The organism is Vibrio atypicus, from assembly GCF_009811315.1.
Lineage (GTDB): Bacteria > Pseudomonadota > Gammaproteobacteria > Enterobacterales > Vibrionaceae > Vibrio > Vibrio atypicus.
The window spans coordinates 1-230,686 of sequence record NZ_BLID01000003.1; the positions used below are offsets into that span (position 1 = coordinate 1).

At 43.4% G+C, this 230,686-nt stretch carries 180 protein-coding genes, 1 tRNA gene and 2 pseudogenes (1 of these 183 cut by a window edge); 101 read left to right on the plus strand and 82 right to left on the minus strand.

Annotated features, from left to right (window positions below; all coding sequences use genetic code 11):
* Positions 1-337: 337 nt before the first annotated feature.
* The 4 genes from GVO60_RS07385 (at position 338) to GVO60_RS07405 (ending at position 3,091) form a co-directional block, all read left to right on the plus strand.
* Positions 338-751, plus strand: a complete 414-nt coding sequence (locus tag GVO60_RS07385) for a VOC family protein (protein WP_159652484.1) — start codon at positions 338-340, stop codon at positions 749-751.
* A 632-nt stretch (positions 752-1,383) separates the two neighbouring features.
* Positions 1,384-1,920 carry a Crp/Fnr family transcriptional regulator gene (locus tag GVO60_RS07395; protein ID WP_225874907.1) on the plus strand — a complete coding sequence of 179 codons (537 nt, stop codon included), beginning with the start codon at positions 1,384-1,386 and terminating at the stop codon, positions 1,918-1,920.
* A gap of 120 nt (positions 1,921-2,040) precedes the next feature.
* Positions 2,041-2,487, plus strand: coding sequence for a methyltransferase family protein (locus tag GVO60_RS07400; protein ID WP_159652486.1), 447 nt, complete (start codon positions 2,041-2,043; stop codon positions 2,485-2,487).
* A gap of 232 nt (positions 2,488-2,719) precedes the next feature.
* Positions 2,720-3,091, plus strand: coding sequence for a hypothetical protein (locus GVO60_RS07405; RefSeq protein WP_159652488.1), 372 nt, complete (start codon positions 2,720-2,722; stop codon positions 3,089-3,091).
* Positions 3,092-3,218: 127 nt separating this feature from the next.
* Here the strand turns inward: GVO60_RS07405 and GVO60_RS22550 are convergent.
* A pseudogene (locus GVO60_RS22550) lies at positions 3,219-3,409 on the minus strand (hypothetical protein).
* A 411-nt stretch (positions 3,410-3,820) separates the two neighbouring features.
* On the opposite strand from GVO60_RS22550, the gene GVO60_RS07410 reads away from it, so the two are divergent.
* Positions 3,821-4,027, plus strand: a complete 207-nt coding sequence (locus tag GVO60_RS07410) for a tautomerase family protein (RefSeq protein ID WP_159652490.1) — start codon at positions 3,821-3,823, stop codon at positions 4,025-4,027.
* A gap of 164 nt (positions 4,028-4,191) precedes the next feature.
* On the opposite strand, the gene GVO60_RS07415 is transcribed toward GVO60_RS07410, so the two are convergent.
* Positions 4,192-4,635 carry an exoribonuclease R gene (locus tag GVO60_RS07415; RefSeq protein ID WP_159652492.1) on the minus strand — a complete coding sequence of 148 codons (444 nt, stop codon included), beginning with the start codon at positions 4,633-4,635 and terminating at the stop codon, positions 4,192-4,194.
* 508 nt (positions 4,636-5,143) lie between these two features.
* Between GVO60_RS07415 and GVO60_RS07420 the strand changes: the two genes are divergently transcribed.
* The 8 genes from GVO60_RS07420 (at position 5,144) to GVO60_RS07455 (ending at position 27,464) form a co-directional block, all read left to right on the plus strand.
* Positions 5,144-6,352 carry a NupC/NupG family nucleoside CNT transporter gene (locus GVO60_RS07420; protein WP_159652494.1) on the plus strand — a complete coding sequence of 403 codons (1,209 nt, stop codon included), beginning with the start codon at positions 5,144-5,146 and terminating at the stop codon, positions 6,350-6,352.
* 159 nt (positions 6,353-6,511) lie between these two features.
* Positions 6,512-7,741, plus strand: a complete 1,230-nt coding sequence (pepT, locus tag GVO60_RS07425) for a peptidase T (protein WP_159652496.1) — start codon at positions 6,512-6,514, stop codon at positions 7,739-7,741.
* Positions 7,742-7,817: 76 nt separating this feature from the next.
* A complete protein-coding gene (locus GVO60_RS07430; RefSeq protein WP_159652498.1) occupies positions 7,818-8,285 on the plus strand; it encodes a DM13 domain-containing protein in 468 nt (155 codons plus the stop codon).
* Positions 8,286-8,590: 305 nt separating this feature from the next.
* Positions 8,591-19,573, plus strand: coding sequence for a DUF11 domain-containing protein (locus tag GVO60_RS07435; RefSeq protein WP_159653281.1), 10,983 nt, complete (start codon positions 8,591-8,593; stop codon positions 19,571-19,573).
* 46 nt (positions 19,574-19,619) lie between these two features.
* Complete coding sequence (locus GVO60_RS07440; RefSeq protein WP_159652500.1) at positions 19,620-23,153, plus strand: hypothetical protein; 3,534 nt, start codon at positions 19,620-19,622, stop codon at positions 23,151-23,153.
* Between the two features lie 9 nt (positions 23,154-23,162).
* Positions 23,163-24,074 carry an OmpA family protein gene (locus GVO60_RS07445; RefSeq protein ID WP_159652502.1) on the plus strand — a complete coding sequence of 304 codons (912 nt, stop codon included), beginning with the start codon at positions 23,163-23,165 and terminating at the stop codon, positions 24,072-24,074.
* Positions 24,075-24,151: 77 nt separating this feature from the next.
* Positions 24,152-25,003 carry a mechanosensitive ion channel family protein gene (locus GVO60_RS07450; protein WP_159652504.1) on the plus strand — a complete coding sequence of 284 codons (852 nt, stop codon included), beginning with the start codon at positions 24,152-24,154 and terminating at the stop codon, positions 25,001-25,003.
* Positions 25,004-25,379: 376 nt separating this feature from the next.
* Positions 25,380-27,464 carry a PTS sugar transporter subunit IIC/EAL domain-containing protein gene (locus tag GVO60_RS07455; RefSeq protein WP_159652506.1) on the plus strand — a complete coding sequence of 695 codons (2,085 nt, stop codon included), beginning with the start codon at positions 25,380-25,382 and terminating at the stop codon, positions 27,462-27,464.
* A gap of 52 nt (positions 27,465-27,516) precedes the next feature.
* Here GVO60_RS07455 and arsB read toward each other — a convergent pair whose 3' ends face one another.
* Positions 27,517-28,587, minus strand: coding sequence for an ACR3 family arsenite efflux transporter (arsB, locus tag GVO60_RS07460; protein ID WP_159652508.1), 1,071 nt, complete (start codon positions 28,585-28,587; stop codon positions 27,517-27,519).
* 79 nt (positions 28,588-28,666) lie between these two features.
* Positions 28,667-29,008, minus strand: a complete 342-nt coding sequence (locus tag GVO60_RS07465) for an ArsR/SmtB family transcription factor (protein WP_159652510.1) — start codon at positions 29,006-29,008, stop codon at positions 28,667-28,669.
* 158 nt (positions 29,009-29,166) lie between these two features.
* Between GVO60_RS07465 and GVO60_RS07470 the strand changes: the two genes are divergently transcribed.
* Complete coding sequence (locus GVO60_RS07470) at positions 29,167-31,917, plus strand: M16 family metallopeptidase (RefSeq protein WP_159652512.1); 2,751 nt, start codon at positions 29,167-29,169, stop codon at positions 31,915-31,917.
* 49 nt (positions 31,918-31,966) lie between these two features.
* Here the strand turns inward: GVO60_RS07470 and GVO60_RS07475 are convergent, their stop codons facing one another.
* The 7 genes from GVO60_RS07475 to GVO60_RS07505 all read right to left on the minus strand — a co-directional run bounded on the left by GVO60_RS07475 (position 31,967) and on the right by GVO60_RS07505 (position 40,928).
* A complete protein-coding gene (locus GVO60_RS07475) occupies positions 31,967-32,227 on the minus strand; it encodes a hypothetical protein (RefSeq protein ID WP_159652514.1) in 261 nt (86 codons plus the stop codon).
* An 81-nt stretch (positions 32,228-32,308) separates the two neighbouring features.
* Positions 32,309-32,926, minus strand: coding sequence for a PGAP1-like alpha/beta domain-containing protein (locus tag GVO60_RS07480; RefSeq protein ID WP_159652516.1), 618 nt, complete (start codon positions 32,924-32,926; stop codon positions 32,309-32,311).
* 143 nt (positions 32,927-33,069) lie between these two features.
* Positions 33,070-33,834: a YMGG-like glycine zipper-containing protein gene (locus GVO60_RS07485; RefSeq protein ID WP_159652518.1), complete on the minus strand. Its 765-nt coding sequence runs from the start codon at positions 33,832-33,834 to the stop codon at positions 33,070-33,072.
* 221 nt (positions 33,835-34,055) lie between these two features.
* Positions 34,056-34,844 (minus strand): PhzF family phenazine biosynthesis protein, encoded by a 789-nt coding sequence (locus tag GVO60_RS07490; RefSeq protein ID WP_159652520.1) that lies wholly within the window; start codon positions 34,842-34,844, stop codon positions 34,056-34,058.
* Between the two features lie 153 nt (positions 34,845-34,997).
* Complete coding sequence (locus GVO60_RS07495; protein WP_159652522.1) at positions 34,998-37,835, minus strand: FAD-binding and (Fe-S)-binding domain-containing protein; 2,838 nt, start codon at positions 37,833-37,835, stop codon at positions 34,998-35,000.
* Between the two features lie 120 nt (positions 37,836-37,955).
* Positions 37,956-39,092, minus strand: coding sequence for an FMN-dependent L-lactate dehydrogenase LldD (gene lldD, locus GVO60_RS07500; RefSeq protein ID WP_159652524.1), 1,137 nt, complete (start codon positions 39,090-39,092; stop codon positions 37,956-37,958).
* A gap of 144 nt (positions 39,093-39,236) precedes the next feature.
* The gene (locus GVO60_RS07505) at positions 39,237-40,928 is read right to left on the minus strand and encodes an L-lactate permease (protein WP_159652526.1); all 1,692 of its coding nucleotides are present in this window, start codon (positions 40,926-40,928) and stop codon (positions 39,237-39,239) included.
* A gap of 191 nt (positions 40,929-41,119) precedes the next feature.
* On the opposite strand from GVO60_RS07505, the gene GVO60_RS07510 reads away from it, so the two are divergent.
* Positions 41,120-42,019, plus strand: coding sequence for a LysR family transcriptional regulator (locus GVO60_RS07510; RefSeq protein WP_159652528.1), 900 nt, complete (start codon positions 41,120-41,122; stop codon positions 42,017-42,019).
* Between the two features lie 97 nt (positions 42,020-42,116).
* Here GVO60_RS07510 and GVO60_RS07515 read toward each other — a convergent pair whose 3' ends face one another.
* The gene (locus GVO60_RS07515; RefSeq protein ID WP_159652530.1) at positions 42,117-43,739 is read right to left on the minus strand and encodes an ABC transporter ATP-binding protein; all 1,623 of its coding nucleotides are present in this window, start codon (positions 43,737-43,739) and stop codon (positions 42,117-42,119) included.
* A 19-nt stretch (positions 43,740-43,758) separates the two neighbouring features.
* Positions 43,759-44,253 (minus strand): hypothetical protein, encoded by a 495-nt coding sequence (locus tag GVO60_RS07520; protein ID WP_159652532.1) that lies wholly within the window; start codon positions 44,251-44,253, stop codon positions 43,759-43,761.
* A 215-nt stretch (positions 44,254-44,468) separates the two neighbouring features.
* On the opposite strand from GVO60_RS07520, the gene GVO60_RS07525 reads away from it, so the two are divergent.
* Positions 44,469-46,829 carry a Lon protease family protein gene (locus GVO60_RS07525; protein ID WP_159653283.1) on the plus strand — a complete coding sequence of 787 codons (2,361 nt, stop codon included), beginning with the start codon at positions 44,469-44,471 and terminating at the stop codon, positions 46,827-46,829.
* Positions 46,830-46,905: 76 nt separating this feature from the next.
* On the opposite strand, the gene GVO60_RS07530 is transcribed toward GVO60_RS07525, so the two are convergent.
* Complete coding sequence (locus GVO60_RS07530) at positions 46,906-47,934, minus strand: methionine synthase (RefSeq protein WP_159652534.1); 1,029 nt, start codon at positions 47,932-47,934, stop codon at positions 46,906-46,908.
* 24 nt (positions 47,935-47,958) lie between these two features.
* Entirely contained in the window at positions 47,959-48,936 is a 978-nt protein-coding gene (locus tag GVO60_RS07535; RefSeq protein ID WP_159652536.1) for a DUF1852 domain-containing protein, read from the minus strand.
* A 304-nt stretch (positions 48,937-49,240) separates the two neighbouring features.
* Here GVO60_RS07535 and GVO60_RS07540 point away from each other — a divergent pair, with 304 nt between their 5' ends.
* The gene (locus GVO60_RS07540) at positions 49,241-50,059 is read left to right on the plus strand and encodes a sulfite exporter TauE/SafE family protein (RefSeq protein ID WP_371862438.1); all 819 of its coding nucleotides are present in this window, start codon (positions 49,241-49,243) and stop codon (positions 50,057-50,059) included.
* A 61-nt stretch (positions 50,060-50,120) separates the two neighbouring features.
* Here the strand turns inward: GVO60_RS07540 and GVO60_RS07545 are convergent, their stop codons facing one another.
* From GVO60_RS07545 to GVO60_RS07565, 5 genes are all read right to left on the minus strand, one after another.
* Positions 50,121-50,840 carry a 3'-5' exonuclease gene (locus GVO60_RS07545; protein ID WP_159652539.1) on the minus strand — a complete coding sequence of 240 codons (720 nt, stop codon included), beginning with the start codon at positions 50,838-50,840 and terminating at the stop codon, positions 50,121-50,123.
* 10 nt (positions 50,841-50,850) lie between these two features.
* A complete protein-coding gene (locus GVO60_RS07550) occupies positions 50,851-52,740 on the minus strand; it encodes a DUF294 nucleotidyltransferase-like domain-containing protein (RefSeq protein ID WP_159652541.1) in 1,890 nt (629 codons plus the stop codon).
* Positions 52,741-53,011: 271 nt separating this feature from the next.
* The gene (locus GVO60_RS07555; RefSeq protein ID WP_159652543.1) at positions 53,012-54,760 is read right to left on the minus strand and encodes a formate--tetrahydrofolate ligase; all 1,749 of its coding nucleotides are present in this window, start codon (positions 54,758-54,760) and stop codon (positions 53,012-53,014) included.
* Between the two features lie 240 nt (positions 54,761-55,000).
* Positions 55,001-56,455 (minus strand): pyruvate kinase, encoded by a 1,455-nt coding sequence (gene pyk / locus GVO60_RS07560; protein ID WP_159652545.1) that lies wholly within the window; start codon positions 56,453-56,455, stop codon positions 55,001-55,003.
* A 184-nt stretch (positions 56,456-56,639) separates the two neighbouring features.
* Positions 56,640-58,019, minus strand: a complete 1,380-nt coding sequence (locus GVO60_RS07565; protein ID WP_159652547.1) for an MFS transporter — start codon at positions 58,017-58,019, stop codon at positions 56,640-56,642.
* Between the two features lie 32 nt (positions 58,020-58,051).
* Here GVO60_RS07565 and GVO60_RS07570 point away from each other — a divergent pair, with 32 nt between their 5' ends.
* From GVO60_RS07570 to GVO60_RS07580, 3 genes are read left to right on the plus strand one after another with little or no spacing between them, the layout of a single operon-like run.
* The gene (locus GVO60_RS07570) at positions 58,052-59,599 is read left to right on the plus strand and encodes an ABC transporter substrate-binding protein (RefSeq protein WP_225874909.1); all 1,548 of its coding nucleotides are present in this window, start codon (positions 58,052-58,054) and stop codon (positions 59,597-59,599) included.
* Positions 59,592-61,952 carry an ATP-binding protein gene (locus GVO60_RS07575; RefSeq protein ID WP_159652549.1) on the plus strand — a complete coding sequence of 787 codons (2,361 nt, stop codon included), beginning with the start codon at positions 59,592-59,594 and terminating at the stop codon, positions 61,950-61,952. Before GVO60_RS07570 ends, GVO60_RS07575 begins: the two co-directional genes overlap by 8 nt.
* A complete protein-coding gene (locus GVO60_RS07580; protein WP_159652551.1) occupies positions 61,939-63,204 on the plus strand; it encodes a sigma-54-dependent transcriptional regulator in 1,266 nt (421 codons plus the stop codon). Before GVO60_RS07575 ends, GVO60_RS07580 begins: the two co-directional genes overlap by 14 nt.
* 42 nt (positions 63,205-63,246) lie before the next feature.
* Here the strand turns inward: GVO60_RS07580 and GVO60_RS07585 are convergent, their stop codons facing one another.
* Both GVO60_RS07585 and GVO60_RS07590 read right to left on the minus strand, forming a co-directional pair.
* The gene (locus GVO60_RS07585; RefSeq protein WP_159652553.1) at positions 63,247-63,435 is read right to left on the minus strand and encodes a hypothetical protein; all 189 of its coding nucleotides are present in this window, start codon (positions 63,433-63,435) and stop codon (positions 63,247-63,249) included.
* A gap of 37 nt (positions 63,436-63,472) precedes the next feature.
* Complete coding sequence (locus tag GVO60_RS07590; protein ID WP_159652555.1) at positions 63,473-65,830, minus strand: fatty acid cis/trans isomerase; 2,358 nt, start codon at positions 65,828-65,830, stop codon at positions 63,473-63,475.
* 214 nt (positions 65,831-66,044) lie between these two features.
* Here GVO60_RS07590 and GVO60_RS07595 point away from each other — a divergent pair, with 214 nt between their 5' ends.
* Complete coding sequence (locus tag GVO60_RS07595) at positions 66,045-66,725, plus strand: M23 family metallopeptidase (RefSeq protein WP_159652557.1); 681 nt, start codon at positions 66,045-66,047, stop codon at positions 66,723-66,725.
* A gap of 9 nt (positions 66,726-66,734) precedes the next feature.
* Here GVO60_RS07595 and GVO60_RS07600 read toward each other — a convergent pair whose 3' ends face one another.
* The 3 genes from GVO60_RS07600 to GVO60_RS07610 all read right to left on the minus strand — a co-directional run bounded on the left by GVO60_RS07600 (position 66,735) and on the right by GVO60_RS07610 (position 71,438).
* Positions 66,735-68,345 (minus strand): VRR-NUC domain-containing protein, encoded by a 1,611-nt coding sequence (locus GVO60_RS07600; protein ID WP_159652559.1) that lies wholly within the window; start codon positions 68,343-68,345, stop codon positions 66,735-66,737.
* Positions 68,346-68,406: 61 nt separating this feature from the next.
* Positions 68,407-69,639, minus strand: coding sequence for an L-lactate MFS transporter (locus tag GVO60_RS07605; protein ID WP_159652561.1), 1,233 nt, complete (start codon positions 69,637-69,639; stop codon positions 68,407-68,409).
* Between the two features lie 341 nt (positions 69,640-69,980).
* Complete coding sequence (locus GVO60_RS07610; RefSeq protein ID WP_159652563.1) at positions 69,981-71,438, minus strand: DUF3360 family protein; 1,458 nt, start codon at positions 71,436-71,438, stop codon at positions 69,981-69,983.
* 365 nt (positions 71,439-71,803) lie between these two features.
* Between GVO60_RS07610 and GVO60_RS07615 the strand changes: the two genes are divergently transcribed.
* Complete coding sequence (locus GVO60_RS07615) at positions 71,804-74,365, plus strand: DUF294 nucleotidyltransferase-like domain-containing protein (protein ID WP_159652565.1); 2,562 nt, start codon at positions 71,804-71,806, stop codon at positions 74,363-74,365.
* A 4-nt stretch (positions 74,366-74,369) separates the two neighbouring features.
* Here the strand turns inward: GVO60_RS07615 and GVO60_RS07620 are convergent, their stop codons facing one another.
* Entirely contained in the window at positions 74,370-76,034 is a 1,665-nt protein-coding gene (locus tag GVO60_RS07620) for an electron transfer flavoprotein-ubiquinone oxidoreductase (protein WP_159652567.1), read from the minus strand.
* A 102-nt stretch (positions 76,035-76,136) separates the two neighbouring features.
* Between GVO60_RS07620 and GVO60_RS07625 the strand changes: the two genes are divergently transcribed.
* The 3 genes from GVO60_RS07625 to GVO60_RS07635 all read left to right on the plus strand — a co-directional run bounded on the left by GVO60_RS07625 (position 76,137) and on the right by GVO60_RS07635 (position 79,729).
* A complete protein-coding gene (locus GVO60_RS07625) occupies positions 76,137-76,889 on the plus strand; it encodes an electron transfer flavoprotein subunit beta/FixA family protein (protein WP_159652569.1) in 753 nt (250 codons plus the stop codon).
* An 11-nt stretch (positions 76,890-76,900) separates the two neighbouring features.
* Positions 76,901-77,854: an electron transfer flavoprotein subunit alpha/FixB family protein gene (locus GVO60_RS07630; RefSeq protein ID WP_159652571.1), complete on the plus strand. Its 954-nt coding sequence runs from the start codon at positions 76,901-76,903 to the stop codon at positions 77,852-77,854.
* 228 nt (positions 77,855-78,082) lie between these two features.
* A complete protein-coding gene (locus GVO60_RS07635) occupies positions 78,083-79,729 on the plus strand; it encodes a methyl-accepting chemotaxis protein (protein ID WP_159652573.1) in 1,647 nt (548 codons plus the stop codon).
* A gap of 77 nt (positions 79,730-79,806) precedes the next feature.
* On the opposite strand, the gene GVO60_RS07640 is transcribed toward GVO60_RS07635, so the two are convergent.
* The 4 genes from GVO60_RS07640 to GVO60_RS07655 form a co-directional block, all read right to left on the minus strand.
* Positions 79,807-80,943 (minus strand): dihydrolipoamide acetyltransferase family protein, encoded by a 1,137-nt coding sequence (locus GVO60_RS07640; RefSeq protein ID WP_159652575.1) that lies wholly within the window; start codon positions 80,941-80,943, stop codon positions 79,807-79,809.
* Positions 80,940-81,923: an alpha-ketoacid dehydrogenase subunit beta gene (locus GVO60_RS07645; RefSeq protein WP_159652577.1), complete on the minus strand. Its 984-nt coding sequence runs from the start codon at positions 81,921-81,923 to the stop codon at positions 80,940-80,942. The genes GVO60_RS07640 and GVO60_RS07645 overlap by 4 nt, the downstream gene beginning before the upstream one ends.
* Positions 81,916-83,007 (minus strand): pyruvate dehydrogenase (acetyl-transferring) E1 component subunit alpha, encoded by a 1,092-nt coding sequence (gene pdhA, locus GVO60_RS07650; protein ID WP_159652578.1) that lies wholly within the window; start codon positions 83,005-83,007, stop codon positions 81,916-81,918. The genes GVO60_RS07645 and pdhA overlap by 8 nt, the downstream gene beginning before the upstream one ends.
* A 441-nt stretch (positions 83,008-83,448) precedes the next feature.
* The gene (locus GVO60_RS07655; RefSeq protein ID WP_159652580.1) at positions 83,449-84,996 is read right to left on the minus strand and encodes an alanine/glycine:cation symporter family protein; all 1,548 of its coding nucleotides are present in this window, start codon (positions 84,994-84,996) and stop codon (positions 83,449-83,451) included.
* A gap of 567 nt (positions 84,997-85,563) precedes the next feature.
* Here GVO60_RS07655 and GVO60_RS07660 point away from each other — a divergent pair.
* From GVO60_RS07660 to citC, 13 genes are all read left to right on the plus strand, one after another.
* Positions 85,564-86,103, plus strand: a complete 540-nt coding sequence (locus tag GVO60_RS07660; protein ID WP_159652582.1) for a DUF3332 domain-containing protein — start codon at positions 85,564-85,566, stop codon at positions 86,101-86,103.
* A gap of 159 nt (positions 86,104-86,262) precedes the next feature.
* On the plus strand, positions 86,263-87,027 hold the full coding sequence (locus tag GVO60_RS07665) for an outer membrane lipoprotein-sorting protein (protein ID WP_159652584.1): 765 nt from the start codon (positions 86,263-86,265) through the stop codon (positions 87,025-87,027).
* Positions 87,028-87,031: 4 nt separating this feature from the next.
* Positions 87,032-88,261, plus strand: coding sequence for an ABC transporter permease (locus GVO60_RS07670; protein WP_159652586.1), 1,230 nt, complete (start codon positions 87,032-87,034; stop codon positions 88,259-88,261).
* Positions 88,251-89,483: an ABC transporter permease gene (locus tag GVO60_RS07675; protein WP_159652588.1), complete on the plus strand. Its 1,233-nt coding sequence runs from the start codon at positions 88,251-88,253 to the stop codon at positions 89,481-89,483. Before GVO60_RS07670 ends, GVO60_RS07675 begins: the two co-directional genes overlap by 11 nt.
* Positions 89,483-90,208 (plus strand): ABC transporter ATP-binding protein, encoded by a 726-nt coding sequence (locus GVO60_RS07680; protein ID WP_159652590.1) that lies wholly within the window; start codon positions 89,483-89,485, stop codon positions 90,206-90,208. The genes GVO60_RS07675 and GVO60_RS07680 overlap by 1 nt, the downstream gene beginning before the upstream one ends.
* Positions 90,205-91,383, plus strand: a complete 1,179-nt coding sequence (locus tag GVO60_RS07685; protein ID WP_159652592.1) for a hypothetical protein — start codon at positions 90,205-90,207, stop codon at positions 91,381-91,383. Before GVO60_RS07680 ends, GVO60_RS07685 begins: the two co-directional genes overlap by 4 nt.
* A gap of 131 nt (positions 91,384-91,514) precedes the next feature.
* Positions 91,515-92,909, plus strand: a complete 1,395-nt coding sequence (locus GVO60_RS07690; protein WP_159652594.1) for a sensor domain-containing diguanylate cyclase — start codon at positions 91,515-91,517, stop codon at positions 92,907-92,909.
* A gap of 120 nt (positions 92,910-93,029) precedes the next feature.
* Positions 93,030-93,104, plus strand: a tRNA-Gly gene (locus tag GVO60_RS07695).
* A gap of 177 nt (positions 93,105-93,281) precedes the next feature.
* A complete protein-coding gene (locus GVO60_RS07700) occupies positions 93,282-93,935 on the plus strand; it encodes a hypothetical protein (RefSeq protein ID WP_159652596.1) in 654 nt (217 codons plus the stop codon).
* Between the two features lie 421 nt (positions 93,936-94,356).
* Positions 94,357-95,346, plus strand: a complete 990-nt coding sequence (locus GVO60_RS07705) for a Bug family tripartite tricarboxylate transporter substrate binding protein (RefSeq protein ID WP_159652598.1) — start codon at positions 94,357-94,359, stop codon at positions 95,344-95,346.
* Positions 95,347-95,435: 89 nt separating this feature from the next.
* Positions 95,436-95,930, plus strand: a complete 495-nt coding sequence (locus GVO60_RS07710; RefSeq protein WP_159652600.1) for a tripartite tricarboxylate transporter TctB family protein — start codon at positions 95,436-95,438, stop codon at positions 95,928-95,930.
* 9 nt (positions 95,931-95,939) lie between these two features.
* Positions 95,940-97,445: a tripartite tricarboxylate transporter permease gene (locus tag GVO60_RS07715; protein WP_159652602.1), complete on the plus strand. Its 1,506-nt coding sequence runs from the start codon at positions 95,940-95,942 to the stop codon at positions 97,443-97,445.
* A gap of 196 nt (positions 97,446-97,641) precedes the next feature.
* Positions 97,642-98,751 (plus strand): [citrate (pro-3S)-lyase] ligase, encoded by a 1,110-nt coding sequence (gene citC / locus GVO60_RS07720; protein ID WP_159653287.1) that lies wholly within the window; start codon positions 97,642-97,644, stop codon positions 98,749-98,751.
* Between the two features lie 58 nt (positions 98,752-98,809).
* Here the strand turns inward: citC and citX (GVO60_RS07725) are convergent, their stop codons facing one another.
* The gene (gene citX / locus GVO60_RS07725; protein WP_159652604.1) at positions 98,810-99,313 is read right to left on the minus strand and encodes a citrate lyase holo-[acyl-carrier protein] synthase; all 504 of its coding nucleotides are present in this window, start codon (positions 99,311-99,313) and stop codon (positions 98,810-98,812) included.
* Between the two features lie 267 nt (positions 99,314-99,580).
* Between citX (GVO60_RS07725) and GVO60_RS07730 the strand changes: the two genes are divergently transcribed.
* The 11 genes from GVO60_RS07730 to GVO60_RS07780 all read left to right on the plus strand — a co-directional run bounded on the left by GVO60_RS07730 (position 99,581) and on the right by GVO60_RS07780 (position 110,596).
* Entirely contained in the window at positions 99,581-99,841 is a 261-nt protein-coding gene (locus tag GVO60_RS07730) for an OadG family protein (RefSeq protein WP_159652606.1), read from the plus strand.
* A gap of 9 nt (positions 99,842-99,850) precedes the next feature.
* Positions 99,851-101,650 (plus strand): sodium-extruding oxaloacetate decarboxylase subunit alpha, encoded by a 1,800-nt coding sequence (gene oadA / locus GVO60_RS07735; protein ID WP_159652608.1) that lies wholly within the window; start codon positions 99,851-99,853, stop codon positions 101,648-101,650.
* Positions 101,651-101,659: 9 nt separating this feature from the next.
* The gene (locus GVO60_RS07740; RefSeq protein ID WP_159652610.1) at positions 101,660-102,964 is read left to right on the plus strand and encodes a sodium ion-translocating decarboxylase subunit beta; all 1,305 of its coding nucleotides are present in this window, start codon (positions 101,660-101,662) and stop codon (positions 102,962-102,964) included.
* 103 nt (positions 102,965-103,067) lie between these two features.
* Positions 103,068-104,705, plus strand: coding sequence for an ATP-binding protein (locus GVO60_RS07745; RefSeq protein WP_159652612.1), 1,638 nt, complete (start codon positions 103,068-103,070; stop codon positions 104,703-104,705).
* Positions 104,702-105,388 carry a response regulator gene (locus GVO60_RS07750; protein ID WP_159652614.1) on the plus strand — a complete coding sequence of 229 codons (687 nt, stop codon included), beginning with the start codon at positions 104,702-104,704 and terminating at the stop codon, positions 105,386-105,388. The genes GVO60_RS07745 and GVO60_RS07750 overlap by 4 nt, the downstream gene beginning before the upstream one ends.
* A gap of 241 nt (positions 105,389-105,629) precedes the next feature.
* Positions 105,630-105,932, plus strand: a complete 303-nt coding sequence (gene citD / locus GVO60_RS07755; protein ID WP_159652616.1) for a citrate lyase acyl carrier protein — start codon at positions 105,630-105,632, stop codon at positions 105,930-105,932.
* A complete protein-coding gene (gene citE, locus GVO60_RS07760; RefSeq protein ID WP_159652618.1) occupies positions 105,929-106,807 on the plus strand; it encodes a citrate (pro-3S)-lyase subunit beta in 879 nt (292 codons plus the stop codon). Before citD ends, citE begins: the two co-directional genes overlap by 4 nt.
* 9 nt (positions 106,808-106,816) lie before the next feature.
* Positions 106,817-108,325 (plus strand): citrate lyase subunit alpha, encoded by a 1,509-nt coding sequence (gene citF, locus GVO60_RS07765; protein ID WP_159652620.1) that lies wholly within the window; start codon positions 106,817-106,819, stop codon positions 108,323-108,325.
* A 3-nt stretch (positions 108,326-108,328) separates the two neighbouring features.
* The gene (gene citX / locus GVO60_RS07770) at positions 108,329-108,850 is read left to right on the plus strand and encodes a citrate lyase holo-[acyl-carrier protein] synthase (RefSeq protein ID WP_159652622.1); all 522 of its coding nucleotides are present in this window, start codon (positions 108,329-108,331) and stop codon (positions 108,848-108,850) included.
* Entirely contained in the window at positions 108,837-109,793 is a 957-nt protein-coding gene (gene citG, locus GVO60_RS07775) for a triphosphoribosyl-dephospho-CoA synthase CitG (RefSeq protein ID WP_159652624.1), read from the plus strand. Before citX (GVO60_RS07770) ends, citG begins: the two co-directional genes overlap by 14 nt.
* Before the next feature lie 29 nt (positions 109,794-109,822).
* Positions 109,823-110,596 (plus strand): DUF5718 family protein, encoded by a 774-nt coding sequence (locus GVO60_RS07780; RefSeq protein ID WP_159652626.1) that lies wholly within the window; start codon positions 109,823-109,825, stop codon positions 110,594-110,596.
* Positions 110,597-110,655: 59 nt separating this feature from the next.
* Here GVO60_RS07780 and GVO60_RS07785 read toward each other — a convergent pair whose 3' ends face one another.
* Positions 110,656-110,931: a hypothetical protein gene (locus GVO60_RS07785; protein ID WP_159652628.1), complete on the minus strand. Its 276-nt coding sequence runs from the start codon at positions 110,929-110,931 to the stop codon at positions 110,656-110,658.
* A 429-nt stretch (positions 110,932-111,360) separates the two neighbouring features.
* Between GVO60_RS07785 and fusA the strand changes: the two genes are divergently transcribed.
* Positions 111,361-113,382 (plus strand): elongation factor G, encoded by a 2,022-nt coding sequence (gene fusA, locus GVO60_RS07790; RefSeq protein ID WP_159652630.1) that lies wholly within the window; start codon positions 111,361-111,363, stop codon positions 113,380-113,382.
* A gap of 53 nt (positions 113,383-113,435) precedes the next feature.
* Here fusA and GVO60_RS07795 read toward each other — a convergent pair whose 3' ends face one another.
* Positions 113,436-114,131 (minus strand): VV20781 family protein, encoded by a 696-nt coding sequence (locus GVO60_RS07795; protein WP_159652632.1) that lies wholly within the window; start codon positions 114,129-114,131, stop codon positions 113,436-113,438.
* 71 nt (positions 114,132-114,202) lie between these two features.
* Positions 114,203-114,757 (minus strand): hypothetical protein, encoded by a 555-nt coding sequence (locus tag GVO60_RS07800; RefSeq protein ID WP_159652633.1) that lies wholly within the window; start codon positions 114,755-114,757, stop codon positions 114,203-114,205.
* Positions 114,758-115,402: 645 nt separating this feature from the next.
* Here GVO60_RS07800 and GVO60_RS07805 point away from each other — a divergent pair.
* A complete protein-coding gene (locus GVO60_RS07805) occupies positions 115,403-116,107 on the plus strand; it encodes a response regulator transcription factor (protein WP_159652635.1) in 705 nt (234 codons plus the stop codon).
* A gap of 53 nt (positions 116,108-116,160) precedes the next feature.
* On the plus strand, positions 116,161-117,447 hold the full coding sequence (locus GVO60_RS07810) for a sensor histidine kinase (RefSeq protein WP_225874910.1): 1,287 nt from the start codon (positions 116,161-116,163) through the stop codon (positions 117,445-117,447).
* A 24-nt stretch (positions 117,448-117,471) separates the two neighbouring features.
* Here GVO60_RS07810 and GVO60_RS07815 read toward each other — a convergent pair whose 3' ends face one another.
* The gene (locus tag GVO60_RS07815; protein WP_159652638.1) at positions 117,472-118,182 is read right to left on the minus strand and encodes a TetR/AcrR family transcriptional regulator; all 711 of its coding nucleotides are present in this window, start codon (positions 118,180-118,182) and stop codon (positions 117,472-117,474) included.
* 779 nt (positions 118,183-118,961) lie between these two features.
* Here GVO60_RS07815 and GVO60_RS07820 point away from each other — a divergent pair.
* The 6 genes from GVO60_RS07820 (at position 118,962) to GVO60_RS07845 (ending at position 125,117) form a co-directional block, all read left to right on the plus strand.
* A complete protein-coding gene (locus GVO60_RS07820; protein WP_159652640.1) occupies positions 118,962-119,702 on the plus strand; it encodes an SDR family oxidoreductase in 741 nt (246 codons plus the stop codon).
* A 9-nt stretch (positions 119,703-119,711) separates the two neighbouring features.
* On the plus strand, positions 119,712-120,920 hold the full coding sequence (locus GVO60_RS07825) for an acetyl-CoA C-acetyltransferase (RefSeq protein WP_159652642.1): 1,209 nt from the start codon (positions 119,712-119,714) through the stop codon (positions 120,918-120,920).
* Between the two features lie 54 nt (positions 120,921-120,974).
* Entirely contained in the window at positions 120,975-121,322 is a 348-nt protein-coding gene (locus GVO60_RS07830; RefSeq protein WP_159652644.1) for a phasin family protein, read from the plus strand.
* 55 nt (positions 121,323-121,377) lie between these two features.
* Positions 121,378-123,150 carry a class I poly(R)-hydroxyalkanoic acid synthase gene (phaC, locus tag GVO60_RS07835; RefSeq protein WP_159652646.1) on the plus strand — a complete coding sequence of 591 codons (1,773 nt, stop codon included), beginning with the start codon at positions 121,378-121,380 and terminating at the stop codon, positions 123,148-123,150.
* 109 nt (positions 123,151-123,259) lie between these two features.
* Positions 123,260-123,958 (plus strand): aspartate/glutamate racemase family protein, encoded by a 699-nt coding sequence (locus GVO60_RS07840; protein WP_159652648.1) that lies wholly within the window; start codon positions 123,260-123,262, stop codon positions 123,956-123,958.
* Positions 123,948-125,117: an MFS transporter gene (locus GVO60_RS07845; RefSeq protein WP_159652650.1), complete on the plus strand. Its 1,170-nt coding sequence runs from the start codon at positions 123,948-123,950 to the stop codon at positions 125,115-125,117. The genes GVO60_RS07840 and GVO60_RS07845 overlap by 11 nt, the downstream gene beginning before the upstream one ends.
* Positions 125,118-125,154: 37 nt before the next feature.
* Here the strand turns inward: GVO60_RS07845 and GVO60_RS07850 are convergent, their stop codons facing one another.
* Complete coding sequence (locus GVO60_RS07850; protein WP_159652652.1) at positions 125,155-126,408, minus strand: SGNH/GDSL hydrolase family protein; 1,254 nt, start codon at positions 126,406-126,408, stop codon at positions 125,155-125,157.
* 396 nt (positions 126,409-126,804) lie between these two features.
* On the opposite strand from GVO60_RS07850, the gene GVO60_RS07855 reads away from it, so the two are divergent.
* Positions 126,805-128,247, plus strand: a complete 1,443-nt coding sequence (locus tag GVO60_RS07855; protein ID WP_159652654.1) for an aerolysin family beta-barrel pore-forming toxin — start codon at positions 126,805-126,807, stop codon at positions 128,245-128,247.
* 119 nt (positions 128,248-128,366) lie between these two features.
* Here GVO60_RS07855 and GVO60_RS07860 read toward each other — a convergent pair whose 3' ends face one another.
* The 3 genes from GVO60_RS07860 to GVO60_RS07870 form a co-directional block, all read right to left on the minus strand.
* The gene (locus GVO60_RS07860; protein ID WP_159652656.1) at positions 128,367-128,549 is read right to left on the minus strand and encodes a hypothetical protein; all 183 of its coding nucleotides are present in this window, start codon (positions 128,547-128,549) and stop codon (positions 128,367-128,369) included.
* 160 nt (positions 128,550-128,709) lie between these two features.
* Positions 128,710-130,419, minus strand: a complete 1,710-nt coding sequence (locus GVO60_RS07865) for an FAD-dependent oxidoreductase (RefSeq protein WP_159652658.1) — start codon at positions 130,417-130,419, stop codon at positions 128,710-128,712.
* 12 nt (positions 130,420-130,431) lie between these two features.
* On the minus strand, positions 130,432-130,617 hold the full coding sequence (locus GVO60_RS07870) for a YgaP family membrane protein (protein ID WP_159652660.1): 186 nt from the start codon (positions 130,615-130,617) through the stop codon (positions 130,432-130,434).
* A gap of 173 nt (positions 130,618-130,790) precedes the next feature.
* Between GVO60_RS07870 and GVO60_RS07875 the strand changes: the two genes are divergently transcribed.
* Genes GVO60_RS07875 through GVO60_RS07895 form a run of 5 tightly spaced genes read left to right on the plus strand, consistent with a single transcriptional unit; the run spans position 130,791 to position 136,406 of the window.
* A complete protein-coding gene (locus GVO60_RS07875; RefSeq protein WP_167522332.1) occupies positions 130,791-131,093 on the plus strand; it encodes an ArsR/SmtB family transcription factor in 303 nt (100 codons plus the stop codon).
* Positions 131,094-131,113: 20 nt separating this feature from the next.
* Positions 131,114-131,527 (plus strand): YeeE/YedE family protein, encoded by a 414-nt coding sequence (locus GVO60_RS07880; RefSeq protein WP_159652662.1) that lies wholly within the window; start codon positions 131,114-131,116, stop codon positions 131,525-131,527.
* 29 nt (positions 131,528-131,556) lie between these two features.
* Positions 131,557-132,018 carry a YeeE/YedE family protein gene (locus GVO60_RS07885; protein ID WP_159652664.1) on the plus strand — a complete coding sequence of 154 codons (462 nt, stop codon included), beginning with the start codon at positions 131,557-131,559 and terminating at the stop codon, positions 132,016-132,018.
* A gap of 39 nt (positions 132,019-132,057) precedes the next feature.
* Entirely contained in the window at positions 132,058-135,366 is a 3,309-nt protein-coding gene (locus GVO60_RS07890) for an efflux RND transporter permease subunit (protein ID WP_159652666.1), read from the plus strand.
* A complete protein-coding gene (locus tag GVO60_RS07895) occupies positions 135,363-136,406 on the plus strand; it encodes an efflux RND transporter periplasmic adaptor subunit (protein WP_159652668.1) in 1,044 nt (347 codons plus the stop codon). The genes GVO60_RS07890 and GVO60_RS07895 overlap by 4 nt, the downstream gene beginning before the upstream one ends.
* Here the strand turns inward: GVO60_RS07895 and GVO60_RS07900 are convergent.
* The gene (locus GVO60_RS07900; protein ID WP_159652670.1) at positions 136,397-137,299 is read right to left on the minus strand and encodes an endonuclease/exonuclease/phosphatase family protein; all 903 of its coding nucleotides are present in this window, start codon (positions 137,297-137,299) and stop codon (positions 136,397-136,399) included. The two genes, GVO60_RS07895 and GVO60_RS07900, sit on opposite strands and share 10 nt — an antisense overlap.
* A 294-nt stretch (positions 137,300-137,593) precedes the next feature.
* Between GVO60_RS07900 and nrdD the strand changes: the two genes are divergently transcribed.
* From nrdD to GVO60_RS07925, 5 genes are all read left to right on the plus strand, one after another.
* Positions 137,594-139,714: an anaerobic ribonucleoside-triphosphate reductase gene (nrdD, locus tag GVO60_RS07905; RefSeq protein WP_159652672.1), complete on the plus strand. Its 2,121-nt coding sequence runs from the start codon at positions 137,594-137,596 to the stop codon at positions 139,712-139,714.
* A gap of 81 nt (positions 139,715-139,795) precedes the next feature.
* Positions 139,796-140,269: an anaerobic ribonucleoside-triphosphate reductase-activating protein gene (nrdG, locus tag GVO60_RS07910; RefSeq protein WP_159652674.1), complete on the plus strand. Its 474-nt coding sequence runs from the start codon at positions 139,796-139,798 to the stop codon at positions 140,267-140,269.
* A 165-nt stretch (positions 140,270-140,434) separates the two neighbouring features.
* Complete coding sequence (locus tag GVO60_RS07915; protein WP_159652676.1) at positions 140,435-141,616, plus strand: amino acid aminotransferase; 1,182 nt, start codon at positions 140,435-140,437, stop codon at positions 141,614-141,616.
* 88 nt (positions 141,617-141,704) lie between these two features.
* Positions 141,705-142,349, plus strand: a complete 645-nt coding sequence (locus tag GVO60_RS07920) for an ATP-dependent zinc protease family protein (protein WP_159652677.1) — start codon at positions 141,705-141,707, stop codon at positions 142,347-142,349.
* 199 nt (positions 142,350-142,548) lie between these two features.
* Positions 142,549-142,941, plus strand: coding sequence for an NUDIX hydrolase (locus tag GVO60_RS07925; RefSeq protein WP_159652679.1), 393 nt, complete (start codon positions 142,549-142,551; stop codon positions 142,939-142,941).
* Positions 142,942-143,008: 67 nt separating this feature from the next.
* On the opposite strand, the gene ylqF is transcribed toward GVO60_RS07925, so the two are convergent.
* The 3 genes from ylqF to GVO60_RS07940 form a co-directional block, all read right to left on the minus strand.
* Positions 143,009-143,944 carry a ribosome biogenesis GTPase YlqF gene (gene ylqF, locus GVO60_RS07930; protein ID WP_159652681.1) on the minus strand — a complete coding sequence of 312 codons (936 nt, stop codon included), beginning with the start codon at positions 143,942-143,944 and terminating at the stop codon, positions 143,009-143,011.
* A gap of 116 nt (positions 143,945-144,060) precedes the next feature.
* Entirely contained in the window at positions 144,061-146,538 is a 2,478-nt protein-coding gene (locus tag GVO60_RS07935) for a putative bifunctional diguanylate cyclase/phosphodiesterase (protein WP_159652683.1), read from the minus strand.
* The gene (locus GVO60_RS07940; RefSeq protein ID WP_159652685.1) at positions 146,535-147,653 is read right to left on the minus strand and encodes a substrate-binding domain-containing protein; all 1,119 of its coding nucleotides are present in this window, start codon (positions 147,651-147,653) and stop codon (positions 146,535-146,537) included. Before GVO60_RS07940 ends, GVO60_RS07935 begins: the two co-directional genes overlap by 4 nt.
* Positions 147,654-147,741: 88 nt before the next feature.
* Here GVO60_RS07940 and GVO60_RS07945 point away from each other — a divergent pair, with 88 nt between their 5' ends.
* The 3 genes from GVO60_RS07945 to GVO60_RS07955 all read left to right on the plus strand — a co-directional run bounded on the left by GVO60_RS07945 (position 147,742) and on the right by GVO60_RS07955 (position 151,423).
* A complete protein-coding gene (locus tag GVO60_RS07945; RefSeq protein WP_159652687.1) occupies positions 147,742-148,839 on the plus strand; it encodes a substrate-binding domain-containing protein in 1,098 nt (365 codons plus the stop codon).
* A gap of 136 nt (positions 148,840-148,975) precedes the next feature.
* Positions 148,976-150,538 carry a methyl-accepting chemotaxis protein gene (locus GVO60_RS07950; protein WP_159652689.1) on the plus strand — a complete coding sequence of 521 codons (1,563 nt, stop codon included), beginning with the start codon at positions 148,976-148,978 and terminating at the stop codon, positions 150,536-150,538.
* A 60-nt stretch (positions 150,539-150,598) separates the two neighbouring features.
* Positions 150,599-151,423 (plus strand): LysR family transcriptional regulator, encoded by an 825-nt coding sequence (locus GVO60_RS07955; protein ID WP_159653291.1) that lies wholly within the window; start codon positions 150,599-150,601, stop codon positions 151,421-151,423.
* A 27-nt stretch (positions 151,424-151,450) separates the two neighbouring features.
* Here the strand turns inward: GVO60_RS07955 and GVO60_RS07960 are convergent, their stop codons facing one another.
* The 4 genes from GVO60_RS07960 to tal form a co-directional block, all read right to left on the minus strand.
* Positions 151,451-152,482, minus strand: a complete 1,032-nt coding sequence (locus GVO60_RS07960) for an HlyD family secretion protein (RefSeq protein ID WP_159652691.1) — start codon at positions 152,480-152,482, stop codon at positions 151,451-151,453.
* A 3-nt stretch (positions 152,483-152,485) separates the two neighbouring features.
* Positions 152,486-152,992: a magnesium transporter gene (locus GVO60_RS07965; RefSeq protein ID WP_159652693.1), complete on the minus strand. Its 507-nt coding sequence runs from the start codon at positions 152,990-152,992 to the stop codon at positions 152,486-152,488.
* A 152-nt stretch (positions 152,993-153,144) separates the two neighbouring features.
* Positions 153,145-155,151 (minus strand): transketolase, encoded by a 2,007-nt coding sequence (gene tkt, locus GVO60_RS07970; protein WP_159652695.1) that lies wholly within the window; start codon positions 155,149-155,151, stop codon positions 153,145-153,147.
* Positions 155,152-155,232: 81 nt separating this feature from the next.
* Positions 155,233-156,183, minus strand: coding sequence for a transaldolase (gene tal / locus GVO60_RS07975; protein ID WP_159652697.1), 951 nt, complete (start codon positions 156,181-156,183; stop codon positions 155,233-155,235).
* 449 nt (positions 156,184-156,632) lie between these two features.
* On the opposite strand from tal, the gene GVO60_RS07980 reads away from it, so the two are divergent.
* Together GVO60_RS07980 and GVO60_RS07985 are read left to right on the plus strand one after the other, a co-directional pair.
* Entirely contained in the window at positions 156,633-157,613 is a 981-nt protein-coding gene (locus GVO60_RS07980; RefSeq protein WP_159652699.1) for a sugar-binding transcriptional regulator, read from the plus strand.
* A gap of 154 nt (positions 157,614-157,767) precedes the next feature.
* Positions 157,768-159,060 carry a glycoside hydrolase family 18 protein gene (locus GVO60_RS07985; RefSeq protein ID WP_159652701.1) on the plus strand — a complete coding sequence of 431 codons (1,293 nt, stop codon included), beginning with the start codon at positions 157,768-157,770 and terminating at the stop codon, positions 159,058-159,060.
* A 39-nt stretch (positions 159,061-159,099) separates the two neighbouring features.
* Here GVO60_RS07985 and GVO60_RS07990 read toward each other — a convergent pair whose 3' ends face one another.
* From GVO60_RS07990 to moeA, 4 genes are read right to left on the minus strand one after another with little or no spacing between them, the layout of a single operon-like run.
* Positions 159,100-159,927, minus strand: a complete 828-nt coding sequence (locus tag GVO60_RS07990; RefSeq protein ID WP_159652703.1) for a sulfurtransferase — start codon at positions 159,925-159,927, stop codon at positions 159,100-159,102.
* Between the two features lie 10 nt (positions 159,928-159,937).
* Positions 159,938-160,255, minus strand: a complete 318-nt coding sequence (locus GVO60_RS07995) for a hypothetical protein (protein WP_225874911.1) — start codon at positions 160,253-160,255, stop codon at positions 159,938-159,940.
* 18 nt (positions 160,256-160,273) lie between these two features.
* A complete protein-coding gene (gene moeB / locus GVO60_RS08000; protein ID WP_159652707.1) occupies positions 160,274-161,023 on the minus strand; it encodes a molybdopterin-synthase adenylyltransferase MoeB in 750 nt (249 codons plus the stop codon).
* Between the two features lie 9 nt (positions 161,024-161,032).
* On the minus strand, positions 161,033-162,268 hold the full coding sequence (gene moeA / locus GVO60_RS08005; RefSeq protein WP_159652709.1) for a molybdopterin molybdotransferase MoeA: 1,236 nt from the start codon (positions 162,266-162,268) through the stop codon (positions 161,033-161,035).
* 318 nt (positions 162,269-162,586) lie between these two features.
* Between moeA and GVO60_RS08010 the strand changes: the two genes are divergently transcribed.
* The 4 genes from GVO60_RS08010 (at position 162,587) to dbpA (ending at position 167,256) form a co-directional block, all read left to right on the plus strand.
* Complete coding sequence (locus GVO60_RS08010; RefSeq protein ID WP_159652711.1) at positions 162,587-163,330, plus strand: substrate-binding periplasmic protein; 744 nt, start codon at positions 162,587-162,589, stop codon at positions 163,328-163,330.
* 25 nt (positions 163,331-163,355) lie between these two features.
* Positions 163,356-164,957, plus strand: coding sequence for a sensor histidine kinase (locus tag GVO60_RS08015; RefSeq protein WP_159652713.1), 1,602 nt, complete (start codon positions 163,356-163,358; stop codon positions 164,955-164,957).
* Between the two features lie 156 nt (positions 164,958-165,113).
* Complete coding sequence (gene folE / locus GVO60_RS08020) at positions 165,114-165,767, plus strand: GTP cyclohydrolase I FolE (RefSeq protein ID WP_159652715.1); 654 nt, start codon at positions 165,114-165,116, stop codon at positions 165,765-165,767.
* Positions 165,768-165,879: 112 nt separating this feature from the next.
* On the plus strand, positions 165,880-167,256 hold the full coding sequence (gene dbpA / locus GVO60_RS08025; protein WP_159652717.1) for an ATP-dependent RNA helicase DbpA: 1,377 nt from the start codon (positions 165,880-165,882) through the stop codon (positions 167,254-167,256).
* A gap of 80 nt (positions 167,257-167,336) precedes the next feature.
* Here the strand turns inward: dbpA and GVO60_RS08030 are convergent, their stop codons facing one another.
* Entirely contained in the window at positions 167,337-168,497 is a 1,161-nt protein-coding gene (locus GVO60_RS08030) for an MFS transporter (RefSeq protein WP_159652719.1), read from the minus strand.
* A 198-nt stretch (positions 168,498-168,695) separates the two neighbouring features.
* Entirely contained in the window at positions 168,696-169,130 is a 435-nt protein-coding gene (gene trxC, locus GVO60_RS08035; RefSeq protein WP_159652721.1) for a thioredoxin TrxC, read from the minus strand.
* Positions 169,131-169,255: 125 nt separating this feature from the next.
* Here trxC and GVO60_RS08040 point away from each other — a divergent pair, with 125 nt between their 5' ends.
* The 4 genes from GVO60_RS08040 (at position 169,256) to GVO60_RS08055 (ending at position 176,856) form a co-directional block, all read left to right on the plus strand.
* On the plus strand, positions 169,256-170,341 hold the full coding sequence (locus GVO60_RS08040) for a ketoacyl-ACP synthase III (RefSeq protein WP_159652722.1): 1,086 nt from the start codon (positions 169,256-169,258) through the stop codon (positions 170,339-170,341).
* A 144-nt stretch (positions 170,342-170,485) separates the two neighbouring features.
* Positions 170,486-171,616, plus strand: a complete 1,131-nt coding sequence (locus GVO60_RS08045) for an exonuclease SbcCD subunit D (RefSeq protein ID WP_159652724.1) — start codon at positions 170,486-170,488, stop codon at positions 171,614-171,616.
* Between the two features lie 10 nt (positions 171,617-171,626).
* Positions 171,627-174,668: an AAA family ATPase gene (locus tag GVO60_RS08050; RefSeq protein WP_159652726.1), complete on the plus strand. Its 3,042-nt coding sequence runs from the start codon at positions 171,627-171,629 to the stop codon at positions 174,666-174,668.
* A gap of 118 nt (positions 174,669-174,786) precedes the next feature.
* Positions 174,787-176,856 carry a hybrid sensor histidine kinase/response regulator gene (locus GVO60_RS08055; protein WP_159652728.1) on the plus strand — a complete coding sequence of 690 codons (2,070 nt, stop codon included), beginning with the start codon at positions 174,787-174,789 and terminating at the stop codon, positions 176,854-176,856.
* Positions 176,857-176,872: 16 nt separating this feature from the next.
* Here GVO60_RS08055 and cqsA read toward each other — a convergent pair whose 3' ends face one another.
* The 6 genes from cqsA to GVO60_RS08085 all read right to left on the minus strand — a co-directional run bounded on the left by cqsA (position 176,873) and on the right by GVO60_RS08085 (position 183,354).
* Positions 176,873-178,054: an alpha-hydroxyketone-type quorum-sensing autoinducer synthase gene (cqsA, locus tag GVO60_RS08060; protein WP_159652730.1), complete on the minus strand. Its 1,182-nt coding sequence runs from the start codon at positions 178,052-178,054 to the stop codon at positions 176,873-176,875.
* A gap of 192 nt (positions 178,055-178,246) precedes the next feature.
* A complete protein-coding gene (locus GVO60_RS08065) occupies positions 178,247-179,221 on the minus strand; it encodes a TDT family transporter (protein WP_159652732.1) in 975 nt (324 codons plus the stop codon).
* 119 nt (positions 179,222-179,340) lie between these two features.
* Complete coding sequence (gene clcA / locus GVO60_RS08070) at positions 179,341-180,741, minus strand: H(+)/Cl(-) exchange transporter ClcA (protein ID WP_159652734.1); 1,401 nt, start codon at positions 180,739-180,741, stop codon at positions 179,341-179,343.
* 409 nt (positions 180,742-181,150) lie between these two features.
* Complete coding sequence (locus GVO60_RS08075; RefSeq protein WP_159652736.1) at positions 181,151-182,134, minus strand: CobW family GTP-binding protein; 984 nt, start codon at positions 182,132-182,134, stop codon at positions 181,151-181,153.
* 107 nt (positions 182,135-182,241) lie between these two features.
* Complete coding sequence (gene bamJ, locus GVO60_RS08080; RefSeq protein ID WP_159652738.1) at positions 182,242-182,715, minus strand: BamJ family beta-barrel-assembly machinery protein; 474 nt, start codon at positions 182,713-182,715, stop codon at positions 182,242-182,244.
* Between the two features lie 18 nt (positions 182,716-182,733).
* Entirely contained in the window at positions 182,734-183,354 is a 621-nt protein-coding gene (locus tag GVO60_RS08085) for a thiol:disulfide interchange protein DsbA/DsbL (RefSeq protein ID WP_159652740.1), read from the minus strand.
* Positions 183,355-183,569: 215 nt separating this feature from the next.
* Between GVO60_RS08085 and GVO60_RS08090 the strand changes: the two genes are divergently transcribed.
* Positions 183,570-184,187, plus strand: coding sequence for an OmpA family protein (locus GVO60_RS08090; RefSeq protein ID WP_159652742.1), 618 nt, complete (start codon positions 183,570-183,572; stop codon positions 184,185-184,187).
* Positions 184,188-184,319: 132 nt separating this feature from the next.
* Here the strand turns inward: GVO60_RS08090 and GVO60_RS08095 are convergent, their stop codons facing one another.
* Both GVO60_RS08095 and GVO60_RS08100 read right to left on the minus strand, forming a co-directional pair.
* Complete coding sequence (locus tag GVO60_RS08095) at positions 184,320-184,571, minus strand: YgjV family protein (protein WP_159652744.1); 252 nt, start codon at positions 184,569-184,571, stop codon at positions 184,320-184,322.
* Between the two features lie 313 nt (positions 184,572-184,884).
* Positions 184,885-185,205 (minus strand): annotated as a pseudogene (locus GVO60_RS08100) (DUF496 family protein); the annotation flags it as partial.
* Between the two features lie 186 nt (positions 185,206-185,391).
* Between GVO60_RS08100 and GVO60_RS08105 the strand changes: the two are divergent.
* The 6 genes from GVO60_RS08105 (at position 185,392) to luxQ (ending at position 191,692) form a co-directional block, all read left to right on the plus strand.
* Positions 185,392-185,589 carry a hypothetical protein gene (locus tag GVO60_RS08105; RefSeq protein WP_159652748.1) on the plus strand — a complete coding sequence of 66 codons (198 nt, stop codon included), beginning with the start codon at positions 185,392-185,394 and terminating at the stop codon, positions 185,587-185,589.
* Positions 185,590-185,627: 38 nt separating this feature from the next.
* Complete coding sequence (locus GVO60_RS08110) at positions 185,628-186,287, plus strand: YceH family protein (RefSeq protein ID WP_159652750.1); 660 nt, start codon at positions 185,628-185,630, stop codon at positions 186,285-186,287.
* On the plus strand, positions 186,288-186,602 hold the full coding sequence (locus GVO60_RS08115) for a GIY-YIG nuclease family protein (protein ID WP_159652752.1): 315 nt from the start codon (positions 186,288-186,290) through the stop codon (positions 186,600-186,602).
* Positions 186,603-186,672: 70 nt separating this feature from the next.
* A complete protein-coding gene (locus GVO60_RS08120) occupies positions 186,673-187,824 on the plus strand; it encodes a conjugal transfer protein TraF (RefSeq protein WP_159652754.1) in 1,152 nt (383 codons plus the stop codon).
* A gap of 215 nt (positions 187,825-188,039) precedes the next feature.
* Positions 188,040-189,140: a substrate-binding domain-containing protein gene (locus GVO60_RS08125; RefSeq protein WP_159652756.1), complete on the plus strand. Its 1,101-nt coding sequence runs from the start codon at positions 188,040-188,042 to the stop codon at positions 189,138-189,140.
* Positions 189,137-191,692 (plus strand): quorum-sensing autoinducer 2 sensor kinase/phosphatase LuxQ, encoded by a 2,556-nt coding sequence (gene luxQ, locus GVO60_RS08130; RefSeq protein ID WP_159652758.1) that lies wholly within the window; start codon positions 189,137-189,139, stop codon positions 191,690-191,692. The genes GVO60_RS08125 and luxQ overlap by 4 nt, the downstream gene beginning before the upstream one ends.
* On the opposite strand, the gene GVO60_RS08135 is transcribed toward luxQ, so the two are convergent.
* The 5 genes from GVO60_RS08135 to yccS all read right to left on the minus strand — a co-directional run bounded on the left by GVO60_RS08135 (position 191,679) and on the right by yccS (position 196,741).
* Entirely contained in the window at positions 191,679-192,344 is a 666-nt protein-coding gene (locus GVO60_RS08135; protein WP_159652760.1) for a flagellar brake protein, read from the minus strand. The two genes, luxQ and GVO60_RS08135, sit on opposite strands and share 14 nt — an antisense overlap.
* Before the next feature lie 170 nt (positions 192,345-192,514).
* Complete coding sequence (locus GVO60_RS08140) at positions 192,515-193,777, minus strand: hydroxymethylglutaryl-CoA reductase (protein ID WP_159652762.1); 1,263 nt, start codon at positions 193,775-193,777, stop codon at positions 192,515-192,517.
* A gap of 82 nt (positions 193,778-193,859) precedes the next feature.
* Positions 193,860-194,147 carry a hypothetical protein gene (locus GVO60_RS08145; RefSeq protein WP_159652764.1) on the minus strand — a complete coding sequence of 96 codons (288 nt, stop codon included), beginning with the start codon at positions 194,145-194,147 and terminating at the stop codon, positions 193,860-193,862.
* A gap of 69 nt (positions 194,148-194,216) precedes the next feature.
* Complete coding sequence (locus tag GVO60_RS22425; protein ID WP_167522333.1) at positions 194,217-194,378, minus strand: hypothetical protein; 162 nt, start codon at positions 194,376-194,378, stop codon at positions 194,217-194,219.
* Positions 194,379-194,584: 206 nt separating this feature from the next.
* Entirely contained in the window at positions 194,585-196,741 is a 2,157-nt protein-coding gene (yccS, locus tag GVO60_RS08150) for a YccS family putative transporter (RefSeq protein WP_159652766.1), read from the minus strand.
* Between the two features lie 198 nt (positions 196,742-196,939).
* On the opposite strand from yccS, the gene helD reads away from it, so the two are divergent.
* The 3 genes from helD (at position 196,940) to GVO60_RS08165 (ending at position 200,338) form a co-directional block, all read left to right on the plus strand.
* A complete protein-coding gene (gene helD / locus GVO60_RS08155; protein WP_159653293.1) occupies positions 196,940-199,006 on the plus strand; it encodes a DNA helicase IV in 2,067 nt (688 codons plus the stop codon).
* A gap of 11 nt (positions 199,007-199,017) precedes the next feature.
* Positions 199,018-199,338 (plus strand): divalent-cation tolerance protein CutA, encoded by a 321-nt coding sequence (gene cutA / locus GVO60_RS08160; protein WP_159652767.1) that lies wholly within the window; start codon positions 199,018-199,020, stop codon positions 199,336-199,338.
* Positions 199,339-199,498: 160 nt separating this feature from the next.
* Positions 199,499-200,338, plus strand: coding sequence for an isopenicillin N synthase family dioxygenase (locus GVO60_RS08165; RefSeq protein WP_159652769.1), 840 nt, complete (start codon positions 199,499-199,501; stop codon positions 200,336-200,338).
* Here GVO60_RS08165 and GVO60_RS08170 read toward each other — a convergent pair whose 3' ends face one another.
* The 3 genes from GVO60_RS08170 to GVO60_RS08180 all read right to left on the minus strand — a co-directional run bounded on the left by GVO60_RS08170 (position 200,339) and on the right by GVO60_RS08180 (position 205,078).
* Entirely contained in the window at positions 200,339-201,847 is a 1,509-nt protein-coding gene (locus GVO60_RS08170) for a sensor histidine kinase (protein ID WP_159652771.1), read from the minus strand.
* 4 nt (positions 201,848-201,851) lie between these two features.
* Positions 201,852-203,309: an ABC transporter substrate-binding protein gene (locus tag GVO60_RS08175; RefSeq protein WP_225874912.1), complete on the minus strand. Its 1,458-nt coding sequence runs from the start codon at positions 203,307-203,309 to the stop codon at positions 201,852-201,854.
* A gap of 254 nt (positions 203,310-203,563) precedes the next feature.
* Positions 203,564-205,078, minus strand: a complete 1,515-nt coding sequence (locus GVO60_RS08180) for an HD domain-containing phosphohydrolase (protein WP_159652775.1) — start codon at positions 205,076-205,078, stop codon at positions 203,564-203,566.
* Positions 205,079-205,329: 251 nt separating this feature from the next.
* On the opposite strand from GVO60_RS08180, the gene GVO60_RS08185 reads away from it, so the two are divergent.
* Complete coding sequence (locus GVO60_RS08185; protein WP_159652777.1) at positions 205,330-205,947, plus strand: DNA-J related domain-containing protein; 618 nt, start codon at positions 205,330-205,332, stop codon at positions 205,945-205,947.
* Positions 205,948-206,002: 55 nt separating this feature from the next.
* Here the strand turns inward: GVO60_RS08185 and GVO60_RS08190 are convergent, their stop codons facing one another.
* The 4 genes from GVO60_RS08190 to tesA all read right to left on the minus strand — a co-directional run bounded on the left by GVO60_RS08190 (position 206,003) and on the right by tesA (position 211,759).
* The gene (locus GVO60_RS08190) at positions 206,003-207,658 is read right to left on the minus strand and encodes an ABC-ATPase domain-containing protein (RefSeq protein ID WP_159652779.1); all 1,656 of its coding nucleotides are present in this window, start codon (positions 207,656-207,658) and stop codon (positions 206,003-206,005) included.
* A gap of 113 nt (positions 207,659-207,771) precedes the next feature.
* Complete coding sequence (locus GVO60_RS08195; protein ID WP_159652781.1) at positions 207,772-209,679, minus strand: sensor domain-containing phosphodiesterase; 1,908 nt, start codon at positions 209,677-209,679, stop codon at positions 207,772-207,774.
* Between the two features lie 215 nt (positions 209,680-209,894).
* On the minus strand, positions 209,895-211,085 hold the full coding sequence (fabV, locus tag GVO60_RS08200) for an enoyl-ACP reductase FabV (RefSeq protein WP_159652783.1): 1,191 nt from the start codon (positions 211,083-211,085) through the stop codon (positions 209,895-209,897).
* 74 nt (positions 211,086-211,159) lie between these two features.
* Complete coding sequence (tesA, locus tag GVO60_RS08205; RefSeq protein ID WP_159652785.1) at positions 211,160-211,759, minus strand: multifunctional acyl-CoA thioesterase I/protease I/lysophospholipase L1; 600 nt, start codon at positions 211,757-211,759, stop codon at positions 211,160-211,162.
* Between tesA and GVO60_RS08210 the strand changes: the two genes are divergently transcribed.
* The 3 genes from GVO60_RS08210 to GVO60_RS08220 all read left to right on the plus strand — a co-directional run bounded on the left by GVO60_RS08210 (position 211,758) and on the right by GVO60_RS08220 (position 216,590).
* Entirely contained in the window at positions 211,758-212,432 is a 675-nt protein-coding gene (locus tag GVO60_RS08210; RefSeq protein WP_159652787.1) for an ABC transporter ATP-binding protein, read from the plus strand. The genes tesA and GVO60_RS08210 overlap by 2 nt on opposite strands.
* Entirely contained in the window at positions 212,432-214,873 is a 2,442-nt protein-coding gene (locus GVO60_RS08215) for an ABC transporter permease (protein WP_159652789.1), read from the plus strand. Before GVO60_RS08210 ends, GVO60_RS08215 begins: the two co-directional genes overlap by 1 nt.
* A gap of 277 nt (positions 214,874-215,150) precedes the next feature.
* Positions 215,151-216,590 carry an FAD-dependent oxidoreductase gene (locus tag GVO60_RS08220; protein ID WP_159652791.1) on the plus strand — a complete coding sequence of 480 codons (1,440 nt, stop codon included), beginning with the start codon at positions 215,151-215,153 and terminating at the stop codon, positions 216,588-216,590.
* A 51-nt stretch (positions 216,591-216,641) separates the two neighbouring features.
* Here the strand turns inward: GVO60_RS08220 and GVO60_RS08225 are convergent, their stop codons facing one another.
* The 3 genes from GVO60_RS08225 to GVO60_RS08235 are packed head-to-tail and all read right to left on the minus strand — an operon-like array spanning position 216,642 to position 219,027.
* On the minus strand, positions 216,642-217,574 hold the full coding sequence (locus GVO60_RS08225) for a 5-oxoprolinase subunit C family protein (protein ID WP_159652793.1): 933 nt from the start codon (positions 217,572-217,574) through the stop codon (positions 216,642-216,644).
* Positions 217,571-218,278 carry a 5-oxoprolinase subunit B family protein gene (locus GVO60_RS08230; protein WP_159652795.1) on the minus strand — a complete coding sequence of 236 codons (708 nt, stop codon included), beginning with the start codon at positions 218,276-218,278 and terminating at the stop codon, positions 217,571-217,573. The genes GVO60_RS08225 and GVO60_RS08230 overlap by 4 nt, the downstream gene beginning before the upstream one ends.
* The gene (locus tag GVO60_RS08235) at positions 218,278-219,027 is read right to left on the minus strand and encodes a 5-oxoprolinase subunit PxpA (protein ID WP_159652797.1); all 750 of its coding nucleotides are present in this window, start codon (positions 219,025-219,027) and stop codon (positions 218,278-218,280) included. Before GVO60_RS08235 ends, GVO60_RS08230 begins: the two co-directional genes overlap by 1 nt.
* 168 nt (positions 219,028-219,195) lie before the next feature.
* Here GVO60_RS08235 and GVO60_RS08240 point away from each other — a divergent pair, with 168 nt between their 5' ends.
* From GVO60_RS08240 to galE, 4 genes are all read left to right on the plus strand, one after another.
* On the plus strand, positions 219,196-221,241 hold the full coding sequence (locus GVO60_RS08240; protein ID WP_159652799.1) for a TonB-dependent receptor plug domain-containing protein: 2,046 nt from the start codon (positions 219,196-219,198) through the stop codon (positions 221,239-221,241).
* Positions 221,231-221,722: a YfiR family protein gene (locus GVO60_RS08245; protein WP_159652801.1), complete on the plus strand. Its 492-nt coding sequence runs from the start codon at positions 221,231-221,233 to the stop codon at positions 221,720-221,722. Before GVO60_RS08240 ends, GVO60_RS08245 begins: the two co-directional genes overlap by 11 nt.
* Complete coding sequence (locus tag GVO60_RS08250) at positions 221,719-223,689, plus strand: sensor domain-containing diguanylate cyclase (RefSeq protein WP_159652803.1); 1,971 nt, start codon at positions 221,719-221,721, stop codon at positions 223,687-223,689. The genes GVO60_RS08245 and GVO60_RS08250 overlap by 4 nt, the downstream gene beginning before the upstream one ends.
* A gap of 78 nt (positions 223,690-223,767) precedes the next feature.
* Positions 223,768-224,784 carry a UDP-glucose 4-epimerase GalE gene (gene galE, locus GVO60_RS08255; protein WP_159652805.1) on the plus strand — a complete coding sequence of 339 codons (1,017 nt, stop codon included), beginning with the start codon at positions 223,768-223,770 and terminating at the stop codon, positions 224,782-224,784.
* A gap of 89 nt (positions 224,785-224,873) precedes the next feature.
* On the opposite strand, the gene GVO60_RS08260 is transcribed toward galE, so the two are convergent.
* The 6 genes from GVO60_RS08260 to napF all read right to left on the minus strand — a co-directional run bounded on the left by GVO60_RS08260 (position 224,874) and on the right by napF (position 229,457).
* The gene (locus tag GVO60_RS08260) at positions 224,874-225,011 is read right to left on the minus strand and encodes a TIGR02808 family protein (protein ID WP_159652807.1); all 138 of its coding nucleotides are present in this window, start codon (positions 225,009-225,011) and stop codon (positions 224,874-224,876) included.
* 12 nt (positions 225,012-225,023) lie between these two features.
* Positions 225,024-225,602: a NapC/NirT family cytochrome c gene (locus GVO60_RS08265; RefSeq protein ID WP_159652809.1), complete on the minus strand. Its 579-nt coding sequence runs from the start codon at positions 225,600-225,602 to the stop codon at positions 225,024-225,026.
* Positions 225,603-225,631: 29 nt separating this feature from the next.
* Positions 225,632-226,087, minus strand: coding sequence for a nitrate reductase cytochrome c-type subunit (locus GVO60_RS08270; protein ID WP_159652811.1), 456 nt, complete (start codon positions 226,085-226,087; stop codon positions 225,632-225,634).
* A gap of 72 nt (positions 226,088-226,159) precedes the next feature.
* Positions 226,160-228,649 (minus strand): periplasmic nitrate reductase subunit alpha, encoded by a 2,490-nt coding sequence (gene napA / locus GVO60_RS08275; protein WP_159652813.1) that lies wholly within the window; start codon positions 228,647-228,649, stop codon positions 226,160-226,162.
* Positions 228,646-228,960: a chaperone NapD gene (locus GVO60_RS08280; protein WP_159652815.1), complete on the minus strand. Its 315-nt coding sequence runs from the start codon at positions 228,958-228,960 to the stop codon at positions 228,646-228,648. The genes napA and GVO60_RS08280 overlap by 4 nt, the downstream gene beginning before the upstream one ends.
* A 17-nt stretch (positions 228,961-228,977) precedes the next feature.
* Complete coding sequence (gene napF / locus GVO60_RS08285) at positions 228,978-229,457, minus strand: ferredoxin-type protein NapF (RefSeq protein ID WP_159652817.1); 480 nt, start codon at positions 229,455-229,457, stop codon at positions 228,978-228,980.
* Positions 229,458-229,701: 244 nt separating this feature from the next.
* On the opposite strand from napF, the gene narQ reads away from it, so the two are divergent.
* Positions 229,702-230,686, plus strand: the 5' portion of a protein-coding gene (gene narQ / locus GVO60_RS08290) for a nitrate/nitrite two-component system sensor histidine kinase NarQ (protein WP_159653294.1). It continues 749 nt past the right edge of the window; the window shows 985 of its 1,734 coding nt (coding positions 1-985); it begins with the start codon at positions 229,702-229,704; the stop codon falls past the right edge of the window.

Consider the following 230,686-nt stretch of genomic DNA (forward strand, 5'->3'; position numbering starts at 1 on the left):
TATCTTTCTTTCTCAGTGAGGTGTGTATATTTCATAGCTTTACTTCTTGGCGGGAGCAAAATCATGATTATCGCATCTCACTGTTTTATTTTTCAGTGGTGTCGCACTTCGTACTTGAATCCAAGAAGCATAACAATCTGTTTAAGAGTGATTCGCAACGCGTGGCATTTTCACTATGCGTTGGTTTTAGTGTTTAAGGTGGTATGCGGCGGCATCGGTATTGCGTTGCTCACCCCTTAACAGGGCGTTGTTCACCCCTTAATTGGGAGTTATGTGCTTTCTCGAAAAATCGACAAATTATTGTAGAATCAGTGTTTTGAGGAAATTGAATTTCAGTATGTCTAAGCCAGTTCAGCAGCAAATCGGTAATGTAGCTCTAGTCGTTGAAAACTACGATGACGCTATTGAGTTCTATACTCAGAAGCTTCAATTTACATTGGTCGAAGATACCGATTTAGGTGGTGGTAAGCGCTGGGTGCAGGTATCACCTCCAAATTCTAATGGTACAAATTTACTTCTAGCTCAAGCGAGCACTGAGGCTCAATCTCATGCTGTAGGTAATCAAACTGGCGGTCGTGTATTCTTGTTTCTACAAACCAATGACTTTTGGCGCGATTACGAGCTAATGAAATCAAATGGTGTGGTATTTCTGGAAGAGCCGCGAGTCGAAGAGTACGGTACAGTAGTCGTGTTCGAAGACTTATATGGTACTAAATGGGACTTGTTGCAATTAAACGGTGCAACAGGCTAGCACGCACATAACAAGCAATTTAAGAGGGATTCTCAACGCTTGGCACTTTAGCTTCTACTTCAATTTTAGTGTCTATGGCACAATGCTTTAGGTGTGGGTGGCAGCGTTGTTTACCCCTTAATTGGGCGTTAACTGGCGCAGAAAATACGAAAGCACAATGATACAGTTTCTAGGTTCAGAGATTTAGCGTGTTCGGTCGGTTTCCTTATCTGAGCTAATGCGACTAATTTCAGTTTGATACTTAAGTTTACTGATGTGAAAGGTGGCACAAAGCCTTCTAATAATATAAGGCATTCGCGATTAGTTCGGCGCACTTACATCGCCGAAGCATGGTGTTGTGAGACGCATTTCAAACTAAAGATAAATGGTAATTTTTTGGTTAAATACATATTTGAGTTAGCTTTGCTAATCATTAATTAGCAAAACGAGCTTTGGCGAAAGTGGCTGAAAGATCTGCGAAAACTGAAAGGCGCTCAGTTAACAAACTGTTCAAGAGGGATTCGCAACGCGTGGCATTTTTACTATGCGTTAGTTTTAGTGTTTAGGGTTGTATACGGCGGCTTCAGTATTGCGTTGCTCACCCCTTAACAGAGCGTTATGCTTTTTTTAGTTCGTTTATTTGAGATGAAGATATGGAAGATACTGATAAAAAGCTGTTGCTGGACACGCTCTCATACATTGGTACTTTAAGCGAAGCTGATATGGATGCAGCTCTCCCATTTTTTAGTTTTAGGTGTTGCTGTTCGAAGGAGTATATCTTTGCTAGTGGCGATTTTCCTCTAGATGTTCATTTTGTTCTTCGTGGTGTTGGCAGGTATTTTTATATTGATAAAAATGGTAACGAGCGTAATAAATCGCTGGTAAGACAAGGCGGGGCTTTTGCGAGTATTAGTTCAATTGTTGAGGGTAGTCCTTGCCCGTTTTTTGCTCAGGCGCTTACAAAATGCACTATCGCTTCGATAAGCTACTCGAATTTGCTGAAACTTTCAAAATCCAATAGTAATTGGGGAGATTTAGTGCGCAAGATGTTTGAGCGCTTAGTTTTAAAGAAAGAAAAGAGAGAGGCTGGCTTTCTTATGTTGTCTGCGAAGGAGCGCTACTTGGAATTTTTAGATGAATTTGGTGATGACAGTAAGACATACCTCTTCGCCATGTCGCTATGTATTTAGGTTTTACGGATGTTACGTTGTCTCGTTGTCTCGTATTCGTCGCGAGATGGACTTAACATAGGTTAAGGTACTGATAATAGATTCTTATATACTCAAGCTTTACTATAGCGGAGTGTCGAGATGAAAAAACTATTACCACCATTTTTGTTCTTAATTTTTATCATTGTTATGGCTTTTATTTGTTGGGGTGTAGATCTTCCCAAGTCATTTGACTTTCCATACAACCTAACTGGCATTCCTATTATTTGTATTGGTCTGGTACTTTCAATTTTAGGTAAGCAATTATTCAAGAAATTCGACACTAATATTAAGACGTTCGATGAACCAACGGTGTTGGTTACGAGTGGGATTTATCAATATACTAGAAACCCTATGTATCTTGGATTCACTATAGCAATGCTCGGTTTCTCTATACTAATGGGTGGCTCTCTTTTATCTTTTTTATTAACAGCTATCTTCTTTTTAATAACTGATAGGTGGTATATATCTTATGAGGAGAAAATGATGTACACAAAATTTGGTATAGAATATGAAGAATACTGTAGAAAAGTACGCCGGTGGATTTAAGGATATAAACACCGTAACTCACTGATATTCTCTATTCTGAAATTGTTGCAATCTCTCTACTACGAATTAGATTTCACACTCAAAAATTTCAGATGCCCCTTGAGTAGTTGCTTGCTTATAGTAGTCTGAAAATGTAATTTTGATCCGAGCTAGTTATTGCATGCCAAGCAGTGTTACTGAGTAAGGGTAAAATTATGGTGTGTGACTATAAATAGTTTATTAAGGATAAAATATGAAGAAAGTGATGGCGGGATACTTTTCCGTAATAATTATTGCAGGTTGTAAGTTTGAATATACCACTCATGATGAAAGTTCATTGTCTTATACAAGCACGACCGAGACTCATGGTGGGATTGATAGTGATTGTATTGAAAGAACATTGTTTAATGATCCCCAGTTTGAATCGGCTACTTTTAGCGATGATGCGGTGATAGTTAAATCTAATGGTTTTGATGTAAATATAACCTTTGAGAAGAATAAACTGGTTATCTTCGCAAATCACAACCGCATCAGCGAGGCGGATGATATTGATATGAGTGATTTAAGTAGTGTATCTGAAAACATAAAAGAATCACTTTTACACACATGCCCTCTCAGTACCTAACAAGGCGTTTAGAATGGATTTTCGCATCTAAGGATTTTTGGTTTTTATTGAATTGAGTTCTAATACACAGTGTTTTGAGTTAGCTGGCTACCCCCGTAGTTTAACCAGCTAAGCTTCAATAAATGGTCTATTTTTGTAACATCCTCACGGATTCTAGGTTTGATTTTACGTCGAAGCGGGCGCTGACTTTAACATTATCCCGAAAAAAATTACGTGGTCGAAATCAGTCATTGAGATCTTAAATCCGTTTTTAACAAATAGTGTGGTTACTGGGGCACGCTTATTACTTTCTGCCGCTGATTTAAACAAATTATCCATGGTAATTTACCTTTGTTTTTAAAAGTTTTAACTAACATAGCCTTCATGTCAAAGAATATCAATTGTCTGCTTTATAAGCGTACATAATGGAGTGGGTTCAAGTCATTTAAAGATTTATATGGCAAATAACAAATCAAGGTTTCTTCAAAGAGCAGAATAGAATTGAACTTAATATTTGAACTAGTTCTTGTTTTGTTAGTTCGAGTAAAAATCATAGTTAGTCTGAATGAAATTAATGGTTACAAATCGACTTAATACCAAGCTTGGAGTCGAGTTTTTATAGCGGTTACATTACCGCCCCAGAAATAATCGAATGGGCTAGGTGGTGACTACTACTCTCGTAGCGTTGTTTTGTCATAAGAGAAGGTGAAATAATACCTTTCGGATACACTAGTCGTTAAGGGAAGAACTATGCCATTTATTGCTTTTGAATCGGGTCAATTGACGGATGAAGTAAAAGTACAACTGATTGAAAAGTTGACAGAAGTTTCAGTTGAAATTACTGGAATACCGAAAGAACTATTTTTAGTTTCTATACGCGAACAACCGGATGCCAATATTGCGGTTGCAGGTAAAAGCGTGGAGCAGATTAAGAAAGAGATAGCGCAAAAACAATGAGAGGTAGATAAAGTACCTGTTATTAAACACTGGTGTGCGAAGTTTCTCGATTGAAAAACGCGCTATTGAGTCACTGTGGACTCTTGATAATCTCTTGAAGGTGATGATCGAGAGTCCGGTGCTGTAAGTTTTGCTTAGATTGAGCAAAGCATGCGCGCGGATTACTACTTCTGACCAATCTGCGAGTACTGACGGAGAAGGTCTGTCAGTGTCGTTACCCATTCAAGTGCACTTTTTGGGCTTTGCTTTAGAATGACTTCAACGTGGTTACAGTGTACTTCTAATGGAATAGCTGATTCTAGTTGGAACGAAGAAGCATAAAAATGCCAGAGAAGTAAACGTTGCATACGTACAATGTTTTGCTCCTTATTCTCCGATTCATCAAATAAAGCAGGGATTTCACTTAGAGCAATAGCACTCATACGGAGCATCGCGTCAAATCGAGCTTCGAGAAGCTTGTCTTCGCTCTCTGTTTCATATTGATCAAAAGTAAACAGCTCCGTCATTGATTCATCAGGTACAAGTCGTTGAATCATTCTCATACTTAATTCTTCAAGTTCTTCACGAGGAGATTGAGAAAGGGAAGTATACGTATAGTCGCGTTGCATTGGTTATTCTCGGGCATTGATTAGATAGGTATTGTATACCCAAGGCTTTTGCTGCGCGAGATGCAAACGAAAAAAAGCCCTGTATATGCACAGGGCAAAGATTGTTGTGTTTTTCAAGCCAATGACGTTGTTAGAAGACGTATCTGTTCAGTAGTACGTTAATTAACACTCTTTAAAATTAGAAGTCGATTCAGAAATCACCAACTTTTATTTTGTAATGATAACGATTACATACCTCTTACTGTGATCTTGCTCCATGAAAATCTTGTAAACAGATACAGAAATTTGTCGAGGTTCAACTCAAATCCGCTGATTTTAGAGTGAACTGCTTACAGAGTGAACGCTTGAACGTTTGCGTAAAAATATGTGATGAATATCTCTTTTTCCTCGTTATACTTTCCGCCCGGTTGAGAGCAATGCTCTACCAATACAAGCCGTCACAGGGAATAGTGAATGACCCCACGGACCGGACCAGCTATTTATTCAATGCTTGTAGAGGTAATCTTTAATGAATGTTTTATTTGGCTTAATCGGTGTCGCGGTATTGCTGTTGTGTGCGGTTCTACTGTCAGAAAGTCGTAAGTCGATCAATTGGAAAACGGTATCGCGCGCGTTAATGCTTCAAGTTGGTTTTGCTGCGTTGGTCCTCTATTTTCCTTGGGGTCAAGCTGCGCTAACGAGTTTAAGTAGCGGTGTTTCTAGCTTACTAGGTTTTGCCGATGAAGGTATTGCTTTCCTATTTGGCGATCTCGCAAATACTGGTTTTATCTTCGCAGTTCGTGTCCTTCCTATTATCATTTTCTTCAGTGCATTAATCTCAGCGCTTTATTACCTCGGTATTATGCAGAAAGTCATCGAATTTCTTGGTGGTGGCATTCAGAAATTCCTAGGTACAAGTAAAGCGGAATCACTAGTCGCCACAGGTAATATTTTCCTTTCACAAGGCGAGTCGCCACTTCTTGTTCGTCCATTTCTTTCTCGTATGACTCGTTCTGAACTGTTTGCTGTGATGGCTGGTGGTATGGCTTCTGTTGCCGGTAGTGTACTAGGTGGCTATGCAGGTCTAGGTGTAGAGTTAAAGTACCTGATCGCTGCTAGTTTTATGGCAGCTCCAGGCAGTTTGATGATGGCGAAAATCATCGTACCTGAACGTGAGACACCGATTGATCAATCAAACATTGAAATGGACCAAGCTCAAGAAAGCAATGTGATCGACGCGCTTGCAAGTGGTGCAATGAACGGAATGAAGGTCGCGGTTGCTGTAGGTACCATGTTGATTGCATTTGTGAGCGTGATTGCGATGGTAAACACGGGTCTTGAAAGCTTGGGTGAACTGGTCGGTTTTACCGGTATTACTCTTCAAGCGCTGTTTGGCTACTTATTCTCACCATTGGCTTGGGTTATCGGTGTACCATCAAACGAAGTTTTGGCTGCAGGCTCTTACATTGGTCAGAAAATCGTTATGAACGAGTTTGTTGCTTTCATCGATTTCGTGGAGCATAAAGCGCTGCTTTCTGAGCATACTCAAGTCATCATTACTTTTGCATTGTGTGGTTTCGCTAATATTGGTTCTATTGCAATTCAGCTAGGTTCAATCGGTGTTATTGCACCGGAGCGCCGTGCGGAAGTGGCTAACCTTGGTATCAAAGCAGTACTTGCAGGTACTTTAGCAAACTTAATGAGTGCTTGTTTAGCAGGTATCTTTATTCTGCTTTAACCGCCGTTGATGTGTTTATAAAGCCTAAATTGGAAACGATTTGGGCTTTTTCATTATTAGTATCTTTCACAAAACTGATTTATAGCAAAATTCTCTCAATTCATCGGCGTAGGATGGTTGGCTATCGTATTCGTCGACTACAAATAAAAGAGAATGATAATGAACGAACTTGTACAACGCTTCCTTCGCTATGTGACTTTTGACACCCAATCTGACCCTCATAACTCTGCTTGCCCTAGTAGTGCGGGGCAATTTACTTTTGCTGAATTCTTAAAAAATGAGTTGATAGAGCTCGGTTTGAGTGAAGTGACTCTTGATAAGAACGGCTACCTAATGGCCAAACTCCCAAGTAACGTTGACTACCCAGTACCCGCAATTGGTTTTGTTGCCCATATGGACACCGCGCCGGATGCATCTGGTAAAGATGTAAAGCCGCAATTCGTCGAAGACTATCAAGGCGGAGACATCGCACTTGGCAAAGGAGATGAAGTCCTTTCTCCTATCCAATACCCAGATCTTCACAAGTTGCATGGCCATAATTTGATTACTACTGATGGCACAACGCTTCTCGGCGCTGATAATAAAGCTGGTATTGCAGAGATCATTTCTGCTGTTTCTGAACTTATCAATAATCCAGATATTCCACACGGTGACATCTGTATCGGGTTCACTCCAGATGAAGAAATCGGCCGTGGTGCCAATCTATTTGACGTTGAAAAATTTGGTGCTCAGTGGGCATATACTATTGATGGCGGGCCTGTTGGAGAACTGGAGTATGAGAATTTCAATGCGACCAGTGCAGATGTGATTTGTTATGGAACCAATGTGCACCCAGGTACTGCAAAAGATAAGATGGTCAACTCAATGAATATTGCTGCGCAGTTTCAATTGTTGATGCCAAGTGATGAAACGCCCGAAACTACCGAGGGCTATGAAGGCTTCTATCATCTTAAATCGGCAGAAATGTCTGTTGCGCGCAGTGAACTCGGCTACATCATCCGTGATTTCGAACGTGAAGGCTTAGAAGCACGCAAAGTGTTTATGCAAAAGAAAGTGGATGAGCTAAATAGCCAACTAACGAAAGGCCGTGTTGAGTTAAAGCTCAGCGATAGCTACTTCAATATGAAAGAGATGGTTGAGCCACACCCACATATCATTGAGCTCGCCAAACAAGCCATGATTGCCTGCGATGTAGAACCGTTGATTAAACCGATTAGAGGGGGGACGGATGGCGCGAGATTGTCATTTATGGGCTTACCATGCCCAAACATTTTTACGGGTGGTTATAACTTTCACGGTATCCATGAATTTATCTCAGTCGAAGGTATGGAGCAGGCAGTAAACGTTATTGTGACCTTGTCAGAAAAAACAGCAATAAGTTATAGATAATATCTCTATGCAACACTGATATCTCATTGATTATCGTGTACATTTAATCGGTGTATTGAATACTCAGGTTGATGAGATGAAAAGGATTTTACTTGTTGCCAGTCACCTTTTAGTTGGAGGGATAGGTTTTGCGTTGGGTATATACGCTTTGCCTATCCTTACTCAGCCCCAATCACCTTCCATGCAAGTCGTTGAGCGTGTAACCAATAACGCGCTTTTTACGGCTTCTTTTCAACGCGATCGCCAAGACAGCGATTTTCTCCATTGGGGAGAGGGCTCTGTCTCGATCAGTGAGCACAACATTGCATTTGTCGGTACATTAGCTCCTGGGCCCGACTATAAGCTCTATTTATCCCCAATTTATATCGAAACCGAAGTCGATTTTAATAAACACAAATCAGAGATGGTTCAAATTGGTGATATCGATACTTTTGATCGTTTTACGTTACCACTTCCTCCAGAACTTGAGCTGACAAATTACAATACAGTGATTGTTTGGTGCGAAACATTTGGTCAGTTTATAACCTCGGCGAGATTTAAATAGCCAGCTTGTAGGGCTTTTCGGACTTTCTTCCACCAATAGCTAATGTGCACCCGATGAGTTGTTACATTTTGCTTTTTTCAGATACATTTTGACACAGAAGTGACAAAAGCATAGAGCTCAAACGAATAATACCCGGCTTGCTCAACTTTTGTTATATGCACAAAAAATAAAATAGTTCGCAATAACAATAACCAAGATAATGGGATAACTCAGCTTTGTTAAGTCATCTTTCTTCTAGAATAAGTGCCTTTTGGCTCTTTTTGCTACTGGCATTTAGTGCTACAGCCTTTGCCGCTGAAATCGAAATTACGGTTTCTCCGACGCACTCGACATATGAAAATGGTCAAGTCATTGATTATCAAGTGTTGGTTAAAAATACTACAGCAAAACGTATTGCTGGCGTAGTTATTGAAGACCCAGTAGGTGACACAATGGCTGCAACGGAAAGTGGCTCGGCGAAAGCGTTAAGTGTACTAAACATTACACCCTCAAACAGTTGGGGTTCAAGGCCTGGAACGTTAACTGGAACGGATGGTAACTTAGTCGTTACTGATGCAGTCCTTTTTCCTTATGGTACGCTGACTTACCAATTCTCAGCGAAAGTCAACGAAGATATTGTAGGATCAATTTTACTGGGTAAAACACAGGTATCCGCTGATGTAGACGGTGATAGTACCAATGAGCGATTTACTCCTACCACTGAAAGTACTTTTGATCCCGTCCCATATCAATACAGCTTAGAGTTGAGCACCGATAAAGCGGAATATCTTGTGGGCCAGCCTTTAACCTACACGTTAAAGGTCAAGAATACTGGTTCGTATCAAGTTCAAGGTTTAGATATTGAGCAAGCATTTCAATCTCTAAGTGTCGCGGATATGAATGGTGCGAAAATAAGCCCATTTAGTTCTGTTACTATCTCAGGGAAGAAATCTGGTAATGGCAGCGACCTAGGAATATATAGTAAATCGGGGGACCTCTCGGTTTCTGATGCGAAAATTGCGGTCGGTGGCAAACTCACATATACCATTGCCACAAAGGTAGCCGATACCCTTATCGGGGACATCATTACTTCTGCGACAGGCCATACGAAAGATGGCGATGTTGTAGGCAATGAGCAAATCACACCACCTGCTCAGCCTGTTGTATCCATTGAACATACCTTGAGCAAATCGAGCCCGTATTTAGTCTCCGGTGAACGTAGTTTTACTGTAGAGGTGAATAATACGGGATCAGGGATAGCGCATAACTATCACATCAAACAAAATATTGCGGATCTTGTTGCTAATTTGGGTTTAGGGAACAATTTAAAACCAGAGCATAACCATAGTGACGTTTCGGGCAACCCATTTGCGTCATGGACCATTGAGGTGAGTGATTCAGGTGAGAAAACCGTGTCTGACTATAAGATGTCAGGGGTCCAAACCGATGTTAGCTTTGACGATACTATCTCAATGTATCCTAACGAATCGATTACCTATTTGGTTAAGGCATCTATTTCTCCAGTCGCGATTGGTGAGATTCAAGGTGCCAATGCTGGCGTGTATGATGAAAGCGGTAAGCTCGTCCAAGACGCTCAGATTTCTGAGGAAGTTAAGGCTGAGCGCGTCCTGAACGTGAATGATCCTGAGATCAAAATAGTTAAGACAACCAAAGAGTCACAGTATATTCCGGGCAACACGATCGAGTATGAGATTGAAGTCTCTAACGCTTCAAGCAAGTATTTTGCGAATAACCTTCAGGTTGTCGATGATCTAACCTGTGTTCAAACTGCGCAGGCGGGTGGCGCGGCAGAAAGCGCTGCATTTAAACGTTGGAAGTTGGAGCCTGCAAGTAGTGAAGATAAGTTAGGTACCGACCATGGTAGCTATAACTACGGATCTTGGACGACAAGTGCAGTGACAGTGTCACCTGATATTGCGCCAGGCAAGTCTGTGATCTATAAGCTGACGGCTGAAGTGAGTGATTCTAGTATCGGGCTTATCTTGGATGACAACCCAGCTTGTTCAGATAACGTGTCAGAGAGTGGTTCTGGTGTTCAAATGCCAGAAGATAACCTGCGAGCAAGTAAAGATGTTGATAATCGTTTTTATTCATCTGGTGACGTGCTGACTTACACAATCAGAGTCGATAACGATGGTGATGGTTTTGCTAACCAAGTCCGTGTGATAGATGATCTTCGCGCAGTCGAAACTTTGGACATCTACGGCTCTGTGATTCCTGCTTACAATAGCTGGACGATCACTGCAGAAGCATTTAATGCGGACGGAAGTACAGCAAACGCAACGGACACAGGAATAACCGGAACTGTATCAAGCCCAGATATTCTTAATGTGGAAGCTACGATTGAGCCTCACAGCTATGTCATCTATACGATTAAAGCGGTAACCGATCCGCTTGCCAATGATCATATACAAAACAGCGTTACTGTTGATGGCGAAGTTTATGCTGACCGTGGCTCTGATCCACGAGATTTTGATATTGAAGTTAACAAGACGGTCAAGACGAATAATGACTCGGGCTTCAATAGCGAAAAAACCAGTTACTCAAAACTTGAAAACGAAATCACTTACCAGTTGCACCTAAAAAATGCCAAAGGCAATGGCTACGCAACCAACGTAAAAGTAAAAGATGCGATTTCTTCTATTGAAGCGGGCTTACTTGAACCTGATACAGCAACGAAAAAAGTGTTTTCATCTTGGACGATCACAGCTGACATTGTTTCCGATGACCCAGAGCTAAATGGAAACAGCAAGTACACGAACGTTGGTAAATTTGAAGATAACAAGGATCTTGATACCGTAGTTCAAATTGCGCCGAACGTTGAGGTGATTTACACCATCACTGCGCAAATCGATCGCAGTAACGGCGATGAAATCATTTACAAACAGTTCTCTAACAGCGTGGTTGTAGAAACGCCAGATTCTGATTCCCAATCATCGGCTCAAGATGCGGCAACGGTGTATCCAAAAACGCCTAATGTTGTGGTCGTTAAAACGACGAAAGAGAACGAGTTTTATCCAGGTCAATGGGTTGAGTTTGACATTACGGTGTACAACCGTGGAGCTGGGTATGCGAACGAAGTTCGAGTGAAAGATGATATCAAAGGCATGGATGTATTTTCCGAATGGGAGATTACAGCCTTCACTGACAAAAATAATTCTCCATATAAAACAGGTAGTTTCCCTGACAGCAAGTCTAACTATCCGAATAATGGCAATATCGATACGCGTATCGATATAGATCCTCAAACGGTCCAAGGTATGGGTTTTGTGACGTATAAAATCCGAGGTTTGGTCAAAAAGGATTACAAAAAGTATGAGATTTCCAACACGGTTGAGATCCATGATCCGATAAATAATCTGGATCAATCTGCCACAGCGGAAATTGGTGATAGCGGAGATGCAAAGCTCAACGTATCGATATTAAAAACGGCAGATGTGACTCGTTTTACTCCGGGCGATGATGTCACCTATTTCATCTACCTTCAAAACAACAGTGAGAACGTCGCTGACAACTTAAAGCTAGTCGATCCATTAACTGAAATTAAGTCGGTTCTCGCGAACAAGAAAGACAATGATGCTGCTGACTTTGGCGAACAATCTCCATTCGAATTTTGGGAATTTGATTACGGTGATGGTAAAGGTTGGCAAGGCCGAACAACGGATGATTTGATCTATCCTTTGGGTGGTGTTGATACTTCGTTCTCATTGGCGGCGGGTGAAACACGCATTGTAAAAATAAAAGCACGTATCAAAGACAACGTTGTTGGTTCTCGTGACATAAGCGGCATGCTAGAACCGATCATTGCGAACGATGCGTATATTTTCCGTGACTACAAACAGGTATCTGAAGAGTCGCATGTTTCACACCATGAGATGGAGCGTGTAGACAGTGGCGGCAATACTACTCGTCAGTTATTAGTTAATGGTAAAGCGAGCCAATTCTATGCGCCAGGCGATACGTTAACTTACAAGGTTAAAGTGAGCTCTAATAAAGGCTATTACAACAACCACAAGGTAGCTGAAAATATCAAAGGTGTTGAAGTTCTTCTACTGGATGGCACAAAAGCAAATCCATTTAGCGATCGCTTTAATGTAGGGGTCGAGAAAGAAGATAGCGATGGCGGTGACGGTACCACCGATGGCACCTTGAATGGTACGGTCGCGAACAATGAAAACATTACGACTACGATAGATGTAGCGGGTGGGGACTACGTACTTTACACCGTGGAAGGCGTGGTACGTGATGATGCGGTAGGTGATATCACGATAGGCGGTATTACCGTCAACCCATATGACTACCATTTGTCATTCACTAAAACAGTAGAAGAAAAGAACTATCAACCTGGGAAGCCGATCACTTACCACTTAACGATAGAGAATGATGGAAAAGGCGGCGCGTACAATATTCCTATTGTGGACAAGATTTCTGAGGTTACCGTTGATTTGTTAGACGGTAGCAACGGTCTTGCTTTTGTTGATGGTTGGACAGTTAAGCCGGTTATTTCTGGAGGTACTTCAGGTTCACAAGTTGATCTAGATGGCAAGATTGCAGATAACCAAGATATCAATACTCATGCATCAATTGCTGCAGGTGAAACGGTTGATTACGTCATTACTGCAACAGTTAATGCGTATGCGGTAGGTAATATCGTCAACTTACTGCAAGTGGATGGGGATACGGTCAGCGCAGAGTCGAAACCTGATACGCAGAAGTATGACTTCGAGAAACATGTTAGCAAGATTTACGATAAGGATGGCTCGACAGAATTGACGGGGGGCTATACACCTGGCGGTTATATCGAGTACGAAATCACGCTTAAAAACAACAACAATGTTCATTTAAAAGATATTGCTATTGTTGATGATATTCGAGGCATAACGACAGACTACTTTGATGGCACTGTCGGAGCTGCATTTGATTCATGGACTATTGCTACGCAAGTCGATGCAAGTAAGTTGTCAGATCCTGGCTCTGTTGCTGATAATTCGAATATTGATACTAAGTTCGACATTGCGGCGAGCTCAATGGATAGTTCGGGTACTTTCGTCAAATACACTGTTAAGGCGAAAATTTCGGAAAAAGCTGTAGGCTCGATCAAGAACGTAGCGAAAGTGGACAACAAGCACAATCTGCCTTCTGAACGTGTCGATATGCTTCCTTCTAACTTAAAGAAAGTTCACAAAGCTTATACTGACGCGAGCTATACGACCAATAAGAAGACCTTTAACCACATACCCGATGCGCAAAAAGTGGTGTATCACTTACGTGTGGAAAACCAAGGAAAAGGTACTGAATATGACTCAAGCTTATTAGAGCAATTTACCAAGCTAAAATCGAAAATTGCACAAGATGCAGCGGGTGAAGCAGATAATCAACATGGTGTGGTTTATGAACCGGCAACTTGGGTAATAACTGCGACAACCTCTGATGAAATTACAACGGACATCGGTACCTATATTGGCGGAACAAATATAGATATTGATATCCCAACGCTTTCAATTGCGCCAGGTGGTTGGATAGATTTTAAAGTAGAAGCGCAGATTCGTGATGATGCGATGACGGCAATTACTATTACACCAAAGTACAACGGTTCAGGTTTTGGTAAGTCTCAGATCAAACCAGATCATTCAAATCTGGATGTGAACAAGGAAATTATCTCTATTGGTGGACGTAGTTACTCGAAAGGGGATTCGTACAAACCAGGCGAAGAGGTGGTTTACCGCTTCACCGTAACCAATACAGAACCTGTTTGGCGTGACAATTCCGTACTGCGTGACATTATTTCTGATGTGACTGTTGAGGTACTTGGCGGTAGTGAAGAACAAGCCTTTATCGATACCCAAATAACACACACAGTAACCGCTGGCATTGATGGCGATATCGATACCTATTTACCTAGCTACGATTCAAATGGCGATCTAGATATCGTGGCAGATATTGCACCGGGTGAAGAAATTGAATTCACAATCAAAGGCACAATTCGACCGGATGCATTAGGTATTATTGCTGCTAATAGCGCTACAGGCGGTGATCACAGCGTGGAAACAAACGTGATTCCACCAGTTGAGCCAAAGCTTGTGTTTGAAAAATTAGTTACTAACACAACGGCAGACAGTAGTAGTTGTTCGTTCCCATCGAACTCTGGTAGTGGTTGTGAATATAATCCGAATGGCCAAGTGAGTTACACAATCACGGTTGAGAACCAAGGCGAAGGTATTGCTAACGATGTCACGATCGTCGACAAGCTGAACACGATCTCTACATCGACAGGCGCAAAAGCGTTCAGTGATTTCTCTACGACTCTAATCGAGCACCCGAGCGCTGATCGTTTTGATATTAATGGTAGTTACCAAGGTTCGAAACCATTGGATGCGACTTTTGACCTAATGCCGGGCGATAAGGTTGTGTTTGGTCTATCAGGAACGGTTGACGCTGATGCGCTAGGCACTATCACTAATGTTGCAAAAATAGATGGAAAGAACTCCAACGAGATTGTTTTAGGCCAAGGTGATGCCAATATTCTTGCATTAAAAAGCACAGATACACCAACCTATGTTCCCGGCGGTGAAGTACGCTTTACAATGCTGGTGGCGAACAAATCAGACTCTAATGTTGATATTCACTTAGAAGATGAGATTTCTAAGTTTACCGTTGAAACAGCAGATGGCTCTATGCAAACAGCACTAGAGAGCTGGAGTACGACGGCGGCATTTGTGTCGAATATTAGCGCAGCGCATAACGACGCGAGTTCGATTCAAACTTCTGGAGATATTGATGCCATAGTCAAGTTAGGCGCTGCGGCAGCGGAGCCAACGATTCTAAAAATTGATGTGGTTGGTAAGGTTCGAAATGATGCTATTGGTAAGTTTGGCAACACCATGTACATCAACAATAAGCAGTACGACTTACGCGAACACTACATCTATCCTGAGCCAGGGAGCTTAGTTGTCACCAAACAAGCCTCACTTTCCCCAGCATTATACGCGCCAGGTGATTCAATTGGGTTCGATATTGTGGTGGAGAACAACGGTTCTGGTTATTTAAGCCATGTCCGAATTGAAGATCTAGCTTCAGACATTCGCACTGATGTTGTCGATAGCTTAGTCGCGGAGCGTGTGTTTGACTCTTGGGATGCATCAAAAAGTACTCTTACAATTACTGACCCATCATCAAGTCAGAGTGTAGTGATTAAACAGACTGATTTTGATAGCGCTGACGGCTTTAGTGGTGAATATCAGCTTGCACCAGGATCAAAAATCGAACTGCACTTAGAAGGTACGGTTAAGAGTAATGTTATTGGTGCGATTACTAATCAAGTGACTGCCGAAGCTGATGGTGTTGAACCTGCGCAAGGTAGCGCGACATATCAGCCAATAGATGCAGAGGTAACAGTCTCTAAATCAGTCGACAAAGCGGTTTACCAAGCTCGCGACACCTTGACTTATACCGTTGTTCTCACAAATACGCAGCGCGTTTGGGCTACCAATGTCCAAGTCACGGATCTGGTTAATAGCATCACTTCCGATACCATTTATGGCGGTTCTATTTCGGTCTTTGAACCGGGCAGTATTGAAATTACGGGCGTCTCTGACAAAGGGACGACTATTCTTCCTGCGTTGTCTGGTGATTACATTGATAACAAAGTAGATATTGCCCCGGAAGATACAATCACTTTAACGATCAAAGGAACGTTAAAACCCCAAATTATAGGAGAAGTGCGCAACAACGTAACAGTTGAGTACGATGGCAAAACATTATCTGATGAGGCATTGAGTGTCCCTTTAATTCCTGAAATTGAAGTGCTGAAAACGCCAACGGAGGAATTTTACACGCCCGGCTCTGTTAATGGATTCTCGATTACCATTCATAATAAAGGGCCTGCGTTCGCCAACGATATTGTTATCGACGACATCATCTCTGAAATCAAAGTGCAAACTGCTGATGGTATTGATCGCCAAGCGTTTAGCCGCTGGACTTATGACTACGTTGCCAGTGACCCAATGACAAGCGTTGATAGTCATACATTTAGTTGGAACACAGATATTAAGAATATTGTGGATCTTGCGCCGAATGACACGATTGTTTTTACCGTAACAGGCGAGATAGATGACAAAGCCATTGGTGAAATCGTCAACACGGCTAACGTTGAATATGATGGCAAAACATTCGAACCAACGGCAGTTATTCAGCCGAAACCAGCTGCGATTACAGTGTCGAAGCTTGCTGACCAAGAGTTTTACCAAGCCGGGCAGCCTGCGCAATTTACGGTAACGGTAAAAAATGAAGGCGAAGGTTTTGCTGATAATGTTGCCATCAAAGACATAATGAATGATGTCATGGTCACTTTGGTTGATGGAACGCTTGGCACTGCATTTGAAACCTGGACTGTTAAAACACAAATCAGCTCTATTGATTCATCACTAACAGTCCTACCTTCGGGCAGTAACCCCGATATAGACACTGTGGCGGATATGGCGCCCAACAGCCAAATTGTCTTTACCATAGATGGCATCGTTAATCGCTACGCGACAACGGATATCTACAACCAAGTGACGGTTGATTTTTCTGGAGATGCCCAGTTGAAGGCAGATGCGTTAATTAAGCATCGTCCAATTTCCTTAAAACTGGAAAAATTCGTTGGTGAGACGGGCAGCGAAACGGAAATGACTTATGAGCCAGGCAAAGAGTCAACGTTCCGTGTGGTATTAACGAACCAAAACGAAGCCTTTGTTGCGGGTATTCAACTGAAAGATTTGTTGGATTCAATGACGGTAGATACCGCTCTTGCAAAAGGAGAAAAGGCATTTGAAAGCTGGACGATTGCTATCAATAAAGGTAATGAGCTAACAACGATCTCTCCAGATCCAACTGGAAGCAACCGAGAGGTGGATGCGACTGTTAACTTAGCACCAAATGATACTTTGGAGCTCGTTATTAAGGGCAAGGTCAATGAGTACGCGATTGGTCAGATCGACAATAAAGCATCAATGTCAGTGAACACTGGCCGCCCTGAGCGCTTTACTGCGGTAGCAAGCTTAATGCCTGAGCCTGACAACGTCATCATCACTAAACAAGCCGATAACCCAATCTACAAAGCTGGAGAGAAAGCAACGTTTAGAATTAAGTTGTTTAATGACAGTAAAGGTTTCGCCAATGATGTGTTACTGCGTGACGCGATGTCCCGAATTAAGGTTCAAACTCGCCCAGATTTAACATCAGGTAATCGAGAAGTGATTAATGCGTTCACTGATTGGACGGTCGATATTAATAGCAGCGATCCTCGTACTCAAGTTGAGCCTGGCTCTATTGCTGCGAATAGCGACATCAATGCCGCAATGGATATAGCGCCGGGTGATACTGTGGAATTTGTCGTTACTGGCGCGGTCGATCCTCGCGCAATGGGCGAAATCATTAATACCGCGCATAAGATCGATGAGTCGACGTCAACGTTATCAACACAAGCTGCTCGCTCTCGCAATGCGACGATTGAAACAGTGAGTGCCATGATTGTTCCTGAAGCAGTGAGCTTTGCCATCGACAAAACCACAACGAAAGGTGAGAACGCGGAATACACCAATGACGATGATGAGCTGACGTATATCCTAAAAGTGAGTAACGAAGGCTCGGCAACGGTTTCTGGCGCTCAGATGGTGGATGAGATCAGCAAGCTTGTCGGTGCGAACGGAAATACACTGTTCACTACGTGGACGATGAAGATAGAAGAGTGGCCAACAGGACAAATTAAAGGTCAATTCACGGATAAAGATCTGATGTTACCTGATGGCAGCTTGTCGCTTGATCTATTGCCTTACATGGCTAACGGTTATGAAATTACGATCACAGGTCAGCTTAACAAAGGTTTGGACGATGATATTACCAACACCTTTACAGTGACCGATCCCGCGACAGGTACGACTGCGTCTGACGATGTGACCATTCATGTTAAGAAATTTGCTGACAATGAAGGCGATCTATTCGTTTCTAAAGAAGCATTAAAAACGGATGCTCAAGTCGGTGATGTGATCGAATATGAGGTGATCATTCAGAACAACAACGAATCGGAATTTAAAGGTGTGAAGTTGATTGACCGCTTCCCTGCCGGTTTCGCGTATGTACCAGGCTCTACGGAAATGACCAACAGTGGCCCTGATGGTGAGTTTGATACCGGCGATGACGTTGTCAGCACAGATGATCCAGCCGTAACTAGTAGTTTGACGTTCAACGTTGGCGATATGTTGGCTTACGGAACATCGGATAAATCCATTACCGAAAAAGTGCGTATTCGTTATCTATTGCGAGTTTCTGTGGGCGCGACGTTTGGTAAGTATGTAAATACTGCAGTTGCAATGTCACCGCCGGAAGGGCAGGTGACCGGTGCGCTAGTGGTGAAATCCAACACTGCGACAGCAACGGTAGAAGTGTTACCGGATAAGGTGTTTGATACTGCATCGATTATTGGCAAAGTTTTTGAAGATCATAACAAGGATGGTTTCCAAGCGGATGCAACGGCGTTTGACGTAGTCATAGCAGCCAATATTTCAGACCAAGACTACATTCCGAACTCGACCATTGTGGTAAAAAATGGCCACGAGCGAGTGCTTAAAGATCATGAGCACCAAGGTGGTAAACACCAAGGGCATGTTTATGGGATTAAAATGGAGCAAACAGGGGACTATCAGCACAACTACAGTCATGCGACGAAACAACCTAAGAAGGCGACCTTCCTCGACTCTGCTTTAGTAGAAGGAGTTGAGATCAACAAGCTGTTTGGTGTTTCTCGAAACCGAACTCTACCTGAGTCAAACAAGGTTGCGCTCCAGGTTTCAACTCGCAGCGATAAAGGCTTTAGCTTTAGTGTCGTTAGTGATGGCGGTAGCCGAATTGTATTTGATCGTGAGGGGAACATAACTACTCAACACGTAGATGATCGCAAAGAGGGGCTGTCTGCAGAGAATCTCGATATCACCCGAAACTTGTACAAAGATGGCGACCATTACCTATGGGAAATTGTCATTGAGAATAAAGGTATTTATGAAGATGGTATTCCTGGCGTTCGCTTACTAACGGTTGAAGGCATTGTGATCGAAACCGACCAGTATGGTCGTTACCATGTACCAGATCAGTGGGTATTGGATAAGAAAGGTAAAAACTTCTTGGTTAAGGTTGATACCGACTCTCTACCGACAGGAATGAAAGTCATCAGTGAGAATCCGAGAGTACAGAGAGTTTCACCGAATAAATTGACCAAATTTAACTTCAGCGTTTCTGTCGAAGAAAAACAGTAATCGTGGATAGAACAATCAAAATAATGACACGATTGGTGGGAGAATTATGAATACGTTAAAAAAGACTCAACTTGCAGTGTGTATCCTAGCCGCCATTCCAGCCATGGTAGCGGCGAAGGATACGAGTCAATTACAAAAACTCGACACTAATACAACGGGTATTGAAGTCGAAGCACATAAACAAGACGATAGCTCGCGAATCTACTTAGATCAGGGCGCTATCTGGGCGAGTCGCGATATCACACGTTTCAATCCGGTGTTGGACGTCAGTGTGGGTGACGAGCTTGAGGTCACAGAAGGCAAGCTTCAAGACGATGTGAACTTCACCATTAGCTCAAATTACAGCTACTACATGGATCGCTATCAAATAGAGATCTATCGTGGTGAAGATCGTTCATTATCTCAACCACTGAAAATCATCGAAGGCACAGAAGTTGCCAATGATATCGATGTGGTTTGGGATGGTACAACGGATATCGATTATCAATTTGCAGTAGGGAACCAGCTACAGTTTCGTTTTAAGGCTTGGGACAAAGACGGCAATATGGACGTGACAACCATAGGCGTGATTGACTTGGTTCGTCCTGACTCTGAAATTGATATAGACCGCAATGATGGTGAAGCGCAGATTTCTCGCAGCTTTGGTCGTGCGAAACTAATGCGCCACAACATTCCAACAAATGCTGGTCTGGCTAAATTTATTGGCACGGGCCTGAAAGGTGTCGATAAAGTAGTGATCGGCGAAGATGAGTTTGAAGTTGAAGATGGTGAGTTATACGCGGAGCAGTTTTTGCCTGCGGATGCGTACATGTTCCCGACAAAAGTGATCTTCGACAATGGTTATGAGCGTCGCTACCAACTCTATGTTCGCATCCCTGAAACTTACTACGTTCAAGCGGGTTTAGCCGACTTTTATATCGGTAAGAATCATGTCACGGGTAATACAGGGGCTTTAGGTGTTGATGACCAATATCAAGATGATATCTATAACCAAGGTCGGATAGCTTATTTCAGCCAAGGTAAATTTGGTGACAAGCTACGCGTAACGACACACTTCGACAGTAAAGATGGCCGGATTCAGGACATCTTCAAACATCCTTTCGCCGCTGACAGCTCCGATGTTTTTGACATCTTAGAAGACGATGATGAGCTCTACTACGGCAATTATGGTGATGGCGCGAATATTCATAAAGTGGTTAATACCAAAGGCAAGGTTTACTTGAACCTAGAGTATGATAAGTCGCAAGTTCTTTGGGGTAACTACAATACCGGTCTAACAGGTACCGATAATAACGATTACAACCGTAGTCTATATGGTTTCAAAGGCGATTATCGCACACGCTCCACAACTCAGTTTGGTGAAGACCGACTCAATGTCGTTGGCTTTGCAGCTTCGGCGGATTCTGCATTCGCACATGATGAATTGTTGGGTACGGGCGGCTCTTTGTATTTCTTACGTCATGGTGAAGTCGTTCCAGGCAGTGATAAGGTCTACGTAAAAGTGGTCAATAAAGACAGTGGTATTTCGGAAAAAGAAGTGTCACTGCAATCTGGTCGCGACTACGAAATCGATCCATATCAAGGGCGAATTATTCTTATGCGCCCGTTAAGCAATATCATTTCAGATAGCTTTGGCAGTGTTATTGATGACTCTCCAGCTGGTGGGTATGAAAACTACTTAGCAGTAGATTACGAATACGTTCCTCAAGGAAAAGATGCTCGAGATGCTATGACCTATGGCGGCCGAATAAAAGGTTGGGCCAACGATTATATTGGTGTTGGGGCAAACTACGCGACTGAAGAGCGTGATAACCAAGACTATGAATCATACGGTTCGGACCTAACTTTACGAGCGACCGAAGGCACATACTTGAAAGCGGAGTGGGCTCATAGTAAAGGTCGTCAGACTGATTCAAACTACGTCTCATTTGATGGTGGTTTAACCTTTACACCGATTGGTGGCGACTTGGAAGAGCGTGAAGGCGATTCAATTCAAGTGAAAGGTGTCGCGAGTTTGTATGATCTTGCGCCGACCATCTTTGGCGCGGTCGGTAACGATGTTAAAGCCTGGTATAAGTCTAAGGATGCGGGTTACAGTTATGCAAGCCAAAGTGACGACTTAGAACAAGAGTCCTACGGAGCGGAGCTTCGCCTTCAAGCGACGGATCGTTTGAGCTTCTCGACTCGCTACACGTCAATGGAAGAGACAGAAACTGACGGAACGAAAACCACAGATACTCAACAAGCAGAATTAGAAGGCCAGTTCAAAGTCACTGAACATGTCAAAGTTTCCGCCGCTGGTAAACAGATTGAAGAACTGAACAGTGAAAATGAAAAAGGCAAAGGAACATTAGCTGGTCTTAGAGCTGATTACATTTGGGATAGCGATAACAGCGTCTATGTTAAAGGCCAAACAACGGTTGATAAGTCAGATCAATATGATGATAACGACAGTGTCTCAGTAGGCGCTGAATTTAGAGTCTTTGATGATCTTAAGCTAGGCGCGCAATACACTACGGGTAATCGAGGTGATGCAACAGAAGCGACCGCGACCTATGACATTACTGACAACTACTCAACGTATGTGACGTATGAAGATGACACATATGAAGGTCAGAACAACGTGGTGATTGGCCAGCGAGCTGATTTAACCTCTAATGTCGATTTCTATCAAGAAAACCAATTTGTCGATGAGAATAACGGTAAAGGCCGTATTGACTCGTTTGGTTTTGGTTACGATATGACTGACGACATTGATTTTGGTATCGGCTATCAACAAGGTGAGATTGAGAAGAAAAACGAGATCGATCCAAGCAAGTTGGAAGTGACACAACGTAAAGCGATCACCTTCACGACCAACATTGATGTTGACGATGTATCGTTTAAAAACAAGATTGAATTCAGACAAGACAAAGGTAACGAAAACGTTGATCCACAAAAGCGCAAAGTCGATCAGTTTGTCACCACCAACCGCTACACCCATCATTTAACCGATGAGTATACGCTATTTGGCAAGTTCAACTACTCTAAGTCGGTTAGCAAATCGACTGACGAAACTTTGGCTCGCTTTGTTGAGGGTTCAGCAGGCATTGCTTATCGTCCAATCTATAACGATCGTCTCAACTTGCTTAGTCGCTATACCTACATCGCAGACAAAGACAATCTCGATCGTGATGTTGATTACTCGAATGAGGAGTCACATATCATAGAAGTTGAAGGGATTTATTCGCTAAATGCTAAAGTCGATGTTGGAGCAAAGTATGCCCACAAAGATAAAACCGAAGACTTTGAGCGCGCTTCTGGCAATGTGGAAACCGTCGAAAGCAACATTAACCTTTATGGTGTGAGTGCCTCGTACCACATTATTAAAGAGTGGGATGTGACAGGTGAGTATCACTGGAAAACTGATACACAAAACGATGAGCTCGAGCAAGGCGCACTCATTTCTGTGAATAAACACCTTTCAGATAACTTTAAAGTTGGGGTTGGTTATAACTTCTCAGGCTTTGATGGCAATCTGGCAAATGATGACGATTACGATGCGCAAGGTGTGTTTATCAATCTAGTGGGTAAGATTTAAGGAATAACCATGAAAAACAGTATCATTGGATTGTTGGTTGCAAGCTCTACTATGTGGTTAATCGGCTGCTCAACAGATGCGTATGTCAGTAAAGAGAACATCGACAAATTTGGTGATCCAAGGGTCGAAAAATTCTTGATTCAAGAATGTATCGTTCCTGAAAGAGATATTCGCATCGCGATGGCTTCTCACTTTGATTTCGATAAATCAGAGTTAAAAGAGCAGGACAAAGCATCGATTGATCAGCTCATTGATAGTATCCGTCATCTCCACGGCCAGGTCGCCATTGTTGCCCATACGGATTATCAAGGCAGTGAGGATTACAACGTGAAACTGTCACTGCGCCGTGCTGAAGCGGTAAAAGCGTACATGCAGAGCCAGTTAGAGGCGGAGCGTTATGACTGGGAAGTGAAGTACTACGGTGAGTCAAAGCCATTGGTATCAGGCACATCGACTCAAGCCAACGCAGAAAACCGACGAGCGTATGTCGTCTTTGAACAAACGCAGACCAAACAAGAAAACCCATTTTGCGATCCTCCAAAGCCAGAGCGTAAAGTGTTTGTTGCGATGACGTCTCACTTTGATTTTGACGAATCTGAATTGCAATCGATAGATAAACCGTCGCTTGATGAGTTTGCAGAGAATTTAAAAGGTCTAAATGGCCGCGTAATGATAGCGGGTCATACCGATTATCAAGGTTCAATTAGTTACAATGAGGCGCTTGCAGAGCGCAGAGCGTACTCTGTGCAACAATATTTGCAAACCAAACTAGATCCAAACCAATATGTATGGGAAGTTAAGTCTTTTGGTGAACTAAACCCTATTACACAAGAGCAGTCTGTGGATGCTAACGCTTTGAATCGACGTGCATTGATAGTGTTTAAAGAGGGGCCTTTACCTGAAAACTTGGTTGCGCCTTAGCAATTGTGAATGACATTATTTAATCTAACCAGAGGGGCATTATGCCCCTTTGATTCTAATAGGAAAGGGAGTAGAGCATGGAGAAAGTACAAGTCGTTATCGATTTTCTTCTGACTCACAAACTAATTTTTACAGCATTGATTATTGTGCTGATCTCGCTGATTCGTCGAATTGTTCTATATAAGATCCGCGGCGATGTGGCATTTGTTTCCGAAGAGCAGCGCAGCTGGATGTCCCGCACCAAAAATGGCACCTTTGTTATCACGGTGCTATTGCTCTTTGTTCTATGGCAGTCAGAGATTAACGAGTTTGCTCTCTCTGTTACGGCCATTGCGGTTGCGATAGTTGTGGCATCGAAAGAGATCATTCTCTGTTTTACCGGCTCTATCCAGCGAGCCAGTTCTCGCTCTTTCCGTATTGGAGATTGGATTGAAGTCGGGAAAATATGCGGTGAAGTGATTGAGCACAATATGATGGCAACTGTGATTCAAGAGATCGATCTTTATCATGGTCAATATCATTTCACGGGTAAAACGGCCACATTGCCGAATAGTATGTTTTTCACCTATCCAGTGAAGAACCTCAACTTCATGAAGCGCTACGTATATCATGACTTTTCAATTATCGTTCCTGGGTTTGTAAACCTTTATCCCATGGTGCCAGGAATGTTAGAAAAGATTGATGAGCACATTAGTTATTTCAGCGATGTTGCTAAACGCTACAACAGCATGATTGAGAAACATGCGGGTGTTGATTTGCCGGGCTCTGAGCCTCACATTCACATTACTAGTGGGGCGACGGGGGAACAAGTGGTGCACTTTATGCTGTTTTGCCCGACGGATAAAGCCACGCACTTGGAGCAAGAAATAAGAGCAGATTTCATGGCGCTTTATGAAGAACATTTTCCCAAGGAAGAGCCGAGTTCATAGCTACGCAAATCGTTTAAAACGTATCGTTAAGAGCGTCATTTTCTTATGGAAATGACGCTCTTGCTTTATCGGTTCAGCTAAATAGATCCTTTTGTCGTGACGATAAGGCGATTGATTCGATCTCATCAGTAAAAACAAGTATGTTGCGCCTTGTTGCTTATATCAGTTTTTAAGCGAAAATAGGACAAAATTCGCCCGTAAGACAAAACGATAGAGAAAGGAAATACTACTTTTATAAGCCTTAAGCTTCGTGAATGAAGCATATATCACCGTTCCTAATTGGTGGTTGTCGATTTGATGCTCAAGGTGCAAAGAGAGGCAAATCATTAGCTGATTAGGATTGTACCGACAACTGAAGTGACATTAGGCTTAGTCAATGAAGTTCTTAGTAAATAGTAAGCTGGTATATACGTTTTTTGCTCGTATTTCGGAGAATGCGTATGTAAACGGTTTATGCAATGTATTTGTGATGCTACTACCGGTTTCCCTGCTTTCTGCGTTTAGCATGTTAATCGGCAATGCCATCAATTTATTTGGCTACCCTGAACTCGCCAATAAGATTATTTTTGCCAGTACATTAATTTGGAAGATGTTTCCAATACTGTTATTGGTCTATTTCTCCCAGTTCCTTGGTCGTTACCATAAACTGTCACGTACGACTGTTATCACGCCATCTCTTCTGATCTACGTTATTTTGTGTAACGAGTGGGGCTTGCTGCATGCTGGGTCGGTGATTCCGTCTAACTATCCACTAGCGATTGTGACGCCTTTTATCGTCGCTTATTCAGTACGATGGTTATTACGTCGTCGCTGGATCATTCGCTCAGAGCTACCAAATGTTGTCGACCAGTCTTTGAATTTGGTTTTCGGTACCGTGTTGCTGGTTACATTTTATGTACTGGTTGGTTACGGTGTCGGCTACTGGTTTCAAACTAGCAGTTTTATTCAGAGCCTAATGCCACAGCTCGATACACACTCATTGTCTGATGCGATTTGGTATGAGTTTGCCAGAAACCTGTTTTGGTCGGTGGGTATCAACGGGCATATTATCTTTTCACCTTATAAATCGGAGCTGTATGCACTGACTCAATCAAGTTTTGAGCTCAATGCGCAGTTCGGCACGCCATTGCCTATTTTGACCAGCAACTTTTATGATATTTATGCTGCATTGGGTGGCGCTGGGAATACGATGAGTTTGGTGTTTTGCATGCTGTTTTTCTCTCGGAATAAGGGGTATCGCTCTTTAGCGCTTGCTGCCTTGGTATTGAGTATTTTTAACATCAACGAACCCATACTGTTTGGCTTACCGGTGATATTCAATCCGGTGCTACTGGTTCCATTTATGCTCGCGCCTATTGCAGGTATCTTGTTGGCGTATGGTGCAATTTCTCTTGGATTTGTACAGCCTGTTTCAGAGTTCATCAGTTGGATGACACCCCCTGTGCTCAGCGGCTATATGGCCACTGGAGGCGATGTGAGTGCCAGTATTCTCCAGCTTGTGATAATTGCCGTTGGCGTTGCGATTTATCTACCATTTTTTAGAAAGATGGACCGAGTGATTGGTAATCACGGCATTTTCTCGAAAAGCTCCTCTGATGAGTTTTTTAACTATGAGGAAGTAGGAAGTAATCGCAATATTTCTGGATTGTTCCCGCACATGAGTGGAAACTTAGTGGCGCAAAAAGAGATCAGCGATCTCCAGCAAAATGGTGATTTTGTTCTATTTTATCAGCCACAATACGATACCAAAAGGCAGTGCGTTAGCTCACTTGAAGTGCTGATTCGACATCGTTCTTATAATGGTGTCATCACACCCCCAAGCTTTCTCACAAGCTTTAATAAGCTAGGATTGACCTCTGATGTTGATCTATGGGTTATTAAGCAAGCGTTAAGCGAAGTAGCGCCACTAGCGATAGCAGAACCCAGCTTTAAGGTGTCAATTAATGTTTCTCCTGAGACTTTTCTTGTGCCGGAATTTGCCAAAACAGTGACGCATCTAATTGAGCAAAGCCAAGTACAATTTAACCAAGTTGAACTTGAAATAACGGAAGAGCTGTTGATTCAAGACGAGCAAACAACTTGGAGCGTGTTACAAGAGTTACGTAGTTTGGGCATCAAAATCGCATTAGATGATTTTGGTTCAGGTTACTCGTCGATTGGTTATTTGTGTAAGTTTGAATTCGACAAGGTAAAAATTGACCGCTCGCTGGTGGCAAACTTGAAATATAAAAATGGACGAGAAATGTTCAGATTGACCAGTGAACTCGTCCGTATTACAGGTGCAGAGATTGTCGTCGAGGGGGTAGAGTCCTATGAAGAACTGGAGTTTGTTGGCCAGCAAAATATCTCATTGATTCAAGGTTATTACTTCTACAAACCTATGCCATTTGAAGAGGTTACTCAGAATTCGATTTTCTGTTGTATGCAGCACAGTGCTGAAGCAGATTTAGTCATAGCCTAGAAATAGTAAAGGAGCCAAATCGGCTCCTTTGTTATATAGAGTAGGGGAAGGCTCATCTGGCGAGATTGAGTGAGTATTTGTTTTTAAGCTTCAACGCAACATTAACTAAAGCAATCAAAACAGGTACTTCGATGAGTGGTCCAATAACGCCAGCAAAGGCTTGGTCTGAATTAATCCCAAAAACAGCGATAGAGACAGCGATAGCCAGTTCAAAGTTATTACCTGTTGCTGTAAAGGCGATGGATGCGTTTTTGTCGTAGTCGATACCCAGCTTTTTGCCAACGTAAAAGCTAACGAAAAACATCACCACAAAATAGATCGCGAGAGGTACGGCAACTCGAAACACATCCATAGGTAGTTCAAGAATCATTTCGCCTTTTAAGCTGAACATCAACACAATAGTGAGAAGCAGCGCGATCAAGGTAATAGGTGAAATACGAGGAATAAAGACGTCGTTGTACCACTGTTCACCTTTTAGCGCGACAAGCCATTTACGACTTAAGAAGCCAGCAATGAAGGGAATTCCAAGGTAGATAAACACGCTTTCAGCAATATCGAGCATGGAAATATCAACAGCAAAGCCTTGGTAACCAAATAAAGGCGGCAATACAGTAATAAAAAGCCACGCCATGAAGCTGTATGTGACAATCTGGAATGCGCTGTTAATTGCGACAAGTGCCGCGCCATATTCTTTATTTCCACCACCGATGTCATTCCAAACAAGCACCATCGCGATACAGCGTGCAAGACCAATCAGTATGATACCAACCATATAGCCTGGATGATCACCCAGGAAGAACAAGGCAAGCACAAACATAAGAATGGGGCCGATTAGCCAGTTCATAATTAAAGAAAGCGTAATGGCCTTTTTGTCTTGTTTTACTTTGCCAAGTAGAGAGTAATTTACTTTGGCTAATGGCGGGTACATCATCAGAATAAGCCCAATCGCTAGAGGGATATTGGTACTTCCTACTGAGAGGGATTCATTCCATGTAGCTACTTGAGGAAACAGTGCCCCAATGCCCACACCTACTGCCATTGCGACAAAGATCCAGATGGTTAAGTAGCGATCAAGAAAACTCATGCTATTCGCTGCGTTTAGCGCTTTAGGTTGAGTGCTCATAAAATATCCTATTCGTTTATCGTCGAATTGCGATAGTAAGAGTGAAAATAATACCAGCCTAATATGGTGGCAAACTTAGCTAGTTAAAGATGGTAGAAAATAACGCATTGAAACCATCTATTGCCTCTTGGTTTGCGCGATAGCAAACTTTCGGCGGGTTTGGTTCGGCAATAATAAACTGCGCTTGTTTCAGAATTCTTAAATGTTCAGAGACCGTCGATTGTGCAAGGCCAAGCTCAGAAACAAGATCGCTATTTAGGCAGCCACCTAATCTATCCAGTGTGACCAAGATTTTCAGGATGCGCACGCGCGCTGGGTGTGAGAGTGCTTTCGCCTGCTGGGCAAATAACGCTTCTTGCTCTAGTTGAGCTTGGGTTGAAGAGAGCGCTTGTTGATTGGTTAATTTGCATTGATTAGACATAATTTAAAATAGTTAATCGTCGAATTGCGATTAAGTATACGTCGAAAATTAAATCACTGCAAATATGAGAAATTGCTTTATAAATCTTCTTAATTTTATAAACAAAAACATATGTTTGAGTTATATTTGCCTCTAAACCAATAAATAGAAGTATGGCTATGAGAATAATATTACTACTAATTTCCTTTGTTTTAATTGGATGTACTCAGCCAAATGGCGTGACACCGATAGAGCCTGATAATAATTGGGTGACAGGGCAATTGGAAAACGGCGTCAAGTACCACATCTATCCTTCGGACAACGAGCCTGTTTCTTTGCGCTTATTTATCCATGCAGGTTCAGCTCAAGAGACAGAACAACAAAAAGGGTATGCTCATTTTCTAGAGCATATGGCTTTCAATGGCAGTACGCACTTTACCTCAAACGACATGGTAGCCATGTTTGAAGCGGCAGGGCTTACGTTTGGAGCAGACATTAACGCGTATACCAGCTATTACGAAACCGTATATAAACTCGACTTACCAGATAACCAGCAGCTAGAGCCTGGGATGATGTGGTTAAGAGATATAGCAGATGGCTTAACATTGTCTGCATCTGAAGTCGAAAAAGAAAAAGGGGTAATTCAGGGCGAGATCCGACGCACTCGACATGAGCAAAAGAGCTTATCTGAAAAATACTACGATCACTTAATTAATGGGACTGCATTAGAAACGCTCGATCCCGTGGGTAATAAAGCGTCAGTAGCGAATGCGACTTCAGAATCAATCCGAGCTTTTTATGAGACATGGTATCAGCCACAGTACACGGAAGTGGTGGTGACAGGTGACATCAATGTTGAACAAATCGAAAAGCTTGTTCGGAGTAAATTTTCAGATTGGAAAGCGGCCGATTCCGTTGCAGACAACAGTATCGAGAAGCCTGCTCTAACGCTAACTGATTACACAGATACTATTGGAGAGTTTGACGCACCAAGCTTGAGCTTAGTGATCGAGCGTGCTCCTGCGAAAATTGATACACGTGAGCAGCAACTCGCATCTTGGTTAGATGAAATTGCCCTGCAATTGATTTACCAGCGCCTAGAAACGGTCTACCAAGATTCTGCTATGCCGTTACAAAGTCTAACAGTCACGCCTTACTACATGAACTATCAGCGCAACGCTTTGTTCTCATTGGCGTTTGCGAAAGAAGACCGACAAGCGACTCAAGATCTGTTTTTAGAGACTTTGGCGTCATTGCGTGATCACGGTGTATCGCAAACTGAGGCAGACAGCTCAATAGCTTACTACCAACAATTGCTACACGATATTGACTATAACTGGAGCCAGCAAGATGCGGTTACATTTGCAGAAGATCGTGTTTGGGCTATTTCAACCAAACAAAGCAGTCAATCTAAATTAGATTATCAACAGAGCCTTGAAGCATTGTTAAAAGTGGCTGATGTAGAGCGCGTAAATCAACAAATTCGTTCGATCTTAGACGATGAGTATTTTGTTATTTTAGGTGCTGATGAATCTGAATCCGTTGAACAGTTGGCAACGCAGATTTCCCCAGTCCGAACTAAATTAGCTGAAGAGGGCGCTAAGCCATTATCACTATTAAGTGTTGCTTCTGAACTGACATTACCGACAAAAGAGGGAACAGTACTTAGTCAACAAACGAATGCGTTAGGCTTCCACACTTGGCAACTTTCAAACGGTGTTGAAGTTTGGTTAGAAACCGATTCAACCATCGGCGACAGTGTGAATCTTGTCTACGCGAGTCAAGGTGGTAAAGCAAGCTTAGAGCCTGAGCTATATGCAGCGTCCCAATTAGCAATTCCGGTTGTAGTTCGTAGTGGTCTCGGTGAATTCAAAGGCAATGAACTTGACGCTTACTTACGTCGAAACAGTATCGAAGTTTTCCCATTTATCAATTTCACTCATCATGGAATCGAAATGGGGACAACGAAAGCTAAGATCGCTGATGCGTTTAACGTTATCTACAACATCTCAACCAATATTAATGTGGATGAACGTCAAATTGAGGCCATCCGCAAGGAGAGCTATCAAGATCAACAACGATACTTAGCGACACCTATTGGCCAGTGGGAGCGCGGAATTAACCGTAATAGCTATTTACCGACCAGTCGCCATGCATTCATAACAGCACCAGAATTGGCGACAGTGACAGCAGATCAAATTCGTCAGGTTCATCGCACCTTATTTACCAAGGATCGTGGTTACAAATTGGTGATAGTCGCTGATTTGACGCCTGAAGAGCTGACCCCGTTGCTGCGTCACTTTATCGCTTCAATTCCATTAGAAAGTGAAGAAAAGCCGAGTTTTAAAGTCGCATACAACCTAGATCCTCAGGTTCGTATTGATATGCCTGAATACAACGAACAAAATAGTATTTATCTTGTTCGAGTGACTAACCCGCAAGCTCAAACCAGTAGCGCGAAAACAGCGTTTATCGATGACATGATTCAGCGTCTTCTGTCTAAACGATTGACAAGCTATGTACGTGAAGAATTAGGTTTAGATTACGCTCCAGATGCCTACTCGGTGGCGCATGATCAAGAACCAAGCACGGATTGGTTAATTGAAGCGCAAGTTGCACCAGGAGATATCGATAAGATTGATAGTGCGATTGACAAAGTGATTGCGGAGCTACGTAGTGACGTGACTCAGAGTGAGTTAAATACGGTTGCGAAACAGTTAGCAGTGGCGCTCCATCCATTGAAAGATAAGCCTATCGATAGAACTTGGTTCTACACTCGTTATCTGATTCATGGCTACGGTGTTGAATCGTTAAAAGATGTAGATGGTATGACCGCATCTATTACCATGGAAGAGTTTAAGCAGCGTATTGAAGAAGCATTTGGTGTTAAAGCTCTTAAGAGCAAATACACATTAACGCCAGCTCAATAAGGTGCAAATAAAAAAACAGCCGCGAATAAGCGGCTGTTTTTTTAATAGATTATGGTTTGTTGAAACAACGTCCTAGCTTATGACCGATCGCAAAACTCACGATAGCGACGGTGATGAAAACGCCAATCGAGAAAGCAAAGCCGAGTATTTCTGATATGCCAAACCCCCAAACGAAAGAAAATACTAACCCTTGTAACGCTTCATAAGGCCACTGCCAGAAAGGGAAGTGTGAATCCCCAGCGAGAAGATAAATCAGCGCTATTAAGGTAAGTAGAGTAGTGGCTGAACCCCATGCTGTCGCTTTGTTCATAAATTCATCATCGTATGGAAAAAGCTGATTTTACTCTTTCTTTGTCAACGAGTCGAAGCTTGATTTGGTGCCTAATTAAACCTAGTGCTTAAACGCATCATTGTGAACAAAGTAATCAATTTGCTCAGGCACAAAAGCACTATAGATAAGGCTGGTATGAGTTTTAGGCACTTGTATATGATCACTCATTCCTTCTATTTTCGTTTCTTCAACCGTTACTGTGCCGTCAGAGGGCGCTCGTCTGTCCATCAGCAATAATGCTCTTGCTCCAATTGGCAAAGTACCTGCGATGCTGCCTAGCTTTTGCGGATAGTGCCATTGGTCATGGTGTTCTTGTAAACCAAACAGCGGTGAATTCCCGAGCAATGTTCCCATGCCTAAGCTTTGTAACCGCGTAACAATAGATGCGCCGCGTATAGGCGTGCCGATGGTAACAACATGCGAGATTTTATCAGTGCTAGGCTGTCTTGAGTGAAGGTATTGCTTAATGACTAAGCCGCCGAGGCTATGGCCAACTAAAATATTGGGCATTATTGGGCTTAAGGCATTATCGATCATGTTGAATAATCGATGTTGGTTGATAGCGACACTATTATAGGTCAATACTTTGGTTCGGTAGCCCAAACTTCTTAGCTTGCGGCTGAGTGGCTGCATGACCATTCCATGCATGTAAAGACCATGTAATATGATGATTTTCATACAATGCTCCATGGAACAAGTTGGTATAACAATACTGCTTTTCGATGATTGTTATCCAGTGATATTCCTAAAATCTGAGTGATTAGTCTAAATAGCAAAACAGCCAGCGTGGTCTCCCAAGCTGGCTTAGTGTTTTTGGTGATTTATGATTTGGTAAATCGGAATGTTTGCAATTGTTGCTGGCTTCCATCTATAAATGCGTAGCTAGAAATTGTCCAGACGTTTGGTCCAGCAAAGCCAAGCTCTACATGAATATCCGCAGTATTGATCTCTTGATAAATTACGTCCGCCACATTGGTCGGGTAGAAGTTATAACGGTTGTTGTTTGGTTGGTATTCACCCGCAAAATTAACTTCAACTTGTTTAGAGTTATTGCTGATATTTAGCTGGTAGCCTGCTTCAGGTGTGTAAGAAAAAGCGGCGGTTAAACTAATGCCTTGATCGTTTGTTACCTTGACGTCTGCTTGCGTTGTTTTTGCGAGAGCGCCAGTTGCTGTCACAGGGTGTACATTTTTAAGTGATTGATCGTGGTTTTGGATAGAAACGTTCCAGTTGCCCACAAAGTTATTGAGTTCGTTCCAGTTCTGTTGCGCGCTGCTTTGATTATTGTTACCACCGCCAATTGAAGCAATGGCATCATCGCGTGAATTAGCGCGGATTCCATCGCGATTACTTTGAATATCAGCTTGCGCACCAGCTACACCGCCAGTGACACCACCAGCAATTGCACCTTTTACAGCTAACTCAGGCTCACCAGTTAAAGCGCCTAAAGTTAAACCCAGTAACGCGCCACCCGCTGCGCCAGTTTTTGTCATGGCGTTAGCATCATCTTCGCCGGGAGTGACACAACCGGTTAGTAGAGGAAGTGAAATGGCTGCGGCTAATGTTGTTTTAAGTGCTGTGTTCATCGCTGTACTCCGAAATCTTTCAGTAAGAGTTTTAACCTAGTCGACCAAAGTCAGCGAATGATAATGAACGTCGTTTTGTTTGTTACCAAGTGTTGCTGTGTGACGTTTGTCTCGCAAGAGGGCTATAGGTCTTGGTTTTAGGTATAGATTACGGAAATGATTGGTAGGAGGCTAAATACTGGTAGTTATAGCGATGATAACCACCAGTTATTGGGCGTAATTTAAATATAGATTTTGCCACGTGAGTAGAGTACGGCATCACCCGATACAGTGATATGTTCAGGGGTAACATCGCAATAAAGCGTGCCACCGCGCTCGGAAGCTTGATAGGCTTTTAGATGTGTTTTGTTTAACTTATTCGCCCAGTAAGGGGCCAGGCCAGCATGAATAGAGCCCGTTACGGGATCTTCGTCTCCGCCGTTTGCCGGCCAAAAATAGCGCGAAATAAAATCGTATTGCTCTGATGCCGCGGTCACAACGACACCATACGGTGCTAATGCTTTTAAGTAGTCATTTTTGGTGGTGATATCAAGGACATCTTGTTCAGAACCGTAAATGATAAAATAAGCTTGGCCGTTACGTAAGACCTCTTTTGGCTCAATCGAAACCCCTTCAAGTAGCGCAGTGGGTACTTCAATAGGCTCAGGAGTTCTTGACGGGAATGTCATCATAATGCGGCCGGAATGATCTTTTTCAACTTGGATTGGGCCAACAAAACGGGTTTCGAATAGTATGCTCTCTCCTGCGTCAAAGAAGTGGAATAGAGTGAAAGAAGAGGCAAGGGTTGCATGGCCACAGAAATCAATCTCACAGATAGGAGAGAACCAACGAATCTCATAATGATCGACACCAATCTGCTTCACAAATGCGGTTTCAGATAGGTTATTCTCTTTGGCGATGTTTAACATCACCTCATCATTTAACCAGTCATTTAAAGGTACAACGGCAGCAGGGTTGCCTTTAAATCGTTCCTGAGTGAAGGCATCGCAGACAAACATCTCAAATTCCATGATCGTTCCTTTTTATTGAAATAAACGGATGCGTTGATTATTACCTCTTGTAACATATTAGTAGTACTGAAAACTGGAGAGTTGCGAGCAGGATCTTTGCAAATCATACTTGCTCAACAAACTGTCCCGTTTAGATTGAGAGTAACGTAAAAGTTAAAGTGGAGTGCTCACTTCATCCACCAAATAGAGAATAGATTGGTAAGGAATCCCGCTATGGTGTGACAAACCAATCTCACATGTTCTACTGTTGCTGAACCCACGACGACAGTTGGAAGGAACTTGCTCTTTTAGCGGATGTACTGCAGCAGCGTTGAGTTCCGGCGTAGTAAAACCCTTATCGCCAGCCCAGCCACAACAGGCAATATGTTCAGGTAACACCACATCACTGGCACAGGCTTTGGCTAAAGTGAGCATGTCTCCTTCAAGGCCTAATCGACGTGAACTACAAGTGACATGCAACATCACTGTCTCCTGCACAGGAGTCAGAGATAAGTGGGGCATTAGATACTTGGATACAAAACCAGTCGGTTCTAGAATTTCTAGTGGCTGCGTGAATTCTTCGATACTACGTTTGGCACACGGGCTGGTATCCATCAAAATGGGATATTCACCTTCATAGCTTGCTTGCCAAAGCAGATGTTCCAGTTGTTGTGATTTGCTCTTAGCGATGTCCGTCATGCCTTTGCTGTCATAAGGCATACCGCAACATTGCTCATCAATACCTTCAGGAATGATCACTTCAAACCCTGCTTTCTTAATCAATGAGAGGGTCACTTCGGTTAAGCTACGTTGGTCTTGCGCACTTGTTTGCTGTCCCATGGTGCGAGAGGCACATGAGGGCATGTAAACCACTTTTTTATCCGATTTGACTAACAGTTCGAGCGCTTGATTTAGGTTATGGCTGTTTGATTGCGGTGTTTCTGGTAGCCAGATCGGCGTTTTATTGTTGGTGAGCTTTCTAATACCGTTAGTGACTTTTGAAACGCCATTTTCACCAATCACTTTCACCGCAATTTGATTTGCTTTTAGCGAGGCGCGGGTGAGCGACGTTGTCGTTGAAAAGTGATTTGCTGTCCATGTTGCGATTGGTGTGAATTTCTTATATTTGGCTGTGCGTAATTGTTTAACGAGATCACCCGTATTGATTCCAACGGGGCAACGATCAGCACATAACCCAGTTGCGGCGCATGTATCTAACCCTTGATACTCAAACACTTTTTCAAGCTCTGATGCTTCTATATTTTCACCGTTAGCTTTGCGTCTTTGCAGCTCTCGATATAGAACAATACGTTGTCTTGGAGAAAGAGTCAGTGTACGGGACGGGCAAACAGGCTCACAAAATCCACATTCGATGCAGCGATCGACAATATCATCGGCTGCTGGCATGGGTTTGAGGTTTTCGATGTGCGAATGTGGGTTGTCATTAATAATCACTCCCGGGTTAAGTAAGCCTTCTGGGTCAAATAGCGCCTTGATTCGCTGCATTAGTGCATAGCCATCTTTCCCCCATTCTAGCTCGACATAAGGCGCCATGTTTCGCCCAGTGCCATGCTCCGCTTTCAGTGAACCTTGATACTTTACTGCGACAAGGTCAGCGACATCATCCATAAAGCCGCCATATCGGTCGATCTCGGTTTGTGAATCGAAACCTTGAGTAAACACGAAGTGCAAGTTGCCCTCTAAGGCATGACCAAAAATAATCGCTTCACTGTATTGATACTTATCAAACAAAGATTGGAGATCACGAACACCACTCGCCAAGTTTTCGACAGGGAAAGCGACATCTTCGATAATAACTGTGGTACCGACTTCGCGAACAGCGCCTACTGCCGGGAACATGCCTTTACGAATTCCCCAGAGTGTCGCCACGGTTTTGCTGTCAGAGGTAAAGGGTACAGATTCGACAATCGAATAGTTTGATAGCGAATCTAAAATCGCTTCACATTGATTTGTCAAAGAGGTTTTGCAGCTTGCGTGTGTCTCAACGAGCAAAGCGGCCGCCTCTAAATCTAAGTTTGGCATAAACTCGGGCATGCCGGGCTTATCGGCCACAGAGCGAAGTGCACGACCGTCCATGAGCTCGACTGCAGCGACTGGCGTTTTTGATAAGGTTGTGACCGCGCGGCTGGCTTCTTCAATATCGGCAAACACAAGTAGGGCAGAGGCTTTAAATTCATGTTCTATTACTGTGTTGTAGGTGATTTCAGCAATAAAGCCGAGTGTGCCTTCCGAGCCAATTAATAGGTGTTCCAGCACCTCGATTGGATCGCTAAAGTCGACCAGTGCATTCAGGGCATAGCCGGTGGTATTTTTAAGGCGATATTTATGTTGAATACGCTCAGTGAGTTCGGTGTTACTGCGCGTATCTTCGACCAGTTGAATGAGCCCTTGATAGATATCTGCGCGCGTTGTTTTAAATGCTTCAATGCTTTGCTTGCTAGAGGTATCAAGCAGGGTGCCATCACTGAAGACGACCTTGATGCTGTCTATAGTGCGATAGGAGTTTTGCGCAGTGCCACAACACATACCACTCGCGTTGTTTGCTGCAATACCACCGATTTTACAAGTGTTGATAGAGGCCGGATCTGGGCCAATTTTACGTTTAAAGGGGGCAAGGTATTTATTCGCATCAGCACCTATTACACCCGGTTGAAGCAAGATCTTATTGCCTTCATCTTGTATTTGGTGGCCACGCCAATCGTCAGTTAGGGTAATAAGAACGGAGTCTGAAACCGCTTGGCCAGATAGGCTGGTACCCGCCGCGCGAAATGTAAAGTGAACGCCCATTTCACGGCAGCTTTGTATAGCGTAAATAACTTCGTCAAGATTCTTTAGTCGTAAAACGATTTTCGGCACCAAGCGATAAAAACTCGCGTCGGTGCCGTAAGCTAAACGTTTTGCCTCTTGGGTGATGATACGTTCAGGGGATATTTGCAGGGCAAGCAACGCTTCAAGTTGCTCGTAAGTAGCCTGAGTTAAGGTGTTCGCCATCGTTGCTTCCTTGTGCTGATGTTACGGCGTTGGTTGGAATTTTAGTTATATGCGAGAACGCCGGAGAAAAAGGTGTCACACAATCTGCAAAATTGCTGTGACACCTATTAAATTAATGGGTTAGAAGTTGACCAGTGAATCGCGATTTAAATCTTGAATACTTTTCGCACCAGTTAAGGTCATCGCAACACGCATTTCTTTTTCGTATAGGTCGAGTAGGTTTTCAACGCCGTTTTGCCCTTGAGCGGCCAGTGCATAGATGAACGAACGGCCTAACATGGCGCAGTCTGCTCCCAGCGCCAGCATGCGAACCACATCCAAACCGGTACGGATACCCGAATCAACGAAGATCTTCATATCGCCTTTAACAGCGTCAGCAATGCTCGGTAGCGCCTTGGCGGAAGACATTACTCCATCAAGTTGACGGCCTCCGTGGTTTGAGACAACAATGCCATCTGCGCCAAATCTGACGGCATCTTTCGCATCTTCTTCATCAAGAATGCCTTTAATCACCATTGGGCCATCCCAAAAGTCACGAATCCATTCCAGATCTTTCCAACTGATTGAAGGGTCGAAGTTCTCACCTAACCAGCCAATGTAGTCTTCTAATTTCGTCGGCTCACCGCGATAGGTGGAAATGTTACCCAAATCATGGGGTTTGCCAAACAAGCCGACATCAAATGCCCATTGCGGATGGCGCATTGCTTGGAATACACGACGAGCAGCCGCGTTCGGGCCGCTCATCCCTGAATGCATGTCGCGGTAACGAGCTCCAGGAACAGGCATATCAACCGTAAAGACTAGTGTCGTAACACCAGCAGCTTTCGCGCGTTCCAACACGTTTTTCATGAAGCCACGATCTTTTAATACGTACAATTGAAACCACATTGGTCGCTCAATTGCCGGGGCGACTTCTTCAATTGGGCACACAGACACTGTCGACATGGTAAAAGGGATGCCTTTTTTCTCTGCGGCTTTGGCGGCTTGCACTTCACCGCGGCGCGCGTACATGCCAGTTAGACCGACAGGTGAAAGGGCGATAGGTAGGTTGAACTTCTCGCCAAAGATTTCAGTATCTAGGCTAAGCTCTGACATGTCATTTAAGACACGCTGTTTTAGAGCTATCTCTGCTAGGTCTTCGGTATTACGTCTTAGCGTATGTTCGCCGTATGAACCGCCATCAATATAATGAAATAGGAACGGAGGTAGCTTAGATTTGGCCGCTTTGCGGTAATCAGTGGAAGCAGAGATAATCATAATTTCAGTCCTAAAGTCGATATTTTGGCCTTTCTATGAAGGCTAGTTCAAAAGCTGTTTAAGGTGGCGTTAATACCCATTTGGAGTGACACTAGTGCCGTTCTTGTCAGGGGAAAAGTATTAACGCCATAATGTGTTGTTTGTCTATTTCATTAACGCATCGGTGATTTGTAAGCCGTAGATGGCAATAAGACCGATAGTTCCTGTAACCACAAGATAGTAGAAAGTCGGGATAACTGTCTTACGCAGTGTCGCGCCTTCACGGCCAAGTAAGCCCACAGTGGCAGAAGCGGCTACGACATTGTGAATAGCAATCATATTACCTGCCGCAGCGCCAACTGCTTGTAGAGCCACTACGACAGCACTTGAGATAGACAATGTTTGCGCCACTTCAAATTGGAATTGGCTAAACATCATGTTAGATACAGTGTTAGAACCGGCAATAAAGGCACCCAACGCGCCGACTGTTGCACTAAGCGCTGGGAATGCTTCACCGACAAGACCTGCTGCGAAGTTTGCGGTTGTTACAGGCATACTCGCTAAATCTGATCCATTTACACCAGAGTTGATGAAGATACGCACCATCGGGATGGTAAACACCAGCACAAAACCTGCGCCAATGAGCGTTTTGCTCGACTCACCAAATGCTTTTGCTAACGGCGCAGCGTTGCGAGATTGCAATAGCGCAGCAACCAGTGCAACGAAGACCAAAATGCCACCTGGTAAGTAAAGAGGTTGGATAGCCGCACTGATGCCTGTCTCTCCAAGAATGTTAGAGAAAGAGACGCTCACGCCCGTCAACATTGCCTTAAAGTCTGAGCTAACGCGGCTCGCGACAAGAACAACCGCTAACAATACGTATGGGAACCACGCCATCGCCATGCTCATCGGCTTGGTCTTATTGTCTGCCAAATCGATTTTTAGTGACCCTAACCATTCTGCAGGCCATTTGTTTTCGCTTTCAAAATCCCAGGTTGATTTCGGTACTAGGAAACCACGTTTTGCAGCAGAAACCACGATAGCAAGGCCGACCAGACCACCGATCAATGATGGGAATTCAGCGCCAAGGAAAACACCGGTTAACGCATAAGGAATAGTAAATGAAAGGCCGGCGAAAATTGCGAAAGGTAAAATGTCGAGACCTTCCGTCCAGCTCTTATTCTTACCGAAGAAGCGTGTGAGCATCATTGCCATAAGCACAGGGATAAGCGTACCGACGCTGGCATGAATCAGAGCGACACTAGAGGTAATCTGTTGTAGGTAAGCATCCCAAGTTGATCCATTCGCGATCAGCGCTTCAGAGATATTGTGAGTATCTAAACCCTTGTTAACACCAACGATAATCGGTGTACCAACCGCACCAAAAGAGACGGGTGTTGATTGAATCATCATGCCCATCAAAACGGCGGCGAGGGCAGGGAAACCAATTGCGACCAGTAGTGGGGCCGCGATCGCGGCAGGCGTACCAAAGCCAGATGCGCCTTCAATGAAAGATCCAAAGCACCAGGCAATGATGATGGCTTGGACTCGTCTATCTGGTGAAATGTTTGTAAAGCCATTACGAATCGTCGTGATCGCGCCGGTGTGCTTAAGCGTGTTTAGTAGGAAGATTGCGCCAAATACAATCCATAATACCGCAACTGTAATGCCCAGCCCTTGAAAGACAGAGGCTAAAACGCGTGTGGTAGACATGTCCCACCCCAAAAGGGCGATCACAACGGTTAGACCAAACGCGACAGGCATCGCGCGCTTTGCTGGCCAATTAAGGCCAACGAGTAAAATGGCAGCCACCACAATTGGTGAAAACGCCAGTAGGGCAAGTAAAGTTTGACTCATTGGTACATCCTCGTACAGGCAGACCCATCACGTTCTGGGATAGGGATTACTCTCGTTAATCTGGACTCTGTTGAGTCTCTTAGATTTTATATTTGTGATAATTGTGTTAATTCGAGGTGAATTTACCCCTTTATTTTTTATTGATATAGGGAAATAATGAAAATGATTAATTCCAAAAATGACATAATAAAATGCGAGCAGATGATTTAATCCTGTTTTCCCAAGTGGTTGAAATGGGTAGTTTTAGTAAGGTGGCAGAAGTAAATAACCTTACAAATTCGGTAGTTAGTAAGAGAATTGCGCGGCTAGAAGAAGAACTAGGTGTGCAATTATTATATCGAACGACGCGTAAATTGACGTTAACCGAAGCAGGAAAGGCGTTAACGCATGGTGCCAAAAATGTGAAGCAAGCCACTTTGGAAGCTATGGATGCGGTTTCAGGGTTTGGTGAGAACATCAGTGGCCATATCAAGATGTCTGTACCGACTATTTCTGGTGACCTTATCTTGGCTGATGCCGTAGCGGAGTTTTGTAACACGCACCCGGGCCTTAGCGTAGACATGTCTTTAGACAATCGTTTTGTCGATCTTGTTGATGGGGGCTACGACCTAGTCATCCGAACCGGTTATTTAGAGGACTCTAGCCTTATTGCCCGTCACATCTTGGATTCGCAATGGGTTGTATGCGCTTCACCTGCTTACATTGCGAGAAACGGTAAACCCGTCAAACCAGAAGATCTTACTGAGCACAACTGTTTGCAATACGCCTATCAAACTACAGGGGCGAGTGAATGGGAGTTTAAAGCGAAAGAGGGCAATTACATTATTCGTGTATCGGGGTCGTTTTCTACTGATAATGCCACGGCATTGCGTAAAGCGGCTTTAGGTGGACATGGGATTGCGTATGTGCCGCGTTGTTTGGTTTATCATGATATTCGCAATGGCCAGTTAGTGGATTTGTTCCCAGAGCAAGTGGGCAAGCGACTTGGTATCTATGCGGTCTACCCGTTTACCCGTCAGCCTCCGAATAAAGTGAAACTGCTGATTGAACACATTCGAACTCGATACCTAGCCATATCGCACTATTTCTAATGGGGTGCGCTTAACATGGAAACAAAGTAAAGAAAAACGCCGACACATCCTTGCGTCGGCGTTGAGTCGGCGGCCAAACCGATTTACTACTTTAAGCTTAGGCGGCTTCTTCCGATTCGTCCAAGTCAAATGACGCCTCAATGAGCTTTTTGGTATAGTCATTTTTCGGGTTGTGGAAGATTTCGTCTGCGCTGCCTTGTTCCATTACCTCTCCCTTTTGCATGACTAATACACGGTCTGAAAGGGCTTTGACGACACTAAGGTCGTGGCTGATGAATAAGAAGCCGATGTTATGTTTCTGCTGAATATCTTTCAAAAGGTCGATAACGGTTAACTGAACCGAGCGATCAAGGGCAGAAGTCGGTTCATCCAAAAGAATGAATGAAGGCTCAAGAATTAGTGCACGTGCAATCGCGATACGTTGGCGCTGACCACCAGAAAACTCGTGTGGGTAACGGTTGATGGAGTTCGCTTCCAAACGCACTTCTTCAAGCGCTTGTCGCGCACGTTGCATGCGTTCTTGCTTGGTCATAGTTGGCTGGTGGACGGTCAACCCTTCAGTAATGATTTCACCAACCGTCATACGTGGAGAAAGCGAGCCATAAGGGTCTTGGAACACCATTTGAACGTCTTTCTTTAAATCAAATCGCTCTTTATCCGTCAGCAAGCTGATGTCTTGGCCTTTGTAGTGAATGTCTCCACTGCAAGGAAGCAGACCGATCAAAGCGCGGCCAAGGGTTGATTTACCGGATCCGGATTCACCAACGATGCCTAAAGTTTCGCCCTGTTTAAGCTTTAATGAAATTCCTTTTACAGCCTCAAAGTATTGGTTCTTGCTTGGGATAAAGTGCGTTTTAATTAGGAACTTCACGCGAATATTGTCTGCTTTGAGTAGTGCAGGGGCATGCTCTTCCACTGGCGTTTTGCCACCACGAGGAATCGAGTTAATCAGCATCTTGGTGTAATCATGCGAAGGATTGCGGAATAGAGCCTGACATTCGCCCTCTTCAACTACGTCGCCTTTACACATGACGACTACTCGGTCGGCAAGGTGTTTTACTACACCAAGATCGTGAGTAATGAAGAGTACCGCCATCCCAAGTTTGGTTTGGATCTCTTTGATAAGGTTAAGCACTTCAGCTTGTACGGTTACATCAAGTGCGGTCGTTGGTTCATCGGCAATGAGGATCTCTGGTTCATTAATCAGTGCCATGGCAATCATAATACGCTGTAGCTGACCGCCCGAAAATTCGTGAGGGTATTTGGTGTAAGCTTGCTCAATGTTTGGCAAGTGAACCAGATCAAATAGCTCCAATACTTTTGCTTTGGCTTGAGAGCGTGAAACCGGACGATGGCACATGATTGCTTCTGCTACCTGAATGCCAACGCGCATATAAGGGTTTAGAGAAGTCATTGGCTCTTGGAAAATCATACCAATACGATCGCCACGAATGGACTGCATCTCTTTTTCAGATTTATCGAGTAATTCTTCACCTTCAAACTTAATGCTAGATTGTGAATGTACAATCGCGTTGTTGGGTAACAGCTGCATCAGTGCACTTGAAGAGACAGATTTTCCGCTACCTGATTCGCCTACGATCGCAAGCGTCTCATTTTTACGGAGATCAAAGTTCACATCCTTAACCGCATCAACGATGCCATCGTTGGTGGTAAAGCTTACCGAAAGGTTTTTCACCTCTAGAATAGGCGTCTGTGACATTATAATTCCTTTATATTTATTAGTTTATAACGCGCGCACTTTGCGAAACGGCGTTATAGGTCTTTAAGGTAGAGAAGTAGTGGTGTGCTTTCTGTACCTGTTCAAATTCGAGCATCCATTGAGCGTTGCGCTGTGCGGTACAAAATTGGCCCATATGACGAAGCAACTCTTCACTGTTCTTCTCAAGCACATGATGCGTGGCTTGAACCAACTCAGAATCTTCAATGGACATAAACTGAAGTAGGGCATAGCTTTGGTTTAATAGTTCAAAAGCTCGCTGCTGCTGACCCATTCGATTCAAAATTTCTGATTGAGAGACGGCTGCGTCCCTTAACCCAGTGAGTAGGCAACTAAACTGACAAGGTTTGGTGTCGTCGCACTCAATGGCAGCGTGAATGTGATGGGGTAGATGGTTGAGCACTTCATCATACAAGTGATGGGCTTCAGGCCAGTGGCCTTGTTCTAATAGCTGCTCGGCTTTCAGATAATGTGTCCAGCACTGTTGTAGATCCATGTTCGATTACTCCATCAAAATTAGATAGAGCCATATTTAAATGTAATTCATTAGCGATTGCAAATAATTATCATTTAGTTGCTTGGTGAGGGTAAAAATTGATGGATATTTAATCACTTGAACACAAATAACACCTAAGTCACTAAAAAATAACTAAATCTATCCTAAACTAAGGCAAGATAGACCAAATAAGAACAACAACAAGGAAAGATATGATGGCAATTCAACGGCTTGAAGCGAGCCAGCTATACCATGCTGCGGAGTTGGAAATGCTACCGAGCAAATCGACCAAAGAGCTGGCGCCAATCGATGAGATTGTTGGTCAGGAGCGTGCTCAAAAAGCAGTCGAGTTCGCAATGTCCATCAAAGAAAAGGGTTATAACATTTACGCCATCGGTCAAAATGGCCTTGGCAAGCGCACTATGATTTTGCGTTATTTAAATCGCCACAAACACGATGAAGCGGCACTATTCGATTGGTGTTATGTGGCGAATTTTGAAGATATTCGTACGCCTAAAGTACTTAAACTTCCGGGTGGTGTCGGCAGTAAACTAAAGCAAGACATTGAAAAGCTCATTTCCAAACTACTTAATGCGATGCCATTAGCGTTTGATAACGAGCTTTACTACAGCCGTGCTGACAAACTCAAAAACCAACTTGCGCAGAAGCAAGAAGCGGAGCTTGCGGTCATTACCAAGCAAGCAAAAGCTAAAGGCATTAGCTTAACCATTACTACGCAAGGTGATTATCAGTTTGTCGCGATGAATGGCGATGAGTTGCACAGTGAAGAGTCTTTTGAAGAGCTAAGCAAGAAAGAGCAAGAAACGTTTGGTGAAGCGATTGATGATCTTGAAGTTCAACTGCGCAATATGGTGCGCGAACTGACAGAGTGGGAAGAGTCGTTCAGCGAGAAAATCAAAAAGCTTAATGATGATGTCACACTGGATGTAATTGCGCATTTCATTAAGCAGCTGAAAAAAGACTATTCTGGTTACCCAGAGATCAAAGCTTACCTAACGGAATTGCAGCAAGACATTGTCGATAACGCCGATATCTTCTTAGAGCAAAGCGCGGAGCAGGGCGAGGTGGCTACCGCTTCGTTGGATAAGAAATTACCGCGTCGTTACAAAGTTAACGTACTCGTAAGCCGTAAAAACAGTGAATTCCCGATTGTGGTGGAAGAGAATCCTAACTACCACTCACTGTTTGGTTATGTAGAAACGGCGACCTTTAAAGGCACTGTATTTACCGATTTCTCATTGATTCGCCCTGGTAGTTTGCACAAAGCGAATGGCGGCGTATTGCTGATGGACGCGCAAAAAGTACTTGAGCAGCCATACGTTTGGGATGGGCTAAAGCGCGCGTTGCGAGCTCGTCAATTAAGCCTCACTTCACTTGAAAAAGAGGTGACGTTAACGGGTGCTGTATCACTGGATCCGGAACCGATTCCATTGGATGTGAAAATCATCCTGTTTGGTGATTACAGAACTTATCAACTACTGCAACATTATGATCCAGAGTTTAGCGAGCTATTTAGAGTAACCGCAGACTTTGAAGATGAAATGACCCGCAGCCCAGAATCTGAGCTCCAATACGCCCGCTTTATCTCAAGCGTTGTGAATGACAACAGCATGCTGCACTGCGATCGTAAGGCCATTGCACGTATCATTGAGCACAGCTCGCGACTCTCTGGCGATCAGACTAAGTTGTCACTCCACTCAGCTCACATCGCCAATCTATTGCGTGAATCCAATTATGTGGCGAGACAAGCCAACTCGAATATGATCCGATCGAACCACGTTGAAGAAGCGTTGGCGAATCAAGAGATGCGAGTAAGCCGCTTGAAAGACAGCGTAATGGAAGGCTTCATCAATGGCACAACCTTACTGCACACGGAAGGTGAGGCGGTAGGTCAAGTCAACGCATTGTCGGTGTTGAGTACTAGCGAGTATATGTTTGGAGCACCAAACCGCATTACGGCGACAACGTGTTACGGCGAAGGTGATGTGATTGATATCGAACGCAGTGTTGATCTTGGCGGTAGCATCCATTCTAAAGGGGTGATGATCTTGTCTGCGTACCTTTCGTCGGTATTTGGTAAGACAGCGAAAGTGCCATTAAATACAACCATTACTTTCGAGCAATCCTACGGTGGCGTTGATGGAGATAGCGCAAGTATGGCTGAGTTCTGTGCGGTTGTTTCTGCTTTCTCTAAACAGCCAAATAGACAAGACATTGCCATTACTGGCTCAATGAACCAGTTTGGTGAGTCTCAGCCGATTGGTGGCGTAAACGAGAAGATCGAAGGTTTCTTCGATGTTTGTGGCATTAAAGGGCGCAGCAGCGAACAAGGGGTGATTATCCCGCGCTCGAATATGCACAATCTAATGTTGCGACCAGATGTAGTGAAAGCGGTTGAGAAGGGCGAATTCCATATTTGGGCTATTGACCATGTAACAGAAGCGATTGAGCTATTCATGGGTAAACCAGCGGGTGAAGCAAGTGATGAGGGCAGCTACCCAATTGATACTATTTTCGGCATTGCACAAGCAAAATTGAATGCACTACGTAAATAGCGATTGATTAACGGAGCTCAAATCCTTAAATAGACAATGCCAGTTCATGAGTTGAACTGGCATTTTTTATCATCGTTTATGCAGTAAGTTCTTTGCGGATTATCTCTGCACCCGCGCTTAATGCTTTGAGTTTGGCGCTGGCAATATCACGCGACAACGGCGCCATACCGCAGTTAGTGCAAGGGTACAATTTGTCCGCATCAACGTATTTGAGTGCGCTGCGAAGTGTGTTCGCTACCTCTTCCGGAGTCTCAATCTCATTGGTTGCAACATCAATCGCACCGACCATGATCTTCTTGCCGCGCACAAGCTCCAGTAGCTCTACAGGCACACGAGAGTTGTGACATTCCAGCGAGATAATATCGATACTGGATTGCTGCAATTTAGGGAAGACTTCCTCGTACTGTCGCCACTCAGAACCTAAGGTTTTCTTCCAATCTGTATTGGCTTTAATACCGTAGCCATAGCAGATATGGACGGCAGTTTCACACTTTAAGCCTTCAATTGCTCTTTCTAAACAAGCAATACCCCAATTATTCACGTCATCGAAAAATACGTTAAACGCAGGTTCGTCAAACTGAATGATATCGACGCCAGCTGCTTCAAGTTCTTTTGCTTCTTGATTGAGAATTTTTGCAAACTCCCAAGCAAGCTGTTCACGACTTTGATAATGATCGTCATACAATGTATCAATCATCGTCATAGGACCAGGCAATGCCCATTTAATCGGCTTGTCCGTTTGTTGTCGTAGAAATTTCGCATCTTCAACAAACACGGATTTAGGTCGAGAAACAGGGCCAATCACCGTCGGTACGCTGGCTTCATAACGATTACGAATGGTGACGGTTTTACGCTTTTGAAAGTCGACACCGTTTAAATGCTCGATAAACGTAGTGACAAAGTGCTGGCGTGTTTGCTCGCCGTCACTCACAATATCGATGCCTGATTGCTGCTGGTCGTGCAAAGATAAGTTGAGCGCATCTTGTTTGCCATTTATCAGCTCTTCCCCCTCTAGTTTCCAAGGCGACCAAAGTTGTTCAGGCTGAGCAAGCCAAGAGGGTTTTGGCAAACTGCCAGCAGTGGAGGTTGGTAATAAAGTCTTCATAATATGTCCTGCCGCGTTGAGATCTTAAAAAGCGTAGTTTTCAGACCAATTTTGAAGAATGGTCTGATACGGTTTGATAAAGTTCTCTTCCGCAAACTTACCCTGTTGTATAGCCAATTGACTGCGCTCTACTCGGTCATAAACAATCTGAGTTAATGAGTGATCAGAGTTCTTTAAATTTGGTTGATAGCATTTTCCCGCGACGGCATTGGCATTATATATTTCAGGTCGATATATTTTTTGAAATGTCTCCATTGTGCTAATCGTACTAATAAGCTCTAGATTAGAGTAATCATTTAGTAGGTCACCAAAGAAATAAAATGCTAACGGTGCGACACTATTTGGTGGCATGAAATAGCGTACTTGTAGGCCCATTTTTTGGAAATATTGTTCTGTTAAAGAGGACTCATTCGGCTGGTATTCGTAACCTAACACTGGGTGCTGATTTTCAGTTCTACTGTATGTTTTGTTATCAGACACGCTTAGGCAAATTACTGGCGGTTTATTGAATTGTTGCTTGTACGCTTGTGAATCAACAAAGTACTTAAAGAGCTTGCCATGTAACTCACCAAAGTTGTCAGGAATACTAAATTTAGGCTGGTTTTTATTGTGATCTAACAGTAATACGCTGAAGTCGTAATCTCGCACATAAGAGGAAAAGTTATTACCGACAATGCCTTCGATTCGTTCGCCTGTGTTGTGATCAACGATGTTGGTTTTTAACACTTCAATGGAAGGAAAGCTTTTGTCATTACCCGCAATATCCATATCAACTGAAACGATTTCAAGTTCGACAGAGTAACGATCACCCGTTGGATTATCCCAATGTGCGAGGGCATTGAAACGGTTGTCGATCATTTTTAGAGCATTACGTAAATTGTCTTGGCGGCTTTCTCCTCGCGCCAAGTTAGCAAAGTTGGTGGTAATACGCGTGCTGTCTGCTGGGCGATAATTCTCATCGAGACTAATGCTTTTAATGCTAAATGTGAATTCTGTACTCATGGCAATTATTATCCTTTTCCTAAACTGAAAGCTGATATTTTTATTCTTTCTGGGGTTATATTTTTGTTTGGTGTTATTCCCAGCGGTATATGTTCTGCCTTATTCATTCATCCAGATGGGAAAGAATGCTTGTTGTAAGCAGAGCTTAATTTATAACGTGCTTCATCAATCAAAGAACAATGGTTTTACTTCACAATCCACATGAAGAAATTTCATGTTTCATATTTTCTCAAACGGATATATTAGTGTGCTTCATGTGAACATGAAGACGTTTAATAACGTTTATTTAAAATAATAACGATGGATGAAGAGAGTGAGTGATTTGATTCAATTAATAATATATTGCGCATTACTGGGCAGTGGTGTGGGTTTTCTGGCTGGTCTATTAGGTATTGGTGGCGGATTAGTCATTGTGCCTATTTTAAGTATTATTTTACTCCACTTTGAGGTGCTCCCCTCTGACCAAGTGGTTATTGGCGCCATTGCCACTTCGCTGGCGTCCATTTTGTTTACTTCCACTTCTTCAGCGATTGCGCACCACAAAAATGGCAATGTGCCTTGGGAGCTTGCGCCTTGGATCATGACGGGTGTTGCTTTGGGCGCTTTAATTAGCGGGTTTATGGCAGCCCTGTTACCAGAGCAGGTCGTGCGAATGGTATTTGCGGTGAGTGTGGTTCTGATGGGCTTAAAAATGATGCTCAGCGGCAAAAATCAGGCTTCTAATGATCGTAATATGCCAAGCAGAGCACTCCTTACGGTTCTCACAACCATTACTGGCGGCTTGTCGGCAATGATTGGGATTGGTGGCGGGGCGCTATTGGTTCCACTGTTGACGTTTTTCTCTGTTGATATGAAAAAGGCGATTGGCTGTGCTTCGGCTTGTGGAATCGTCATCGCACTGTTTGGTTCAATCGGGTACGTCACCTCTGGCAGTAGTCAGTTTGCCTTGTCTGATGGGTTTGCAGGTTTTGTTTACTTACCGGCTCTGTTTGGCATTGTCAGCACTTCATGGTTTACCGCACCATTGGGGGCGAAAGCGACTCAAACTTTACCTGTTGCGACAATTAAGAAGATCTTTGCCGCGCTACTGTTTGTGATGGCGGCCAATATGGTGGTGAGCTAACAAAAGAGGTAAGCCAAGCATTGCTACAGGGTGATACTTGGCTTAGTTGCTATCGAGGTTATTAGAGCCAGATTCTGCTAATCGGGCTCTTACGTTCAAAGTGATAAGCAATTTGCGCTTGAAGCAGTTCAGCAGTCGCCACCGCATCAGTTAAGGCGTGGTGAGGTGTGTATTGTGGCAATCCGTAGCGAGTTCGACTTGCACCTAAACGAACAGATTGAGGTTTTTTGCCTCGTAGTTTGTTGAACAAGCCACCATTCTCTTTCTGCTGAAGCTGCGTTTCGATATGCATGGTGTCGACAACTGGAAACTCAATGCCTTCTTGGATCCGAGTCAGTAAAGCACGATTGAAAAATTCACGCTCAATACGCTGGTAATGGACCACCATAATTTTACCAGACATCTCGGCAAGCACTTCTGGGAATACTTGAGTTAAATCTGGCGCGTCCAGTACGTCAGAGTGAGTGATACCATGGATGACAACTGAATCTTCCTCAAGCTGCTTACGTGGTCGGATTGTCCAGTGTTTGGCTTGGTTGATGAAAATACGGTTTAAGTTAAAAGGCACGGTGCCTATGGTAATGATGTCATCTTGATCTGGATCGAGCCCCGTGGTTTCAAAGTCCATCGCGAGAAACGTTACTTCCTCTAACGGTGTGCCATCAAGCGGTATGCCGGCTTGATAGTAGCTTTTTAAATCCTCGTTGGTCGCGGTCTCTAGCTTACGCTTAAATTTCGTCTGCCAGTCGATGCTTGGTGCGCTCATGAGTTTGTTTAGCATGCCGATCTCACTACTTAAAGTTATTGCTGGCTTGATAACGGAACTTAAGGAAGTTCTGCGCATTACTTAGGATTTGGAACGCATCTTTAAGATTGCGACGTTCAAAATCAGACAAGTTTTCAGGCTCGATGTTGTTATCTGGTTCAATCTCATTCTCGACATCGAACGCTTGGTGGCGAATTCGAACCATAGAAATAAATTCTAGTGCATCACTTAGATCACGCGCTTTTCCTTTCGGTAAAATGCCTGCTTCATGGATATCATCTAAGCGCTCGAATGAGTTTTTAGAACGTGAACCAACCGCTAATGCATGAACACGAATCAAGTCAGCAAGTGGGGCAGTACCACGGCGTTTGAGGTTGATAGAGTTTTTGTGCTGACCATCTTTCTCCATCACAAAGTCTTTAAAGAAGCCAAGTGGTGGCGTTCGATTCATTGCGTTACGAGCCAAGCAAGCCAAGAAGCGATTGTTCTTACGAGCGCGGCGGACAATAAAACCATTCAACTGTTCTGCCCACTTGAGTCGGCCGTAGACACCATCAAGGTCAAAGAAGATAGATGCGTTTAACAGTGCTTTAGGGTTCGGATTATCAATCCAGTCTGCAAAGCACTCTTCCCATTCAGTGCGAGTCATACGCCAATCTGGATTGGTGGCCATGATATCGCCCGTACAATAGGTGTAGCCACACTTGTCTAGACCATCACAGACTCGTTTAGAGAGCTCGGCAAAGTAACTATCATGTTCTTCTTTGATGAAGGTATTGTCGAGAATAATGGCGTTATCTTGATCAGTCACGAGTAGCTGTTCGTCACGTCCCATGGAGCCCAGTGCGACAAAACAATACGGAACGGGTGGCTCACCAAGCTCTTCTTCTGCAAGCTCAATGATGCGTTGCTTAAAGCTTCGGCCAATCACAGACATTGCGCTTCCAACCATATGAGAGTTGGCATCTTCATTGACCAAGCGAACAAAACTGTCTTTCACTTGATCGGAAAGGGCAGAAAGTTCCTCAATCGATTGTTGCTGGAAGATACTACTTACGAGCAGCAAAGAGTTTTGCGATTCATAGCGAACAATGTCTGTCGCTTCAATAATACCAATTGGTTTTTTGTCTTTCAGTACCGGAAGATGATGAACGTTGTAGCGAAGCATGGTCAGCATGGCTTCATAGACGTAAGCATTGTGATCCAGAGAAATTACTTCAGTGGTCATCACGGTTGCCACGTCGTCGCTTGGGTCTAAGCCCTGAGCCAAAACTCGCGTACACAAATCGCGGTCGGTGATAATGCCAACTAGCGGGTTGTTGTCGTCTTCGTCGCCATCTAACACTTCAGGATCGATAATGAGCAATGAAGAGACATTCTCATCAGCCATTTTTATTGCGGCGTTTTGAATCGACTCAGTGTTATGAATAAACGGAGCGTCACCTGTTAGCAAAGTACGTACTTTGGAAGTGGTTAGGTCGTTTTGTTCATTGCTATTGGAGACGGTTTGGCGAAGACGTGCGTTGTCTTCAACTTCAACGAAGTCGGCAAAACTTTCATGGTTGTCGTATAGCTCTTGGAAGACATCTTTTGGAATGCAGTAAAGCAAACTATCTTTAATTGCCTTGGCTGGGAAGCGAACTTTGTTATTGGTCAACAGCCCCATTTGGCCGAACAAGGCACCCGCATCTAGTCGGTTATAGAGTTCGCCTTTACGACGATAGACTTCGATAACACCGCTACGCACCATGTAAAGATCTTGGATCTCGTCGCCAAAGTGAATGATTGGCGTATCTTCGCGATAGTACGAAATTTCAATATGTTTGGTGACATAGTTGAGAATGTCATCTTCGAGTTCATCAAATGGAGGATGTTGGGCGAGGAAGTTTTTAATTTCCAGTAGTTCTGCTTCCATGAAGAGTTCCAGTATTCGCTGAATGTTTCCTCAATGGTACATGATCTCACGCGAGATTTCGTCGAAACTGGGTAGCTAAGCTTAAAAAAGAAAGGCTTATATCCTTCATACTTGAAGCCGCAGCTTTGTTAACTGCACCAATTTACCCTAATCACATAGAACACCTATGCTCATAGGGCTAAATTGGCTTGTTGCCGCGCTGCAACTCCAATTATCTTGGGTATAGAAGAGAGTCCTAAGCCTTTTCCTATAGTGTTGCTCAATTTATCGACTAGCTAAGGCCGATGATATTGCCATCGTCATCTAAGTCTAAGCTCATGAAGGCGGGTTTGTCTGGAAGGCCTGGCATCGTCATTACGTTGCCACACAAGGCATAAACAAAGCCTGCACCAGCACATAACTTCAGCTCGCGAACCGGAACATCAAAATGAGTTGGAGCGCCTTTAATCGCCCCATCAGTCGATATAGAAAGCGGTGTTTTTGCTAAGCAGACCGCTAAGTCATCAAAGCCATGGCGTTTAAGTTGTGCTAATTGTTGTTTTGCTGTGTCACTCAAGGTCACGCTTGCCGCGCCATAACCTGACTCGGCGACAGCCATCAGCTTCTCTTCTGTAGATTGAGAGAACTGATAAAGCGGTTTGAATGTCGTTTCTTTTTGCGTCTGCTTGATGACTTTTTCTGCCAAAGCAATCGTACCAGCGCCGCCATTGGAGAAGCCTTCACTGATGGCAACTTCAACGTTATTTGGTAAGGATTCAATTAACTCTTTTAACTGATTGAGTTCCGCATCGCTATCTTGCGGGAATCGGTTGATGGCTACGACAGCAGGAACGCCATATTTGTTCACGTTATCGATGTGCCATTTCAAGTTGTCAAAGCCAGCAAGTAGCGCTTTTTCATCACATGTGAAGAGGCTATCAGGCAGTGGTTGGCCTGGCTTTAAGTCATAAAGTCCGGAGTTTGCTTTTAACCCACGAAGAGTGGCAACGATGACCGCACAATCAGGCGCTTTTCCAGACATTTGCGCTTTGATATTACAAGCTTTCTCGAAGCCCATATCAGAGCCAAAGCCGCCCTCTGTGATTGTGAAATCACAAAGTTTGGTCGCAATATTGTCGGCGATAATGGAGGAGTTGCCATGGGCGATATTAGCAAAGGGACCTGCGTGGATAAGGGTAGGTACGCCTTCTAATGTTTGCATTAGCGTCGGTTCGATCGCTTCTTTCATGCTTACCGCCATTGCGCCAGCCACTTTCAAATCTTCAGTCGTGATTGGTTGTCCGTCTAGGCTATAGGCCACAACAATACGACCAATGCGTTGACGAAGATCTTTTAGGTCGGTTGCAAGTGCAAGAACCGCCATCAGTTCAGAAGCGGCAGAGATATCGAAACCGTCTTGGCGTTCGTAACCGTTGATCAGTTTATTCGGTTCGTTTTGCCCTACAGTGACCATTCGAAGTGCGCGATCATTATGATCCATGACGCGTTTCCAAACGACTTGCTGAGGATCGATTTGTAGTGCTCTGAGCCCTGTGCGTGCTTCAAAATCTTCATAGCCGTTGCGCTGCTCGTGGTAAATACGAGCGTCAATTGCTGCTGCCGCTAAGTTATGCGCAGAGGTTACCGCGTGAATATCGCCAGTAAGGTGAAGGTTTAGCTCCTCCATAGGTGCGACTTGAGAATAACCACCACCTGCAGCGCCGCCTTTAACACCAAAAACGGGTCCCATAGAAGGCTGACGTATACAAGCAAATACTGAACGTTCGAGCTTAGCAAGGCCTTGCGCTAGGCCAATGGTCGTCACTGTTTTACCTTCACCTAAAGGTGTTGGGGTAATTGCCGTGACCAAAACCAGCTTACCTGTAGGCTTCTGTTCCAGACGTTTAAGGCAATCTAGTGATACTTTCGCTTTGTATTTTCCTTGGCTGTGAAATTCAGAACCAAGCAATCCAGCTTGTTCAGCGACCAGATAAATAGGTCGTAGTGATGTATTGCGACAAATCTCGATATCGGACAGCATAAAAACCTCTTTAAAGACACACAAATAGTGAGGCAATCGTTTGCGTAGGCATAATAGCGTTAAAAAGTACGTTGTAAAGCGATAATTTTAGTTTGTCGTCGACTTTAACTGAAATGGCGAAATGAATAAATTACTAATGTGTCAAAAGTAAAAAAAGACCTACCTCGAGGGTAGGCCAAATCCCTAAGTTCCCTGTGGAGCAAGGATGGGGGGTGATTAACGTTTGGAGAAATACAAAGTTTAAGCTGCGATGGGCTCCTTCTGTTTAACGGTGATAAGTCTGCTGATGTTTACGTCACCAGCCCCTTCTACTGACTCAAATCGAGATACCAGTAGAGATTGAATATTACGTTCTTGAAGTGTTTCCTCGAGTAGGGCAAGAACAGTCTGACTCACCTCTTCCTCTGTAACACTGACGAATAGTGGCTCGACACCTCTTAGGATGGATAAACGCGCTAGCAGTTTCGTATTGTCGCTCAATGCCCAAATCGTGGCTCTGCTGTGGCATCGAGACATTAGCAGCGGCGTTTCACCACTGTTAGTAAAAACAGCGACCCCAAGATTCTGTTGAGATTTGGCGGCAAAGAGAATTGAAGAGATAGCAAAGCTTTTGCTGTTATTAATACAGAGCTGTTGAACATTCTCCCAGCATGATTCGTTGCATTCGCTTTCTGACTCGACCCCCTCTGCAATGCGCACCATGGCTTGTACTGCTTCAACTGGGTATGCGCCTGTGGCCGATTCCGCTGAGAGCATGATGGCATCGGTACCGTCAATAATGGCGTTAGCGACATCCATTACTTCTGCTCGTGTTGGCAGTGGATTCTCAATCATGGATTCCATCATCTGTGTCGCTGTGATCACTGGCTTTCCAAGGTGTTTCGCACGGGAGATAAGTGCTTTCTGAACACTCGGCAATCGCGCATCGCCAATCTCTACTCCAAGATCACCGCGAGCAACCATAATGATGTCAGAGGCTTGAATCACGCTATCCATAGAGCTTTGATCGGCGACGATTTCTGCACGTTCAACTTTAGCTACAATTTGCGCTTCGCAGCCAGAATCACAGGCAATAGAGCGAGCATAGTCAAGGTCGTCTGCATTGCGAGGGAAGGACACCGCTAAGAACTCTGCATCAATGATGGCGGCAGTGGCGATGTCTTGCTTGTCTTTGTCTGTCAGCGCTGGAGCTGAAAGACCGCCACCAAGTAGATTAATGCCTTTGCGGTTGGAAAGCTTACCGCTGTTAAGAACACGTGTTTCAACGAGCTGGTTGAGTTTGTCTAGAGCTGTGACTTGTAATTGGATACGGCCATCATCAAGTAGCAAGGTATTGCCAACTTCTAAATCAGCGATCAGCTCAGGGTAATCTAAGCCAACACGCTCTTGATTGCCAGATTGAGCATCTAACGTTCCATCAAGGAAAAAACGCTCGCCTTCGACTAACTGAACCATATCGTTTTCAAAGCCAGAGATACGAATCTTTGGGCCTTGCAAGTCAACTAGGATCCCAACGTGCTTATTGAGTTTTTTTGCTGTGGTACGAACTTTTGCAGCAGTCGCGATGTGGTCGGTGGCATTACCATGAGAAAAATTTAAACGAACAACATTAACACCAGCCAAAATCATCTTCTCAAGCGTTTCGACATTTTGACTCGCAGGGCCAATGGTAGCGACAATCTTTGTTTTATTCATAACCTTACCTTTAACAACACAATTTAAACTGAAATAAAAAAGAGGGGGGGGGGGGGCTGGTGGTCTCAAATCATTCTGAGACAGGGCGTTCGAGAGCATTTAAATGAGCCTAAAATGACTTACTTGAACGCAATGAATATCGACCGCCAGCCAAGTAAGGGGGACAAGCCCCCTGTTATGTGTGTTAACTTGCAGGGTTCACTTTAAGCTCAGCTTCTTTTGGTGCATCGATATCGACTACCTTCTTCGCATTCCAAACTGTCAGAGCAAGAAGAAGGGATACCACACCAGCGGCTAACCAGAAGTACTGCGCTTGGGTGAAGTCATAGTTCTTAACACCGTCCACTTCAGTGATTGTGATAAGCGATGCTGAAACCACTTCTTGAGCCGATGCCGCCATGTAAGAGAATAGACCGATGAAGCCTTTTACTGCGCCAACAGCATTTTTAGGCATCAAGTCACACGCTGTTAGACCAGCAAGGAAAACAACAAGACCACCAATCGCAAAACCAATTAAGCCAAGTGCAACAGCGTCAATCATGCGGTTGTCTGGACCGAAGAACATCAGACACATACCAGCAATGTTTGCTAGTCCGTACAGAAGCGTAGGAATATGACGATTCGCGTTAAACAGTTTGTCTGAAACAATACCGGATAAGATAGCACCTGCTAGACCCGCAATAGGGTAAGTAGACATTGCAAAACCAGCATCAATCAACGAGTAGCCTTTAGACTCTTGAAGATAGAGAACAGCCCAAGATGACATAGCGTAGCGAGACACATACATCGCAGCACAAGCCGCAGCGATTAACCAAACCACAGGCTGTTTTAGAACAAACATCTGCGCGCGGCGAGTCTCTTTTGGATCGTTTTTCGTTTTGATCTCTGGCTCTTCATCGAATGCAGTTGCAGCGTCAGGTAAACCGTAAGTTTGTGGGCGGTCTTTTAGTGTAAAGAACATGCAAAGTGCAGCGACAATTGCGGCAATACCAGCACCAATGAAACCAGCGCGCCAGCCAAGGTAGCTCACCAAAGTTGCCGTTAGGATCCAAGTGATACCTTCACCAATGTTACGTGAGCCACCCCAAATAGAGTAACGACTACCACGTTGTTTTGGTGAGAACCATTGGAACAAAGAAACACAAGAAGGCGCTGAACCTACTGATTGGAACCAACCATTAAGACCCCAAAGCAAAACGAAGAAGAAGCCAGCTGTGTTTAAGCCCATGACGACGGCTGTTGCCCCTGAGAGTAACAGTGAAAACGACATAAAGCGGCCAATGTTGGCGTAATCAGAAAGGAAGCCGTTTGAAAATTTACCTATCGCATACGTAAAGAAGAACGCAGAACCCATAATACCAAGTTCTTCGATGCTTACGATTCCGGCATCTAGCATCGGTTTTTTTACAACGCCTAAGCTCATACGAACAACGTAGAAAACCGCGTAGCCAAACACCAAACCTAAGAATACCTGCCATTGGAAGCTCTTAAAGCGGGATTGCATTGCCTCTTTTGATTTATCGGACAGAGGTAAGTCCGGACGTGTTTTGAAGAAATTCAACATAATTGTTTCACTCCGTGAATGTGTGACGAGTAATGAGTTGTCGGGAGCATCATGCAGGTGAGGAAGAATGCGTTCAAAAAGGCGGTTTTGAGACAAAATTGACTCAATTAAAAGATTTGCTCGGGTTAAAAGTGCCACTTTTTACCGTTCAACTGGCGGTGAAGTTGATAGAATTATGGATAGGGTTAAGGCGATATGCGTCAGTTATGACTCAACCAGCGGAAAAAGAATTAAATGAGGATTTGCCGCTTTTTGAATTGACGCACATTTTTAAGGGATTTTGTGACGTGAGATTAGGCAGTTTAAACGCGATTTTTAAAGTGGTATTCACTTTCTCGAGTTTGTTAGTTAGCTCAACTGTGCTGGCAAATAAGGAAGATTTAGTTATTTTGACTACGTTTTCTAGCGAACCGATCGCGGAGTTGATGTTTGCTTATAAACAAGAGAACCCTAAAGTGGACATCAAACTGATTCATAGAAGAACCCAGTCAGCGATTCAGCTCTTAAATAAATCTTATATTCAGGATGTTGATGTTGTGCTCAGCTCCTCGCCATTTTTAATGGAAGAGCTACATAAAAGAGATCAACTGGCGGAAGTGTCGATGGACAACGAGGTACCCGATTGGCTTATCCCTTTTGTATTGCCAAAGCGGAGTCAAGTCATCAGTGTTGGCTACTCGGGGGCGGGACTTGTTTGGAACAATGATTATTTACATGCTAATGGCTTAAAGGAGCCTAGCCAGTTTCGTGACTTAACGTCGGTTGATTATTTTGGTCACATCACAATGAGTACACCAAGCCGTTCTGGTACGACTCAAATGATGATCGAAAGTTTGCTTGCCCAATACGGCTGGCAGCAAGGCTGGGAGATTATTTTAAATGTCGGCGCGAATTTGGGCACGATCTCCTCGCGAAGTTTTGGCGTCAGTGACAATGTGGCAAAAGGACAATTTGGTATCGGGCCAATTATTGATAGTTATGCCCTTGTTTTACCTAAACAGTTTCAGCATGTGGGCTTTGGTTATGACAAAGACTTTACTCTAATGCCGACTTATATCGGTGTGTTGAAAAAGTCAGGGAACAACAAAACGACTCAGCGTTTCATTGAGCTATTGCTTTCAAAGAGTGTGCAGACAGATATGCATCAGACTAGCTTTGCCAAACATTCCATTGGGGATGATTCCCTTTTTAGCGCTCAAATCCCAACGCTGAATTTAAACCAGCTCATGATGCGCGAGAAGTTGGTGAATATTATTTTTGATGAAGCCATAACCAAGCGTCTTCCTGAATTACAAGATGTTTGGCTGAGCCTTTCACACCATGAAACATCCGATAAAGCGAGTGATGAGTTCATTCAATCACTCAAAAAGCGTCTGTTTACTATTTCGGTAAGCGAGCTTGATGTGATGGCATTAGGGCAATCTATTTTGGAGCAAACCAAGTCAGACCCTCGCTCAAATGGTTTGGAGCAAGCGATGTTGGCAGAGTTTGGTTATCGCTTTGGGTCGCAGTTTGAAAGCAATTTAGAACAGGTGGCAGAACAATTGAATCAACTAAAGCAAGGCTCGTTTGATGAATAAGTGGAATACCATCGGCGCAAAATTGATTCTTGCGTTTACAGGTACAACGGCCTTGCTTACGGTGGTGAGTGTTGTCGCTTGGCTGACATGGAATCGGCTCGATGGACAAGTCAGTGAGCTTCTTGAAACTAGCGTTCCTAAATACAACACCAGCTATCTGTTAGAAAGTCGAAGCAGTGAGGTTCGTTATCGCGTTCAGTTAATCCCGACGCTCAATAATAAAGTTGAATTGAATGCTCAAATTCTAGCGCTATCTGAACAGTTGGATGCGATAGAGCAGACATTACTTGATGCTCAAGGTGAGACTTTGGATCACGGCGAGGCCCAGCAATTGCCGGGTTTGTATCAGGAGTTAGGTCAAACCGTCCAGTTATACAGCGATCTGGTGCTTCAAAGAGTTGAACAGACACGTCGAGTCAACAAGTTAAAAGAGCAAATCAATTGGCTGCATCAAGATATTCGTTCTGAGCTAACCCCAATTCGTCAGGAATTGCACTGGTTGATCAAGCGAGATGATATTGGTAACGAGCGAAACGTCGCTTTAGATCAGCTGAGTACAATTCAGCAAGTACTCGATGTAGAGTCAAATATCTACTCGATGACCAGTGATGTCATCGAAGCTCAACAATTGGCGCAAGTGCATAACGCGACGAAAGTGATTCAATATAAGCTGGATGAGTTAGTCAAAAACAGTGAAATCATTCTTAGTTTACCCTCGGCGATTGCTTATCAGCAGTTGATTCAAGAGCTCACGACACTCCTTGCACCCGAAGGGATCTTCTATCATCAATTACTCGATAATGTGGCTCTTAATCATCGAATTGCCGCTTTGCAGCAGAAAATTGATGCGCAATTAAATGAAATCCATCAACAGATTGGTGTGGTCGTCAGTTTGGCGGATGAAAGCTTCGTTGGCGTAAAACAAGAAACGGCAAGCCTTGTCTCATATGGTAACCGTATTCTGATTATCTGTTTTAGCGTCTCGATATTGATGTCTTTGTTCTTGACTTACTACTTCATTAATCGACGTATCGTAGCAAGGCTAACCGCCCTTAGCTCAAGTATTGATGCCATTACCCAAGGCGATCTTAGCCACCCGATTCAGGTGGATGGAGAGGATGAAATAGGTCGACTAAGTGAGAAGCTCATAGAGTATGGTGAGAGTGTCAAAGAGATCCAACGCACCAACGCTGTTAGCTTAATCAACAATACCTCGGCAAGCTTATTGACCTGTGATTTGGCTGGGTATGTGGAATCGGCGAACCTTAGCGCACGTCGCCTTCTCGCGGAGCAAGGTGAGGTAGAAAACAAACTGATCTGGCAAGCATTTGAAAATCACAGCCAGTTAGCGCTGGCGAAGATATTTAAACGTGGAGAAGCCTTATTCCAGTCTGGGCGCGATGAAATCACCTTGTGTGTTTCTGAACAAGTGCCGTGCTATTTGCATTTCGATTTTCATTTGTTTGCTCATGGTCAGCTTAAGAAAGTCATTGTCACCATTACCGATGTGACCCAACAAGCGCTCACCGCGAAAGAGCTTGAAAAGCGTGTGGCAGAGAAAACCGTTGATTTGGTCGAGAAGAACCAGCATTTGTCGAAAGAGATTGTTGAACGACAACGCGCGGAAGCGCACCTAAAACAGACTCAAGGTGAGCTGATTCAAGCAGCGAAAATGGCGGTTGTTGGTCAAGCGATGACCAGTTTAGCTCATGAGTTGAATCAGCCCCTCAATGCAATGTCGACGTATTTGTATAGTGCAAAGCTCTCAAATGATTCCGGAAATAGTGAAGCTGTCAATCAATCGATCGAACAGATAGAAGGCTTATCGCTACGGATGAGTAAGATCATTTCAAGTTTGCGTAGCTTCGCGAAAAAATCAGACGGTGATCAGAGTCTAGCGATGCACTCATTAAATGAGATTACCGAACAGGCGATTACGATCGTCAATACTAAAGCGAAACGTCAGTTGATAGAGATAGAGAATGGATTGACGGTGGATCAACAAGTCTATGGCAATGCGCTCGCTATCGAGCAAGTACTGATCAACTTGCTGGTCAATGGGTGTGATGCGATTGCTGAACACAATTCGGCTCAACGAAAGGTTGCGGTGTTGCCACTACACTCAAATAAGACACACCATATTATTGCTGTGCAAGATACTGGTGGGGGATTTGATAGTGAGATTGTATCGACACTGTTTACACCTTTCACCACGACGAAAGAGGTAGGGTTAGGGCTTGGGTTGAATATCAGCCAATCTTTGATGGAAAAGTATTCTGGACACATCTATCTCGCGTCTAGTTTGGAAAAGGGAGCATTAGTTATCTTGGAGTTACCACATGCAAAATCATAATTTCTCAGTTCTGCTTGTCGATGATGATCAAGATGTCCTCGATTCGTACAAGCACTTAATGGATATTGCAGGGTTTACCGCGAAACCAATTTCCGATCCAACCATTGCTTGCCAACACATCACTCCTGACTGGCCTGGGGTTGTGTTGCTTGATATGTATATGCCGCAAATTCATGGTTTAGAGTTACTTGAGCATATTAAGCAGATCGATGAGCGAATTCCCGTGGTCGTCATTACTGGCCATGGTGATATTCCCATGGCGGTTGATGCAGTTAAAAAGGGGGCATGCGAGTTTGTCGAGAAGCCGATCAATCCTGCTCAGTTGATTGAAATGGTAAAAAATCATCTCAATGAGCGTTCGGCATTTATTGAGCAAAAGAGAGCTATGACCGCGACAATCGATAAATCGATGATCGGTCCATCTGCGCAGCTTGAACAGATTCGCCATTGTGTTTCTCAGTTTGCACTCCTTAACAATCATGTTGTTGTATGGGGAGAGACGGGATCAGGTCGCCATTTAGTGGCGCAACTGATTCATGACATGACCCAAGGTACAAGTCATGATAGCTACCGAGTAATAAATGCAGAGGCGATCCAAGACGGTGAGTTATCTATCGCAGACTTGGAAGCGCTAACATCCGGTACCGTAGTTATTGATCGTTTAGAGCGTCTTTCGGAGCCCGTTCAGAGAGAATTGGCGCAATTACTTATAACGTGGGAGCGGAGTCAGGTCTCCATTCGTGTCGTGGCTGTGTTCAATCAAGAACCAAGCGAGTTGATTGCTGAAGAGCTGTTGGTTCCTGAACTCTACTATCTTCTGAGCCAAGGGGTTATAGAAGTGCCTGGCTTAAAGCAAAGGCCGGATGATGTTGCGGTATTGTTCCACCATTTTTTAAAGTTAAGCTGTAAAAAGCTAGGTCGAACGCTACCGAAAGTCGAGTCTCACTATTTGGCAGTTTTGCGGGCGCATTCTTGGCCAGGAAACGTTAGAGAGCTTCGCAATGTGGCTGAATTGTATGCGGTTGGTATTGTAAAACTGACCGGTAAAGAGAAGCTCTACACTCAAGAAGAGACGCTATTGCCATTAGATGACTTAGTTGATGACTACGAAAAAGAGGTGATTGAGGATGCGTTATTCCTCCATTCGGGAAGAGTTGCTGATGCAGCCAATTACCTGCAAGTACCACGTAAGAAGTTATATCTGAGGATGAAAAAGCACGGCATCGACAAAGAGTCATTTAAGTGCCGTTAGTTGTAAAACAAACACCCCGCCAACAGGCGGGGTGTCTTTATCTTAGTACCACTCATCATCTGGGAACAAATTCCCTTCAGGTGCATACGGGTCTTCGCTAAATGGATGCTCAGCTTTGGTTCTTAAGCTATCCAATTGATGTTCAAGCATTGTCACCGTATCGTAGTCACCTTCAGAGCATGCGACGAAGATTTGTTGTTCCAATACCTTGATGCTATCTTGAATTCCCATGAGTACCTCCCTATGTTAGCGGTTGGTTTGAATGGTTCTACCTATTCTCAAATCTATTGTAGTCAAGAAGGCCAAATTCGATAGGTTGATTTTGCTGATACCATCGATGCACTCGGTCACTGAACGGCCAAAACCCATCATCACTTCGTCGGATCGCGAAGCTATCCAATAACTTAACGTAGTCCTCTTCGCTTTGAATATTTTTCAACATTTTTACCAATTGAGGAATCTGGTCTTCTGTTAAAGACAGGTACGCAGCAGGGTAGCTTCCGATCACACCACGGACCAATGTTAAGTCATCGTTCTTTGGATCTCGGTTGCTCTGTTCATCGAACAAACTCGAAATATTGGTGTGTGCATTATTGTGAAGCAGGGTAAATAATTGGTCTTCTCCCGCTTTCGACTCAATCATTAGCATCATGATTTGAGGCAGGTAGACCAAGCCTTTTCCACGAATGGATTGAACTTCTCGAAGCGCTTCTTCATTGCTATGGCTAAAGCCGGTTTGCTCTATTTTATAGCGGCTAGTGAGTACCGGAGAAAGCTGAGTTTTTAAAATGTCATACAGCTCAGCTTTTGGGTTGTCCGTTTGGTATGGAACTTGTGTCGGCTGATTGAATGGCTTGACGTTGCGCTGTAAATAATCACTGAGTTGAGTGCTTTGGTTTTGGTACCAGCTTGATTGCTCTTGATGGCGCACATCGAGTGGTAGTAGGGCAACAAAGTTACTCTCTCCCTCTAGGCGAAGGAAGTCCATAAACATACGAGTAATGAGTTGGTGGCCAAAGTTGCCATACACATCAAAGCCTGCCACCAATAAATAGTGGATACGCTCAATGAGTGCGTAATCTAACACCCAAGCGGTTTTAGGCGGAGTGCCGACCAAGCCTTGTACTACAGAGGCGCTATCAAAATGTCTAAAGACAGTTAGCGCCGCATTTGGGTTGGTGCCATTACCTGTCCAAATGACATCAGTAGTAAGGTATTGACCATCTTTGAACCAGTCATTAATAAATGCAGATTTAGCTTCTAAATAGCGAGCTTGCTGTCTTGAGTAAGAAACCCAGTTAGTTATTGGTAGAGTATTACTCTCCAGCTCGCCTGGGAGTTTTAAGTTATCTGCTTGCGAGCGATAAAACTCATTCACTTCTGGGATATCAGATTTATCCGGATCTAAGAAAAACACCCAGAAACGGTCGTTAATAACATTAAGTGCCAACTGCCCACGACAAACCGGCCCTTTAATAAAGGCGTTGATGGTGTTCTGGGCGTTATCTAACATGAACTTGAAGCGCGCTTTTACAGGCAGGTTGATGAACGCCGTCATCGGGTTGGCAGCAACATGGACTTGATAGCCCGGTAGCTCTGCAACTGTATAGTCTGCGTCGATAAACCATTTTTTCCAATTCAGCATTCGTTGCTCATTTAGAGCGAACGGCATATGAGTTTTGTCAACGATGGTGCCTTGTTCTGGAATTAAGCGATAGTAGACACGATCAACTTGAGGATCATCGTATGGGCGACGAGTGACGATACGCTTAACGGGTTCACCTGGAGGCGTTGACGAGCGCACAAGAGTAAAGAATCTAGGTTTAGTTTCGTTTAGATCGGAAAAATAAAGGTGCGACAGAAATAAATGCTCATAGATGTAACGGGCAGATAACTGGACCTTTCTTGCCGATTTGTTGAGCATTGCTTCATATTCGTCGACTAAAGCTTGTTGTTCCATCGTCAAAGGAATCTGCTCATTCATGATAGCGCCGTCTTGAAGCCACGAGAGTAGTGTCGAATACTCTTTGCTGTCTAGGTTTGGCATACCATAAGGCATTCCCCAAGTTGGGTAATCTTGTTGATATTGCGGATACTCTTCGATGGTCGGGCAAACTTGATCGCGATCGACAGAGAAATCAAAACCGGTCAACTGAGTTTCATCGGGTAGTGGATGCTCTTCTTTTTGCATGAGCATTTTCGCGACTAAACCTGCTTCAAGGTTGGCAGTTGGTGTTTGCATGCGTTCATTGAGCACGGGATGGAACCCCATAGAGCGCCATTGTTCAGTGGTGTCAGCATCTTCGAACAGGCGGCTCGGTGTGGCAGCCGTTAAGCGCGTTCCTTGGTAAACCAGCTCTTTACTCGCACCGCGGTCAATCCCTTCTACGGAAGACATTTTTAGCTGACAAGGAGCGTCATAGCAGGCATGACAAACCACACATCGGTTGTCGATAATGGGTTTTACTTCGTTAAGGAAGAAGTCACTTTGATTTGAGGCGAGATCCAAGCGTCTGTCTATGACTTTCTCTTCGCCAAAAAGTTGGTCGAGGTTAAGTCCTGCGTATGTTGCACAGCCAGCGAACAAAGTCACCACCGCCAACATTAAAAATGTCCGTAAATTCATTACTCTAATGGCTCTATTTTTTATATTTTTACAAATTGCAGCAGAAAGCATGCAGTTTAGCAAATAATAGTGAGTTATTGGTGGGACTTGAATTAATAAGTACGCCATAAGATTAATGTTAGATTAACTTTACCAAGACTGAGATCGCCCTGATGGTCGTTTTTGCTTTCAAGGGTATGCTTGTTAAAAAAAACGGACGTTGGCTAGGTCTATCATGAATAAAATAAAAGTATGGTTTCCTTATCTATTTTTCTTACTACTGATTTGCACAATCGGTGCAGCGAAATGGATGACGGATGAGAAAGAGCGTCAGGTAGAGCAACGTAAACAAGAAATGGCACCAGTTTTAGAGAAAATCGTTGCCAATGGTCGAGAAGCATACGAATGGCCGATGAAAAAGGTCGGCATGATTCAGGACTTTGCCGAGTTTGGAAAAGCATCTCGATTTCCCAATTTATACCATTCTGCAGCCGATTATTACGCGACCCCGGGTACCGAAGTTTATGCAGTAGCTGACGGTAATGTGTTCTTTTCAGGGTATGAAGCTGGATATGGTGGTTTAGTTATTGTTAAGCATAAAAGGGAAGGGCTTTACTCTTTATATGGCCATGTATCAGCAAAGCGCTGGTTGATTGAGAAAGGTGAGCAGGTAACTCGAGGCCAGTTAATCGGCTATATTGCTGACGCGAATGAAGGCTATGGTATTGGCATGGTGCCTCACCTACATTTTTCTATTCGCTTAGGGGAGCCGGAGGATTACCCAAACAGCGGACGTGAAAATTGGATGACAGGCTATACCACTGAGCACCCTGTATTCCACCAGTTTCTCGACCCAAACAAGTTCATTGCTCAATCGAAGTTGTATCACCGTAAACTACAAGATGACCTCCAATAAATAGGGAGGTTAATGATTCACATAGCAAACTGAAAATGGCACATTGAGGCGGTGAAACTCTTTAATCCAGCGCCATTGATTATCTTGGAGTTTGTCTCCGGGGCCTTTCACTTCAATCCATTCAAAGGTTCCATCTTTAAAGGCGATCAGATCGGGCATACCATTGCGGTAGAGTTTTAAGTCACTCAATTGTACTTTGAATAGCTCTGCTAGCATGTCGCCAGAGATACACTTCAGCGCGTGTTGTAATAACTCCTTCTCTAGATGAGTCCAACTTACGAAAGGGTTGCTGATTCCAAATTTATTCCTGTAGGTATCATTGAGCTGTTTAGTTTGACCTTGCTGAATGCTACTGAGCGCCTGACAGATGAGTGTCTCTCGTTTATGGGTGAAATCAGCATGGTATAAATCAAGTGGACGGTGCTGATAAGCGTTAATGAATGCTCCTTCAATCGGAGCAAATATAGCGTCCCAAAAAGTTAAACCAAGTAGGCCATTGAGTAGAGCGTTTTCAGAATAAAAAACCGTCCAACCCGAGCTTTCAAAATGCGCTTTGGCAGCAAGCTCAACACGCTGTTGTGATAGATCTAATTCGAGGTGGTATTCGCGACATTTGGGTTTACTGGTTCTTGGAACTTTGAGACCTTGTTTACGCTTTACTCGTTGTTCTAGCTTTTGTGCGACTTCAAGCTCAGAGACATCAATCGGGTAAGTTAACATATTGGTGACAACGTCACTAAGTTGGGCGTCAAAATTGAGCTTGTCGTAAATTCGGGCTCGGCGCTCTCGACTTGGTGCTAATGTTGTGTGCTCAAATAAATCGAGAGCCAGCTCAAATTCGCTAAGACGTTCGTAATCTCGCGCAATGTCATTGATCATATGCTCCCGCTTACGGTCAACGTAATGGTGTTCAACAGGGGCAGGCATTGCTGCAACAAGATTGTCGAGATTCGCCTTCTGCTTCCTGTCGCATTGCCAATAGAGCTCAGAGAGTTGGCTGAGCTGGATCAAGCGGTCTATTTGTTCTCTGCTTTCAAAGAATCGGCACGCTTTACTCAATTGGTATTGTTCAAATTGATGCAAGCCTAAGTCATCTAAAACAAATTGGCTGAGATCTTGGTGTGTATTGGCAAAAAACAGAGTTAAAAGCACATCGATCATATGCGCAGAATTGAGCTTAATGATGGTGAATTCTAGTGCCTCGAATTGGTTGAACAACTCCTCGCTTAGCTGCCCAATCAGCGCATCTTTTTTGAGTGATTTAGGGTGCAGAGGGTAGAGCGTATGAATCTCTGGCTTGGTCAATAAGTTAGCTGCCAGTTCTTGCTCTGAAATAAGGGGATTGAGTTCGACAAAGCTATGCAGTTCTAGCTCATTCAAGGCGTGTTGGAGGTTGACGATTTCCTGATAGTTAAGCTTATCACTACGAAACCAACACCCTTTTCGGCTATATAAACGAACGAGTAAGCACTGAGCGTCTTTATTCAATTGTTCGAAGGCGGAAAGCCATTGATGTTCTTCAGCCGTCAATAGGTCGCTATACCAATGCTTGGCATGCCGGGTGAGTTTGAAAAAGTTATCGAGATAGTAATCTGGGGCGAGTTCGACGGAGTTTTCCATAAAAGACAGATATAAAAAAGGCTTACCACTAGGGTAAGCCTTTCAAAATATATTTCAAATCTTAAGCGTTTTTAAGCTCAGCAACTTTTGCTTCAGTCAGTGGCTTAGTGATGAACGCTAGTACGATACATACTGCCATCATTACTGCAGATACTGTGTAAGCTAGGCCGTAACCTTCGCCGGCTGTCATTGAGAAGCCAACAACTGCTGCACCGATTGCGCCGCCGATACCCCAAGCTGTGTAAAGCACGCCGTAGTTAGTACCGTAGTTCTTAAGACCGTAGAATTCCGCTGTTAGAGTTGGGAATACCGCTAGAAGCGTACCGTAACCTACAGCAGCAATTGCCGTACCGATGATTAGCGTGAATTCAGTTTTGAACGTTGCAAACAGAACCATGTTTACGCCCTGTAGAACGAACGCTAGAAGTAGAGTGCGCACGCCACCGATTTTGTCAGCAAGCATACCTGCAGCAACACGACCGCCTGAGTTGAATACCGCAAGGATAGACGCTAGGTAAACAGCGTTTGGTAGGTTCGCTTGAACACTTGCGATTGTTGTGATGTTACCGATGATCATAAGACCAACAGAAGCAGCAAATGCGTACATGATCCACAGTGAGTAGAACTGCGGTGTTTTTAGCATGGCTTTCCAAGTTAGGTCATCAGACTTCTTAACCGCTTTAGGTGCTTGGCCTGCTTTTACTTTTGGTTCAGCTGGCGTGTAGTCTGCTGGTGGGTTGTTGATCGTTGCTGCTAGTGGAACTGCAATCGCAAGGATACCAACACCAAGAACTAGGAAGCTAGTTTGGATGCCCATGCTGTCGATCAGTGCAGATGTTACTGGTGCTAGGTAGATAGCTGCTAGACCGAAACCTGCTGCGATGATGCCGTTAACCATACCTTTCTTCGAAGAGTGGAACCACTTCATCGCAGAAGGAGAAAGACAAGCGTAACCGAAACCGATACCCGCACCAGTGATCACACCAAACGTGATGTTTAGCATCATTGGAGAGCTAACAAAGCTAGACGCGATCATACCTAGACCTGTAAGAACAGTACCTAAGATAAGAATAAGGCGTGGGCCCATGCGGTCTTGAAGGATACCTGCAACAAGAAGACAGATAGAGAATGTGATAGTTGCAGTCGCGTAAGGCGCTGATGCTTCAGCAGCACTCCAGCCAGACTCAGTCACTAGTGCTTTGTTGAATACACTCCAAGCATACAGGATGCCAAGACAAAGGTTGATACAGAATCCTGCTAGAAGGATGCGCATTGCTTTATCAATCTTGCTCATTTTTATTCTCGGTTGTCCTCAAATTGAGGATGGGTTAACAGTCGATTACTTCAAATTAAGTTTGCGTTTATCAACATAAAGCGCAATGGGCGCGAATTATAACCAAATAAAATGTGATTGGAATCTCTTTTTCAACTTAATCGTATATTTTTCAAATATTGTTGATTTTTTGTAGCGAAAACGATTTCTATTGATAGATGTGATGAGTAGAAAGCGGGGGAGTACTAGTGAAATGTGGATGTTTTTTGTTCAAGTTAAGTCGGGGAAAAAAATAATAAAAAAAAGCACAGCTTAAGATGAGCTGCGCTTTTTAAATGCTTAAGTGTGAATGACTTAATTATTTAGCCGATCAGTGCTGGGATACCTGGTAATTGACCAACAATTGCAAGTGAACCGACACAAATAACGAACGCTAGGCCAGGGATAAGATATTTATCTTTTGCTGAGAGTTCTTTCGCACGTTCATGATCGCCAATCAAACCCATGTTATCGAGCAACATTGTCGTCGCCCAACCAAATACTGGGTTAACAAAAGCACAAGCGAAGATACAGATACCTGCACTTAATGAATCTTTGTGCTTGTGAATCATCTGCATACCTGCTTCAAGTAGCGGCAAGAACACACCAACAATCAGTGCAACACGCAGAACCGGTTCCCACATTGCAAGATCCATTGGGTAGCCAATAACAGCGGCTGCAATACACATGATACCTGTTAGAAGCGCACCACCTGGGATAGGACGCTTAGCGATAGCCGCAGGGATCATGTAAGTGCCCCAAGAAGATGCAAGGTTACCGCCACCTAGGAAAGAACCGATACCTTGACGGATTGAAGCGACCATCATGGTGTCATCTACATCCATTAGAACGCCTTTCGCTTCTTTCGGGTAGTTCAGCTCTTGGAACACGCGGTGACCAAGGTAATCAGGTGACCACATCGCAACAGCCAGCAAAGCAAATGGTGTTACAGCGATGAAGTGCTCTAGATTTGGCCAACCGAGTTTCCAACCTGTATCTTCACCCCACCAGTAGAATGGACTAAAGTGTGGAAGTCCTGGCTCGGTAGTAAAGGCGAAATCAGCCCCTAAGACATAGGCAACGATACCAGCAATCAGAGAACATAATGGGATCGCTAGCCAGCGCTTATTGATTTTCGCAAGATAAGCGTAGACTGCTAAGGTTACGCCAATAACTGCAAACGAGATATAGCCTTGATCGGTACTTGAAGCCCAAGCTTCCGTTTTGTTGATCTGACCAATTAACCCTACGGCTCCTAAATAAATCAATAAACCACCCCGGACGCCAACGCCCGTTAGTGTCATCAGTTTTGACCCCCCTTTGGTATAAGCAAGGATAAAACCGAACATACAGACCATGATCCCCAGAGCCAACGGGTGTCCCCCCGCGGCTGCTATCAAGGGTATCAATGGAATCATTGGGCCGTGAGTACCCGCTAAGTTAGAGTTTGGGTTCAAAATTGCAGAAAATAGAATTACAAACAGAGCACCAGCGATTAAGAGTTCATAACGGACGTTCTCTGCAACAAACTCTGGTGATAATCCAAATTGCGCCGCAAATACTGCAACCATCGCGGTTACCATAACCACTTTACCGATCGTTGCCGCAAGTGCGGGTACTAAGTCTTCAAGCTCGACACTGTAATCGCGTGAAGGTAAATGAATGCCCCAACGGCGAAAACTCATAATCTTGAGGTCGTGATTTAGAAACTCTTCACGGCTCTCAAATTCATGCGCTTTTTTACGCATATCCCTGTAAAAGGTTTTACTTTTGTTAGACATTTCGTCTTCCTTTGTATTGAGACGAAGTTGAACCATGTCAATTAGCTCTCCACTTACTCTTGGTATACTGCTCTTCGAACAGTACGAGACGACATCCCAGACGCTACCAAGAACCTTATCTTATTGATAAGGCGGGAAAAACAAGGAATCACTTCGTTGATGAAAACAAGACAACTCTTGGGCATCTTGTCAAAAATCGCGTCAAAACATTGGCCTCATACTAGGAAAGTGGTTTTATCGGATTATTGATTTCGATTAAAAAACCCTCCGATGGCATTAGGTTGGTGATTGCTTCGTAATAAAAATGCTACGTACAACACATTTTTGATTTAATTATCAATATGCAAGGAAATGACTAAATAGTAATGAAGATTTCTGAACACGCCGAGCGAACAGAGCACTTATATGGAATTCGAGCTGAAGAAATTCATCGCTGGATTGATGGATTCTTTGATTACAATGGAGAAGGTCACAGCGGCACTATGGCGAAGGAAGTCGAGTTCGATCCCTATTCGCATCGACGATTCCGTCATTGCAAAGAGGCACTGGCGGAAGCGATTCAGGAATTTGGCGATAAATACACAAGCCAGCAAATCAAAGATGTCTTCGAGACTCACATTCGTGATGATTACCACGGGTACTTACCAACAAGAGCTGATTTTGAAAATGGTTCGTTTACGGCTAAATACCACGATACGAGTCATGAGGCGCAGCTTGGTGATGTACTCGATGAAACCGAGCTAGCTGAATACTTCACTGGACTCAGTGCTGCCCAAAGTGAGCAGGATTCGCCATTCAACCGATTTGGGTTGCGGATCGTGTTGCCAACCATCAGCGCGATTGTGCTGTTTGTCACTACGATAATCTATCTTATTTTACCGCTGGTTGAGCATTCGATGGTGGGTCAAAAACAGCAGATGCTCAAAGAGTTAACGTCTACTGCCGTTAGTGTTGTTGATCGTTATGTACAAATGGAAAGAAGCGGTGCGCTTAGTTTGGAACAAGCGCAATTTAAAGCTGCGCAAGACATTAAGTCAATGAGGTATGGTCCTGAAAATAAGGACTATTTCTTCATTACAGATATGCACCCGCGCATGATTATGCACCCATATCGAAGCGATTTAACCAACCAAGATTTAACGCATTACTACGAGAACGAGCAAAGCTCTGACTTCCCGATTTTTGTGGAGCTTGCCAAGCTAGTCGAAACGTCTCATGAGGGTTACTTAGAGTACCTCTGGCAATGGAAAGATGATGCCACGATTACCGCGCCTAAGATGACTTATGTTGAAGGCGTTGAAGAGTGGCAATGGATTGTTGGTACTGGCGTCTATCTTGAGGATATCCAGCAAGAAATAGATCACCTAGAAAGCACACTTTATCGTGTGTTTGTTGCCATCACTTTGGGTTTGGCATTGATTCTATTTTATGTCATCGCTCAGTCTAAGGTGATTGATAAAAGAAAACTACGAGCGGAAGTCGCGCTGCATGAAGCGAAAAACCGCTATAAGGCACTGGTTGAGTCTTCCAATGAAGGTTACATATTGGAAGCGGATGGCAAAATTGTGTTTTCAAATACTCGTTTACATCAGCTTCTCGGGTACACCGATACTGAATTAAAATCTCAGACGATTTGGCAAGAACTGTTCTCTCGTGCTGAGCAAAATGAGCGAGTATTAGAGCATTTATTGCAGTTGTTTACTCATGAAGCAGAGCCAGGAGAGTTTGAGGCTCAAATCGTCACCAAAAGTGGCCGAGAGATTGATATCATTCTGAGTACCTCTCGTATCTTCCTTTCTGAAAAACTGGGACACGTCATCTCTTTTAGGCCAATTGTCCGTAAGGTTTACGGTGCCAGTTTTCATTCCGTTACACCGAGTTCTTCATATCATAAAACTAGCCACAGCATCGTTTCAGATATCGAGCAAGGTGAAAGCCATTCACATGTTGTTGAGTCGCTTAATCGCCTAACGGATTTGATTAGAGAAATGATTGCTTCTGGGACGCGCCCAGACAATTTAAGAAGATTGATTGGTCACACTTATGACGCTGCTATTTGCCGATTTATTGAGTTAACCATTGACGAGATTGGTGAGCCGCCAGTGCCATTTTCCTTCCTATCTTTCGGCAGTAATGCACGTCATGACATGACACTTTTTTCCGATCAAGATAACGCGATCGTATTTGAAACGCCGGATGAGCAAGATTTAAAAGCCACTCGACGTTATTTCCTTCATTTGGCTGAAAAAGTCTGCGCGATGTTGAATCAGGCCGGTTATAGCTATTGTGACGGCTTGATAATGGCTTCTAACCATCAGTGGTGTTTGAGTGAAGAAGAGTGGAAAAGTAACTTTACCCAATGGATTGAGGAAGCGACTCCTGAAGGAATATTAGAGCTCAACGTCTTCTTTGATATCCGTTCAACGTTTGGCAACGCGAAATTGGCGGATGGCATTCAAGCGCATATCCAAAAGCTATTAGCAAATGAGCCAGAGTTTCTACACGTATATGCACAAAACTGTTTGAATCATTCTATCCCGCTAGACAGTGAGGGGCAGTTAGTTACCGAAAAGAGTGAAGGTCGAGAGGTGATAAATCTCAAAGACTGTTTACGGCCTATGGAGATTTTTTGTCGTCTGTACGCACTGAAACATGATATTCGAGAAAGTAATACGATAGAAAGATTAAAAGGCCTTCATGCGGCGCAAGAAATAGATGCAAAAACGTACCGTGAGATGGTCTATATCTTCGATCATATTTGGCAACTTCGTTTTATGAATCAGATCATTGAATACAGCGATCTAAGACAAATAAACGATAAGCTCACAATACGAGACTTGACCGTATTAGAGCAGAAAAATCTGACGAATGTGCTAAGCCGAGTGTCTATGTTCCATCAAAAAGTGCAGCAAGACTTCTCTGTTTAGACCGCTACATTGTTTTGTAATTGGGGCCGCCACTTTCTGGTGGCACCCAGGTAATATTTTGTGACGGATCTTTGATGTCACAAGTTTTACAGTGTAAACAGTTCGCGGCATTGATCTGTAGTTTTATTTGTCCGTCTACCTCTACAAGTTCATAAACACCCGCAGGGCAAAAGCGCTGCGAAGGTTCATCAAACATGGGGAGATGATTATCAATGACTATACATTCATTTTCTAACAGAAGGTGGCAGGGTTGGTTTTCCTCGTGCTGAGTTGCAGAAAGGTAAACAGAAGAAGGTTTATCAAAGCTGAGTGTTTTATCAGGCTTTGGATAGTTGATGATATCAAACGTTGATTTTCTTTTTAGGCAAAGGTGATCTGGGACCGAGTCTTGAATATTCCAAGGTACACGCTTCGTTGTGATTTTCGGCCAAATATTGTGTTCGAATAGAGTAAGAATGCCCCCGATGATACTGCCGTAATTATGAATCGCACTGGTAAAGTTACGAGCTTGATCGAGTTCTTCATATAACCAAGACGCGGCAAAATGAGTTTGATAATCGGGCTCATCTTGTGGTTGCTCTGACGTCAGCTGATCGAAGATTGCCTCAGCGGCGAGCATCCCTGATTTCATCGCTGTATGGCTACCTTTGATTTTGGCACTATTTAAGGTTCCCGCATCACACCCAATCAGCAGGCCGCCTGGAAACTGCTGTTTTGGTAGAGAAAACAACCCACCTTTTGCCAGAGCGCGTGCGCCGAAACAAATTCGTTCTGCGCCTCGCAGATATTTGGCGATAGCCGGGTGATGCTTCAAGCGTTGGAACTCTTCAAAAGGACTGACGTAGGGGTTGCTATAGTTGAGATCGGTAATTAACCCAACAGCAATTTGGTGGTCGTCTAGGTGGTATAAAAAGCAGCCGCCATTACTGTCTGATTGACTCAAAGGCCAGCCCAGTCCATGAAGCACTTTCCCAGCTTGATGTCGCGTATCTTGCTTGTCTAACTGCCATAGTTCTTTGATGCCTAGGGCATAATGCTGAGGCTGTTTATCCGCATCGAGATCATAATGACGAATGAGTTCTTTTCCTAAATGCCCGCGAGCACCTTCAGCGAAAATCGTGTATTTAGCTTTGAGTTCGATACCGGGTTGAAAGCCACTTTTTGCGTGTCCATTTTTATCTAGCCCCATATCAGACGTAATGATACCCGTCACTCTATTCTCATCATTAATAAATGAAAGTGATTTTGCGCTGAACCCGGCAAATATTTCTACGCCCATCGCTTCAGCTTTGTTTGCTAACCATTGGCATAGCTTGCCTAGGCTAAGAACATATTGACCTTTGTTGCTTCGTAAACAATTTGGTATGAGTTGCTGAGGCATTTTTATATGGTTATGTTCACTGGTCAGAACTAAGAATTCTTCGCCTTTTACTTGCGTCATTGTTGGAGGGTTTTGTTGCCAATCTGGAAAGAGCTCATTGAGTGCTCTGGGCTCAAAAACAGCCCCAGAGAGTATATGCGCACCGACTTCCGATCCTTTTTCGAGCACGCAAATAGAGATTTGATTACCGGACTCGTGACTACGCTGTGCGAGCCTACAAGCAGCTGAGAGCCCAGCAGGTCCAGCGCCGACAATAACGACATCAAATTCCATTGATTCTCGTTCCATACTTACCCCGACAAGTTAGTTCCCTTGTGAGTTAAATATAGTCCAGTTGACGTAAACGTAAACTTTACTAAGCTCAAAATAACGCTTGTGGCTGGAGGCCGTATGAAAGTACTAGTAGCGATTAAACGTGTCGTCGACCCTTATGTAAAGGTGCGTGTAAAAGCAGATGGTAGCGGTATTGAAGACGCCAACGTAAAAATGACCATGAATCCTTTCTGTGAGATCGCAGTTGAAGAAGCGATACGACTTAAAGAAGCAGGAGCCGCAGATGAAGTTGTGGTTGTCTCCATTGGGGATGAGTCGTCTCAAGAGCAATTGCGCTCTGCGTTAGCGTTGGGCGCAGACAGAGCGATCCACGTTGATGTCGATAAACCGTGTGAGCCACTTAGCGTTGCAAAAACCTTAAAAGTGATGATGGACAAGGAGCAGGCTGGGCTAGTGCTGTTAGGTAAACAGTCCATTGATACTGATAATAACCAAGTGGCGCAAATGTTAGCTGCACTGACTGAACGACCACAAGCGACCTTTGCTTCTAAAATCACAATAGATGGTGAATATGTTGAAGTTGAAAGGGAAGTTGATGGTGGGTTAGAGCGGCTTAAGCTAGCGTTGCCGGCGATTGTCAGTACCGATTTACGTTTGAATGAGCCTAGATATGCTTCTTTGCCAAATATTATGAAAGCGAAACGTAAACCAATGGATAAGACCACACTTAGTGAGCTAGGTATTACTGAAAAAAACTCTCAAACGGTCGTGGAAATATTGTCTCCACCGCAGAGGAGTTCTGGAATCAAGGTCGCTAGTGTTGAAGAGCTAGTCGAGAAACTGCGTAATGAAGCCAAAGTGATAGAGTAGGGAGAAAGTATATGAGTGATCGAATCCTAGTTATCGCTGAGCACGATGGAAAGGTGCTCTCATCCGCTTCACGGGCGACGCTTTCAGCCGCTCAACAGGTCTCAAATCATACCGATGGTGCCCCTGTCGATTTATTGCTACTAGGGGACATACGTGACGAACTAGTTCAAAGCTGCTCGGTGTATTCAGCGGTCACTAAAGTCGTGGTGGTCTCCGATCCTAGGCTGGGTGTACCGCTCAGTGAGCGTCTTGCTCCTATGATTGCGGCCATGGCTGCGCCTTATTCCCATATCCTGATGTCTGCGAGTTCATTTGGTAAAGACTTATCGCCGAGATTGGCTGCATTGCTCGATGTGGGGCAGTTGTCTGACGTTACGGTAATAGAATCAGCTGACACGGTTATTCGCCCCATATACGCAGGTAATGCTCTGGCAAGAGTCACTTCTCACGATGCAACCATAGTGATGACAGTTCGTGAGTCGGCGTTTGACAAAGCCGAGGTAAACCAAGACTACAGCGCTGAAATTGAGGCGATTGATGTTGACGTGCCATCAATTAGTACCGAATTGTTGGGCCAAGTGGTGACTGAAAGCGCTCGCCCAGAGCTAACGGCTGCTAATGTTGTGGTCTCTGGCGGGAGGGGGGTGGGGAGTAAAGAGAACTTTGCTCTGGTTGAATCGCTCGCTGATCGTCTTAATGCCGCGATAGGAGCATCCCGAGCCGCGGTTGATGCCGGTTATGTGTCGAATGACCTCCAAGTTGGTCAGACTGGCAAAATAGTGGCTCCTGATCTTTACATTGCGATTGGCATATCAGGCGCGATTCAGCATGTTGCGGGAATGAAAGAATCGAAAGTTGTCGTCGCCATTAATAGTGATCCTGATGCACCTATTTTCGATGTCGCAGACTATGGTTTAGTCGGGGATCTATTTACTATTTTACCTGAACTAATAGAGGCCATTTAATTGATGTAACGCTTTAATGGGCCGCTCTCCTGACTCTTCAGTCTCCACTTATTAACTCTCCTGCTATAGCAATAACCTAGCTTTTTGCTAGGTTATTGTGCATTAAAATCATAAAAAACGTTAATGCAAATAAACAGTATTAAGAAAGGTGTTACATAGCTCGGCCGTCCTCTACCATCAATAGTATAAATTGTAACAATAATAAGAAATGTGTTAGAAGGAACGACAATGTTTGCCAATAAATTTACCCTACAAAGCCGCTTAGTGTTTGCGGTATTGCTACCTTGTATAGCGCTTATCATCGTTGGTTTTGCCAGCTTCAATAGTATGTCTAGCCTCCAACTGCAATCGGAAAAACTTTACTTAAATACCTCTGCTCCGATGCGTTCTATGGCTGAAGTCGCGTCTCGAATCCCCCGCATGCGTGTTGGTATTGATATGATGTTGCTGCAAGACAGCTCACTTAGGGACAAAAAAGGGGTTTTGACTCGTGTTAAAGAGACGCGTGAAGAAGATATTCCTGAAATGCGTCAAGCGATCCAATACGCGGTGGATGCGCAGGCAAGCCCTGAACTAAAACAAGAAGTCTCGAAACTTCTGGCTGAGTTTGAGCGTATGGTGAGAGAAGAACTCACTCCAATGCTCGCTGCGCTTGAAAAGAAAGATTTGGAGACAGCCCGTCAGATCTATAAAACCAAATACGCCAAAACTTATGGCGTACTCAAAAATCACGCCAACAAGATCTTAGATACCTTACTTGAACAAGCTCAGCAGCAGTATGTTCAAAGTGAGCAAAGTTACCAATCAGGTCAGAGTCGACTCTTTTCAATTATTGGTGTTGGCCTAATTATCTCGTTGATAATTTCCTCTGTGATTGTTATGAGCTTGAAACGTCGAGTTGCTTTCTTACAGTCATTTATTGCTAAAGCAGCAGATGATATGGATTTGGAAGCTCGCCTAGAAATGGGTGGTAAAGATGAACTTTCGTCTATCGGCAGCAGCTTTAACGCTTTTGTAACCCGTGTTCATGATTCGATAAAAGATGTTGCACTGAACTCGCAAGAACTGGCGATGACGGCGAAACAAGTTTCTGATCACGCGAGCCTAACCCAAGGACACTGTACTTCTCAACGTGACAGAACAACGCAAGTTGCTACGGCGATTCATGAGCTTGGCGCAACGGTGAGTGAGATCGCAACCAACGCCGCGCAAGCAGCCGAAGTTGCGAAAGATGCTACAAGCCAAGCTCAAAACGGTACCTCTGTTGTCGACAACGCTGGTGAACAGATCACGGGGCTGAAGTGCGAACTTGAACAAGCGAGTGAAGTTGTAACCTCGTTGGCAAATCAAGTAGATGATATCAGCTCTATCTTAGACACTATTCGCGGTATCTCTGAGCAAACGAACCTGTTGGCGCTTAATGCAGCGATTGAAGCAGCGCGCGCAGGCGAACAAGGGCGTGGCTTTGCAGTGGTTGCTGATGAAGTGCGTAAACTTGCGAGTTTGTCAGCCGACTCGACGGAAGAAATTCAAGGCGTGATTGATCGCTTACAAGGTGAATCTAATCGAGCGGTAAGCGCAATGGTTAACGGTCGCGATCAAACGGTAATGGTGGTTGATAGCGCCGCTAACGCGAGTGAATCTTTAAAACTGATTGAAGAGCATATTACTCACATCAGCGATCAAAATATTCAAGTAGCGACAGCGACAGAAGAGCAATCTAGCGTTGTGGGGGAGATCAACCGCAATGTTGAAGAGATAAACCAGTTTACTGGCGAAACGGCGGAAGTGGCTCAACAACTCAATTCGAGCAGTGAACACTTGATGCATCTCTCTAAGCAGCTTGACCGATTAGTCGGTAACTTCAAACTGTAAATACGACTCACATTAAGAGCCAAGTTATAGAAAACCCGAAGCCATCACCGCGGCTTCGGGTTTTGTTTTTTAGCGAACTATTTTTCTAAGTGCTCGACTAATTTCTTGGTAAATCGAGCAGCCTCACCACCAGTACAGGCCCTGTGATCAAAGGTGATCGATAGTGGCATAGCTTTAACTTCAACAGGTTTATCATCGACGAGTGTTAGCTTTTTGATAATACGGCCTGCGCCAACAATAGCGACTTGGGGCGGGGAGACGACAGGTGTTGCGTAGATACCCGCGATAGCGCCAAAATTAGACAGGGTTATGGTCGCATGTTGCAGTTGTTCTCGGCCAATCTTACGATCACGAATACCCTTCACGGTGTCATTTAACCAGATGCGAACATCTTCCGGAGTATAAGTGTCGGCATGACGAAGTACGGGGACATAAAGACCGTGAACACTGTCCACAGCAATACCAATATTCACAGTGCTATGTACGCATCGAGTCATGGTGTCTGCATCAAACCAAGCATTGAGGGCAGGTTCTTTTTGACAGGCGTAAACGACGGCTTGAATTAAGCGCGAAGAGATATCTTCATCAGCTCCCCAATTTGCCAGACTGGCTTCCTCAGTAATCGTGACGGAAGCAACCTGATGGTGTGACTCCGTCATGGTGGCAACCATAGTACGACGAGCCCCTTTTAGTACCTCGGTGCCTGGTTGTTGCCTTCCTGCTTCGTGATAGATATCGTCATCGGTGATCAGGCCGTCTTGGCCGCTACCATCGACATTGTCTAAATTTACCCCTAGCTTTTTGGCCAGTAGGCGAGCTGACGGCATCGCAGTGACGGGAGACTGTTCAATATGATTGCTTGTTCCACCAATCCAAAAGTCGTCTACATCAACATGATGAGTTTGCTGAGAAACATTACCGACAACAGTGGCGGCATCTGCACTTTGTGTGACTTTCTGTTTAGGGGAGGAGACTGCGCTCTTTTCTTCGATTTGCAATAAGAGAGCGCCGATATTCACCACATCCCCTTCATTGACATGACGGCTGATGACGGTGCCACTATACGGTGCTGGGACTTCTACAACGGCTTTGGCGGTTTCGACGGTTAATACGGTTTGATCGACTTCTACCACATCACCTTCTTTAACGTGCCACTCGATGATCTCTGACTCGGCTAATCCTTCGCCTAAATCTGGTAATAAGAAATTTTTCATTTCCAACCCTCCACTAATTCACGTGCGGCGTGAACGATATCCTGCTCTTGAATCATGAAATAATCTTCGTTTCGGTAGTAGGGCATAATGGTATCCATCCCCGTTACCCGTTTCGGTGGCGCTTTTAAAATGCACATAGCGCTTTCTGCTACTCGGGCGATAAGTTCAGCGCCAACACCACCACTGCGGCTGGCTTCATGCACCACAAGCAGTCGGCCTGTTTTCTCGAGTGATTTGAGTATGGTTGCCATATCGATAGGTTTAATTGAAGCGAGGTCAATGACTTCAACTTCAATACCTTGCTCTGATAACGAGTGGGCGGCTTGCAAGGATTCGACGACGCACGCACCCCAAGTCACAAGTGTCACATCTCGGCCTTTGCGCAAAGTGAAACAAGTATCGAGAGGTAGCGCTTCACCATTGTCGATGACATTGGATTTGACCGTTCGATAAATGCGTTTAGGTTCGAAGAACATGACTGGATCATTACTGCGGATAGACGCTAGCAACAGACCATAAGCGCGTTGAGGAGAAGAGGGGATGACTACTTTGAAGCCCGGGATATGGGCAAACAAAGCTTCTACACTTTCAGAATGGTGCTCTGGCGCATGGATACCACCACCAAAAGGGGCTCGGAATACCGCTGGGCAAGTGAGTCTGCCGCGAGTTCGATTACGCATCCTTGCGGCGTGGCACATAAGGTGTTCCATTGCCGGGAAAACGAAACCTTGGAACTGAAATTCAGCGACAGGACGTAACCCTTGAGTTGCCATGCCCACGGTAACACCGCCGATGAGCGCTTCTGCTAAAGGAGAATCAATAACACGACGCAAACCAAATTGCTCTTTTAACCCTACCGTAGCTCGAAATACGCCGCCATTGTCGCCGACATCTTCACCAAGAACGACGACACGACTGTCGCGTTCCATCTCGTGATGAAGTGCAAGGTTAACGGCTTCAACTAACGTTATCTCAGCCATGATGACCTCCCTGCATACGCATCACTTTGTTGATCAGTTCATCACGCTGTTGATTAAGCTCTGCAGCTGCAGATTCATAGAGATAATCAAAGGCAGATTCGGGGGCTTGAGGCACAATCGCCAAGTAGTTCTCAACCGCTTTTTCGACTTGCTGTTTGCATTCTTGTTGCCAAGCTTCGTCTTGTGTTTCTGACCAAGCGTTGATCTGGATTAGATAGGTTCTAAGCCGTGATATTGGCTCGTATTTCCAAGCGGTTTCAAGCTCTTGAGCGGGGCGATAACGAGTGGCATCGTCAGCGGTTGTGTGATCGCTGAGTCGGTAGCTGATTGCTTCTATTAATGTTGGGCCTTTACCACGCCTCGCTCTATCGAGGGCACTTAAGGTGACGTCATGCATAGCGACGATATCATTCCCATCGACGGTTATCCCTTTGATTCCGGCACCTTTGGCTTTTTCAGAGAGAAAATCTGCCGCACATTGAAGTTCGCGGGGGACAGAAATCGCCCATTGATTGTTATTGACGACAAACACAAGCGGTAGGTTCCAAGCGCCGGCACAGTTGATTGATTCAAGAAAGTCGCCTTTTGATGTCGCGCCATCGCCACAAGTTACAATGGCGACTTGATGGTTTCCGTCAATTTTTAATGCAGAAGCCACTCCGACAGCATGAGTGCATTGGGTGGCGATAGGAACGCAGAAGGGAAGATCTCGGCAGGGCTGGCCATCAATTGGGTCGAAGTCACTGCCTCGCTCGTCGCCACCCCAATATTGCAAATTCTTTTCCATTGGGATGCCACGAACCCACATGGCAGGCATATCGCGATAATAGGGGATAAAAACATCTTTGTTGTGCATCGCATGGCCAATCGCAATACCGTAAGCCTCGGAACCCAAGTGAGATGGGTAGGTGCCAAGTTTGCCAGTGCGTTGAAGTGCAACGGCTTTATTATCATAGGTACGGCTTAACACCATATCTTGATAGAACTGCGTCAGCGTGGTTGCATCAGCCCACGCCGGAAGCTGTTCTACGGCTTCACCTAAATGGTCGATAAAGCGAAGCATGGGTAAAGCTTGAACGTTCATCGGTCTCTCCTTGTTTTGCCCATAATGGTGGGTTGCACCACGTTAGACGTTTCGACTCAATAACCATGTTTCGGTTTGAATCGAGGTAGACTTTTTCCGCCAATCTATAGGCTTGTTCTCCACACAACCTGCTGTATAACTTTACCTAATCGCTGTTTTTTACTGCTAAGGTCCAACTAATTAGCGATGAATGTCGATATCTACCTATAAGGATAAGTGTAACCAAATTGTTAAAATGTGCTTAATTTGAAGAGAAGTAAGAGAGTAAAAGACGCTTTACAGTCGCGGTTTGCTAGGCAATTATGTTGATTTATCGAGTAAACGTTCGAAGTATCAAGAGGGAATATCTAGAAAGGAAAGCCCTACTAGTAAGAAGCTTTGAATTACAGTGAAAACAAAAACAGCAGACCTAGGCCTGCTGTTTTATTAGAGAGTAGAGAACTAGTCAGTTTGCTCAGTCAGCTTAGTTTCTTGCTGTACCTTGTAAACTTTACCTGCGTTGAAGCGCTCTAGGTAATCCGCTAGGTCACGTTTAACTTCAGGAACTAGGATGTATAGACCGACAATGTTAACCAGTGCCATTGCGAAGATCATCGCATCTGAGAAGTCGATAACAGGACCTAAGTTCATTGCTGCACCGATAACGACAAAGATACAGAATTTAACTTTGAAGATAAGCTCCGCAATTTTGCTTTCACCAAATAGGTAGGTCCAAGCTTTCAGGCCGTAGTAAGACCAAGAGATCATCGTAGAGAAAGCAAACAGAACAACTGCAATTGCAAGAACGTATGGGAACCAGCTAATTGCACTACCAAATGCTGCAGAAGTTAGTTCTACACCAGCAAGACCGTGGTCAGTATCTAGGTAGCCAGTGATGATGATAACTAGCGCTGTCATCGTACAGATAACAACAGTATCAATGAACGGTTCTAGAAGTGATACGAAACCTTCAGACATTGGCTCTTTCGTTTTTACTGCCGCGTGAGCAATTGCCGCCGAACCAACACCCGCTTCGTTCGAGAACGCCGCACGTTTGAAACCTTGGATAAGCACACCAATTACACCACCAGCAATACCTTCACCAGTGAATGCGCCGTTAAAGATTGCGCCAAATGCATCGTCGATACGGTCGAAGTTGATGATAAGGATAACCAGAGCCGCACCAACGTAAATCGTCGCCATGAAAGGAACCACTTTCTCAGTGACTTTCGCGATAGATTTGATACCACCAATGATTACGATACCCACGATGACCGCTAGGATAAGACCGAACAACCAACCTTTGTCTGCAAGGAAAGATGCGTCGCCACCTGTCACGCCGACTACCTGTTTAAACGCTTGGTTAGCCTGGAACATGTTACCGCCGCCCAGAGAACCACCAATCGCAAATACAGAGAATAGAACAGCCAATGTGCGACCAAACGCTGCGTTACCGCGTTTCGCTAGACCTTTGCTCAGGTAGTACATTGGACCACCTGAAACTGAGCCGTCTGGATTGGTGTTACGGTATTTAACACCCAGAGCACATTCTACGAATTTACTCGACATACCCAGAAGACCTGCAAGGATCATCCAGAATGTCGCGCCTGCGCCACCGATTGATACGGCTACTGCAACACCGGCGATGTTACCCAAACCTACTGTGCCCGAAAGAGCAGTAGTAAGAGCTTGGAAGTGGGATACTTCACCATCTGATTTTGCTTTTGGATCAGAGAACTTACCTGATACCAATTGTACCGCGTGTTTAAAACCGCGGACGTTGATAAAACCAAGATAGAAAGTAAAGAAAATCGCAGCAACAACTAACCAAAGAACGATCCATGGCACCTGCACGTCAGTAAAAGGGAAAGGAATAGTCGAGAAGATCATTCCTACAAATGGGTTGACGATGGGTGCAACGACTTCGTTGATTTTGTCATCTAAGTTTGATGCTGCGGCGCTACCTGCAAAAGTGCTTGCCAAAACGGCAAGCGAGATACGCTTTGTCATGCTTATCCTGCCTGTGATTTAAAGTTTATATGAATATTTCTTATATAATGTTGTGTTTTGTTACATGTCTGTAACAAGGGGCTATTATTCATTTTATAAATAGATTCGCAAAATCTTTGTCGGAAAACATGACTTAGAAAACAGTTCTGATATTCGCTAAGTTGATGCGGTTAATTTGAACTTTTAAACTGCTTTTGTTTAAAAAGGTGGTGTATATGGCTGGTTTGATTGCTTGTATCTAACGGTTAATTTTTAACATTTGCATGGTTGATAAAACTATCTGTTTATAATTTATACAGTTCGGGATGGTGGTGGATGATCAAAAATCAGCATTTTCTATATTTTGTAAGGGTAATACGTTGAATTCCCCCAAGGTTAAGAAAAAGTAGGAATATCTGGTGAGAATGATCCTAGATTGACACAATACTTGTCATATTGAGTAGGAATTATCCTATGTAAAACAATACTTTAACACTGTAAGATTTCTGTCAAATATACATGTCTATAGATTGATTATTTAAAATTCAGGAGTAGGATGCCGCCATCTCGAAAAAGTGGTGGTAAAATATGAAATCTAATGCATTAAAAATTGCTATTGTTGCTGGTCTTGGTATGACATCTCTAACTGGTTGTATGGGCCAAATGGCCATTACTGGTATGGTGTCTAAATTCAACCTTGAAGTGGTTGATAACCGTTACGGTCGTGAAGGTATGTTCTTACTGCTTTCTCCTGTTTACGGTATTGCAGGTGCAGTTGACTTGTTTGTTTTTAACGCAGTAGAGTTTTGGACTGGTAAAAACCCAATCACAGGTAAATCACCTGCGGTTGTAGATATGCCAACGAAAAACTACATCAAAGTGAACGATCAGTTAGATAGCACGCTAACAACGGTTCCACTAGCAAACAATGCAAACATCGAGCATGCAACAATGCAGCAAATCGATGAAAATACAATGCAAATGGATATTTCTTACATCGACGGTACGACAAAAGTACTTCGTGGTGAGAAAGCAGAAGACAGCGTAGCGTTCTACTTGAACGACCAACACGTTGCAACTGTTTCAAATGATGAGTTGAACAACTACATCACAGCAGCAAACATCTAATCGATATTCGATTTTGTTGTAAAAGCCTTCGCAATTGCGGAGGCTTTTTGCTATCTGCCTCCTTCCTTTGATTCAGTTCAATATTTGAACCGATTCCCAAATAATCACCAACTTAGCTTGCTATATTAAGTGCAATCCTCACATTTGTTTGGAGGCACTATGCCTAAACTCTTTGCAAGTTTTGTCACCTTACTTCTTCTCTTTTCTTTTAGTTCCGTTCAAGCATCTTCTGATATTGATGCGAGCCAAATTGTCTCTGAATCAGATAAGGCGATGCGTGGCGATTCGAGCTATTCAGAGTCGACCATGGAAATTATACGACCAGACTGGAAACGTTCCATGAGTATGAAGAATTGGACCAAAGGGACAGAGCTTTCGATGGTTTTGGTTACGGCTCCTGCAAAAGATAAAGGCAGTGCATCACTTAAACGCGCACGGGAAATGTGGAACTGGGTGCCAAATATAGAAAGAGTCATCAAGATTGCGCCATCAATGCTTAGCCAATCTTGGATGGGGTCAGATTTCACCAATGATGATTTGATCAACCAATCTTCAATTGTTGTCGACTACGAGCATAAGCTTGTTCGTGCAGATACCTTCGATGACGAGGATGTTTGGGTCATTGATGCTATAGCTAAGCCAGATGCGCCCGTGGTTTGGACCAAGGTGACGCTCTGGATTTCCCAGAAAACGCACCTCCAACGTAAAGTCGAGTTTTATGATGAATTTGAAGAGCTGGTCAATATTATGCAGACCTTTGAGATTCAAGAAATGGGTGGACGCATGTTACCCACACGAATGGAGATGATCCCGGTCGATAAAGAAGGGCATAAAACGGTCATGACGACGCATCAAGCGCAGTTTGACTTTGATATTAGCGATGACTTTTTCTCATTGAACCAAATGAAAGCATTGAGAGAATAAGCCTATGTTGATGAGACTCGCGTGGCGAAATCTTTGGCGGCAAAAAAGGCGAACCTTATTAACAGCCTCGGCGCTTGCGTTGGCGCTATTTCTCTCTTTAATGACAAGAAGCTTTCAAGAGGGGAGTTATAGCGCCAATATCGAAAATGCTGCCAAGTTTTATACTGGCCTGATTCAGCTTCAACATCCTGAGTTTCATACCTCAAATAGCATTGATGATGTATTGCCTGAAGATGAAAATTATATTCAGCGAGCCAAAGAGATCGAAAATGTTGAACGGGTATTGCCACGGATAGAGTCTGTCGCCCTAGCTGCGGCGGGTGAACGTTCTAAAGGCGTACTTGTCCTTGGTGTTGATCCTGTAAAAGAGGACGAATACTCAAATATCAGTGCTAAATTGGTCAAAGGTGATTTTATAGAGCCTGACGGTAAAGGCGTATTGGTTGGAGAAAGTCTCGCGCGTTATTTGCAAGTGTCAGTAGGGGACGAGTTAGTTTTGTATGGCCAAGGTTACAGAGGCCAAACCGCTGCAGGTTTATATACGATCTCCGGCGTACTCCATTTTCCGCTACAGCAATTAGACAATCAGCTTGTCTATATGCCAATTAAAGCGGCGCAAGCACTCTATTCGACTCAAAACTTGGTGACCAATTGGGTCATCGACGTAAAAGTACTAAGTGAACTAGATCTGACAGTCTCAGCATTGAACAACGAATACGCGCCCAACGCGGTCGTGAAAGATTGGCAACAACTCTCTCCTGAACTCGCACAGCAAATATTAATGGACAGAGCAGGAGGGATCTTCCTTGTTTATGTCTTATACGGAATTGTCGGCTTTGGATTGTTTGCCACAATATTGATGATGACGTTAGAGCGCCAACGTGAATTTGCCGTTATGTTAGCGACAGGGCTGGTTCGCACGAAACTCGCACTGTTACTGTTTATTGAATCGACCTTTATCTCTCTACTGGGCTTGGTTCTCGGTTTGTTGGTTAGTGCTCCTTTCTTAACCTACTTCTATTTCAACCCTCTTGAAATTACTGGAGAGGCTGGGCAGTTAATGATCGATTCCGGATTCGAACCCATTGTGCCTGTTTCTGTTGAGCCTGCTCTGTTTATAAATCAAATAGTGATTGTTCTAGGGCTCATGGTGCTTTGTCTTGTTTATCCAATGCTTCGAGTGGCGAGGTTAAATGTGGCGACTGCACTTAAAGGAGGTGCCCATGCTCATTAAGTTGGCTTGGCGTAACCTTTGGCGCAATAAGTTGAGAACTTCCATCATTCTTGGAGCGATGGTGTTTGGCTTAACGGGTGTAATTGCCATGATGGGCTTTATGACGGGTTTCGTAGATAGCATGATCAGCAATGCGATTCGTTGGCAAACAAGCCATATTCAAATACATGAACAGAAGTACGTGACGAATTCTGACATTGCGGATCAGATTCCAAATGGTCAAACTTTAGCGGAGTCTATTCGAGCGTTGGACGATGTGACGGCTGTTTCTGCACGATTTATCGCACAGGGAATGATTGCCTCTGCCCGTAGTAATCGGGGTGTTCAAATCAATGGTATCGACTTAGTCAATGAAGCGAAGATTACCCCATTGAGTTCGCATATCACTCAAGGAGAGTGGTTAGACAATACTGGGCGTAATCCAATCTTGGTATCTGAAAAAATGGCAGAGCGACTTAAGCTTCGCATTGGCTCAAAAGTGGTGCTTACGTTTACCGATGTGGACGGTGAAGTTGCTGGTGCGGCTTATCGGGTTCGGGGAATGTTTGCTACGCCGTCGACCTCTTTTGACGAGGGTAAGGTTTTTGTCCGTAAAAGTGACCTTCAACATACCGCATCTATGCATGGCGTGCATGAAATCGCTATTTTAGTGAGTGATGTTGATAAGATTTCTCTTGTAGAAGAAGAGATCAAAGCATTACCAGATTTCGCCTTGAACTCATCGCAGCTATCTATTCGTGATTGGCAACGTATCCAACCTATGCTGGCCACTATGATGAGCACGATGGACGTAAGTAATCAGGTCATTCTTATTATTTTTGTTGTCGCCATGATGTTTGGCATCATCAATATAATGCTGATGTCTGTATTTGAGCGAACACAAGAGTTCGGCGTGTTAATGGCGGTAGGGATGCAAAAACACAAAATATTTTCGCTTATTATGTTCGAAACAACCTTATTAGGGGTAACGGGAGCAAGCTTAGGGATTGTTGTGAGTATTGCGTTAGTGACATTAATGAACAGTGTCGGAATTTCGCTGGCCAGTATGTCAGAAGGGTTAGGTGCTTACGGTGTCGATACTTTGCTAAGGCCAATAGTCTCTGCACGAGAGTACAGCATGATATTTACTACCGTATTTGTCGCAAGTGTCTTAGCGGCTATCTATCCGGCAAGGCAAATTTTAAAACAGCGTCCTGTTGAAGCAATGGCGGAGAAAAGTTAATGACGATTAAATTAAGCCAGCTATGTAAAACCTACAATCAAGAGACGGACTTTCCCGTTCACGCGGTACAAGACGTCAATCTTATTATTGAGCAGGGCGAGTTTGTCGCCGTAATGGGGCCATCCGGTTCAGGTAAAACCACACTACTTAACTTGATCGGTGGTATCGATACACCGAGCTCTGGTTCTGTTTATATTGACGATTGCGATATTTGTCAGCTGTCTGAAAAAGCACTGATTGCGTTTAGACGAGATCATATTGGTTTTATATTCCAAGACTACAGTCTACTTCCCGTACTTACTGCATTAGAGAATGTTGAGTTTGTTATGCAGTTACAAGGTCACAGTGATGCGGAGTGTAAGCGTCGAGCCTTAGCTTTACTGGAACAAGTCGGCCTTTCGGAGCAAAAAGATAAAACGCCGAGCAAAATGTCGGGTGGTCAGCAGCAACGTGTCGCGGTTGCGAGAGCCTTGGCACCTAGTCCAAGATTTGTGATGGCAGATGAGCCAACCGCTAATCTTGATGCCAAAAGTACCTCTGAGCTACTGGATATCATGCAAAGTCTGAATGAGCGCGAGGGAACCACGTTTATTTTTTCAACCCATGATCCAAGAGTGATAAAGCGAGCCAAGCGCGTGATTGTGTTTGAGGATGGAAAACTTAAACAAGATTCAAGAGTAGAGCAGCCGAGGATGAAGGAACCAAAGGAGAGCCTAGTTGAATGATAAAACGGAACTTCACTATTGTCTCCATGGTTTTCATCCCTTTTAGTGTCGCCTTTGCGCAGATACCTGGCCTAGCGCCGCAGAAGTCTTGGGATCTCTCTGGTTACGTTAAATACATGGCGACGTACACAGCGCCAACCAACGCAGATAAAAGTCTCGATCATCTTGTTCATCAACGTTTTAATTTTGAATATCGTTTTGACAACGGGTTTAGCTTTAATGCTGGGATGAGAAATCGCGCTTTAATGGGAGATAGCTTGGACATTCCGGGCTACGAAAAATTTGTCTCGTTCGATCCTGGTTATTGGGATTTAAGCCGAAATGTATCTGAAAGTGATTCGTTGATTGTTAACGCCCAATTCGACCGATTGTACCTAGATTGGCGAGGAGAAGAGTGGAGGGCAAGAGTCGGCCGATTTAGAGTTAATTGGGCGATGAATACAGTCTGGAATCCGAATGATCTTTTTAATGCTTACTCGATTTATGATTTTGACTACGAAGAACGAGCAGGCAGTGACGCACTCCTCATTGGTAAAAAGCTAGGCTTCGCCGATGGGATAGAAGTGGTCGCAAGCCCGAATGACGATAGTGAGCTCAATAGTTACTCGGCACGCTATTACGGTAATTACCAAGGCTGGGATTATCAGCTACTCGGAGGTAAATCTCTTACCGATAATGTGATTGGTGCTGGCTTCGCGACCGATGTATCTGGGGCCGGGGTTAGAGGGGAGTTGACGTGGTTTGACCCGCGAGAAGAGACATACAAAGGGGTTAAACAGCAGGCAACAACCGTTGCCAGTTTAGAAACTGACTACAGTTTTGGCGGGCAAAGAAGCTGGTTAGCGAGAGCCGCATGGCTTTATATTAATAACCCTATTGATATTAGAAATGCCAGAGCCTATTTGAGCTTACCACTCAACGCGAAAACTCTAAGCTTTACTAAAAAAACCGCTTATGTAGACGTTAGCTTTGATGCGACGCCTCTTAACAGGCTGACAGTCTCAGGTAGTCTTTATCAAGACGACTCCTACTTTTTAGGGATCACCAATAGTTACTCCATGGCAGATAATTGGCAATTATTGGCAGTAATACAGCGTTTTGATGGTAGCTCGAACAGCTTATTTGGTGAAGATCCCGCAACTCTGTTTTACGCAAATATAAAGTGGAGTTTTTAGCCGCTGAGTAACACTTGAGACTTTTCTCTATTCGCGCTTATTTACCCTGTTAAGAGTAAGGAATACACCGCGATATCTAAGAGTAGTCTAGTATTTATCTATACAGTGACAGTTAACGATTGGGTAGAGCGATGGCAAAGTTGAGCCCTCGAAGTACGTTCAAAAAATTAAAAGTGATAAGTTTTGCTTGGTTATTGCTAATAGTAAGCCTACCAAGTTTAGCATGGGCGGATCTCGAAACTCTAAGGGTCGCAAATTCAAAAGCTTGGAAACCCTTCTCCTATCTTAATGATCAAAATGAGCCTGCGGGTATTCTTATCGATTTTTGGCGTGAATATGGCAAAGCAAATGACGTTCATATTGAGTTTGTTTTGCTGGACTGGAATGATTCGCTACTGGCCGTAAAAGAGGGGAAAGCAGATGTCCATGCGGGATTAATGTGGTCAGAATCAAGGGACTCTTTCTTAGATTACGGCGATGCATTGTTTCGAATTGAAGCCCAGCTATATTACAGCCAACTAGCACTGGGAACCGACATCGATTTACTGCTTAACGGTGAGTTAGATCAGGCCATTGGAGTCGTTAAAGGGGGCTATGAGGAGATGTACGTTAGGAGCGAATACCCTAACGCTAAGTTGAAGCTATATGATAATAATCAACTCTTAATCGAAGGGGCCTTTGCTGCTGAAATTATCGCCTTTGCAGCGGATCTTCATGTCGCAAATTTTTATCTCTATTCGTCACCAACTCCGAACAGTTTTGTGCCAATTAAGTTTTTGTATTCAGGCGAAATCTTCCCAGCCGTTGCCGAAGGGAAGGCTGAACTGGTGTCTCGAATTACCCAAGGGTTTAAGCAAGTTGATGAAAGTGAGAAAAACAAAATACTCAATAAGTGGATGCACATCGAAACTGTCTATCCTGATTATTTGGCGCCAATGGTTATTGGAGCCGTAGCTTTAGTGACTTTGCTTTATATCGTCTTACTTAGAGGGACGGTAAAAGCCAGAACTGCAGAGCTGGAAACGGCGAATCATAAGCTTACCAAGTTATCGATGACAGATGAGCTGACTCAAATTCACAATCGCCGCTATTTCATGGATCAGTTAGATAAAATCAGTTCTGAAGACAGGCCCGTCGCTGTCATGGTGTTTGATATCGACGATTTTAAAGTGATCAATGATACATGGGGTCATGGTGTTGGTGATGATGTGATCAAGTCCGTTGCAGAGCAAGCCAAAAACAGTTTAGGCCCAGATATCGTTATGGCAAGGATTGGCGGTGAAGAATTCGCTCTGATCGCATTTGAACTCGACTACTGTGAAGCGCACGATCAAGCAGAGTCGATTTGCGCAGCGGTCAATGAACTGCAATTAGATAATGATTTGCATACGAAAGTGTCTATAAGCCTTGGTTGTGCTTATTATCAAAGCCCAGACTCACGAATCGATTTATCAGTTGCTGACCGTTTAATGTATGAAGCCAAAACTTGGGGTAAGAATCGCGCAGTATCGGAGCGAGCAGATTGAGCGATTTTTGAAGAAATACTTGTCGATATGCTCATCTATTCATCACTTAGCATTAAATCAGCAAAAAACGCTTTTCTTTTCAGTAAGATCTGGCATATTAGTACTCGTCAACACGACGTAGCGTACTTCGTATAATGGCTATTACCTCAGCCTTCCAAGCTGATGATGCGGGTTCGATTCCCGCAGTACGCTCCAATCCTTCCTCATGCTTTACCAATCTTAAGTTTTTGAAATCAAAGCGCTTAACGGCGTGTTTTCTTGTATCTGTCGTTTTTGAGTTTTTGCTGAAATACGTTGATAGTTTCCATATTGTTACTAGTGGCTAGGTTTCTGATATAGTTCGGTTAATTTTTTACAAATATGGATTTATCAATGAAAACCTTGTTGATGGAGAGTTTGTACTTCTCTCGCACCTATGCAGGTTCTATTTTCCGGATTATTGGACCATTCTTCATCGCAATGGCGCTGTTCGGTGGTTATACCTATATGATAGAAGATGAGCCCGGTTGGTTGTCCGTCGCCTATCTGACGGTGTTTATCGGTGGTCAATCTTTCTATATTTGTCGACTGATTAAGTTTATGGGGTCGGTAGTTTCCGGCAGTGAGGTCGATTTATCAGTATCGGTATCTGAATGGTTTAGGCTGCTGATAGTTCATATTTTATATGGCATTGCGGTGCTTGTTGGTATTTTGGCTCTGATTATTCCAGGCATTTATATGTCAGCCAAATACGGGTTTGCAGAGTTTGAATGTGTTCTCAATAAGCGCTCGCCAATGGAAGCTCTGGGATCCAGTTGGGAACAAACCAAAGGGCATGTTAAAACACTCATGCTAGGTGTGTTTACGATTACCATCACGGGTATTCTTTTTGATCTTCTGTTGGATTGGATTGGCGAAATGGCTCCAGATTTAATGCTGCCACTCGGCGTGTTAAGCGAGCTTGGATCTTCAATCGTAGTTGTATTGGTCTCTGTATTCTACTTTCGTGTTTATGTCTCTACTTTGGAGAAAGGTGACACGCAGTAGATGGCTCCCTCTAGCTGTGGGTGGAGTATCACCCGCAGCTAACTAGAAATCGATTAGATTCAATTGCTTTTCTCTTCCCTCTCATTTCATTTCGCGTTTTTTCCAATTCTCTTTTAAGTTTGACGAACCCAATTCACTACTTGGCGCACATTAATTCCCGTTTATGCTTCCATCGCTTTGATCTACCGCACAATGCTCTTCATTTTATTACAATTGATTGGTTGTTAACTTTCTGATTTTAAAGTCTTTTTGTGTAAAGTTCATTAAAGCCATAACCTACATTAAACAACTAATTTATAAGGCGACCCATCACATAACATCTTGCCTGTTCATTCAATAATAACCTTATCAACTACGGCGGTTTATTAATAATCCACCAGTGGTTGAAATCAAAATAACATAACCATAATAGGTATATAGAATGAACATGAAACTAAAGAGTTTGATGATTGGAGCGGCAATGACCTCTGTTGCAGCTCTTCCATTAACGAGTGTTGCTGGCGAAGATTATCCGCCTAAGACCCTTTCGTTTGTTGCTCCATCTGGTGCTGGCGGCGGTTGGGATCTGACAATCCGTACAGTGGCTAAAACACTGAAAGATACTGGTCTGGTAGAGGCTAATATGCCGATTACTAACCGCCCAGGTGGCGGCGGCGCAGTAAACTTGGCGTATATGCAGACTCAAAAAGGTAGTGGCAAGCTTATCTCAGTTTACTCTCCACCAATTCTGTTAACCAACCTAACGGGTGCTAGCAAATACAGCTACCAAGACACAACCCCTCTTGCTCGTTTGATCACTGACTATGGTGCTTTTGTTGTTTCAAAGGACTCTAAGTACAAGTCAATCAACGAAGTGATGGATGCGCTACGTAAAGATCCTAAATCAGTCAAAATTGGCGGCACTTCTGCGGCAGGCAGTATGGACCATATCCAATTCTTGCTTATCGCAAAAGCGGCTGACGTACCAAACCTTAACCAGATCGACTACATCTCCTTTCAAGACGGTGGTGCGGTGGCTCAGGTATTGGGTGGACACGTTGACCTCATTTCAACCGGTCTTGGCGATGTGGCGCAGCTAGTCGAAAGCGGCAACCTACGTGCACTTGCTCAAACAGCATCTAAACGTGTGGGCGAAGGCAAAGTTGCTGAAATCCCAACGGTAACTGAGCAAGGTATCGACGCGACGTTTGAGAACTGGCGCGGTCTGTTTGGCCCAAAAGATATGCCTGAAAACGCAGTGACTTACTGGAATGCAACGCTGAAAGAAATGGTGGAAACGCCAGAATGGGCTGAAGCTCGTAAGCGTAACGGTTGGGATGCAGCTTATCAAAATGGTGAAGATTTCACTAAGTTCCTTGCGCAAACCAATGAACAGTACAAAGAAATCCTCGCTGAAATCTTTAAAAGATAAGGTTTGCTGGTAGTCGGCTAGGGCGCTGTTACTTGGCGCTCTAGCTGTTGATAACCACAGTTTATCTCTCGGTTAGAAAAGGATTAAAAATGGAAAATAAAAACGTTCGTCCAAACTGGGATGCATTTACCGGCATATTCAGCATTGGTTTTGGTCTTATTTATGGTGGTATGACATATGCGATGCCTAGGGCTGCATTTGGAAATCCATTAGATCCCGTTTATTTCCCTATGGGTGTGGCAGTACTGGCAATTTTCATTGGCTGTATTTTACTTGCCAAAAGCAACATTAAAGCCTCTATACAAGCTTATGTAGATCTCATCAATGAAGATGAAGTGAAGAAGTTTGACCGCAAACGCATCCTATACACATGTATTGTCTCAATTGGCTATGCATTGTTATTTGACCCACTGGGTTATGTGATCAGTACCTTTATGTTCCTGTTTGCGATGCTGACCATCACAAGTGGCATCCAAGAATGGAAGAAGAGTACTTTGGTTGCTTTAGCTTTCTCTGTCAGTGTGTTCTTTATTTTTAGCACGCTGCTCAGCATTAGTCTTCCACCACTACCTTTCATGGGTTAAGGCTCTACTATGTCTGATATTTTTGTTAACTTACTCAACGGTTTTGGTGTTGCCTTTCAACCGTACCACTTGTTACTTGTAACAGTTGGTGGTGTTCTCGGCACTATTGTCGGGATGTTACCTGGCTTAGGCCCTGCAACAGGGGTGGCAGTTTTACTTCCGATGACATTCGCTATGGGGCCTACAGCGGCATTGATCACCATGACAGGTGTTTACATTGGCGCGATGTTCGGTGGCTCACGTAGTTCGATTTTGATTAACACTCCTGGGGATGGCGCAGCGTTGGCAGCAACGTTTGATGGCTATCCAATGGCGATGAAAGGGCGTGCAGAATCCGCATTGGCTATTTCTGCAATTGCTTCGTTAATCGGCGGTATGATTGCAGCGGTTCTAATGACACTTCTAGCAGAGCCTGTAGCAGGGTTTGCCCTTAAGTTTGGCCCAGCTGAGTACTTCTTGTTAATGGTGGCAGCCTTGTCTATGACGGCGTCTATGTCTAAGGGCAATATGCTGAAGGGCTTCTTATCGATGGTGATTGGTTTAGCTATCGCGACAGTCGGCATTGATGCTCAAACAGGCACAGAACGTTTCACATTTGGTAACTTGCACCTTCAAACTGGTATCGATTTCCTAGTGGTTATCATTGGTATCTACGCGATGGGCGAAGTATTTAAGAGCTTCAGTTCATTGAGTAAAGGCACCAAGAAAGCGCAAACGAAATTCAAGCGTATCTGGATTGAAGGGGACGACTGGAAACGTTCTAAATGGGCAATCCTACGTAGTGCGCCAGTTGGTTTCATCATCGGTTCTCTACCTGGTGCTGGTGGTACGATGGCTTCACTTATGTGTTACAACAACGAGAAACAGTTGTCGAAGCACAGCGAAGAGTTTGGTGATGGTGCAATCGAAGGTCTAGCGGCACCTGAATCAGCGAACAACGCGGCATCTATCGGCGCGATGATCCCAATGCTATCACTTGGTGTTCCGGGCTCTGGTACAACAGCGGTAATGATGGGTGCACTTCTTATGTTGGGTATTCAACCTGGTCCACTATTGTTCGTTCAGCACGCTGACGTAGCATGGGGCCTTATCGCAAGTATGTTCGTTGCAAACATCATTCTTGCAGTTGTGAATATCCCACTGGCAGGCGTTCTTGTTCGAGTACTGGCTATTCCACCAAAAGTGCTTTACCCAATTGTTCTTGGTCTTGCATTTATCGGTTGTTACGCAATCAGCAGCTCAGTGATTGAATTCTACATTCTGGTTATCCTTGGTGTTGCGGGTGTTGTAATGAAACGCGCTAACATTCCAACAGCACCAATGATCCTTGCTGTTATTGTTGGCGGTACGATGGAGCAATCATTCCGTCAGGCATTCAGAATCTCAAACCAAGATCTGTCTATCTTTGCTAGCTCAACGGTTTCTCAAGTACTGATCGCGATAACTGTTCTTTCAATTGCACTGCCTATCATCGGTATGATGAAAAAGCGTAAGCAAGTTCAACAACCTGCGTAGCGGTTAATTGAGCGTTAAAACTGAAAGCCAATTAATTCCGATTGATTGGCTTTTTTTGATTTCATAAGCACCCGAAAAATTAAATCAATTAACACCATTAAGTTAATTATCTCTGCTAGTGGCTATGACAGTCGTCATTATTTGTATGGCGAGGCCGAACGATAATTACATGGTAAATTTTAAACGAGAAGAGACAGTGCTCACGTCATACCATTTTGAACAAATACAAAGACAAAATTCTCGAAAAATGGAGTTAGTTCGAACCTTCCTTACCAAAATGGGGCTAGGGGTTGACCAGGATGTTGAGTTTTTTGTGGTGGCCTTTTCAAACCATCAGGTTGTCGCAACGGGTGGTATTGCAGGTAATACTCTTAAATCCATTGCAGTCGACGAACGTTTCCAAGGTATGGGGCTTTCAACATCGCTACTGAGTGAATTAGTGACCATGGCGTATGATGCGGGTCGGTATAACCTATTTATCTACACCAAACCAGACAACTACCGACGATTTCGAGAAGCTGGCTTTTATATGCTAGCGTCAGTCAAAGATAGAGTTGTCTTGTTGGAAAACAGTAAACATCGCTTGTCGGACTATTGCTACGAACTTTCCCAGCATAAGAAGGAAGGAGAAGCGATCGGAAGCATTGTGATGAACGCTAATCCTTTTACAAACGGACATCGCTATCTGGTGGAGCATGCGGCTTCCCAATGCGATTGGGTCCACCTTTTCGTGGTTAAAGAAGACCGTTCGTTCTTCTCTTATCAAGACCGTTTGCACATGATTCGTGCCGGTTTAAAAGACTTAAAGAACGTCATCATTCATGAAGGCTCGGATTACATTATCTCGCGCGCGACATTTCCTAGCTACTTTCTAAAAGACGAAGGGGTGATTAACTACTGTCACACAGCAATGGACTTGAAAATATTTCGTAGCCACATTGCACCAGCATTAGGAATCACGCATCGATTCGTTGGCACGGAACCTATCTGCGCGGTGACTCGGTTTTACAATCAACAAATGCAGCAATGGTTAACGACACCGACGCTTGAGTGCCGCCCAATAGTATTGAGTGAGATACCAAGGGTAGAGCTTGAAAGTGCCAACTTACCTGTCTCTGCGTCATTGGTGCGTAATTTATTGTTCGACAACCAATGGGACATGATTGAGAAGTTGGTTCCTAAGACGACCTTTATTCACTTGAAGCAACTGTTTGATTTAGAGACCTCACCGTATCAAGTGAAACGAAAAGCAATGTCGATAGTCAAGCAAGCGCAAATCCCTGTAGAAGCTGAGACTAACCATTAAAAAAGCGCTGGAATACCAGCGCTTTTCTCATTTGTTTTTTAAGTTCACTTGTTCAAATTTAACTCTCCACTAAAGACAAAATAGCCTCTTCTATTTGAGCGGGAGTATGGCGTTTCATTGCGCTGCATCGTTGTGCCGTATCGTCACAAATCAAGCAGGGACGAGGCAGCATGTAGGAAGAACGACGAGAAATGGTTTTCCCTTGGCGACACATCACATCAAAATTAAACAGCGCCCCTTGTGGGTGGTTATGCTCAATTTGAATCATCGCCTTTTTCAGTAATGTACTAGAACGAATATCGATAGAGAACAGAGCTTCATGTTGGTGGTTCGTTGAAATCTGCTGCTCAATAATTGGGGCGTCCAACGCTCTTACCGTCCCAAATAGCGCATTTAACGCTGAGTTAAACAGCTGCGATGCCCATACTCGTTGGTTCAATGACGTTGGGATATTTAATGTCAAAGATAGAACCGGCTTCTGGTGGCTATCTAATAGTTTTTTCTTACGTTGTACGCGCTTTTCTAATCGGGTAAGCGTATCAAGCGTGGCTAGTTCGCTCATGGTGTCCTCGCATAGTAAACAGGCTCGAATCATCACGGTAACGCAATGACCAAATTATGAATTAGAGGTCAGGAGCGTTTCTTTATGGGGCTTGAGTTTTTAATGGTGTAAATGGTTAAAACTCTCTGAGCGTTAGAGGATGAAAATAATTAAATTAATTAACGCCATTAAAGAACTTTATGGGACGTAATTACGATGATGCGCTTCACGAAGTCAATCTCTTCATCGCTTTAGACTGATTTCACACTTTAAATGTGGATATTCGTAATGAGTCAACAACCAATCATTTATGAAGGCTTCATTCTCATGGGTTTAGGCATGGGCTTTGTTTTCTTCTTTCTCTGTTTATTAGTGGGAGCAATTCACTTGTTGTCTAAGGCATCAGCCCTTGTTCTCCCTGCAAAAACTGAAACAACGACAACGAAAGCACCTGAGTGCTCAACCTCTTCTGAGGATAACGTTATCGCTGCGATTACCGCGGCTATTCATCATCATAAAAAACTTAACGCAAAAAGCGCTCAAATCTAGGAGAGCCCAATGTCTGATATTAAAAAACCGCTTGGTATTACTGACGTCGTATTGCGCGATGCACACCAGTCTCTATTCGCAACACGCTTACGACTTGACGATATGTTGCCAATCGCGAGTGAATTGGACCAAATAGGCTATTGGTCTCTTGAGAGTTGGGGCGGCGCCACGTTCGATTCTTGCATCCGTTTCCTAGGTGAAGACCCATGGCTACGCTTGCGTGAACTCAAAAAGGCGATGCCAAATACTAAACAGCAGATGCTTTTCCGCGGCCAAAACATCTTGGGTTATCGCCACTACGCAGATGACGTGGTTGATAAGTTCGTTGAGCGCGCCGTTGTTAATGGTATGGATGTATTCCGTGTCTTTGACGCGCTAAACGACTCACGTAACTTGCAACGAGCGATAGAAGCAGTGAAAAAACAAGGCGCTCATGCTCAAGGGACAATTTGCTATACCACAAGTCCGGTTCATACCATGGATTCATGGGTGAATTTGGGCGAGCAGCTGGTTGAAATGGGCGTTGATTCCATCGCCATTAAAGATATGGCGGGTGTGATGACGCCATACGAAGCGAGTGAACTGGTTTCAACGTTGAAGAAACAGTTAGACATTGAACTGCATTTGCATTGCCACGCGACCGCAGGTATGGCTGATATGACATTGCTAAAAGCCATAGAAGCGGGTGTTGATCGGGTTGATACTGCGATTTCTTCAATGAGCGGCACTTATGGTCACCCTGCAACGGAATCCCTAGTGGCAGCGCTGAAAGGAACGGAAAGAGATACGGGTTTAGACATCAACAAACTCGAAAATATTTCGGCGTATTTCCGTGAAGTTCGCAAGAAGTACCATGCATTTGAAGGCCAACTTAAAGGGGCAGATTCACGTATTTTGGTTGCTCAAGTCCCAGGGGGGATGCTGACCAATATGGAAAGCCAGCTCAAACAACAAAATGCAATGGATAAGATTGACCAAGTGCTCGAAGAGATCCCTCGCGTTCGTGAAGACCTTGGCTTTATTCCTCTTGTAACGCCAACGTCGCAAATTGTGGGTACACAAGCTGTGATTAACGTGATGATGGGTGAACGCTACAAGACCATTACTAAAGAAACGGCCGGCGTATTGAAAGGTGAATATGGTCAAACACCTGCGCGTGTTGATTGTGATTTGCAGCAACGAGTGTTGGATGGCGCAGAAGCGGTGACGTGTCGTCCTGCAGATTTGATTGAACCTGAAGTCGAATCGCTGACGTTAGATGTCCAAGCGAAGGCGAAAGAGAAGGGGATTTCGCTTTGTGAAGATGTGATTGATGATGTACTTACCGTCGCACTGTTTGAGCAAGTAGGTTGGAAGTTCTTAGAAAACCGCCATAACCCTGAAGCGTTTGAACCTGTACCGATTGAACGAGTTGATTCACCGGCTGAGAAAGCAAGTGCACCGGCAGATTCAGCTGTTTATACCGTTAATGTTAACAATCAGGCATTTGTGGTTAGAGTCAACGAAGGTGCGGATCCTGAAGTATTGGCGCAAAGAACAACCGATACCCCCAAAGCAGCCCCTGTTTCAGCTAAACCTACCGCTCCTTCCGGTAACGCGGAGACAGTGGCTGCACCCCTAGCGGGTAATATCTGGAAGGTACATGCTAAGCCTGGTGATGAAGTGAAAGAAGGCCAAGTTCTGTTGATTCTTGAAGCGATGAAAATGGAAACCGAAATTCGCGCATCACGAGATGCCGTTGTCGATGGTGTGTCTGTCTCTGAAGGCGATGCAGTTCAAGTAGGCGATGCATTGGTTGCGTTGGCGTAGGGCACAAGTATGGATAGTGTAATTGCGTTAATTAAAGACTTCGGCTTCCTCCACTTACAGTTTGGTCAAGCAGCGATGATCCTAATCGGATTAGTGCTGCTCTACCTTGCGATAGTGAAGAAGTTCGAACCCTTGCTCCTAGTACCTATCGGTCTAGGTGGGATCTTAGCAAATTTGCCAGATGCAAATTTGGCGGTCAGTGCGGTTGAAGCGGCGATCTACGGAGGTAAAGCGGAAGTCTATGAAGCCTTATCTTCTATCGTCAATCTGGCCGATGTCACTAAAGAAGGATTAAAGCACGCATATGAAATGGCCACGCCGTTAGAAAAAATGCAACTGCAGTTATTAGCAGAGCAATTTAACTACTCTGACGGCATGCTCTATACTTTTTATAGCGTGACGATTGCATCTGGTGTAGGGCCTTTGGTTATCTTCATGGGCGTGGGCGCAATGACGGATTTTGGTCCTTTATTGGCTAACCCGAAAACCCTGTTACTCGGTGCAGCGGCTCAGTTTGGTATTTTTGCAACGGTCTTGGGAGCCTTAGGTCTTAGCCAATTAGGTATCATGGATTTCAGCGTGGCTCAAGCGGCGGCGATTGGGATTATTGGTGGTGCTGATGGTCCAACGGCGATTTACGTATCAAGTATGTTAGCGCCAGAGCTATTAGGTGCGATCGCAGTGGCGGCCTATTCCTACATGGCGTTGGTACCTATGATTCAACCACCAATCATGAAGGCTTTAACCACTGAGAGTGAGCGACAAATCTCAATGACTCAGCTGCGCAATGTGAGCAAACTTGAAAAAGTCTGTTTTCCATTGATGCTTCTAGTACTCATTGCCATGCTGCTCCCTTCAGCAACGCCGCTTTTAGGTATGTTCTGTTTTGGTAACCTAATGCGTGAATGTGGTGTTGTTGAGCGTTTAAGTGATACGGCTCAAAATGGCCTGATTAACATCGTGACCATTTTCCTTGGCTTATCCGTTGGTTCAAAACTTATGGCGGACAAGTTCCTACAGCCACAAACGTTAGGGATTTTGGCTTTAGGTATTGTGGCATTCTGTGTCGGTACTGCTACAGGGATCATCATGGCTAAGTTGATGAACAAACTGTGCCAAGAAAAAGTGAATCCACTGATTGGTTCGGCGGGCGTATCTGCGGTTCCAATGGCGGCTAGGGTCTCGAATAAAGTCGGCTTGGAAGCGAATAGCCAAAACTTTTTGTTAATGCATGCAATGGGGCCAAACGTCGCAGGGGTTATTGGTTCAGCAGTCGCAGCTGGAGTAATGATCAAGTATGTGATCGGTGGCTAGTAAATAGTTAAAAAGGAAGATCTCGTTATCTTCCTTTTTATCATTTATCTTGGCACTATATTAGTATAAATACTTCAAGTAAGTATGATTAAAAGGGATTTATATGAAAGCAGGTGTTATAAAACTGCTAACTAATTTTAAACGTGGGCCATCATTTAGAAGTCGCGTTTTTATATTAATTTTTGCTTTGATGATCGTGCAACTTGCTATTGTAACGACTAATTTTCACAAAAGCTTATTAGATACGCTTGAACACCAAGTAGGGACAAGAGCACTTATTCAAGCAAAAGAAATAGCTAGTGACCCAGAATTAATTCAAGAAGTTAGAATTAAGAATATTCCTGCCATTGAACGTCTTATTGGTCGACTGCATAAAATATCAGATGCCAGCTTTATTGTTGTTGGTGATGAAATAGGCACTCGACTCTCTCACCCTGATAAAGAAAAAATTGGACTGCCTATGCAAGGTGGTGACAATGCCGGTGTCTTGGAGCGTGGCGAATCTTATATATCGCTCCGAGAAGGCAGCCTAGGCTATGGTGTACGTGGCAAAGCGCCTGTCGTTGACTTCGATGGAGAAGTGATTGGCGTCGTCTCTGTTGGATATTTATTCAATCGCTTTGACCAATGGGTTGCATTTTATGCTGAACCTTTGCTGCTAGAGCTGATTTTACTCTTATTCATGACCGTTGTTGGCGCTTGGTACTTTTCGAGTCATATTAAAAAGAAAATGAATGGCATGGAACCCTCTGAGATTGGTTTAGCCCTTCACTTGCAAAAATCTATTTTAACCTCTGTTTACGAAGGGGTTATTGCCGTTGATAGAAAAGGAACCATCTTTGCCGTAAATAAAAATGCGGCGAGAATTTTGGGTATTGAATCTTATTTTGAGAAAATGAAATCTAGCTCGATCTTAGAATATATTTCCAATACGCAATTCTTTTTTCAAACACCTTTCGAAAGCGATATTAAAGATGAAATTATTGTTATAAATGGTCAAACGGTTATTGCCAACCGAGTGGCGATTTATGACCAAGAAGAATTATTTGGTTGGGTGGTCAGTTTTAGAGCGAAAAATGATATTAACTCGCTTGCTGCTGAATTGACTCAAATCAAACAATATACGGATAACTTGCGTGTAATGCGTCATGAGCATGCAAACAAACTTTCCACAATTAGTGGGCTAATAGAAATAGGAGAATACAACGCAGCATTAGAGTTAATAAACAGTGAAAGTACCAGAAAACAACAATTAATCGACTTTGTCAGTTCTCGAATCCAACTAAAACAAGTCGCAGGGTTATTGCTTGGAAAGTATGCCCGAGCGTGCGAGTTAGGTTTAGAGCTGAAATTCGATCCAACGTGCCAACTAATACAATTAAACGCTTCAATAGAGCCAAATGAGCTTTCAGCTATCATAGGGAATTTGATTGATAATGCCTTTGAAGCCACGTTGAAAAATCCTGCTAGCGAAAAAATTGTCAACGTACTGATTACTGATGCCGGTGACGACTTAGTAATCGAAGTATCTGACAATGGGTGCGGTATCTCTAACGATATTGCTAGTACAATCTTTAGCCGCGGCGTGACCAGCAAAGATGATAGGGAGGGGCATGGCATTGGCCTGTATTTGATAAATCGTTACGTAACGAATGCAGGTGGTGTCATTCTGGTCGACGATGCTGAGCCTAAAGGAACAATTTTTTCAATATTTATTCCGAATAAAGGTAACAAAGCATGAATTTAATAGATGTCTTAATTATTGAAGATGAGGTGGGCATTGCAGAACTTCACGCACAGTTCTTCCGCCAGACATTACGATTTAATCCAATTGGAATCGCGTCGGATCTCGCGATGGCAAGAAATATGATCCGAATTCACCGCCCTAAGTTGATAATCTTAGATAACTATCTACCGGATGGAAGAGGCATAGATCTACTTAGAGAGATCATTGCGGATAAAAAATCCCCTCAACCTGATGTTATCTTGGTGACGGCTTCGAGCGAAATGGACACGGTAAAAGAAGCATTGCATTGTGGTTGTTTTGATTATCTTTTAAAGCCCATTTCTTATGAACGACTGCAAGATACGCTCAATCGATACCTGAAGTACAACTGTGCGATCAAAGCGTTTGACACCATCAGTCAGAGGCACGTCGATGATCTGTTTAACATGCAAGCGAGAGATAAAAGCTCAAGCCGTTTGCCTAAAGGGATAGGTGAACTCACTTTAGATAAAATACATCAGGTATTTAACGCTAATTGCGGCATTAAGTTTACTGCAGAATCATTGGGCGATGCGGTTGGTATTAGTAAAACAACGGCTAGACGCTACTTAGAGTACTGTTCAGCAAGCGGTTTTCTGTCCGTTGAAAACGAACATGGACGAGTCGGTCGTCCAGAGCGTGTTTACGTAAGAAACTGATCGCTTTAATCAAAACAAGACTGACGCCTTTCTCGTTTGGGGAAGGCGTTTTTTTGTTGCCTCTTCTCAGCAAACTTGGATTAAGTTCATTTAAAACATAAGTCAACTTTACCCTATGGCGAAATATGAGCGACGTCCATCAATATCCTTACTGGTTCACTGACAATAGACCTAACGCAAGCAGGTGTTTAACTGTTTTTTGCATCACTGTTCTATTTCAAACCTACCCTAAGGATCCATTATGGAAATACTTCAGCGCTCTTATGCTGGGACTTTGGAATCGAGTGATCTACTCGTCGAAGTTTCACCGGCTCCAGGTCGCTCTATTGAAGTTGAAATCATCAGCTCAGTAGAGAAGCAATTTGAGCCCGCCATTCGCAATGTGATCATGTCTACTCTTGATCAAATGGGGGTTAGCGCCATACGCATCTCCATCAATGATAAAGGTGCCCTTGATTGTGTCATTCGTGCTCGAGTTCAAGCTGCGGTTATGCGTGCAGCAAAAGGTGTTCATTGTCATCAGTTAGTTTGGGGGGCGATATGAGCGAAACACTACGCCGAAGTATGTTATTTGTTCCAGGTTCAAACGCGGCCATGCTTAGCACGTCATTTATCTATGAAGCTGACGCCATCATGTTTGATTTAGAAGATTCCGTCTCTCTTCGAGAAAAAGACACGGCAAGAATGCTGGTTTACAACGCGCTTCAACATCCCCTTTATAAAAATATCGAAACTGTGGTTCGCGTAAACGCGCTTGAGTCTGAGTATGGTCGATCAGACGTAATGGCGATGGTGAAAGCGGGCGTGGATGTGATTCGATTACCTAAGACGGATTCACTGCAAGACGTCATCAATATGGAGATGATGATCGAACAAGCAGAAATGGAATTTGGCCGCGATTTGGGTAGCACCAAAATGTTGGCTGCAATTGAATCTGCTATGGGGATCAATAACGCAGTAGCGATTGCTCACGGCTCTAAACGATTAATTGGTATTGCTCTTGGTGCTGAAGATTACGTACGAGATCTGCGCACTCAACGCTCACCAGAAGGTACGGAGCTTCTTTTTGCTCGCTGTTCCATCCTACAAGCCGCTCGCTCTGCGGGGATTATGGCTTTTGATACCGTTTATTCTGACTCTGGTAATGAAGCCGGTTTCCTTAAAGAAGCGCGCCATATTCATAATTTGGGCTTTGATGGAAAATCGCTGATTAACCCTCGTCAAATTGAATTGCTCCACAACGTGTTTGCACCTTCCGAAGAAGAAGTGGAACACGCTCTAGCGGTAATTGAAGTTGCTGAACATGCGGAGCGACAGGGTTCAGGAGTGGTTTCGTTAAACGGAAAAATGGTGGATGCGCCTATTATTGAACGCGCAAAGTGGACACTTGAAAGAGCCAAGTCTGGAATTAAACGTTAGGGCAGTACGATGAAAAATATAAACCTTGAGCTTTTAGAACGTCATCAATTGGAACCTTACACAGGCCCACATAGACTGACGCCTCACTTGATTCATAGCGAAAACAAGAAGCAACGAAAACTGTTTCGTACTCTAGAGTCGGCCATTGAAAATAGCGGACTTAAAGATGGAATGACTATCTCTTTTCACCACTCATTTCGCGGTGGAGACAAAACCATCAATATGGTGATGGATGTATTAGCGGAGATGGGTTTTAAGCAATTAACTTTAGCCTCTAGTTCTCTATCTGATGTGCATTCTCCTTTAGTGGGCCACATCAAAAATGGTGTAGTGAAAAAGATCTACACCTCAGGATTGCGTGGTGAGTTAGCGGAAGAGATCTCTCGCGGTTTAATGGAAGAACCAATCCATATTCATTCCCATGGCGGCCGTGTTCACTTAGTTGAAAGTGGCGAGCTAAATATTGATGTCGCGTTTTTGGCTGTATCGACCTCAGATGAATTCGGCAATGCCAATGCAGTTAGCGGACGCGCGCGTTGTGGTTCATTGGGTTACGCCAAAATAGACGCTCAGTACGCCAAACATACCATTCTTCTTACTGAGCAGATTGTTGAGTTTCCGAATCAACCTGCATCGATTGCTCAGGATGATGTTGATGGCATCGTTGAAGTGGCGAGCGTGGGTGATGCGTCGAAGATCGGTGGTGGCGCAACTCGTATGACGAATAATCCGCGCGAATTATTGATAGCACGACGCGCCGCAGATGTGATTGAGCAATCGGGTTATTTTTACGATGGATTCTCAATGCAAACCGGTTCCGGTGGCGCTTCTTTAGCGGTGACACGCTTTCTTGAAGAAAAGATGCAAAGAAACGGGATCAAGGCGAGTTTTGCCCTTGGTGGTATCACGTCCACTATGGTTGATCTGCACGAGAAGGGGTTCATTCAAAGCTTACTCGATGTGCAATCTTTTGATGCAGTCGCGGCTGAATCAATGGCAAGAAATCCAGGTCATATTGAAATTTCCGCAAACCAGTACGCCAACCCAGCATCTAAAGGGGCTGCAGTAGAAAAACTAGATGTAGTGATTCTAAGCGCATTGGAAATCGATATGGATTTCAACGTCAACGTCATTACCGGCTCTGATGGTGTGATTCGTGGTGCATCTGGCGGGCACAGTGATACCGCGGCCTCGGCAAACTTAACAATCATTGTTGCTCCACTTGTCCGAGGTCGCATCCCTACTGTTGTGAAATCTGTACTCAATATTGTGACTGTAGGCAGTCAAATTGATGTGTTGGTAACAGACCATGGTATTGCGGTGAATCCAGATCGTCCGGAAATAGCAGAACGCTTAAGTAAATCGGCGTTGCCAATCATGACCATTGAAGATCTTCAACAAAGAGCAGAAATGCTAACCGGTGAACTTCAGCCGATTCGCTATCAAGAGAATGTGGTTGGAATCATTCGCTACCGAGATGGTTCAGTGATTGATGTGATTAAGCAGGTCAAGGAGTAGAGGGTGTATCACGGTCCAATAGTGAGTCTTGAACAGATTCTCGAAAGCAGGGAGCAAAGGGCTGCGAAACAGAGAGAGTGGGTAGAGTCCCACTCTCTTCCTCTGATCAGTTTTACCATCAATATGGTTGGTAGCATCAAAAAAAATCACATTGCAAAAGTGGCTTTTGAGCAGGGTTTAAAAGCGATCGTCAATGGGTGCGTTCGAAATAATATGGCCGTCATGAAAATGGAGTTGGTAGAAGCTGTGACAGGGTATGAAACCCTATTGGCGGTAGACAGCAATGACATTCATAAATTAAAAAAAATGACGGTTCAGCTTGAAGATGAACACCCAATGGGACGTTTATTTGATATTGACGTAATTCGGCTTGATGGAAGGCCGATTTCGAGAACCACCATTAAACATCCTACTCGTCGCTGTTTGGTCTGTGAGCAAGATGCAAGAACCTGTATGCGATTGCGTAGCCACTCGACTTCGCAACTTGTTCAAAAAATGGAGGAGCTAGTAAATGCTTGCCAATAGAACTTTAGATTGGTTGATGGACGATTGTTGTCTCTATGAACCGAAAGAAGATGGTGAATCAAAACTCAATATTTGCGTCTTAGCGGGTAACTTAGCGTATCACGCGATGATGCTTGAAGTTCACCTAACGCCCAAGGCTGGTTTGGTTGACTGCACTAATTCTGGGGCGCACCAAGACATGAACTTGGCGACCTTTGTCAAAAGTAGCAACGTATTGAGACCATACATGAAGGCGTTTGTTCGTGCCGGTTATCAAGCGCCTAATACACTGGCCAGAGACTTACTGCCAAGGCTTCGCAAGGTAGGCGTTAGTGCGGAAAAAGCCATGTTTGACGCCACCCAAGGTGTGAATACTCATAAAGGTATGATTTTTACCATGGGGCTGATTTGTGGCGCTGTCGGCTGGCTCTATCGCAAAGGGATCAGCTATGACTCACACCGCGTTAGAGCGGTTATTAAAGAGTGTTGTGCCACCTTGGTTAACGAGCAGTTAAGGAGTATCCATTTGACGCCAAGCACTGCGGGCGAGCGTCTTTATCAAGAGTATGGGCTAACCGGAATCCGTGGTGAGGCTCAAAAAGGTTATCCAACTATTTTTGAGTATGGTTTACCCGCATACAACCGCGCCATTGCAAAAGGGGCGTCGGAAGAGCGTGCTTTAAGTGAAACGCTGTTAGTGCTGATGTCGCGCAACCAAGACACCAATGTGGTCAATCGTGCCGGTTTGGCAGGCTTAAAGTACGTCAAACAGAGTGCAAAGCAGATTCTCTCTACACCAAACTTGTCACACAAAAAGCTGGAACAGCAAATCGAGGCACTAGACCTCGCGTTTATCGAACAAAATATCAGCCCAGGAGGCAGCGCGGATTTATTAGCGGCTACTTGGTTACTCGCTCAACTGGATATTTGTTCTCAAGTACTTATAAATAAACAGGCGACGTAATAGTCGCCTCAGACTTCAAAGGAAAAGAAATGCTCTGTTTAGGGATTATTGGAAACTTTTCAGGCCATTTAAGTGGTGCGGAACAGGTAGAAGAGCAAGCTCTACCAAATGGAATTTTTGTTATTGATTGCAAAGAAGAAAGGACAGTAACCTCTGGCGAAACTCTTGCCTACCCACGCGCAGGTGACAGCGTGGATATTGAACCTGAGTTTGTCTTACGTTGTCAGGTCGAATATAAGGATGGCAAAGTGAACTCCTTGATGACGACACATATATCGATAGGCAATGATGTCACGATAAGAAACCTTCCTGAAAGTGAAAAGATATCGCAGCGAAAGTCATGGGGACGACATTCAAAGGGCATTAATCGACATTGGTGGAATGTGTCTCGGCTATCTCCGGCGAACTACGATGAAAGCATCAAGTTGATTTCGTATATTGAACGAGAAGGGCTATTTCATCTCGCCACACCTGCAGTAAGTTGTACCGAGTTGAAAGTGTTCTATTGTCACCTAATGGCTTGGATGGTGGGAAGGATCAATAATCAGAAAGATGAAGGAATGTATGAGGAGATTCTCCCTAAACTCGCGGAATTGGGTTACCCAAAAGAGATGATTCTATACACGGGTGCACCTAACTATACTAAGTGGGGGGAAGATAACTTTTTGCAGAAGGGCGATCAGGTCCATATTGCTGCCTACAACGCGAAGTTGATTGATGAACCTCTCATCGAAGATATGTTTCAGCGTAGAGCATTAATTAATGCAGACGCGATTCTCTCTTTCTCCCAAACTGTTGCTTGAAAAAAGAGCAATGACGAAAAGTTTGTCATTGCTCAAGCTCCAACAAAATCCCTACAAACCTATAAGCTTAGTTGTGTTGGAACAATACTTGCCGTTTCGTCGATTTCGATCTGGCTAACAAAGCTGTTGCTGTGCTCTTCGCAAAGTGGCACGACGAAAAGTGCTTGATCGGAAAAACATGACTGAGTCACTAACACCCCATGTTGATGTTGTTTGGTACAATTTCGCTCGGCGCAGTACTGGTATTGCTGAGCTGTAAAATGTTTCCAATAGCTTAACCAGTTCTGTTTTGACTCTTCACTTAGTGTATGGCTGCATGCGTTTGTAACTATCATATCGCTACCTTTTTGATTTGGCTTGGATACATAGTAGATCTGACGGTGAACTGGGTTTTTGAATTAACCCTCATGTTATTGAGGTGATTATGTCTTTATTGGTGCTAATGAATTAAATCAAATTCTGCTAGTAGCACCTGTTGTTTAGTAGCGAGTATTGTCGAGTTTCCCACTAAATTACTAGAACTTACTGGAGATATTCTCTAACCAGATCAAATTGTTGGTTTTATCGATGAGCTATGAAATAAGTCACAAAAATTTTATGGGTATTAAGGCATTCTAAAATCACTATCCTCCAAAATGGAGCGTCTATGCATAGAGTCATCCGGAAAATGACGTGGAAAACGAGCTGGCGGTAATCCCGCCCATACTCCAATGCAGTTAGTGATCTACCTTGGTTAATTCACACGCTCTATGCAAGGAGGCTCTATGCCTATCAACAAGATTCGCAACATCGCTTTTGTCGGTCAAACCGGCGTTGGTAAAACTACTCTCGTAGAAAAGCTACTCTTTACTTGTCAGGAAACATCTCATTTAGGCTGTGTTGAAAAAGGCGACACAGTAACCGACTTTGACCCACAATCCATCCAATATCAGCACAGTATTGAAGCGACACCCGTCACTTTAAGTTGGCAAAAACACCGATTGAATATTATCGACACTCCTGGGCAAAATGAATTACTCGGAAGGACGTTGAGTGTATTTCCTGCGGTGGAAACTAGCGCACTCATTATTGACCCGCAGCAGTCGATTAATCAAAGCACTGAGCGATTATTTGAGTTCGCCCATGAGCAGAAAAAGTGCCAAATGATCATCATTAACAAGATAGATCTTGCTGGTGGTGAGTTAGAACGAATCTTGAATGATATCCAACAGCGCTTTGGTGACAACTGTTTACCGATTAATTTACCAAGTGCAGATGGTACTCGAGTTGTCGATTGCTTTTTCGAGCCTGAAAGCAACGTAGATACGCTATTAGGTGATGTGGCGTCGACGCATGAAATCCTTATCGATCAAGTTATTGAAGTTGATGAAGAGCTGATGGAATTATACTTAGAGCAAGGCTCTGAACTATCAGCTCAACAGCTTCATGACCCGTTTGAAGAAGCGCTCCGAACAGGACATGTAATTCCCATTTGTTTTGCCTCTGCAGAAACAGGGGCCGGGGTCGAATTGCTATTGCGGACCTTGACGGAAATAATGCCAATGCCAAATGAAGGCAATCCACCTTTGTTAGAGAAAAACGGCAAGCTGATCAAAGTGAACTGTGAAACCTTGGAACACAGCGTAGCACACGTATATAAAATTAGTGTGGATCCATATATGGGTAAGTTGGCTTACATTCGGGTTTTCCAAGGCGAGATAAACAGCGGTAGCCAACTTATTATCGGGGAGGGCAATAAGCCGTTTAAAGTTGGACATTTATATCAACTACAAGGTAAGCAGCGCCATGAAATTTCGAAAGCACTTGCTGGCGATCTCTGTGTGTTAGCAAAAGTTGATGATTTGGAGTTCGATTCGATATTGCATGACTCGCGCGAAGAAGACGGTGTTTCACTCAAGACACTCCACTTGCCTGATCCCATGTATTCACTGTGTTTAAAACCGATAAAACGAGGTGACGAACAAAAGCTTTCCGATGTGTTAGCCAAAATTGCTAGTGAAGATCCATCTTTGAGAATTGAACATCGGGCGCGCACCAACGAGACAATCATTAGCGGGCAAGGTGAGTTCCACTTAAAAGTTGCCTTAGAGAAAATGTCGTCCATTTATAAGCTGCAAGTAGAAACAAGCCAGCCAAGTGTTGAGTATTACGAGACGATCACTCAATCTGCCGAAGGGCACTATCGCCACAAGAAACAAAGTGGTGGTGCGGGTCAATTTGGTGAGGTGAAACTGTCCGTCAAACCATTGGAGCGAGGCGCAGGGTTTAAGTTTGTCAATAAAGTGGTTGGCGGCGCGATTCCAACCGCTTTAATACCGGCTGTAGAGAAGGGGATTCGTCAAGCTCTTGAAGAAGGTGCGATTTCATCAAACCCAATTAAAGACATTGAAGTGACTGTGTTTGATGGTAAATATCACTCGGTTGATTCTAAAGAGATCGCATTTCTTATTGCGGGTAAAAAAGCCTTTTTGGAGGCGGTTCGTGCGGCAGCGCCAATTGTGCTAGAGCCGGTTGTCCAAATGGAGCTTAATATTCCTACTCAGAATGTGGGTGATGTGTCAGGGGACCTTTCTGGTAACCGAGGATTAATTGAGGGGGCAGATTCTGCATCGAACAACTTCACTGTCTTAAGAGCCAAATCACCAATTAACGAGCTTCAAGATTACGCTCGCAGATTACGAGCTCTGACGGGAGGAGAAGGTAGCTTTAACATGACATTGAGTCATTATGAGCCAGCGCCACCTGCTATTCAAAATCGAGTCTGTAGTGACTCTTCAACGGCATAGGAGTAAAAAAGGCGCTGAATCAGCGCCTTTTTAATCTGTCTGGTTGAGTCAAATTACTCGGCAGGTCTCCAGCTTAGGGCACTTGCGATTGCGCCAACAGCCAAAATATCTTGCTGCTCTTGAGACATTTCTGGCAACCACTGAACAGTTAAGATGCCGTTTGTTTGAACGGCAGCGACTTCTTTACCGTTTAACTTGAAGCTGTAACCCAATGGGTTTTCTAATGGCATCATTAAATTAGTGCCTGTATGGACTGTTTCCACTTCAAAGCGCTTACCGTTGATATTAATGTGGCCAGTTTCTTTCTTCTCGGTACCAAAATTGATCATTTTGTCCTCAGCAGCGATAGTAAAGTTACCAACTGATTGGCCTTTAGATGAAATGTCACAGGTGTAAGGAGCATTGCCGCCGAATTGCATCATGCCGACATTCACTGATGTACCACCACCTGAACAGCTTAGAACCCAGCTCTCACTGTTGTCTTTACGGGTGATTTCTGCCCCCATAGAGCCATCTTTGGTAGAAATGGTGTTAAACCAAGTCGAGCTAGATGCATCTCGCGAGTATTTACCCTCGTACAAACCACCCATAGTGAATTGTCCATCGCCACCTAGGCCCCATAGATCGCCGTCAGTTTTAATCAGCAATTCTGGCTGAGCTTTTACTGCCTCTGATTTGTCCATGATAGCCAAGCTACCACATGCTGTAAGACCAAGAACTGAGAAAAGAATAGCAATGTGTTTTTTCATGTTTGATACCAAATTATGTTGTAGACCAATGACACGTCACTGGGTAGAAAACTCGTAAACTAGGCTGGTGGTTACTCGATACCTTGTAGCTCTAAAGAGTATGAAATGGATTTTACTTGTCCGTCTGGGCTCGTTTTTACGATGTAACCAGAGTAATCATCGAAAAACTTGTCATTGATGATTATCCAATGGCCCTCTTTTTTGATTGCGTATGGCTCTACTTCACGATGTCCATAGCTGAAGCTTTTATAGATACCATCCAAGGCTTCACGTAAGACATCGGCTTGTAGGTCATCCGTTAGGCGGAAGCTCGTTTTTATGCAGTTTGCAATTTCTGGTAACGGCTGTGTGCTCGATGGGGTCGAAATAGCCTCAACTGTATCGCCTTGGTGTATGAAAAGGTGCTCACCAAAACTCGACTCGCTATCAGGAAGACGGATAGTCGGTGTCGCAGAATAAAATGTGCAGTCAAATGTAGAGCGTACGGCTAGGCTTTTTACTTGCTTAACATCTACCTGGAACCAATTAGTAACTTTATCGGAAATGTGTTGCTCTACACTTATAGATGCGTTTGCTGCAAATGGGAGAGAAGCAGCAAGTAAAGCAATCAAATTTTTACGCTTCATGGCATAGACTCTTTCTGGACAAGAAATTTGGCTGAATAGTAAATGTCTGAGAGATAAATGATAAGACTACAACAATGTGCGTATGGAGCGATAAGGTTTGAATGTAAGCCATCGAACGGTTGATGTTACAAACAATTAACCCAAAACAGTTTGAAAACGAAAGCGAAGAGGGCGAACAGGCCCTGTTTTATATATGGAACGAAACAAAATGAGGTTAATTTATAAGTATTGAATTCGGTATTTTCGGTCTATGTAAGCCAATGTAAGCAAAGTGGTGATGGATTGTAAGGCAAGCCCCCCTATTTCGTGTATCACAATTGAGACTATGTTTTGTAAACAAATAAATACGGCAAGCCAATCAGGTCAAAAAACAAACGAATCAAACAACTTTATTGAAGTAATTGTTTTTATTGTTAAATATTTCTTCATAAGTTGTCACGTTTTGGTTTGTGAATAATGGCAAATGGACGTGTCCTCTACGATTAAACAGTAGTCTGTATTGCAACTTTGTAAGGCGCGTAAATTGAGCATTTACAAATGTAAGGTAATTCTTACTCAAACTATTTGTTAGATTTATAAGTAGGGTTGATGCGTTAAACGTTTGCTATATACTGCGCGCAAATTTATAAGGTGGTGCGTAGGTAAATGAATTCTAAGATTTTGTTGATCGAAGATGATAAAGATATATCACAACTAACTCAGATGTATCTTACAGCTGAAGGTTATGAAGTTCATGCCATTTATGATGGCTCGATTGCGATTGAAACTATTCAAACTTACCAACCCGATCTTGTCTTATTAGATCTTATGCTACCAGGGAAAAGTGGCGCAGAAATCTGCAGCGAAGCAAGAAAGTTTTACTCAGGAATGATTATGGTGCTTACCGCAGCAGAAGATGAAATGAGTGAAGTCAGTCTGTTTAAGTTTGGCGCTGATGACTACGTGACAAAACCCGTTCGAGGGCACATTCTTGTTGCTCGTATAGAAGCATTGATGCGTCGTTACCAACGACAACAAAAGTTAGAACAAGCAAGCTTTGTCTTAGACGCACATGGCATCGTAATCAATGCACAAAACCAGACAGCCTATTATGATCATAAACCGATCAGCTTAACTAATTCTGAGTTCGAGATACTTCAGTTGCTGATAGAAAATGCTGGCGAAACAGTTTCTCGTGAACACTGTTGTCGCCTTGCTAGAGGCATTGAATACAATGTCAACAATCGTTCGATCGACATGAGAGTATCGGGTCTACGTAAAAAACTAATTCAAGCAGAAGTCTATACTGCGGCAATTAAAACAATTCGAAATCAAGGTTATAAGTTAGTGAGTAGCAGTGCATGTGCGTAGTGGCTAAACCGCGCTCCATGTTCACCTGTCTTTACCTTGAGAGCTTGCTAGGGATGATGCTAACCTTTGCGATTTTCATGCATTTCGGCTCTAGTTACCTCAAGCAAGCAGATATCGATATTTTTGTTGATGATAGTATGCACCACATTCAGCACTATCTAGACAGTCGATATGATCAGCAGGGTATCTATGAAAGACTCAACCAATACAAAGAACTGACTTTCTATGACTATAAGCTTTCACTCTTAGAAGGGTGGAATGAAAAAACGCCATTATGTATCCATTGCAAGCATCATATGAGTAAGCAAGGGTTAAGCGTTTATATGGATGATGACGATTTACTGCGCGTAGCGTTGCCGATACCAAATTCAAATCATCATCTATTGTTCCAAGAAATCAACTACTTGTTTGATGAATCACTGCCTTGGTATCAAGACCGCAAAATTCATTTTATGCTTTCTCTCTTTTTAACGATGAGTATTGCGCTAGCGTTATTGATTTACTTACCCCTTCATCGAGTGAACAAGCGGGTTAATCGATTGATTCAAACTCAAGAACGATTTGGCCAAGGCGAACTCAGTGTTCGCGCTGAAAGCTATCATATCTCGCCAGTAAAAGAGATCGCGCAAAGTTTTAATGAAATGGCTGAAGATATCGACCGACGAGTAAAGCAAAACCAAATTTTTTCTCATGCGATTCCACATGAAATTCGAACTCCTCTAAGTAAAATTCAGATGGCTTGCGATCTTGTTAGACGAGAAGATTGTAAGAACAGGGATCAGCTGTTTGATGATATTGATGACTATATTGAAGATATATCGGATTTAACGACAGACATTTTACAGTTATCGAAGCTCAACAATAAGCTCAATGTTAACAATCGACCTGATGAGACAAACATCTCTCTGAAGAGTTTGTGCCGATGCCGATTAGACATGATTGCAAGCAATAAAACGAAGCTTAATATTTCTGATGACGTTCGTGAGGATGAGTTAACGGTAGCTCCGGCCTTCGTTAAGCTTGTTTTGGATAACCTAATTAAAAACGCAGATCGATATGGAAATGGCCTTGTTGAGCTCACTTTAAGAGAGTTTGGTAGTTGTTGGACGATTGATGTTGAGGACAATGGCTCCGGTATTCCAGAGGAAAAACGACAAGAGATTTTTATTGCATTTTCAAGACTAGATAAGAGCAGAAACTCGAATGACGGAGGGTTTGGTTTAGGTTTAGCGATTGCCCAAAACGCAGCGAGAAACTTAAATTGGACACTTTCAGTTGATGATAGTCACCTCGGTGGGGCAAGGTTTACTGTTTTGATCCCTAAACCCCAAAAAAGTTAGGCGCTTACTGCTTTAAATACGAGTCTAGCTTATGTCATATGCGGCGTCGTAAATGAGCTCTTGTACACTGTCAGGGGTTAACTTGATTTGACTAGGCACATTGAATCGATAAGCCATCATGTTGTTGAACATACTCCAATGTTTCAATAAGCATTGATCTGCGTCTTTGGTTTCTTCACGCCAAGTTTCATTCATAAACGGTGTCAAACTTGCTGCACCATGAGCAAACATGATCATCTGCCACTTTATCTCCCAAATTTTGACTGGAGTATCAGGGTTTTCGTTATTGTAATCATCAGCAATTCTGTTGACTAACGACTCGATTTTGCCCGTATTATCAATAAAGTAGTCAAATAGTGCATCTTCATGTCTAACAGCGTCGGCGATTAACTGAATAGGGCGTTTAAATGTCAGCATATGAGCTAACAATCTCACTGAAAACAAGTAGAGTTTTACGTTAGCCGTTGCATCTAAAGGGATGTTATTAATGATGGTGTGGATGTAGTTTTCCATGTATTGATGTAGACCATCACTAATCGCATGCCAGATCTTCTCTTTGCTACCAAAGTGGTGTCGGATCAAGCTGTGCGAGACACCCGCCTTCTCACTAATATTTCTAATAGAGACACGTTCATAACCAAGTTCACAAAACAACTCAGTAGCGACTTTCATTATCTCGCACTTTGTTTTCTCTGCATCTTTTGCGCTGCGGCGGCCTTGTTTTCTTTCTGTCATTGTAATCGGCTACTTATACCAAGATATTGCTATCGATTTTTGAAGTTCTATTGGGGCTACAACATCACTGTTGAGTAACAACATTATAGCTAGATACTGCACACTTGGAAAATAACATGCTCGATTTATTGATACGGAGGGAGGGTTAGCAGCGAAACACGGTGATTGAGAGCCAGTTTTACAACAAATAATATTAATTATTGAGTCAATGAAAATTAAGTATTTCTACATCTGGTGTGTCTCTCTCTATTCGACGTTAGTATTAATTGGATAGATTAATCATTACTTTATTATATTCATAAGCTTGTCGGTGTTTTTAACTATTATTCATTTTTATCAATAGTGATATATTCAACTAAAGTACAAAAGCTAACTGATGAATTTGTTATTTTTATCAAAGTGAATAACTATGTTGAATAGGCAAAGGGAAATGACAATATAGATCAATGAAACCAGAAAATTTCATGAAATAACTTAAAAAACAATACATTAGAGACTACTGATTGAATTGTCTTTGTGGTTAAGCTCTGTAAAAACAATGAGTTAATGATGGTTAACAATTATATAACATTACATTCCTTATGAGACATTGTTCAACTTTATGCACTTAAGTTCAGAAAATATTTGAACTGTAATATTTAAGGTTTAGTTTTAATAAATAGAGCGAGGGCAAGATAGTCCTTAGCAAAAAATATAACAACGTTAGTTGGTTCTTTATTGAGAACTGATTAATGGCTAAAACTTACTTATAAATTTGCTGTTAAGAATGGAGTCTCTTAATGAAAAAAATCGCTTTGATCACGGGATCAAAAGGCGGAATCGGATCTGCTATTTCCTCTCAATTAGTTGATGATGGTTACCGAGTTATTGCTACCTATTTTACAGGTAAGCATCAATGTGCTTTGGAATGGTTTACGGAAAAAGGTTTCACAGAAGACCAAGTTCGTTTATTTGAGCTAGATGTAACTGATACCGAGCAGTGTGCTGAGCGATTGGCACAGCTTCTTGAAGAAGAAGGCACCATTGATGTTGTTGTGAATAACGCAGGTATTACCCGTGATGGCGTGTTCAAGAAAATGACCGCACAAGCGTGGAAAGATGTCATCGAAACCAATCTAAATAGTCTTTTCAATATCACTCAACCAGTATTTGCTGCAATGTGCGAAAAAGGCAATGGCCGTGTGATCAACATTTCTTCAGTCAATGGGTTGAAAGGCCAATTTGGTCAAACGAATTACTCTGCGGCTAAAGCTGGCATGATTGGTTTCTCAAAAGCGTTGGCCGCTGAAGGAGCCCGCAGTGGTGTCACGGTCAATGTTATTGCCCCAGGTTACACCGGAACACCAATGGTTGAGCAGATGAAACCTGAGGTTCTAGACTCAATTAAATCCCAGATCCCAATGCAACGATTAGCTAAGCCAGAAGAGATCGCAAAATCGGTTTCTTTCCTGGTGAGTGACGCTGGTGCTTACATTACTGGCGAAACTCTGTCTGTTAACGGCGGCTTATACATGCATTAAGGGGTTCTCATGGAAAAAGTATTTATTGTTTCAGCAAAACGTACACCAATCGGAGCATTTGGTGGTTCATTGAAAGATATTAGCGCAGGTAACCTAGCTTCTATCGCAATTAAAGCTGCAATTGCACAGGGTGGCGTTCGTCCTGAAATCATTGACGAGGTCATTGTCGGTAACGTTATTGGCGCAGGTCAGGGCATGAGTGTAGGTCGTCAGGCTGCTCTTTATGCCGGGATTCCTGAAACAGTCCCAGCCTATACGCTAAATATGGTGTGTGGCAGCGGAATGAAAACAGTGATGGATGCGGCTAGCCACATTCGTGCGGGTGACGCCTCAGTAGTTGTCGCGGCCGGCGTTGAAGTGATGTCTCAAATTCCTTTCGCAGTGTCTGGTGGGATCCGCGATGGTCATAAGATGGGCAACATGAACCTGACCGACTTGCTGATTAATGACGGCCTAACGGATGCGTTTAACCAATATCATATGGGCGTGACTGCCGAGAATGTTGCTCGTGAAGTTGGTATCACGCGTGAACAGCAAGATGAATACGCGTTGGCTAGCCAGATGAAAGCTGTGGCAGCGATTGAAGCTGGCAAATTCAAAGATGAAATTGTTGCTGTAGATGTGAAAAAACGACGTGAAACCATCGTATTTGATACTGACGAATACCCTAAATCAGATGCCACACTAAGCGGGTTGCAAAAACTTCGTCCAGCATTTGACCGCGAAGGTAGTGTCACAGCTGGAAATGCTTCAGGTATCAATGATGGCGCGAGCGCAGTCATCGTAGCCAGTGAATCGGCCGTAAAAGAGTTTAACTTAGAGCCGATTGCTGAATTAGTCAGCTACGCGCAATCAGGCCTCAAGCCAGAAATTATGGGTCTAGGTCCGGTTGAAGCGGTATCGAGCGCGCTATTGAAAGCGGATATTCCGACTCAAGATGTCGATGTCTACGAATTGAATGAAGCCTTTGCTGCTCAAGCACTGGGTGTCATTAACAAATTAGCTCAAGAACAAAACGTATCCGTATCTTCGATATTGGATAAAGCAAATGTAAACGGTGGAGCCATCGCATTGGGTCATCCATTAGGTGCTTCCGGAAACCGTATTTTAGTCTCGCTGATTCACGAACTGAACAGAAGTAACGGTCAATATGGCGTCGCTTCATTATGTGTCGGTGGTGGAATGGGCACTGCTGTTGTTATCAAATCAATTGCTTAATTAAGAATTAAGCATACTGAATTTTTAAATGGAATTAACCGAGGAGTAATACTCATGTATACAGACTTTTTCAAAACTTTCACTGACCAAACTGAAAAGGGCTTAGAGCCGTACGTAAAATTCAACAAGCTTGTGACTAAGAATGTTGAAGTACTAACAGAGCTTCAGTTAAACGCTATCCGCACATACAGTGAGATGGGCTTGACGCAGATGAAAGCAGCAAGTGAAGTAAAGGATGTAACTTCTTTGACGGCATTTAATAGCCAGCAACTTAGTGTTCTTACAAAACTTTCACAGCAAATGATGGATGACAGCAACAAGCTTCAATCTATCGCTAAAGAATTTAAAGAAGACGTAGAAGAACTTACTTCGGAAAACCTTAAGACAGTGACTCCTGCATAACACTGTTCATTTCGCCGCCGCAAGGCGGCTTTTTTCCGATCCAAGGAGTAATGCTATGTACCAAAACTTCTTTTCGGACTACCTTGTTAAGCTCCAAGAAACCAATCAAAGATGGTGGGAAGATCTAGAACAAAGCAGGGCAGCCGTTAATTCACCCCTCAATAAAGCCATGCAGGAAGTCAATCTTGAAGATACGGCGAAGTTGTTCGAAAGTGCCGCAAATCAACCAGCCGCTTTACTGCAAATTCAAGCTGACTGGTGGCAACAACAATTGCAGATTTGGCAAAATGTTACTTTAGCCGCCAATTCCGATGATGTTATCGCTCCTGAACGTGGTGATAAACGCTTTTCAAACGAACAGTGGCAGCAAGACATTTTTTATAACTTCATTAAACAATCGTACTTACTGTTTAGTAAAACGTATCTACAAACAATCGATAGCATTGAAGGGTTAGATGAGAAGAGTAAAGAGCGCATTAGCTTTTTTTCTCGTCAAGCCATTAATGCGCTGTCGCCTAGTAACTTCATTGCTACCAACCCAGAATTGCTCAAGCTGACATTAGAACAAAATGGCGAGAACCTATTGGTAGGTTTGGATCAATTAAAAGCTGACCTTGAATCGAGTGCTGATATCTTAAAAATCCGCATGACAAACAATAATGCTTTTCGCATTGGTCAAGATGTCGCAAATACTGCTGGTGATGTTGTTTATCAGAACGAATTGTTTGAATTGATTCAATACCGACCTTTAACGGAAACGGTTAATGCTGTTCCGTTGTTGATCGTTCCACCGTTTATCAATAAATACTATATTTTGGACTTGAGAGAGAAAAACTCGATGGTTCGTTGGTTGTTAGAGCAAGGCCATTCAGTATTTATGATTTCGTGGCGTAATCCAGGTGAACAGCAGCGTGATGTTGAATTTGGCGATTATGTTACGGAAGGCGTCGCTAAAGCGGTATCGGCCATTGAATCCATTACCGGTCAGGAGCAAATCAATGCTGCCGGATATTGTATTGGTGGCACTGTTCTAGCGAGTACCATCGCATATTATGCGGCGAAACGTATGAAGAAACGGATCAAAAGTGCCTCGTTCTTCACAACATTGCTTGATTTCTCTCAACCTGGAGAAGTCGGTGCATACGTTAATGACACCATCATTGACGCAATTACGCTCCAAAATAACGCTAAAGGGTATATGGATGGACGTTCACTGAGCGTGACATTTAGTCTACTTCGTGAGAACAGCCTATATTGGAACTATTACGTTGATAACTACTTGAAAGGCAATAGCCCTGTAGATTTTGATCTTCTGTACTGGAATAGCGATAGCACCAATGTTTCGGCGGCTTGTCATAACTTCTTGCTACGTGAACTCTATTTGAACAATAAGCTTGTGCAAGATAAAGGCGTTAAGATCGGTGGCGTTTGGATTGATCTGAACAAGATTAAAGTGCCAAGCTATTTTGTATCAACTAAAGAAGACCATATCGCTTTATGGCAAGGAACATATCGCGGTGCCCTAAATGTTGGTGGCAACAAAACCTTCGTTTTAGGTGAATCAGGTCATATCGCAGGCATTGTAAATCACCCTGCGAAAGGCAAATATGGCTACTGGACCAACGATAACCTAGATGACAGCGCAGATGAGTGGCTCAGCAATGCGGATCACTCAGAAGGGTCTTGGTGGACCCATTGGGATCAATGGTTACTTGGTTTCAATCCAGATGAACGAGTAGAGCCGTACCGAGTAGGAAATGACGATTTCCCTGTTTTGTGCCCAGCACCTGGAGAATACGTTAAACAAGTTCTGCCGATTAAAGAGTAGCAACGTCACTGCATAATAGAATGCCTCAGCAATTTGCTGAGGCATTTTTGTTTGTAAATGATGCGTTAATTTGTTTAATTATGTTAACGATAGTTGGTGAGGGATAACAATGAAAACAGTAGGTGTGATAGGAGGAATGAGTTGGGAATCAACCGTTTCTTATTACCAAGGATTAAACAAAGGGATCAATCGTGCGTTAGGTGGACACAACTCCGCGAAGGTAGTGATAAACAGTGTCAATTTTGCTGAAATAGAGCAGATGCAGCGCGATGGTGAGTGGAATAAAACGGCGACCATATTATGTGAAGCGGCTCAATCGTTAGAAAAAGCAGGCGCTGACTTTGTTTTAATCGGAACAAATACGATGCATAAAGTAGCGAGTCAGGTTGAGGAAGCGATAGCTATTCCTTTGCTCCATATTGCTGATGCGACAGGGGCTGAGTTAAAACGACAGGGCATAACAAAAGTTGGTTTACTTGGTACTGCATTTACTATGGAGCAAGACTTTTATAAACAGCGATTAACTGAACGCTATGGAGTTGAAGTTATCATCCCTAACGGTGTTCAACGGCGTTTAGTCCACGACGTTATTTATCAAGAGTTATGCAAAGGCGTTATCCACCGTCGTTCAAAAAATGATTACCAGACGATCGTAGACGAGCTAGCCATGAACGGAGCTCAAGGCGTTATATTAGGTTGCACTGAGATTGGTTTGTTACTTGAACCGTCAGATAGTAACGTCCCACTTTTTGATACCGTTAGTATTCACGTTGCAGCAGCAGTTAAAGAGGCATTAAATGAATCGTAATGTCTGGTTGCTCTCCGTTTGCCAAGCTTTGCTAATGACCGGAAACATTCTACTTATTTCTGTGATTGGCTTAGTAGGACAAACACTAGCGCCAGATTCAAGCATGATCACACTACCTGTGGCACTCCAGTTTCTAGGTTTAATGTCTGCAACCATCCCTGCGTCTCTAATTATGGGTAAGCTAGGACGAAGATTCGGTTTCAGTCTTGGCAATTTAGTCGGAATTTCTGGTGCAAGCATTGCGACCTACGCGCTATCTCTACAGAATTTCTATTTGTTCTGTTTTGGGACATTCTTACTCGGTATTGGAATTGGTTTTGGTACGCTTTATCGGTTTGCAGCGATTGAAGTGTGTGATGAAAATGCTCGTCACAGAGCGATATCGATATCAATGGCAGGAGGCGTCCTTGCTGCGATGCTTGGACCAAATCTAGCGGTGTACTCGCAGCAATGGTCTACAGATGGCCTCTATGTTGGAGCATTCATGGCTTTAATAGGGCTCAATATCTTAGCTCTGATCTTGTTGCAAACCATCCGTTTTCCTAAACCAGTTGAGCCTTCTAAACAAGTAAGAGCAGATGCCTTACGAGTGATCATACGAGAACCCAATTTTATGCTGGCGGTTTTCGCGGCGATGATTGCTTACGCGGTAATGAATATACTGATGACAGCCACACCCTTAGCAATGATTGGTTGTGGGTTTGATTTTGACAAAGCCGCTGGTGTGATTGAATGGCATGTATTAGGAATGTTTGCCCCTGCTTTCTTTACAGGTAAGTTGATTGAGCACTTTGGTGCAAGGCAGATGATTTTATTCGGTGGCGTGTTATTCGTACTGTGCGTGATGATTAATATTCATGGACAGTCAATTTGGCATTTCTCCATTGCTCTTGTCTTGCTTGGTATTGGATGGAATTTTATGTTTATCGCAGCGACAGGCTTGTTTAGCCAATCATACAAAGCTAACAATAAGTCTAAGGCGCAAGCATTTAATGAATTCTTTGTTTTTAGCTGTGTCACTGTAACAGCGTTACTGTCTGGTTGGTTGGAATCAACCGTAGGGTGGGAAGCGATGAATTTATACGTATTACCGTTTGTACTGGCTGTTATTGTTTTGTTTGGTTTGAATAATTATAAGACGAAGAAAGTCGCGATTTAAATTGAAAAGGCAGGTTACCCTGCCTTTATATTGCTAATCAGAATGGGAACTTCTGAAATTCTTCAGTGATAATATTGTCGGCAATATACTTATGTGCGGCTGTTGTTGGGTGTGTTACGCCCCAGAATACATATTTATCAGAGCCATAATACGCACAATCATTAGTGAAACTGTGGCTTTTCAAATAGTCAGCGGATGAACTTCGGTTAATATTTAGGCAAGCGTCGGAGGCGTTTTCAAAACCATGCTGTTGCGGATTGCTGGTCATTGACTGGAAAAGAGAATACGCGTCATAGAGGGCAATGTTGATGCCTTTTTCTTCATACAACTTAGCTTGTTCGTGAATAAATTGGTTAAACTCAACGATCTTTGCACGTACTTTCACAATCTCTTCTTGAGTCGAATATTTAAACTGTGGCGCTTTAGTTGCATCAGGCAAGGTCAACATAATTAGATGCTCTGCACCAGCTTCCGTTAAGCGGATAAGCGCGCTGCTTAAATCAGCCTTGACGTCAGCCACTTCACGGTCGTAATTCATAAAGTCATTTAAACCAAACTCAAGCGTAAATAAGGTTTGCGCAGGATTATAGTTCTTAGCCATCTTCATGTAGGTCAGGTACGAGGTTACTTGATCATATATACCTGTTATCGCAATGTACTGGTTCGTACCAGCCGCACCACCTACCGCCCAGTTGTAAAGAGGAAGGCTTTTCTCTTTTGCTAAATATTCAGTCCAGACAAAGCCATTGCTAAAGTGGCCTAAGAACCAAGAGTTTCTATTTGGAAACACCCACTGGGAACCATTATAAAGATTACCGGTATCCGATAGGCTATCACCAAAAGCAACGACTCGGTTGATCTTCGAGTCAATAGGGTTGGAGGTGTCATTAGTCCAAATACTGTGGTTATAAGACAAACGATTGTCAGCAGCGAAGTAAAGCATGTTTGCAGTGTCGTGCGATAAATCTAATGTCTCTTTGCATCGGCTTTCTATTTCCGCTTGAGGAGTAGAGGTGTAAAACATGTTCTTAAATGACACGGAAGACCACCAATATCCGTCAATGGTGAAGTAAGAGCCATCAGAATTTTCTGCCCATTCCCACGTTGTCGCCGGATCATCATGAGTATGATCGGGCCTATACCAACATCGAACATACGTGTAGGTTTCTCTGGCTTGTACTGATTTGGAGAACGATGAAGTGACCGCTTCAGGCGTTGTCGGCACCTCATTAGCGAAAGACAATGTTGGTATAGAAAATAAAATAGCGGAGAGCAGCAATGATGATTTCATAAAGTTATCTCATATTATTATGGAATGTTTTATGCTCACTAATCCTGTATATCATACAAACTGATATGCAGATAAATAGCAACCAAGATAAATTACACATTACTATTGAGTAATTAAGTTATATCTAAATTAATTTATAGTTATATATATTTGTAAGACTAGTATTATTAAATTAAGGATTGTTAAATTAACATTCGCTAATACTTGTCTGTAATAAATAAAAGTATCAAAGTTATTTATGCATAACAAATGATTTATTCATCATTATGTTAACGTGTGATTTTTAGCCAGTATGATTAACTTTTTCCTTTATCTTTTTAATAAGAAAAGATTAAAAATTAGATGGCGGTGCATTTATATATCATCTGCCATACTAATAAATATAAGGGATAAAACGTGAAAAAAATAAGAATACTTAATTTGTCTGCACTCTCCATTTCAATTTTATCTGCGGTGAATAGCGCTCAAGCCTTTGCTGCTGTTGATATCTTGGATGTCAGGCTACAAGGTCAGTCTTGTAACTCTGAGTTTAGACCGGTCACACGAGATGAGGCTGAGTTGATAAAGTCGGGCTTGGTTAGTCAAATGGGACAATGGCAAATAACGAACCTAGCGAATGGTTATGTAATAATGGGTTCAGGCCATAACGGTAATATTAAGCAGGACCGATTGGCGAACAATACCTGGTGTACTTACATAAGTCCGCCTGATCATAGTATCCCCAACTATATGCCATTAACCTTGCCTGAGAATGACGAAGCTTATACTGAGTGGTATTTAGTTAACAATAGGGAGTTTTATAAGCCTCTTTCTCTGTTAGCGCACTATTTGGGTTTTGCATGGACAGCAGGAACCAATAGTCAGTATGTGGGTGATGACATGGTTATCTCTACAGACGGTGAAGGTACGTATAAAATTGATGCGAATGATTCAGGAAGCTGTAGCGGTTACCGTTGTAACGAGCGACTCAAAATGACCGTTACAGATTTTGAGTATCAAATTGACCCACAAACATTTAAGGCTGGCGAGATTACGCAATCAAATCGAGATGTGATCGGCCGACGCTCTGAACTTGTCACCAATGAATCTGATTTGGAACAGCAGTATCGCGTGACGTTCAAATATGAAAAGTCGACTAACTGGTCAAAAACTGACACTTATGGTCTTAGTCAAAAAGTCACAACTAAGAATAAGTTTAAATGGCCTTTAGTTGGTGAAACCGAGCTTTCGATTGAAGTTGGGGCAAACCAGAGTTGGGCTTCGACGGGCGGGGAAGCCGAAACGAAGGGGATTTCCAATACCATCGTCGTTAATGTCGCTCCAAACACTAAGCAAGAAGTGTTTATGGAGGTCTTCCGTTCATCAATAAGTTATCCATACTCTTTTGGCGCGGAACTAAGCTACAAAGTCACAATGAATAGTTTTATGAGATGGTCAGGCAATGCGCTAAGTCATCATCCTGAAGATCGCCCCAATTATACGGCTGAGTGGGTGGTTGGCCGAAATGGTGGAACTGATAAAAATCTAAGATACCAGTATGATCACCGAAATATTCCCGCGACAAATAATGAGTGGGATTGGCCATGGATGATTAGAGAATATAGCGAAAGTAGTGTTCGCAGTGTGTTAGGCGAGATACTTCGACCAATCGAAACTAAAGTGACAGGAGAATTCTACGCTGATGCCTCCTTTGGTTCTAACGTTCGCTATGGTGAAACTATTCCTCTTTCAAATCGTAGTAAACGTTCCGTTGGGGAGTATTCATTGTCTGACGAAGAACTAGAAAGCGTCGGTATTCGCAACTTCTCGGTAGAAATTGAACCTATACCTAAGCTCTAAACAAAAAAAGCGCCTTTCGAGGCGCTTTTTTAGTTCGTTAAGCTGATTGAATTTGGAACTGATAACAGTTGTGTTACAACTCGCGCGAAAAGGGTCAGTAAAAGTGGGTGCGCTTGTGCTTAAAACTGAGAACTAATGAGATCAATCAGCTCTGCTTCGGTTTCCGGTGTTTTAGATAACTCGACTTTACAATCCGCGCCACCTTTAAGCATATAGACTGTCGAGGTTAGATGATCGTGATGAAACCATTTTCCGTTAATGCAAACATCTGTGTAGCAGCGTGAGTCTTTCTTTAATTCCATATGTTTCTTCCTTGTTAATTTTATTTAACGTGATTTCAACATAACCTTACTTTCCGAATGGTAAAATGATCTAGATCAATGAAATAAGACACCAATAAAAAAGGGGACGAGATGTCCCCAAAAAAGTAGCGCAGTGTAGGAATTAAGACATATAGCCTGGTTAAGCTTTTGCGAACTTATAGGTTCGGTAGCCTCCGATTAGGTTACGAGCTTTGAATCCATTGTTGACTAACTGGCGGTATGCTACGTTGCCCCGTAAGCCGACTTGGCAATAAATAACAATTTCCTTGTCTTTAGGAAGCTCACTCATACGGTCACGTAACTCATCCACTGGAATATTAATAGCGCCTTCAATGTAACCGACATTGGCAAGCTCGGCTGGGTTACGAACATCAAGTAACAGTTGTTCGTCAGACAGGTCGTCAATTTGGTGGTAGTGGATAGGTACTGAATCCCCTTTGATGATGTTGTTTGCAACAAAGGCCGCTTGGTTAATCACATCTTTGGCACTGCCATAGGGTGGAGCGTAAGTGAGTTCTAAATGTTGAAGCTGCTCAACCGTCATGCCCGCGCGTTGTGCGACAGCCATGACATCGATTCGCTTATCAATGCCATCTTTTCCTACAGCTTGTGCGCCTAAAATTTTGCCGTCTTTCGGATCAAACAGCATTTTGAATGAGACGACTTCTGCGCCAGGGTAGTAGCTAGCATGACTTGCGGTGTGTACGTAGATTTTTTCATACGCGACACCTGTCTGCTGAAGTTGCTTCTCATTTTTACCTGTTGAAGCGACAGCAAGATCGAAGACCTTACAAATGGCTGTGCCTTGCGTACCTTGGTAAGTTTCTTTACGTCCAAGCATATTATCCGCCGCCATACGTCCTTGGCGGTTAGCCGGGCCAGCCAAAGGGACAAGCGTTTGATTGCCTGTAACGAAGTCTTTTTCTTCGACAGCATCACCCACGGCGTAAATAGAAGGATCACTGGTTTGCATTGACTCGTTGGTGTATATCCCACCAAGTTCGCCGATTTGTAATCCAGCTTGTTGTGCGAGCTGAATTTCAGGACGGACACCAATAGCCATAATGAGAATGTCTGTTTGTAGCTGTTCGCCATTATTTAAGGCGAGCGTTAATGAGCCGTTTAAATGTTGGTGCTCTGCCGCTTCTTTTTCGCCAGTTTCTAAGCTTGCAACATGTGCACTTGGGATATATTCCACGGATTCGAGCGCGACACCAAGCTTTAAGTCGATACCTTTCTGGCGAATTTCAGCATGAACAAACCCTGCCATTTCACGGTCGACCGGCGTCATAACTTGGTCCGCCATTTCAATTAACGTGGTTTTAATCCCAAGTTGGTGGAAAGCTTCCATCATCTCCAAACCAATAAAACCACCACCCACTACCGTCGCATGCTCTGGTTTGTTCATTTGTATGGTATGAATGATGCGATCCATATCAGGAATGTTACGTAGTGAATGGGTCAGCGGATTGTCAATTCCAGGAATAGAAGGCACTACAGGGCTTGCGCCAGGACTTAGGAGTAGAAAATCATAAGATTCATTGTACTCAGTTCCATCAATTAAATTCTTAACCGTGATGGTTTTGTTTTGTCTATTGATTGAAACCACTTCATTCATTACTCGCACGTCGACATTAAAGCGAGACAAGAAGCTTTCTGGTGTTTGTAGCAGTAACTTGCTGCGATCTTGAATATCGCCACCAATGTGATACGGCAAACCACAGTTGGCGAAAGAGACAAACTCTCCACGCTCGAACATAATAATTTGTGCATCTTCACTTAAACGACGAGCACGTGCTGCCGCAGAAGCGCCGCCAGCTACACCACCAACGATTACAATCTTAGTCATTTCAAACTCCAATTACTGAAAACCTAATTTCTTGAAAATGTATGCAGCAGGGCAGAACCCTGTAAAAGCACTTTGTATCAAATTTACGCCAACAAATACTGTGAGCCAAACAAATCCACTATGTACCGTCAATGTTAGTAAGACCGAGATTAAGACCATGCTTCCGGCTAATACACGTATTGCATTTTCTAATGTCATGTTGAGCTCCTTGCCTTTGAAACTTGTGAACATGGTGAAAATAATAGATGTATAAATTAGTAATGTCTAATGTTATTTTTACTAATTTCATTAAAGCTTATTTAGTGTTGACTAATATTAATTGTTTAGTAAACTCTAATTTAGTGATTTGGAACTAGATTGTGGTGGAAGCAATGAATTTAGTTGAAATGCAAAGTAACGCCGTAGAGGCCGCTGACTTATTGAAAGTCATGGCGCATCCGGAACGGCTAATGGTGCTATGCCAGCTCACACAAGGTGAAGTTGGAGTTGGAGCGCTACAAATTGGATCAACATTGAGTCAGTCTGCGTTTTCACAACATTTAACGGTGTTACGAAAGCATAACTTGATTAAGGCGAGAAAAGAGTCGCAACAAGTTTTTTACTCACTTGCAGACCCAAGAGTCGAGGCTCTTATTCAAAGTTTACATACTGTTTTTTGTGTTAAAGAGGCGTAGTGCCGAACAAGAGGTAAATCATGTTATCAACCATTCCTTGGCTCTCTCTGATAGGTGGCATTACATTAGGGATATCAGCGACTTTATTATTGATGATGAATGGAAAGACTGCCGGTATTAGCGGGATCTTAAATGGGATTCTAACACCTAAGAAGGGCGACTATTCGTGGCGAATATTGTTTGTTGTTGGAATGATTACAGGTGGCGTTTTGAGTATAGGCGTGATTGGAATCGCTCCGCCAGATTTACAAGAAATCTCTCTACCACTACTTGTGATTGCTGGCACTTTGGTCGGCATAGGGACGAGATTGGCAAATGGTTGCACTAGCGGCCATGGAATATGTGGGCTTGGTCGTTTATCAACACGTTCAATTGTCGCAACGTGTGTGTTTATGTTTGTTGCTGGTGTGACGGTATTCGTCCGCTTACATTAGCTTTAATTCTGCGTTTTTAGGTAGTGAGAATGAATAAATTAGTTTTCCGTTTAGTAGCTTTGCTGTCTGGCTTACTGTTTGGTATCGGAATGGCTATTTCTGGAATGATTGAGCCTCAGAAAGTGATTGGGTTTTTGGATATAACAGGTGAGTGGGACCCAAGTCTGGCTTTCGTCATGGGCGGTGCATTGTTGGTATTTATGCCAAGTTATTTCTTGCTTATTAAACCTCGTCAACTAAGTGTGAGCAAAGAGGCGTTACCTTGCGCGACCAGTTTGAAGGTGGATGCACGACTCATCTCCGGTTCTATGATTTTTGGGCTTGGTTGGGGGCTCGCTGGTATTTGTCCGGGCCCAGTTGTAACCAGTTTAGCGCTTGGTAACGCAGGTATTGTACTGTTTTTTATCGCGATGCTGACTGGATCCATCATGACGAAAGTGATAATCGAGCGCTTGGATTCTGGGCCTGATTTAATTGAAACACTGAGTTAGTAGCGACATATATAAGGAATTTATCTTTCTGGAGGTTACATGGAGTTACAACAGAAACAGGGAAGCATCATTCAGAGAGTGATGGAGAGTTATTTTCCACCAATCCTTATTATATTGATGGTGGCAATTGGTGGTGCGGCTTTGTGGCTGACTCCAAAAGAAGAAGATCCGCAAATTGTTGTACCTATGGCTGATGTCCTTGTTTCCGCACCGGGTTTACGAGCCTCACAGGTCGAGAAACAAGTCACGGAACCACTTGAAAAGCTTCTTAGTCAGATCGATGGTGTCGAGTATGTTTATTCGGCATCAATGGAAGGGGCAGCGCAAGTCATTGTCCGCTTTTACGTTGGTGAAGGGCGCGAAGAAGCGCTTGTAAAGCTGTACAACAAGCTCTATTCCAATCAAGATTTGATCCCTCCAGCCGTTGCAAGTTGGTTAGTCAAACCGGTCGAAATTGACGATGTGCCTATTGTTGTGGCTGCGCTGTACAGTACTGATGCTGACCAAGTGGATCGTTTTCAACTCAAGCGTATCGCTGATCAAGCAACGTTAGGCATCAAATCGATTGAAGAGACCAACTCAGTCAAGGTAGTCGGCGGAGAAAATCGCAAACTTCGTATTGAACTTGATCCTGTTGCTATGGCGAACTTCAATGTCACCATCGATGATCTTAAACGTGCATTTTCGCTGTCTCACGATAAGAAGAACGCTGGTTTTATCCAAGTGCAAGGTAGTCACTTTGTTCTTGAAAGTGGTGCGCTACTTGCGACGCTCTCTCAGGTAGAGCAGCTTGTCGTTTCGGTTGTGAATGGCAGACCAATCTACATGCAAGATGTGGCAAAAGTGTCTGATGCTCAGTCTGAAGCTGTGACAGATACTTGGATTCGTCCGGCTAATTCTCAAGCAGAGTATCCAGCTGTCTTTATCTCTGTCGCCAAACAGCGAGGCTCGAACGCGGTAGACGTTGCAAGTGACGTGCTAGCGCAGCTTGGTCGACTTAAAGCTGAGCAATTTCCTGAAGCGGTTAAGGTCGAAGTTATTCGCAACTATGGTGAAACCGCTGATGATAAGGTTTCTAATCTCATATCTAGTTTAGGTATCTCCATTTTAACCGTCGTGGTCTTTGTTGGTTTGTTCCTAAACTGGCGGAGTGCGCTGGTTGTCGCGATTGCCATTCCAATCAGCTATGGCGCTGCGTTGGGGATGGATTTGCTATTCGGTTATTCAATTAATCGAGTCACACTGTTTGCGCTGATTCTTGCTCTCGGTTTGATTGTTGACGACCCGATTGCCAGCATCGACAACATCGAGCGCTATTTAAAACGCAAAGATTTATCACGGACTAAAGCGATTGTTCTCGCGATGGCTGAAATTCGCAGCGCATTACTCATGTCAACAGTTGCTATTGTGATTGTCTTCCTACCGATGTTCTTCATTACCGGCATGATGGGACCCTACATGGGACCTTTGGCATTTAATGTCCCTATCAGCGTGATCTTCAGTACCATGGTGGCTTTTTTAATTACACCTTGGCTTGCGAAGAAAATACTGAGGGCTGCGAAAGAAAGCGGTCAGTATCAAATAGAAACCACCTTGTTGTACAAAGGCTATCGAAAGCTACTGTTGCCGTTACTGAATAGCAGAGGGAAATCATGGGGCTTCTTGGGGATTGTTTTTACGCTATTTGTTATAGCGGCTATGTTACCAGCCCTTCGTCTAGTGCCATTAAAACTGCTTCCTTATGACAATAAAAACGAGTTTCAACTAGTTTTGAACATGCCGGAAACAAGCAGCTTTGTTGAAACGTCCAACGCCCTGAGGGCGTTTGCTGACTACTTAGTTGAAGTGCCTGAAGTGGTTTCTGTTTCTGGTTTTTCCGCCACGGCTTCTCCAATGGACTTTAACGGTATGGTGAGACATTACTTTATGCGCGATCAGTCTCATCAGGGTGAATTGAGAGTGGTATTAGCGGAAAAAGATAAACGTGAGATGCAGTCGCACGAGATCGTAACGCGGCTCAGGAATGATTTGGAATCAATCGCACAAGGGTTTAACGCAGACATACAAATTGTTGAAGTTCCACCAGGACCTCCTGTCATCGCGACCATTGCCGCGGAGGTGTATGGGACGCCTACCACCAGTTATGAGCGTTTAATAGAGCAAGCGGGCGTTGTAGCGCAAAGGCTGCGTACAGAGCCGATGGTCTCTGAAGTGGACACCAGTGCTCGTGGGACTTCTGAGGTTTGGCAGTTTATCGTTGATCAAGAAAAAGCCGCTCTATCAGGTGTTTCAGTTCGAGATATCAACGACACGATCAGTGCCGCGAATAAAGGAGAAGTTCTTGGTTATTTGGCGTCGCCTAGAGAAGTCACTCCAATGCCGATTGAAGTGCGTCTACCTGTAGCCAAAAGAGACCAGTTGGACACGGTATTACAACTCTATGTTCGAGGTGAGAGAGGAATCGTTAAACGCCTTGAAGGCGGTGCATTGGTTGATGCGCCTCAACCATTGGTACAACTGAGCGAAGTGGGTCATTTTGTTAAACGTTCAGTTGATAAGCCTATCTACCACAAAAATCTTAAGCCAGTTGTTTATGTCTATGCCGAAAGTGTTGGCCGCGTACCAGGTGAGATCATTGCGGATGTTATTGCCGATCAGGATTTAGATGATAGAGAAGCGGCAACATCATGGCAGGATAGAACCTATTTAAACAATGGTTCTGGTATGGGCTGGAGCGTTGCTGATGATATTGAAGTCGTTTGGAGTGGGGAAGGTGAATGGAAAATTACCGTTGATGTATTCCGTGATTTGGGTATTGCGTATGGTGCAGCATTATTGGGTGTGTTTGTTGTTATGCTTATTCAAACCGGTTTACCGGCGGTGTCAGGAATCATCATGCTTGCCATTCCATTGACCGTTATCGGCATTATGCCCGGCTTTTGGGTGCTGAACATGTTAAGTAGTGATATCCACCAATACCCGAATCCAGCACTGTTTACGGCAACGGCAATGATCGGGATGATCGCATTAGCCGGTATTGTGGTGAGAAACTCACTGGTTTTGATTGAATTTATTCAACAATCATTACGGAGTGGTCAGAACCTTCACGACGCACTTCTACAATCAGGAGCGGTTCGCATGAGGCCAATTTTGCTTACAGCAGGAACTACCTTGCTCGGGAATATTGTTATCACGTTGGATCCTATTTTCAATGGGCTTGCTTGGGCGATAATTTTCGGCATAACCGCCTCAACAGTGTTTACCTTACTTGTTGTACCCGTCGTATACAATTTGGCCTACTTTAATCAGCCTGGGCATGGATTGCCTCAAAAGGAGATTGAACAATGAAATTAAATAATAAGATATTAGGCGCGTGTTTATTTGGCGTTCTAGCAACATTGTTCTACTACATGGCTGGTGGATTCAGTGACAAGATTCCGATGGAGCGCACCAGCGAAAAGGTTGATCTAGCACGATATAGTACTTTGACGTTGCAGCCTACGACTCAAACAATAGAGCGTGAGTTTCCCGGTGTCATAGTGGCAAAACAAAAAGCGAACATTTCGGCACGCTTGACTGCGAAAGTCGTAGAAACATTGGTTGATGTTGGTGACACTGTCACTCGGGGCGATGTTTTGCTACGACTTGATAGCGGTGACCTTGATGCTAAGGTCATTCAAACGGAACAAGCTCTTTCCTCCGCTCAGGCTCAACTGAACAATGCACGCAAGGCATTTTCACGAACGCAAGACTTGGTGAAAAAGAAACTCGTATCGCAGTCTCAATTCGATCAAGCTGAAAGCAATTTGAAAACGGCCAAAGCTAATTTCAATCAAGCGCAAGCGGCGGTAACCGAAGCGGAAACCACCTATGGTTTTAGTATTATTACCGCGCCATTTGATGGAGTTGTGACCGCTAAACCCGTAAACGTTGGGGATACAGCCACACCAGGCTCGCTCTTGCTTAGTGTCTACAATCCGCAGACGCTCGAAGTGGAGGCGAATATTTCAGAATCTGTGATACCTAATGTCACATTGGGCATGAGCACTCATGTTAGTTTCCCTACCTATAATGTTGTTGCCGATGCCGTTGTTTCTGAGTTTACACCGGCCGCAGATTCAGGCTCACGCAGCTATTTAGTTAAGTTTGATTTCACAAGTAGCGCGTCTCTCTTCCCCGGTACTTACGCAAAAGTTGTTGTTGAGATTGGTGAAGAAGAGATACTAAAAGTGCCTCAAGGGGCACTCTATCAAGTGGGTCAGCTCGACTACATCAAAGTGATTAATGATGATAAGTTAGAAACGCGTTTAGTTCAGATTGGCGAAAACGGTCGAGTGCGCAAAGGGCTTGCCGCTGGCGACAACATAGTACTGAACCCTCAGTTGTAATTTCCATTAAGCTCGGCAGTTAAAGGGCAATGATCGCTGAGCTTATAAGAAAGGACATCTCGGCTCGGGAATACATATTGTTTTGGCGTCGAAAGAGAAACAGTTTCGCTTGCCACAATATGATCGATGAGCGAACGGAAGCGATGGGTTTTATTAGGATTGTTACGAGACTTAACCTTACATAACGCTTTTGTTTTCTTGCTAGTCAGCTGAGCTTTGGTGTCATCCGTCATTGTTTGCCAAAACCAGTCACCTCGATAAGCAAGGTTGTGGTTAAAGTCGCCTAAGATGATATAACGTTCATCAGCATTTTCGCGCTCTATTATCCATTGATTAAGCTTCTCTCCTTGCTGCTTGAGCGTCTTGCAGTCTCGACTATTGTTGTATGCGCCACTACAGCGAGCTTTGAGATGCACAGACAATAAATGAATCGGTTGGCTATTCTGGGGCTCTACCATCAAATAGCTTGCAAACCTTAACTTGCTGTTGCCTCTGCTATCCAGTGAAAAGTCGGGCTTATCCGAGACTCTAACACTCTTCTTCACAGCAAACCCAGTGTACTGATTGATATCACCAAACTGCTGGTGACGATATTGTGGTTTAGAGCGGTCAGAGAAGAAGATTTGATACTCATCGCCAATTACTCGTTTGAGCGCAGCCTTATCGTTGACTTCTTGAAATGCAATCACGTCGCTATCCAATTGAGCGGCATGTTTCGCTAACGTGGCAAAATCTTCAGCACTACGATCAGACGATGGAAACTGCTTGGAGGGTTTTGACGTCAGCCATTCCATATTCCAAGTAGAAATTTTAAGCGAGTTCTCGGCTTGGGCTGAAAATGTCCACAAGGCTAACAGCGTGACAAAAATAGTACGAAATATAGTGGTCGACATACTCTAATATCAATGAATAGGTTTACAGCCTTTATCCTATAAGACCTCTAAAAAAAGCAAGCATAATTATCGCTATTCAGGCGATTTTCATCGTTTTCTTTCAAGCTGAGATCAGTGCCACTAAGATTGCGTTTATCTTAATCTAGGACCTATTTTTATTGATCGAAATCAATACTTTTGATCGGTGCTTCTCGTTAAATACGCCACAACATATAGTGTCAGTCGAATAAAAAGTAGCCCTATATAGTGTATTTGTGGATAAGTCTGTGAGTATATCTTGGGTAAGGAGAGAAGGTGAAACCAATCGTAATCAAGCGTGACGGCTCAAGAGCTCCGTTTAGCAGGGATCGCATTCAAGCTGCAGTAGAAGCAGCGGCAGAGCATGTAGATAAAGAGATCGCTATTTATGCGCTAAATGTGGCGTTAGCGGTCGAGTTGCAGCTAAAAGATCACGATGAAGTTAACATCGCTGAAATCCAAACTCTAGTTGAAAACGAGCTGATGCAGGGGCCTTATAAGTCTTTGGCTCGTGCTTACATTGAATATCGTCATGACCGTGACATGGCACGCGAGAAGCAAAGTGTGCTTACTCGTGAAATTGAAGGTCTGATTGAAGAAAGCAACGTTGATCTTATCAACGAAAATGCAAACAAAGACGGTAAGGTGATCCCAACTCAACGCGATCTTCTTGCAGGCATTGTGGCAAAACACTACGCGAAAACTCACATTTTACCGCGTGATATCGTACAAGCTCATGAAGAGGGCGATATTCACTACCACGATTTAGATTACGCACCGTTTTTCCCGATGTTTAACTGTATGCTAATCGACCTTAAAGGCATGTTAACTCATGGTTTTAAGATGGGTAATGCGGAAATTGATACACCTAAATCGATTTCAACAGCAACTGCAGTTACTGCACAGATCATTGCACAGGTAGCGAGCCATATTTACGGTGGTACAACGATTAACCGTATTGATGAGGTGTTAGAGCCATACGTAACGACCAGTTATGAAAAACACCTTAAAGTCGCGCAGGAATGGGATATCCATGAGCCTGAAGCATTTGCACGCTCACGTACAGAGAAAGAGTGTTACGACGCATTCCAATCTCTAGAGTATGAAGTTAATACACTGCATACCGCTAACGGCCAAACACCATTTGTTACTTTTGGTTTTGGTCTAGGTACGAGCTGGGCATCGCGCTTGATCCAACAGTCTATTCTTAAAAACCGCATTGCTGGCTTAGGTAAGAATCGCAAGACAGCGGTATTCCCTAAACTTGTGTTTGGGATTAAAGATGGTCTTAACCATAAAGCAGGCGATCCAAACTACGATATTAAGAAGCTCGCTCTAGAGTGTGCCTCTAAACGCATGTACCCAGATATTTTGAACTACGACAAAGTGGTTGAAATCACAGGTTCATTTAAAACGCCTATGGGTTGCCGTAGCTTCCTAGGTACATACGAAGAAAATGGTGAACTGATCCATGAAGGTCGTAATAACCTAGGTGTAGTGAGCCTGAACTTACCGCGCATCGCGATTCAAGCGAAAGGTGATGAAGCGAAGTTCTATGAATTGCTTGATAGCAAACTGCACTTGGCACGTCGTGCGCTAGAGACTCGTATCTCGCGCCTAGAAAACGTGAAAGCACGCGTTGCGCCAATTCTGTACATGGAAGGTGCGTGTGGCGTCCGTCTAAAAGCAGACGAGCCAATCGCAAACATCTTTAAGAATGGCCGAGCATCTATTTCACTGGGTTACATTGGTATCCATGAAACAATTAATGCTTTGTTTGGTACTGAGACTCATGTGTACGACGATAGCGAATTGCGCGCTAAAGCAACTGGGATTGTTAAGTACCTTAAAGATAAAGTGAATCAGTGGACTGAAGAGTCTGGTTATGGTTACAGCTTGTACGGTACACCAAGTGAAAACCTATGTAGTCGTTTCTGCCGTATCGATGCGAAAGAGTTTGGTGTTGTTGAAGGCGTAACGGATAAAGGTTACTACACTAACAGCTTCCACTTAGATGTTGAGAAGAAAGTAAACCCATACGATAAGATTGACTTTGAGATGCCTTTCCCTGAAATCTCAAGCGGTGGTTTTATCTGTTATGGTGAGTTTCCGAACATGCAGCGTAACATTGAAGCGCTAGAGAACGTTTGGGATTACAGTTATTCACGCGTTCCTTACTACGGAACTAACACGCCAATTGATGAGTGTTATGAGTGTGGCTACAACGGTGAGTTTGAATGTACAAGTAAAGGCTTTACTTGTCCTAGTTGTGGCAACCACGATTCAACCAAAGTATCGGTAACTCGTCGGGTGTGTGGCTACTTGGGAAGCCCAGATGCGCGTCCATTTAACTTCGGTAAGCAAGAAGAAGTGAAGCGTCGAGTTAAGCACCTGTAAGTGCCGCGAAGTGATTATTGATAATCACAGGTTAAGTTTGTTAGAGCCCTAGATTAGGGCTCTCTTTATTTGAGTTGGTTTATGAACTTCCACCAGTACTACCCAGTTGATGTTGTAAATGGTCCAGGCACCCGATGTACACTTTTTGTATCAGGCTGCATCCATCAATGTCGTGGTTGTTATAACCAATCGACGCAGCGTTTAGATTCAGGTCAGATTTTTACACAAGCGGCTGAAGACCAAATCATTGCGGATCTTAATGATGAACGAATCAAGCGCCGCGGTTTATCATTATCGGGTGGTGACCCACTGCACCCAGCCAATGTTGCCGATATACTTAAGCTAGTAAAGCGTGTTCGCAATGAGTGTCCGGGTAAAGATATCTGGGTTTGGACGGGTTACACGCTAGCGGAACTTGACGAGAAGCAACGTGAAGTCGTGCAGTATATCGATACACTCATCGACGGTAAGTTTGTTGAAGAGAAAAAAGACCTAAACCTCGAATGGCGCGGCAGTTCCAACCAGATTATTCATACTTTTAAATTAGAAGATTAGTCGGTAGGTAGGTTAAATTGCAGTGTTTGCATATGTTAACTGTATGTTAATGTTTACAGCTTTTTATCCTGTTTTGCTCTTAGCCGCTAAAATATTATTTCTAGATTTGTTAATTAGATGATAACGTGTCGGTCGTTACTTGAATTTCAAAGGGTTGTGACTTTCATGTTCTCTAATTTACCAACACCAACTTTAGATCCTATTCTTTCTCTTTCTGTTGCATACCGAAATGATCCTCGTTCAGATAAAGTGGACTTAGGCATTGGCGTATACAAAAACAGTCAGGGCGAAACGCCAGTCATGAAGGCGATTCTTCAAGCTCAAGATATTGTCGTTGAAACGCAAAAAACCAAATCATACGTTGGTCTTGCTGGTTGCGAAGAGTTTAACCAAAGCATGGTTGATCTTCTTCTTGATGGTACTTCTGCCATGGATCGTGTTGCTGCGATTCAAACACCGGGTGCGAGTGGCGCGCTTCGAATGCTGGGTGACTTGATGAAAGTTGCTCAACCTAATACAACGGTTTGGATCTCGAATCCAAGTTACGTTAACCACCGCCCAGTTATGGAAGCGGCTGGTCTTAAAGTGAAACACTACAGTTACTTTAGCCCAGAGACTAAGCAGGTTGATACTTCTCGTATGCTTGCTGAGCTCTCGCAAGCAGGCCCAGACGATGTCGTTTTACTTCATGGCTGTTGCCATAACCCAACGGGTGCAGATATTGACTTTGATGCGTGGAAAGCGATCACAGAACTATCGCAAAAGAATGGTTTCACTCCATTTGTTGATATCGCATATCAAGGCTTTGGTGACGGACTTGAAGAGGATGCCAAAGGCTTACGTCATATGGCAGACAATGTTGAAGAGATGTTGATCACCACTTCATGTTCGAAAAACTTCGGTCTATACCGTGAGCGTACCGGTGCGGCTATCGTTGTTGGTAAGTCGACTCAAGATGTGAACAATGCGAAAGGTAAGCTTCTTACTTTAGCGCGCGCAACTTATACAATGCCACCTGATCATGGTGCTGCATTGGTAAAAACAATCCTGCAAAATCAAGACTTAACACAAGTTTGGAAGCAAGAATTGAGTGAAATGCAACAGCGTTTGTTAAACCTTCGTCAAACTTTGTGCCAAGAATTGAGAAATTCCCACAATACTTCACAATTCGATTTCATAGAAAGCCACAAGGGCATGTTTACTGTGCTAGGCTTTAGCCAAGACCAAATGATGCAACTTCGTGAAGAGTATGGAATTTATGGCGTTGGAGATGGTCGTATTAATATTGCAGGCTTAACGGAAAAAGATATTCCTTATGTCGCTCAAGCAATCGTAAACGTGTCGTAATAGGTAGCGTATTTTTGGTTACTAAGGCTCACGTTATGTGGGCCTTTTTTGAATGTAACGAACTTTGTCAATTGAATTAGGTGGTCGAATGAACAAAACGTGGAAGCTTATAATTCCTGTTGTGCTTAGTGGTGGTTTGATGGCGTGTTCGACAACAGGGCAAACTCCTGTTGAATCAGATCAGAAGACAAACGTTGAGGTGCCTAAAGTAGAGCAGCCTCAAACAGAAGAGAAAGAAAACGCAAAAGAAACAAAACCTGCAGAAAAACCAAGTCAACCAGAAGTCGTATTGAAGGCTAAGAAAACATCTGACGGCAAGCTAATACTTGGTGAGAAAGAATGGGTTTACGTTCCAGGATTGGAACAGAATTTTAAAGCTCGTGTGGATACTGGGGCGACAACTTCATCAATCAGTGCCGTTGATATCGAGCCTTTTGAACGCGATGGCAAAGATTGGGTCAAATTTAAGATTGAACACGATGGCGTGAAGAGCAATGAAATCGCTCTGCCTGTTCAGCGTTGGGTTAAGATTCGCCAATCAAGTGCGGATGGCACTCAAAAACGAGCAGTAGTGGATGCTTGGATTCAAATTGGTGATTTGAAAGAAAAAACAGAATTTACCCTAGCAGATCGCACTCATTTAACATTCCCACTTCTTTTAGGCCGTAGTTTCTTTAAAGATGTTGCGGTAGTGGATGTTAGCCAGGTATACATTCAAGACAAACACAAATAATCGTGTTCAGTTAACATAATCAACCGGTACCCGTTCAAGGTGCCGGTTTTTTTGTGCTGCAAAACTACAAATGTGAATTACTTCATAAGCACAAACGCGTCCATTACGTTATTATCCACGCAAACGATTAAGTCGAACGCCAACACAATAATGGCGAACCCCCAGTCAGCATCAAAAGTACGGAATTAAGGAGCAAGGCATGAAACACTTATCTATGGCGGTCGTAGTCAAGGATGGAAAGGTGTTGGTTCAAGAGCGTTATAGAGCGTCGAAAGGCATGGTTGTGGAATTTCCTGGTGGGCAGGTGAATCACAATGAAACGGGCACAGATGCTGCGGTTAGAGAGCTGTATGAGGAAACTAGGTTACAGGGCTTAAAACACGTTGCCACGTTTTCAGATGTGAATGAATATGGCGGACGCATCTATTACGCAGTGTTGGAAGCTGATGAGCAAGTTCAACCTAAAGCGGTTGGAGAAGATCGTCGTCAGACGTTTAAATGGTTAAATCTAAATGAGTTGCCCTTAACGGACTTCTACTCTGCGGATATTCAGTTTATCAATAAACAGTTGCCAGAGTTTTGCACAGCTTAAATACTGATCGTTGAGTAAATAAAAAGGGCGGATAATCCGCCCTTAGTCAATTTAGTACGTCTTATTATTAGCGTTTGTTTTTCAAGTAACGCTTGCGGCGCTCTTCTTTCTTCTTCGCTTTTTCTTCTGCTTTACGCGTAGCTTCAATTTCTACTTCGATCAATTCTTGCGTGATCATTTCAGGAAGCTCTAGTGTTACTTGTCCAAGTGTACCACTACGAAGTTCATGGAGTAGAATCTCAGAACACTTGTGTAAATCGACACGCCCACCAGCACGAAGCGCGCCACGTTTACGACCAATTTCTTCCATTACCTCAATATCACTTTCAGGCAATTCATCGATCTGGTAGCGCTCTTTTAAACGCTCAGGATACGCTTTCGCAAGGTACTCTACGGTGTAAAAAGCCACTTCGTCATATTCCATCGCCGTGTCTTTCACCGCGCCAGTTGCTGCCAGTCTGAAACCACTATGTGGATTCTCTACTTTTGGCCACAAAATCCCTGGAGTGTCGGAAAGGACAATACCATTTTGCAGGTTGATACGCTGTTGGCGACGTGTCACCGCAGGTTGGTTACCCGTTACGGCTATGGTTCGGCCCGCCAATGCGTTGATGATGGTAGATTTGCCCACGTTTGGGATACCCATGATCATGGTGCGAATGTTTTTACCGATCTCTTCTCGGTGTGGAGCAAGTTTGCGTACTAGCTCCATGATTTTTTGAACTTCTTGTTGTTGAGAAGTTGTAATAGCGATCGCTTTTACGTTGTGTTCTTTTTCAAAATGGTCAATCCAAAGTTGAGTAAGCTCTGGATCGGCAAGATCTCGTTTATTCAGCACTTTTACGACAGGCTTATCTCCCTTGAGCTCGGCGATCATAGGATTTTCGCTGCTGAAAGGGATACGAGCGTCAAGCACCTCAATAATGACATCAATTTGAGGAATCGCTTCGGCAATCTCTTTTTGAGCCTTGTGCATATGGCCTGGAAACCATTGGATAGACATAGAATAACCTTGGAATTCTTAATTTTCGTCAATTGTAAGGGTTATCCGCAGAGAGTAAAGCGCAAAAGGGTGTCTGAGTTGATCAAACCCCGGCCGTGAATGACGGCCGGAGTTATCTAGTAAGTTTCTTGTTCCAAGTTAGCATCGGTTTTCGCGATGTATTCAAGCCAATCAGGGACGGGTAACGGTCTTGCAAAGTAATAGCCTTGCGCGCAGCGGCAGCCAATTTTACGAAGTGTATCAACGTGGGACTCTGTTTCGACCCCCTCGGCAATCACTGAAAGGTTGAGCACTTGTGCTAGTTTAAGAATCGCACTGGTGATCTCATAATCCAATTTTGAGGTGTTAACGTCTTGAATAAAGCTTCGATCAAGTTTAATGCAATCAGCGGAGAGATTTTTCAGCATTGCTAGCGAAGAGTATCCGGTACCAAAATCGTCGATGGCAATTTTGTAGCCCCGAGCTCGCAGCTTCTCAATCGTACGAGAACAGGTTTCGAAATCTCGCATCATGTCTCTTTCAGTAATCTCAAGGAGCAGTTGCTCTGGTTTACATTCCGTTTCATCCAAGATTTCTTGCAATTGTTCTGCAAGATCAGTCTTGTAAAACATGCGAGCAGAGAAATTGACAGAGATCATCAAGTTTTCAAGATTAATGCCTGCATGTTTCCATTCGGTAACTAGATTGGCAACTTTTCTAAAGACCCACTTATCGATCTCGATGATAAGGTCGGTTTTTTCTGCAACTTCCAAAAAGTCGAAAGGAGGCAACAAACCCAATTTAGGGTGTTGCCAGCGAACTAACGCTTCAGCTCCAACAATGTTCTGGGTCTCTAAATTCACTTTGGGCTGGAAGTGGACGACTAACTCATTATTCTTAATCGCATTATGTAAGCCCATATTGATTTCGATAAGATCTGTCACTTCATGGGTCATCTTATCGGCATAGATACGATACTGATCCCTGCCATTGCGTTTGGCATGGTACATGGCTGTGTCGGCATTTCGAACCAGTGTTTCACCATCTTCACCGTGAACCGGGAACTGACAGATACCAATACTGGCAGAGACAAAAATCATACTATCTTCAATGTAATAGGGCATTCTCAACGCTTTGTTGATGCGCTCTGCAACCTTTTCACCTTCTTCAGCATTCATGTCAGAAATGACAATCATGAATTCGTCGCCACCCATGCGAGCTACAAATCCGGAATCACCGATAAGCTTAGTTAGGATCTCTGAAATGCTGACCAATAAATTATCTCCTGAAGCATGTCCAAGAGAATCATTGATGGTTTTAAACTCATCGATATCCAAATAGAGGAGAAGAAAAGGGCTGTGGTTAATTTGTGATAGCTCTATTTGTTGTTTCAGTTTTTTGGTGGCTAGTAGTCGATTCGCCAACGATGTTAATGGGTCATGATGAGCGAGAAAGTCGAAATTTTTCTTTTCTTCATTCAGTTCCAAATAAGCTTCTGATAATCGCGATGCCATATTGTTGTAAGCATTCTCGATATGACTCCATTCATCGGTACGACCAAGATCAATGGGCGTTTTGATGCCGTTAGAGACTAAACGATCAAAACCGTCTTTTAAATCGTCTAGCGGTTTACGAATATGGAGGTTCACAACACGGTTAACCAAAAGAACAGAAAGTAGAATCGCGAACATACTAATAATTATCGCATTGAATCGTGATTGCCCGATTTCTTTTTCTAGTTGGTGGGTGAGTTCTATGGCCTGAGTTTGCACGCGAGTTTCGGTACTTTCTACCATTTGGAGCAATTCATTCTGGGCGTCAACTAGGGCAGCCATGACAATCCAGCGCTGTTCTAGGTTAGCGCGTATACGACGAAGAGCGGCGTTATATCGCTTTACGGTTTTTTGAATTTTTTTCTTCTGGGTGACAACTGATGGCGTGTCGATATCTACGTTTTCTAAATGAAGTAGGAAAATATCGAGCTCTTTTTCGACTTCGATAAGCAGTACTTTTTCTGTTTCAGGTGTAATTCGGCTATGAATATCACCGATCATTTTCCCTGTAGAGAGAAAGGCTTCTCGCAACATGTTGACTAAATCGAGCTCGTTGTTGTAGTGCTGGATATTCTGATTGGATAAATCAGCAATTTTACTGTCTGCAATCACAAACTCGAGCTCATCAATTTGGACCGCAAGTGTTGAATCGATCTTAGAAGTTTGTTTAAGAATTCGGTTGAGTGCTAACGAGCTACCAAGAAAGCGATGAAAATTATCAATGAAAGCGTCGATTTTGTTTGAGAATGTTTTATTGGTAGAGAGGTCTCGAAGTCGTTGGAGTTGTAAGTCAATATTAAATGCCTGTGCTGACAAGGTACTTTCACTGAATAGGAAGGTCTGTTCGAGTAACTTTACCTTTGATGTTAGGGCAAATACTCGTCGACTAATCTCGGAGTTAACAATCAACTCTGATACATGAGTGCTTGTTTCTGTTTTTAAGGTTGATTCAACGTAGTAGAGAGAGCGAATTACGATCAGCACGGCAACACTTACAATCAGCAATGAAACGAGGCTTGAAACGATGAGTCGTTGGGTGATGTTGATGTTTTTTATGTTCATTGCGGTTTCCAAATCTTTAAGTAAGCTTCGCGATAACCGTTTTCTGGGTCATAAATACCATGTCCTTTTTGACTTACTAGCTCCTCTACATTTTCTGGGGTAACCAAATGAACCGCCGCTGAATAGCCACTGGGCGATAAATCATTGAAAGAGCGGTTTAGTTCGTCGATGATTTGCCAGCCTTGTAGATACAATGGTTCGGGCACCGTAGCCAGTTGGAAATTGTCTGTGTTAATTCGTTTGTAAGCGGCTTTGCTTCCGTCCCCTGCAGAAATATTGAGAGGCACTTGATCATGTTGTTCAAGGTTAGATTCTAAAGATGGGATAGCATAATCAATATAAAGGTCATTGATCGCTAAGATATGCGTAATGTCCTGATTGTATTGTTCCCACAGTTTCTCTAATGTCTTAGGCATAAGCTCCGAGACTTTATCGAGTGGTAGATCGTTGACTTCAAGCAGTTGGCATTCTTGGCATTTTCTGATGGTCGCTGCCATCGCATCTGATTTGATCGTTGCTATCTTATAATTTGAATCTGTAAAGATTAGGGTCTTGGCCTTTCCTTTGGAACCTACTATCGCCAATAGGGCAGCAACTTCGGCTACGTCTAATGGGTCGGTTGTAATATTCATGAAAAGGCCTATCTCTTCATTTCCGCCTGCCATTTCTGTCGCGTGCCAACCAATGACGACAATCCCTAGTTTTTGAGCTAATTTCAGGACGTCTTTGTGGCGCTCGGCATCGATTCCACCTAGCACAATAGCATCGGGCCCAAAACCTATTGCTTTCCGAATCGCAGCCCCTTGACGAGTTTCCGAGCCTAATCCGTCGATAAAGCGTAAATGCCAATCAAGATGCGATATTGCTTCGGACATTCCTTTGCCCACTCCATATACGCCACCATTTCGTAAGTCAGAGGCCACAAAGATAATACTTTTATTGTAAACGGCTGACGGTCCATTAGTTGGTCCATCCCATGCGGTGTTTCCAGAGATTGCTCTCGCTACTTTTACTTTTGCGTACTCATAGAAAGAACTGCCTTCGTTAGTAGCAAAGGAGTAGGGGCTATTAAGAACAACAAGCAACACAGCAAAGCGTGTCCATAAAATCATCATAAATTTATAGTTTCTAATTTAGCTTTATAATTTATCGCCTATATATTTATAATAATGTTATTACACAATCAAACAATTGGTAACATTTATGACTTGTTTCGTAGATAAAATGATAATCGTCGCTGTTTCAATAGTTCTTTCGTTTAGCTTTTCCTCTGTACAGGCACATGAAGCCGACATTGATGACGAGGCTCATCTATCAAGTCATTTTCAGTTTGCTGTTAGCAATGAACCGGTTGCTGTTGAAAATGGTGTTGTAAAGGAACCGATCCGTATCGCTATTATTTACCCTAGTGCGGATATTTCTGATTTCTGGGTACGAAACTACACCGCATTGATCAAGCGTTTGTCTGCGTTAAGTGTGCCTTATGAAGTGACAGAATACTCTTCTAAACAAATCGAACACTCACTTCAGACGCAATACACAGAGAAAGTGCTAAACGCAGTAAAGCCTTATGATTTCGTCATTTTTGGCCCCTCAGAATTGGATCTGCAAGCCAATAATATCCAAAAGCTATCAGCTTCAAAGCAGTTCAAAACTTTCATTTGGGCTTTCCATACACCCAATGATAGTTGGAGCTCGCAGCCTGATGCCTGGTTTGATTTTTCTAGTAGTATGGGGGCTGAAGTCCTTTGTGATCATGTAGTTAAACATTTAGGGAAAGATATCGAATTTGCCGCAAATCGAGGTATTCCTGGAATTACAGATACTCAGCGTTCTCAAGGCTTTATGGATTGTGTTGAAGAGCGTGGGGATTGGTTAACAGTCTATGAACACTTTGGTCAATATCAAAAATTAGGCGGCGCAGACGGAGTTAGGCTTATTTTAGATAATTTCCCTGAAGTCACTATGATTCACAATGCGAATACGGCTATGACGATGGGTGCGGTGGATGCACTACGTGAGGCGGGTAAGCTTGACCCTATTTATGTTACTGGATGGGGTGGAACAGCGAAAGAGATTGAGAAGATCCGAGAAGGGGAGCTAGACGCAACACCTATGCGTATGAGTGATGATCTTGGTGTAGCGACAGCAGAAGCGATTAAGTTCCATCTAGAAGGGCGAGCCGACGAAGTTCCGTTAATCTATCTAGGGCGAATTACTGTCGCTCACAATGAGATGAGCGATGCGGAAATCGATGACTTAACTCGTGAAGCTTTTCGCTATTCGGGAGTTAATGAATAAGAATTGGTTTTGACACAAAAATGTGTAAGCTTGTGAATCGCAACCTTTATTTACAAAATGTGATGTTCATATTTTGTCATGATTTCTAATATTGTATATATTGGCGCGCATTAATACTACAACAAAAGTTTATTTAATGAACGTCAGCCAACACTTATCTCAACGTGAAACCCTGCTCGCTGAAAACGAGCAACTAGTCTCAACTACGGATTTAAAAGGTGTCATTACATACAGTAATGATGCCTTTTGTCGTATCGCAGAATTTACCCAACAAGAACTCCTTGGACAAAACCACAACCTTGTACGCCATGATGATATGCCGAAAGCGGCTTTTGCTGACATGTGGGTTAACTTAAAACAAGGTAAAGCATGGCGCGGAGTGGTGAAAAACAGAACTAAATCGGGTGGATACTACTGGGTGGATGCCTACGTTACTCCGATATTTGAAAACGGGGTCGTTTCTGGCTATCAATCAGTAAGGGTTAAGCCCAAACGTGAGTGGGTTGAAATTGCATCTAAAGCATATAAGAGTCTACTACAAGCTGAGAAAGGCGGTAGAAGTTGGTCTTTACAGCTGAGTGATACTGTTCGGTATGCGGTCTTGCTTGGTTCTTTAGTTGCCCCTTTGGCTAGTCAGCTATTTGAAGTTAATCAAACCATACAAATAGCATCGAGCTTATTGCCAATATCAACGTTGCTACTGCTGTTTAGACAAGAGTTGATAAATACCCCTCTTCAGTTGAAAAAGCTACAGACTCAATTCGATAGCGTTAGTCGTTTAGTTTACTCAGGTAAAAGCCAGTTTTCTGTCGCTGATTTTCACATAAAGCTCCTTAAGGCAAGGATAAGAACTGTACTGGGTCGTATGACAGATTCTGCAAAACCGTTGCAATCTTTATCTGATAGCCTTAACACAACAGCCGTCGAGGTAAGCCAAGCACTTGATCAACAAACTGCTGATATAAGACAAGTTCGCCAAGCGACCGAAGAAGTCGAAATGGCAGCGAATGAAGTCTCTTCGAATACACATGAAGCGCACCAACTCATTGATGTGACTTTATCAACATGTTTGCAAGCTAAAGAGAGCATTCACCAAACTCAACAAAACTTGAGTACATTGAATATTCAAGCGGAAAAAGCGACCAACACAACCTACGAGCTGAATGAGCAAGCTGAAAAAGTCAGCAATATGATGGAGGAGATTGGTGGTATAGCTGATCAAACTAACTTGCTTGCGCTTAATGCAGCGATTGAAGCGGCTCGGGCGGGAGAACAAGGCAGAGGTTTTGCTGTTGTTGCAGACGAAGTTCGAGCGTTGTCGGGAAGAACGTCCAAAGCAACACTACAGATCAAAGAGAGTATTGATGTCATGATGAGTACAATTGGTGCGTGGCAGCATGACATCATTGCAAATAAAGAACAAACCAACCAATGTGATTTAGCCGCTCAGGAAAGTGCAAAGCGTTTGATTGAAATGGAATCTGTTATGCAATCCATGAGTCAGCTGATGCAATCTGTCGAAAACTCAGTCGATGTTCAGCGTAACCTTTCGAGTGACGTAAATGCTCACATCCAGTCCATTGCGTCAACTGCGGAGCAAAATCTCTCAGCAACATACTCGGTATCAGAACATTCGAAAGCACTGAATGAACAGGTCAATGAGTTTTACTTGTTAGCAAAACGTTTTGAAGAGAAGTAACATGCTTATACTATTTATATAGGAATGAATAGTTTAACTAACGTTTGGTAAAGAGTGATGATGAACGATTTAAATGCTCTACATGTGTTTCTTGTATTAATGCAGACACGCAATACTCAGCGAGCAGCAGTAAAGCTAGGTCGTTCACAGTCTTATGTGTCTAAGGTTTTGGCTCAGCTTCGAGAGGATCTGAAAGACCCTCTGTTTATTCGAGACGCGACAGGTTTAGTTGCTACCGATTATGCGAGTGCAATTGAGCCCAAAGTCAGAGCGGCCCTTGAACAGCTCGAACTAGCGCTTGAACCAGATGTTTTTGACCCTAGCTCTCTTTCTCGAGTTACGTTACACATAGTCGAGCCGTATTTAGTGGAGATTGGAAAGGATCTGATCAAAGCGATTCGTTCACAAACTGATGCAGTCATTGAGTTACGCCAGTGGAGTGAGCATAGTGAGCGATTGATATTGGAAGAGCAGGTAGATCTTGGCTTACATACTTTGAGTGATAAGCCTCAAAGCTTTTATCAGAAGAAAATTCACTCTGGAGCTGGTGTCTTTGAGGGCAATCTGGGTGGTGAATACGTTAAGTTCATTATTTCAGGCATTAATGAGCATCAAGACCATTTCAAAGCACTCGACCCAAATTTAGAAGCCGGAATCATAGTTGATAGTGTCCATCTTATTAATCAGTTGATGGACGACTGTTTTACGTTACGTTATGAACCCTATTACGATGACGAGAAGCTTTATCCATTGAATTTAGATATGGCGTTAATTTGTAAAGCGTCACTGCGTTCTGCCGCTAAGCAGCAATGGTTGATGGATCTGATTGTTCCCATCGTCGATGATCATATTCAGTCTCGCAAAGAGGCAAAAAAAGCGCCATAGAGGCGCTTTTTACATATCTGTTATCCATTAGAGTGCAGATAGATAAGACTTATACGCTTTTAGTCTTACCGTTGCGGCTCCTATGATATCCATAAAACCAAGTGCTTCATGCGGCTTTTTAGCTGACACCCAACCTGAACCTGTTGCACCAATAGGAACGTTGTATCCGGCAGGTTCTTCGAACTCAATGACAATCGTTCTTCCGTGAGATCCTGCGTTGTTGCCCACGTGTTGGCGAACATGCTGTGAGCCGTTAATTACGGATACACGCGCTTCGCCTGTCCCTGCTGTAAGGCTGTGAACACGACCACGGAATATCTCACCAGGGTAGGCATCAACATAGAATTCGGCAAACTGACCAATTTCAATGTTGCGGTAAGTTTGGTCTGCTATGCGCATCTCTACAAATTTCTTATTGGTGTTGTAAAGGTGCATATTACCGACGCGAGTCCCTTCTACGATATTAGTAATAGATAACTGACCATCGAAAGGCGCTCGGATTTCACGGCGTTCGTTCTGCCAATCAGCAGTGGCAATTTGCGCATTAATGCTCAGGATTTGAGCGTTCACTGCCGCTATTTTTGCATCGGTTGATTCGATACGAGTTCGTAAATCATCCCGTTGAGACTCCTGAGCAAAGTCGTTCAATTTGGTTAGTCGTTCTAGCTGCTTTTTGTCATTATTGATTTGATGCGTTAGCGCTAGGATTTCAGCGTGTGCCGCGTCTTTTTGCGCCGTGAGCCCTTCAACTTGCGCAGCGGAATCTTCGGTGCGCAGGGTATAAATAAGCTCGCCTTCTTTTACCATCTGATTGTGCTCAACGAATACCTGATCAACCTCCTGACCAATTAACGGACTTAATACTGCATGAGGCGCTTTGACTGTTGTGCTGTCGGTCAAATCAGCCGGAGACCAAAAGCGATGCGCAGTAAAGAGTGAAAAAGCAAGCAAAGCGCCAATACCGACAATCACTACCGCGTTTCTTAACGTCCAGCGAACGACACCTGTTTTTACTAGCAACCAGCAAATAAATACGTATGGGAGCATTATCTCTTTCATGGTTTATTCCTCGATGTTTTTGGCTGGCTGACGACCATTTCGAATGATGTTTGAGATTTCAGTAGCTAGTACGTCCCAACGGGCAAACGCGATGATGATGGCAAGGACCCACCACGCTTTATCAATGAAGAGACCACAAAGAGAAAGAGCAAACACGATTTGAGTATGCGCACTCGACATTTTTGCTGCCTGATGAACAGCAACTTCATGGAGTTGCCACATTAAATAGACAACATAAATAAGAATCGCGACGGTTACGAAGAAGATAAACCCCATGAACACCTCAGAGTCTAAGAGGGTTAAAATTGCAGGGTAACCGTTAGAAAAGTACTCTTCAGGCAGATCTTTACCATGTACAGTGCCAAGTTTTGATAGCAGTACAGAAGCACCAATCAAGACCGTGGCTGCGATAGACCACTTGATTACATAAGATAATAGGGTTTTAGCAATCCTTAGCGGCTTCGTGTCCGTTCCTTTATACGGCGATGGTAAAGTAGTTTTTGGAGACATACATACGGCCTTCTTTATTGCTTTGGTAAAAGAATACGCAATGCCGAATGTAAATTTGGAATAGTCGAAATTCCAAATGAAAAGTGAATGAATTCCTAGAAAAAAGCCCCGCTCAGAGAGCAGGGCTTTTAAACAGAGTAAGGTTACAGTAATTAAGCTAGAAGCTCTTTCGCTGTGTTTACTACGTTTTCAGTTGTGAAACCGAACATCTTGAATAGCTCGCCCGCTGGTGCAGATTCGCCGAACGTTGTCATACCGATGATCTTGCCACCGAAGCCAACGTACTTGTACCAGAAGTCAGCGATGCCAGCTTCAACTGCGATACGTGCTGTTACGTCAGATGGAAGTACAGATTCACGGTATTCTGCATCTTGCTTATCGAACGCGTCAGTTGCAGGCATAGATACTACGCGTACTTTCTTACCTTCAGCCGTTAGTTCAGCCGCTGCGTTAACTGCTAGCTCAACTTCAGAACCTGTTGCAATAAGAATAAGCTCTGGTTTGCCTTCACAATCTTTCAGGATGTAACCACCCTTCGCGATGTTAGCTACTTGCTCGTCGCTACGCTCTTGCTGTGCAAGGTTTTGACGAGAGAAGATTAGAGACGTTGGGCCGTCTTTACGTTCGATAGCCAGTTTCCAAGCCACTGCAGATTCAACTTGGTCACATGGACGCCATGTGCTCATGTTTGGAGTTAGACGTAGAGAAGCGATTTGCTCAACTGGTTGGTGAGTTGGGCCATCTTCGCCAAGACCGATAGAGTCGTGCGTGTAAACTTGGATGTTCTGAACTTTCATCAGAGCAGCCATACGCATTGCGTTACGCGCGTATTCCATGAACATTAGGAAAGTAGCGCCGTATGGTACGAAACCACCGTGCAGAGCGATACCGTTCATGATAGCCGTCATACCGAATTCACGTACACCGTAGTGGATGTAGTTACCCGCTGGATCTTCAGCAGAAACAGACTTAGAGCCAGACCACATGGTTAGGTTAGAAGGCGCAAGGTCAGCAGAGCCGCCTAGGAATTCAGGTAGCATAGCACCGAATGCTTCTAGCGCATTTTGAGAAGCTTTGCGTGATGCAATGTTTGCAGGGTTAGCTTGAAGGTCAGCAATGATTGCGTTTGCTTTCTCTTCCCACTCTGCTGGAAGTTCACCGTTTACGCGGCGTTTGAATTCAGCTGCCAGCTCAGGGTACGCTGCTTCATAAGCTGCAAGTTTCTCGTTCCACGCTGCTTCCTTAGCTGCGCCTGCTTCTTTCGCATCCCACTCTGAGTAGACTTCCGACGGAATTTCAAAAGGACCGTGCTCCCAACCAAGTTCTTTACGTGTAGCTGCAATTTCTTCAGCGCCTAGTGGTGCACCGTGACAATCGTGTGAACCAGATTTGTTTGGTGAACCAAAACCGATGATAGTCTTAGTACAGATTAGAGTAGGGCGAGGGTCTGCTTTCGCTGCAACGATCGCTGCGTTGATCGCTTCTGCATCGTGACCGTCTACTGCTGGGATTACGTGCCAGCCGTATGCTTCAAAACGTTTTGGAGTATCGTCAGAGAACCAACCTTCAACTTCGCCGTCGATTGAGATGCCGTTGTCATCCCAGAAAGCGATAAGTTTACCAAGACCTAGCGTACCTGCTAGAGAACATGCTTCGTGAGAGATACCTTCCATCAGACAGCCATCACCCATGAATGCATAAGTGAAGTGATCAACGATGTCGTGACCTTCTTTGTTGAACTGTGCCGCAAGCGTCTTCTCAGCAAGCGCCATACCGACAGCGTTAGTGATGCCTTGACCTAGAGGGCCAGTTGTTGTCTCAACACCTGGCGCATAACCGTACTCTGGGTGGCCAGGCGTTTTAGAGTGTAGCTGACGGAAGTTCTTAAGATCGTCAATTGAAAGCTCGTAACCGGCAAGGTGAAGCAGAGAATAAATCAGCATAGAGCCGTGGCCGTTTGAAAGAACAAAACGGTCGCGGTCAGCCCACTCTGGGTTTGAAGGGTTGTGGTTTAGGTGAGAACGCCAAAGAACTTCAGCGATGTCAGCCATACCCATAGGTGCGCCTGGGTGACCAGAGTTTGCTTGTTGTACGCCATCCATGCTTAGTGCACGGATTGCGTTTGCTAAATGCTTTCTTGATGGAAGAGAGTGATCCATAATAAATACCGATAAATAGATTGTTTCTTAAAAGGATATGAAGAGGGGAACGCAAACGTTCCCCTCTAGAAATTCTGTGGATTACAGTTTAGCTGCAATCATGTCTTCAAGTTTGCCTTGGTCAACTGCGAAGTTACGAATACCTTCAGCAACTTTCTCAACCGCCATAGCGTCAAGGTTGTGCTCCCATAGGAACTCAGCGTGAGTCATTGGAGCTGGGCGCTCTTTAGAGCCTTTAGAGTCAACTAGCTTCTCTACAACTTCACCTTCAGCAGCTTCTAGTTCAGCTAGAAGAGCAGGAGCGATAGTTAGACGGTCACAACCAGCAAGTTCTAGGATCTCGCCGATGTTACGGAAGCTTGCGCCCATAACAACAGTGTTGTAGCCGTGCTCTTTGTAGTAGTTGTAGATGTCAGTTACTGAGATTACGCCTGGATCTTCTTGAGCTTCAAAATCACGACCTTCTTTCGCTTTGTACCAGTCCATGATACGGCCAACGAATGGCGAGATTAGGAATACGCCAGCTTCAGCACAAGCACGAGCCTGAGCGAAAGAGAATAGAAGAGTAAGGTTACAGTTGATGCCTTCTTTTTCTAGGATTTCTGCTGCGCGGATACCTTCCCAAGTAGAAGCCAGTTTGATAAGGATACGGTCGTTAGATACGCCAGCGTCGTTGTACATTTTTACAAGTTGACGAGCTTTAGCAACGCTGCCTTCAGTATCGTAAGAAAGGCGAGCATCTACTTCTGTAGAGATACGACCTGGAATCGTAGTTAGGATTTCTTTACCGATGTTTACCGCAAGCATGTCACAAGTGTCTTGAACTTGTTGTGCTTTATCTGAGCTTTGTGCTTTTGCGTATTCGATAGAAGCGTCGATTAGAGGCGCGTACTCTTCAATTTGAGCGGCTTTAAGAATCAGAGAAGGGTTAGTTGTCGCGTCTTCTGGCTGGTATTTTTTGATTGCGTCGATTTCACCAGTGTCAGCTACTACAGTCGTCAGTTTACGAAGTTGCTCTAATTTGTTGCTCATTTCGATCATCCTATTTCATTGGGCTGCCATATGACATGAATGTCTATGGCGATGCAATTGCAAGCGAGTTAAGTAATAGACGGATTATTTAGGAATATCCACTTCGGCTACTTAATCTAAATATTTTCAACGTATGAACACTTGTAATGAACATTTGCTCGAACGCTGAGTAAATGATGGGTTCATAATTATCTCATATAGGCAGAATGTCAATTGATAAACGAGCAATTAAGTGATGTTCATCAAGTAATTTTTCTCTCATGAAACGACCTGTATGCAATTAAACGTTTGCTAAGGACTGACGGGGCTTTGGTAAGAATTTGAATGTTGAAAATGTGAGCTGAGAAAATGTAATTCTAGTGAGCAAATGTTGCATTGTGGAGAGGGTGTAGCATATGCTAACCATCTGAGCACATGTCACGTGCTTTGATAGCTTTGGAAGAAAAACAATGAGCAAAACTCAACATGATATCTCAGACGACAACGCTGACCTTTTAACTGAGATTTCAGTCGCCTATTACCAAGACGGTGCTACCCAAGAAGAGATCTCCAAAAAATTCTCTGTATCACGTGCGAAAGTAGGCCGAATGCTGAAACAAGCGCGTGATGAGGGCATCGTAGAAATCACGGTTAAATACCATCCGGTTTTCAGTGCGAAGATCGAGCAACGGTTAATCGAACGTTTTGGTGTCAAGCGTGCGTTGATTGCGTTAGATCAGCCAGTAGAAGAACAGCAGCGTCAGCAAGTAGCGGGTCTTGTCTCTAAGTATATGGCCAGTTCGATTCAAAACGGCTCGGTGGTCACGGTGGGTCAAGGACGTAATGTTTCTGCTGTGGCGCACCATGTAGGTGTTATCCCCCAACGAGATGTGAAGTTCGTTTGTGGCATTGGCGGTATTCACCCAAGAGGCGGTATGTTCAATGCGGATCATATTTGTCGTCAGTTTGCGAAAAGCTATGGTGGTACATCAGAAACTTTGTATGCCCCTGCATATGCTGAGAATCGTGAACAAAAAATGGCTTTTATGCAAAATGCGACTGTTAAGCAGACTCTTGATTTAGCTCGTAAGGCTGATGTTGCGTTAGTCGGGATTGGCGACATGAGCGAGAATAGCTACATGGTGGATTTGGGTTGGTTTACCGCTGATGAAGTGGTTCAATCGCGTATGCAGCAAGGGGTAGTAGGGGATTTTGCTGGTTACGACTTTTTTGATATTCACGGACAATCCGCCAAAACGGTTATGAGTGATCGTGTTATTGGTCTAAGTATTGATGAGTTTCGACCGATTTCTCAGGTAATAGCGATTGCAGCGGAAAACAGTAAACCACTGGCGTTACTTGGTGCACTTCGTACTGGAGTGATCGATGTGATCGCAACGAGTGTAAGTAATGCACTAACCGTACTGAACCTTGATGAACAAATGAAATGATCGATAAATGACGTCGCGCAGGTTTTAACGCCTGACCGTGCAATTTATGTAATTTGGATGCGGTGGACACAAAGTCACTCGCATCCCAAATTTGTTTACACGTAAAAATTAATTTTCCTTGATTAATTAGTAATCAGTTAACAAGGAGAATAAAATGAAGAAGACAATCGCTGCTGTCGTTTTAACCTCGACAATGAGTATTGCTGCTCATGCCCAAGACAAAGTCGTCGCGGGATACTTCGCCGAATGGCAATACAACAACCCTGACAACCCATATCAAGTCAAAGATATTCCTGCCGAAAATCTTACTCAAATTATCTACGCTTTCTTAAGTATGTGTGGGCCGCATACCGGAGCGAGTGAAGCAATTCAAAAGCAAGTCGCAGAGCACTGTGAGGGAAAAGAACCGTTCACGGCGATAGTGGTTGATCAACAATCTGCTTTAAAAGAAGATTTTGGTCCGGTATCGGTGCCAGTTGATTACAAAGGCCACTTTGCTCAGTTAGCCCAGTTAAAAAAGGATAATCCTCAATTAGTTATTCTGCCGTCGTTTGGCGGGTGGACCATGTCTGAACCTTTTCATGCCATGGCTAAAGATCCAAAGTCCATTAAGCACTTCTCTAAGACAGCGGTTGAATTGATTGCGCAGTACGATTTCTTTGGTGGCATTGATTTAGATTGGGAATACCCTGGTGGCGGTGGCCTTACGACCTCTCCTTGGAACCCAGATACAAAACTGAGTGATGGCCAGAAAGCCGATGAAAGAGAAGCGTTTAACCTGTTGGTAAAAACCCTTCGTGCTGACTTAGATACGCTCGCTGATAAAACAAAGCGCAATTATGAGCTGTCCACTGCGGTTGGTGTTGGCGCAAAAGCGCAACAAATAGATTGGAAAACTGCGAGCCCTTATTTAACCAATATGTTTGCCATGACGTATGACTTTCTGGGCGGTTGGGGCCAGCAAACAGGGCATACGACTAACTTACACGCAACAGACCGAAGCTGGTGGGGAATGGGGGCTGATGTTTTTATTAATCAGATGATTGAACAAGGTATTCCGAGTGAAAAGCTTGTTATCGGTGCGGCATTTTACGGCCGAGGTTGGCAAGGAACGCAAGCCTACAATGGTGAACTACCTAACGGTGAACTGCTTTCTGATGGAGGCGCACCATTTGGAACAGGCGAGAATGGCTACTTTATGTTCTGGGATCTTGTAAACAACTATGGGACCAAGCAGGGATATCAGTACAAGTATGATGAACAAGCACAAGCGCCTTATTTATGGAATCCAGAGAAGAAAGTCTTTATTTCGTTTGAAGACAAACGTTCAATTAAAGCCAAAGCTAACTGGGCCAAAGAAGCCAAGCTAGGTGGTATTTTTACTTGGGAGCTATCCGGAGACCCTAGCGGAACCTTGGTAGAAGTAATGAGTAAAGAAGTTCAGTAAATATAAGCCCCAGTATAATACTGGGGCTTTTTTTAAAGGTTATTCGATCGGTAACTCTTCCCGTTGCCCCCACTCAGTCCAAGAGCCATCATAAATCGATAGTCCTTTGTAGCCGCAAAGCTCTGCGGCGAGCAGTACGATAGCGGCAGTGACGCCGGAACCGCAACTAAATAGGGTTCTATCAACCTCTTTTGAAAGAGACTGATCAAGTATTGGTTTGAGCTCATCTATTGGCTTAAGTTTATGTTCATTCATCAACTCGGCAAAAGGCTGACATACCGAGTTTGGAATGTGACCACTGCGAATCCCAGGTCTCGGTTCGGGCACTTCCTTATTGAATCTAGCCCGAGAACGAGCATCAACCGTCAGTGATTTAGGATTATCGATCTCATTGAGGACATGCTCGGCATCAATGAAAAAATTTGGGTCTAGCGTACCCGTGAAGTTGCCTAGCATGTGCGGTTGGTCGTACTGTTCTACAGTTTCAAACCCAGCGTTTTTCCATTCTGTTAAACCGCCGTCAAGAACATAGACATTTTTGTGTCCCATCGCTTTAAGCATCCACCAAGCGCGAGGTGAGGCGAACGTACCACTATTGTCGTAGACGACCACAATAGATTCGTTGTTGAGCCCTAACTCTTGCGCTAAGCCTATAAACCGATCCTGATCTGGCATCATATGAGGAAGTGAAGCGTTGATGTCACAAAACTCTTTGTCGTAGTCGAACCTAAGGGTCTTTGGAATGAAATTGACGGTGTCTTTTTCTACTTCACCAGGGATCTTGAAATCGATACTCGCATCAAGAAGGATAAGGTTCGGGTTAGTAAGCTGCTGGTTTAGCCATTGGGGAGTAACGAGTGGAGACATACGTATTCCTTTACTGATGTTGATAGCATTTAATAACTTGGTAAGAGTTAACTTTAGTGAAAGAGTTGTTTTCTTGCTCAATTAAGACTTGTGATCGCTCTGGACAATCCAGCTTTGGGTCACTTTGAATTAGTAATGGCTCGCCGTCTTCTGTGATGACATTGAGATAACGACGGTGCCCATCGAGTGATTGAGTCAGTGTTTGTGAGGCCACTGTCGCAGTAAACCTTTTGACGCTGGCTTCTGGTTTCAAATACAGCATTAAAAGGAGAGTTAAGCAAGAGACTGCAAAAGCGGTAAGAAATATTTTAGGGTTATTCAAAGTCACTCCTTACCGCGTGCATGTTTAGCTACATACCGGGCAGTTAGGCATCTTCATTAAGTTCATTTCGCGCCAAGACATACTAAGCGCATCTAAGATTAGAATTTTTCCTTTCTTAGGCTGGCCATAGTTTGCGATAACTTTGATGGTTTCCATTGCTTGTACTGCACCAACAATACCTACAACAGGTGCCATAACACCAGCTTCGACACAACTTAAAGCTCCACTTCCGAAAAGCGCACTCAAGCATTGGTAGCATGGCTGCGTTGGGTCATCATAAGTAAAGACACTGATTTGTCCTTCCATGCGAATGGCTGCGCCTGATACAAGAGGCGTTTTTGTCGCAAAACAAAGTCTATTGAGCTGGTTGCGAGTCTCAACGTTATCAGAGGCGTCGACAACGATAGAGTGCGTTTCGATTAGCGCCCTAAGTTCACTGTCATCTAAGCGCGTGGCAACTGTCTCAACAACGATATGTGGGTTAAGCTCACGTAGTGAATTTGCTGCCGACTCAACTTTCTTTTTGCCAATATCCGCGTCGTGGTGCAGTACTTGGCGCTGCAGGTTAGAGAGTTCCACCACATCATCATCGATGAGGGTTATTTTCCCTATGCCTGCCGTCGCTAAATATTGGCTAGAAGCACAACCCAGTCCGCCTGCGCCAAGCATTAAAACCGATGCTTGTTTGAGGGCTTCTTGGCCCTCAAAATCAAATTGGCGCAAAATAATCTGTCTGTTGTAGCGCAGCATCTCTTGATCAGAGAGTATCTCCAAAGCCAACTCCTAATATAACGTTGAGTTAAACAGCTGGATATTCACGGTTTCGCCAGACTCAACACGGCCTCGCTCACGTTCTAAAACCACAAAACAGTTCGCTAAGCTCATTGAGCGGAATGCGCCTGAGCTTTGGTTGCCGGTTGTTTCAACGACAAACTGGCCGTTTTCAATCGTATAAATACCACGTTGATAGTCTGTACGACCCGGTGACTTTTTAAATGCACTGCGCGTAATGGCTGGGATAGACTCGGGTGCTTTCCATTCAGTGTGACCTGCGAGTTTTGCTAGCATAGGCTGAACAAGTACGTACATGGTCATGACTGCTGAAACTGGGTTTCCTGGTAGCCCGCAGAACCATGCCGTTGATAGTTTACCAAAAGCAAACGGTTTGCCTGGTTTGATAGCCAGTTTCCAGAATCCGATTTGGCCTAACTCTTCCAAAATATCTTTGGTGTAGTCTGCTTCACCTACGCTAACACCGCCAGAGGTGACAACAACGTCGGCGAGTGTTTGCGCTTGCTCGAATGTGGCTTTTAACTGATCAGGGCAATCTGGGATAATGCCAAGGTCGATAGGTTCGCAGCCAAAGTTTTCAATAAGCGGTTTTATGCCATAGCGATTGCTATCGTAGATTTGCCCCTCAGCGAGTGTTTCGCCTAGTGGCTTAAGCTCGTCACCAGTCGAGAAAAACGCAACGCGAGGTTTACGTACGACCGTGACATGGCTTATCCCCAAGGTCGCGATCATAGGAATATCTCGAGCTGTTAAACGCGCTCCTTTCGGTAAAACAACATCCCCTTGTTTGATGTCATCACCTGTCGGACGAATGTTATTTTGCGGTTTTACGTCAGTTTGATTGATGACGATGCCAGCGTCTGATTCTTCAGTGTTTTCTTGCATGATAACGGCATCACAGCCGTCAGGGATTTTAGCGCCAGTCATAATGCGAACGCAGTAACCCGCTGGCCATTCACCATCAAAAGGTTGTCCTGCGAAGGACTTACCAGCCAGTGGCATGACATTGTTGGCGTTAAGATCAGTAAGTCTTACAGCGTAGCCGTCCATTGCTGAGTTATCGAATGGCGGGACAAAAATAGGCGAGAGAATGTCTTCCGCAAGCACATAACCAATTGCGTCAGCCAGTGGCAATTGTAAGGTAGTTTGGATTGGTTTGATTGGCGAGAGCATCTGCTCCATCGCATCTTCAATCGGCATTAAGCCAGGAGCGTCACAACAGCCCATATCGAAATCCTAATCTATTGTAATTTTTTGACGTTCAGAGCGGGCTACTTTACCACATAAACAAAAGATCAATCATGACCTCTAATAAAATATGAATTGATTCCCCTCGCTAAGGTGTGATGGTGAACCTAAAGTCTGACGATTTACCTCGAAAGAGGTGTATCCATGATGGGTTCTGCGTGGATCCGGTTTAGCCTATCAATCAACCATTATAGTCCTTTAGGTTGGTTTCGGTATTTTCTCCTATACTCTTCGTATTAGTTGAAAGAGATTTAAAAACATTCAAATACGAATCTAAATAGGTATAGGGAGATTCCTATGTTTCATAAACTATGGATAAACGCACTTTTACTTATATCAGCTGTTTTTGCCACTCATGTCCATGCTCAGAACAAGGTTGTTAACGTTGGTTTTGTGGTTGGTATTCCTCCTTTTGTGATTGGTGAAGAGGGAATTCTCGTCGATATTATAGGTGAGGCATTAAAGCGTTCAGACTACAAAATCTCTAATTACAAATTTCCAAGTAAGCAGTTTGATCAGGACCCTTTAAATACGTTCGACGAGTTGGATATTTTTATTGGCACACCGCTGTCTTTCCGTGTCGATTATTCCTACGGGAAAGTATTTGAGTTCGATAATGTTGCGGTATCAAAGGCGTCAAGTGAACTGACCATTGATAGTGTCTCTGACCTAAAAGGTAAATATATTGTTGGGTTCAATAATGCGAAACAGCATTTGAAGGAGCCTTTTACGACCTTCTATAACCAAGAACTCGCAAACTGGGAGGGGTACAAAGAGATCGAAAATCAACAAGCTCAGTTTGATATGTTAGTAAAAGACAGAACTCAGGTTATTTTACTTGACCGAAGTATGGCGTATTACTACGCAAGCAAAGCGGGAGTGAAGAACATGGAAGGCTTCGTATTCCATGAGATATTCCCAATTAAAAACACGATCTACGTAGTGGGCCGCGACCAAAAATATATACAACTGATTAAGCAAAATCTTAATGAGATGGAAAGAGATGGTACTTTATTAGCATTAGTTGAAAAATACCGTTAGTGCTGAGATCAGGTAGCAGTAAAAGATGCAATTTCAGTCTATCAATAGCAGGTTAACGCTACGCATCATCTTGTTTAGCTCGGTGGTGACCGTTTTTATAACGGGTGTGCAGTTATACTCTGACTACCTTATTGCCAAAGAAAGCATCAATGTAAGCCAGCAGTATATTTTTACCTCCTATCAGGATGCACTGGAAACCAGTTTGTGGGTGTTGAACAACGAACTCATTCAGTCGCAAATCAATGGTATTATCAGTATTCCAGATATTAGCTATGTAAGAATAGAGGGTGATGGGGAGACGTGGGAGCTCGGTAGAAAGAAAACAGAACATATCCTTGAACAAAGTCTCGACCTCAAATATTCCTATATTGATCAGCGTGCCGTTGATATTGGCCGCTTAGTAGTTCAGTCAGATCTGTGGGTGATTTATCACAGCCTGATTGATAAAGCCTTGCTCATCTTGCTATCCAATGGCTTAAAAACGTTTATCGTGGCAGGGTTTATCATCTATTTGGTGAATGCCATTGTTACGCAGCCGCTAAATCAGATGAGTGATTACCTCAAAAAATTCCAGTTCCAGCAAGACAATCCGCCAATGAAATTGAATCGTGCAATCGCTAATGATGACGAAATTGCCTTTATGATTTCTATTATCAATAAAATGTGTTCAGAGCTTAACAGTTCTTATGGCGATGTCTTGGAGTCTCGGCGGCAGCTGGCGAAGGCTCTTGATGAAAAGCAAGTTTTGTTAGAGCAAGAAATTCGCTTCAAAGAAGATTTAGAGGTAATGGTTTCCGAAAGAACCCAAGAGCTTGAGTCGACATTGATCACTTTGAAAGAGACGCAAGCGAGTATGGTTGAAAATGAAAAAATGGCGTCTCTGGGTAACTTGGTTAGTGGCGTCGCTCATGAAATCAACACGCCTTTGGGTATCTGTATTACTTCGAGCTCATATATTGCTGGTCAAGTTGATGACCTACTAAAGAACCATCGTGAAGGGACGCTCAATGAGGCAATCTTTACTGATTCGATGGATAGCATCAATAAGTCAATAGAATTACTGAGTGCGAATCTTCAACGCTCTGCTGTATTAGTGTCGAGTTTTAAACAGGTATCAGTGGATCAGGGCGATCAATCGATTTATCGATTCTTTATTAGAGATCATATCGATAAATTGGTGATTTCATTGTCGCACGAACTGATGAAACATCATGTAGATGTAAACATTCAATGCGATGAAGACTTAACCATTGAGAGTTACCCAAGCGCGTACGTTCAGATATTTACGAATTTAATTACAAACAGTATTGCCCATGGGTTTGAAAACTGGGAAAGCGAACGGTCGATCTATATTAAGATTTCAAAAGATGAAGCTGAGTTAGTGATTGATTACCGAGACACAGGTAAAGGAATACCTGACTCGGTAAAAGGGAAGGTATTTGAGCCATTTGTTACAACAAAACGTGGTGTTGGGGGAACAGGGCTCGGTGGGAATATTGTATACAACACCGTTACTCAGTTGCTCCAAGGAAAGATAGAGTGTTGCTACGATGTCGATGTAGGGGCTCACTTTATGATAACCGTACCATTAGATGCTTCGCCTACCATTTCCGAGAATATCGCTTAGATAAGTGAATTCCATCGATTCTTTCATTTGGTCCGCTTCATTCATTGATACATAGGGTGATTGCGCTGATGCCCACGTATAAAATATGGGTGTAATTGTTCAAAAATCCGAGTATCCTTGTCTGCCATCCTAAAGGGGTAAAGAAGAGGAAGTGGAATGTCAGGTCTTAGCGAATCCGCGAAGTTGGTAAAAGATGCGCTAGAAAGCCGAGGATTAGAGACACCTATGGTGCCTAATCAATTCAGTCGAGAAGAGAAAAAAGAAAAAATTCAGCATCATATGCGTGAGATTCTCTCTTTGCTTGAGCTTGACCTTACCGATGATAGCTTAGAAGAAACACCGCACCGCATTGCAAAAATGTATGTGGATGAAATCTTCTCTGGTCTTGATTACTCTAATTTCCCAAAGATCACCGTCATTGAAAATAAGATGAATGTGAGTGAAATGGTACGAGTGAAAGACATCACGGTAACCAGTACTTGCGAGCATCATTTAGTGACGATTGATGGCCGTGCCGCAGTGGCATATATTCCGCGTGGCAAGATTATCGGTCTTTCTAAAATTAACCGTATCGTTCGATTCTTTGCGCAGCGTCCTCAAGTGCAGGAACGTATGACACAGCAAATACTCGTAGCATTGCAAACATTGCTTGAGTCTGATGATGTTGCTGTGACAATTGATGCCACTCACTATTGTGTGAAATCGCGTGGCGTTATGGATGCAACGAGCGAAACGACGACCACAGCATTAGGTGGTATTTTTAAGAGTAACCCAGCAACAAGACATGAATTTCTTCATGGAATTCGTTAACGGTTGTGTAGGGCAAAACAGATAACAAAAACCGCTTCCCACCGAAGCGGTTTTTACTTTTTAATCGCGATATTCACACTGTAAATTGTCGCGAAAGAACCAAGGTATTATCGTGACAACATCATTTAAAACATTGAGCCTACGTCCTGAACTACTAGAAACACTAGATACGTTAGGCTATACAAGCATGACACCAATTCAGCAGCAAGCGTTGCCGATCGTGTTAGACGGCAAAGACGTCATTGGACAGGGTAAAACCGGTTCAGGCAAAACGGCGACATTTTCGTTAGGCCTGCTGAGCAACTTAAACGTAAAGCGTTTCCGCGTTCAAACATTGGTTTTGTGTCCGACTCGTGAGCTGGCTGACCAAGTAGCGAAAGAGGTGCGTACACTGGCTCGTGGTATCCATAATATTAAAGTACTGACTTTATGTGGTGGTATGCCAATGGGGCCACAAATTGGCTCACTTGAGCATGGCGCGCATATTCTAGTGGGTACACCAGGCCGTATTCTTGACCACATGTCTAAAGGTCGTATCAATCTTGATGAACTGAATACATTGGTGCTTGATGAAGCAGACCGTATGTTAGATATGGGCTTTGAAGACGCGATTGATACCATTATTGAAGCTGCACCAGAAAAGCGTCAAACACTACTATTTAGCGCGACATTCCCTGATAACATTTCTTCTTTAGCTGCGAAAGTTATGCGCAACCCAGAAATGGTAAAAGTGGAATCAACGCATGAAACGACCACCATTGAGCAGCGTTTCTTCAAGCTTAATACCACAGAAGAGCGTGATGATGCGTTGGAAACACTGCTATTAACTCACAAGCCTGAATCATCGGTTGTGTTCTGTAACACCAAGAAAGAAGTGCAAAACGTAACAGATGAGTTGAGCCATCGCGGATTTAGCGTAGTGGAATTGCATGGTGATATGGAGCAGCGTGAGCGTGAGCAAGCGTTAACCATGTTTGCTAACAAGAGTATCTCTATCCTTGTGGCGACTGACGTTGCGGCTCGTGGCCTTGATGTCGACAACCTAGATGCCGTATTCAACTTTGAGTTATCACGCGATCCTGAGGTTCATGTACACCGAATTGGTCGTACAGGTCGTGCGGGCTCTAAAGGCATTGCGTTTAGCTTCTTTAGTGAAAAAGAAGAGTATCGCGTAGCACGTATCGATGAGTACATGGACATTGCGATTTCACCTTCAACACTACCCGAGAAACCGGTTGAGCGTCCTTTCTATCCTAAGATGCAAACTATTCAGATCTTAGGGGGTAAAAAACAGAAAGTTCGTGCGGGTGATATTTTGGGTGCATTGACGAAACAAGCAGGCTTAGACGGTAAGAAGATTGGTAAGATCAATATTCTAGCGATGGTTTCTTACGTTGCGCTAGAGCATGACATCGTTAAACCAGCACTGAAGCAGCTTCAAACTGGTAAAATGAAAGGGCGTAATTTCAAAGCGCGTGTCATGAAATAATCAGCGACTTACAAAGAAACGCCTTGATACATGGCGTTTGGAATGTAAAAAGGTCTAGCCGATTGGCTAGACCTTTTTATTTATTCGCCTGCAACTGCTTGGCGTTTGGTTTTAATACTCGCGATCAACATGTAAATGCATGTCGCGAGTAGCGTTGCAAATAGGTAACCCATTAAACCTTGTGCACCAGTCATAAACCAGTCTGCAAGTACAGGGCCGGCTACAGAGCCTAAGCTGTAGCTAAACAGCATAACTTGTGTTGCCGATACAATGTAGTTTGCGTCCAATTTGTCACAACCTAAGTTGATGGCGACTGGGTAGAGCGCAAACGTTGCCATGCCCAATAAAAATAAACCAACACCCAAAGCATGAATTCCGCTGATTGTCGTGGTGATGGTAATCGCAGCAACACCCATTACGCAGAAGATAGCCATTAGGAACGTGCGACCAAAGTACTTAGACATCCAAGGTACAATTGGCTGAACTGCCATGCCACCAAGAATAACCAGTGCCATTAGACTTCCTAGGTCGCTGGTTGAGATTCCACGTTGAGATAGCTCAACTGGCATCAAACCATAAATCGCACCTAATGTTAGACCCGACACAATACAGCCAATAATCGCAGCGTGGTTAAGCTTAGCGATCTGTTTTAGCGATAATGGCGTGCTGTGTTCGCTTTCAGGTTGGTCAGTTTCTCCAAACAGTAGAACAACAATTGCAATCAACAACATGGTGAAAATAACGATAAATGGCACGCCACCTGTTACGCCAATGACGCCAATACCAAGTTGGCCAAGTGATGTACCGCCGTATAGAGAACCCATGTAAAGGCCAAGACGTTTACCACGCTGAGATTCATCACCATGTAGCAACCAAGACTCTACGATCACGAACACACCCGCGACAGCAATACCCGCAACAAATCTTGCCGCGAGCCATACTGGGGCATTGTTAAATGCAGGCAACACAGCGATGGTCGCAATAAAGGTTGCTAAACAGATAACAAACGCATTTCGATGGCCGACTTTGGTCACCATTGGCTCAATAGCGACCGCTCCTACTAAAAGGCCTGCATAGAAGGCACTTGCTAGCCAACTCGCTAAAGACGATTCAAGACCGTAATGTGGCAGCATAAGAGGGATCAAGCTCATTAAATAGCCTGACGCTACCGCATAAAGAGCAAGCGCAATTACAGGTACAGATATGCGTGCTTTTGGAGCAGGAGCAAGGGTGTTTTCCAACGTCGTAGCCTCGTTATTTTGGATTAAATATGAACAGATTTCGGCGCGACTATGGAGTGAAAATGGGGTGGGGTACAGCGAATTGTTTTACTCATAACGACAAAATAAATTTATCGTTATTTATGATGAAAAAGTGCATTAAAAAGCCGTAAAACAGAGGTTCTACGGCTTACTTATTAACGGGTTTTGACTCGATGTTTATTTAAGCAAAGCTTGGTTTAACCATTGATCAAATTGGCCTTTAGGTAGTGCGCCGTTAATAACATCGACTCTTTTACCATTCTTAAACACCATAATGGTTGGAATGCTTCTTATCTGATACTTAGCCGCGATATTTTGCTGAGCTTCGGTATCTACTTTTACAAATCGTACATTTTGTGCGCGTTCTGCTGCAACATCAGAAAACACAGGTGCGAATCCGACACAAGGGTTACACCAAGGCGCCCAGAAATCGATAACAACGGGTTGGCTACTTTGCAGTAGTGTGTCCAAGTTTAGTTCGGTTCCTTCAATAGGCGAGCCATCGAGCAGAGCTGTTTGACACTTACCGCAGTTGGGGCTTTCGGAAACACGTTCTGTAGGTACGCGGTTAACGCCTGAGCAAGATGGGCATCGAGTATTAAATGTAGACATGACTTTTTCTCTATTTTTGTAATTGCTGTGATGGTGATTTTTTCAAATTGATGACACCACGTATCAAGCCTAGTTATACTCTGAAAAGGTCGAGTGACTCAAATAAGAAAATGAAAAGGCTCAGAATGACAACATTTTTTGCAGAAATTACAGGTTGGGGTAAGTGCCTACCACCTGCAACGCTCTCTAATGAAGATTTAAGCACCTTTATTGAAACATCAGATGAATGGATCCGTACCCGTACAGGGATTGAAAATCGCCGTATCAGCCATGTTGATACGTCAGACATGGCAACAGTGGCAGCCAAGCATGCCTTAGCGTGCGCAGGTATTAGCGCAGATGAAGTGGATCTACTGATAGTTGCAACATGCTCTCCAGACTCTCTCATTCCAAATATCGCATCGAAAGTTTCTCAAAATCTAGGTATGAAAGTAGCGACGGCTTTCGACCTAAACGCTGCATGTACGGGTTTTGTGTATGGTTTAGAGACCGCAACGCGCTTAATTCAAGCGGGTAACTACAAGAATGCAATTGTGATTGGTGCAGAGCGCCTATCGTTCTATATTGATTGGACTAAACGCGACACTGCTGTTCTTTTTGGTGACGGAGCCGGTGCTGTGGTTCTAACGCGCACAGAAAAACAGGTTGGTTTACAACAAGCGCAATTAGGCTGTGATTCTGCAGGGCGTGATATTTTAGCCGTACCTAAGTTTGGTACCTCAATGGATCGTTTCGCTGCGGACAACGGTTACTGGGATTTCAATTTTGTGGGTAAAGAAATCTTCAAACGTGCTGTTCGTGGTATGGGAGCAGCAGCGCAAAGCGTTCTATCTCGTAGCGAACTCTCTACCGATGATATTGATGTAGTAATTCCGCACCAAGCAAACATTCGTATTATCCAGACCTTGTGTGACCTATCTGGTATTAGCCAAGATAAAGCGTTCGTTAATATTCAAAAATACGGCAACACTTCTGCCGCCACAGTGCCTATCGCACTTTGTGAATCTCTAGAGCAAGGCTTTGTTAAACCAGGTGATAACTTATTACTTGCGGCGTTCGGCGCAGGCTTAACTTGGGGCGCTGGTCACATCAAATGGGGTGACCGTGTAACGCCTTTAGGTGAAAGTGATGCGGCTCTGCCAGAGTGCGATAAAACGGCACTTGAGCTACTGAGCAATGCTATTGAACACTGCAAAAGTCGTTCTGAGTAATGTGACGAGCGTTATTTCTAACTAACTAATGAAACCGCGATTTGTTCGCGGTTTTTTTGTACTTATACACACGATTTAGCTACAGAATATTAGCTGATAAATGAGTATGATACTGGTCTACTTATAAGAATGATTAGGTCATACATGAAGTTTCTTCACACCTCAGATTGGCACCTTGGTCGCCAGTTTCACAACGTCTCACTACTTGATGATCAAAAGGCAGTGCTCAAGCAGATCACTCAATATATTGAAAGTAATCAAGTCGACGCCCTAGTCATCGCAGGAGACGTGTATGACCGTTCAGTACCGCCAACAGCAGCCATCGAAGTCATGGATCAGTTTGTTAATCATATTTGCGGCGAATTGAATGTACCGATCATTCTTATTCCAGGGAACCATGACGGTGCTCAGCGTTTAGGGTTTGGTTCTGATCGAATGCGTGAGTCTGGCTTGCATATCATCGCAGATTTTGAAGATATGCTAACGCCAGTGGTACTTGAATCTGACACAGGCTCCGTCGCGTTTTTTGGAATGCCTTACAATGATCCAGAGCTGGTTCGTCATTACTATAAAGAAGCCGTATCGACCCATGATGAGGCGCATCAGTTGCTCTCTGAGCGTATTCAACAGCAGTTTTCACCTGAGCATAAAAATGTACTGATCAGTCATTGTTTTGTGGATGGCGCCATTGAATCTGAATCAGAGCGTCCACTCTCCATTGGTGGTTCTGATCGTGTCAGTCACCAACACTTCGTTGGCTTTGACTATGTTGCGCTTGGCCATCTTCATCAGCCACAAAAGAAAGGCGAAGAGCATATTCGATACTCCGGTTCGTTGATGAAGTACAGCTTTTCAGAACAACACCAGAAGAAAGGCATGACCTTGGTGGAGCTCAATAGTGATGGTTTTGTTTCGGCTACACATATCAACTTAACTGCACCCCATCAGATGCGAATTATCGAAGGAGAGATGGAAAAAATCTTAGTTGAAGGTAAAACCGATCCGAATAATCAAGATTACGTTATGGTTCGTCTCCTCGACCAGCATGCGATTTTGAATCCGATGGAAAAGCTGCGCAGCGTTTATCCGAATGTACTCCACCTAGAGAAGCCAGGCATGCTGGTGGGTGTTGAGCAAGAGATGGCGCAAGCTAAGTTGGCGCGTAGTGAAATGGATATGTTCCGTGATTTCTTCTCTCAAGCGCAAGACAGTCAACTCAGTGAAGAACAAGACCAAGCACTTAGTCAAATAATCAAACAGCTCAATCAGCAATAAGGGCCGAACAATGAAACCTCTAAAACTCACAATGCAGGCGTTTGGTCCTTTTGCAAACACACAAGAAATTGATTTTACAAAGCTGGGTAGCAACCCACTGTTTTTGATTAATGGCCCAACGGGTTCAGGAAAAACGTCTATTTTGGACGCAATCTGTTTCGCTCTCTATGGTGAAACTACGGGGAATGAGCGCCAAGGTATGCAAATGCGGTGCGATATGGCGCCGTTAAGCTTACCGACAGAGGTTGTATTTGAATTCGCGTTACATGACAAGACCTATCGTGTGATTCGCTCACCAGAACAAGAGGCGCCAAAAGCGCGAGGTGAGGGTACGACCACACGTAAGCATACCGCTGCCTTATACCAAATGGCTGATGAAGAAATTCTGATCACCAGTAAAACGGCTCAAGTTAAAAATGAAGTCAGCGAACTGATCGGTCTGAACGAAACGCAATTTAGACAAGTCATGGTATTACCACAAGGTAAGTTTCGTGAGTTGCTTTTAGCCAGTTCTAAAGAGCGCGAAGATATCTTTGGTCAGCTCTTCCAAACTGATATCTACAAGAAGATAGAGTTTGCGTTAAAGGATAAAGCGGCCGCGATCAGTAAGGCGAAAGGTGAGTTCGACAACCAAATTCGTGGTGCGCTTCAAGTGGCTGCTGTGGAGAGCGAGCAGCAGTTGATTGAACAGAGTGAACTGTTAAAAGTTGAATTGACCAATTCGGCCGAAAAAGAGCAATTGGCCAACGAAGAACTTCAGCAAAGTAAACAGGCTTTGCAAAACGCTCAAGCTGTTATTGAGCAATTTGCTAAGTTAGAGAATGCCAAAGGTCAGTTGCAGCAACATCAAGCACGTCGCCAAACTAACGACGATGTCGCTGCAAAGCTTCTGAAAGCGAACAGCGCAAGTAAATTGAACGTCCCTTACGCCAATTGGCAGAATGATTTAAGGCAAAGCAAAACTCTTTTGGTTCAAGTTGAAGAGTTGCAAAAGCAAAGTCAGCAAGCGGTCGACCAGCTAAACCAACACAAAGTGACGTTGGAAGCGGCAGAGGAGAACAGCAAACAGATCCCACAGCTTAACGAGCAGATCATTGCACTCGAAGTGATTAAAACAAAGTTGAGTGAGCAGTCAGAACTTCATACTCAGAGTGCTGCCTTGACTGAACAATCTCTGCAGCAACAATCTCTATTAACAAAATACCTTAGTCATAAGCAGAAACTCGAACAAGAAGCGGTTGATGGTCAGAAAGAACTCGAACGATTAAGAGTTGAGTGGAATAAGAAACCGACTGTTGAAGCGGAACTTGAGCGCCTGAAGCGTTTAATAAGCGATATCACCAAACTCAATCGTTTAAAGTCAGACAAGGACGGGTTATTACAAAGCTTACCGACTAAGCAACAAGCAACAGATAAAGCTCAAATAGAGCTTACCCAATGCCAGAAAGAAGCCGACCAACTTGATCTACGTTGGCATAACGCGCAGGCAGCGATTTTAGCGCAACGGTTAAGTCGGGGAGAAGCTTGCCCGGTATGTGGTAGTGGGGATCATCCAGTACCTGCTAAGTTCGATGGCGACGAAGTGTCGAAACAGCAAGTTGATCAAGCGCGAGAGCGTGAACGTCAAGCTCTAAAGCAGTTTAATGATTGTTCTAGCCAATTGAATCAACATCAAGCGCTGATTGAGCAGGCGCAGCGTCAAGTTGATGAGTTTTGTTTGGAACTGGGTGAGTCAGCCAGTGAGTCAGTCGACAAGTTGATTGAAATCCAACGCTCAACCGAGCATAACTTACAGCAATTACAAGCGATTGATTTGAGCAAGATGGAGCAAAGTGTTGCCGAGCTTGTTCAACGTAGCGAGAATGGTGAGGCTAAGATTACTGAGCTTCGACAACAAATTGCTTCGACAGAAGTTCAGCAGCGCGATGTTATCAATCGAATTGATAAGCTGTCTTTGGCTATCGGAAATGAATACAAAACGATCGAACATGCTCACAAAGCGTACGCAGAGCTGCAGCAAGCTGTCGAAACCATCAACAATCAGGTGGCCGTTGCGAATAAACAGCAGCAGTCATTAAATGTTAAGGCTTCTTCAATTAAAGCCGAGTTAAAAACCGTTCAAGGGTTAGAGGCTCAGATTCGCCAGCAACTTAAACAGAGTGAAGCCGAGTGGAACAGTGCGCTTGAAGCAACGGAATTTAACGATGAAGCGCTCTATCTAGCCGCTAAAGCGAGTGATGAAGAGTTGCAGGTTTGGCAAGATCAGGTTGAAGGTTACAAGCAAACTCAGGCTAAGTTGGAACAATCTGTAGAAGATTTAAAACAAGCACTTAAAGAGATCGACAAGCCCGAGTTGGCTCAATTGGAGGCGAAAGTTACTGAGCACAAACTGGCGTATGACACCGTTCGTGCAGCGCTTGACTCTACGCGCTCTCGCTTTGAACGTTTAGAGAAAGTCTCCCAAGACATCGCAATACTTCACAACGAGAATATTAAGTTAGAACAAGAGTACAAAGTTTTTGGCACTTTATATGACGTAGCAAGCGGCAAAACAGGTAGCCGAGTGAGTCTTCATCGTTTTGTATTAGGTGTTTTACTCGATGATGTCTTGATCCAAGCATCTCAACGGCTGAGCCTTATGAGCAAAGGGCGCTATATTCTGATGCGTAAAACAGAGGGCTTTAAAGGCGCTGCGGGGAGAGGCTTAGACCTTATAGTTGAAGATGGATATACAGGTAAAACTCGCGATGTTGCAACCCTATCTGGAGGGGAGTCCTTCATGGCAGCGCTGGCGTTAGCTTTAGGCTTGTCAGATGTTGTCCAGTCATATAGCGGCGGGATTCGGTTAGATACTCTGTTTATCGATGAAGGATTTGGCAGTTTAGATCCAGAGTCACTCGACTTGGCGATTCAAACCTTGATTGATTTACAACAAATGGGTAGAACCATTGGTTTAATTTCTCATGTGTCTGAGTTAAAAGAGCAGATGTCTCAACGTATTGATGTCGAGCCGACTAAGGCAGGAAGTACTATCAAAGTCATTGCAACCTAGATCACTCTTAAGTATTAACTTGTGGTTAACAATTGTTATCTGTGCTAATTATTAATTAATTCCCACAAGAATTATAAAAGAATAGAATGTCGACCAATAAGTTGGTACAGGGTGATAAATGGACGCGTTTCGCGATGCAATCCGAGAGACAGTAAGTAAGATCTATCAGTATGCAGAGCCTAATCTAACATTAGTCGGTTGGATGGGCCTGCTTGGTTTTCCAACATATTACTATGTTTGGACATACTTGTTCCCTCAGCCATATGAGAGTTTGGCTTTACGAACTGCTTGCTCATTGATGTTTGCAGTGATTGCGTTTCGTTCGTATTTACCTGAGTATTGGCGTCGATTGATGCCAATTTACTATTCTATTTCGATAAGTATCTGTTTACCGTTTTTCTTTTTTTTCATGATGCTTAAAAATGAGTGGTCGACAGTATGGGCGATGTCGTTTATGTCGTCGATTTTTCTTCATATCTTATTGGTACATCAAACCAGAATTGTATTGCTCCAAGCCGGTATATCCATTCTATTTGCATTCTTACTGACATATGGCAGTGACTATGTTCAAGCATATAATGACATTGTTTGGCCATACATCCCGATATTCTTATTCACCTATGTATTTGGCAATTTGTTTTATTTTCGCAACCAAGTTGGTCACGAGAGTAAAGTGTCAATTGCTAAGTCATTTGGCGCTGGCATTGCCCATGAAATGCGAAATCCACTCAGTGCGTTGAAAGCTTCCATTGAAGTATTAAAGTCCATACTACCGACTGAAAAAGATACATTTAACCATGGTATTAAAATCTCTTCTCAAGAATTGAGCTTAGCGCGAGACGTATTAAATGATGCGGAGGAAGTGATTGATAATGGGAATGAAGCGATCGATTTACTATTGACGTCAATTGATGAAAATCGTGTGTCTACGTCGACGTTTAAAAAACAGTCAATAAAGCAAGTTACCTTGTCGGCGTTGTCGAGCTTTGCTTATAAGAGTATTCAGAACAAGCAATGTATAGAGTTTGTTTGTGAAGATGATTTTGACTTTTTTGGGAGTGACACACTGATTAAGTACGCTCTTTATAACTTGATGAAAAATGCGTTTTATTATCAGTCATCTGATCGCTTTAAAATAAAGATAACCGTTAAACGCCATCACGATGGGAATCAATTAGTCTTTGTTGACAATGGTGTTGGAATTGAGCCAGAAATTCTTGAGAACATATTTGAAGATTTCTATACCTTCGGTAAATCAGGAGGCTATGGATTAGGTTTGCCATTTTGCCATAAAGTAATGACGGCTCTTGGTGGGAAAATAGTCTGTGAATCACAACCAGGATCGTGGACCAAGTTTACAATGACGTTTCCACCTTATAAGTCAGAAGTCGTTGATAAGATTAAATTTGATTTAGTGAAATCAAAATCTGTACTCATGGTGGGGCACTACGAACCAGTTACTAATACGCTAAATGAGCATTCATTTTATAAAGGTTTTAGACTTGTCACGATGGATTTGGTGACCGCAAGTCAAAAGCAAGAGTATGAATTCGAGTTTGATTTAATTTTAATTGATCTTGATGTAGCGAATCAGCAACTAGATGTGTTTGCTACACTTGAAGCCAAATTGCATTTCACTGAAGCTCGTATTGTTCTTTTATATGATTCAAAGTGCTCATACCATGATGATATTGAGCGTCATTTGTTGGTTTATCCCATAGATAAAGCGCGGATGACACATCAGTGCGGCATTGTTCTTGATGAACTGTTGTTTGAATGTTTAGAGCCGAATAGAAACTTACTTCCCCGTAAGAAACAAAGCTTTGGTAAAACGATTGTAATTGCCGACGACAACGACTCATTGAGGACGTATACCTCTATCTTATTAGAGCAGCAGGGCTTTGAAGTTATCCAAGTTCAGAATGGCCAAGAGGTAATCGAGAAACTAGAACTGTTGCCCGTTGATCTTGTCATTATGGACATAGAAATGCCTAGACTTAACGGGATCGAAGCTGCCAATGTTATTCGTAACTCAAAAGAGACCTTTGCCAATGTTCCTATTCTTGGCCATACCGGCGATTCTACTCAGACGGCTATCAATAAAATACACGACTCAGGTATGAATGATTACGTCATCAAACCTGCGAGTACGAATACGTTACTTGATAAGGTCTCTAATTGGATATAATCAATGTTATTGGTGCTTACAAAATATAAAGGTAGGGCTCATTAAAAGCTCTAGCACAAACATCAACTATCTTATCTGCATCCCTTTTTGTCATACTGCTATTTAATGAAAATCGGATAATATTTTTATTCGGTGTAGTCGCGGGCTGGCAAAATACTGCACCGAAGACGCCATGACTTTCCAAATAATTTCTTACCAACTCGGTATTGTTTTCGTCTCCAGTTTCTAGCGTAATGATTTGAGAATCACTGCGTATTGTGATGCCAACGTTGACTAACTGCTGCTTTAAGTAGCGACTGAGGCTAAAAAGGTGCTCTCGTTGCGTATCGCATTGTTGAATAACATCAAGCGTCGCATCTAATCGATCGATTTCGTAAGGTAACATTGCCGAGCTGAATACTGCAGGAAAGCCTACAAAAGGTATGCACTCATTTGCTTCATTGTTACACCAAATGGCTCCTGCTCTATACGCAAAAGTTTTTGCAAGACTGGCGGTCATGAAATCGACTTGGTGGCTAAGCTTCAGGCTTTTAAGCAAGCCTTCACCTTTACGTCCATGAGTACCTAGCGAGTGAGATTCATCTACTACAATGGCACAACCGAACTCTTTGGCAGCCATAACCAGCTCGGTTAAAGGGGCTTGTGTACCAATGGTGCTGTATATTGAATCAATCAATACAATGCCTGGTCCATGACGCTTTATGAGCTTGATTAAGTGTTTAACGTTATTGTGCATAAATGGATGTAAATTCGCACCGTTAACTCTCGCGCCTTCCCACAAAGACATATGCGCAAAAAAGTCGACATAAACCTGAGTATTGCTATCACAAATTGTTTGCAATAAAGCAAGGTTGGCTGACCATCCTGACTGGGACAACAAGCACGATTGGAATCCACAGAACTGTGCTAGTCGAGTTTCCAGTTTTGGTTTTGACTTTTCATCTTGTAAAAAGACGCCAGACATAAAAGGTGTCGAGTGTCTTTCTTGAATTGACTGGACGTGCTTATCAATAATTGTAGGGTGGTTTGCGAGGTCTAAGTAATCATTACTCTGTAAAACAAGATCATTTGAACTCGGCCTCTTTCCCATTACTAAATGCTTACCGTTGCGGTGGCAGTTGATCAGGGTATCAAGATGATGGTCGACCTTTTGTTTAATAAATATAGGTAACGAAGGGGTGCGATTAAGAGTATTCATGATTCATTCCTTTGTTATGCTATGTACCGATTGGTAAAGGAATATATGAATTAAATTTAATATTGTTGCTAGCGTTGATAATTATGTTTTAGTGGTACGCTACAAATAAAAATATCAACTATTATATTTGAAAACATTGCTATTTAGGCTTATGCAGCCTAAGTCGTTCACAATATATAAAGCGGCTTAATGTTATGTATTGGACGTACTATTTACTTTTTTAATAAACAACTCTGGCCAATACATTTTAACGTAACCAATTGATACCCAGATAACTAACCCTGTCGCTACACTCAATTCAATCAAACCAAAATTATGCAACCAATGCCAATGTGGGTGGTATTGTTCGAAAAAACTCGTTAATCGATGCATTGCAACAGCACTGATAACCGATGGGAAAGTAACCGCTGCAATAGAAGGTTGAAATTTGAGCCTCATTAAACGTATATAACAGAGGTAAATGAAGAGCGTCATGGTGACAGCAATGCCCGCTAAAGCCCCCGTTAAAATTGGATCAGGTTGTGGGAAGTTAACTAAATAAGTCGCTAGGGTTAGGTTAATTGGCGCAGCCATAATAGCGAGAGTCGGCTTAGCTCGTCTAGGGAGCATACCTTCGAACATGAGTCGATAGAGGACTAAGGGCAGCATAAAGAAGTAAATAGTAATACAGATATTCACCAAAGTTTCGGAAAATACGGTATGGCCAAATTGGGTACCTGCTAAAGAGCTGCTGATTAACCCTACCGGATATAAAAACCAGCTAGGTACAATGTTAGACATCTTAAAGTTGGTCAACTGGAAGCTAAAGAAAAGCACCATCATGGTGAGGTGTAAAAGTAATGCAGCGAACCAAAGGGGATAAGCAATAATCGGTGAGATGACGGCGAGGTAGTCGCAGAGAATTAGCAATGCCATACTCATTGGTGCCATTAGACTACCACTAAGAGGATGGCGGATATCGTTAATGAAGGTATTGAAGTTCGAGAAGTATTTAACTAGAACCGGAAACAGTAAGATGGCGCCTAAGCTTGCTAAATACGGACGAATTACGGTACCAACTTCGGGAATATATAGAGACCAAGCGTGCCCTAAACCAATCACGCCGAGTGCAAGTGCAGCTTGTGAAGGTGGTACACTTTGAAATTGTGTTAAACGTCTCCAGTTCAAGGACTTATTCCTACATCACTATATTGGCGAGCAAATACTCTAAAAATCAGTCGCCATACATTTAGCGTCCAATAAAACTGGCGTCGATCATAGCAAGCCAAACGGTTGCTATGCAATTCTCATTTGCTTTCGCTTGGTAGATCTTCCTGTCGTAACTTCTCATTTTTTAAAGTTCTATGTAGTAGTTGGCTATAGATAGGTTGTCCCCCAAGAAGTTGCGCAAAAATAACAGCGCCAAGACTGGTGATGATAAGTGGAAGAATTAGATAATAATTGTTCGTCATTTCTATAACCAGCAGTATACCGGTAATAGGCGCTCGAACCGTCGCAGCAAAGAGTGCCCCCATACCGGCAATGGCAAACATACCTGGGTCAATCATTAGCTCAGGCAAGAACCCTTTCGCAATTAACCCAAAAGCGTAGCCAAATAGAGTTCCCAGAGCGAGCATTGGGGCAAAAATACCACCTGGTGCTCCTGAGCCGAAACAAACCATAGTCGTCACAATTCTCGCTACGAAAAGTAGGAGTAAGAAGCTGGCTGTATAATCACCGTTGGTAATACTAGGTATAAGCGCGATACCTCCACCAGTGATTTCGGGCATGTAAAGCAAAGTAATGCCAAAACAGCCACCGATTAAACTGCCAGTAATCAAATAGCGTTTACGGTCGTTACGATGAACTTTGACAAAAAAGTCCTGTGAAAGCGTCACAAGGCGATTGAACACTACACCAAAAACACCAAACATCATTCCAAGTAGTAAAAATAGCCAAAGTGCAGGCAACTCCGGCGGTTGGTATTGAGGCATGGTGATAACAGCGCTTTGGCCGTTGATATAGCGGAAAACAATGTTGGCAGATACTGCTGAAATAATGACAGCACGAATTGAAATTAGTGAGTAGCGAAACTGAGGTCGCATCTCTTCAACGACAAACATAATGCCAGCCAAAGGTGCATTAAATGCTGCGGCTAGACCACCAGCAGCGCCAGAAGCGAGAAGGCTGTGTCGCGTATCATCATTTTTTACGCCAAAAATATCCGTGACCATACGGCCAATTGCGCCGCCCATTTGGACTGTTGGGCCCTCACGCCCTAACACCATTCCCGAACCAAGAGCGCCCATACCACCGAAAAACTTAACAGGAATGACACGCCACCAGCGGACAGGACGAATACCATCCATTGCCCCTTCGATTTCAGGGATGCCGGAACCAGCCGCTTCTGGAGCGAAACGATGAACGAGAAAATAACCAACAAAAGCGAGTGCAGCACTTATTAAAAATGCCGCTAACCATAATGGAAGTGCGCTACCAATGGCCTCTTTTAGCCAGTCGGTACGTGTTTCTGAGACAAAGTGTACAGCGAGCTCAAATAAGGTACCTACTAAGCCAGCAAGGATTCCGACGGCGAGTGACAGGAATAATACGGAAATGGGCGTTTTATCCTTTGAGAGAAATTGATTAATGGCATCTTTTGGCATTGTAGCTAAAAGCGACTGTTTAATTTTCTCTCTTTTAGTCATGGATATGAAAGCCTCGTAATAATTGGTGGTGGGAATGATACAAGGCAAATTATACGCCTGTCGGTTAGTAACTATAGCGACAAGAATGGAATATTGATTTTCAAATTTGAATCATAGGTGAGAAACTGATGAACAAGCTTGCGATATGTTTTCGGAGCAGTATCACAGATTGAATCATGGCAGAGGGAGTGGCCTTGCAAAGCTGGGGATTTGAACCATAGTTAATTTGTAAGACAACCTGAACCAACCCGCATGGAGGAAAAAGTGTCTTACCTACAATTTGGATGGATTCGATAAATTATTTCAGATCCTCGTTTATGATCAGCCAGAGGTTTCATACTCTCTGATTCGCAAACTCACGATTGAGTAACGAGGGATAGGGCGCACTTAATGGTGCGCCTTTTGTCGTTTAGAGCGTTTCAATATTTGAAATACGTTTAAGTACCGACTCTAACTGTTCCCATGGCAGCAATTGGCTATCAATTACCTCTAGACGGCTCTCGAAGCCTTCTAGGGACATTTCGTTTACAGAGACAACACCGTTGCTGACGTTAAAAGCAAAACAACCATTACTCGTATTGAGTACACCTTTCACTCGCTCGGCTGTTAAGTCCGATAACACTGAAAATAAATCGTCGAAGTTAAAGACGACTTCGGCGCCGAATATCCAACCACAGCTGAAGTAACCCTGTCCTTTATTTTCTTTACGGATGTATGTTTGGTTAGGCGGTAGTTGAAATTGTGGTTCCATTTCAGCGTGTTCGTGGTGGTGTGAATCAACCTCATCTTGAACTGACTGATCGCGGCGCTGACTAGAGAGCAATTCAATAGGGAAGCGCCCCTGTTTGACTAGTTGGCTAAAGATTTTCGGTGGCGATTGATCCGTAACCCAATCGTTAAAAGTATCGATGTCACTGACATGACATTCGTCGACTTTGTTGCCAATGATGATGTCAGAAATTGCAAGCTGGTCATTAAAGTTAGTGTTTTGCAGGTATTTATCGACTGAAAGGTTTCTAGGATCGACCAAACCAATGGTTGCTCTTAAATCAATATAGTCTTTGAACTGGCTAGAAGTGAGCGTCGCTAGCACTTTATGCGCATGGCCTAACCCTGTAGGTTCAACGATCAATCTGTCTGGATTGGTACGTAATAAGGCGGTCAGAGCAACCGACATAGGAACGCCAGCTGCGCAGCACATACATCCACCAGGTACTTCTTTGATCAGAGCGCCTTGCTCTGTCATTAATGCGCCATCAATACCGATTTCGCCAAACTCGTTAACCAATACAGCCCAGTTTTCGTTTTCTGGTTTCTCTTTTAGTAGGTTAAGTATTGCGGTGGTTTTTCCGGTACCAAGGAACCCAGTGATGATGTTGGTCGGGATTCTCATTCGTTTAACTCTCATATGATTGCTTACTCTCCACTATAGCAAAACTTAGCGCGGTAACGTTATGAGTTGAATGAAAAAAGCCAAGTCGTAGTGACTTGGCTTGAGGTTTATTTTACTTCGAGAAGTTCGACATCAAAAATTAAAGTAGACGCTGGTGGAATTGGGCCAGAACCGCCTTTACCATATGCCAGTGGACTAGGAATAAATAGACGGAATTTATCACCAGGCGCCATGTAAGTCAGACCTTCTTGCCATCCTTTAATGACTTGATTCAGTTTGAAGCTAATTGGTTCACCGCGCTCAACTGAGCTGTCGAACACTGAGCCGTCTAGTAAAGTACCGTGGTAGTGTACTTTAACAGTGCTCTGTTTAGTCGGGTGCTGCGTACCTTCGCCTTTAACTAAAACTTGGTATTGTAGGCCGCTCTCAGTTGAGACAACGCCTTCTTTTTTAGCATTCTCTAGAAGAAATGCTTGGCCTGCTGCAAAGTTTTCTTCACCCGCTTTATTGTTATTCCATGTTCTGTAGATCATGAAAGCTGCAAGAATAAAGATAACAAGAGGAAAAATAATTTTTGACATCGATAACGTCCAATTTGTTTATGGTTGATTAATCAGGTAGTTGATCGTATTCGCAATACCCTCAACGTCTTGGTGGCCAGAAGTAAGGATCATGTACTTACCATTAACTACGAAAGTAGGTACGGAGTTGATCTGGCCTTTCTCAGTGATTTCCTGAGCGAGTTGCATTGCTTTAAATAGTTGAGCTTGTTGTTCTTCGTTAAACTCATACGGGCTAACTAGTGTACGAGAATGGAAAGCTTCGTCAATCGCTAGCTTTTTATCTGATAGCGTCGAACCATCACCCATTTGCACGGCTGCGAAAAGCTCAGACATCATGTCATGATCAGGTTTTTTACCTAATTGCATTTCCGCTGCGTAGTAAATCATCGCACCAATTTGAGCGCTCTCATTGAAAGTAACGTGAATTTTACCGATTGATTGGTTGGTAAGTTCTTCTAGTTGAGGGAGAACCGATTCCATTTTACGGCAGTGCCCACAATTAAGAGAGAAAACTTCCGTTACCTGAGGAAGGCGGTAAGTGGCAAGGTTAACAGGAAGCTGCTGATACTGTTGTCCTTCTTGAGGCACGCTGTTGTCGGAACAACCAACCAGTAAGCTAGTAAGAGAGATTGCTAACAGCGCGAGGATCTTTTTCATAATCATTTCTCAATGTGATCGTACCAATAGGGCAGTACGAGTTAAAAGTAGCTGAATTTTACTCTTTCAATTTAAAGAACTAAATAGGAAATGTCGGCAAATTCGCGGCAATTTGTTTCTAGTGATGTGTCGTGTTCACAACTCAAAATAGTATTAAAGAATTGCTAATTCTGCCGATACAGTGAAGGAGTAGAGAAGGAACCTAGGGTGGAGAGATGAAATACCTGACCTTACCGCTGATCGTATTGCTTTCTGGTTGTACGAATATGGCCCAAAATGTCGCGAATATGACGGACAATATGTTGGATACTGCACCAAAAACGGATTTCGAAGTTCGCTATCCAGAATGGGGTAATAATCCCACGTTGGCATCGTCTGATGTTCAGGGACCGTTAGGTCAGAAGCGAACACCTTACTATAAAGACCTTCAAAGCTTCCTACTAAAAAATGGTGTTGATTACGAAGTGTTACCGGGTAACCACATTATGGTTAAACTGACGGATACCATTAAGTTCAATACTGGTTCTTCAACAGTTAAAGCGGACTCTGCTTACTGGCTGGAAATGATGGGCAGTTATTTGGCTACTCAGCCAGGTATCGACATTGTGATTGATGGCCACGCCGACAGCACTGGCGCACCAACGTTTAACGATACATTGTCGATGAAACGTGCGAAAGCAGTGAAGCAGCAATTAGTTAAAAACAATGTTGCGATGGATTCGATTTTTACTCGCGGATACGGTGAGTATGTTCCAGCTTGCTCTAATGCTTCTTCCGCAGGTAAAGCCTGTAATCGCCGCGTTGAAGTGCTCTTTATCGTATCGAATAACTAAGCAACAAATTTGCGGCAGATGGCCTAGCTGAGATGCTGGGCTTTTTTATACGTAGAATTTATTGTAAGGAAAGGGGAGTGAAGGGGTTAGATAAGCAAAACCCCAGGCGTGAACCTGGGGTTTAAGAATTATTTATGCGGCGCTTTTTGCTTCGTCAGTTTTTTTTTCGCTTTGCATTTTTGCAAGGAAATAAACGTTAACGCAGGCAATAAAACCGTTCGTCATAACTACAGGCCATGCATCGATCATTAAGCCGTATGCAGTGAATAGCGCACAACCGATAAAGTTAAGAACACGTAGTTTTACGATATCTTTCATGGTTAAAGAGATAGCGACCATAATTGATGCCGCGTAACCTAGAATTTCAACCATATTCATTTCCATAATTTGACCCTCTTAAAAGTTTGCCGAACAGTGTCAGTGTCGGTACCAATTCTTCTCGTCTTGAGATAAGTGAGGAAGCTCCGTGCCTCGAATGGTCTAATTGATTATCTGAGATGAAATATAACAGCGGTAAATGTGTGATGAAAGTCCAAATTTTAAGTTCGGAGAAGGTTAGCGATTACGCAAACGTTTTGCGTCATTAACTAATTTGTAATAACGACTTATGTTGGTCAATCTCGCTAACATTAAAGGCTATAAAGAAAAAACCCATATCTCAGCGATATGGGTTTTATTGTTTGCTTCCTAGGGAGAATTACTTCTTCTTACCTAGAACTTGCTTGTCTTCTTCAGTCAACTCGCGGATGCGACGGCTGATATCGCGACGATCTTTAGAGATCTCTGCGCTTTTGATGATGTGGTCATCAACACGGTCTTCGTAGTCAGCTTTCATGTTTTTGATAATGCCAACAATTTCGTCGTGGCTCATATCTGACTTGATGTAATCTAGTAGGTTTTCTAGAAGATCAACACGCTTACGGTTGTCACGAACTTTTTTCTCGTTGTCGATCAGTTCACGCTTCAATTTGTTCTTGCGACGAGCCTGAGCTACGATTTCAAATACACCACTCATAGGTTTCTTTCCTGATTTTACCTTTAACTGCCAATGATTAAATCATAACATTGGGGCCGATAACAGTCTTAAGATCAATCATTACAGTATGTTGACGGTTTTATCGCCAAACTCATTATTTGATGATTGAGCATTGCCCTAACTTCGATATATGATTCTAGTATTAACCGCTTTTTATTAAACAACATAATGCGAACTTCTGACATTATCTTATCTCAAAAAGAAGAATCAAACGTCGTCCCGAAACGTGTAGAAAAGTTTATCGACGCTTATCGCAAAGAGAAAACGCATCAAGAAATTACCGAAGTGGAGTTGAACCGTACTAAAATCGTTATGATTGACGAAAACGGTAACATCAAAAGGGTTCCCATTCTTTCTGAGCATTGATTCATCATCAGGAAGAGAATAATAAGGAAATACGTAAAATGAACATCAACTTAAATCCTGTTGAAGCCCGTGTCATTGGTTGTCTCATTGAGAAAGAAGTGACTACGCCGGACTACTACCCGCTAACCCTCAATAGCTTAACGTCAGCATGTAATCAAAAAAGCAATCGTGAACCTGTGATGACGTTGAGTGATGCGGATGTCCAACAAGCGATCGATGCACTTGTTTCACGCCGTTTAGTGAGTGATGAAAGTGCCTTCAACAGCCGTGCACGTAAATATCAACACCGTTTCTGCAACACTGAATTTGGTGATCTAAAGCTTAGTAAACAAGAGAAAGGGATCACCTGTTGTTTGCTGCTCCGTGGTGCGCAGACTCCTGGAGAGCTAAGAACACGCACAAACCGTTTAGCTGATTTTACGGATGTAAAAGAAGTTGAGGCGGTACTGGAAAAAATGGCGTCACGCGAAGAGGGCGGTTTAGTTGTCAAGTTACCTCGTGAAGCAGGCAAGCGTGAGTCACGTTATATGCATTTATTTAGTGGTGAAGTTGATATTGAAGCACTAGCGGCGCAAATGCCGACTGCCAGCGTTTCTCAAGCTGGCAATGAACGTATCGAAGCACTTGAAGAAGAAGTCGCCACTTTAAAGGCTGATCTCGCTGAACTAAAAGAGCTTGTTGAACAACTGACCAATTAAATGGCGGTAGTGGCAAAGAATCAATGTGCGGATTGGTATGTCTATCTAGTCCGTACACGATCAAACGCGTTGTATTGTGGTATCACGACGGATGTTCAACGTCGTTATTCTCAGCATTGTTCAGGTTCAGGAGCAAAAGCTCTCAAAGGGAAAGGTCCGCTTCAATTAGTGTGGTCACAGAAAGTTGCTACTAACCGCAGTATTGCTTCTAAAGTTGAATATCAAATTAAACGACTATCTAAGCCGCAAAAAGAGCAGCTTGTTTCTGGCAAAACTCAGCTCAAAAATGTGATTGATGTGCCACTGATGGAGTAATCAACCGTCATAGTTAGCAAAAATGTATTAACCTTGGTTATGAAAATTAATAATAAGGTTGGTACGGACAATGAAACAACTAAACAAAATCTCAACGGCAGTGGTATGCGCGTTGATAGGGACATCAGCTTCTGCTGCAAATATTGTTGCTGATGGTCGTGGTAACGGCATGGGAAATACCGGCGTTACATCTGCAGATTACTTACTTGCTCCTTTTTATAATCCAGCACTCACTGCGGTTTATCGTGATGAAGACGACTTTGGTATTCTAGCGCCAGCTTTGGGTATCTCGGCTCGTGATACTGACGAGACGCTATCGACGATGGATGACCTACAAAGTACGATTGAAGACTTTGAAGACAGTGGCAGTGTTGACCCTACTATCGCCAGCGAGCTCAATCAATATCTAACTAAACTCTCGGATGATAAACCTCTTGCTGTTAGTGCGGGTGGGGGCTTAGCGGTCGCAATTCCACTTGGCATTATTTCTGGTAACTTTTATACCCGAGGCCACGCAGAGATCATCGCGCAAACTGATATAGCGGCTGATGGGGGGGATTTGCCAACGGCAGTTGAAACTCGTTATCAGAACTCGAATGTTGAAATGCTTGCTTTTGGCTATACCGAGTTTGGTGTCGCGCTGGCTAAACGTATGGTATTTGGCGGGCAGGATATTGCTATTGGCGTTACACCAAAATATCAACAGCTCACCACTTACAGCGACATTCTGAACGTCGAAGATTTTGATCTAAATGATTACGATGAAAGTGAAACCAATAAAAATGCATTCAACATAGATTTGGGCGCTGTTTGGTTTTATAACGATTTTCGTGCAGGGATAGCGATCAAGGATCTAATTGCACAAGAGCTGAAGACAAAAGACAAATCGGATAAATATCGACTCGATACACAAGTTACGTTATCAGGTGCGTATGCAACACAACTACTGACCGTAACTGTCGATTGGGACCTCACCACTCAGAAACGTTTTGCAGGACTTGACGATGATACTCAGTTTTTACGCTTTGGTATCGAAGGCAATGCATGGGGTTGGGCACAATTGCGTGCAGGCTACGAAGTGGATTTGGAAGATACGCTAGATAATTCGATTACTGCTGGTTTAGGTATTAGCCCTGGTGATCTTGTGAGCTTGGACTTTGCGGGCAATTACGCAGGAGACAACCAATTTGGTTTATCCGGGAATTTGGCTTTTACCTTCTAGCCTGCAATGTTTGATATAAATTTGCGTCAAATTGATTACCTTGGTTTTTAATTTGACGCGCTTTATAGATGGAGCGTACAAAGAAAAGATGTTTCTAAAGATATAGTCGTTAAATTGAGCACTTAATTGCATGCTAGATGTTTATTACTACCAAGATTGCTTGGATTCATTATACTTGAGTTATGTTCCGGCTAGTGAAGGAAGAAATAATTCCAATGTATAAAGCCTCACTGTTTTCTGCTCTCACATTAGTTTCTGCTATAGCATCTGCTCACACGACCCAAGTGTTACATGGATACTGGCAATATGATGAGTATTTGAAAGAGCACCCAAATCAAAGTGTTCTGACTGAAAAGCTTGTGGAAGCCGTTAGAAATTATCCTGTCCCAATTGCTGAGAAGCAAAACGATCCTGTTTCAATTTCAGTTGTCTATCCTGGACAACAGATATCGGACTATTGGATTCGTAATATTAAAGCGTTTGAAACACGATTAGAAAAGCTAGGAATTGCCTACAATATTAATCAAGTGTTCACTCGTCCAAGTATCGATACTCGACAACAGAGCCTATCGTTGTTAGAAGCTGTCCAAAACAACACCGATTATCTCATATTCACGCTTGATACCACGCGCCACCGTAAGTTCATTGAGCATGTCATGAACTCTACGGACACTAAGTTAATATTACAGAATATTACGACACCAGTTCGCGCGTGGAACGATCATCAACCGTTTATGTATGTTGGCTTCGACCATATTAATGGTACTAGATTACTTCAAGAGTACTACCAAGAGCATATAGAAGATAAGAGTGGCTATTCGGTGCTCTATTTCTCAGAAGGTTATGTGAGTTATGCTCGTGGTGATACTTTTATTGAAGAAATGAGTCACCACGACAACTACAAGCTTTCTTCCTCTTTTTACACAGCTGCAACTAGAGAGTCTGGTTTTAATACAGCAATGCGAGCTGTAGAGAATGACTCGGATATTCGATTTATATATGCGTGCTCTACCGATGTGGCTCTTGGTGCAGCTGATGCATTAAAGCAACTGAACAGGCAAGATATCCAGCTTAATGGTTGGGGTGGCGGAACGGCCGAGCTAGAGGCGATTGCCAACGGGGATCTCGATGTCACAGTGATGCGAATGAATGATGATACGGGTATTGCTATGGCGGAAGCGATCAAATGGGATCTTGAAGGCAAACAAGTTCCTCAAGTTTTTTCCGGTGATTTTGAGTTGGTGACTTCAGACGATAGTCCAGCGGTGATCGATAAATTAAAACAGCGCGCTTTTAGGTACTCAGATCTTAAATGAGAACAGTTTATAAGCGTGGCCGTCGTCGTCAGCTGGCTACGCTTCTCACCAACTCTATCTTTTTAACCATAGCGGTGTTGACCTTGGTGGTAGTGTTACAAAACTACCAAGTAAACAGAGAAGTGGTTTCACAGGAAGTTGAACGTACTAAAACCCAGACTCAAAGCCTAGTTCAAGAGATTTTCAACTTCAGAGTTCAGACCCTACAGATACAACAAGATAGCTATTCTCGTAGTCTCGCTCTTGCAAATAGTATCCGAGAACATGATGGCCTTGCGATAGATCGCTTTTTTGCAAGTATTGATCAGGTCTTACCAAACCTTTCCCCTGATATACGTTTTTTAGCGACAGAGGACGGGATTTTTTGGGATGATGGCAATTATCAGTTTTATGGAATTTCACCTGATCAACTGAGTCATATCAATGATGATATTGTTGTTGGTACTGATTGGCATATTTCCCAGGCTCCATCATCGATGGGTACTCGCTATCTAATGATGAGGCGTAGCCCAGTCGTCAATTTAGACACTGGTGAAGTCATTGCCCATCTTTATATCGGAGTGGTGCTGAATAACAACTTCTCTTTGGTGAACGCGATTAATCAAGGTAGTAATGCGGATGAGGTTTTTCTTGCCGTTGGATCCTTGGTCATTGCCTCAAGCAGTAAAGTTGAAGATTTCCACCATATTGAGTGGCTAGAAGAGTCCTCTCAATCGCTTAACGCAAATCGATACATGGTATCGCGAACTGATCTCACTATTACTAATGTACCGACATTTCTTTCTGTTTACACCGTTCAAGGGAATGAACACATAGAGAATTTTGTGCAAAGTCAGTATTTATGGATGGGGATTGCCGGTGCCTTGATTGCTGGAATTGCTTTTTATAGCCGAATTTGGCTTGGTAGACGCGTATCTGTAGAACTCGATAAGTTGATGACATACATCGAGCTGACGTTGAAAACGCGACACAGTGATCGTTTCAAAGGCTCAACGATTGAAGAGTTTAACCATATTGGTGGTAGTTTTGAGCTTTCATTTAAGCGACTTAATGAACAAGAAAAACAATTTGCGGATCTGTTTAACTTCTCATTGTCTCCTATTACATTGTGGAATCCTCAAGATGGCTCGCTGATTCGATACAATCCCGCAGCGGAACGTTGCTTCCTTGGTGAACAAGCGCGAAGTAGTATGATCAGCGCGTTACAGCCTCATATTAAGATGTGTTCACAAGGTGCGACTCTGACTGGGGTAAATACCACGATAGGAAAAAAGACGTATCGTTGGAATTTATCTCCGATTGTAAGCGATGATAAGACTAAGAAAATCATGGCTCAAGGGCAAGACATTACCAGTTTTGTTGAAGCAGAAAAACAGAGTCAAGCGGCAAAAGAAGAAGCAGAAGAATCAGCTAGAGTTCGTGCCGACTTTTTAGCGAAAATGAGTCATGAATTAAGAACGCCGTTGAATGGAATTTTGGGCGTTTCGCAGCTTCTTAAACACAGCATGAAAGAACAAGAAGCCCTAGAGCACGTAGACGTACTTTGTAATAGCGGCGAGCACTTATTAGCAGTGCTCAATGACATTTTAGACTTCTCTAAAATTGAGCAGGGTAAATTCCACATTGAACCTCGTGAATTTCGTTTAAGTGAGTTAGAAACGACAGTCGATAAGATTTTCCGTCCCTTATGTGTCGATAAGGGCATCACACTTAATATGAATGGCGATATTGAGTCTGACGTGTGGGCTAATAGCGACCAAGTTCGCTTGAATCAGATCTTGTTTAACTTGGTGAGTAATGCAATTAAATTTACTCATCAAGGCGAAGTGATGGTCAATATTTTGGGCCATCAAAAGGGCGATGAATACTGGTTAGAGTTAGGGGTAAGTGATACCGGTATTGGTATTGATACCAGTCAACTAGACCACATTTTTGAACCATTTATTCAAGCAGAGTCTACGACAACGCGAGAGTATGGCGGTAGCGGGTTAGGGCTTGCAATCGTGCGCAGTTTGGTCGAGTTGATGGCTGGAGAAATGGCTATCTTTAGTGAAGTCGGTAAAGGAACCCGGCTTGTGGTACATCTGCCATTAAAAGTGTCATTCGGAGAGCGAGTTATAGAGCCTACCCATTTAATCGTGGAGCCCAACGAGCTATTCGAAGAGTCGCTTCATGTACTCTTGGTTGAAGACAATCATACTAATGCGTTCATTGCGAAGGCGTTTTGCGAAAAGTATGGAATGAGCGTCACCTGGGTACAAGATGGCCATCATGCGATTGAGTTCTTAAAAGAAGATAGCCAAGTAGCACTCATCCTAATGGACAACCAATTACCAAGCATAGGCGGCATCGAAGCGACGAGAATAATACGCCAAGAGCTAGGGTTGAATATCCCAGTTTTTGCGTGTACCGCAGATGGTATGCAGGATACGAAGCGCGCATTTATTGAAAATGGTGCTGACTATGTGATTGTTAAGCCGATTAAAGAATTAGCGCTTAATAAAGCGATGATCTACTTTAAAGAGCAATGCTTAATCCCTAATAACGACTAGCAAGATAAGCGTGTTCAACTAGCGCTTGTTTGAGTTCATCGGTTATCTCTATTGGGTTATTGAACCTTATTCCTAGTTTGTGACCGCCTTTTTCTTTCACGACATTGACTATGCTTAGCTTTAGCGATTTAGGAAGGTAGTCAGAAAATGGTGTGGTGACGTCAATGACACTATTTGAAGAGAGTTCATTTTCTCCATTGAGGAATATTGCGCAGCCTGAAGCCGAGAAATCAACGAGTCGCCCGTCATAGCTTACATTGTTAGACTTTAATTCTGCTGAGACATCCATAGAGTGTCTTTCGTGTTGACGCACTGGCTTGGATGCGAAATAGCTTGGCATGCGTAAAAATAACAGCGGCGAAGGACGCGAGCTCTTCACCATGATCGTCGTCTTGAAAGCAACAATGTGACCGAGTTTCGTGTTTGTTATTGCTCTAACAACGATTTCTGTATTACTGAGCTTACGAATAACCAAAGCTTCACGAGCTTTCGCTGGAAGGTCAATAATTAGGTATTGTTGTGCCTTGTAGCCGATAAATGTCGTGCTAAATAAATAACGATCATCTGGTCCAAAATGGATCGTTGCAGACAGCTTAATACCCGGTTTAAGCAATTCGGTTAATTCATTGATGGAGGTTTCGGTGATAGGCATAAAGGTGTTGTGCGATAATGTGAATAGCGAGACTATACAAAATTATAAACTTGATCGCATTATTCAAGAATTGAGTAAATGATATTACGCACATTTTATAGGGTAATGAGCGAGATAGCGTGGCAGGAGAGTTATGGAGCAGCACCCATGTACTGCTCATTATCTTGTCGTTATTTACGAGCTAACTTCTGATGGGCGCGAGAGAAGTGATCTGCACAGAAGGCACCTACAATAGATAGTTCACCTGCTAAACATAGGCATGCAGCAACCTCGGCCAACGCTTTCGCTTTACCTGTTCCTGACAGCCCCATGATGTCTAAACAAGATTTCTGACTTGGCAATCCTGTGCCACCGCCAACTGTGCCGACCATTAGGTTAGGGAGCGTAACGCAAGCGTATAAATAACCTTTCGCATTTACTTCCATTCGAGTTATGCCTACTGCTGATTCAGCAACGCAAGCAGCATCTTGGCCACAGGCGATATATAGGGCTGCAAGTGCGTTGGCATAATGAGCATTAACGCCGATCCCACCGCTTAACGCCGCTCCCGTAGTTGTCATTTGTCCGAATTTGGCCATTTGCTCTGGAGTTGTGTGTAAGTGCTTCTCGACCAGTGATTTAGATAATGTAACTTCAGCGGTGACCTTTTTGCCTCTAACATGTCTTAGAGTATGTGCGTTGGGCTTTTTGTCTCCAGATAGGTTGCCGTCGAGAAATGCATTCTTAGGTTCAATAGGTGCATGCTCAAGAATGTAGTGATAAACCTCATTGGTGGCAATTGTCACCATGTTTTGGCCAGATGCATCACCAGTATGGAATTCAAAAACCAAATAAACGTGGTTGCCTTCAATATTAACGTTTATATCATGAAGCTTTCCGTGAGAGGTGGTTGTCTCGGCGACTTGCTTGAAATGATCGTATTGTGTTACGACCCAGGCCACAAACTGTCCAGCCTCAGCTAGGGTTTGAAACGCAAATACAGGTGTTCTTGTCACCCCTTCATTGATCAACATAGCACTCGCACCGCCTGCCGCAGTGATCAATTGAGCACCACGATTATAAGATGCAACGAGTGCTGCCTCTGTGGTAGCCAGCGGTACTAAAAAGTCATTGTTGGCGTGCAATCCATTGATCCGCAATGGCCCAGCAACACCGACGGGAAGCTTAACTGTACCGATGAAGTGTTCAATGTTCTTATTGTATAAGTTGGCATTATCAAGTGTTTGAGGATCTAAAAGCTGCTCTTTATCTGTTAAGTCAGAGAGTTTATCCCAACGTTTTGTAATGGACTTTTCGGTAATGTAGGGGCTAGGTGTTAATCGAAGAGAAGGGCGTTCAAAGTGAGGGCTGAGTAATTGTTCTAATTCGTCGCCGTTAGACTCTGTATCAAAAATTGATGGACGACTGCGATGGAATGAACTTAATTTGGGCATAGCGAAAAAAATAATAAAAGTTATCGGGGGATTCTAACGGCTTAACAGGGGATGACAATAGCTGTTTATAGATTGGTACAAATTAGATGTGTATATCAAGTAATGTACCGATCATGTCTTGATCTCTTTGCAGCATGTTGGTGCCAACTTTACTATATTGGCTAGACTGATTGAGTTTGGTTAGTGATTCAATATGAGATGGTTCTGGGAGCTCTGGCGCTTTAAACTCAACCTTATTGAACTCAAGCGTTTTATCTTTTTCAACCGGGGGAAGGCTAGAGGCTTGGCTAATTTCGAGCGCGGCTTCTTCAGCCATCTTTGAAGATTGCTCGATTACTTGGTAGCCAGACTGAACAGCAGATACAGACATAAACACCTCCTCATACCTTAAGCTTAAGGTGTGTTTGCCTTTTGAGCAAGTTGTGCTACTCGATATTGATTACGAGAACAAGCTTGAAATCAGTTGTAGCTCTTCTTCAGTAACCGCGGCTACATCATTACTTTCCAGCGTATGGTTGATCTCACCACGTAGCGCTCGAAGCTGCTGAGGCGTTAGATTGCTGATTTGCTTTTTAAAAAGCTCAAATTGAATAGGGGTCATAATGGACTGCCTCCGAATCAAATCTTGTTGCCAATCCGAGGTACAAGAGTTGTCTCCTTTCAAACTCATACTCCGGTTAAGTAGTATGGTTTCCAGTTTAATCTTCGATGGTCAATAATTGTCCGAAAACTGTCAGGCAGTGTAAGGGGAAAGTGAGGGAGTTCGCGCACAAACTCCCTTAATTTAAATGGTGGATGATTAAGGAATTAATGATTCACTCTAACTGCGAATTTGGTTGCTAATGAATGAAGTTCAGGCAACATGCGATAAATGAGATAAAGCTGCTGCAACACCATACGAACTGAGCTGTCATCTTCTTCTCGCCATTCTGACAATCTTGCTTCGACATTGGGATCTTCAATGTCTGACATATCACAATTCTCACAGTGGTCGTTAAGCTGATTAAATAGCGTTTCCAAATGCTGGTGGATAACTCGATGAGCATCTAGCACAAGCTGGTGTGTATCTTCACTCTCAATACGTTTTCTGTGAGCTCCGAGCGCTGATATGTAGCTAAGCAGCGCATGACTTAAAGTTAGAAATCGAAAGCTCTCATCTACAGCAGAGCGATATTTTCCGGGTTCGGCCAACATAGAACTGATCGCGTTGGTTAGGTTGGCATCTTGATTGTGCGCATCTCTACGTGCGATACGGTAAGAGAGGTTGTCTTTCTTACCCACGCGATACTGACCAATGATTTGTGCGAGATAGTGTCGGTTGGAACCAATTGCATCCGCCATAACGCGGTGTAAACGCTTTGATTGCCAGTCCGGTAATATAAAGGCCACAGCACCTACCGCCAATGCACAGCCCACCAATGTATCCGCAAGGCGTGGTAATACGACCGCATAACCCTCGCCAAGCTGATTGAAACAAAATAGCACCAGTACAGTAATAAATCCCGTTGCATAGCCATAGTTGGCCAGTCTAAAGGCGAAGAATGCAACGCCGGAAATCACAATAAAGACTAACTGGCTTTCTTGTGAAGGGAAGAAGGTCAGTAAAGGGACGCCAATTAGTAAACCTGCAAGGGTACCAATGACTCGTGCCACCAGTTTTTGTCGGGTTGCGCTGTAGTTTGGCTGACAAACAAATAGGGTGGTGAGAAGAATCCAATAGCCACGTTCGATGTCAAAGCCTTGGATAATGCCATAGCCAACGGTTAAGGCTATGGACATTCTGACAGCATGCCTAAACAGCATAGAGTGCCGGTTACAGTTTGACTTAATTCGAAGCCACATTGCTTTTAAAGTATGCGCTTCCGTGTCATCTAAAACGTCTTCCTCAAGCTTGTTGGCATCAGGGTTGCTTACATTACTCAACTGTTTTTCGACGGTCGCTAAGTTATTAAATAGATAGTTGAGTTGATTAAGCAGTGAGCGCCACTGTTTGTTTTCTTGTTGCTGTAGATGGTCAAGTGAAGCAACCAGCTCATCTAGTGCTATCACTGAGTCGCCACTGTGTTGGTATTCTTTACCCAGCCGAATGGACTCCGCTATTTCACGGCAGGCTTTTGCTTGGCTCTCAAGAAGGTATTTAAATCGAAATAGAACGTCAGAACGTTCGAAATGATCGGAAAGTTCTTGATAGCGATAATGGCTAGAACTGATCCGTTCATGTATGTCTTGCGCTAAAAAATAGATATTTAAGAATCGGTCGGAGGCGCCGTCCACATGACCTCGTTTAGAACGATTCAAAAGGGTCATCTTGCAGGTGTTCAACGCCATGACGGTTGCTGCATTCAGACGTGCTTCTTCAATACGGTGAGGTTGCGGGGTTAAGTTTGTGACTGGGTGAAAAAGCTGGCTTTTAGACTCTAGGTAATTGGCGAGTTGCAAAAACACCGTAGCAAGGCTTTGTTGAACGGGTTGCATTGGCCAAAACGCTGACCAAATCATCGACATTAAATAATACCAAGCGGCACCTGAGAGCAACATTAATGGTTGGAACCATAGATTGGTACTTTCATGAGCGCCGAGCATGGCATAAATGGCGATAAGGAGCGAACCAAATGCGATACTCGCGTAGCGTGGGCCAATGGCTCCGAGCATGATGAAGCCAAATGTCGAGACGAATAGCCCTATTGCAAACAATACAGGCGTATTGAATAGCACTTCAATCGAAAATGATGCAATGGCAAAACAGATTAACGTAAGGATGACGGCTTTGAGCCGGCCTGTGAATTTGTCATCGCTCTCAGCTAGCGCAGCTGCAATAACGCCTAAAATCAGCGGGATGATTAGCGAGTTGAGTTGGTAATACCAAGCAGGAATCACGACACCGAGTAATGTCACTAAAATCAGTAGACTGTAATTTATGGTTTTATTGGCCCAATAAAGGCGTAGCTGACTGAATATTTGCACTTGTGATCTACTTATAGGTTGCTGTGAGAGCATTGTAACGAACTGTCAATGGTAAACTTCTGATACAGATAAAGAAACCCGTTCATTTGGTTATCTCTTCATCAAGGAGACAGGGTTAGCGGATATTGACACGATCTTTTCATTCTCGCAGGTTGTTGAGTTATGATAGCGGGCATGAAAACCATGGATACGACATCAATGCAGCTAATCGCAAACAAGACTGCACAGTTTTTGATTCAGAATGAATATCATCAGGTCTCATTGGAAACTGATTTTCTTATTTTAAATTCCGATCGCAGTGAAGAACGCATTCCTTTTAATGTATGGAGCGGTAAGGTTAAACTCAAGCGAGGCTTGTTCTGGGGCGGATTACAATTCTTTGCTCATCCTGAAAATGGAAAGGAGCAGTCTTGGTTAGTCCAAGGCCTTGACTGGAACAAATGCCGTGAATTTGCGAGATTTGCAGTAGCGTCGTATCAAAAATGGCATCAACATCAATGCCAACAGTTGACCGAATATCTTCCTAGCTGGGAAGAAAGTGTTCGAGGCTTCGAACGTCAACCCGCCTTTCTGACTCATTCAAAAGTAGAATCTTGGCTGTCACAATTAGAAAGTGATTTCCAGAAAATGGAAATGGACTTAGAAGATGCGTCTTTGCGAATGCCTGATCGTGTTGAAAAGCTATTGCCTTGGATTTTAGACACAGACAACAAGCTTGCTACGCGAAATAAAGATTGGATGGTGACTGAACTTGAAAATTGGAAAGTCCTCTTTTCTCAGATCGAATCATCGCCGCTGAATATTACTCAGCAACAAGCTGTGCTGTTAAATGACGATAACAACTTAGTTCTTGCTGGCGCAGGCTCAGGAAAGACGAGTGTATTGACCGCGCGCGTTGCTTACTTGTTACAGAGTCATCTTGCTCAAGCTGAAGATATTTTAATGCTTGCATTTGGCCGAGATGCAGCGAACGAGATGAAAGAGCGTTTGGTGAGTAAGGTGGGTCTTAGCGCTGAAAAAGTGAAAGTAAATACGTTTCATCAATTGGGTTTGCGCATCTTAAAACACGTTGAAGGCCAAGAAGTTACTATTTCGCCAATTGCGCTAGATGATCAACTTCGTAGTGCATGGTGCATCAACTGGCTTAAAAAACATTGGATGACACCGACTGCTTTCAAACGTTGGCAAAAACATCTACAAAAATGGCCAATCGCTTATCTTGCTGGTGATGAAGAATTGGGTAGCCATGTTGAAAACCCGAAACTTATTGCGTGGTTAGAAAAGCAACTCATACAATTGTGTAGCCTAGGGACAAGTAAGAAAGAGATCCAACAAAGGTTGGTGGATCATTCTGATTATACTCGCCTAAATAGCGAACTTTCCCTTGTTTGGCCTTGTTATACCGCATGGCAAGAAATGTTGAAGCAAGAGGGACACATCGATTTTAATACCATGATTACCCGAGCGACCCAGTATGTTGAGAAAGGGAAATTTCGCTCACCTTATAAGTATATTATGATCGATGAATACCAAGATATATCTCCTCAGCGCTTAGCTCTTATTGAAGCGATGTGTCAGCAAAACGAACACCAAGAGTGTGTGTTGTTTGCTGTAGGGGATGATTGGCAGTCTATCTATGAATTTGCAGGTTCTGATGTGGATTTAACCACGGGCTTTACCAAGCGCTTCCCACATTCGACCGTTCATCATTTGGATACGACTTATCGTTTTAATAATCGATTGGGTGAGGTTGCGAATCAATTTGTTCAGCAGAATCCGGCCCAATTGCAAAAAACATTGGATAGCCATAAACAACAGAAAGCGAAGTCAGTGATATTGGCGCCGAGCAGTAATGTTGAAAAGATTCTAGATGATCTCAATCGCAAAGCGAAATCACCCCAGACGGTACTGTTGCTTGGACGTAATCATTACCATAAGCCAGAGCTGTATAACGATTGGAAAAAGCAATTTGGTCAGTTATCAATTGAGTTTATGACCTGTCATGCCAGCAAAGGTAAAGAAGCGGATTTTGTTATTATTTTGTCTGTAGACGAAGGGCAATTCCCAGCGAGAGTAAAAACTCTGCATTTAGATGGCGCGTTAACTCAGTCTACGGATACATTTGCGTACGCGGAAGAGCGTCGCTTGTTTTACGTAGCATTAACGCGTGCCAAAAAGAAGGTTTGGGTTACGAGCAAAGGCGATGGTTCCTGTTTTGTTCGAGAGCTTGCTGGGGATGATTATCCCGTTCAAATCCAGAAATAGGGAAAGTACGTATGAGTAGCCAATTTTGTATCGTATTAACGACTGTTGGAAGTGAGCAGAATAAAACCCAGATTATTGAAGCCGTGTTATCACATAAGCTTGCCGCATGCATTCAGTCAATGCCAATAGAAAGTCATTACGTATGGGATGACCAAGTTTGTTGCGATAGAGAGTTATTGCTTATCATGAAAACGACGCGCTCATGTTACGAAAAACTTGAACAAGTAATTGTGGAAAGCCATGAGTATGAAGTTCCTCAAGTTGTTCAAGTTCCCTTTGTGGACGGTTTTAATCCATATTTAACCTGGATAGAAGAGAACACGCATTGCTGAAGATCTGCTCTAGCTTTTTCAAATAACCAATGCTGTTGAAAGTCATTTTGAACGCACATTTATTCTTCAAACAATCGTTTTCATTTCATCAAAGTTTGATTTACGTAAATGTCACACTTAGAATCTTGACTCTAATAATTATCAAATAAAAGTTAAAGTCATGAAACTGGAAACCGTCGATTATCTTGCTGAAGATGCAGCTGAACAATTTGTTAAGTCGCTACGTGAGACTGGGTTTGGTGTTTTAAAAAACCACCCAATTCCTAAAGAGCTTGTCGAATCAATCTATGAGAACTGGTACAAGTTCTTTATGTCTGAGCAGAAAAATGAATTTCGATTTAACGTAGAAACACAAGATGGTTATTTCCCGCCGTCAGTTTCTGAAGTGGCGAAAGGGCACGCTGTAAAAGACATTAAAGAGTATTTCCATGTTTACCCTTGGGGTCAAATGCCCGAAGAGCTAAAAGAGCAGATCATGGATTACTATCAGCGTGCAAATGCCTTTGCAGAAGAGTTGCTGGGCTGGGTTGAAGAATTTGCTCCTAAAGAAGTTCAAGAGAAGTTCTCAATTGCGTTGTCTGAAATGATCAATGGCAGCGATAAAACGTTATTGCGCGTACTTCATTACCCACCGATGACTGGAGATGAAGAACCTGGTGCGATCCGCGCAGCAGCTCACGAAGATATCAACCTATTAACGGTTTTACCTGCGGCAAATGAGCCTGGTTTACAGGTAAAAGGTAAAGAGGGTAATTGGATTGATGTACCATGTGATTTTGGTAATCTGATTATCAATATCGGCGATATGTTACAAGAAGCATCGGGCGGTTACTTCCCGTCAACCACGCACCGAGTGATTAATCCAACGGGTGCGCGTCAAGAGCAGTCGCGTATCTCTTTGCCACTCTTTTTACACCCTAAGCCAGAAGTGGTGCTATCTGAACGTTACACAGCAGACAGCTACTTAATGGAACGCTTGCGTGAGCTAGGGGTTATCTAGTTAGACACTCGAATCTAATAGTCGAGCAGGGCCAGGGATTTCAATTATAAACGTTGTTCCTTGGCCTTTTTGGCTTTCACACTTTATAGTGGCGTCAATCCGCGCCAAGACATTGAAGACAATAGAAAGCCCAAGTCCCGTTCCTCCGCAATCTTTGGCTGTACTAAAGAATGGGTCAAAGATCTTGGGTAAGTTTTCCTCGTCAATACCATTACCATTGTCACTTACGATAATTGTGACTTTGTCTTCCCTAAAATCTCCCATCGTGATGGTAATCGTTGGCGTGTCTGTATTGTCGAAAGCGTGATTACGTGCGTTTAACACCAGATTAGAAATAGTGTGATAGATCGCTCCGGAGTCCGTATTAAGCTCAATGCTCTGAAAGTTTTCTGTATGGATTTTAATTCCTTTCATACTTGGGCCGAGCGCTAATATGGTGTCATTGATTTTCTGACCAATATCTAGCTTATCAATCAATGAGTGAATGTTATCGGATGAGAGGCGTTTAAAGCGTTGAATGATCTCAGCGGCTCGCGTGAGGTTGGTTATAAGTATCCGTGTGATTTCGTTGTTTTGATTTAGGTAATCATCAAAATCCGTTTTTGTCAGTTGATTTTCATTCACCTTTTTCGTCAACGTTTTAGTTAAATCTTCCAAGTGTGTAGACGTCGTAATACCAAGCCCGATTGGTGTGTTTATCTCATGTGCAACACCTGCGACCAGTTTACTGAGGGAGGCCTGTTTTTCCGCTTCAATAAGCTGGTTTTGTACTGTTTGCAATTTCTTAATGTTCAATTGTAGCTCTGTGTTTTTTTCCATTAGCTCCAACGCATGTTGCTTACGCTCGTTTAGCCGTTTTTTAACGAGATTTAGGACATAGAATAAGATGAACTTCAATATGATAGCTTCTGTAACTGTCGTGATTATTACTGCCCAAAATGCCCATCTAGAGTTATCTTGAGCGGTAGAGTAAATGCGATCACTAATGTCGACTAAATGGCTGTTATAGGTATTAACATCATCCAACAGGTCATCATATTTCTCTTTGCCATCGGTTGTAATATGCATGAATTCGGCGATTCGAATGTTATCTTGTGAGTATTTGACGGTTTGAAGAACCGATTGTCGATACTGCGTCCATGAATTGTGAATGTTGCTGGCGAGTTGTGCGGTTCTTTCCGTCAACTCGAAATGCTTAACGTCAGTGTTTAGCGTGTGATCGATCATCCGAATGTCTTTATCGATCAATTTAGTGATTTCATGTTTGCTATTGTTGTCCGGTGCCATCACCAAAGCCATCGTTAGTTGCCGCAACTCGGATATTGGATAAGAAAGCTCAGTGTTATTATGATTGACTTGGTCTACCGATTCATGAACTTGTCGGATTGAATCGTTGACATCATTGATACTATAAATGTTGTACATACCCTGCATAATGAGCACGCTTGTAGTCGCGATAAACAGTATCAGTATCTTCTTTGACAAGCTGTCTTGAGCAATCATTGCCATGTTATTACTCCACAGAAGAAACGAATTCGATTGGCGTTTTCAGATGTTCAGGGTAAGGAGTTTCACCTCTAATGGACCAGTGAAAATCGCTCACTTGAATCTCCCATAAGGGATAAATAGCAGAGGTTCTTGGGGTGTAAACGACCTCTTTGTTTATGGCAATAATGTTGTAAGGGCTAGGTAGACTGAGTTGATAGTTCATCTCTTTAATGTATTTCACTAGATCCCTCAAGGCAGGAATATACTCATTTGTTGTATAGGGGGTCGATATGAATTTGTTGACCAAGCCATCGAGTTCTTCATGAGGGAGAGTTGTTGCCCAAGATGACGTGGAATCGAAGATAAAGAATGAAACCCAGGGGTTGCGCATCCAGTCAAAGTTAGGCCATAGCACTAAATCAAAGCTAATGTCGTTGGTGCCACTACGTGCAGCAATAGCGTTGCCGAACATTTCGGACTCTGATTCAGCCACAATAATGGACACTTCAAAGTCTAATTTTTCTAGGAAGAACTTAATATCGTTAATCATGTATTGCATGCTTTCTTGAGCAAGGAAGCGCAATTGAACTTTTTCGTTCTTCTTATAGCCATGTTTTACTTTGTATTGAGCAAGTAATGTATTGATTTCAGCTGTGTTCGCAGTTTGCTTGGCGGCCGTATTTTCGTGGATTTGCGATAAGGCTTGGTCCATACCATAAAACTGCTCAGGTATAGAGACATAAGTAGGTGTGCCTTCACCATTCATAGATAGCGAGACGAGCGAATGTTGATTGATGGCGTCATTAACGATCGCTCTTACTTCAGGTTCTTGAAAAATTGATTGACCATTGAATAGGTTAAACCGAGCAATGTAGGTGTTGGTTGATTGAAGGCGATTGACTTTCGAGTAGGGCGCGAATATTGCCTCTAGTTCATCAGAGAATAGCACCGGAGTAATATCGATTTCTCCTTCATCATGTAGGGCCCGATCTTTGGCTTCTTGCTGACTAATCCCCATAAATAGCGTAATTATTTCAACTTTAGGTGAGTTTGGGTCCCAGTAATGTGGATTGGCTTCAAGCACCGCAATGTCCGATCTCCGATCGCCCTCAATATATCCTTCTTTTAAAATGTATGGACCTAAACCATATGGTCCTGCTTCGGCTAAATTGGGGCAAAATGGCTTCCCATTCCAACCAAACTTTTTAAGGTATGGTTCTGTATAAAACTGTAACCAAATAGCGTCGTATAGGAACAAGCCGTAGTTTTCGGTTAAATGAAAACGAACAGTATGGGATGATGTTTTTTCTACTTTTGAGAGGATTTTATGGAGCTTGGTAAAGGTATAAGGTTCTTCCATGAAGTACTTCATGTTCATTAAGACTGAGTCTGCATTGAAGTCGGTGCCATCTTGAAATTTAACCCCTTTTCGTAGTTCGAATTCGTAAAGCTTGGGGGTAATGATCTTATGACTAATCGCCATATCATACTCCCATCCCTGTTGGTTATTTGCGGGGCGAACTAACCCCGCATTAATAGAATGAGAGCTTGCTATATAGGGTAAATTGGGTAGGTAAACTTTAACATGAGACCCAGGCCTAAAAGTCCCAGATACTGTTTCGAAACTGGTATCCTTTCGAAATTCTTGTGCACTTAGCGTAGGAAAAGTTGTCGAGATTAGCACTGCGAACAATAAAAAGAGTACGTTTGAGTTTAGCTTTTTCATGTTTGGCCCCATTAATCGGGATAGGAGTCACGTAGTGCGACGCACTTGTCGAAAATCCGTAAGAATACGTCACATAGGTGAGGATCAAAGTGAATGCCGCGTTGATCTTTTATATGTTGGTAAATCTCTTCATTAGACCAAGGTTGCTTGTAGCTTCGTTTAGAGGCCAGCGCATCAAAGACATCGATGATCGCCGTGATTCTGCCTTCTATGGGAATATCTTCTCCCTTTAATTGCTTAGGGTAGCCAGTGCCATCCCACTTTTCATGGTGGGTTGATGCGATTACGGCGGCGATTTGCAATATCTCGAGATGCGAACCAGACAAAATAACACCCCCGATGGAAGCGTGAGATTTCATCGTTTCCCACTCTTCTTCCGTGAGTTTCCCTGGCTTGTGTAAGATGTTGTCAGGGATAGCAATTTTCCCTATATCATGTAACGGAGAAGCGAGTTTAATGCGTTCTGCTGTTTGCTCATCTAATCCAGCTTCTAAAGCGAGCAAATGGGATAGGAGCGATAGACGTTTTACGTGACTCCCTGACTCCTTAGAACGAGTTTCAACCACTTCCCCAAGCCGATACGCGATCTCTTTTTGAGTCTCTAACATATCGTTAAGAAGATAGAGCTTTTCATAAGCAATAGACGCATTTTTCACCAGCAACTCAATGAGCTCGCGGCGCTGTTCTATGACATATCGACTACAGTTGATGACAATAATGCCTTTTGAGTGATGAATCTCGATAGGCAACGCAAATCGGGTGGGTGATAGCTCAATAAGCTGAGATGTCGGATGGATATCAGGAATATCACTGTGATCGACAAAATCTGCGAGTTCTTTGCCGATCGGGATTTTTGACTCATCGGTGGATGCGACAATTGTCCACTCACCATCGATTTGAGAGGCGCCGAAATGTATCGCACACGCGTCATTAAGTTTTAGCAGCGCGACAATCTGTAGCAAAATCCCTTTTAACCAGGTGGTACTAGTATCGGCGACTAGGATATTGGAAGTCGAGTCAATGATAGTTTTTAGGCCATCACGGGTCTGTTCAATCGTGACTATGTCACTGTAAGAGCGTATCGCAGAATAGATTGCGGTTAACAAGCGCGTTGAAGTTAGCTCCGTCTTTGTTTTGTAGTCGTTGATGTCGTAATTGAGGATAACTTTTTCTTCTGGCGCATCACCGGGTTGGCCGGTTCTTAAAATGATACGACAGTGCTTATCTCCAAAATCATTTCTAATCCAGTTGGCGAGCTCAAGTCCGGCTTGTCGTGTTTCCATTACTACATCTAACAAGATCACGGCGAACTCTGGGCCATTAAGAAACATCTCCTTGGCTTCTTTGGCTGAGTAGGCATGCGAAAAACGAAGTTTATGATCAAGGAAGCGATTATTACCTAAGACTAGGCTAGTCACATCATGAACATCTTTTTCATCATCAACGACCAAAATCTCCCAGTATTTTGTTTCTTGGGATGGGGAGGTTTGTTCTGGTTGCGCGAAGAAAAACTTATCACTGTCCATTATTATCTGCCTAATCATGACAAAACGAGAAAGACTGTAATGACTTACACATTCATATCTATAACTAAGGTTTAGAAGATGCTTATATAAATATCAACCTTATCATTACGTCATGCTGATGGGCTTTTGGTGTACTTCAGGGAGTAGACTCTCAAATTTGAGGTAAAAATAGGAGGAAACCATCTTGAAGACTCGACAAAACAGAGAGAGTGAATTTCAATTACTAGTATGACCCACTACCAGTGACACTTATGCCTCAGCAATCAGAATTAGCAGCTCAGTTTCAGCAATACATGGAAAACCCACTATTGTGGCCCATTATGGAAGAGCTGAAGAAGAAGCCAAGCGGCTGGAAGGTTCATACGCTCGCCTCTCACTTGATGGAATTAGGCTTTATTCCAGAGCTGGATCCATGTGCTGATAAGGATTTATTTAAACGTAATTTCCTTATCATGAATGCTTTGTACCAGTTGCAAGAGACGTTATACCCCGATAATTGGCTTCAAGTTCAGGCTATGGATATTATTTTGATGCCGCAAAGTCAGGTCTTCGGTCATGAAGTGGATCATCACGATCCGCTACGTGATTACTATTTAGACTGGCAAAACTATGAAGCTCAAGAGGGTGAGATTAAACGACTCTTAAATGAATTCTGGACGCGATATAGAGAATTTGTAGGGGGCACAGATTGCCAAGATATGACTCGCACCAAAGCACTTTCGTTATTTCAGCTTCCTGCCGATGCAAGTGCAAGTGAGATCCGTAAAACTTGGCGGAAACTGGCTTTAAAATGGCACCCTGACCGTGACAACGGTGACAGTGATAGGTTTCGAGTGCTGTGTGAGGCTTGGAATGTACTTAGGCATTAGCAATTTATACTCAGTAAAAAAAAGCGCCGAACGGCGCTTTTTTATTCTTACTGTTTTATTTACCAGATTTAAACTGACTTTTTCGCATTCGGTTTAATGCTGCCATAACATCGAGAACTCGTGGTTTGGCGAGGTCTCCTTGATTCGGCATAGTGTGTGACCAGTTACCATCAAGCATAGATGAAAGCTCTTTTGCTGGGTTATTTGACCAACCTGGAAGTTGTGCAAGCTGGAACCACAGCCATCCAATCGCATTGACTTCAGAGCTTGATTCAAGTTGCTCAAGTGCAGTGAGGTCAGTAAATTCTTTGCCAAAGCGAAGAGAGTCTTTACCTTTAGCAGATACTCGAAACTTTCCTTCTGCGAGAGTTTTTTGCAAACCTGCACGGTTTAGCGAGCGAGGACGGAAAGTCTCAAGTGCTGTTTCACTTTCGTTGTTGCGTTCTGTCGGGTGCTGCGCAATCACTTCTTTGGCTTTTTTTGTGACATCTACGGCTTGATAATCGTGCATCTGAATGACGCTATCAGCCACATCTAAATAGTCTCCAGAGCCACCCATAACGATAATCGTTGAGATATTCAACTCGTCACGAAGTTGGCCAATTCGATCGACTAGTGGGGTAATTGGCTCATCACCTTTGCTTACGAGCGCCTGCATTCGCTCATCACGAATCATAAAGTTGGTTGCCGACGTATCTTCATCGATCAGTAAACCATTCGCTCCAGCCTCGATAGATTCTTGCAGCCAAGCCGCTTGAGAAGTCGAACCTGAGGCATCTTGCGTGGAGAAATCAGAGGTATCTTTGTCCATTGGTAAATGGTTGATGTAGTTACCTAGATTTAAGTTGTGCACGCATCGGCCATCTTCTGCACGAATTTTCATTGCATTGCTATTGGTGACGACTTTCTCACGACCATCGCCAGGGATGTGGTTGTAGATAGAGCGTTCAATCGCTGTCAACAAAGTGGATTTACCATGAAAGCCACCACCAACAATTAAAGTAATGCCTTTCGAAATACCTAACCCCGTGACAGGTCCTTGGTTTGGTGTCTCAATCGTTACTTCAAGAGATTGAGGTGCGATAATCTCAACCGCATCTTTCATTGGTAAATCGCAGTCGCCAGCGAGGCGAGGAAGAACAGAACCATTGCCAACAAAAGCAAGTAGGTTAAGCTCATCAAGCTTTGAACGCATAGCATCTTGGTCTTCAATGACTTCGCAATGATGAGTCAACGCATCGAGATCTAATTCGCGTTCAAGTGTGGCGCGGCGAATGTATTTTGGTAAATGGAACGTAAGTAGGTTGTCTGCTTTTTTACCAAGTACCGAGCGGCCTTCTGCTGGAAGGTTGATACGAAAACGTAGCTCAATACCTTCGTCGGTAAACAATACGGCTGTACTGTCTAAAACTGTCTGGCCCGTTAGCGCAATGCTGATGCTCGAGTCCATTTGGGATAACTCAGCGAAGCGGCGAGCAATATAGTCACGAGCAGCAACTTGGTAAGATGATGATTTATCGCGTAACCATTGAAGCCCTGTTACTGACCAAGGGCGTACCGCACGAACGCGAGAAGCAGACGCGAAAGGGTCAGCTTGAACGTAATCGATATAGAAAGTGTAATCGCTGAAATCATATTGCCCTTTGATTTGCTGGTAAGCGCGATAGTTTTGTTTTTCAATTTTTTTTAATGCAGCGGTTAACTGATCCATAAGACGTTCAAAGCTCGGTATTTTTAAAGGTCGCGATTATATACCTATCCGTACGAGATATGCGAGGCCTGGACAGCTTTCAGCGTTTATCTGGCGACGATTAATCGTGTAGGTTAGCTATAACTATCTACATTCGATGTGTTTTGTTGAAGAAAGCTTGATTCAAAAAGATCACAAGGCATTGGTTTTCCATAGAGATAACCTTGGCCTACTTCGCAACCCTCATCAATGATGAAGGATTCATGTTCGTCTTTTTCAATCCCTTCAACGGTTACTTTTAAGCCAAGCTTACGGGCAATGTTGATGATGGATCGGACAATTTCTCTGTCTTCTAAACTATCTTCTAAATGATGGACAAAGCTTTTATCTATTTTAATCGCATCAAAAGGGAATTTTTTCAAATAGTTGAAGGAGGCGTAGCCAGTACCAAAATCATCCAGTGACAGGGTTACCCCAATGTTACTCAATGCTGTCAATGTATTGCGTGCGACAACTTCATCAGCGATAAGGCCACTTTCTGTTACTTCAAGCTCAAGGAAATGGGCAGGTAATTGGTACGTAGCGAGTAGGTCCCTAACTTGATTAACAAATTGCGGGCTTTGTAATTGTACGGCTGAAACATTGACTCCAAGTTTAAAATCGTCAACGTGATCAATCCACTCAGCCGCTTTTTGAATCGCTGAGCGTAAGACGAAACTACCCACTTCAAATATCAATCCATTTTGTTCAGCAAGATGGATCAGAGTTTCATTGGAAATATCACCCAGAATAGGATGACGCCAACGCAATAGAGCTTCAGCACCTAACCATTTATGCGTAGTCGGGCAGACTTTCGGCTGGAAATAAAGAAGTAAATCGTCGTTTCTGACAGCTTGGAGTAGGTAGCTTTCTAGTTGATTGATGTTCTTTTGGATATCTGAAATATCTTGCGAATAGAAACTGAACTTATGCCCAGAGTCTTTACACGACTGCATCGCCTCGACAGCAAACTTCAAGATACTAGAACTGCATAACGTATCTTGTGATGTGGCGATACCGATATAACTGTGTAGGTGAAGTTTCTCGCCTTCAATGTCAAACTCAGATTGGCTGATTTCAATCAACTGACTACAGAGGTTGTGAATGTCTTCATCGATATCATCTGAGAAAAACAGAAATGCTAAATCTGTCGAAGTCGGCCGGGCAGTAATGATGTTGTAATGAGACAAGTCACCTAAACGATGCCTGAATTGGACTAAGATGTGGTCCCAGACGGAATAACCATATTTAGATTGGATTCTACGTCCGTTTGCAAAGCCAACGTGAATAACGGCGGTGTTCTTCCCTGTTGGTAAGGCTGCTTGTTTGAGTAGGTTTTCTGTCTCGAACTCAAGGGCGGTGCGATTCAAGAAACCAGTACCCAAATCATGCCGTTGCTGGTAACGAATTTTTTGCTCAGCAGCGCGACGTTTATCAATTTCGATGTTGAGTGAATAATTGAGATCGACCAAATCTTTAGTTCGTGTGTGAACTCGAGATTTTAACTCATCGTTAAGCTGCGACAGTTTATGGTTTTGGTAAAGTGTTTTTAGGTGCGCGTCTATCGAATCACGAAATGAGAGCAATAAGTTTTGATATGTTTGGGTAAAATGGTTTTCTTTGTTGTCCAGAACACAAATGGTGCCGAATATGTCACCATTAGGCCAACTTACGGGTAAGCCGCAATAAGCGAGCAAACCAAACTTCATATCTGGGTTGTTTACCCATTTAGGATCTTTTTTGGCATTTGGAACGCGAAGCATTCGGTTTTCATTGACGACAGTTTCACAGTAAAGCCCCTGATTAAGAGGTTCGCTGTCACCAGGCTTGTAAGGGTGTGAGTCATTGTTATTAGCACTGAATACTTCGATGTGATCTTTATCGATACGCATAACGAGCGCAGCAGGAACGGCAATGATTTCGGCGAGTAGATTGACAATGGTCTGCCAGCTATTAAGCATTTCCTCAGGAATACTAATATTAGCAGTGACAATTTTTGACATACGTTATCCCTGTCAGCAGGTAGCAAAAATGAACGAGCTTCCGTTGCTCTAAATATAATAATAGTTGTTATTCGGCAAACAGAACCTGTTAACGGAATAATTTGTCCTAAAAATAAGAATGCATGATTCCCATTCCAAAAAAAAGCCTTCGTTGATAGGGAAGGCTTTAGCTTTTTGATATTCTCAAACTTGAGACTCGTTATGTAACAATCACTTTATTTTACAAAGGTGTCAATACTAACTGGTTGAGAATAATCGATAGAATCAAAGCCAAATCCATTTAAGCGCAAGAACTCCTGTTTGTAGCCTTGGTAATCACCGAGCTCTTTAAAGTTTTCTGCCGTTAATGAATCCATTAATGCTTTTACTTTGCTCTGAGTGTCACTGCAAAGCTCCCAATCGTCCATACGAATTAGTCTTTCACAGTCAACGGGAACTTTCTCATTGGTATATAGTTTGTCCGCAAATAGGCGCTGCATTTGCTCAATACAACCCTCATGAGTGCCTTGCTCTTTCATTATTTTATAAAGGGCTAGGATGTATGGGCTCAGCCCCGGAATAAATACACTCGCTTTAGTAACTAATGCCTTACAAACCGTCGCGTAGGCTCCACCGTCAAAATTAGCTAATTTAAGGTTGAGCGAATGGCTAGTTTGGTGAAGGTCAATTTTAGCGCGGCCAAGGGTGCCATCTAAGTAGATAGGGTGGGTTAGTTCTGGACCGACATATGAAAATGCGATTGTCTTACAGCCTTGAGCGATTGATTCCGAATTAATTAACGCATCAACCCATGATTCCCAATCTTCCCCACCCATCACTTTGATGGTTTCTTCAGCTTGTTTTTCTGTTGCAGAAGTTAAGGTGGTTTCATGCCAAGAGTCATCTTCAAGCAAAATAGTTGCGCCTGAGACGTCTTGGTCAATAGGTTTAATTGATGAGCGCCATAATTCGCCAGTTTCAGGATTTGGCCTTACACCACTGGCAACGCTATAAATAATTAAATCAACTTCACCTTCAAAGTAGGTTTCAATTGCTTCAACTACATCTAATTTGAGTTTTTTAGAAAAGGCATCACCTTGAATATTGACCGCAATGCGGCCTTCTCGCTGAGCATGTTTTTGAAAGGCGATGTTGTTGAAATAACCGGCAGAGCCAACGCCTTTTTCTGAAGGCGCATGTTCATAAGAAACGCTAATGGTATCGGCTTGGCAGCCACCAAACGTGAGCGCTATTCTTGCTGCTAAGCCAAAGCCAGACGAACCGCCAATAATGAGCACGCGTTTAGGCCCATGTTTGATCGGATTCGCTTGCTTTACGTATTCAATTTGTTGGAGAACCGCTTGTTCACAGCCGTATGGATGAGCCGTTTTGGCTACTACGCCTTTGATAATGGGTTCAATAATCATATTTAAGTCCTTTTCCAACAGGGGATTGAACTAGATTAACGTAAAGCTAAGTAAATTTTATTGAGCTAGACCAATTAGAGATGATTAATTAGTTCTGTGGCGACAAAATCGGCAATCCAAGGCTGCGCTTCAGATTTAGGGTGTAACCCGTCAGCCATCATCCACTCTGGTTTGATGATGACACCCTCTAGAAAGAATGGAAGTAGTGGCACATTGTTGTGTTCAGCGGTTGCTGGGTAGAGATCAGCGAAGGCTTCGGTGTAGCGTTTACCATAGTTTGGTAGTACTCGAATTTGCATCAGTAGTGGTGTGGAGTTCGAATCTCTTACCATTTTAATGAGTTTGGTTAGGTTATTTTCGATCACTTTTGGCGGAAAACCACGAAGACCATCGTTTGCTCCGAGCTCTATAAGAACGAATTCAGGTTTATGTTGCTGTAAAAGTTGAGGGAGTCGAGCAAGTCCGTTACCAGTTGTGTCACCTGATATGCTCGCATTGATAACGTCGATCGATTTACCTTTGCTGAGTAATACATCTGGTAATAAAGTTGGCCATGCTTTTTCGAGTGGCATTTGATAGCCTGCACTTAAGCTGTCACCCAAAATCAATAACTTGTTCGCGTTAGCTGGGTTAGTGAAAAGAAGAACAATAGCAAGGGAAAGTAGACGAAACATGCAAACATCCGTAATTAAAGCAAAATCAGTATCCAAAACAGTCTCTACCAATCAAGAACAATTGACAATCCTTGAAGGGATAAATCTTGATATCAAGAAAGGAGAAAGCGTTGCGATTGTTGGAAGCTCCGGTGCGGGTAAGTCGACATTAATGACGATCATGGCTGGGTTGGATATACCAAGCACAGGGACAATTGAATTGATGGGCCAAGAGCTTTCAAAACTCAATGATGAAAAGAGAGCTGCAATTCGAAGTGAATCAGTGGGGTTTGTATTTCAGAGCTTTTTGCTGATACCAAGTCTTAGTGCATTGGAAAACGTCACACTACCTTGTCTGTTAAAAGGGGAAGATGAAGATATTGATAGGGCGAAAGCGCTCTTAACATCAGTTGGACTCGAACACCGAATGGATCATACCCCTGCGCAATTATCTGGAGGAGAACAGCAGCGAGTTGCACTTGCAAGGGCCTTTATGATTCAACCGGAAGTGCTATTTGCAGATGAACCAACGGGAAATTTAGATCAGCAAACAGCGCAGAAGGTGATTGAGCTTCTCTTTGAATTAAATCAGCAGCACGGTACGACTCTGGTATTAGTAACACATGACATGAAATTAGCTGAGTTGTGTGAACGCAGGATCCGGATGCAAGCAGGGCGATTGGAGGAAGCGTAATGTCGAAGATTACATCGAGTCGGCTTAATCGTCGCTTATTTCGCTGGAGCTTGAGTGAGATACGACACGGTCAGTTATGGCCTGTCTCTATCGCGTTAACGTTAATTATCGCTTGTATATTCGCTTTGACAGCGCTTGCAGAACGAATGGAGCAAGTCGTTGTTAAACAGGGCAAAGATGCCTTAACAGCGGATACGGTTTTTGTCTCTTCGAATCCGATACCAGAGCAGTTAACAAAATCCATCAGCAAACTCGAATTAGATAGCTCGTTACAAACTCGCTTTGCAACCATGGCTTTTAGCGATAATGGAATGAAACTGATCACGGTAAAATCAGTAGAGAGCAATTATCCTTTGAGAGGAGAAATGGTTCTTTCTGATGATGTGACGACGTTTGCTCATGTAAAACCGGGAGATCTCTGGCTTGATGAACGTCTATTTGCTCAATTAGATGTGAATGTGGGTGACAGTCTCACGGTTGGCGATGCAGATTTCGTTGTCTCTGGTAGGATTATCGAAGAGCCAGGGTTGAGCTTTAACCCATTCCAACAAATGCCAACGGCGTTTATCCATCAAACGGATTTAGAAAAAACCGGCGCAGTTCAATTGGGTAGTCGAGTTAGGTTTAGTTTATTCATCAATGGTGACAACAACACGATTGAACAAGCTAAAGATTCGATAGAACTAACACCAAGTGATCGATGGCGTGATCAAAACAGTGCCAGTCGTACCAATGAAGTCTTTCAAAGAACAGAGCAATATCTCTCACTGACGGTTGCGATTGTCGTGATTATGGCAGCCACAACCTTGGTTCTCACTTGCCAGCACTATGTGTCAACACGAAGAAAAACCATTGCAATGCTTAAAAGCTTAGGTGCGAGTCGCGCTTGGGTTGCACGTTGGTTGTCGATTCAAGTCATTATCTTGCTGCTAACTGCCGCGATAATGGGCACCGCGATCGGTGTTGTGCTCGAAGTATTATTGCGAGTGCCTTTAGTTGATTTATTACCAACGCCGCTTCCTAGTTATGGTATTAAGCCTGCCTTAATCGCGATTATGACGAGTTTATTGATTTCAGTGCCAGCATTAGGTATACCCTTACTAAGCTTGCTTAATGTTAACGCGGCGAATGTAATGCAGTCAGAGGCAAGCTTTGACAAAGCGAAGTCTTACCGTTGGCTTGTTTTAGTCCCACTGCTCCCTATGTTGGCGATTTATTATCAGAACCAAATGGTTTGGATCGTTCTTGGCGGGATTGTTGTACTTTTTGTCGTCATGGCATTACTGAGTCTGGTGATTACAAAAGGTCTTGCGAAAATCCCAATGTCGACATCAATGAAGCTCGCGCTAAGTCGAATCAATCGGTCTAACCTGTCCACGGGCATTCAGTTTGGTGCACTTGGCTTATCGTTAATGTTGTTGGCCATTATGTGGTTAGTACGGACAGATTTACTGACTGATTGGCAGCGTACACTACCCCCAGATGCCCCGAATGCATTTGCCCTCAATATTGCCCCTTATGAACGAGAGAGTTACCTGGATGTCTTGGACGAAAATGATATTGAACGCTCCGAGGCCTACCCAATTATTCGCGGGCGTTTAGCAAAGATAAATGGCGAGGATGCTAAGGAATACGCTAATGGCGCGGAAGGTACTGATGCGCTAAGTCGCGAAATTAATTTTACATTTGGTGATGGAATCCCGGATCATAATGATTTGCTTAAAGGGGAGTGGACAACCAGTGGCGGAGTTTCTGTTGAGCAGGAGGTCGCGACTGAACTGGGTCTAGAGATAGGCGATATACTCCAATTTACGATTAACAGCCAGCAAGTATCGGCTGAGGTTAATTCTATCCGTCACGTTGAGTGGCGAGATATGAAGCCAAACTTCTATTTTATATTCTCGCCAGATGTTCTTGAGACCATACCCACAACGTTTTTAGTCAGCTTTCGTATTGAAGATGATAACGATGATCTCATTAATCAATTGTCTCGCAACCACCCGACAGTGAGTTTGATGGATATACGGAGTATGGGAGCGAAAATTCAAGAACTGCTCACTCAAATCGTCTGGTCAATTACGGTTTTAGCAGCTCTTGGCGTTGTCGCTGGCGTATTGTTGATTTTTACTTTACTAAGACTGAGTCTTGGTCAAAGGCAATCTGAAATTCAACTTTATCGAACTCTTGGTGCAAGTAAAAAACGTGTGACTAAAACCATTTGGGCGGAGTATGGGATCATGGCGTTGATTGCTGGTGTAATTGCTGCGATGGGGGCGGAAGTCGTCGTCGGAGCGCTGATGATTTATGGCTTCGATCTGGCTCCAAACTTACATTTAACACTTTGGTTTGCTTTGCCAGTCTTAACTTTTATAACTTTAGCATTAGTTGTTAACAGTATGATAAAGCGTCTACTTACCCCTATAAACAAGGCATTTAGCTAAAGTTGTTCAGGCTGACTTGTTTACTTATCCACAAAAACGGTGGATAAAGTTTTGGATAAGTCAGCCTGTAGATAACTTTGAAAAGAGCACAGCCCTTGTGTGGGTACGTGTTCGCGGAATTTGTTATTCACATCGCTGATAATTCAAATTTTGAGTCAAGCAATTTTTTCATAAAATTGAATTAAAAACGTAATGAATTTTCCCTGCAAAAATTGTGTTTTTCTTCTAAGGCATATAACAGTAAAATACTCGCAGAATGAATGGATTAACCACATAAATGCAGTTAGAACAGACTCTGAGTAGTGTATCTTCCGTTGCCATCATTGGCGGTGGTATTGCGGGTGCAACCGCTGCAGTTCACCTTGCTGAACTGGGCTTGAAAGTAACCCTTATCGAAAAGAAGGCGAGTTTAATCTCTGGCCCACCTATTTGCCATTTGCATGCTGGTGGAAATTTGTACCGTGAAATTTCCACTCAGCAGTGTCTAAAACTGCTTAAACAGTCAATTGATACGGCGCGGCTATACCCACATACCATTAATAACCGTCCAACCATTATTGCTATCCCTTACCTTGATGGAGGCAGCCCTGAAGAGTTATATGAGAGACTCTTATCAATTCAGGCGGCTTATCGAGAATTGGTTGACGAAGATTGCGCCAATGGTGTGTTGGGTGATCCAGAGAATTACTACCGATTCTATAGCCGCGAGGAAGTAGAAGCGCTTGTTACACTTCCACAGCCAAGTGAACCTAAGAGTTTTGATGATTGGCTTATTCCTTTTGCAAAAAATGTCGATTTAGACTCACTTAGGTTTCCTGTCGCTATTGTGCAAGAACCTGGTTGGAGTGTTTTTCGTATCGCAGCATCTGCAGCACTCACATTAGAAAAGCGCGAGAATTGTCAACTTTTGCTTAACACCGAGGTTGTTGGGCTTGAAGAGAACAACGGGTGGATAGTCGATGTTAAAGATTCCAATGGTCATCGACATAGCGTACATACCGACTATCTAATTAATGCGTGTGGTTATGAAACTGGCCATATTGATGATTTGGTCGCGAAACCTCGTGACCGACTGGTTGAGTTTAAAGCGGCTTATGTAACTCGGTGGTCTCAGTGCAAGGAGTTATGGCCTGAGGTTATCTTTCACGGGCCTCGCGGAACCCCTAATGGCATGGCGCAGTTAACACCTTATCCAAATGGTGTGTTCCAATTACACGGCATGACTAAAGACATAACGCTATTTGATGATGGTTTAGTTTCATCTTGTTCCGTATCTTCTCAGCCAAAATTGCCAAGTCGATTGGAAAAGAAAATTATTTTAGGTTGGGATAAAGAAGTCGCTATTGAACGTACTCAAAGGGCTATTCAGCATATGGCGAGGTTCTTACCAAACTATCAACAGGCAGTGGAATGTGGAACGCCCTTGTTTGGCGCTCAGCAAATTCCTGGAAACGATGAAACGTTACGGGCTGCTGACGTGACATTTGATGGTGTTAACTATGCCCGAATTGAAGTTGTAAAAGGTTCTTCAGCGCTTGAAGCGGCACAAAAACTGGTCGAGCACTGGGGGTTACATGAATACCGAAATGACTCAATTGAAGCGTTACATCCTGTGAGTATGTCTTTGAGCGCAGATCAAGTTGAAGCCAAAGCGAAAATCATCGCAATGAGTCGTGACTACCCACAGGAACTGGCGCAATACTACGGTAGCTTATAAATCAATTAATGGGCATAAAGTGTTTATGCCCATTACTCAAATTGAGGATGACTAATAGCCGAAATATCTTGCCCACTGTCCCCAAACATCTTGAAGTCCAAGTAAATCACCTCTAACGAAACGCACTTTTTGCCCCGGTTTTGCTTGTGCAAGTCTTGGCAAGTCGATACGGGCGACACAACCAAGTTTCGGGTAGCCTCCTATCGTCTGACGATCATTTAGTAATATGATTGGCTCGCCATTTGGGGGAATTTGAATCGCACCTAAAGCGATCCCTTCACTCAAAAATTCTTGTTGAGGGGGCTGAATCCTATTTCCGCACAAGCGATAACCCATACGATCGATAAATTGACTCACTTCAAATTCTTTAGAGTAAAAATTATCTAATTGCTCTTGGGAGAAATGATTCACCTGATAACCTTCTATAACTCGCAGTTCAAGTGTTAAGTCATAGTCAGGCTTGTACCGAAATGTCATTTGAATAGGTTTCTTGGTAACCAAATGAGAAGAGAAAGAAAGCTCATCGCCCACGTTCAACTTAGAACCTTGGTTTAATCCGCCCAATCCATCTCTTGTCACCGTAGCGCAGCTTCCAAGCTCCGGTGAAATATCAAACCCTCCTTTGATTGCCAGATAGCTACGCAAACCATTTTTAGGTAATCCAAACGATAGCACTTGCCCTTGTCGCGCCGAAAACGTAGACCAATTTGATAGCGGGACACCATCAAGCTTTGCATTCAAATCCCCGCCGGCAATAGCCATCTCGCAATGATGATTGACTTGGAACTCTGCTTGGCCAAGTGTAATTTCAATTGTTGGAGAGTTAATCGTGTTCCCAAGCAGGTGGTTTGCCCAACTGTAAGCATAGTCATCAACAGGGCCACCTTGGGTAATACCGAAATGAGCAAGTCCAAAGCGACCAAAATCTTGCAGTAAACTTTGTTGGCCGGGCTTAATTACCGTAATGGTTGATCTTAAGTTCATAGCCATTCCTTACTAATAGTTCCACCAAGCTCGATGAACTCGTCGCGCTGTATAGGGCGAAACTTTATTCGTGTTCCAATAGCAAAAGGCAAAATGTTTGAAGAGTTAGGATTGTATAAGTTGATGGGGCAGTTACCAATAATGTTCCATCCTCCAGGGGATTCGCTTGGATAAATTGCGGTTTGATTATTTGCAATGGCAACGCTGCCTTTCGCTACTTTTACTCTTGGAGACGATCTTCGTGGTTTTTGAAGTCGTTGGTCGACTTCTGTTAAAAAAGCAAACCCAGCAGTAAATCCAATCGCCCCGATGGTGTATTCACATTGGCTGTGTAAGGTTACAATTTCATCAATGCTCATACCCGAAGAGGTGTAAAGCTCGAGATCTGGTGCGACATCAGGGTGATAGAATACCGGTAACTCAACTAACTCGGCTTCTGGTTGGTCTGGAAGGTGAAGCAGAGACTGCGTGACAATTTTTTCGAGATATGGGATGAACTCAAAAATGGAGATTCGATGCGGTAAATAGTCAATTAATATTGTATTGAATGAAGGGGTAACATTCATGACCCAGGCACCGAGCTGATTTCTAAGATATTGACTAATCTCACCAATTACCCAAGACAATGTCGGACTTGGCTCAGCCTCAAAACGAATTAACACGGAGCATTCAGCTACCGGATCTACTGTTGTTTCGATATTCATTATGTTGCCTCCAAGTGGATCGCAGCTCGAATCTGTTCAATCAATTTGGCCGCCTCGACGTTGTCGCCATGAACGCAAATGGTATCGGCTTCAATAGCAATGGTGTACCCATCGATTGTACGCACCTTTCCATATTGAGCGATTTGCTGGACTTGGCCAATGATCTCGGCTTCATCAGTTAACAGTGCACCTGGCATACTTCTAGGCGCTAACTGTCCCGTAGCTAGGTACCGTCTATCAGCAAAGGCTTCAAAAAGCAGTGGGACGTCATATTCATCCGCGATATCAAGTAGTTCTTGCTTATCTTCAATTGCTAAAGTCATTAACGGTACGTCGAAACAAGCGACGGCGTCTATTACGGCTTCAAATATTATTGGGTCTCGCTGCATATCATTATAGAGCGCACCATGCGGCTTTACGTAACTTAGTTCCGCATTCTCACTTTCACAAATCGCTTTGAGTGCACCAACCTGATAAATCACCATGTTCGTGATTTCACTGCGAGTGAGAGGGATGCTGCGACGTCCAAATCCTTGAAGATCTGGGTAACTTGGGTGCGCTCCGATTTGTACATTATGCTGCAGAGCCAATTTTACTGTGCTATTCATTATCATAGGGTCAGAAGCATGATAGCCACACGCGATGCTAGCTTGATCTATAAAAGGCATGATATGTGCGTCACAACCTATTGACCAATTGCCAAAGCTTTCGCCCATATCACAATTTAAATTGATGTTGGTTTTGTTCATTGACTAGAGTTCTTTGTTCAACACGTTACTAAGATGTTTTAAAAGAGTAATTCAAACAGTGATCAGTTTCATTGTTTGCTCAACAACTTAGTAAAATATGCTGTTCCATATATGATTCAGTACTGATAAGTGAAATAATAGAGGCTGCTAATATAGCTAGGAAAATTAATGTTTAAACGCACCACACTCTTTTCTTCACTCTGTGCACTCGGTTTCACCGTTAGTGCAAATGACAACCTAGATGAATTGATGTCAATGAGTCTAGATGAGTTGTCTATGCTCTACGTCACGATTGAAACTGCGTCCAAGTTCTCACAAAAACTATCTGATATTCCTGCGGCTGTATATGTATTGGATGGAGAGCGTATAAAGCGAAGTGGTGTTAGAACGATTGCTGAAGCGTTAGCGTTAGTCCCTGGGATCAATGTAACAAAGTTTTCAGATACTGAATTCTTTGTTTCTTCTCGCGGTTTCCACGATGGCTTGTATAACAAAATGCTAGTCTTAATGGATGGGAGAAGCTTGTTCAGTCCAGTTTATGGTGGCGTCTATTGGACTGATATTGATTATGTTCTAAATGATATAGAGCGAATCGAAGTACTACGTGGGCCAGGAGGCACTATGTGGGGGGGAAATGCGGTTAATGGCGTTGTAAACATTATTACTAAGTCGACGGATGAGACCATAGGAACTTATACATCAGGAACTCTTGCAAAACAGGGAGATTATGCGATTGATGTACGACATGGTTTCCAAGTAGGCGATAAGGCTAACGCTAGGTTTTTTGCAAAATTAAAAGAAAACCACTCATATCCAAATGATGATTTGTTAGTACGACGAAACTCAATGCTAGGGGTGGTTGTAGAAGGTGATACAGCGCAAAGCCATTGGACATTTAGAGCTGGTGGCGAAAAAAGCGATTTCGTACAACAGCAGACTAAATACGAGTTTTATGGGCCAGGCAATAGCTATAGTGGGTTCACAACCTCTCGTAACGATGTAGAAAGCCATTCGTTTTACTTACAGTCACAACTCAAAACCAACCATTCAGAATCATTAAAATCTGTGACTAATCTTGTCTATCAATATGACCTTGATGAAGCATTAGATGCCCCTGGTACTTATAGTACTTTCCAAATTGATACGTCATTTCTTAATCAGCTAACGGAATCACATAACCTTTCATATGGAGCTGGGTATAATTTTGTTGCGATCAATTTTACGAAAAACACCGCCAACACTGATACGGAAAATATTAATCAATATGTACGTATTGGTAATACTAAAAGTGAGTCTGATAGCATTGTTAATGCCTTTATACAATGGGAAGCAGCCTGGTCCGATAAGGTTAAAACGACGTTAGGTGTTAAAGGCGAGTATTTTGAGCACTCTTATGCATTTGAATATTCACCTCAAGCTAGAATTATGTATAGCCTAGATGAACAACACTCATTTTGGGCTGGGATAGGGCGTAGTGTGACATCCCCGTCCTATATGGAATCATCAACGAATTACTATAGTGTCTACTATTCAGACTATTACGGTGATTATTTCGTCGGAAAATATGAATCGAACGATGATCTTGATCTAGAATCCGTAGTTTCTAAAGAAGTTGGCTATAGATATACCGGTGGTCGATTTGATTTGGACGCTACGCTTTTTAGTAACAAGCACTATAACGTTAGAGGAAGTGACTATTCCCATTACGAAGATCAGTTTGATGTCTATATTCAAAGTGATGACTATGAGTTAGATAGTCAAGGTGCGGAAGTTGCGATTCGGTTGGGATTAATGCCCGACTGGGAACTATATGCGAATTACACCTACTTTACATCAGAGCAAAGTTTTGTCGGAAATGCTGTAGAAAACCCAAATTATAATGACATTTACTTTGATATCGAATATCAACACTTAGCTGTCATTCAGAACCTTTGGCAAGTGACGGATTCAATTCAGTTTGATGTGGTTGTTAAAGGTCAAAAACTTAAGTATTCAGATAGTTACGAGAAAAACCTCAGTTCTGATTTGTTACCTAACTATATCTCACTAGATGCACGCCTTGCATGGAAACCAAGTGCGAATAGTCCTGAATTAGAGTTCAATGTTCAAAATATCGGAGAGAAGAAAGGTTATTATAATGATGCTTCCCAAACTTTTTCCTCTGGATTTATAAATGAACAACTCATGTACGTAAGGCTATCGCATGAGTTTTAATCGATTCATATTGCTTATCTCGCTGTTTGGTGTTGGTTTTACCTCACCGGCATTGGCTAAGTTTACTCCACAACAAGTGAAAGCGGTTTATATCTATCGAATTGCGAGTTTTGTTCACTGGACTCGAGATGCTCAGATGCCCGTTATTAACATCTGCGTCCCTGATGATTCTGAAATTCGCGAGATTTTGGAGAACATTACGAAAGATAAAGAAATACGTAACAAACCGATTCTGGTCGGAAGCCAGAATTGTGATGTGTTATATATATCGAAAAAAGAAAGCTTAAACATGATTGATATTAGCCAAAAGCAAGCGATATCAATCAGTGATATTCATGATTTCGTCGAGCTTGGTGGTGTGATTGAACTTACGACACTTGGTGGGCGAATTAAGCCTAAGGTTAACCTCAATAATGTTGGAGAGTTTACTATTTCATCGAACTTTCTGAGAGTCGCAGATATTGTTGGGGGTGATAAATGAACTTCCTAAACAATATGTCATTAAAAAGTAAGTTGATTCTACCTATTGTTATTTTCACTGGAATCATATTCATCTCCTCTCAAGGCTACGCATTTTTTAATGCGTTTGAAACTCAAAAAGAAAACTTGGTCAATCGAGTTAGTGTATTAACGAAAGGGGTGGCTTATAACTTACAAGCCGCCATTCTTTTCAATGACAGCTTAAGTGCGACAGAAGTCCTTGATGCCTTTTCCGCAGACAGTGACGTCATTCGAGTAAAACTGTATACCGCAAATGGGCAATTGTTTGCGATGTATGAGCGCGAAGGTGCAACTGCTCCGGTGCCAACTGAAAAGGAAAGAATAGAGATCCGTGAGAATAAACTCTCTATCGGGAATGAGCATATCTTCTTGCTGGTGCCAATCGAAATAGAAGGAGATACGATTGCTCAATTAAGGGTAATTATTTCCAAAGACTCTTTCCAACAGCTCTACAACTCAGTTTTAACCAACAGTTCTATTTTTCTTGTTTTGTTGATTGTGTCGGGAATGGTTTTATATAAAACCGTCGATAAGTTCATCGTTGGCCCTGTATACAACTTAAATGTCGGTATGAATGCCTTTATAAATCGTAAGCAGAAAGGAGGCAACATTGAGCCTGCTGCTGACGATGAAATTGGTGATTTGGTACGTGCCTTCAACACTATGCTAGATAGGCTTAGCCAAAGGGAACAGCAGGTCGCATATACGTTAGATAAACTGGAAGAAGAAAAGTCATTCGCAAACGAAGTTGTAGAAACAGTGAAACATGCATTGGTTGTTGTCGATGAGAAAGGCGTTATTGTCCATTTCAACGGAGCGACATGTGATGTATTCCGTTGTACGAGTGCGTTTCTTAAAGGTATACATTTTGTCGACTTGATTGATAGTGACGATGTCGATTTTATTCACCAAGCACTCGCGCAAAAACTGGAGTTTACGGATCGACAGATATGGAACAATGACGTCTTTAAACAATCTCAGCTATTACAGATGAGTTGTACCAAATTGACTAAGCGTCGTCAGATTCTATTTTCTATTCAAGATATTACGGAAGTCGATGCCGCATTAAGTAAGCAACGTTTAGCTGCAGGCGTGTTTGAAAATAGCCAAGATGGCTTGATGGTAACGGATCAAGATGATGTCATCACTATGGTTAACCCATCTGTTACTCGCCTATTAGGTTATTCGCAAGAGGCGTTGTTAGGTAAGAAGCCCGTAGATACCTTTGAGTGGCAGCAATTCTGCTCTCTTATGCCTACGATTAAAGAGTCTGTAACGCAATATGGTCAGTGGCAGGGCGAAATTTGGGAAAAACACCTATTTGGCCACAAAGTACCAATGTTCGTGAAAGTGTCGAGAATCAATAGTCGTGAAGATCATGATCGCTGTGATTTTGTTTATATATTATCTGATCTGTCTAGCGTAAAAGAGATGGAGCGTTTGGAGTACCTTGCTCACCATGACTCGTTGACTGGCTTGGCAAATAGGGCGTTACTCTATCGCGTATTAGATGACTCTCTTAAAGATGAGCGTGAAGCAAAAAATGGTCTCGCATTACTGTATCTTGATCTGGATGGCTTTAAGTTAGTCAATGATACGTATGGCCACGATGCAGGAGATGAAGTTCTTAAGCAAGTCGCCGAACGTCTTCTGTCTCAAGTCAGAAGCAAAGACCTGGTCGCACGTTTGTCTGGAGATGAGTTTGTTGTTCTACTAACGTCAACCGATAAAAAAAGCATTCCAGTTCTAGCAGACCGCTTGATTTCATTGATCAACCAGGATGTTGTTTATCGTGGTCGAGTCCTTAATGTTGGGGCGAGTATAGGTGTGCATTATGTAGATAAACGTTCATTGCCAATGGACGAGCTCATAAAAGCTGCGGATACCGCAATGTACAAAGCTAAGAGCCAAGGGAAAGGCCAGTTTGTATTAAGTGAAAGTAACTAAAGTAGTCTCACTTTTGGACTATATTTTCTGTAGTGACTCAGTTAACATTTCACCCAGATTATTCAAAAGGTTAGTAATATGAACGTCTTGGTTACTGGCGGTATGGGCTACATTGGCAGCCATACGTCAATTCAATTAATTGAAGCAGGGATGACACCTGTAATTTTTGACAATTTGTATAACAGCAAACAGACCGTTTTAGAGCGAATTGAGAATGTATCCGGTGCTCGACCAGTTTTTGTCGAAGGTGATATTCGTGATAAGGCGTTGCTAGTTGAAGTATTGAAATCTCATAAAATCGATGCAGTTATCCATTTTGCTGGATTGAAAGCAGTGGGTGAGTCCGTAGAGAAACCGCTAGAGTACTACGACAATAATGTGAATGGTACTTTAGTGCTTGTGGATGCAATGCGTGAAGCGGAGGTGAAAACACTCGTGTTCTCATCGTCGGCAACCGTTTATGGCGATCCTGCCTCTGTGCCAATCACTGAGGATTTCCCTACGAGTGCGACTAACCCTTATGGTCGCAGTAAACTAATGGTTGAAGAGTGCTTAACCGATTTCCAAAAAGCCAACCCAGACTGGAGCATAACGTTACTACGTTACTTCAACCCAGTTGGTTCTCACCCAACGGGAGAATTAGGTGAGGATCCTCAAGGAATTCCAAACAACCTGATGCCTTTTGTTTCTCAAGTTGCAGTGGGGCGTAGAGAGTTCTTATCGGTGTTTGGTGATGACTACCCAACGGTTGATGGTACAGGTGTGCGCGATTATATCCATGTTATGGACTTGTCTGATGGCCACATTGCGGCACTGAAGAAAGTTGGCAGTAAAGACGGCCTACATATCTACAATTTAGGGACAGGTAATGGCTCTAGTGTTTTAGAAATGGTGAAGGCGTTTGAGCAAGCGTCAGGTAAACAAGTTCCTTTTAAGATTGTCGAACGTCGTCCTGGTGATATTGCTGAATGTTGGGCTGACCCAGCTAAGGCAATGCAAGAGCTAGAATGGGAAGCAACACGTTCTTTAGAAGAGATGACCGCTGATACATGGCGTTGGCAGTCTAATAACCCACAAGGTTATCCAGAAGCCTGACAATAAACGAGAATAAAAAAACCACCGCTAATGCGGTGGTTTTTTTACGCTTGATACAAAATAGGCAAAATTGTTTAAGCGTGTTAGGGCTATTCAGCCCCTTTATCTTTACCTAGAGATAGTAGCCATACTGAGATAGCTGCGACTACCGCAAAGCCAGATAAAACGATAACCGGCATTGCTGCATAGCCTAAGATATGCCAGATAACAGATTCTAATGTACTCATATTTCTGTCTCCTTATTGCCAGCCGTCAACACCATGCATGTCTGGAAGTTTGTGTGCGATACCTTTATGACAATCTACACATGTCTTCTCACCAGAAGCTAGGGCCGTTGAGTGTTGTTTTGCACTACGAGTGCCTTGTTCAGAGAAGTCCATAAACTCAAATTCATGACAGTTACGACACTCAAGTGAGTCATTGTTCTTCAATCTTGCCCATTCACGCTCTGCTAAGTGTGCTCGACGCTCTTGGAATTTCTCTGGAGTATCGATGGTCTTAGTAACAAAGTGAGCGAATAGCTCTTTAGATGCTTGAACTTTACGAACAATTTTATCTGTCCATTCATGCGGTACGTGACAGTCTGAACAGATTGCACGGACGCCTGAACGGTTAGAGTAGTGAATTGTTTCCTGGATTTCCTGGACGATAGGTGCGTGACAACCTGAACAGAATTCTTCTGTGTTGGTTGCTTCCATACCTGTGTTAAATGCGCCCCAGAATAGGAGACCACCAGCAAAACCCATGAACAGAACTACACCAACGGCAGCTTTACTCGGGGTTGCTAATCGTTTCCAAAACGCTTTCAATAATTTCATAGATAGCCTCTTACTTACTCACGTGTAACTTACTTAAGTGCGTCTACGCTCTTGAAATCGTTTTTGACAAGCGGCTTAGCGTTTGCCTGAGGAACGTGACACTGAAGACAGAAGTAACGACGAGGGGATACATCTGCAAGTACAGCATCTTCACGGTTTACGTAGTGAGTAACACTGATCTTTGTTGCGCCCATCTCTTTTGCGTTTTTCCAGCTATGACAAGCAAGACATTTGTTTGCGTTCAGTGATACTTCGTAACCACGGATGTTGTGTGGAATCAAAGGTGGCTGATAAACAAAACTACTGTCTAATATTTGTTCGCGAGGGTATTTCTTAAAATCATCAGCAGCGCGAGTTGACTCAAGTTCGCTTGCACCACGTAGTGATTCAAGACCACCAATGCCGCCAGGGTTCTCTAGTTCAGCGACTGCCGTACCACTAATCAAAGCACCAACAGATAACAGTGCAATTAGGAATTTTTTCATTATTAACTCTCCGCCTTATGGCTAAATTCTTGTCTTTGACTGCCGAATTAACGGCAGTCAGAGCACGCAAAGTTACGCAATCTTAGTGATCTTGATTGGACATTTCTTAAAGTCTGTCTGTTTAGACAGTGGATCCGTCGCATCAAGAATCAGCTTGTTAATAAGAATACGTGCGTCAAAGAACGGTACGAATACCAGGCCTTGAGGCGGGCGGTTACGACCGCGAGTTTCAACACGAACGCGTACTTCACCACGTTTGTTGGCAAGAAGTACTTCTTCGCCTCGGCGAACGCCACGCGCTTTCGCGTCAGCAGGGTGCATGTAACACACTGCATCTGGTACAGCTTTGTAAAGCTCTGGTACGCGACGAGTCATTGTTCCTGTATGCCAGTGTTCAAGTACACGACCCGTACATAGCCACATATCAAATTCTGAATCTGGCACTTCCGGTGGAGCTTCGTAAGGTGCAGAAATGATGAACGCTTTGCCATCTGGCTTACCGTAAAAGTCCCAGCCGCTTCCAGGCTTCGCATACGGATCTGAGCCTTCTTTGTAGCGCCACAGTGTTTCTTTACCATCAACAACTGGCCAACGCAGACCGCGAACTTGGTGGTAAACATCATATGGTGCTAGATCATGCGCTTTGCCACGACCAAAGGTCGCGTATTCTTCGAATAGGCCTTTTTGTACGTAGTAACCAAAGTGGTGCGCATCATCGTTAAGCTCACGAGATTCTTCGATAGGGAATTTGTTCACAACACCATTAGCGAACAACATGTCATACATTGTTTTGCCACGGTACTGAGGTGCTGCAGCAAGCTGTTCTTCAGTCCATACTTCTTCCATTTTGAAGCGTTTCGAGAACTCCATAACCTGCCATAAGTCAGACTTAGCTTCGCCGATAGTATCAACTTGTTGGTACCACGCTTGAGTACGACGTTCTGCGTTTCCGTAGGCACCTTCTTTTTCAATCCACATTGCTGTAGGAAGAACAAGGTCAGCTGCTTGCGCAGTTGCAGTTGGGTAAGGGTCTGAACAAACAATGAAGTTTTCAGGGTTACGGTAGCCAGGTAGACGTTCACCGTTGATGTTTGGGCCAGCCTGCATGTTGTTATTACACATAACCCAGTAAGCATTTAGTTTACCGTCTTTCAACATGCGGTCTTGAAGAACCGCGTGGTAGCCTGGCTTAGGTGGAATAACGCCGTCCGGAATGTTCCAAATTTTCTCAGCTACTTTACGGTGCTTAGGATTTGCTACGACCATATCTGCTGGTAGTCGGTGAGCAAAGGTACCTACTTCACGTGCCGTACCACACGCAGAAGGTTGACCTGTTAGTGAGAACGGGCTGTTACCAGGAGTAGAAATCTTTCCCGTTAGTAAGTGAATATTGTAAATCAGGCTGTTCATCCATACGCCACGAGTATGTTGGTTCATACCCATAGTCCAAAGAGACATGATTTTCGTGTTTGGATCGGCGTATTGCTTAGCAAGATCTAGAAGTTTGTCTTCCGAAACACCAGACATCTCTGAGGCTTTTTTGATTGTGTATGGAGCAACAGACTTCTTGTACTCTTCGAAAGAAATTGAAGACATTTTACCTGAGTTAGGGTTCGCAGCAGCTTGCTGTAATGGATCATCATCACGTAAGCCGTAGCCAATGTCAGTAGCAGTTTGCTTGAAGTTTGTGTGTTTGTTTACGAAGTCCCAGTTAACGGCATCGTTTTCGATTATGTAGTTTGCAATAAAGTTAGCAATTGCAAGATCCGATTGAGGCTCGAAAATATAGCCTTCGTCAGCCAGTTCAAATGAACGATGGTAGTAAGTCGAAAGAACGTTTACTTTAACATGTGGGTGACTTAGACGGCGGTCGGTAATACGAGTCCATAGTACTGGGTGCATTTCCGCCATGTTTGAACCCCAAAGCACGAATGAATCTGCGTGTTCAAAGTCATCGTAACATCCCATTGGCTCATCAATACCAAATGTACGCATAAATGCGCCTACCGCTGAAGCCATACAGTGACGGGCATTCGGGTCGATGTTGTTAGAACGGAAACCAGCTTTCATCATTTTCGCAGCAGCGTAACCTTCCATTACCGTCCACTGACCAGAACCGAACATGCCAACACCTGTTGGACCTTGTTTCTTAAGTGCGTCTTTCCACTTTTCGGCCATGGTATCAAATGCCACGTCCCAAGAAACCGGAGTGAATTCACCATCTTTATCGTATTGACCGTCTTTCATACGAAGAAGTGGCTGGGTAAGGCGATCTTGACCGTACATGATCTTAGAAAGGAAGTAGCCCTTAATACAGTTAAGGCCTTTGTTTACTGGTGCTTCAGGGTCACCTTGTGTCGCAACAACTTTGCCGTTTTGCGTACCTACAAGAACAGAACAACCAGTACCACAGAAGCGACAAGGTGCTTTGTCCCATGTAATTTTAGTTTGGTCTGAGCTAGCAATCAGGTTAGTAGCAGACGCCGGTAGAGTGATACCTGCGACCGCTGCTGCTGATGCTGCTGCGTTTGCCTTAACAAACGCTCGTCTTGTCATCTTCATACTTCACCCTCGGTTTGGGAATATTGAGTTCCAGTGTTGTTATTGTGTGTTCCATCTTCATCAAGCTCCGTTTCGATTTGGTGATAAACCAGTGCGGTGCTGAGAACATTCGGTAGGTTGTTGATTGCTTCGATCGTATCGGTAATAAAACCTTGGTTTTCAGTTTCAAGTACTACTACGATTTTGCCTTCTGGGCTGTCACCATAAATTTCAGCATTATCAAATTGCTCGATCTGTGCTTTGATTTCGGTGAGTTGCTCTGGCGCGCAATGCACAACTAGGCTAGAAATGTGCACTTCATTAAGTGACATAGGTTGATTCCGTTTTATTATAAATTGCTCACATTGATTGATGAGGTAGGGCATACAGCGACGCAAGCACCGCAACCATTACATTCATCAAGCTCTATACTCGGTTGTGCAACTTTGCCGATTTGTAATTTGAATTGGATTGCCATGGTGTCGCACATATCTCCACAGCTTCGGCATTCGACATTTTTTTGAGCTAAACAATCATCATTGATAGTAGCTCTTGCATTCCAAGGTTGTTCTGTCTTTGCCGTAAATAGCGGTTCAGGACACACTTCGGCACACTGATAACAGAACGTACATTCATCTAATGTGAAGTCTACGGTAGGGAAACCGCCATCGCCTTTTGTGATAATGCGCGTCTCGCAGCTATCGACACATTTACCACAGCGAGTACACTGATCGGTAAATGTCGATGCATTTGCCAACCAAGGTAGGCGAACGGATGAATCATCAATGATCTGACGTGCAAAAATTCGACGCTTTGTTAGGTCTACCACTTAGATACCTGAAACTAGTTAATATGAACTAAGCATAGTCCATACTTGTTATTAATAAACTGTCATTTAAGCTCACATAAATTGTAAGTTTTGACACATTTGTATAAATACCCCTTAGGGGTTAATTAGGGTGGCTTTTTGTTTTAGATCAATAAATTCCGATGGCTTTGATCACATATTGTGCTCGCCAAGGTAAATAAACAAATTAATGAAGTTAAATGAAACCTTTAACTGCGGTGAAGTTGTGTTTAAAAGTGTGAAAAATTCTGTCACAAGAACGGTCGCAAAAGCGATGGGACTTATTCTCGCGTTGTCGGTGGCGACAACTAGTTTTGCGATAATAACGTTAGCTTCAAGCTTAAATGACGCTGAAGCGGTCAATGTGGCTGGTTCTATGAGAATGCAGAGCTATCGATTAGCTCATGATATTCAGATCAGTTCCGTTGATTACACGCAGCACATAGAAATGTTTGAGCATTCTATTTACTCACCTTCGATGAAAGCGCTACAAGGCTGGACAGTACCAGAAGACATTACCCACGATTACTATCGAATCATTGTTCGTTGGCATGAACTAAAGCAGGTATTAAGAAGCCAAGATAGGGATCGTTATCTAGTGTTGGTCGCAGGCTTTGTTAATCAAATCGATGCATTCGTATTCAAACTACAAAACTTTTCTGAACAAAAGCTGATTAAACTTGCATGGGTTGGTGGCCTAGGGCTTGGTGGAATCTTGATCGTAGGTATATTTGTTGTTCACTATGTACGCAGGCAAATTGTTAGGCCACTCAATGCTTTAGTGCAAGCAAGTGAGCAGATCAAATCAAGATCTTTTGACGTTGAGCTAAATGTTCACAGCGACAACGAAATGGGCATATTAACGCGAACTTTCAACACCATGGCTGCTGATCTTGGTAAGCTTTATCGAGGCTTGGAGCAGGCAGTGAATGAGAAAACGAAAAAGCTTCAACATGCGAAAGATTCACTTCAAGTTTTGTACAATTCATCTCAAGAGCTGACGGCTTCAAGGATCACTCAGGATAATTTTGAAGCGATCTTACGGCATATTGTCAGCTTAGAAGGGATCTCTGCAGTTAAGCTTGAGATTATTGAGCAAGGTGAACGCCCTTTGGTTCTTACGGAAGGTGAAGAGTGCGCCGCCTGCAATTGTGATTGCCAGAGTAAGCCTTTGTCACTAGATGGCGTCGAACTTGGCGTTTTATATTGGA

Coding starts and splice junctions, on each gene's coding strand:
- lldD (WP_159652524.1), bottom strand. CDS start 39,092: ATGATTATCTCTGCTTCCACTGATTACCGCAAAGCGGCCAAATCTAAG.
- GVO60_RS07570 (WP_225874909.1), top strand. CDS start 58,052: ATGAGTTGTCGGGAGCATCATGCAGGTGAGGAAGAATGCGTTCAAAAA.
- GVO60_RS08165 (WP_159652769.1), top strand. CDS start 199,499: ATGAAACTGGAAACCGTCGATTATCTTGCTGAAGATGCAGCTGAACAA.
- GVO60_RS08170 (WP_159652771.1), bottom strand. CDS start 201,847: ATGGCAATGATTGCTCAAGACAGCTTGTCAAAGAAGATACTGATACTG.
- citF (WP_159652620.1), top strand. CDS start 106,817: ATGAAAAATATAAACCTTGAGCTTTTAGAACGTCATCAATTGGAACCT.
- GVO60_RS07535 (WP_159652536.1), bottom strand. CDS start 48,936: ATGAGTACAGAATTCACATTTAGCATTAAAAGCATTAGTCTCGATGAG.
- GVO60_RS07395 (WP_225874907.1), top strand. CDS start 1,384: ATGGAAGATACTGATAAAAAGCTGTTGCTGGACACGCTCTCATACATT.
- moeA (WP_159652709.1), bottom strand. CDS start 162,268: ATGGGCTGTTGTGACGCTCCTGGCTTAATGCCGATTGAAGATGCGATG.
- GVO60_RS07705 (WP_159652598.1), top strand. CDS start 94,357: ATGAACATGAAACTAAAGAGTTTGATGATTGGAGCGGCAATGACCTCT.
- GVO60_RS07630 (WP_159652571.1), top strand. CDS start 76,901: ATGAGTGATCGAATCCTAGTTATCGCTGAGCACGATGGAAAGGTGCTC.
- GVO60_RS07685 (WP_159652592.1), top strand. CDS start 90,205: ATGATAAAACGGAACTTCACTATTGTCTCCATGGTTTTCATCCCTTTT.
- GVO60_RS08270 (WP_159652811.1), bottom strand. CDS start 226,087: ATGAAAAAATTCCTAATTGCACTGTTATCTGTTGGTGCTTTGATTAGT.
- GVO60_RS07530 (WP_159652534.1), bottom strand. CDS start 47,934: ATGAAGACTTTATTACCAACCTCCACTGCTGGCAGTTTGCCAAAACCC.
- GVO60_RS07470 (WP_159652512.1), top strand. CDS start 29,167: ATGAGAATAATATTACTACTAATTTCCTTTGTTTTAATTGGATGTACT.
- GVO60_RS07870 (WP_159652660.1), bottom strand. CDS start 130,617: ATGACATTAGAAAATGCAATACGTGTATTAGCCGGAAGCATGGTCTTA.
- GVO60_RS07805 (WP_159652635.1), top strand. CDS start 115,403: ATGAATTCTAAGATTTTGTTGATCGAAGATGATAAAGATATATCACAA.
- GVO60_RS07540 (WP_371862438.1), top strand. CDS start 49,241: ATGAAGAGAGTGAGTGATTTGATTCAATTAATAATATATTGCGCATTA.
- GVO60_RS07940 (WP_159652685.1), bottom strand. CDS start 147,653: ATGATGATTTTATGGACACGCTTTGCTGTGTTGCTTGTTGTTCTTAAT.
- GVO60_RS08045 (WP_159652724.1), top strand. CDS start 170,486: ATGAAGTTTCTTCACACCTCAGATTGGCACCTTGGTCGCCAGTTTCAC.
- GVO60_RS07420 (WP_159652494.1), top strand. CDS start 5,144: ATGAATGTTTTATTTGGCTTAATCGGTGTCGCGGTATTGCTGTTGTGT.
- GVO60_RS07620 (WP_159652567.1), bottom strand. CDS start 76,034: ATGGAACGAGAATCAATGGAATTTGATGTCGTTATTGTCGGCGCTGGA.
- pepT (WP_159652496.1), top strand. CDS start 6,512: ATGAACGAACTTGTACAACGCTTCCTTCGCTATGTGACTTTTGACACC.
- GVO60_RS07625 (WP_159652569.1), top strand. CDS start 76,137: ATGAAAGTACTAGTAGCGATTAAACGTGTCGTCGACCCTTATGTAAAG.
- GVO60_RS07600 (WP_159652559.1), bottom strand. CDS start 68,345: ATGGAAAACTCCGTCGAACTCGCCCCAGATTACTATCTCGATAACTTT.
- GVO60_RS08265 (WP_159652809.1), bottom strand. CDS start 225,602: ATGAAATTATTGAAAGCGTTTTGGAAACGATTAGCAACCCCGAGTAAA.
- GVO60_RS07670 (WP_159652586.1), top strand. CDS start 87,032: ATGTTGATGAGACTCGCGTGGCGAAATCTTTGGCGGCAAAAAAGGCGA.
- GVO60_RS07955 (WP_159653291.1), top strand. CDS start 150,599: ATGAACGATTTAAATGCTCTACATGTGTTTCTTGTATTAATGCAGACA.
- GVO60_RS07960 (WP_159652691.1), bottom strand. CDS start 152,482: ATGAAAGAGATAATGCTCCCATACGTATTTATTTGCTGGTTGCTAGTA.
- GVO60_RS22425 (WP_167522333.1), bottom strand. CDS start 194,378: ATGACCCCTATTCAATTTGAGCTTTTTAAAAAGCAAATCAGCAATCTA.
- GVO60_RS07515 (WP_159652530.1), bottom strand. CDS start 43,739: ATGTCACAGACGCCTATTCTAGAGGTGAAAAACCTTTCGGTAAGCTTT.
- GVO60_RS07610 (WP_159652563.1), bottom strand. CDS start 71,438: ATGTCTAACAAAAGTAAAACCTTTTACAGGGATATGCGTAAAAAAGCG.
- GVO60_RS07850 (WP_159652652.1), bottom strand. CDS start 126,408: ATGAAATCATCATTGCTGCTCTCCGCTATTTTATTTTCTATACCAACA.
- bamJ (WP_159652738.1), bottom strand. CDS start 182,715: ATGTCAAAAATTATTTTTCCTCTTGTTATCTTTATTCTTGCAGCTTTC.
- GVO60_RS08090 (WP_159652742.1), top strand. CDS start 183,570: ATGAAATACCTGACCTTACCGCTGATCGTATTGCTTTCTGGTTGTACG.
- GVO60_RS07585 (WP_159652553.1), bottom strand. CDS start 63,435: ATGGGAATTCAAGATAGCATCAAGGTATTGGAACAACAAATCTTCGTC.
- citE (WP_159652618.1), top strand. CDS start 105,929: ATGAGCGAAACACTACGCCGAAGTATGTTATTTGTTCCAGGTTCAAAC.
- GVO60_RS07885 (WP_159652664.1), top strand. CDS start 131,557: ATGAATAAATTAGTTTTCCGTTTAGTAGCTTTGCTGTCTGGCTTACTG.
- GVO60_RS07495 (WP_159652522.1), bottom strand. CDS start 37,835: ATGGCGAACACCTTAACTCAGGCTACTTACGAGCAACTTGAAGCGTTG.
- ylqF (WP_159652681.1), bottom strand. CDS start 143,944: ATGTCTATCCAATGGTTTCCAGGCCATATGCACAAGGCTCAAAAAGAG.
- GVO60_RS07860 (WP_159652656.1), bottom strand. CDS start 128,549: ATGGAATTAAAGAAAGACTCACGCTGCTACACAGATGTTTGCATTAAC.
- GVO60_RS07440 (WP_159652500.1), top strand. CDS start 19,620: ATGAATACGTTAAAAAAGACTCAACTTGCAGTGTGTATCCTAGCCGCC.
- GVO60_RS07690 (WP_159652594.1), top strand. CDS start 91,515: ATGGCAAAGTTGAGCCCTCGAAGTACGTTCAAAAAATTAAAAGTGATA.
- GVO60_RS08210 (WP_159652787.1), top strand. CDS start 211,758: ATGCAAACATCCGTAATTAAAGCAAAATCAGTATCCAAAACAGTCTCT.
- GVO60_RS07890 (WP_159652666.1), top strand. CDS start 132,058: ATGGAGTTACAACAGAAACAGGGAAGCATCATTCAGAGAGTGATGGAG.
- GVO60_RS08185 (WP_159652777.1), top strand. CDS start 205,330: ATGCCTCAGCAATCAGAATTAGCAGCTCAGTTTCAGCAATACATGGAA.
- GVO60_RS08145 (WP_159652764.1), bottom strand. CDS start 194,147: ATGTCTGTATCTGCTGTTCAGTCTGGCTACCAAGTAATCGAGCAATCT.
- pyk (WP_159652545.1), bottom strand. CDS start 56,455: ATGAATAAAACAAAGATTGTCGCTACCATTGGCCCTGCGAGTCAAAAT.
- GVO60_RS07845 (WP_159652650.1), top strand. CDS start 123,948: ATGAATCGTAATGTCTGGTTGCTCTCCGTTTGCCAAGCTTTGCTAATG.
- GVO60_RS07385 (WP_159652484.1), top strand. CDS start 338: ATGTCTAAGCCAGTTCAGCAGCAAATCGGTAATGTAGCTCTAGTCGTT.
- tkt (WP_159652695.1), bottom strand. CDS start 155,151: ATGGATCACTCTCTTCCATCAAGAAAGCATTTAGCAAACGCAATCCGT.
- GVO60_RS07780 (WP_159652626.1), top strand. CDS start 109,823: ATGCTCTGTTTAGGGATTATTGGAAACTTTTCAGGCCATTTAAGTGGT.
- GVO60_RS08010 (WP_159652711.1), top strand. CDS start 162,587: ATGTTTCATAAACTATGGATAAACGCACTTTTACTTATATCAGCTGTT.
- GVO60_RS07640 (WP_159652575.1), bottom strand. CDS start 80,943: ATGAAAAATTTCTTATTACCAGATTTAGGCGAAGGATTAGCCGAGTCA.
- GVO60_RS07465 (WP_159652510.1), bottom strand. CDS start 29,008: ATGTCTAATCAATGCAAATTAACCAATCAACAAGCGCTCTCTTCAACC.
- GVO60_RS07565 (WP_159652547.1), bottom strand. CDS start 58,019: ATGTTGAATTTCTTCAAAACACGTCCGGACTTACCTCTGTCCGATAAA.
- nrdG (WP_159652674.1), top strand. CDS start 139,796: ATGAACTTCCACCAGTACTACCCAGTTGATGTTGTAAATGGTCCAGGC.
- arsB (WP_159652508.1), bottom strand. CDS start 28,587: ATGAGCACTCAACCTAAAGCGCTAAACGCAGCGAATAGCATGAGTTTT.
- clcA (WP_159652734.1), bottom strand. CDS start 180,741: ATGACTAAAAGAGAGAAAATTAAACAGTCGCTTTTAGCTACAATGCCA.
- GVO60_RS07545 (WP_159652539.1), bottom strand. CDS start 50,840: ATGCTAAACAAACTCATGAGCGCACCAAGCATCGACTGGCAGACGAAA.
- GVO60_RS08050 (WP_159652726.1), top strand. CDS start 171,627: ATGAAACCTCTAAAACTCACAATGCAGGCGTTTGGTCCTTTTGCAAAC.
- GVO60_RS07895 (WP_159652668.1), top strand. CDS start 135,363: ATGAAATTAAATAATAAGATATTAGGCGCGTGTTTATTTGGCGTTCTA.
- GVO60_RS08075 (WP_159652736.1), bottom strand. CDS start 182,134: ATGAGAATCCCGACCAACATCATCACTGGGTTCCTTGGTACCGGAAAA.
- GVO60_RS07900 (WP_159652670.1), bottom strand. CDS start 137,299: ATGTCGACCACTATATTTCGTACTATTTTTGTCACGCTGTTAGCCTTG.
- GVO60_RS07415 (WP_159652492.1), bottom strand. CDS start 4,635: ATGCAACGCGACTATACGTATACTTCCCTTTCTCAATCTCCTCGTGAA.
- oadA (WP_159652608.1), top strand. CDS start 99,851: ATGTCTGATATTAAAAAACCGCTTGGTATTACTGACGTCGTATTGCGC.
- GVO60_RS07605 (WP_159652561.1), bottom strand. CDS start 69,639: ATGAGCAAGATTGATAAAGCAATGCGCATCCTTCTAGCAGGATTCTGT.
- GVO60_RS07800 (WP_159652633.1), bottom strand. CDS start 114,757: ATGAAGCGTAAAAATTTGATTGCTTTACTTGCTGCTTCTCTCCCATTT.
- GVO60_RS07510 (WP_159652528.1), top strand. CDS start 41,120: ATGCGAGCAGATGATTTAATCCTGTTTTCCCAAGTGGTTGAAATGGGT.
- GVO60_RS08180 (WP_159652775.1), bottom strand. CDS start 205,078: ATGGACAGTGATAAGTTTTTCTTCGCGCAACCAGAACAAACCTCCCCA.
- helD (WP_159653293.1), top strand. CDS start 196,940: ATGCAGCTAATCGCAAACAAGACTGCACAGTTTTTGATTCAGAATGAA.
- fusA (WP_159652630.1), top strand. CDS start 111,361: ATGCCTATCAACAAGATTCGCAACATCGCTTTTGTCGGTCAAACCGGC.
- GVO60_RS07655 (WP_159652580.1), bottom strand. CDS start 84,996: ATGACAAAGCGTATCTCGCTTGCCGTTTTGGCAAGCACTTTTGCAGGT.
- GVO60_RS07795 (WP_159652632.1), bottom strand. CDS start 114,131: ATGAAAAAACACATTGCTATTCTTTTCTCAGTTCTTGGTCTTACAGCA.
- GVO60_RS08190 (WP_159652779.1), bottom strand. CDS start 207,658: ATGGATCAGTTAACCGCTGCATTAAAAAAAATTGAAAAACAAAACTAT.
- GVO60_RS07525 (WP_159653283.1), top strand. CDS start 44,469: ATGGCAATTCAACGGCTTGAAGCGAGCCAGCTATACCATGCTGCGGAG.
- tal (WP_159652697.1), bottom strand. CDS start 156,183: ATGAGCAACAAATTAGAGCAACTTCGTAAACTGACGACTGTAGTAGCT.
- GVO60_RS07880 (WP_159652662.1), top strand. CDS start 131,114: ATGTTATCAACCATTCCTTGGCTCTCTCTGATAGGTGGCATTACATTA.
- GVO60_RS07745 (WP_159652612.1), top strand. CDS start 103,068: ATGAAAGCAGGTGTTATAAAACTGCTAACTAATTTTAAACGTGGGCCA.
- GVO60_RS07445 (WP_159652502.1), top strand. CDS start 23,163: ATGAAAAACAGTATCATTGGATTGTTGGTTGCAAGCTCTACTATGTGG.
- GVO60_RS07505 (WP_159652526.1), bottom strand. CDS start 40,928: ATGAGTCAAACTTTACTTGCCCTACTGGCGTTTTCACCAATTGTGGTG.
- GVO60_RS08175 (WP_225874912.1), bottom strand. CDS start 203,309: ATGGCGATTAGTCATAAGATCATTACCCCCAAGCTTTACGAATTCGAA.
- citG (WP_159652624.1), top strand. CDS start 108,837: ATGCTTGCCAATAGAACTTTAGATTGGTTGATGGACGATTGTTGTCTC.
- galE (WP_159652805.1), top strand. CDS start 223,768: ATGAACGTCTTGGTTACTGGCGGTATGGGCTACATTGGCAGCCATACG.
- trxC (WP_159652721.1), bottom strand. CDS start 169,130: ATGTCTACATTTAATACTCGATGCCCATCTTGCTCAGGCGTTAACCGC.
- pdhA (WP_159652578.1), bottom strand. CDS start 83,007: ATGAACGTTCAAGCTTTACCCATGCTTCGCTTTATCGACCATTTAGGT.
- GVO60_RS07450 (WP_159652504.1), top strand. CDS start 24,152: ATGGAGAAAGTACAAGTCGTTATCGATTTTCTTCTGACTCACAAACTA.
- GVO60_RS08105 (WP_159652748.1), top strand. CDS start 185,392: ATGCGAACTTCTGACATTATCTTATCTCAAAAAGAAGAATCAAACGTC.
- GVO60_RS07875 (WP_167522332.1), top strand. CDS start 130,791: ATGAATTTAGTTGAAATGCAAAGTAACGCCGTAGAGGCCGCTGACTTA.
- GVO60_RS07810 (WP_225874910.1), top strand. CDS start 116,161: ATGATGCTAACCTTTGCGATTTTCATGCATTTCGGCTCTAGTTACCTC.
- GVO60_RS07950 (WP_159652689.1), top strand. CDS start 148,976: ATGAACGTCAGCCAACACTTATCTCAACGTGAAACCCTGCTCGCTGAA.
- GVO60_RS07825 (WP_159652642.1), top strand. CDS start 119,712: ATGGAAAAAGTATTTATTGTTTCAGCAAAACGTACACCAATCGGAGCA.
- GVO60_RS08215 (WP_159652789.1), top strand. CDS start 212,432: ATGTCGAAGATTACATCGAGTCGGCTTAATCGTCGCTTATTTCGCTGG.
- GVO60_RS07485 (WP_159652518.1), bottom strand. CDS start 33,834: ATGAACACAGCACTTAAAACAACATTAGCCGCAGCCATTTCACTTCCT.
- GVO60_RS08085 (WP_159652740.1), bottom strand. CDS start 183,354: ATGAAAAAGATCCTCGCGCTGTTAGCAATCTCTCTTACTAGCTTACTG.
- folE (WP_159652715.1), top strand. CDS start 165,114: ATGTCAGGTCTTAGCGAATCCGCGAAGTTGGTAAAAGATGCGCTAGAA.
- GVO60_RS07865 (WP_159652658.1), bottom strand. CDS start 130,419: ATGACTAAGATTGTAATCGTTGGTGGTGTAGCTGGCGGCGCTTCTGCG.
- tesA (WP_159652785.1), bottom strand. CDS start 211,759: ATGTTTCGTCTACTTTCCCTTGCTATTGTTCTTCTTTTCACTAACCCA.
- GVO60_RS07520 (WP_159652532.1), bottom strand. CDS start 44,253: ATGGATCTACAACAGTGCTGGACACATTATCTGAAAGCCGAGCAGCTA.
- napA (WP_159652813.1), bottom strand. CDS start 228,649: ATGAAGATGACAAGACGAGCGTTTGTTAAGGCAAACGCAGCAGCATCA.
- GVO60_RS07820 (WP_159652640.1), top strand. CDS start 118,962: ATGAAAAAAATCGCTTTGATCACGGGATCAAAAGGCGGAATCGGATCT.
- GVO60_RS07990 (WP_159652703.1), bottom strand. CDS start 159,927: ATGTCTCCACTCGTTACTCCCCAATGGCTAAACCAGCAGCTTACTAAC.
- GVO60_RS07665 (WP_159652584.1), top strand. CDS start 86,263: ATGCCTAAACTCTTTGCAAGTTTTGTCACCTTACTTCTTCTCTTTTCT.
- GVO60_RS07730 (WP_159652606.1), top strand. CDS start 99,581: ATGAGTCAACAACCAATCATTTATGAAGGCTTCATTCTCATGGGTTTA.
- GVO60_RS07590 (WP_159652555.1), bottom strand. CDS start 65,830: ATGAATTTACGGACATTTTTAATGTTGGCGGTGGTGACTTTGTTCGCT.
- GVO60_RS07575 (WP_159652549.1), top strand. CDS start 59,592: ATGAATAAGTGGAATACCATCGGCGCAAAATTGATTCTTGCGTTTACA.
- GVO60_RS07645 (WP_159652577.1), bottom strand. CDS start 81,923: ATGGCTGAGATAACGTTAGTTGAAGCCGTTAACCTTGCACTTCATCAC.
- GVO60_RS08040 (WP_159652722.1), top strand. CDS start 169,256: ATGACAACATTTTTTGCAGAAATTACAGGTTGGGGTAAGTGCCTACCA.
- GVO60_RS07660 (WP_159652582.1), top strand. CDS start 85,564: ATGAAATCTAATGCATTAAAAATTGCTATTGTTGCTGGTCTTGGTATG.
- GVO60_RS07815 (WP_159652638.1), bottom strand. CDS start 118,182: ATGACAGAAAGAAAACAAGGCCGCCGCAGCGCAAAAGATGCAGAGAAA.
- GVO60_RS08250 (WP_159652803.1), top strand. CDS start 221,719: ATGAACTTCCTAAACAATATGTCATTAAAAAGTAAGTTGATTCTACCT.
- GVO60_RS07710 (WP_159652600.1), top strand. CDS start 95,436: ATGGAAAATAAAAACGTTCGTCCAAACTGGGATGCATTTACCGGCATA.
- GVO60_RS07410 (WP_159652490.1), top strand. CDS start 3,821: ATGCCATTTATTGCTTTTGAATCGGGTCAATTGACGGATGAAGTAAAA.
- GVO60_RS07580 (WP_159652551.1), top strand. CDS start 61,939: ATGCAAAATCATAATTTCTCAGTTCTGCTTGTCGATGATGATCAAGAT.
- GVO60_RS08140 (WP_159652762.1), bottom strand. CDS start 193,777: ATGCCCAAATTAAGTTCATTCCATCGCAGTCGTCCATCAATTTTTGAT.
- GVO60_RS07400 (WP_159652486.1), top strand. CDS start 2,041: ATGAAAAAACTATTACCACCATTTTTGTTCTTAATTTTTATCATTGTT.
- GVO60_RS07555 (WP_159652543.1), bottom strand. CDS start 54,760: ATGCTGTCCGATATCGAGATTTGTCGCAATACATCACTACGACCTATT.
- cqsA (WP_159652730.1), bottom strand. CDS start 178,054: ATGAATACTCTTAATCGCACCCCTTCGTTACCTATATTTATTAAACAA.
- GVO60_RS07965 (WP_159652693.1), bottom strand. CDS start 152,992: ATGTCTCCAAAAACTACTTTACCATCGCCGTATAAAGGAACGGACACG.
- GVO60_RS07750 (WP_159652614.1), top strand. CDS start 104,702: ATGAATTTAATAGATGTCTTAATTATTGAAGATGAGGTGGGCATTGCA.
- GVO60_RS08095 (WP_159652744.1), bottom strand. CDS start 184,571: ATGGAAATGAATATGGTTGAAATTCTAGGTTACGCGGCATCAATTATG.
- GVO60_RS07920 (WP_159652677.1), top strand. CDS start 141,705: ATGAACAAAACGTGGAAGCTTATAATTCCTGTTGTGCTTAGTGGTGGT.
- GVO60_RS07455 (WP_159652506.1), top strand. CDS start 25,380: ATGAAGTTCTTAGTAAATAGTAAGCTGGTATATACGTTTTTTGCTCGT.
- GVO60_RS07925 (WP_159652679.1), top strand. CDS start 142,549: ATGAAACACTTATCTATGGCGGTCGTAGTCAAGGATGGAAAGGTGTTG.
- GVO60_RS08260 (WP_159652807.1), bottom strand. CDS start 225,011: ATGAGTACATTAGAATCTGTTATCTGGCATATCTTAGGCTATGCAGCA.
- GVO60_RS08220 (WP_159652791.1), top strand. CDS start 215,151: ATGCAGTTAGAACAGACTCTGAGTAGTGTATCTTCCGTTGCCATCATT.
- GVO60_RS08280 (WP_159652815.1), bottom strand. CDS start 228,960: ATGTCACTTAATGAAGTGCACATTTCTAGCCTAGTTGTGCATTGCGCG.
- GVO60_RS08015 (WP_159652713.1), top strand. CDS start 163,356: ATGCAATTTCAGTCTATCAATAGCAGGTTAACGCTACGCATCATCTTG.
- citX (WP_159652604.1), bottom strand. CDS start 99,313: ATGAGCGAACTAGCCACGCTTGATACGCTTACCCGATTAGAAAAGCGC.
- GVO60_RS08120 (WP_159652754.1), top strand. CDS start 186,673: ATGAAACAACTAAACAAAATCTCAACGGCAGTGGTATGCGCGTTGATA.
- GVO60_RS07635 (WP_159652573.1), top strand. CDS start 78,083: ATGTTTGCCAATAAATTTACCCTACAAAGCCGCTTAGTGTTTGCGGTA.
- cutA (WP_159652767.1), top strand. CDS start 199,018: ATGAGTAGCCAATTTTGTATCGTATTAACGACTGTTGGAAGTGAGCAG.
- GVO60_RS07480 (WP_159652516.1), bottom strand. CDS start 32,926: ATGAAAATCATCATATTACATGGTCTTTACATGCATGGAATGGTCATG.
- GVO60_RS07935 (WP_159652683.1), bottom strand. CDS start 146,538: ATGAACATAAAAAACATCAACATCACCCAACGACTCATCGTTTCAAGC.
- GVO60_RS07985 (WP_159652701.1), top strand. CDS start 157,768: ATGAAGAAGACAATCGCTGCTGTCGTTTTAACCTCGACAATGAGTATT.
- GVO60_RS07830 (WP_159652644.1), top strand. CDS start 120,975: ATGTATACAGACTTTTTCAAAACTTTCACTGACCAAACTGAAAAGGGC.
- GVO60_RS07550 (WP_159652541.1), bottom strand. CDS start 52,740: ATGGAAGCAGAACTACTGGAAATTAAAAACTTCCTCGCCCAACATCCT.
- GVO60_RS07680 (WP_159652590.1), top strand. CDS start 89,483: ATGACGATTAAATTAAGCCAGCTATGTAAAACCTACAATCAAGAGACG.
- GVO60_RS07490 (WP_159652520.1), bottom strand. CDS start 34,844: ATGGAATTTGAGATGTTTGTCTGCGATGCCTTCACTCAGGAACGATTT.
- GVO60_RS07740 (WP_159652610.1), top strand. CDS start 101,660: ATGGATAGTGTAATTGCGTTAATTAAAGACTTCGGCTTCCTCCACTTA.
- phaC (WP_159652646.1), top strand. CDS start 121,378: ATGTACCAAAACTTCTTTTCGGACTACCTTGTTAAGCTCCAAGAAACC.
- GVO60_RS07430 (WP_159652498.1), top strand. CDS start 7,818: ATGAAAAGGATTTTACTTGTTGCCAGTCACCTTTTAGTTGGAGGGATA.
- GVO60_RS08240 (WP_159652799.1), top strand. CDS start 219,196: ATGTTTAAACGCACCACACTCTTTTCTTCACTCTGTGCACTCGGTTTC.
- GVO60_RS07475 (WP_159652514.1), bottom strand. CDS start 32,227: ATGAACAAAGCGACAGCATGGGGTTCAGCCACTACTCTACTTACCTTA.
- fabV (WP_159652783.1), bottom strand. CDS start 211,085: ATGATTATTGAACCCATTATCAAAGGCGTAGTAGCCAAAACGGCTCAT.
- GVO60_RS07785 (WP_159652628.1), bottom strand. CDS start 110,931: ATGATAGTTACAAACGCATGCAGCCATACACTAAGTGAAGAGTCAAAA.
- GVO60_RS07405 (WP_159652488.1), top strand. CDS start 2,720: ATGAAGAAAGTGATGGCGGGATACTTTTCCGTAATAATTATTGCAGGT.
- luxQ (WP_159652758.1), top strand. CDS start 189,137: ATGAGAACAGTTTATAAGCGTGGCCGTCGTCGTCAGCTGGCTACGCTT.
- GVO60_RS08055 (WP_159652728.1), top strand. CDS start 174,787: ATGGACGCGTTTCGCGATGCAATCCGAGAGACAGTAAGTAAGATCTAT.
- GVO60_RS08195 (WP_159652781.1), bottom strand. CDS start 209,679: ATGTCAAAAATTGTCACTGCTAATATTAGTATTCCTGAGGAAATGCTT.
- GVO60_RS08230 (WP_159652795.1), bottom strand. CDS start 218,278: ATGAATATCGAAACAACAGTAGATCCGGTAGCTGAATGCTCCGTGTTA.
- GVO60_RS07840 (WP_159652648.1), top strand. CDS start 123,260: ATGAAAACAGTAGGTGTGATAGGAGGAATGAGTTGGGAATCAACCGTT.
- GVO60_RS07615 (WP_159652565.1), top strand. CDS start 71,804: ATGAAGATTTCTGAACACGCCGAGCGAACAGAGCACTTATATGGAATT.
- GVO60_RS07945 (WP_159652687.1), top strand. CDS start 147,742: ATGACTTGTTTCGTAGATAAAATGATAATCGTCGCTGTTTCAATAGTT.
- GVO60_RS08110 (WP_159652750.1), top strand. CDS start 185,628: ATGAACATCAACTTAAATCCTGTTGAAGCCCGTGTCATTGGTTGTCTC.
- GVO60_RS08235 (WP_159652797.1), bottom strand. CDS start 219,027: ATGAACAAAACCAACATCAATTTAAATTGTGATATGGGCGAAAGCTTT.
- GVO60_RS07595 (WP_159652557.1), top strand. CDS start 66,045: ATGAATAAAATAAAAGTATGGTTTCCTTATCTATTTTTCTTACTACTG.
- GVO60_RS08135 (WP_159652760.1), bottom strand. CDS start 192,344: ATGCCTATCACCGAAACCTCCATCAATGAATTAACCGAATTGCTTAAA.
- citD (WP_159652616.1), top strand. CDS start 105,630: ATGGAAATACTTCAGCGCTCTTATGCTGGGACTTTGGAATCGAGTGAT.
- GVO60_RS07915 (WP_159652676.1), top strand. CDS start 140,435: ATGTTCTCTAATTTACCAACACCAACTTTAGATCCTATTCTTTCTCTT.
- GVO60_RS07980 (WP_159652699.1), top strand. CDS start 156,633: ATGAGCAAAACTCAACATGATATCTCAGACGACAACGCTGACCTTTTA.
- GVO60_RS08245 (WP_159652801.1), top strand. CDS start 221,231: ATGAGTTTTAATCGATTCATATTGCTTATCTCGCTGTTTGGTGTTGGT.
- GVO60_RS08125 (WP_159652756.1), top strand. CDS start 188,040: ATGTATAAAGCCTCACTGTTTTCTGCTCTCACATTAGTTTCTGCTATA.
- GVO60_RS07715 (WP_159652602.1), top strand. CDS start 95,940: ATGTCTGATATTTTTGTTAACTTACTCAACGGTTTTGGTGTTGCCTTT.
- GVO60_RS07700 (WP_159652596.1), top strand. CDS start 93,282: ATGAAAACCTTGTTGATGGAGAGTTTGTACTTCTCTCGCACCTATGCA.
- GVO60_RS07675 (WP_159652588.1), top strand. CDS start 88,251: ATGCTCATTAAGTTGGCTTGGCGTAACCTTTGGCGCAATAAGTTGAGA.
- GVO60_RS08225 (WP_159652793.1), bottom strand. CDS start 217,574: ATGAACTTAAGATCAACCATTACGGTAATTAAGCCCGGCCAACAAAGT.
- GVO60_RS08115 (WP_159652752.1), top strand. CDS start 186,288: ATGGCGGTAGTGGCAAAGAATCAATGTGCGGATTGGTATGTCTATCTA.